The sequence below is a fragment of the Rossellomorea sp. NS-SX7 genome (assembly GCF_052828565.1).
Window position 1 is genome coordinate 343,358 of record NZ_CM128249.1, and the last position, 230,686, is coordinate 574,043.

The window sequence follows — 230,686 nt, forward strand, 5'->3', positions numbered from 1 at the left end:
AAGGATTCGCGCCAGAAGTTGCATGGGTGACGCACGGCGGTGAAGAGGAGCTTGCGGAGAGATTATGTGTCCGTCCGACTTCCGAGGTACTGTTCGGTGAGCATTATAAAAATATCATCCATTCCTACCGCGATCTGCCTAAACTGTATAACCAGTGGGCCAATGTGGTGCGCTGGGAGAAAACGACGAGGCCGTTCCTGCGTACGCTGGAGTTCTTATGGCAGGAAGGTCATACATGCCATGAAACGGATGAGGATGCTCACGAAGAAACGGTGAGAATGCTTGAGGTGTACGCGGAGCTATGTGAAGAACTGCTGGCGATCCCAGTGGTCAAAGGACAGAAAACGGAGAAAGAAAAGTTTGCCGGTGCGAAGTATACGTACACGATCGAGAGTTTGATGCATGACGGGAAGGCATTGCAGTCAGGGACGTCCCACCATTTGGGTGACGGATTTGCGAAGGCGTTCGGCATTCAGTTCACCGACCGCGAAGGCAAGCTGCAGCATGTCCAGCAAACATCATGGGGACTGACGACGCGCATCATCGGGGCGATGATCATGGTGCACGGTGATGACCGCGGACTTGTAGTGCCTCCGCGTATGGCGCCGACTCAACTGATGATCGTGCCGATTGCGCAGCATAAGGAAGGCGTGCTTGATTTTGCCTATGATCTTAAAGAGAAGCTGTCTGCCGTGGCGCGTGTCGGGATCGATGCGAGTGACAAGAAGCCGGGCTGGAAGTTCAATGAGTATGAGATGAAGGGGATTCCGTTGCGCCTGGAAGTCGGGCCGCGTGATATCGAGAACGGCCAGGTGATCTTGGCCCGCCGTGATACCGGGGAGAAGGTGACGGTGCCTGTTGGTGAATTGGAGGCGAAGGTGCCACTGATGCTCGAAGAAATCCAGAAGAACCTTTTGGAAAAAGCGAGGGCGCATCGCGAGGAGATGACGAGTGTCGCTACAGGATTTGACGAGTTTAAACAGGTGATGGCTGAAAAAGGCGGTTTCGTGAAGGCGATGTGGTGCGGCGAGCTTGCCTGTGAGGATAAGATCAAGGAAGAGACGGGTGCGACTTCCCGTTGTATGCCGTTCCAGCAGGAAAAAGTGGCGGAAGCTTGTGTGTCCTGCGGGAAAGAAGCGGAGAAGATGGTGTATTGGGCGAAGGCTTATTAGAAGAGTTAGTCCGTGAGAGGTTGTTTTGTGGACCAAGTACAACGGGACAGATTTGTACCAGGTACAATGGTGCATGATGTGTACCTGGTACGTGCTGGTGATTTTGTACCAAGATTAATTTGAAGCGGGTGTACCAGGTACAAGTGATTGGAACTGTACCCCGTACATTTTTTTGAGGAGATGGTACCAGGCACAATCGAGTGGAATTGTTCCTGGCACAACAGTCCTATTTCGAGCCAGGCTCGATTCATCTGTGTTGAGGCAGCGGGAGTTTCCGGAAACTTTCCCTGTAAAGTAACGGGACAATGGACCTGTCCCCTTGTCCCGCCCTTGTCCTGGAGGCGAGCCTCAACCCGACAACGGGCCCATTTCCTGATTCGTTCTTCGGTCCCGACTTTCCGAACCCTCGTCTATTTAGGGATCCTCCTTAATATAAATAGGTAAGGAGGGGATTCGAAGTGTTCATGGACTTCATTGTTATTCTTATTATTTCGTTCGTGGTGATCAGTCTTTGGATGATTAATGTAAAACTTAACCGCCTAGCCAATCATTTTGATATTAGTGACGGCCACGCCCTTTCGGATGAGGAAATTGAGAAGGAACTTGAAGAAGAGTGGGAAAAGTGGTCCCAACAAAAATAATGGAATCGAAGCGCTGCCCTTGTGAGGGAGCGCTTCTTTTCGTTTATGGGAAAATTTAGAACATTATAGATAGGCACGATACGAGAAATAGTATCGTAGGCTAAAAAGGAGAGGATAGCTGTGAGGTGAAACTCAGTGAATAAGATGGTGAGATGGATCATCGGAGCGGCCGCGGTTCTTCTGGCATGCCTGGTGCTCTATTTAAAATTGAATCCGCCGCTCGCGAGTGAAGGGCATGGCTGGAGTACGGAACAGCCCGGACTTGTTACGGTGGAACTGAAAAATGATGGAATTCATAAGGTGAAATTGACTGATGTGCTGGTCAATGGCGGCGAGACTCCCCGTAAAGTTGAACTGGGCGTCAGCCGTTCCAATGCGCTGGTCGGCCTTTTTGCGGTGAAGGATGAAATCAAGGGAATCAGTTTTCATCCAATAGATGAGTACGACATTGAACCGAGTCTGAGCCGTGAAGAGGTCATTCAGCTTGATGAACTGGATAACAGAAGTACAATCCGTCATTATGGATTGGCGCTGGATCATTGTAAAAAGATCGACGTTGTGCTAGTGAAGTACACGTATTTCGGTTTTCCTTTTACGAAAGAAATCGAGATTGAAAGAAAAGAGTAGATTCGCCTGATAAACTGATATAATAAAAGTAAAATAGTTACAAGGGAACACAGGATATGTATGCCCGGGAAGTGAGGTTGCTCCGTGGATAAAAGGAGTTTAAGCATTGAAACAGCACGGTTGATCGTGCGGCCGTTCATGAAGAGTGATTATCATAACTGGCTCCGTGAGAATATGAACAAGCTGCCTTCTCAGCACAAGTATGATCTTGGACTGCAGGATATGAGTGAATGCACAGAATTCTGGTTTCATGACATGATTGAAAAGCAGAATGAGATGATGGATAACGATGAGGTATATATATTAGGTATCTTCCTGAAGCAGACAGGCGCCTACATTGGAAATGTCGATTTTTCCACTCTGATGAGGCTGAGTTTTCATTGGGGCCGGGTCGGCTATACGCTGAATAATACGCATTGGAGACAGGGCTACGGGAAAGAAGCCGTGCGGGGTGCACTGAAGATCGCCTTTGAAAAAATCAATTATCACCGGGTGGAAGCTCATATCAATCTGGATAATGTCCCTTCGATCAAGCTTGCTGAAGGGGTCGGGATGAAGTACGAGTGTACGCGAAAAGGCTTTATCCATGAAAATGGGAAATGGACGGATAATCACGTGTTTTATATGAATGCGGAGGATTATTAGGAACGCTCAGATCAAATCTGAGCGTTTTGTTTTGCCAGGGCTTTTTCAATCTGCTGTTTATGATGAAGGTCATGGTTGGCCAGGCCCTCTAAATAATCGGCCAAGCTCATTTCTTTTTTTCCTGGCTTTATCGTTTGCCCCCAGCCTTCATCAGATATTCCTTGAAGGCTGACAATCAATTGCTTTCTTGAATCAATGAATGATCGGATGACAGTCGATTGTTCGGATGAGCGGGCTTGTGTGGCCGCCTGATTGTTTAGAATCTGAGGATCGGGAGCCGATGGAAGGGGCTCGCTGCTTCCAAGATAGGGGAGACGGCTGCTCACGACAAAATCATCCCAAGGAGCAAAATGACTGATGATCTCAGCGATACTCCACTTGTTTTCTTCAATCGGACGAAGCCAGTCTTCCTTGGAAGTCGAGCTAAGCGACTCGACCCACCCCATCATTTCTTGATGATGAAGGAATAGTTTATCTCTTTCATTCACAACAATCACTTCTTTCATTATTGGTTGTTCAATATTTTACCATATTGATAGTGAAATCGTTTACTTTAAAGGCCCGTCCCTCGATGATTGATCGCGTTTCAGTATTGAGGGACGGGCATTTTATTCTACACATGAAAAAGGACGAAACCAACCAGGTTTCGTCCTTTCTTATTACTCCAATCCTTCAATCTTCAATTCCTTCACCGGCAGGAAGCTCTCACCGGTGTCCATATACGTGATGCTGACCTTGTCATTCTCTTTCAAGTAAATCGCCAGCGGGCTGATTTCGGAAGAAACGAGATAGTTGTTTCCGTTGTCGAGCAGGAATGAAACGGCTGTGTAGTCGCCGATTTTTTCCTTGTAGACTCGGACGACGGTGCCGGCTGTCTGTTTTTCTTCAGCTTTCGAGCTGCCGTCGACTGTGCCGCCGCCTTTTTGCAGGGCGGTTTTGTATTTTTTGAGTGCCTGGTTCGGCGTGTCGGCATAGGCCGAGATTTCAGGGTTCGCTGCTGATACGATGAAGTAATTTTGCAGGAAGCCGTTGGCATCAAGCACCGGTGTCAGCCAGCTTGCTTCACCGAAGAAGTTGTAGAGAACCGGCATTTCGCCGTCCCATTTTTTCTCGATGAATTTCTTCTGGATGATTTGCAGGGCACCTTGTGAATCCATGTAGGATTCCTCGAGGTTTCCTGTATAGAATGTTGCTTCACCTGTCCGTGAGTTGGTCAGGGAGTACCCGAGCATCGAATCGACGCCTTCTTTCGGAGATGTGAAATCCGTGAAGTAGTACATCTCGCCATTTTCGTTAAAAATAGGGCTGACATTCGCTTCGGTCCCTTCGTCGGAAGGAAGTTTCACGTCCGATTTACCAAATACGCTGTTCCAGAAGCCCTGAACATAGTTTCCGAAGTAACTGTTCTGCAGGCTCACCGTTTCAGGTGATACCGCCCCGTCGATGAAAGCAGGGACTTCACTCAGTTTATAGGACTTTGTGTCACCGTTCTGAGGATCGACAACGACAATTCCCTCCACTTCAAATCCGTTACGGGCAGAGATGAAGTCGCCGTACGTCCGGATATAGAAAGGTTTGCCTTCGTCATCCACTTCGAGTTGAACGTCCCCATTAAAGATATGTTTCGGGTAATTCATGCGTATATGACGTTCGATGTTCTTGTTGAAGAAAGAGGATGGCGTGTAGACCATTTTTTCTTTCATGAATTTCGGATTTGCTGTTGAATCGGTTGCACTCAGCGTGAAGTATCCAGGTGTTTCGTCTCCCTTGATCCATTTGAAAAATCCGGAGAATTCAACAGGAGCGATGTACACATACTTGCCGTTCACTTTCTGGATCTGTAATTCGCCAAGCTCATAGTAACTTGTATTCGGCACCTGTCCGAATGCTTTTTTCATTTTGTTCCGCGCAAATTGCGGAGGTACGCTTGCAGGTGTTTTTTCTTCATCAAATGCTTCGATTTCTGTTTTGACCTCCATTTTAGCCGATTCATATTTCTCGTCTGCGTTGAAGACGAAGGCTGTCAGGAAGTAAGCCCCGACGCCAAGACCGAACAGGAATATCCCGCTTTTGACCACTCGCTCCTTGCCTGTGGCGAAAGCAGCACCGGCAGCCGCAGCGACGATGAAGAGGATCCACATCGATGTAAAGTTGCGATCAAGATTCGTCATGTAATAGAAGGCAAAGGAACCGATGACTGCAATGATCATCGTGGCTGCGATCATGCCGATAACGGAAGGGTTCGCATTCCCCTCTTTCTTTTTTGTAAAAGTGACCGGGACCAGAAGCAGTGCCATGATCAACCCGACAATCACTGAAAATAATAAGATATTACCCAATTTATGTTCCCCTTTCCAAGGTCTATTTCTGTGTATGGTTTATATACGGATGGGAAGAGGGCGAGGTTTCAAAATGTTTGCGGGTAAGGGAATGGAGCGGTTTTGGGAGCCGACTGAGGTTGATGCGATGAACCTGCCCATGTGTGAATTCCGCTCAAGAAAATTCGACAATAGGCTCAATTATAGTAAATGTGGCGCAATTAATCTGAAAGCGGCTCAATTATTTCTAAAGTAGCGCAATAACTAAAAAAGAGGCGCAATAATCCTGAAACTGGCGCAATTATTAGATCTAGCTCCAAATTTTTTCTTCAACAGAGTCTCCTCCATACCTTTTCATACTAAAATACACCAAAACTCATGCAATTTTTTAAAATGGGCTTATCAAATCAGATTTTAATCAAAAAAAAGTCCCGCCTACTAAATAGACGGGACTAGCAAAAGAACTTTCCTCCAAACTAAATCGACAAACCCTCAATCACCACTTCAACCCCATAATGATCCGAAACCACAGGTTTGTTTTCACCATTAAAGATCACTTTAGAAGAAGTAACCTCAAATTTCTCACTGGCCAAAACCAAATCAATCCGCAAATCGACTTTGTTCTCATCCCAGCCGGCGATCTCGCCTTCGACGGTCACGCCTTCATCCCGCTTACCAGCCAGGTCATACGTATCAAAAAGTCCTTTGGATAACAGATAATCATAGCCTTCACCGCGGACATGGGCGTTGTTGTTGAAGTCTCCCATCAAGAATGCGGGCGACTCGGCCGTGATCTGTTCCATTAAGGAATCCACCTGGAACTTGAACGGCTCTTCTTCGTCCTGCCACCAGCCGAGGTGACAAGAGTAGAAGGTAAGGGGACGACCGTTATAGGAAATGGTGGCCCCGACGATTTTGCGGGTTTTCCAGTACGACTGGTCATGGCTTTTTGAAATGAAGAAGCGGTGTTCTTCAACAATGTCATGCTTGGTTAGTATCGCGACTCCTTCTTCAAAAACATCATAGCCGATGTGGGCGAAATCCCACACGAGACGATATCCGGTGATGCCCAGCCGCTCGAGCTCATCTAGCAAAACGAGGGCGAAGTTGTCTTTTTTAACAAAACCGGACATGGTTTCGCTCTCGATGAGCTGGCTGACTTCCTGAAGCGCGATGACGTCGTAGGATTTCTCCGCGATGTCATGCGCCAGGATAGAGATTTTCTCAAGCTGGTTCTCTTCTTGCCATGAGTGGCAATTCAGTGTCAGCAGTTTCATGGATTATGCTCCAAGCAAGTCTTGGATATCAGATTTGATGACGTCCGCTTTCGGACCGTAGATGGCTTGTACGCCTTTATCTTTCAGGATCAGGCCGAGTGCGCCGTTCTTTTTCCATTCGACTTCTGTACCGACAAGGCTTGTGTCTTTAACGGTTACACGAAGGCGAGTCATGCAAGCGTCCACGTCCACGATGTTTTCTTTTCCGCCAAGAAGGGCAACCACTTTTGGTGCAAGTGAATCTTTTTTCACCGAAGCACTGCCGCCTTCAGATGCATCGTCTTCGATGTAGTTACCATTGCGTCCCGGTGTAGGGAAGTTGAACTTCTTGATCAGGAAGTTGGCAACCGCGAAGTTCAGGAAGAAGAATACGAGACAAGCAATCACAAAGTTTACAAGGTCCATCCAAAGTCCGGCTTTGACGATCATAGGAACACGCGTCAACAACTCGATGGAACCGAATGAGTGAACACGGATGTTGATGATGTCGACGATTGCGAAAGCCATACCGGTCATGATTGCGTACACAACATATAGAAGCGGTGCAGCGAACATGAACATGAATTCGATCGGCTCGGTCACTCCTGTTAAAAAGACAGCAAGACCGGCTGAGAAGAACATTGATTTGTACTTTTTCTTCTTGTCTTTATCCACGTTTCTGTACATCGCGAATGCGATACCGATCAGGGCAGCAGAAGAAAGAATCATCTGACCCACTTTGAATCGTGCAGGTGTTACGTCGTTCAATAATTGTTTGTAGCTTTCAGTGTTTCCTGTCTGCAGGAAGTTGTTCAGGTCGGCGATCCACGCCAGCCATAACGGATCTTGTCCGGCAACCGTTGAACCGGCGCCTGATCCAGTCAGGATCTTGTACGTTCCGCCAAGCTCCGTGTAGTTAATCGGAACCGTCAGCATATGGTGCAGACCGAACGGAAGTAATAGACGTTCCATTGCACCGAAAATGAATGGCGCGATGATTGGTGCAGTGTTGCGGGATGTAGCGATCCATTGACCGAAATCGTTCAGTGCTCCCTGGATGAACGGCCAGACGATTGACAACGCGATAGCGGATACAACCGATCCGACGATCACGACGAATGGTACGAAACGCTTACCGTTAAAGAACGAAAGAGCGTCCGGTAATTTATCATAGTTATAATATTTGTTGAAAAGGTTGGCTCCGAGGAAACCAGAAATGATTCCGACGAATACTCCCATGTTCAAGGCTGGTGCACCAAGAACGGATGTGAAGTAATCAGATACAATCAGTGTTTGTCCAAAAAGGGAAGAGACGGTTGCTTCCGGGTTGGCAAGCATATCTCCGTTCACTCCGAAAATCGCTCCTGTGATGCGGTTGATCAGGATGAAGGCGATAAGTGCAGCGAATGCACCGCCTGCACGTTCCTTGGCCCAGGATCCCCCGATGGCGACGGCGAAGAGGATATGTAAATTCGTAATGATCCCCCAACCAATGTCTTCCATTACTCTTGCAATCGTTTGCACTAAAGCGATGTCTCCGCCCGTCATTCCGATCAATTTACCGATCGAGATCATGATCCCTGCAGCTGGCATGACAGCGACAACGACCAGTAGTGCCTTACCGAATTTCTGCCAGAAATCAAATGACAATAAATTCTTCATACTCCTGTTTCCTCCTTTAATTCCAATATCTATTGTGTATTCGTTTTCAAAAATGATTGTGTGCGTTTTCATTTTCAGTCATAAAAATGAGAGAGCGGTCCCCATCTGAATATTGAGATGAGATGATCCTAAAATAAGATGCAACCGTTTGCACTGTAAAAATCATTTTATAGTAACCCAACCTATAAATCAACAAAAAATTATTATGTTAGGAAAATATTATTATAGGACTTTAACGAGATGAGGGACGGTCCTCTGAAATTAGAGGTGTGGGGGAGGTTTGGTGAGAAATTTGGACTAGAGGATGGAAGTCTGGGGGTTACTTCGGGCTTGTGCTTATATTTGAGAGAATCAGGATCAAAAAGAGGGAGGCTGCGTAGATAATTTTTCAAAAATGGGTCGCTTTTTTTCAAAAACAGAAATAATTTTTCAAAACCGGTATTCTTTTTTTCAAAATTGCTGCTTATTTTTTCAAAACCAAAAATGACCACCCTCCTCACAAGTAAAAACGACAAACAAAAAGCACCCGGGCAAATAAGCCGGGTGCTCCAACTGCTAAACGGATCTGGATATAATATGACCTTAGTGAAAGCATCCCGCATCCAAAGCGGAGCAAGGACCTGCCCACATCTCAACGTTTAAAATACTCCACCGTCTTCTCCAATCCTGTAATCAAATCAAACTGAGGTTCCCATTTCAAACGATCAAGCGCTTTCATATTCGCTAGATGGCTGTGCAGGATGTCTCCGTCCCGGGTTTCTTCGTAAGTAGGCGTTCCGGTTGTATCGAGCTGGCTGGACAGCAGGGTATAAAGCAGGTTGATGGATGTTTGGGTGTTTGTGCCGATATTGATGATTTCGTTGTCTGCGTGATCGATGGCAAGGAGATTGGCGCGGGCGACGTCTTCGACAAAGACAAAGTCGCGGGTCTGGGTGCCGTCCCCGTAAATGACGGGAGTTTCGCCGTTTAGGAGCTGTTCGATAAAGATGCTGATGACGCCGCCTTCACCGTCGGATCGCTGTCTCGGTCCATACACATTGGCGTAGCGCAGGATGGTGTAGGGGAGGCCGTAGCTTGTTCCGAACAGTTTAATGTAGGATTCGGATACTAATTTGGAAGTGCCGTAAAAGGAAATAGGACTTGTGGCGGCATCTTCTGTAAGGACTTCATCTGTCGTTCCGTAGACCGCACTGGAAGAAGAGAAGATGAATTTCTTGACCCCGTATTTGACAGAGTACCCCAGCAGTCTGACGGTGCCGAGCACATTGACCGCGGCATCTTCTGCAGGGTTTTCCAGGGATTTCGCGACACTGACCTGTGCGGCAAGATGCATGACGATGTCCGGCTTTTCTTTTTTGAAAATCTTTTCGACTTTGTCGGATAATAAGTTTCGGTTGTAGCATGTTACGCCTTCAGGCAGGTTTTCCTTCCGGCCATTCGAAAAGTTGTCGAGGATGATCGGGGTGTGCCCTGCCGCGAGAAGGGTTTCAACGAGCTGGGAGCCGATGAAACCACCGCCGCCTGTGACTAGGATTTTCATAATCGATCATGAATCTGGTTGTTCTCCCTCATGATGAGTCTCCTTTCAATCTGCGTACATTTGATAAATCTGTTCGATTTTGCCCGTCATGACCTTGCTTGTTAAATGCTTTTGGGCAAATGTTTCGGCCGCTTTTCCAAAAGCGTCCCGTTCTTCGTTGTTGATGATGAATCGTTTAATCGCCTCGGCGAGCTCTTTCACATTCCCTGGTTCACAGAGGATGCCGGTTTCTTCATGACGGACCATTTCCGGTATGCCGCCGCAAGTGGTCGAGATGACCGCCTGCCGTGAAAACATGGCCTCCATGACGGAAAGGGGGAAGTTGTCATTGACGGTCGCCAGCACATAAATGTCGGACATCGACAGGATCTCCGGTATGTCATGCCGCTTTCCAAAGAAGATCACGTTGTACAGATCCAATTTTTCTGCTTGCTTCATGAGTGTTTCCTTCATGACCCCGTCCCCGACAATCCACACTTCCACATTGGCAAGGTGTTCACGGATCATGGCCAATGCCTCTAACAGAATCCCGTGTCCTTTCCTAGGTGAAAGCCGGGAAACGCTGGTGAGGATGATGTTTTCATGGGTTCTTGGAGGAATCGGTGTAAAGTCGATTCCCGTATGGACGGTGGTCATTCTATCATCCCGTGCACCAAAATCCTTCAGATTGGGCCTGAATGAATCGGCGATCATCACGATTTCGGTACTTGCTGATATACCGTCCATTTCCAGCCTGGTGAAATAGGCCTCTTCTATAGACCCTTTTTGCATCTTATTGAATTTCAGCCTGCTTTTCGTAAAGAAGCCGTGCGGTGTGAAGAGCAGCGGTTTTTGGAGTGTCTGGTTGAGGTGTCCGAGTATGAAGATGGCAAACAGGTCCTGGGCATGGATGATATCGTACGTGTCGAGATCTTTTTCTTTCAGGAACAGTTCGAATACATGAAGGAAGCTGAGGTTTTTGACGATTTTCTCATTCACGATGCCGTACCGGCTGCGCATAAAGCTTCTCGCTTCATAGGCAGCCTGCGGAATCCATTTCTCAAGCTGCAGGGAAGACATCTGATTCGGTGCAAAAACATCGACTTCATGGCCGAGCTGTTCAAATCCTTTTTGGATGGAGGTGATGTAATGAGATAGTCCGCCTGTGTGGGGATATTGGAAGAAAGTGACGTATAAGATCTTCATTTTTTTCTTTCCAATCACCTTTGATTTCTGACCGAATGCCTGAAGTGGCACCGGGTCCTCCATTACCCGGTCGACTCCATAAAAATCATCCATGGCGGCCAGAAGAGACGGATGTATGTTGAGAGGGGGCATTCTGCTCAAATCGTTTCATCCTTTCAGGCGGCTACTTATAAATTCCGAGTTCACTTCCCCAAGTGGCTATTTTATCTAAATGATAAGGAAGAAGTTCACCGCCGCGGTTTTCAAAGTACCGTCTAAACTGAGTGTGCAGGCCTTTTTCCAGTGTGCGTTGAAGATAGGCCATTTTGTACAGGTCCATCGGGTTTGTTTTGAATGTAATTCCATGTTTCTTCATTTCATTTGTATACACTTCGACGGCATGTGTGCGTATTTCTTCAGCATTACCTTGCCAATCTTTGCGAAAGGCGAGTAAGATTTCAACCAGGACAATCATGTCAAACCAAACCGGGGAGAATTTGGCGGACTCCCAATCGATGAATTGGATCTCCCAAGGCTCATTTCTGCTTACATCTTTTGAGCAGATGTTCTGCATATGAAGATCTCCGTGGGTGATGGCAGATCCGCTTGTTGTCAACTCTGGGAAAAAATCTGGACCGTTGCTGTAAATGGTTTTCAATGCTTTGTAATGAGGCTTGATGAGGTCTTTCAATTGTTTATCCTTCTTGGCCTGCTCCAGAAAGCTCATGGTGTTCGTGGTGAATTTTTCCCTGTCTTCCTTCATTTTGGCCGAGCTGTACAGAGGGAACCAGGATTTGAATGTGTCCTTTTCGTTTTTGAATCGGTCTTCAAAGGTATGGGCGTGAAGCTTTGCAAGGGTTGGGATGATGTAATCAAAGTGCTTTGGTGTAAAGGTCAGCTGTCCCCGTATCTGACGGACGAACTCCATGAATACCCAAGTGTCACTCCCATGTTTCGCCATCAGGTAGATTTCTGGGAGGAATTCTTTCAGAAACGGGTAGGCTCTGCCGTAGACATTGATTTCGACTTCATTTTTATATTTGGTTGAATGGTAGATTTTAAAGATGATGGGAAAGGAATCTGATAGATTCTGAAGCTGCATCTGATAGATGCTGCTCCGCTTCGTCGATTTCAGGTTCTGAATGGATGCTTCCTCGATCGTCACCTTTTTTCCAAGGGAAGCAGAGAGCTTCCCTTCGATATCATTTTTTTGAAAAAGGGAATATAATTCCTTTGGTGTGTGCAAACACCATCACTCCTTTCGTTTTCGTTTCCATGCATTCCATAAATGCGATGCGGTGCTCCTGATGAAAGGCATCGGGTCGTCTAAAGCGAGGAGGGCGAATACTTTCTTTCCTTTGAATCCCTTCAGGAAGTCCCTCCACGTCATTTCCCCATTCCTGCGCTTTTCCAAAAAGGTAAGGAAATAGCGCACGAGGTAGATCCATTGAACGCCATCGATCTGCTCCAGCTGCGGTGCGGGATTTTGTCCGGTGAGGTAGAGATAGTACGTGTAGGCAAAATCAACCCCGGAATGACCTGTCAAGCTATGAGTGAGCCAGAAGCGTGGATTGATTTCGATGAGCTTATACTGGCCGTCGCGTGGATCTTTTTTGTATTCAATCATGTTGACACCCTTCAGTCCGAGATCTTTCAAGAGAGGCACACCAAGTTCGACAAGCTCGGGGATCCGCTTGCTCACGATATGTGCTCCCGTTCCGAATTCCGCAGGGAACTGGTGGTTTTTCTGAAGGGTGAAGAGGGCAAGCAGATTCATGTCGTCGTCAAAGAAGGTCGCCACTTTATAAAAGCTTTGGTTATCGCCCGGGATAAGCTCCTGGATGATCAATTCGCCGTATTTGCTGTAAATCGGAAAGACTTTCTTTAATTGATTGGCGTCCCGGATCTTAATGGCTTTCTTATTGATGTGTTTTCTGAATTCATGGCCGAACACCGGCTTTAGTATGCAGGGGAATTCCAGCTGCGAGATGGCTTCATCAAGCTGGTTATCCGTTTCAACAAAAAAGGTCTTCGCTGTCGGGATCGAATAGTTCATGGCAAGGTCATATGTTTTCTTTTTATCCAATAAATCTTCGATTATAGAATGTTCCGGATAGAGAAACAGATAATACTCAGATAATTCTTCACGGTATGTCGAGATGAATACGACGTAATCATCCGCCCCTGCATACAGCACAGGCTTTTGATCAAACTTCACCGCCACTCCCTTTAAAAAAGTGAGCAGCGCTTTTTGCTGCGTCAATGGACTTGGACATACCGCGCAGGAAGCGAGCCTTGATTTCCCTTTTGAATATGGCCCTGCAGTGTCATAGGCGTATACCTCGATCCCTCTCCTCGCAAGGGCATGGATGATGCCCACTCCATTGGCGCTTAAATCGAGTACAACGGCTGGGTGTGATGGCATATCATTGACCTCCCGCTGTTAATAGATGTTGATAGATGTGTTCGATCTTCTGCACCATCGCTTCACGTGTGAGGTGGCTCTTGGCATATCGGGAAGCATTCTCTCCAAGGTGGCTTCTTAAAGCACCGTTTACAATCAATTGTTTCAGTTGTGTTGCCAGCTGGACGACATTCCCTGGCTGGACGATCAGGCCGGTTTCGTTATGACGAACAATTTCAGTGATTCCTCCGCAGTCGGTTGTCAGTATCGCTGTGCCGCTGTGCATGGCTTCAATGATCGAAATCGGGAGGTTGTCATTGAGGGTAGGCAGGACAAAGATATCTGTTTTGCTTAAAATGGCCGGTACGTCATCCCGCTTTCCAAGGAACGTAACGTTTGTGAGCCGCAGGTCCCTCACCTGTGCTTCGAGTGATTCACGCATTTCTCCATCACCGACGATCTGCACTTCTATATACTGGCTTAAAGACCTTAATTTAGACAGGGCCAGCAATAAGTCGGAATGACCTTTTCTCGGTCCCAATCTGGCCACACAGGAGATGATGACTTTTCCATTCTTGCCCTTACGCGGAACCGCAGTGAAATCGATCCCGGTATTGACCGTTGTCAGCTTAGAAGAGCGCGCACCAAGCTGGCTGAGCGGTTCACGGAAGGAGTCGCTCAGGATCACCATATGTGTCGCGTATTCAATGGCTTTCTTCTCGATTTCTTTGTAATAGACTTCTTCATCAGAACCGCTCTCGATCCGGTTGAATTTAACCCGGCTGAAGGTGAACATGCCGTGCGGTGTGAATAAAAGCGGTTTCCCGAGGTCTTCATTGAATCTTCCCAATATATTGGCCGTGAACAGGTCCTGGGCGTGGAGGATATCGTATTTCTCGAGCTTGACCGACTCCAGCATCTGTTCGTAAATATAAAGGAGGCGGCAGCTTTGGAGGATTTTGCTGGTGTAGGAGCCGTAACGGTTCTGGAACAAGGTCTTCAATTGCGGTACGACTGCTTCCCGCAGCATTTCCACTTTTGCTGCTGGAAACTGATTCGGGGAGATGACGTCTACTTTGTGCCCCATAGCCTTTAATCCTGCTCTCAAGGTAGTGATATAGTTTGATAGCCCGCCGGTATGGGGGTAATCCCAGAACGTGGCGATAAGGATCGATAGTTTCTTCCCAGATTTACTTTTACCTTTTTTAAATTTTTCCTTTTTGTCTTTCTTCTTCCGCTTGGAATCCTTGTCCTTACCCGCCGCCTTCTTTTTTAGAGTGACGGGTTTTGCCTTCACTCCATAATGTTTGTCTAAGGCAGCAATGACGTAAGGATAAGGAAAGTGCATTTCATTCATATCCAGACCCTCCTGATGACTTCGAATGCTTCAGCATACGGCACACCGACCGTCATGCCCCTGACGCTTGCCAAATGTTTGACTCCCTCATAGGAACGCGGATGCGGGAAGTCTCTCATTTCGACATCATAGTGTTTCAGGGAAGCAATTTTTTGATCAATCGTCGATGAAACATCGACATAATAATTCGGTTTGAATTGTTTATCATTTGTTTGGGTATTCCATTCACTCGAGGATACAGTTTCAAACGTGATCAGTTCGATCGGCTGCGTATTCGGTACCGGACGAACAGCTGTCAGTACAGCTTGAAATGTAATCTGATGATCGCGGTTCACGTCCCCATAGTGGTGGGTAAAAATTTTAGCAGGCTGATAGATATTGATAAGTTTCTCGATTTCTTTGGTGAAAAGATGAAGCGGCATCATCTCAAGCTCAAGGTTCGGATGCTCCAGAAATATCACTTCTTTGATGCCTATTTCCTTGTTTGCTCTCCGGGCAAGCTTCTGAATATGATGGGCTTCTTCCTTTCGTCCGTTCGCTGTAATGATCGAGATGACTCTATTACCCTGGTCTACTAGTCTTTTAAGTGTGCCTGCCGTACCTAGTAGTTCGTCATCTGGATGTGCGGCTATGACCAATACAGTTTCTTTCATTTCATTCACCCCATTCTTATCTCTATTACCTTAGTATATGTAGCTTGTAATATAGTCGAAACAGACATTAGCACAGGGCAAATGTCTGTTTCTCCAATCTTATTTTTTCCTTTTCTTTTGCCCGATGGAGATCCCACCGCAGATGACTTGCAGCCTTACATATCCATCTCCGTCGATCCAGATGAAGAAGTCACGTCCAGCCGTTAAAAACGTTCCCTGTTTATCAAGCAGTTTGCTGCCCGCATACACATTGATCTTGTCACCGAGTGTGAAATATTTATTCAAGATCGTGGTGTAAGACTCCTCAACGGCCACGTCTTCGTCTTGCTCAGAATCTAAAGATGTATCTCCTGCAATCTCTTTATCTTCTGATTGGGAGCGTTGATTTGATTTGCTGGTCGTATGGCCGGTTGATTCGGCAGGGGCCGATTCTTGTTTATCTTCCGCTGTATCAGGTGTGTTGTTATGTGGGGAGGCTGCATCTTGTTCAAGGGAAACACCCGTTTCCTCCACAAAGCTTTCTTCTTCTTCATGAACAACGGAATCAAAATCGTCATCCATGCCAGTGAATCCATCTTCATCGATTGGTTCTTCTTCCGCTTCTTCAGGCGCCGTAACAGACTCTTCTGGCTCATCATTCATGCTTTGATCTGATGGATGGTCTTGCCCGGATTCTGCGATAGTGTCTGGTCCGTCTCCTTCAGGTTGGTTGAAGTCCAAGTCAGTTTGTTGACTGCTGTCTGTTTCATCTTGAGTGAATGGATCTATTGAGTCTTCAACAGGTTCTTCAAGTTGAATAGAAGGAGTGTCTTCTTCCACAACAGGTTCTTCAAGTTGAATAGAAGGAGTGACTTCGTCTGCAACTGATTCTTCATGTTGAATAGAAGGAGTGACTTCGTCCGCAACAGGTTCTTCAAGTTGAATAGAAGGAGTGACTTCGTCTGCAACTGATTCTTCATGTTGAATAGAAGGAGTGACTTCGTCCGCAACAGGTTCTTCAAGTTGAATAGAAGGAGTGACTTCGTCTGCAACTGATTCTTCATGTTGAATAGAAGGAGTGACTTCGTCCGCAGCAGGTTCTTCATGTTGAATAGAAGGAGTGACTTCGTCTGCAGCAGGTTCTTCATGTTGAATAGAAGGAGTGACTTCGTCTGCAACTGATTCTTCATGTTGAATAGAAGGAGTGTCTTCGTCCGCAACAGGTTCTTCAAGTTGAATAGAAGGAGTGACTTCGTCTGCAACTGATTCTTCATGTTGAATAGAAGGAGTGACTTCGTCTGCAACTGATTCTTCATATTGAACCGAGTGTGTGTCTTCAACTTGGTTATCGAAATGTTCTTCGATAAATGGGCTTTCCTCAAAGATATCTTCAAGCGTCACATCAGGTTCTTCATCTTCAGCAGGATTGCCGTTATAGGGTGAAAGGTCTTGATCTATTTCAATGGTCGTATCCGTTACGATGTCACCCGGGTGGTCATCCTCCGCTTCTTCCTCTACAGCTGATGTTTCAGGAAGCTTGAAGTCCACTTCAACTTGTTGGCTGGTGTCTGATTCTTCATGAGAGAGTGGATCCGTTGAGTCTTTAACTGGTTTATCACGATGAATGGATAGAGTATCTTCGACTTGGTTATTGAATTCGTCTACAATGATTGTTTTTTTCTTCGAGGTATTTTCAAACGTCGTATCAGTTTTTTCGTCTTCATCCTGAATGCTGTTGTCTGTTGGAAGGTTTGGATCGGATTCTATCGTTAGATCCGGCTCCACTTGTTCTGCTTCTTCCACTGCAGCTGACATTTCAGGAAGGTTGAAGTCCAAGTCAGAATGCTGGCTGATGTCTGTTTCTTCATGAGTGAATGAATCCGCTGATTCTACAACTGTTTCTTCATAAGTGAATAAATCCGTTGAATCTTCTACAATTTCTGCATGTTGGATGGATGGATGATCTTCGATTAGACTAGGCAATTCCTCCTCAGTGATTGTTTGTTCTTCAGAGATATCGTCAAGCGTCGTATCTGGTTCTCCATCTTCATAAGGAGCAAGGCTGTCTGATAGAAGGTCCTGATCAAAATCGTTTTCGTTTGCTTCAGTTTCAATAGGGTGAACTTCGATTGGTTCTTCATGATGTTGAAGGGTGCCGGAAGGGAGGATGTCAGAATCAATTTCTTGACTGACGAATGTTTCATCCTGATCGTCATCGACACCAGGTTCTGTTTCTTCCTCGATGGATTCCGTGTCACTCTTTAGACTGTCGGATGGATTTTCAAAAGGATAAAATTCTTCTTCCGCTGTTTCTGTATCGAAAGAGAGGGCACTTGATTCATCCGTTTCAGTAGGTCCACTATTTATACTGTTGGATTGATTTTCAAAAGGATAATCCGTTTCTACTGTTTCTTCTACGAAGGAGTGATCAATTGATTCCTCGTTCTCAATGGCTTCACTATTTGAGCTGTCGGATGGATCCTCAAGTGTACCATCTGATTCTTCGACCGTTTCCTCCTCGATAGATGCATAATCTGTTTCATCCTTTTCAATGGTAAGGCTTTCAGATTCATTGGCAGCTGCTGGTTCTGCAAAAGCGGCTTCATCCAGAATATGGTCAACCGTTTCCGCGGTTTCTGTTGATGGGCTGTTGTCTTCATGAAAGCTCTCACATTCAATCTCCGTTACATCAGACGAGGTTTCATCACTATCCTTATAAGGCTCATTCCAATCTTCATCCGATATGTCGTCTGTGATGAGGTCGTCATATTCATTGATTCCTTCTGATTCGGTCTCTAGATAATGAAGATCGGCTGTTTCTTCAACATGTTCGGTGTGAGGCTGGTCGGAGCCGTGATCAAATTCTATTGTGAGTTCTGCTTTCTCTGGCTTAATATCTTGTTCTGAGTCCAGGGTTTCCCCATGGTGCGGTTCTTCATACAGCAAGTCGTGATGATCTGCATCTACTTCCGGATGGAAATGGCCAGAGATTTCTGTGTGATCCTCTATAGGAATAACTTCCTTTTGTGAAGGGAAGCTTTTTTCATCTTCCGTTTCCTTGAAGCGGCCGTCCGATTGTCCATTCACCTCTTCAAAGGCAGGCGGTGAAGGAAGGTCCAATATTTCTTCCAGCCCCTGATTCAACACGTTCAAATCAGGAGTTTGAACTGATTCTTCTACTTCTTGCCAATCAGGATGGTGTCCGGATTCGTTCAGATGAACGAATGGCTCCGCATTGTCCGCTGTTTCCTTCGGCTTCCCGACTTTATCCCCTTTTTGATAGGCTTTAGGTTTTTTTGGCCTTTTTATCGGTTTTGCTGCCGAATATTTAAGATGGTTGAGACTTTTACTGCGATCTATATAATTGACCCGTTTGAACGGTCCATCATCACGTGGTGCCAGCCGCGGGCATTTTCCACGTCTTTTAGGGCGTTTGTGGGCAGGGATTTTAGAAAGAATCACACTTGGCTCCGCATCATGTTCCAGGGTGATGTCGAAAGCAGGTCGATCTGGACTTGGATGATGAGCAGCTTTTTGGTTAAGGCTGTTCACCATGCTGTGTATCAATTCCGAAACGTGTCCCTGGTCCATGAACGCATTCGTCTGCTGCGGGAGAGGAGGAAAGATGAAGGGCTCTCTATCTCCCTTTAGGTAGCGGATGAAAATGGACTGATTGTGACAAGGAACCAGTAAGTCTTTGTAGTAATACAAGGAAAAAATCCTTGGTAATAGGTGTTCATTTATAAAAAGAAAATTTTTGGGCATGGTTTTCTCACCTCCATGTCTCTCTATCTTCTTATAAATTATTCAAGAGCCCGATTTGAGTGAGTGGAATTTACGATTCTACTGCAAAATAGGCTATACATTCTGAATTTCCGTACATATATTGATTATGAATTGCAGACTAATAGCAAAGGAGTGTTAACGAATATGTCGAAGGAAATCAATGAGTCCTCTGGCGACAGAGGCCGCCTTGACAATCAAGGTCAATCAGAGCAATCACCTGCGGAGCAGGGTGCTGCTGAGCAGACTGCGGAGAACAGAAAGGAGAGATCCTCATCCGGTGGGGATTTCAATCAAATTCCAAGCAAAACTCTTGCAGAAGTGCTTAATTCCATTTTTAGCTTAGGAGATCATCTTGAGATTTTATACGAAGATGACCAAATTGACGATAATGGAACATTTGTAGGTGCTTTCAACAAGACCCTCTTGTGGGCCGACCACGACGGCAATTTCAATGTGACCGACCTAAACGGTCCGCTTTCTGTAAAGAAGGTACCTTCAAAGAGGAGAAGGAAGAAGAAGCAAAAAGAGAATAAGGATCCAAAGTCCGTGATGGAAGAAGCTTTGAACAATCTGGACAATGAACATGCTGAGGAAGAGACAGAGGAAAATGTGATTCTTAGAGTCATGCATGAAGACAGTGAGAACGAAGAAACGTCTGAAATCACATTCGAAGTAATCGACGAGTCCTCAGAAGATTCAGTGGATCAGGAGGAGACCTCCCTCGAGGAAGAAAGCCATGATGAATCTGACTCTGATGAAGAAGTCATTATGGAAGTGGTGGAAGAGGAAGATCATTCTGTTCACCTTGAATTATCCTCTGATGAGCCCGATACGGATGTTGAAGAATCAGAAGAAGAAGTCACTCTTCATGTCATCGTTGAAGATGAAACTGAAGAAGAACTGAGTCTGGATGATGAGGATCAGTCTGAACCAGAAGAAGAGCAGGCTATTTCACTAGTAGAGGTAGAACCAGAAAAAGACCAGGCTGTTTCACTAGTAGAAGAATCAATAGAGACAACTGACACGGTAGAAGAAGCGGCCGACTCCTCCGAAGAAGGGTCAGAACCCACTGGCGACGCCTTTCCTGAAGATTCATCTTTGGAAGAAAAGAGAGATTAGTCTAGTAAATCCTTAAGAAAAAACAGAATTTTTTTTGAAATCTAGTTATCTGCCTTTACGCATTAACGAATCCGGCATAAATATAGAGTAAACACCGAAAGGAGGAAACATAATGGCAAACTTGTTTGGTAAGTGTGGAAATATGGCTGATTTCCTTAACAAAATTTTATCTATGGGTGACAAAATCGAAGTGTTGTCCGGTGACGACGAAATCGAAGAGGGTTCATTCATCGGTGCAAGCGACAACTTCGTGGTTTGGGTTGACGACAACGGGGACATGAACACTTCTGACCTTGGAAGCGTGACTGTTCGTAAGGTATAGTCATCATCTTTCAGACTATAAAAATGACTGGAAAACATTCCAGTCATTTTTTTTCTGAAAAAATTAAAATGATAGGTAAGCGCCCTATCAAATTTCGTTTTATTTAATATAAATATATAGACTGATTGATTAAAGGTGAAGGGAGGAGTCGCAATGGGACTTTCTGAAAAGTTGAACAGTGTATTGAAGCTTGGTGACAAAATAGAGGTACTATCAGGTTCTGATAAAATTGACTGCGATGGTACATTCATTAACGCAGAAGATCACTATCTAGTGTGGTCTAATGGAGATGGAGACATTCTGTTTACCCAGCTGGATAATGTAACGGTTAAAAAGGTGTAATGATATAGTGGAAGGTGCGGTACTTTTGTGGCGAAAGTACTGCACTATTTTTTTTATGGAGAAAATGCTTGTATCAACAGAATAATCGGCCGCTTTTGGAAAATAAACAGGACCCTCAGCATGCTTGTCTTATTTTTTTAGAGGGATCTGCCAACCATCCTGGTTTATGAGATGTTCATGGAAACGACGCGGCAGCCTTTTGTTCATTGCGGTATGAGGCCGGCTTGTCCACCTCATGGGGCTCTTTGAAAACAGTCTTTCCCTTATTTGAGGAAAGACAGTCTTCGCAGTCAGCAGCCGTCTATTTATGTTTTTTCCAGGCATCCAATAGCTTGGGATTCACATTCTTCACATGTCCAAGGAATTCCTTTGTCAGTCCGAATTTATCCATCCCTTTTAACAGCTTCATCGGAGCCGGGGAATCAGAGGTGAATGCACGTTTATGATCAATCACCTTGAAGTCGCCATTTTCATCCATCAGCATATGACGAACCTCCGTATCCCATCTTGTGAAGCCTAATTTCTTGAACTCATCGAGAACAAATAAAATTTTCTTCGTCATGTCTTCGTCGATTGTCCCATGACGCTTCATATGGCGGGCAAGTGAGATGCCCTTTATGAATTCCATTACGATGTAATTGTCACCGTATTCATACAGCCGGGGCATGATGGACGAAGATTGCCCGATTTTCATGGCCTCGAGTTCCCTTTCATGGGTTTCTTCTTTAAAGAAGTATTTAACGACTTTATCGTCGGCTACTTTGTAAATTTCACCGTCTTTTCCATCACCGATCATCGTAAAGGCTGCAAGATCCTTTTTCGTGATTTTCTTGCTTCCGTTAAAAAGATTCTCCACCGGTCTTCACTCCTTTGCATAGTTTTCTTACACTTTTTCTATATTGTATGGAGATAGAAACGTTTTTGTAACCGAGCCAAACGTTGAAATTTAATAGAAAGCCTCCCAAGCTATCCTTCATCTGCCTCATAAAAGCCATCGTATGAAATCTATCACTTTCCCTTTGTTTAGGCGGGTCTGATTTCTTAACTGTGGGGATACTGAACGATTCATGGGGGAGGGCGGTTGAACTGCTGCAGAGTACAGTGTCCGTCCGGCCATAATGGAGGGTACTTCTGGGTCAGGCCGCATAAAAAAAGTCCAGGAAGGGAGAAGCCTTCTTGGACCTTTTGGCGGCCGGTAACGGAGTAGCCGAGCCTTTGCTATTTTGTCAGTCTAAAGGTGTATCGTGTGCCTGAGTGTTATCGTTCTACCTTGTTTCCGTCGAAAATCTGCACATCGATCGGGGCAGCCATATATTCGGGAGCTCTGCCTGCAAATGATGTGAAGTGTGCACTTGTGTTGTGGGCTTCAACAGCTGCTGCGTCTTTCCAGATTTCCACCATCGTATAAGCCTGTTCGGTTTCTGTATCTTTCATCAGCCCATAAGAAATATTTCCTTCTTCAGACCGGGAAGCCGCAACGAGTGAGTGCATTTCTTCAAGAAATGCCTGTTCTTTTTCAGGGTTGATTTGAAAATGTGCGTGTATGATGATCATGTTCTTACCTCATTCCTTAATCAATTAGGTTAAATGGGATGGAAACCCTGTACACTCCCGTTGTCTCATTGGACGACAATTGGAGTATGTCAGGGAACATCCCCTTGCGAAATTTATTTCCAGTCAGTGATTTTTTCGACTGGAAGCCGGACGGATTTGTATCCTTCATCGGCTGCTTTTCCGATTGAAATGAGCATGACAGGATAATAGCGTTCTTTATCCATTCCGTATGCCTCTGCGATCTGGTCTTTTTCATAGCCGCCGATAGGATTCGTGTCGTATCCATGAGCGCGGGCTGCCAGCATCAGCTGCATGGAGACAAGTCCGGCGTCAATCAGGTTCATTTCTTTGAATTGTTCTTTCGGCATCGCTTCAAGAAGTCCTTTAATGGAAGGAAGCTGCTTGTCTCTCACATCAGCCGGCATATAACCTTTTCTTACGGCTTCATCGTATATTTCATCGGCAAAGTCGAGGCTGTTCATATCAACAAATACAGCAATGACGGCAGCAGAAGTTTTGACCTGTGTCTGATTGAACTTTGCAAGCGGCGCAAGAGTTTCCTTGCCTTCCGGGCTGTCGATGACAAGGAAGCGCCATGGCTGAAGGTTGACAGAAGAAGGGGCAAGCGTCGCTTCTTCCAGGATCTCCGTCATTTCTTCCTTGCTGATTTTGACGGTTGGATCATAGTTACGTATGGAACGGCGGCCTGTGATGATTTCTTGAAAGTCATTGATTCGTGTTGTATTCATGTTGAAAAACTCCTTTGTGTTTAGTATTGAATGTCTTTAACATTCTGCTGGATCCGCATGAGTAAATTTGAAAGCTGCACTTGTTCATCGGAACTGAAGTCCTTCAGCACCTGGGCGACGAACTCTTTTTTCTCCTGGCATAATGCCTTGATTCGTTCCCGTCCTTCATTCGTTAATCGAACAAACGTGATCCGATTGTCGTCCGGATTCTTCCGGCGGGATACCATCCCTTTCACTTCCAGCTGCTTCAAGTGCCGGGTAACAGCCGCATGGTCTATATTCACTTCCTGCTGAAGGGCACGCTGGCTGATTTCCTCGACCTCCATCAGCTTGTGAAGAAGATCAAGCCTCGACTGGCTGATCCCGGTGCAACGTTCAAACTTAGGGCTCAATTGCTTATAGATATCATTTATATGACGTAAAATCTTTTCTTCGTTGGACAAAGCATCCTCCTCCTTGAAAACTGTTAATTGAGGGGTCAATCATTGATACGTCAATTAATATAATATATTTGTGATGGCAAGTCAAAGAATTGAACTCAGTCCTGGTGACGAGGGACTCCCATTGGAAAAAGAAAAACACCCTTAGCCAGTGGAGCGGGGTGTTTTTAGCTTGTCTGGATTAGTCATTTTCTCCGGAAATGACGACCACGTCTTCTCCTTCAGACACTGTTTTTTCAATGTGCTGCTCTCCCCATGTGCAGAGCATTTGCAGGGCAGGGGCGAGTGAGGTGCCGTATTCGGTCAGTTCGTATTCCACTTTAGGAGGCACCTGGTTGTAGATGATCCGATTTACGACCCCGTCCGCTTCGAGCTCCCTGAGCTGCTGGGTGAGCATTTTCTGCGTGATGTTCGGCATCATTCGTTTTAACTGGCTGGTGCGAAGCGTCCCGTTGTCGATGAGGTGGCAGAGGATGACGACTTTCCATTTGCCGCCGATGACCTCAAGTGCCGCTTCTACTGGGATGTTGTATTTTTTCATTGAGAAACCCTCCTTGCTCGTATCTTTTTATATGATCTATCTTGAAGTGCTGATTTGATTAATTTATTTACAGATGAATATAACATAACCATTCTGCATTCGCCTAACAGCTGGACTGCCGGCTGTATGGTTACCCAGGGGTACCTATGCCACTTGAAAGTGCGTTCTTCCCATATATTCAGGAAGGATGCATAATCGACACTGTACCCTGATGGTACGACAAATTTCCGGATCATCCTATACGGTACTTTGAAGTGCCTATGGTACTTCATGGTGCCTACAGCACTTTAAAGTGCGTAATTCCATTATGGATTCATACCCTTCATAATGTTGGGTACGCGGGAAAGCGAAAGGCGCCTTCGTGATTACCGGCAGTTATGTTTTGAAGTTTGGATGATGGCAGATGAGCTGTTCGGCAGTGAGTTTGATGCTTTTTGATAATAAAATTGGATTTTTGATAATAAACTACCCGTTTTTGATAATAAAATCTTATTTTTGATAATATAACGCCATTTTTTGATAATAAGTCCTTCTGACGGGTTCTTAAGAGACACACATTATGTTGTAAAACGATCTCTGCAGCTATTTATAGCAAAAATCTGCTTTTAAAATCAGCCGACTGCCCTGTCATGGTTCGAAACATGTTTATTTTTTACTTCTAAGGAGGAATTCTCTCATGAGTTCTCATGCACATACAATGAATCACTCAAAAACAAAAGGAGGCACGCCGGCATTATTGTCGCTCGCGATCTCCGCTTTTGGAATCGGGACGACGGAATTTGTCCCGGTCGGATTGCTGTCATCGATTGCAGATGACTTGTCGATCTCAATCACACTTGCCGGATTATTGATTTCCGGTTATGCAGTCGGAGTGGCGATCGGGGCTCCGATCCTTACTGCTTTGACAAGCAAAATGAGCCGGAAGTCGCTGCTCATGTCCCTGATGATATTATTCATCGTCGGGAACTCGGTTTCTGCGTTGTCAACGAGCTTCGGTCTGCTGCTTACGGCCAGGTTCATCACGGCCTTTTCACATGGTATTTTCTTTTCAATCGGTTCGACGATTGCAGCGGATTTAGTTCCTGCCCATAAACGCGCGAGTGCGATCGCATTCATGTTTACCGGTCTGACGGTCGCGACCGTTACGGGAGTACCACTTGGAACGTTCATCGGACAAGCGTTTGGATGGAGAGCGACGTTCTGGGGAGTGGCACTGCTCGGAGTCATCGGCATCATTGCAAGCTCCATCCTCGTGCCGAAGGATTTGAAAGAAGCACCACCTGCGAAGTTCAGTGAACAGCTGAAGATTTTACGCAATGGAAAATTACTATTGGCGTTTGCGATCACGGCACTTGGATATGGCGGAACATTCGTTGCGTTTACGTATCTGACGCCGCTTTTGGAAAATGTCACAGGATTCAGTTCAAAATGGGTAAGCATCATCCTGTTGGTTTATGGAATTGCAGTAGCGATCGGTAACGTCGTTGGAGGGAAAGCCTCTGATAAAAATCCCCTCAAGGCGCTATTATGGATGTTCATCCTGCAGGCAATCATCCTCGTTGCGTTGACGTTTGCGGCACCATTCAAAATTGCCGGATTGATTGCGATCTTCCTGATGGGAATGTTTGCGTTCATGAACGTTCCGGGACTTCAGGTCCTTGTCGTGAATCTGGCGGAAAAATATGTGCCGTCTGCCGTTAATGTGGCATCAGCCTTGAATATCGCGGCATTCAACGTCGGAATTGCCATCGGGTCCTTTGTCGGCGGCATCATCGTCGATGGCATCGGACTGATTCATACCCCTTGGATCGGGGCTCTGATGGTCGGTGGGGCTGTACTGTTGACGGCTTGGCTGCGCAGATTGGAGCGGGTTTCAGCGTAAGGAAATCTATTAAAGTATTAAAACGCCTCGTAAATGGTACGGGGCGTTTTTTTGTCGTTGGAAAAGTGCTCATGAATAAGGGTGGTTATGGTAAAATAAGGATAAACACAAAAGCTGCGGTCCGCCCAGCAAGACTTCCGCAGAACCCGAGTGGGGAGAGCCAAACGGAGAGGGGGAGCATGATGAAAAGATGGGTCCTGATTTTGCTTGTGCTGTCGGTTTTGATTTTCTCCGGATATGTGTATTTTTATAATGGCATTTCCAATATAGAACGGATGACGATTCAAACGTACAACCACAAAATGGAGACATTTGATAAAGGGAAATTGGTGACGGATGGATCTTCTATTAAGACGTTCACAAGGATTTTAAACAGAGCAAGGCATGAGACGAACACCATCTATGAGATGGCTGAACATGAAGACTATTTCGTTACCGTTACGTATGAAAGCGGCGGTACCGATGAGTTCAGGGTATGGGGGAGTTCCGGGAGATATACCCATATCATCAGATCGGGTAATGATGATTCTTTTAAAATCAGTAATAAAGGAAGCAGGAAGGAACTATTGAATATCTTAGATTGATAGATATACAGGCGTCTATTAAAAGATGGAGGCATACAGATGAATCGATTAGTCATCATCACCGTCGGCAAAACCCATAGCGGGAAGTCGACATTTGCGAACAGGCTCGAAGAACAGCTGCAACATTCTGTGGTAATCGACCAGGATAACCACGCTGAATTCATCCATGCTTATTATAGAAGGCTGCTGCCGGAAACGGGGCCAAACAGTTTCAAATACACCATCACCAAAACGATCGTGGATTATGCAGTGAATGAGGCGGACTGTCATCTGATCATCTGCAACTCGAATCGCAGCCGGAATGGACGCTTGAAACTGCTGGATTCTTTTCACAACAAGGGCTTCACCAGTATCCTGGTCGATTTCGATCTGCCTGATCAGGTTCTTGAGGAACGTGTTGCAACCAGCTCGCGAAGCAAAAATATTCTCAGAAGCGCTTCTGATTTCGAAGAAGTGTTGGCACGGCAAAATGCAGAATCCAACGTTACAGCTCCGGTGGAAGGGGAAGCGGATCATTTATTTAAGATTAGGGATGAAGACGATGTAAAGTCGGTGATTGATAGCATTATCATGATTTCCCACCGTATGTGAAGAGTTCACTGACCATTTAGGGGAATGGAGGAAGTAATTTGGGAAAGAAAGAGATGACCTACATTATTGGGGGTACACTGGGGTTGGTGCTTGGTTTCATCCTGGCAAAAGTTTATCAAGTATGGGCTATTTTATATGAAACAGAAGGGCTCTCCTTACAAGGGGTTACCAGTTGGGAAGGGAAACCGCTTTGGAAGTCCATCAATGAAAATCCTGGAATGGCAACATTTGTAATAACTTTTTCTCTGTTTTTCATCGGATTATTCTTTTCATTTCTACTGACAAGAGGGGAAAAGCATACACAGAAATCGAATATTAGTTAGTGGATGCAAGCTAAATAGGTTGATACCCATAAATGAATGATGATTAGTGAGGAGGGGAAGCGTGAATATTGGATCCGAATATTTAAAGATTGTCATGGAACGATTCAAAAGCGTAAAGAGTCTGGGAGATAAAACGATCAGCCAATTATCTGAAGAGGATCTTTTTTGGATGTATAACAGCGAGTCGAATAGTGCAGCGGTCATCGTGAAGCACATGAATGGGAATATGGTTTCGAGATGGACGGACTTTTTGACTTCGGATGGAGAGAAGGATTTTCGGAAACGGGACAATGAATTCATCAATGATCTGGAATCAAAATCTGATATGCTGCTCGTTTGGGAAAAGGGTTGGAAAACCTTGTTCGATGCGTTAACGGGGTTAACCGAGCAGGACTTATTAAAAACAATCACCATTCGGGGAGAACGTCATCTGGTGATGGATGCCATCGAAAGGCAGCTGGCACATTATGCGTATCATGTCGGGCAGCTCGTTTATATCGGCAAGCAGGTAAAAGATGATCATTGGCAAAGTCTCAGTATTCCGAAGGGGGAATCGGAGGCGTATTTAAAAGAAATGCTCGATAAGCATCATGGCAGCTGACCCGTGCAGCACAAACGTCAGGCATAAATAAAAAGAAACTCGCCCGGTCATCCAGGCGAGTTTTTTAGTGATCAAGATTTCAACAAACGCAATCCATTTAAAATAACTAGTATCGTACTACCTTCATGACCGATGACTCCATATGGAAGGTCAAGGATCTGCAGGAAGTTGGAAGCGATCAGGATCATGATGACGCCGATCGAGAAGACGACGTTCTGCTGGACGATACGCTTCATTTTTTTCGATAGTTTGATCGCTTCGGCGATACGGGTGAGGTCGTTTTTCATCAGGACGACGTCCGCCGTTTCAAGAGCTACGTCAGTTCCTTCACCCATTGCGATGCCGACGTTTGCGGTTGCGAGGGCAGGGGCATCGTTGATTCCGTCACCAACCATGGCCACCGTTCCGAAGTGGTTCTTCAGTTTCTTCAACTCTTCCACTTTCGTTTCAGGGAGGCATTCAGCGATCAGGGATGTGACGCCTGCTTCTTTGGCGATGGCACGGGCTGTTTTCTCGTTATCACCGGTTAGCATGATCGTTTCGACGCCTTCTTTTTTCAGTAGTTCGAGGGCTTCGACCGTTTCCTGGCGAATGACGTCCTTGAGTGCGATCAACGCTATGATTTCATCATCTTTCGCGGCAAATACCGTTGTTTTACCTTCTGATGCGAGTCCGCTGTATGCACCATTCATGAAATTGCCGGCGAGTTCTTTTCCGACAAATTCAGCTTTCCCGATTTTCCATTGGGAACCATCGACCACGGCTTTGACACCCCAGCCTGACACGTCTTCAAGGGAATCCGGCTGAAAGAGAGTGGCTTTCATTTCTTTGCGGACATGACCGACGATGGCCTGGGCGAGCGGGTGATTTGATTGATTCTCAATGGAAGCAATGACAGTCATGATGTCGTGCTCGTCAAATTCTTCAGCCACAAGTATATCCGTCACGACAGGTTTCCCTTTCGTGAGTGTCCCTGTTTTATCAAACGCAATGGCTTTCAGGTTGCTCAGGTTCTCAAGATGGGCGCCGCCTTTAAAAAGGATCCCGTGCCGTGCGCCGTTTGAGATGGCGGACAAGCTTGCCGGCATGATTGATGCAACAAGTGCGCAAGGGGAAGCGACAACAAGCAGCACCATGGCGCGGTAAAATGTCTCAGTCCAGCTCCATCCGAGCAGGAAGTGAGGGAGGAACATCATCAGGAAGACCACGGCAAGCACCACTTTGACATATGTGCCTTCAAAGCGTTCGATGAACAGCTGAGAAGGTGATTTCTCGCTTTGGGCCGATTGCACAAGGTCGATGATTTTCTGGAATAATGTTTCGCTGCTCGGCTTTGTCATTTCGACGGTGATGGCACCGTTGATATTGACCGTCCCGGCGAATACTTCATCGCTTGCAGCTTTTGTAACGGGTACCGCTTCACCGGAAATAGCGGCTTCGTCAATGGATGTCGCTCCTTTTACGACCACTCCGTCAGTCGGTACGCGCTCACCGGGTTTGATCAGAATGTGGTCACCGATATCAAGCGTCGATACATGGACTTTCTTTTCACCGGAAGAAGTCACAAGCCAGGCTTCCTCGGGCTGCATTTCCATTAGCGCGGAGATTTCTTTTTGGCTTTTGTTCATTGTATACGTTTCAAGCGCTCCGCTGACTGCGAAGATGAAGATGAGAATCGCGCCTTCCGTCCAATAGCCGATGATGGCTGAACCGACCGCTGCAAAAATCATCAGCATTTCGACGTTTAGTTCCTTGTTCTCGATCGTTTCTTCGATTCCTTCCTTCGCTTTTGCGAATCCGCCGATGACGAATGCAAGCAGATAGAAGATGACACTGAGGGTGTCCGTGTCGCCATTTGAGTATATCCACCCGAGTAATATGAACACACCGCTTATGAGTGCTGCAATCAATTCAGCATGGGGCTTTATTTTTTCAAGAAAGTTGATTTGTTCTTTTGGTTTTCCGAGTGACAGGGCTTTGGATTGTGAGCTCATATGGTACTCCTCCTTTTGTTTAACTGAAAATAAGGATTTCTAATTGAGAATAATAATCAACGTCATTATCCCTATAAAACGACGAAAGCTGCCACCTGTTAAGGATGACAGCAAATCTATGTGTGGTTGGGATGGACTTTTTAAATAATATCTTAATTTATAATTATTATAATCTGATAGTACCATATCTATATGAGAAAGAAAAGGCTTTTGTGCAGATTAATTTTGGGTGACTTCCCGGCGCCTGCTTTGCAGGGAAAAGGTGAGCAGGCTCACAAAAATCAGGAGCATCATCAAGCTGATCAGATAGAAAAAGCTTGGTCCGCTGAACCATTCGATTACGATTCCTCCGATGAACGGGCCCATCATGCTTCCGAAACTGAAGAAGATGCCGCACATGATATTCCCGGCAGGAAGCAATTCCTTGGGCAGGAGATCGGTCATATAACTGATTCCGAGAGAGAAAGTCGATCCGACCGCCATGCCCGCAAGAGTGAAGCAGGTGAATAAACCGATCGTCGATTCTGAAACGAAACCTGCAGCGGTAAAACAAAGGAATCCAATCATCATGACGACCAGGAGTACATTCTGCCGGCCGTATTTGTCACTCATCACACCGAGCGGTACTTGCGAAATGATACTTCCGACAGCGAATGCGGGAAGCAGGATTGAGACGGCTTCGACGGAAATTCCGTTTCGAAGGGCGAATACCGGGAAATTTCCGTTAAGCGATGCTTCAAGAAAGCCATAGCCGAGCGGAGGAAGAAGCGCGACCCAAGCAAATTTCAAGACTTTCCCGAAACGCTGGAACGATCCAAGGAACGAGACACTGCCTACATTTTGCTGCTCCGGGTATTCGTTCTTCAGTTTGAAAACGAAGCTCCAGACGAGCAGGCTCAAGGCAGAGGAAATCATGAACGGCAGCGCCTGGCTGATTTGGATCAGCTGAGCCATCAAAGGACCGACAGCAAACCCGATTCCAAATGAAACCCCGTAGATCGATATGTTTCTTCCGCGATGTTCTTTCGGTGAAAACGACGTGATCCACGTCTGGGTGGCGAAATGCAGCATATGGTCGCCGATACCGATGAATAATCGGAGCGCAAACCAGAACCAGAACGATTTCCATAATGGAAATAAAAAGAGTGACAGTGCGACGATGATTCCGCCGATGATGATCATCGGTTTATATCCGATTTTCTGAAGCGGTTTTTCCATCAGAGGTGAAGCAAGTAAGATCCCTATATAGAGGGCGGTGGCGTTCAGGCCGTTCAAGGAGGAGGAGAGGCCGTCCTGCTCAAAGATGATTGCGATCAGCGGCAGGAGCATCCCCTGGGAGAAGCCTGAAATCGCAACGATGGCCACCAGTACCCAGAAGCGGAATGATAGCGATTGATTCATATGCAAAAACTCCTAAACTAGTAAATTTCCTTATTCGATGGTACCCCGGATTCGATTGTTTGGCAATGGGGACCGGATAGAGTAAAATTTAGAGAAATCATGATGTGAAGAGAAAGGATGAGGAATATGGAATTCAAGATGCAAGAAGGCGGATTTTATTCTGATTTGGGATTTGGCAAGCTGGAGGTGTCCGGTAACGAAGAGTACGGCTTCCGTCCATTCCAGCTGCTCGTATCGTCTGTAGCTGTATGCAGCGGCGGTGTCCTTCGCAAGGTGCTCGAGAAAATGCGCATCGAATTTGAAGATATCCATATCAAAGCGGATGTCGTCCGAAATGAAGAGGAAGCGAACCGTGTGGAAGAAATTTCACTCCATTTCACAATCAAGGGAGAGAACCTGGACGAAAAGAAAATCGAAAAAGCCATGAAGCTTACCCGTAAAAACTGTTCCATGGTCCAATCCGTCCAAGACTCCATCAAAATCGAAGAAACCTTTGAACTTGTAGCGCAGTAACGCACTGACGCAACGAGGGACGGGCCATCAGGGGAATGATTTCCCCTGATGGCCCGTCTTTTTTTAGGTTTCAACCAGTGTGAAATGTGGAATATGTTGGTATCAGTCGGTAAATAAAGGCCCGTCCCAGACCGCTTTAACGTGTTAAAAGCCCGTCCCTCACTGTGCTAAAGCGTCAGTTCCTGTGGCTCTTTTCCCGGTTTTTCATAGTAGAGAATGGTGACCGGGCTCAGTTTGAGGAGCATGTATTCAGGGTCGTCAGGGCTTGTGATCCAGTGCTTGAGCTGTTCCGACCAGAATCTTTGCTTAAGTTCGGCCGATTCCTCAACGGATGCCTTCGCCTCTATCTCTACATAATGCTCATGATCGGAATCGCGGTCGTAGCCGAGCAGGATATGGACATTCGGATTCTGTGAGATGTCCTCCGCTTTATGGGCGTGCTCATTCGTGGCCGTATAAAGAGTAAGGTCATCATTGTTGAACATCATGAAGCGTGAATATGGTTTGTTGTCGCGGATGGTCGCGAGCGTTCCGACTTTGTGGTGGGAAAACAGCTCGGTCACTTTATCTTTCAACGTGTTTGTCATGAAAAGTACCTCCTGAAAAAGTTCTATCTATTAATGTGTCTTTTCTGGATGGTTTCATGAGTTTCTTTGCAAAAAAAATTTCCACCCCCATACACTAGTAAGGGACCTAACAAATATTCTCAGGAAAAGAGGACTGCGCTGTGAATAAAATCTTCTTGATTCTTGTATTGGCAGGCGTTCCATTATCGGTCATCGGAAATCTGCTTCACTGGCCGACCGTCATGATGTTTATTGTCTACTGCGTGACGATCATTGCACTTGCAGGCTATATGGGAAGGGCGACGGAAAGCCTCGCTGTGATTTCAGGACCCCGGATCGGCGGACTATTGAATGCCACCTTCGGGAATGCAGTTGAACTCATCATTTCTATCTTTGCGTTAAAAGCAGGTCTGATTGGCGTCGTGCTCGCATCACTGACAGGGTCGGTTCTCGGAAATCTCCTGCTGGTGGCGGGACTCTCCTTCTTCGTAGGGGGAATCAAGTTTAAACGCCAGAAATTCAATGTGTTCGATGCGCGCCACAATTCGGGGCTTCTGATGTTTGCGATCATCGTCGCTTTTGTCATTCCCGAAGTATTCGCGCAGGAAATGGATGAAGCGGCTACCATGACCATGAGCCTCGGCGTCTCGGGAATTTTGATCGCTCTCTACTTATTCGCTCTTTTCTTCAAGCTCGTGACGCACCGCGGGGTTTATCAGCATGGTGAGGGTAATGGAGAGCACGCTCATGAAGAAGAGCCGGAATGGAGTAAAGGAAAGGCACTCCTCATCCTGGCGGCTTCCACGGCTGCCGTTGCGTATGTATCGGAAAGCCTGGTGCATACGTTTGAAGAAGTCGGCACTGCATTCGGCTGGAGCGAGCTGTTCATCGGGGTGATCATCGTCGCAATCGTCGGGAATGCCGCGGAGCATGCATCCGCCATCATCATGGCTTATAAAAACAAGATGGATATCGCTGTCGAAATCGCAGTTGGTTCCACCTTACAGATTGCCATGTTCGTCGCCCCGGTGCTCGTATTCATTTCATTATTCTTCGAAACGAGCATGCCGCTCGTCTTTACGCTGCCGGAGCTTGTTGCAATGGTATCGGCAGTTCTCGTCACGATCATCATTTCGAATGATGGAGAAACGAACTGGTTTGAGGGACTTACCTTGCTGGCTGCTTACTTTATTATGGGAATCGGGTTTTATCTTTTGTAAAGGATTAAGGAGATTCCTTCCCGGTTTAGGTTATTTGAGAAAAAAATCGTGTTCATTCGAGCAGTCACGATCAAGTCGCAAACTGTGGACTGATGTCATGAAAGACCTGGATAAAAAGAAGCGGTGTCCGAAAATGGACACCGCTTCTTTTTGGGAAATAGGAATTACTTATGAAAAACTGTCAGCATGTTAGGATGTCTGACAACCCTCCAGGTAATTTCATTATAAAATATTTATCGAATTTTGTAAATATTCTTTCAGTTAAGAGATTTTATTTTTTCGTGGATAAGCTCCTGCAACTAGGAAAAAACTAAGGGCAAACCCTTAAGTTAAAGTTGAAAGGAGTCTATTCCAATGAAACTAATGCGTACTGTTCTTATGTTCATTCTCGCATTTTTTGTTGCCGCTTCCGGCACACACGCTGAAAAGAATCCCGCTCCGAAAAAAGAAGCGGATTCGGCCAAAGTATCGATTCCCAATTCCGTTTTGAACATTGCAAAGGAAAACACATATCCGAATTCCACGCAGGATCAGCCTTATCTGCAGCCGAGTGAATTCACACAGGAACTTTTGGATACCTCCAATGTGAAAATCGAAAACCCGAACCTGATCCGCATTCTAAATGAATCTTCCATTAACAAGGCGCCGACCATCGGATTACGCGCAACTATCTATTTAGGGGATTGGCCGTTGAATTACTCTTCAACTGAGACATCCCCCAACTGGGAATATCAAAAAATCAATACGAATTACTATGATAACCGCGGTGGAAAAGGAAACTACCAAATCCATTATGTCCAAGAAGCACAGAAAGTCGTCAAAGGCGGTCTGACGGCAAAAGTCCCTCACGCTGACGACGTGGAAAAAATGATGATGATCAAAGCGATGGACAATTCGCAGCTGCCGCTTGCGTTCCAAACGATCGTCGGGGCAGGCACGAAAAAGAACCAGGTCTATAACATCTCACCGAAACGCCTGGGCTATCTATACGCCTACGCACCAGCCATCAACGAAAAAGGGAAAGTGACCTACGGTGAAGTCTACTTGCAAATGAAGGGGACAAAGCGCTCGATTGTTGTTAAGAACGTCACTTCCCAAGGAGTAGGGGCATGGATCCCTATCCAGGATCACGTCCATTTTGGATTCATGGCGAGCGAAGTACCAAGATAAAAAGGAAGTCAATCGAACAAAGCCTCCCTTTCGACACGTTCACCCGTCGAGAGGGAGGCTTTAATAAATTATTTCGGGAAAATGTTTAGATTGTGTCGAAAGGTGGAATATGATTATCTCGGTCATATTCTTTTCATTTTTTCGTTCATATGTTATAATATTCAGAATACTCTAAATAAAGGAGGTATACTCATATGGAATATTTATTACTTTTTGGAGCTGTTCTGGTCTTAGCGACAGCAATGAGAATTTGGTTCGGATCGAGAAGGGCGAAGTATTATGCAGAGAGAATCAAACGCTACGGTTTAAGTGAGCAGCCATTTGAGAAAGCGGCCCGTGAATCAGCACAAATCGATGAAAAGGCTGTTAAATGAAAACACTTCGGATCTCTGTTCCGGGGTGTTTTTTTTGTGTGGGTGCAATTGTTAGGCTGACGTTTCGATAATGGCTCTAAGTAGTGCAATTATGGAGAAACTGGTGCAATTTTATAAAAGTGGCTCAATTTTCCTCAAACTGGCGTAATTCTTGAAAAAGAAGCGCAATTATCAAGAAACCGGCGCAAAAAATCAAAAAGAATGGAAAACGATAGGTTGACCTTTTTTATCAATGGAAATAAATTTTCTATTTAAAGGTAAGCCGTTATTTTCAGACGTTTTCTACTTGGTTTTAGCTAAAAGACTTATTTTATTACTTCGATAATCAAAAAATGTTTTCGCAAAATGGTGACCTTAATTTAACAAGCATACCAAAAAAGAAATGCCCAGCTTCAAACGGAAGCTGGACCATATAATCAACGTTCGATCAGAGCTTTTCGCTTAGAAAAATCGACGTCCTTATAATACATAGACTTTACCAGTACGTTCGGTCCCAGGCAGCGGGCTGCCGGGCAGTGGCAGTTCAATTCCTTGGCGAGCTCCTGTTCCTGCCATTTATCGAAGATGTCAGGGAGGGAATCATTCGTGATGTTGCCGAGCGGCGGTGTATCGCCAAAGTCGGTCACGATGACATCACCTGTGAAGATACTGACGTTCAAACGGGAGCGGCCGTCCGGATCGTTGCGGACACTCACATTTTTGGCAGCGTACAGTTGCTTTAACAATTCGCGGTCTTCCACGGATGAACTGCAAGGATAGAACGGCAGCGTACCGAATAGCATCCACACGCTTTCATCGCGGAAGTCCAGGATGTTTTTAATGGCCTCACGGGTTTCATCGAGTGACAGCGTTTCAAGACTTGAAGCGAAATCTGAAGGGTACATCGGATGAATCTCATGGCGGCCGCACTTCATTTCATCGACGACCTGACGATGTATCTTTTCCAGGTATGGGAGTGTGTTCTTGTTCAGCATCGTTTCGGCTGATACAAGTACACCTGCTTCAGACAGAGCCCGGCTGTTTTCAATCATGCGGTCAAACAGCTTCTGACGCTGTTCTCTAGTAGGCTTTCTTTCCATATTGGCAAAACCGACATCGATGAACTCATCCGTCGTACCCCAGTTATGGGAGATGTGTAAAACATCAAGGTACGGGGCAATTAATAAGTAGCGGTCAAGGTCGAGTGTCAGATTCGAGTTGATCTGTGTATGTACGCCCCTGGAGTGCGCATATTTCAATAGAGGGAGCACAACATGTTCCACTGATTTCTTTGAAAGCATCGGCTCACCGCCGGTTATACTAATAGAACGGAGTGTTGTGATTTCATCAAGACGCTTAAAGACGGTATCCATCGGCAGCGTTTCCGGATCCTTCGGTGTCAGCGTGTAGCCGACGGCACAGTGTTCACAGCGCATGTTGCATAGCGTCGTCGTCGTAAATTCGATGTTGGAAAGCGTAATGCCGCCATGCTCCTCAACATCCAGATAAGCCTCCCAAGGATCATGCTCAATCGACATTTTCTTGGGGAGAGTAGTTGGTTTCATATAGTAAAAACTCCTTTTAAATAAGTCACTACCTCATTATTGAAAACTGAGTACCCCTTGTCAATCCGAAAGTTATTGGTTACCATAAGATAGGTATGAAAGGAGAGATTTCGTTGGGCAAAGCAGTAAACGATAAGAACTCGCAGGTTGATTACCTGAAACAGCGTTTGAATCTGTTTGTCGATGTGTTAGATTCCATCGATCCCGAGCAGGCTGATGTAGAAGATATCGATCGTTTGATTTCAATGATCGATGATATAGAGACAAAGTGCGAACAGTTTAAGAAGAGTGAAAACTAAGAGTCCTGGTGTGGGGCTCTTTTTTGTTTAGGTTTGTGTTCGCTGAGCCAGGCTCGATTCAATGGTTTTGAGCCGGGCTCAAATTGGGGTAATTGAGCCAGGCTCGGATACAGTGTTTGGTGCCTGGCACGTTTCCAATGATTTGTGCCAGGAACAATCGGGCCATATTGTGCCAGGCACAAACCATCCACGTGGTGCCAGGCACAATCCGGGCGATTTATTCCAGGCACCCGCAAAAAGGCACTCTATCGATATTTCCCGGAAAATGATGAACCATGTCGGTATTAATCAGATTTTAATGAAGGAATCTTCCGTTAAAAGTCTAATACTTAACAATGGTTCACATAAAAGGGAGAGATACATATGCAAATCCAAGCAATCAAAAGAGAACAGTGTCCGGAAGCGAAACAGGTCATCCTTGCCGGGTTCTTCGAACGGTTCGGCTTCATCGACCACAGTCTCAATCCGGATATCCATGATATATGGACGGAGTACATGCAGGGTGATGATTTATTTTATGTAGGGATGGACGGAGATAGAATGATCTGTACGGGGGCAATCAGAAGAGAGTCCGATGATACGTTCCAAGTAGTGAGGATGTCGGTTCTGAAGACATATCGGAAGCACGGTCTCGGCCGTCGGATGCTCGTCCATTTGGAAAATAAGGCACAGTCCCTTGGGGCATGCAGGCTTATCCTGGAGACGAATAAGCACTGGGCGGATGCCATCCGTTTTTATGAAAGGAATGGGTATTCCGTGACCCATGAGGATGAGGTGTCCTGTTATTTCCAGAAGGAGTTTCATGTGTGAAATCCCTTTCAATCCGAATCTTATAGGAGTATAATGATGGGTGAAAATCATGAATCGTTTGATCAATTCGATTGTTAGAGGGGAAAGGGGAAGAACGATGAATAAAGAGACATTGCAGCAAAGTATGTATGACTTGATTGTGGAGACATCTACGAATTTACCAAAGGATGTGCGCCGGGCGATTCGTTCTGCAAAAGAGCGTGAGAACGCGGGGACGAGAGCGGCGATGAGTCTTGATACGATTTCGAATAACGTAAAGATGGCGGATGACAATGTATCTCCGATTTGTCAGGATACGGGTCTTCCTACATTTAAAATAAAAACTCCTGTCGGTGTGAATCAGCTCCAAATCAAAGAAGCGATCTATGCGGCGATGGTTCAGGCGACGAAAGACGGCAAGCTTCGCCCGAACTCTGTTGATTCATTGACTGGTGCGAACTCAGGGGACAACCTGGGTCTTGGTACGCCTGTTATCAAGTTTGAGCAATGGGAAAAGGGTTATGTAGACGCGCGTCTGATCTTGAAAGGTGGCGGCTGTGAAAATAAAAACATCCAGTACAGCCTTCCTTGTGAGCTTGAAGGGCTAGGCAGAGCGGGCCGTGATTTAGACGGAATCCGCAAGTGCGTGATGCATTCTGTGTACCAGGCGCAGGGGCAGGGCTGCAGCGCAGGCTTTATCGGTGTCGGCATCGGTGGAGACCGTTCTTCAGGATATGACCTCGCGAAGGAACAGCTATTCCGTTCAGTCGATGATGTGAATCCAAATGAAGATCTTCGTAAATTAGAAGAATATGTGATGGACAATGCGAATGAACTAGGTATCGGTACGATGGGCTTCGGAGGGGAAACGACACTCCTTGGCTGTAAGGTCGGCGTGATGAACCGCATCCCTGCAAGTTTCTTCGTTTCGGTTGCGTATAACTGCTGGGCATTCAGACGCCTTGGTGTGAAGCTGAGTGCAGATGGCGGTATCGCTGAGTGGTTCTATCAGGAAGGCGATAAGATTGATCTGACTCAAGGGTCCGAGGCTGAGCTTGAAACAGCGGCTGCTGATTCCGGTGAACAGCCGAATGTGGTGACGCTTCAAGCGCCGATCACGGAAGAACAAATCCGCGAGTTGAAAGTGGGAGACGTCGTACAGATCAACGGCCGCATGTACACTGGCCGTGACGCCATCCACAAACATCTAAGTGACAACGATGCGCCAGTGGACCTGAACGGTCAAATCATCTACCACTGCGGTCCGGTCATGCTGAAAGATGATGAAGGCAACTGGCACGTGAAAGCGGCTGGACCGACGACGTCGATTCGTGAGGAGCCTTACCAAGGAGACATCATGAAGCGTTTCGGTATCCGTGCGGTCATCGGTAAAGGCGGAATGGGTCCTAAGACGCTTGCTGCCTTGAAGGAGCACGGCGGTGTTTACTTGAACGCAATTGGCGGAGCGGCTCAATACTATGCTGATTGTATCAAGGGTGTAGACGGTGTTGATTTGATGCAGTTCGGTATCCCTGAAGCGATGTGGCATCTGAATGTTGAAGGGTTCACTGCGGTCGTGACGATGGATTCCCACGGGAATTCACTTCATGAAGAAGTGGATAAGTCATCATTGGAAAAGCTTGCGCAGTTTAAGGAGCCGGTTTTTAAATAAGAATAGGTCAGGTAAGTCTCGTGTGTATGCACGAGACTTTTTTTATTATTGGAAATTTCGGACATTTACCTAATCATGTATGGTAAAATTAGGTTGTTATTTACGAAAATAGTATAGAACGGAGAATGTAAAATGAGTTCTGATTCACATACCTATACACCGCCAAAACATATCGTCTCCGCAGCCACCATCGTCCTGAATGACGAGGGCAAGCTGCTTTTGATCAAGGGTCCGAGAATGGGTTGGGAAATGCCCGGCGGCCAAGTTGAAGAAGGAGAATCGCTGAAGGAAGCGGCCATCCGCGAGACATGGGAAGAGTCGGGGATTGAAGTCGAGATCACAAAATTCTGCGGCATTTTTCAAAATGTGGAACAGTCCATCTGCAATACCCTATTTTTAGCGAAGCCTGTTGGAGGTACCCCGACCACATCATCAGAAAGCCTTGAAGTCGGTTATTTTCCGATTGATGAAGCGCTTGAGATGGTCACATTCCCGAATTTCCGCGAGCGGATCAGGTATTGCCTGGATGAAACAACACATCCGTTTTATGTTGCATTTTAATACCCTACGGTCTGTGAGTGCATGTACTTCGGTGTTTGACTTGGAAGATAAAGGGGTAATCAACCCTTTCATACATAGCTTTATAAAAAGGGGGCGACGAATATGTGGTGGTTTTGGATCATGATTGCGGGGATCTTGATATTTGCTTACCTGATTGATGTGCGGAGGAAGAAGAGGAATAACGATGACCATCTGCCGGGCATCAATCCGGGTGCGAAGCCAGGGGAAGACTCCAATTATTCGATGGGGAGTCATCGTGATTCCGGCGGGAGTTCCGGACAGTGAAGCGGCTGTCCTTCTGATAGGAGGAGAATATGTTTTTTGATATTTTTTTCATAATGCTGCTCGCAGTTTTAGCGGTGATGATAGGATTGGGCTTTTTAGCCGACCGATGGCTGAGGAAAAAGTTGAACGTTCCCAAGAGGGAAGGAGCATTGTATAAGCCGGTGCACCCTTTCCAAGTATGGATTGAAGCGTTAATCGTGATCGGATCAATCATCATCTTATTCAATATCGAATTTGAAGTCTTTAGACCCGGAGCACTGGTACCGATTGTTTTTTTTCTGTTGTTCAGCTTCAGGACTTTTATGGAGTGGAAATTTGACCGTGAAAGAAAGGAATATATCATTACCGCACTTTCCAGTGGCATTCTACTTGTATTCTGGGTGGTCATTGTGATTTTTGACTATTTTATTTAGTGGGTATGCAAACGCAGAGTGTTTCACTACTCGCTGCGTTTTTAAATGTGAAATTGGTGTAAACTAATCAGCAAAGAATATGGAATGAACTTTCCAAAAAACGCCATATCCAGTATACTACGTGGTAGTGGAGGGATCGTATGAAAAGGACAAAATTAATCATCATCATGATGGTCTTAGCGGCACTGGTTCTGGCTGGCTGCAGTGAACCTGCCGACAAAGTGAAAATCAAGACCATCGACAATGTAAATATAGAAAAATTAATGGAAATGACCGGGACCTATGTAGGGGACAATAATGAAGTGTACAGCATCGTTCAACATCTTGCCGGCGGCGAAACCGTGAAGGAGCTTGATTTGTCCGGTGAACGGATCAAGGTTACATATGGACATGAAGAGGGTTCTGAGATATCCCAGGAACAATTGAACGAGTACTGGTTCAATGGAAAAAACGTTGATAAGCAGAACTTTTATTATAATGCCATTTATCTTGCGCTTTTAGTGCCTAATGCAAAAGGGTTCCAGTTCACGGTCGACGATTCCAAGGTAGATGTGACGAGGCAGCAGGTTGAAAAGGAACTGAAAGATGAGTTCAAGGACTTTCCTGACGTGAATGATGAGGAAGCGGTAAAGAAATTCATCGAGAAGAATGAATCGAAGCTGAAGGAACTTGCTTCTGAGGAATATCAGGCTTTTCAGTAGGTTTGAATGGCGGCTGGCTATTGTGTTGTCAGCCGTTTTTGTTTTGTCTGATATCGTCGGAAAATCGGTAGTTCGATCATATAATTGAATCATCGATCATCTATGGGGATATTTGCTCATAAATCAATATGTGTCTTGGATACTTTTCGCTTTAACTTTCACGCCATCATTCATTTGGATACTTTTAGTAAGCATGAAACGTTCAACTTCTCAAAAACTAAAGAAAAAGAATGAGAAGGAAGGTTACTATGGCCAAGTTACTGAAAATCCTATTGATTGCGTCCCTGTTCGTATTGATTTTGCCAGCAAATGCGCAGGCCGTATCCAATAATCCAATCGGCTGGGGCTTTAAAAAGAGCCGCAATGAAGTGCCTGCGGAAGCGGGATCTGCACACGATGCACTGCTTGAGAAATACGGGGCATTTTACAAAGGTTCCCCCGAGAAAAAAGATGTTTACCTCACATTTGATAACGGTTACGAAAATGGATTTACTGAAAAGGTGCTCGATGTTCTAAAAAAAGAAAAAGTCCCGGCGACGTTCTTCGTCACAGGACATTATCTGCTGAGTGCAGAGGACCTCGTGAAACGAATGGTGAAAGAAGGGCATATCGTCGGGAATCACTCCTGGCATCATCCTGATTTCACCGCGACGACCGATCAGCGGATTCGCGAGGAACTTGAGAAAGTCAAGGTGAAGACGGCCGAACTGACAGGGCAGAAAGAAATGAAATATCTCCGCCCGCCTAGAGGCGTGTTCAGCGAGCGCACCTTGCAAATATCCCAGCAGGAAGGGTATCGCCACGTCTTCTGGTCACTTGCATTCGTCGACTGGAAAACAAATGAACAGCGCGGATGGCAATATTCATACGACAACATCATGGCACAGATTCATCCGGGAGCGATCATCCTGCTGCATACGGTCTCAAAGGACAACGCAGATGCACTGGAAAAAGCGATTCAGGACCTAAAAAAGCGAGGATACACATTTAAGAGCCTCGACGAACATCCGGCAATGAAATAGGAGGGACGGGCCTTTAGATGCTAAAGGCCCGTCCCTTGGTGCGTTAATGAATCAGTACCAAAGGATAATGAGTTCAGGATTATCATTACCGCAATCTTTAAGTCTGTACACGTTATCAGCCATTTCACCATTCGTATATTCGATACTAGTGCAGGTAGAGGTGTGTATGTTCCCTTTTCCGAACTTATCTCTTCTTGTATCCATTACTGATTTGAATACTGTACCACCATCGTAACTGATGTCATGCAGGATCGGGTCTCCTTCGTCTGTATAAAAAACAACCCGGATATGTTCTTTCTTTCCGTTTTTCACGTTTTTATAAAATTCCTCGAATCGGTCAAGATTCTTTACATTCCCATGAGTATTCACAATATCCGTTTCTTTCAGCTCATAGTCCGCGACAGGTTTTCCCACTTCCACCTCAACCTGATCCCCAGACTGATCACACCCGCCAGTCAGTAACACCAGCAGTAAACCCACAGTCAGTACTTTTTTCAACTCCACCAGCCCCTTTTACCTGATTCTACCATAATAGACGTAACACAACGTTGAAGGGTTACACCCGCCATATGCTATAATACACATACGAGTTTTGACGCGGAGGGATGAGGATGATGGTAACGAGGAATGTTAGGATTGAAGGGCCGTATAATTTCGACAGGGTGCTGGACAGGCTTTCGCTGGATCCGTTGAATGCAGTAGATGGGGAAGACCGCAGTGTGAAGGTTCCATATTATTTGCCGAACGGAGAGGGAGAAGTTATCAAGGTGCAGGCAGTCGGCACGACCGAAGAGCCCGAGTTCACAATCACCTTTGAAAATGACGAACATCTTGAAAAGAAACACAGCCGGATCGCAGAGATTTTTCAATGGCATAAAGGACTTCATGACGTGCACGAACACTTCCTGCAAACAGAGCTCAAACCGATCTTCGAGGAGCATGCGGGAACGCCGATCGTCCTTGAATTCGACCCGTTTGCAAGTATCGTGAAAAGCATCATCCATCAGCAGCTCAATCTGAAGTTTGCCTTCACGCTCACGCATCGATTCGTCACAACTTATGGCTGGCAGAAGGACGGCGTCTGGTTTTATCCATCGCCAGAAAAAACGGCATCACTGAAGGTTGAAGATCTGAGGGAACTCCAATTTTCACAAAGAAAAGCGGAGTACGTCATCGGCCTCGGGCAGAAGGTCGCGAGCGGTGAGTTGAACCTGGAGGCACTTGCTCACGAAACGGACGAAGCCATCATCAAAGAACTGACAAAAATCCGCGGCATCGGACCGTGGACTGCACAGAGCTATCTGTTATTCGGACTTGGACGCCCGAATCTTTTCCCGACAGCCGACATCGGCATCCAGAACGCCATCAAAATCTTATTTAACATGGACCGGAAGCCCACCCAGGAAGAGCTTGAACAATTCAGCTCGCCGTGGCATCCTTATTTAAGCTATGCATCCCTGTATTTATGGAGAAGTATCGAATAGAACGGACGTGAACCAATGAAAAAGCAATACCAGAATAAACGCAGCGCTAATAAAAATGAAGTGAAGATAGAGCTGAAACAGCAGTTTCCTCTTACGATAAAAAAGATCGGCATCAACGGTGAGGGCATCGGTTTCTTTAAACGGAAAATCGTCTTCGTGCCCGGTGCGTTGACTGGCGAAGAAGTCGTCGTCGAAGTCACCAAGGTGCACCCGAAATTCACCGAAGCACGCATCAAGAAGATCCGCAAGAAGTCACCGCAACGTACGAAGGCACCTTGCCTCGTCTACGAAGAATGCGGCGGCTGCCAGCTTCAGCACCTTACATACGAAGGTCAGCTCGAAGCAAAGCGCGATATCGTCCTGCAATCGCTTGAGCGGCATACGAAACTGAATCTGGACGAACTGGATGTCCGTCAGACAATTGGCATGGACAACCCATGGCACTACAGGAACAAGAGCCAATTCCAAGTGGAATCCCATAAAGGAAAAGCATTCGCCGGTCTCTACAGCATGAACTCCAACAGGCTGATCAACATCGACGAATGCATCGTGCAGCACTCGGCAACGAACAAAGTCACAACCGAAATCAAGCGGATCATCAACGATTTCAACATCCCTGTCTATGACGAGAAAAAGAAGAAGCCGATCCTGAGAACGATCGTGACTCGTGTCGGTTTCGAAACGGGACAGGTTCAAGTGGTACTTGTTACGACAGAGAAAAAGATTCCGCGCAAGGATTTACTGATTTCAGAGATTGAGAAACGTCTTCCAGAAGTCGTTTCAATCGCACAGAATATCAATCCGAAGAAAACGGGTATCATCTTTGGAGACGAAACCATTCATCTTTCCGGAAAAGAAAGCATCGAAGAACGTCTGGATGAGTTCACATATGAGCTTTCTGCACGTGCATTCTTCCAGCTGAACCCGATCCAGACTTCGAAGCTTTATAACGAAGCGAAAAAAGCAGCGGGGCTGACGGGTGAAGAGAAGGTTGTAGACGCATATTGCGGTGTAGGTACCATCGGACTTTGGCTTGCAGATGGAGCGAAAGAAATCCGTGGAATGGACGTCGTTAAAGAAGGTATCGACGACGCTAAGAAAAACGCAAAGCGATTCGGAGTCGACCATGCCGAATATTTCGTCGGAAGTGCAGAAGAACTCATGCCGAAGTGGAAGAAGGAAGGCTGGAGACCTGATGTGGTCGTTGTCGATCCACCGAGAACAGGCTGTGATCAGAAGTTCCTTGATACGATCAAGGAAGTGAAGCCGAAGAAGTTTGTTTATGTGAGCTGTAATCCTTCTACGCTTGCGAAGGATATTGAGTATTTAAAGAAGGAATATACGGTGGAGTATTTACAGCCGGTGGATATGTTTCCGCAGACTGCGCATGTGGAGTGCGTAGCTAAACTAACCTTGAAAATGTAACCTAATAATATATCGATATAATAAAATCATTCTAAACCAAGTGCCTGAACCTCGGTGCATAAATTCACTTATGCACTTGGGCTCAGGCACCTTTTTATTTTCATAGTCTATCCATAGCTCTCATTGCTGTTTATGGATAGAAGGAATTATTATTTATAAAAGTCAGAAAATTAAAACTTCACTATGATATACTGTTAGACAATGGGGAGTGATCAAGATGGATTTGATGGATATCCAGCCTAGTGTTCAAAATATTGCAGATGCAATTGCAGCAGTTCTTAAAATAGAAGTTGAAATAGCAAATCATCATTTTGTAAGAGTGGCAGGAACTGGTGAAAATAAAGGCGGTGTCCTCCATCAAATGGAGGGGAATCTGGTGTATCAGTCAGCCCTCCGCACGAATTCTCCAGTCATTATCGAAAACCCTGGTTTTGAGTCGGTATGTGAGAGGTGTTTATTTTATCAGAACTGTTCAGAAACCGGAGAAATATGTTGCCCAATTACATACAAAGGTGAGCCGATTGGTGTGATAGGCTTGCTAGCTTTCAATGAAGAGCAGCGCATACGTCTTTTCCGTAATACTGAGGATATTCTTAAATTTCTTAAAAAAATGGCTAATTTGTTAGCGAGTAAATTGCATGAGAATGAAATGCTTCAAATGTTAGCAAATAATTCACTGAAAATGACTAAGATGATGAACTTGGTCAAGCAAGGAATCATTTTAATAGATGAGCAAGGAAATCTGGCAGAAATGAACGTGAAGGCCAAAACCCTTCTTGGAATCAATGAAGATGCTGACTCTGAACATACAAATGTAGTCTGCAATTTATTGAAAGCACTAGACTATAACAATCAGGAAAAAAGGCAGAAAATCAGCATTATTTTAGATGGTCGTGAACAACTTTTATTTGTCACACTTCAAAAGTTAATCACGTCACATCGCTCTACTGAATTTTTATTGATTGTCGAGGCTGTTGAAGAGATCCAGCAGCTTGCGGATATTGCAATAGAAGAAAAGAAGAAAGCATTTGAACATATAATCGGTATCAGCCCTCAGCTCAAGGAAGTAAAAGAATATGCTTTCAAGGCATCGCAATCCCATTCCAGTATTTTAATCCTTGGAGAAAGCGGGACAGGGAAAGAGGAATTTGCAAAAGCCATCCATAAGGCCAGTCCTCGGAAAGATCAGCCCTTAATCACTGTTAACTGTGGTGCTATCCCTGAACACCTATTAGAAAGTGAATTATTCGGTTATGAAAAGGGAGCATTTACGGGTGCGAGTCAGGCAGGAAAGCCAGGCAAATTCGAGCTGGCCAATAAAGGAACAATTTTCTTGGATGAAATAGGTGAAATGCCTCCTCAATTACAAGTGAAACTATTGAGAGTTCTTCAGCAGGGGGAGGTCGAGAGGCTGGGGGGGACCAAAACAAAAACTGTGGATGTCAGGGTAATAGCGGCTACCAATAGGAATTTACAAGCCATGGTGGAAACTGAATTGTTCCGGGAGGATCTATATTTTCGCTTAAATGTTATTCCGATGATGATACCCGCCCTTCGCAGCCGAAAAGAAGATATTCTTGCTTTAAGTGATTACTTTATCAAAGAATTTAATAAACAATTCCAAGCCCAGGTTCTTGGGTTCGGAAAAGAAGTAAAAGAATTAATGATAAATCACCAGTGGAAAGGAAATATCAGAGAATTGAAAAATTTTATTGAATATTTGTTTAACTTCGTCCAAGAAGGATGGATCACTTTGGAGGGGTCCGGTGCCATTATTTCCAGGAAGCTGGACATTAAAGGGCAGGAGAGGTCGGCTTATATTCCATCTTTTTCTCTTGAGAAAATGGAGAAGGAAACAATCGAGAAAGCATTGTTATATATTAGAAAAAACAATTTACCAATTGAAAAAGCAAGTGAATTACTAAGTATAGGAAGGGCAACCTTGTTTAGAAAAATAAAAAAGTATCAAATTGATACAGGGTCTCACTTTGATACTTCCGTGATGTAAACATAAACACTGATATAGTCTCAGATTGAGACTGATATCAGTGTATTTTTTTTGGAGAAGTCTATTAACTTAATATTCTTAATGTTGGCACGAAACTTGCAGTATATATGGTGAAAGCAAAAAAAGGAGTGTGAAGTCGTGATTGAAATAGTGAAATCTTTAAAAGCCCCAGGTGCAGTTGGCCCATATTCACAAGCTGTCATCTCACATGGACAAGTATTTTTATCAGGGATGCTACCTTTAAATCCAGAAACCGGACAAATAGTTGGTGAAACAGTTGAGGAACAATCTAAACAGGTGATGGAAAATATTATCGCCTTGTTAGAAGATGTAGGACTTCAGTTAGAGGATGTGGTGAAGACGACCATTTTCTTGGACTCCATGGAAGATTTCCAGAAAATGAATCAAATTTATGGTGAATACTTTACGTCGCACAAACCAGCGAGAAGTTGTGTGGAAGTTGCAGCCATTCCAAAAGCTGCTCTTGTAGAAATTGAAGTACTAGCACATCTGAAATAGGAGGTTTAGTGATGCAAAAGGCAGAGACAAAAGCAATGAGTTGGACACTAAATAAATTTAAATCAGACGAGTATCATCCGGAAGAGCTTTCTTTCTTCAAAAACAAAGAAATAGAAAATGTACATGCATTTCAGCAAACTCATCATTCATACACGGAAACACCGTTGTTTTACTTGAAAAATCTAGCTTATGAATTGGGACTGTCTGAAATACATGTAAAAGACGAATCTTATCGTTTTGGTTTAAACGCATTCAAAGTAATGGGCGGAATTTATGCTATAGGGAAATGTATCGCCAACCTAATAGGGGAAGACATAGAAAATCTTTCTTTCGATGTTTTGAAATCACCAAAAGTGAAGGAAAGGTTAGGTGACCTTACATTTATATCTGCAACTGATGGCAATCACGGCCGTGGAGTAGCCTGGGCGGCAAGAGAACTAGGGTATAAATCAGAAATTTATATGCCAAAAGGTTCTTCCGAAGAAAGGCTGGAAGCAATACGTAATGAAGGAGCTAAAGCGAAAATATTAGATTTGAACTATGACGACGCAGTTCGGTATTGTGCAGATTTAGCTAAAGAAAACGATTGGATTATGGTTCAGGACACTGCATGGGAGGGGTATGATGATATTCCTTTATGGATCATGCAAGGATACGCTTCAATGGCAAAAGAAATAACGGATCAGCTGAGCGCTTCTGGAAGAAAGCCACCAACACATGTATTTTTACAAGCGGGAGTTGGTTCTTTTGCAGGTGCTATTGCTGCATATTTAATTGAGCATTATCGGGAGGACGCTCCTACTATTTTAATAGTAGAACCTAATGAAGCAGATTGCTATTACCGCTCTTTTTCATCGCCAAGTGGTGAAAGAACTTTGGTTACGGGAGACATGAGTACAATCATGGCTGGTCTAGCTTGTGGTGAACCAAACACTCGTGCTTTCCGTGTATTGAGAAACTATGCGAGTGCTGCTTTTTCCTGTGCTGATTACGTATCAGCTCTGGGGATGCGCATGTACGGTAATCCAATTGCAAATGATCCTCGTATCATTTCCGGTGAATCAGGAGCGGTAACTCTTGGATTGCTCTACTATTTAAGAAAAGATGAAGAATATTCTCCGATAGGAAAGGAACTTCATTTAGATGAAAGTTCTCGTGTTCTATTAATAAGTACAGAAGGAGATACCGATCGTCAACATTACAGAGATATTGTATGGAAGGGTGTATATCCTAATCTATGAAAACGGGGGAGAGATAATAATGCTAACAGAGTCGAGAAAAGAAGACGTTATTAAATTGTGTCAAAAAATAGTTCAAATAAAAAGTTATTCAGGAGAAGAAGGTCAGGTAGCTAAAACAATAAAAGAGTACAGTTATGAAAGAAAAGTAGATGAAATTCTTACAGATGATTATGGGAATATCCTGCTTGTGTGGAATGGAGATCGTCCAGGACCTACCATTTTATTTGATGGTCATATTGATACTGTACCAGTACAAGAGGAACATTGGTCGGTTGGAGCTTTTAGTGGTGAAGTTAAAGATGGAAGAATATATGGTCGGGGCACTTCAGATATGAAAGGTGCAGTCAGTGCTATGATATCTGCTGCAATCAACTTTGTTGAAGATACCTCCCATTCATTCCCAGGCAAAATTGTCATCTCATGTAGTGTTCATGAGGAGTGCTTCGAAGGTGTGGCCACCAGAATGGTCAGTGAAAAAATCAAGCCAGACTTTGTCGTGATCGGAGAAGCCACAAATTTAAACTTGAATCGCGGACAAAGAGGGCGCGCTGAAATAGTTGTAGAAACAACAGGAAAGTCAGCTCATTCCTCTAATCCTGAAAAAGGCGTGAACGCTGTCTATCAAATGACAAAGTTAATCTCAGGGATTCGTGAACTTGAAGTGAAGAAGCATGAAGTAATGGGTGAAGGAATTCTTGAGTTAACTGATATTAAATCAGCTCCTTATCCGGGAGCATCTGTTGTCCCATCACATTGCAGGGTGACTTTTGATCGCAGATTACTGGTAGGAGAAACAAAAGAATCTGTCTTAGCCCCTATTAAAAATTTGATACAAACACTTCAAAATGAAGATCCGGCATTTAAAGCGGAAGCAGGTTATGCGACTGGGGAGGAGCGTTGTTATACTGGTGAAATTATTGGAGATGAAAGGTTTTTCCCCGGTTGGTTATATGATGAGCAAGAATCATTTGTTCAAGCTCCTTTTCAAGAATTGAATTCGATTGGATTGAATCCTAAACTCTCGCATTATTCTTTTTGCACAAATGGGAGTCATTTTGCAGGAGAAGCGGGAATTCCGACTATCGGGTTCGGCCCATCCCCGGAATCACTTGCCCACATAGATGATGAATATATTGAAATTGATCAATTAGTGAAAGCAACTGCTGGATATGCAGCCATCATGAAAGCACTATGTACAATAAAAAACAATAAGGAGTCTAATTATGTATAATCTTTTAATTCGAAACGGAAAGATCATCGACGGCACGGGTTCTCCTTGGTATTACGGTGATATTGCTATAAAGAATGGAAAGATTGATAGAATTGGAAAACTTGAAAATGTTGATGCAACTGAGGTAGTTGACGCTAACCATCAAATAGTGTGTCCAGGTTTCATCGATATGCATACCCATTCCGATCTTGTCATCTTAGATGAACCTCTCATTGAAGCTAAAGTCCGTCAAGGAATAACGACGGACTTGTTGGGACAAGATGGAATCGCTGCTGCCCCATTACCTCCAAACTATATTTCTGCTTGGAAAAAAAACCTTGCAGGATTAGATGGAACGCCGCCTATCGAGTGGGATTGGAATACAGTTGGGGAGTATTTAAATAAAATCGAACTGAATAAACCAAGTTATAACCTGGCGGTACTTGCTCCTCACGGGAACATCAGAATGGAAGTTATGGGTCTCTCTAACCGGCCAGCGACTAAGGAAGAAATAACTCAAATGCAAGAAGTATTGCGCAGATCTTTGGCCGAAGGAGCAGTAGGTTTGTCGACGGGATTGATTTACCCTCCATGCTGCTTTGCTGAAATGGATGAGTTGGAAGCTTTATGTCAGGTGATTGCTGAATATGGAGTCCCTCTAGTAATCCACCAACGCAGTGAAGGTGATGAAATTTTGGAATCCATGCAAGAACTAATTGATATGATGAAACGATGCGGAGCTCATCTCCATTTTTCTCATTTAAAAAATTGCGGAAAAGATAATTGGCATAAAACACCTGACGTATTAGCGAAGATCGACCAAGCTCGTAAAGAAGGTTTAGAAGTGACGTTTGATCAATATCCATATACTGCTGGAAGTACGATGTTAAGCGCAATTCTGCCTCCATGGGCACATGATGGAGGTACTGATGCCATGTTAGAAAGATTAGAGGATCCAGAGTCTAGGAAACGCATGGTGAAAGAAATGGCAAGTGCATTAAAAGGCTGGGACAGTATGTCAAAATGGGCTGGCTGGGACGGTATAGTCATTACTTCTGTCAGTTTGCCTGAGAATCACTCCTTTGTAGGCAAAACAATAGAACAAATCGGGGCGATGAAAGGGAGGAAAGACTATGCTGAACTTGCATTGGATTTAATACTGGAGGAGAAGAATGCGGTAGGGATGATTGACTTTGTCATGGATGAGGAATCAGTGAAAATGATTTTGTCCCATCCTGCAGGGACGATTGGAAGCGATGGTTTGCTTGGAGGAGAACCACATCCCCGAGCATATGGCTCATTTCCAAGGATATTAGGTAAGTACGTTAGGGAAGAGAAAGTTTTACCTTTGGAAGACATGATCAGAAGAATGACTTCACAACCTGCTAGAATTATCGGTCTTCAAGACCGTGGCATAATCAGGGAAGGAATGGCAGCTGACATTGTTATTTTCAATCCGGATCTCATTGTTGACCAGGCTACTTATGAAAATTCTCGACAATTCAATAAAGGTATACAAACAGTTATTGTCAACGGGCAAGTCATTATTAAAAATGAAAAGGCTTTTCAGAAACCAGCTGGAAAAGTGATTCGCCGAACTTATGCTACTACACCGCTTAATGTAAACTCATAACAGCCAATAATGCTGAATTTTGGAGGAGGAACTAATATGGGTGTTAGTTTAACTGTTGTAAGTATTGTCGTGATCTATTTAGGTATTATGGTCTTAATCGGATTCGCTGCTTCTAGAAAGATAGAAAATAACGAGGATTTCTTGGTTGCCGGGAGAAAAATGGGACCGTGGTTGCTGGCAGGAAGTTTAGCTGCTACCGAGGTTGGGGGAGGTTCCTCTCTTGGAGTAGTAGAAATGGCTTATGGGGACTGGGGATTTTCTGCCTTTTGGTATGTTACGGCCATGGCGATAGCTTTCATTGTTTTAGCATTTATTGCTCCTCATTTACGTAGAGCACTCGTGAAAACCGTTCCTGAATACTTTGCTAAGCGATATGGTAAGAAAAATGGTTTTGTAACGGCAATCATTATGCTTTTACCTATGGTTGGATTAACTGCAGTCCAATTAATTGCCTCAGCAACCATTCTATCTGTTATGACTGGGTGGAGTTACGCTCTTTCAGTAGCAGTTGTTACAGTTGTAGTGGCAGCTTACAGCGTCATGGGAGGGATGTTCAGCGTTGTTTACACAGATGTCGTACAATGGTTCTTCATCCTTATAGGAATGGCTTTAATCATTCCATTTGCACTGGACTATGGCGGTGGATTCACGGAATTGACTGCAAATATACCTGATGAAAAGTGGAGTATGGTCGATGGAGCAGGTTTTGGTACAATTCTTGCCTTGGTAGTTATGTATATAGCATCCTTCACAGTTGGCCAAGAAGCTGTCCAAAGGTATTATTCGGCTAAAGACGAAAAAGCAGCTAAAAATGCTTCGTATATAACTTCGGTAGTATATGTTATTTTTGCATTCATCCCAGCATTTATTGGGATATTGATGTATGGAATGGTACAGAATGGACTTATAGATGGTAGTATCATAGCAGAACAAGGAGCAAGATATGCATTACCTGTTATGGCAATGGAAGTCTTACCGCCTGTTGTAGTCGGGATTCTATTTGCGGCATTAATTTCCGCCACTATGTCCAGTGCTTCCAGTAATCTATTAGCGGCTGGATCAATATTCACTAATGATATTTACCACCCATATATTAAGAAAACTGCAACAGATAAAGAGTTACTTAAAATGATAAGATGGACAATGGTACTAGTAAGTGGCTTGAGTTATGCCATTGCAGTATTTGATTTTGCAAATCTTATCACACTTCTGATGTTCTCCTTTACTTTACGGGCTGGCGGTGCCTTCTTACCTTATTTAATAGGGCACTTCTGGGAGCGCGCCACTGCTGCTGGAAGTATGGCTTCCTTATTTTTAGGGAGCATAACAGTGATATTAGCAGAGAGAGGTGTTATCTCCTTTTTTAACCTTGATCCTATCTACCCCGCATTAATCGTTAGTGCAATTGCTTTTTATTCAGTTTCTCTGTTCACTAGTCGTAAAGATATGAACAAGGTGGATGACCTGGAAGAGTTTGAGGCTGAAGCAAAATAGATAAAATAATTTTATTGAAACGGAATACTTGATAAAGGCTCCTTATGATTCGGATGAATTATAAGGAGCCTTTTCCAAGATTTATCCACGTAATCGGCAAAGGGACCTGGCCCTTTGGTTCTTGAAATAAGTTTTCGTAAATAATTTTTTTATAGGTGCCTGATCCCAGCGCTTTAATGTATTAATATGCTGGGGGTCAGGCACTTTTGTATTTTAAAATGGCTTATTTAATAAAAATAAAAGAAAACCTTTTCAAAAAAATTATTGCAGAAAAATATTAAGTTACTATATACTAAGTTTTCGGGTGGGAAAATGATACAAAATGCCCAAATGATAACTTCGGAGGAAAATACATAATGATTTACGCTAATCCTAACACGAAAGATGCACTAGTACATTACAAAGAACAATATCAAAATTTCATCGGCGGGGAATGGGTTGCACCAGTTAATGGTCAATATTTAGATGTCATTTCTCCGGTCAGCGGGAAAGCGTTTACAGCTGTGCCGCGTTCTTCATCGGAGGATGTAGAGTTAGCACTTGATGCTGCACATGAAGCGAAAGACGCTTGGGGTAAAACTTCTGTTGCTGAACGTGCAGTCATTTTAAATAAAATCGCAGATCGAATTGAAGAAAATTTAGAAATGTTAGCAGTAGCTGAAACTTGGGATAACGGGAAAGCTGTACGTGAAACTTTTAACGCAGATCTTCCTTTAGTGGTTGACCACTTCCGTTATTTTGCAGGTGTTATCCGTGCGCAAGAAGGTGGAATCAGTGAAATCAATGAAGATACAGTTGCTTATCACTTCCATGAACCTCTTGGCGTAGTGGGTCAAATTATTCCTTGGAACTTCCCACTTCTTATGGCTGCTTGGAAGATTGCACCAGCACTAGCTGCAGGGAACACGATTGTGCTAAAACCAGCAGAGCAAACACCGGCTTCCATTTGTGTAATGCTAGAAGTAATTCAGGATTTATTACCAAAAGGGGTTCTGAATATTGTACATGGTACAGGCTTGGAAGTAGGTAAGCCGCTAGCGACGAGCACACGTATTGCAAAGATTGCTTTCACTGGTTCAACAGCAGTTGGTCGTTCGATCATGCAATATGCTACTGAAAATATTATTCCGGTAACACTGGAACTTGGTGGTAAATCACCAAATGTCTTCTTCCCGGATGTCATGGACGCAGACGACGAGTACCTAGATAAAGCAATTGAAGGCTTCGTATTGTTTGCATTGAATCAAGGCGAAGTTTGTACATGTCCTTCTCGAGCACTAATCCATGAATCCATTTATGATAAATTTATGGAGCGTGTGTTAGAGCGTGTGAAAGCAATTAAAGTTGGTAACCCGCTAGATACTGAAGTTATGATGGGTGCCCAAGCTTCTAAACAACAATTAGATAAGATCCTATCTTACATTGAAATCGGTAAAGATGAAGGCGCAGAGCTATTACTTGGTGGGAATCAAAATAATCTTGAAGGTGACTTAGAGGGCGGTTACTATGTTGAACCAACTGTTTTCAAAGGCACTAACAACATGCGTATCTTCCAAGAAGAAATCTTTGGACCAGTATTATCCGTTACAACTTTCAAAGATTTCGACGATGCCATTAACATTGCAAATGACACATTATATGGTTTAGGCGCAGGTGTATGGTCACGTAATGGAGAAATTGCTTATAAAGCAGGACGTGCAATCGATGCTGGACGTGTATGGACAAATACATACCACCAGTACCCAGCTCATGCAGCATTCGGTGGTTACAAACAGTCAGGTATCGGTCGTGAAAATCACTTAATGATGCTTAACCACTATCAGCAAACAAAGAATATTTTAGTTGGTTATAATAAAGGCTCAATGGGCTTTTTCTAAAATGGATAAAGTAGTTGCCACCAAAGAGGCAATAGCGTTGATTGAGCAATTGCAAGATGAGTATGGACGTGTTCTCTTTGTTCATTCAGAGGGGTGTTGTGATGGAACTTCACCAGTCTGCATGACAGTAGACGACTTTTATCTCGGAAGCCAAGATGAAAAATTAGGGGAAGTTTCAGGTGCCCCTTACTATATGCACAAATCCAATTTTTCTTATTGGCAGCATCTACAGATCGTCATTGATGTGTCAGATGGGATGGGAAATTCGTTTTCATTAGAGAGTATAAAAAACAAGTCATTTGTTATCCGTGCTAACGAGTTCACCGATGCTACGAATAACTAGCTCTTTTTAGATGAGCGAAATTAAAATGCAGTAAGGTAGCAGTCAAATGATAAAGGAGCTTGGAAATTAACTTTTCCAAGCTCCTTATTTTTGACCTGTTATTTCAACTTCTTCTTTTTCACCATCGTGCTCAATTCCTTATTAATAGCAGGGACGCCCAACCAAACTATAAATTCGAACGCTTCGGCGTCACCAGAATCTTACACTGAGTTCGATCATTCAAGATTGCTTCAAATCCTTCTTCCGTTATGTCATCTAAGTGAATTTTTTTCGTGATGACGATGTCTTCATTGATCATTCCGTTATTGATCAGTTCAATGACGCTTGGGAAGATGAAGCGGTATCCAAGGGATGTTGAAATTTTCTTTTCTTGCATGACAGCCACTGTTGGATTATAGGAAACTGGTTTTTCCCAGAGGCTGACGATCATCAATTCGCCTTTTGTTTTTGTACTGTTCAGTCCTGCTTCAAAGGTTGGCTGGACGCCTGCAGCTTCAAAAGCAACGTCTACACCTTTGTTGCCGGTAAGGGACATGATTTTTTGTACTGGATTTTCTTCGATTGGATTAATGATGTCCGTGGCTCCGAGTTTCAGTGCCGTTTCCCTTCTTGTATCTGACACTTCAACAACAATGATTTTCGATGCCCCGGCAGCTTTTACTGTTTGGACGAGCAGCAAGCCGATTGGTCCTGCCCCAAATACGGCAACCGTGTCACCGATACGGAATTGACTATTTCGTACAGCGTGGGTCACGACTGCGGTTGGTTCTACCAATGCTCCTTGTTCAAAGCTCATGGTATCAGGTAGTTTGAACACTCGATCTTCAGGTGCCACGACGAATTCAGCAAATCCGCCTTGGTGTCCAGCTAAACCAAAGCATTGCAGGTTTTCACAAACGTTATAGTTTCCAGTCCTGCATGCTTCACATTTCCAGCATGCAACGAATGGTTCGACGACTACACGATCACCGACTTTAATACTTGTCACATGTTCCCCGATTTCAGTAACAGTTCCAGAAAACTCGTGTCCCATTGTAACAGTTGGTTCGTTGATGACCATTGGACCAGCAATATATTCATGCATGTCGCTGCCGCAAAGGCCGCACCATTCTATTTCAATTTTAACGGAGTCATCCTTCATTTCTGGAATTGACACTTCTTCCACTCGAATATCTTTAGCAGCATGAAATCTAGCAGCTTTCATTTTATCTCTCTCCTTCTCAGAAAATGTCCCCTTGTAAATACAAACCTCTAAGTCGCTTAGAGGTGATTTGTAAGCGTTATTACAATGTGTATAATAAAGGAAATACGAGAACGGCTACAACCAACAGTTTATGCTGAATCATTTGATTTCCGATAGATTCGGGCAAAATGTTTAATAAAATTGTTGTGTTGAGGTTAGCAAAGAGTAAAGGGTTGGAGAATGATGGACAGGCGCATTAAAAAAACGAAGAAGTCGATTAAAGAAGCATTATTTAAATTTGCTGTGATCAAGGGGATGGAGAATGTAACCGTACAGGATATCATTGACGAAGCAGATATCAATCGGGCTACTTTTTATTATCATTATAAGGATAAGTACAATTTGTTTCAGGAGATCGTCGATGAAACGTTGGAAGGCTTAGTTAATGATGTGGTGATACAGCAAGAAACTCAATCATTCGCAGATATTATTTATTCTCCTGCCCTGGCTGCCTTTGAACATGTTGACAGATATAAGGATGTATACAAAATCATCATAAGTAAAAAAGGGCTGCCTGAATTACGATGGAAAATGTTAGATACCCTTAAAAGTTCTGTCCGTAAGAACATTGACCTGATACAAGACGGCCGCTTTGACATTTCGGTAGAAAAAGATTTTCTAGTGAACTTTATTGCAGGTGCACTTCTCGCATTGATTATCGATTGGATTGAAAGTGATTCACCTAATGAACCAAGTGTCATGGCAGATCAATTGGTTCGGGTGATGATTAAAGGAGTATATAGGGAGTAGTGATCGTTTCCTCATTAGTGGTACGCTGCCTTCCAGCGATAAAATATATTTCTTTCGTCATCATGATAGAGGGCGAGAGTGGTTTACCGTGCAGCAGCTGTGACATCTTTCCAATGACGACCTTGGCATGGGTATTAGTTTAGGCAGAAGATGTCTCATCAAGTAAAGTTGGTCAGCAGCTCAATAAAAAAACAAGCAGGAGTCAAGTTCCTGCTTGTTTTTTAGTATTAAAATACGATGAAATGAGCAACCAGCACAATGATCGGCAGCGTGATGATTGTTCGTTGGATGAAGATGATAAAGAGATCCAGGAAGCTCAATGGAATATTGGAGCGCAGGATCAGGATCCCTATTTCAGACATGTATACGAGCTGTGTCAAGGATAGGGCAGCCACGACAAAGCGTGTGAGTTCGCTTTCGATGCCACTGCCGATGACCGGCGGCAGGAACATGTCGGCGAATCCGATCAGCATCGTTTTGGATGCTGCCGCTGCTTCAGGGAGCTGCATCCATTCCAGGACCGGTATGAACGGATAGGAAATGATTTGGAACAAGGACGTGTATTCTGCGATGATCAAGGCAGCTGCTCCGAGGCTCATGACAAGCGGGATCAGGCCAAGCCAGATATCAAGTACGGTATGGACGCCATTCATAAGCAATTTCTTTGGTGAAGGGGCATGCTGGGCTTTTTCAGCGGCTTTTTCCAGTCCCCACTTGAATTTCGACACGCCTTCAGGAATCGTCTCATCAATTTGCTGGCCGACGGGTTCGTAGTAGGTGTCCGGTTTTCTTGAAAGAGGCGGGATTCTCGGCATGATGACCGCTGCAACCACACAGGCGAGTGCGACCGTTAAGTAAAACGGGATGAAGAGATGACCGAGACCGACGATATTGGCCACAACCAGGCTGAACGCAACGGAGGCAATGGAGAACGTCGTGGCGATGACCGCTGCTTCCCTCTTTGTGTAATATCCTTCGTCATATTGTTTAGTTGTGACGAGTACGCCGACGGTTCCGGCACCCATCCATGACGCCATACAGTCGATGGAAGAACGTCCCGGCAATGTGAACATCGGCCTCATGAATTTATGGACGAGCGCCCCGATGAATTCCATCAGGCCAAACTCGACTAATAGCGGCAGCAGGATCCCGGCAAACAGGAACCAGGTGAGCAGCACCGGAGCTAAATCATAAAGGACGACTCCGCCTGTATTTCGGGACCAGATGAATTCAGGTCCGATTTCAAGAATGGTCATGAGACCGACGGCGAAGCCGAGGATTCTTGCAGTGATCCCGATGACACCGATATCGAATAAGCCTTTTAAAAACTTGTTCGACAGGATGACATTTGGTTTCAGTACTTTCGTGAAAATGGAGACGCTTGCGGATAAACCCAGGATAATGATGATTAGTGCAGGTATGAATTCACTGATCAGTCCGTTTAAAAGTGAAGCAAAGATGCCGACGCCGATGGTGACTTGCCCGTCAAATTTAATCGGTACGAGAAATAATAAGGCCCCCAGCAGGGAAGGAAGAATGAACTTCCAATATGCCCCCGTCATGACTTGTTCTTTTACTCTGACTTCTGTCTTCATTTGTGTTCCCCCTTTTTAAATGGTTTGTTCCGCTTTTAGCGGCTCAAGCTCCCGCTCATACTCTGTCAACGCTTCATGAAGCATAGAGATGCCGGTGTCGAGATGTTCCTGGTCGATCGTGAGCGGCGGCATCATGCGGATGACTTCACCTTGGTTGCCGCTTAAGTAGAAGATGACGCCTTTTTCCAAACACTTCTCGAGGATGTTCATCAAGCCTTCACCATTCGGTTTTCCTGTGAATGGGTGGATGATTTCGATCCCCAGCATCAACCCGATGCCCCTGACTTGTCCGATGGAAGGATGTTTGCCTTTCAATTCAAGAAGCCGGGATAAGGCATAGTCGCCCATGCGCCTTGCATTTTCAATCAGCCCTTCGTCCTGCATCACATCAATCGTGGCACACGCCGCTGCGCAGGCGACTGGATTTCCGCCGAATGTCGTGCTGTGGCTGCCGACGGTCCATTGTTCCATCAGCTCTTTGGAAGAAACGGTGGCACTGAGCGGTAATCCACTCGCAATTCCTTTGGCGATCGCCATGATGTCCGGTGTCACGCCAAATCGGTTGGCCGCAAACCAGTCACCCGTCCGGCCGAAGCCTGTCTGGACTTCATCAAAGATGAGCAGGATACCGTGGCGGTCACAGATTTCACGGATTTTTTGCAGCCAGGCCCGAGGCGGGATGACATATCCGCCTTCACCGAGTACCGGCTCAAGAATGACGGCTGCCACTTCATCCGGTGCGACCTGGTGGTTGAATAATCGTTCGAAATTTTTCTCAACATGCTCGGACCAATACTCATCATGGTCCAGCCCACGGGGTGTTTCCGTAATCTGGGCATAGGGCAGTTGATATGTCATGTTGGCTCCGACCGGTAAATGTCTCCGGTATTTGCTTTTCGAAGTGGTCAGGCTGAGGGCGCCCATCGTTCTGCCGTGGAATCCGCCAAGAAAGGAAATGACATACTGCCTTTTGGTCACATGTCTCGCTAACTTGACGGCGCCTTCAATCGCCTCAGCCCCGCTGTTCCCGAAGAAAAAGCAATCCAGGGGCTCTGGTAAAAGCGCTTTCAATTTTTTAGCCAATTGTATGATCGACTCGTAATTGATGATCCCGATCGGCCCATGAACCAAGTGGTCCACCTGATCTTTGATGGCGGCGATCACTTTCGGATGTCGGTGACCTGTGTTTTCCGTCGCGATCCCGGAGGTGAAATCGAGGTACTTTCGGCCATCGGCACCTATATAGAAATAACCATCCGATTTTACGACAGGAAGGTTCGGGAAATCCTTTGCCATCGTAGGAGCCAGCAGCCCTTCTTCATTAATGGTTTTCCAATCTATCATACCATCAACCCCAATCTAGAAAATAATTAATGATTGAATTTTCCTACAATTCTTAAAAGTGGTCAAATCGCACCTATTAATGTTTTTAATAGTTAAAATAAGGAAGATTGGTATGTTAAGAGCTGTTAAAGGAAGTAAACGGTTGAAAACCTGCATCATTTGACAGAATCCCACGCTCAAGTGCTCTATCTTGTTGTATAGTAAGGGAAAGGGGTAAATAGAAGTATTTAAAAGATTTATAGATTTTTAGGCTATTTTTCATAAGGGGATTCCCTAAAGGGGCAATACCGAATAGATCTTATTGATAAGCGGTGATGGGGATGGAAATAAGAAAATTAAAGACGTTTCAAGTCGTGGCGGAAGAGTTGAATATGACAAAGGCAGCCAAGCGGCTTACCTACTCTCAGCCCACGATCACGCTGCAGATACAATCTCTTGAAAAAGAACTGAATCATACCCTTTTCACGAGGGTAGGCAAGAAGACGATGTTGACGACGGCAGGGATCAAACTGAAAGGCCATGTGGATCAGTTGTTTACATTGATGGACAAGATTGAAAAAGAGATGGAAGAACTGCGGGGTCCGTCAGGTGTCCTTACGATTGCTGCGTCAGAGTACTATTGTCAAAGGCATCTGGCAAAAGTGGTGAAGGAATATACCGATGTATACCCTGAAGTGAAGGTCAGCCTGCTGCCGCTGAACAGCATCCATGCCATTCAAAGTGTGAAAGATGAAGTGGCCGATATCGCGGTCATTGCCAGTGAATGCGACGATATCCATATAAGAAAGACGTTTCTGGAAGAGGAGCGGGCGTATGTAGTCGTTTCGTCAACGATAGGGGAGAATCGCAGCTTCGAGGACATCCTGAGGGATCATGCCTTTATTTCATATAATGAGGATTGCAGTTTCAGTACAATCATCGACCACTATTTTAAGAGCAGCGGTCAGCACCCTCGATCCACGATCACCGTCGGTGGGAGCGATGAGATGATCAAGCGGGCCGTCCTCAACGGAACGGGGTACGCAATCCTGGGGGAGAATGTGATCAAACAGGAGATTGCGAATGGATCCATCACCATCCTCGATCAAATATCCGAACCGATTATCACGTCAGCGATCAACTTGAAAGTCCGTTCAGAAGAACCGAATATCATGACGTTCTGTGAGTTTTTGCGGAACAGGTGGGACGCGGGGACAGGTGTTGTGTCCCGAACTAGATGACGTTGTTCGTCCAAAAAGTAAAACACATGACACCCTGAAGTGAGGGAGATCATGTGTTTTTGTTTTGATCATTTTCCTTCCCTGTAAGAGAAGGAATCAAGCAAGCAGCTGCAGTCCGGCTGCCTTCGGACAGAGGCGGCTGTGTAGAAACATACGCTCATGGATATAGACATGCTACAAAAGTTAAGCCAGATCGGAATCTGCGCCTATTTTTTCTGTAGAAGAATTAAACTGATTGACATCAATAAGATTATTTCATAAAATACCTGTAGGGGTATAAGAGTTGTAAATAAAGTAAAATCATAAAAGAAAAAGGAGAGATCGATGATGAATCAAAACGTAACGGTTTATTCAACAAATACTTGTCCTTATTGCACCATGATGAAGAACTTTTTAAATGATCAGGGGGTCCCTTTTAAATAAGTGAATGTTCAAGCCGACCCTGTGGCAGCCAGGAAGCTGGTCGAAACGACCGGACAGATGGGTGTCCCGCAAACTGAAGTAAATGGCCAATGGGTGCTTGGATTCGATCCGAATAAAGTAATGGAACTACTAAATAAGTAAACATTAAATTTTTTTTGAATAAAATTATACCTTAGGGGGTAATGTGAGATGACGGTTAGAAAACTGACGGCTAAAGATGTGAGCGAAAAAATCTTAAATAAGGAAAATACATTTATCCTGGATGTCCGTAATGTCAGCGACTTCGAGGATTGGAAAATCGAAGGCGAGAACTTCGAGTATCTCAATGTGCCATACTTCGAGCTGCTTGATAGTGTATATGGAATCAAGGATAAACTTCCTTCCGATCGTGAAATCTTAGTGGTTTGTGCGAAAGAAGGTTCTTCGATGATGGTGGCTGATATGCTGGACGAGGAAGGGATTGAAGCAGCATACCTGAGCGGCGGGATGAAATCATGGAGCGAGCATTTATACCAAGCGAAGGTATATGAAGATGAAAAGATCAAAGTCTATCAATTCGTGCGTGTTGGAAAGGGCTGCTTGTCTTATATGGTTGTCTCTGATGATGAGGCGCTGATCGTTGACCCTGCGAGATTCGTGGATGAATATATCGGTGCAGCAAGGGGGGATGGTGCGAAGATTACCCATATCGTGGACTCACACCTGCACGCCGACCATATTTCAGGAGGGAAGGACTTGGCGGAAGAAACAGGCGGATCTTACTACCTGATGAAGAGTGAAGGCGCGGTCTTCGACTTCAACCCATTAGAAGACCATGAGAAGATCGAGTTCAAGGATATCGAGCTAGAGGTCCTTGCAGTGAAGACACCCGGCCATACACCGGGAAGCGTGTCGTTCTTCGTGAATAAGAAACTATTATTCTCAGGTGACACGATCTTCGTCAGCGGTCTGGGCCGTCCGGACCTTGGAAATAAAGTAAGGGAATGGGCGAATGACCTGTACAATACCGTTTACAATAAAGTATCCGAAATCGCGGATGATGTCATTGTCCTGCCGTCCCACTATGCGAACTTTGATGCCGAACTAAATGAAGACGGATACATCGGCGACACCTTGGGGAACATCCGTAAGCGCAATGAAAAGATGTTCACGGCTTCAAGGGAGGAGTTTCTGAATGATGTGGAGAAGTCCGCAAGCTCTGTGAAGCCTCCTAACTTTGAAGAAATCATCATGATCAACCGCGGTGTGCAGGAAGCTGACTATGAAAGAAAGCAGGAGCTTGAAATCGGGCCGAATCGATGTGCGGTTCATCATGCGGACTGATTGATTTTATAACGCTCGAAGGAAAGAAGGGTATCTGAAGATGCCCTTCTTTTTCTGTGTATGGGGAAAAAAAGAATATTCGACACGAAGGGCACAATTACTAGGACGAAGGGCGTAATTATTTTAATCAAAGGCACAATAAAAATGTATAAGGCACAATTATTCAAATGAAGGGCACAATTAATTCGATGAAAGGTGCAATTAGCTAAAACAGCCTTCAACTTTATGGAGTGACCGGCGTGTGAAGGCTGATTTCAAATGTATTTTTGATTTGGTATGAAAACATAGCCTATTTTATCAGCTTTAGAGCGAGATACTACCGCATTCTCCGACAACCACTGATTACTAAATGTAAAACAAGGACACTACTGCACCCCCGATAATCCCCGATTAATGAAGTTGTACAAAATCCCCGCCATTTCCCCAGGTGTCTTTTCCATCCCGTTCTCCAGCCAGTTCTTGATCACATGTATACTTCCGCTCACTAAAAATATATTGATGTATTCATACGTTTCCTGATCGATTTCGCTGTCGGTGATCCAGTTTTTGAAGATGAATTCATGGGTGATCTTCATTCCTTTTTTCAGGAAGTACATATCTGTGTTCTCGCCCAGGAGGGTGTGGCAGATGCCGCTTTTTTCGGCGAGGTATTCGAATAGTTTTTCGGTCATCTGAAGGGCTTCTTCTTCTTTAGAGAAGTTGTATTGGCCCAGTGTGACGGTCAGGTCTTCGATGAATTCTTCTTCGATGGCTTCGAGCAGTTCGTACTGATTCGCATAGTGGGCATAGAAGGTGGAGCGGTTGATGTCTGCGGTTTCACAGATTTCTTTGATGGTGATGCTTGAGATGGATTTGTCCTGCAGCAGTTTCAGCAGGCTCTCTTTTAAAACCATGCGTGTGTATTGTTTGCGTCTGTCCATTTTAGAGGTCACTTTCGATGTTCCTTTCTGTCCATTTTTAGCGGTCCAGTAAGATATCCAACATCCCGTAATGAAGTGTTGTGTAACGAACACTCACTACACAACTGTCCGTTGAATATCCAACACGGTGTTTATTATAATGATAAGGTGAAAATGTGAGAGATACAAGTGAGGTTGAGAGATGATAAATATAGCATCGTGGATCATAAAGCATAAGAAGGCTGTACTTATTGCGTTCATGCTGGTGACGATTCTGTCTACAGTGGCGCAGTTTTTTGTGAAGGTCAATTATAATATGGTCGATTATCTGCCGGATGATGCCCAGGCCACCCGGGCGATGGATATCATGGAGGAGGAGTTTACGGGTGCGGTGCCGGACACACGGGTCATGGTGACCGACGTGTCGATTCAGGAGGCGCTCTCCTATAAAGAAAAGCTTGAGGCCATCGACGGGGTTTCGGATGTCATGTGGCTCGATGATATGGTCGATCTGAAGACGCCTTTAGAGGTGGCGGATCAAGAGACGGTAGAGAATTATTATAAAGATGGAAATGCACTGTTTTCGATCAGTGTGCGGACCGGGGATGAGGTCCGGATCACGGATGAGGTGTATGAGCTGATCGGGGAAGATGGTGCGATTGCCGGGGAAGCTGCCAATACGGCGAATTCCCAGAAGATGGCGGGGAACGAATCGATGTATGCGGGCATGCTTCTCGTCCCGCTGATCATCTTGATCCTGGTCATTTCGACGACTTCGTGGGTTGAACCGCTGTTTTTCCTGACGGCGATCGGGGTGTCAGTTCTGATCAACCTTGGGACGAACATCTTCTTAGGGGAAGTTTCGTTCGTCACCCAGTCGGTGGCGCCGATTTTACAGCTCGCTGTATCGCTCGATTATGCGGTGTTCCTGCTTCACAGTTTTTCCGACTACCGGAAGGAGACGGATGATCCCGAGGAAGCTATGAAACTTGCGATGAAGAAGTCGTTCCCTGCGATCACGGCGAGTGCCGCGACGACGTTTTTCGGGTTTATCGCGCTGACGTTCATGGAGTTCCAGATCGGATCGGATCTCGGAGTGAACCTGGTGAAGGGTATCGTGTTGAGTTTCATCAGCGTGATGGTGTTCCTGCCGGCGCTGACGTTAGTTTTCTACAAATGGATGGATAAAACGAAGCATAGGAGCTTTGTGCCGGACTTCAAGGGGATCGGGAATAAGGTATTGAAACTGAAGATCCCGAGCCTGGTTTTAGTATTTGCGATTCTGGTTCCTGCTTTCCTGGGACAGACGAATACGAAGTTCATATACGGGTCGGGCGAAGCACCTGAGGATACACGTGTCGGCAGGGACTTCAAGAAGGTCGAAGAGGCGTTCGGGGAGACGACGCCGATCGTGCTGCTTGTGCCTAAGGGGGATATGGCGAAAGAGAAAGAACTGGTCGAGGATATTGAGAGTCTCGACTATGTGACGGGTGTTATCGCCTATGTGAATCAGGTAGGGACCGAAATCCCGCCTGACTATCTTGACAAATCGATCACGGATGAATTCTATTCTGAGAATTACAGCCGGATCGTCATCAACACGAATCAGGGCACTGAAGGCGAGGTCCCTTTTTCAATCGTGGAAAAGGTGAAAAAAGCGGCTTCCGGGTATTATGGGGATGAGGCCTTGGCACTCGGGGAAAGCGTGACGCTTTTTGATATTAAAAATACAGTCACGAAGGATAATGTGGTCGTGAATGTGCTGACGGTCGTGACGATTGCGCTTGTGCTGCTGTTCAGCTTCCGGTCAATTTCAATTCCTGTGGTGCTGCTCATCACGATCGAATCAGCGGTCTGGATCAATCTGTCAATTCCATACTTTACGAATACGTCACTCGTGTTCGTCGGATATTTGATTATCAGTACGGTACAGCTGGCGGCAACGGTCGATTATGGAATTCTATTCACTGAGGCTTACACCCATTACCGCAAGGAGATGCCTGCCAAAGAGGCGATGGTGAGGACGCTTGATGAAAAGACGTTCTCGATTTCGATATCGGCTGCAATCCTTTCAAGTGTCGGATTCATCCTTTGGATCACATCGTCCAATCCAATCGTGGGATCTATCGGTCTGTTGATGGGAAGAGGAGCCCTGCTTGCCTTTGTGATGGTATTGTTCGTTCTGCCGGCAATGCTTCTGGTATTTGATAAAGTCATTAAGAAAACAACCTATAAAGCAAATTATTATGAGGAGAAATGATATGGGAAAAAAACAACTGACATATAGTGCGCTTGCATTGATGCTGTTCTTGCCTTCATTTCTAAGTGTGCCTGCTTCGGCGGCGGAGGAAGGAAAGGTCACGTCGAAGGATGAAGTGGTGTATGCGACGCTGGATGCTGACGGGGGCCTTGATCATATCTACGTCGTGAACACGTTCGATGTGGCGCGTGCCGGGAAGATCCTTGATTACGGTCAGTACAGCAGCGTGAAGAACCTGACTGATATGAAGGAGCTTGAGCAGGAGGGGCAGAAGATTGAAATGGAAGCCCCTGAAGGAAAGTTCACGTATCAAGGGAATATGAATGAGAATACGAAATTGCCGTGGGATGTGAAGGTTTCATATATGCTGGATGGGCAGAAAGTGGATCCATCCGGACTTGCCGGAAAGAGCGGGCATCTTGAAATCCACATCGATACGGCTGAGAATACGAACGGCGATTCTGTCTTCTATGAGAACTACTTATTGCAGGTGTCAATGAGCCTGCCGAATACGTATGAGAACATCGAAGCGGCTGACGGCATGGTGGCGAATGCGGGTAAGAATAAGCAGATCACGTTCACCGTCATGCCTGGAAAAGAGAAGAAGCTGACGGTGGAAGCGGATGTAAAGGACTTCGAGTTCAAGGGAGTCGAGATCGCCGCGGTTCCATCTACGCTTCCGATCGATACGACGGGGACTGAGGGCATGACTGACGATATGTCGGAGTTGTCGAATGCAATTGGGAAGCTGAATGATGGTGTGGCCGAGCTTGAGGACGGCGTTGCCCAGCTGAATAACGGGGCGGCCGGCCTTCGTGATGGTTCTGCGCAATATAAAAATGGCGTGGCTGAATTGAACGGCTCTTCATCTCAGCTTGTCGGTGCGTCGGGCTCCATCCGTGATGCGCTGGGAACCATCAATCAATCCCTTGCAGGGCAGTCTTCTGAAACGGACCTTTCAAGCCTGAATGAATTGCCTGCGGGGCTGAATCAATTAGCAGGCGGACTGAATGAAACGGCAGCCGGAATGACGAAGCTGCAGGATAATTATTCACAAGCTTATGCGGCACTGGACGGGGCGATCAAGGAAATCCCAGCGAGTCAGGTGACGAAGGAGGAGATCGCTGCACTCCGTGAGAGTGCTGCTAATCCGGAGGTCGTGGATAAGCTGGCTGCATCCCATGCAGCCGCGCAAAAGGTGAAAGGGACGTATGACAGGGTGAACTCTGCGTTCGCAGCAGTAGAACCGTCGTTGAATCAGATGAGCGGCGCAGTGACCGAGGTCAGCGGCCAGTTGACGTCCATCTCGAATAATCTTTCTGCTTCCTTGCAAGAAATGGATATGAGCGGACTTGCTGAGCTGCAAAAAGGCCTGAGTGAGCTGTCAGCCAAATACGGTGAGTTCCACAGTGGATTGGTTAGCTATACAGAAGGTGTGGGTCAATTATCCTCTTCATACGGAAAGCTGCATTCTGGAATCGTTGAGCTTGCCGGCGGAACCAGTGAATTAGCTGGCGGTGTCAGCGATCTTCACGATGGAACGTCAGAGCTGCATCAAGAAACAAAGGACCTGCCTGACAAGATGCAGCAGGAAATCAATAAGATGATGGATGAGTACGATAAGTCCGATTTCGAACCTGTGTCGTTCGTTTCTGAGAAGAATGAAAAGGTATCTTCCGTGCAGTTCGTGATCAAGACGGAGAGCATCGAGAAGGAAGAAGTGAAAGAGAAGAAAGCAGAGCCTGAGAAGGAGAAAGGGTTCTGGGAGTTGTTTTTGGATTTGTTTAGGTGAGTTGGAGTTTGTATGGACGTGAATGATGCTATCGGGTGAGGTGGTGTCATTGGCTTTATTGGCTTGTGCCAGGAACAAATTGATTGTTTTGTGCCAGGCACAATTAGGGGGATTTGTGCCAGGAACAAATCGGTGTTTTTGTGCCTGGCACCACTATAAATGCCCATTAAGACAGGGATCATGGTTTAAGTTGAAACCGTGATCCCTGTCTTTTTTTAAACTGTTTTTGACACACATATTAGATATTGCTAATATGTTAACCATAAACGTATTAGAAATTTCTAATATGATGGAGGGGCACACATTGACCGAGAAGTTTGATTTAGATACAAAGGTAAAGTTCCTGCAGGGATTTGCACATAAAATAAGGATTCAAATTTTGGAGTGTATCAAAGAAGAAGAAAAGACGGTTTCCGAGATTGTCGAGGACCTGGATGGGAGTCAGTCGAATATATCCCAGCACCTGGCATGCTTGAGGGGCTGCGGTCTGATTGTCGGAAGGCAGGAAGGGAAGTATACGTTCTATAGTTTGAGTAATCAGCAAGTACGGGACTTGTTGACGATGTTCGATGTTGTCCTGGATGAAGTCCAGAATGATGTTGCATGCTGTAAAAATCATATCGTTTAGGGGGTGGGAGACATGGCAGATTCATGCTGCAGTTCAAGTAAAGGAGAACAACATGAGAAGATAGAGAAAACAAGCTGTTGCAGTTCGAAACAAACAGAACAAAGAGATCGTGTGGAATCATCCGCCGGCATCGGGAATACGGAAGTTGATGTACCGCCTGAAGCCCCGAAACCCGCAGCGTGCTGCAACAATTCGGAAACCGATGAGGAGAATGAAGCTGCGTCTTCAACTTGCTGCAGCAGTCAGGAACCCGCTGCTTCGAGTGAAGCGGCTGCAAAATCTTGCTGCACGAGCGAGAGTGAATCTCCAAAAGGTGAGAAGGCTGAATACCGGATATACGGGATGGACTGTCCATCTTGTGCTCTGTCCATTGAAAAAGGGCTGAGCAAGTTAGCAAATATAGAGGAAGCAAAGGTACACTATAATTCTGGAAAACTGAAAGTAACGGGGGACGATTTTGAACAAGTGGAGTCTGAGGTAGAGAAGCTTGGATTTAAGATCGAGCCCGTGAAACAGAACAATAATATGAAGGTGTATACCGTTGAAGGAATGGATTGCGGCAGCTGTGCGAAAAGCATCGAGAACCATTTGAATACGATCCCCTCAGTCCAGAGTGTAAGTGTCAACTTTTCGACTGGAAAAATGAAAGTGGAGCATGAGAACAGTGTGGAAGAGATCGTATCGGAAGTGTCAAAAATCGGTTTTAAAGCGTCTCTGCTTTTAAAAAATAAACCGTCAGCAGATGGAGCACAAAAAGAAGGATACGGTGGTATCATCACTTCAGGGATCCTGATTGCATTAGGGTTCATCGGATCTTTCACTGGTGTTTCAAGCTTAATTACAACATTATTGTACTCCGCTGCCATGGTCATCAGCGGGTATAAGCCGGTGAGAAGTGCCTACTATTCTATCAGAAGCCGTTCATTGGACATGAACGTACTGATGTCAGCGGCTGCCATTGGCGCTGCCTTGATTGGTGAATGGCTGGAGGGGGCCACGGTCGTCTGGCTATTTGCCCTTGGAACCGCTCTTCAAACGATGTCGATTGAGAAGACGAGAAGTTCGATCCGGAACCTTATGAATCTTGCACCATCGGAAGCGTGGATCAAAGTGGGGTCTCAATTAACGAAGAAGCCAGTTGAAGAAGTGTCCGTCGGTGACATATTAATCGTGAAACCCGGAGATCGAATCCCGCTGGACGGGGAGATCATAAACGGTGAATCGAGTATCAATCAAGCGCCGATTACAGGTGAATCGATCCCGGTGGATAAAGAAGCCGGGGATGGCGTCTATGCGGGAACGATCAATGAGAATGGGTCACTTGAAATAAGAGTGACGAAGCTGGCTGAAGATACAACCATTGCGAAGATCATTCACCTGGTGGAGGAAGCACAGGAACAGAAGGCACCCACACAGGCGTTCATCGATAAGTTTGCGGCTGTATATACGCCCATCGTGTTCGTGCTGGCGCTGGTTGTCATGGTGCTCCCGCCGTTAATAGGCTTTGGCACATGGGGAGAATGGTTTTATAAAGGGCTTGAATTGTTAGTCGTTGCCTGTCCTTGTGCGCTCGTTATTTCCACTCCTGTTGCAATCGTTTCTGCAATCGGGAATGCGGCAAAGAACGGGGTCTTGATCAAAGGCGGTACATTCCTTGAAAAAGCAGGGTCGATCACGTCGATTGCTTTTGATAAAACGGGCACCTTGACTGAAGGGAAGCCAAAGGTTTCCGAGATCAAGGTCTTCAACACATCAGAAGATGAGCTGCTTGCGATCGCCCTAACATTGGAGGATTATTCGACCCACCCGATCGCACAGACTATTGTGGCGTATGCCAATGAAAAAGGGATCGAACCTGAAAGCGGCGAGTCATTCAAAAGCATCGTGGGGAAAGGCGTCCAGGCAACGATTGACGGGGTTATCCACTATGCAGGGAATGCAAGGCTCTTTGAAGAAAGGAATATCCATTTAGGAGAGGCTGAACCTGTCGTTCAAGAGCTTCAGGGTACAGGAAAGACTGTCGTGATCATCGGTACAGACGAGAGAATCCTCGGGGTCATCGCTGTCGCTGACTCGATCAGAACAACGACCGTACATGCGTTGGACGGCTTGAAGAGAGTCGGAGTCGGCCAGGTCGTGATGCTGACGGGCGATAATGAAGGCACAGCCAGATTGATTTCAAAGGAAGCGAGTGTAAATCGATATTTTGCCGAACTTTTACCGGAAGATAAAGTGGATGCCATCAAGAAGCTGCAAAATGAAGGCCATAAAGTGGCCATGGTCGGGGACGGTATTAACGATGCCCCTGCCCTTGCGACAGCCGATCTGGGGATCGCGATGGGCGGTGCCGGAACAGACACAGCCATGGAAACGGCAGATGTCGTGTTAATGGCGGATAACTTAGAGAAACTGCCACACACGATCAATTTAAGCAGAAGAGCCCTTAGAATCATCAAACAAAACATCTGGTTCTCATTGATCGTGAAATTTGTGGCACTTGCCTTGATCTTTCCAGGCTGGCTCACTCTTTGGCTGGCAGTCTTGAGTGATACGGGGGCTGCGATCATCGTGATCTTGAATGCCCTGCGATTGTTAAAAGTGAATCGGTAATGGGAATGACAAAAGGGCCTGGCTCCCGGTATGCTGATGATTTAGTGTACCGGGGCCAGGCCCTTGTTTTTTGGAAAGGCAGCTTGTCTATCCCCTCTACTTTCAGGTCAGGCGGTCAAAATGTGTTCTGGTACTAAGGAAGTGGGAGATCAAGTAAATCACTAAATAGATCGGGAAAGAATAAATGTATTCCCAGTTCGTGTAGACAACAAAACCACTCCAGACGAAGGCTGGCTCAGCAATGAATGCGACGAAAGCCGAATAGATGATCCCTTTCAGAAAAGGGCTGGCCGCAGGTTTTATTTGAATGAAGACGATCGTCAAGACAGGAATCAGGGTGATATCCCAAGGTTTATAGGACGGTGAGAAGGGCAGAACCTCATAGTTGTAATGCCAGAAGTCCAACTGCACCCCAAGACTGTCGAGCCATATAGCGACGACCATGACAAAAAAGGCGATATATAATAAGCGGTGGGTGCTTTGTCTCGGGTGAAATATTGCCCATAGGATCCATGGAACGACCGTAAGCAATACCCCGAACCACCATTGCCACCCGAATAAAATTTCTTGCTGCCATATGACGAATTTTTCTAAGTAGGCGTGATGCATGTCTTCATATATTTTTTGCATCTTTTGCTCTAGCATCGTGTTTCCTCCTGATTCCTAACCTGTTGACCCTCTAATTGATCATTGCATATTCATTAAATTCATACTCGTACAACCGAACGTGTTTATCTTTTTAGTTTAAGAAAAAATTGGGGGATTATTCGTTCATATGTTTAATAAAATCGGATGCAGCTTTAGCAGAGAACGGATAAAGTCCGTGTTCAACGGCGCATGTTGTTCCTTCTGTTGGGGGTACACTAACGTATACTTATAATGAGGAGTGAGGCCATGTTCCTGCAGGGGTCCATTATCACAGGCGAATTCGATTCAGTCATGAATGAATTTTCATTGAAGAAAGTGAAGGATTTTGATACAGAATCGGTCCTCAAGAAAAATCAGATCGATCATATTTATGAATATCTAAAAAAACATCAGCATGAAGATGATGGGCAGATCATCACGCTATATGATCAAATGCCTTTACGTTTATCACAGGCTGAAATCGATCAATTGATTGGTGATATAGAGAATGTAATGTCCATGTATCACTAGGCAGGAGCAGTCCTGTCGGGCCGTGGATGAGGGCTGCCCCCTGAATTACTTTAGTGCATGGGGGCAGTCCTTCTTATTGGCCAACCTTGGTAGGAACGTCTTCAGTGAGAACGGGCAGCATCATTTTAAAAGCCAAATTAATAAATCAAGACATCAACGCATTCTTTTCTCATACACTATTTTTGAGGTGAGTAAAATGCCAAGAGTGAAGTACAAGGATTCAGATATTGCCCTGATGGCCAGGATGATGCGGGCGGAAGCAGAAGGTGAAGGGAAGCAGGGAATGTTATACGTCGGTAATGTCATCGTTAATCGTGCGGTAGCGGACTGTTTGGATTTTAAGAAGGTAAGGACCATTTATGATGTCATTTATCAAGTCCAAGGAGGAAACTATTCGTTTGAAGCGGTTCAAAAAGGGAATCTTTTCTACAACAGAGCAAGATCGGTTGAAAAGAATCTGGCAAAAAAGAATCTCGATTATTGGAGGCAGCACCCGGGCAAATATGCTCTTTGGTATTTTAATCCATATGCGCCTTGTCCTCCGACCTGGTACGGCCAGCCATTTGCGGGACAGTATAAAAATCATTGTTATTACGAGCCGGCAGCTGGAACTTGTGCCAGTGTATATAGTGGTTAATGAAAAGGGAACGTCCTGTTTTTTATCAGGTGTTCCCTTTTTGTATGGTCGATTACATAAACGACAGAGGCTTTCCGGCTTATAAGGAATGTTAAGCATGTGTAAAGTTTTCCGGGTGGTCTTGAATTGGTGATGTACTTGGTATAAAATCATAATCGAAATTCGATATCGAAACCAGATAATGAAATTGAGGAGGGTTCGATTGGAAAATAAAGTGCTGAGAAAACTGTTCCTGGGCTTTATCCACATCCATATCCTGCATCATGCGAAAGAGGAGCCGATCTATGGATCGTGGATGGTGGAGGAATTGCATGAGCATGGTTATGATATCAGCGCCGGAACGCTCTACCCGATTCTTCACGGTATGGAGAAGGACGGGCTCTTAAGCAAGGAAGACGTCAATGTGGATGGGAAGATCCGGAAATATTACCGCATTACCGACAGAGGAGACATTGTCCTCCAGGAAGCAAGGGCGAAGGCGTATGAGCTTTTTAAAGAGATTAAATAGAAGGAAGGTGTTGGACGTTGAACCAGCAACTCAAAGATAAAAGCCGTTTGGCTATACTTTTGGAAATATTATTCACGTCGACAAAGCTCGGGTTAACGTCGTTTGGCGGGCCTGTTGCCCACTTGGCTTACTTTAAAGATGAATACGTGGACAGGAGGAAATGGCTGACGGATAAGACCTATGCAGACTTGATCGCGTTGTGTCAGTTCCTTCCGGGACCGGCGAGCAGTCAGGTAGGGATATCCATCGGCATGCTCCGCGGGGGGATATTGGGAGGAGTCATCTCTTTCTTAGGATTTACGCTTCCTTCCGTCATTGTCCTTGTGATTTTTGCTTTACTCTATCAGACCTTTACGCTTGGGGATGCAGGGTTTATACACAGCCTGAAGGTCGTAGCGGCTGCGGTTGTCCTTCATGCCCTGATCGGCCTCGGTAAAAAGCTGACTCCTGATAAAACCAGGATGGCAATCGCCCTCGGAGCAGCGCTGATCATGCTGTTGTATCCGTCTGCCTGGATCCAGATCTTGATCATTGTGGCTGCCGGATTACTGGGATGGAAGCTGTTCAAGAATAAAGCAGAGTCTAAAATCGAACCGTTCCATGTCAGTATTTCTAAAAAGACGGGAGTCGCCTCATTATCGATTTTATCAGCAGCGCTGATTTTGCTGCCGATCTTGAATAACACATTCAACAATGCGCTGCTCAACATTTTTGATATCTTCTTCAGAGTCGGGGCACTTGTATTCGGCGGCGGTCACGTGGTCCTGCCGATGATTGAGAGGGAGTTGGTCCCGCAAGGTTTGCTGTCAGCGGATGAATTTCTGGCGGGGTATGGAATGGCACAGGCGGTCCCTGGCCCATTGTTCACTTTCTCCAGTTATCTCGGGACGATGATGGAAGGGGTAACGGGAGCTGTAGTGGCGACGATTGCCATCTTCTTGCCTTCATTCCTGCTCATTGTTGCTGCCCTGCCTTTCCTGAGTGAACTGCGGAAGCGCGCCGCCTTCCAAGGAATCCTTATGGGAGTGAACGCGAGTGTGGTAGGAATCCTGCTGGCGGCTTTCTATGATCCGGTGATCAAAAGCTCGATCCTTGATGGATCTGACTTTGCCCTGGCAGTCATTTTATTCGCTCTGCTGAACGTATGGAAAGTTCCTGCATGGCTGATTGTCATCATCGGCGTTGTGGGAGGATATATCCTGCAGTTATTAGGGTTTTAATATGAAGGAAGCCCCTCATGGAATGAGGGGCTTCTTTTTATGAGGGCTGGGTTAAATCAGTGCCAAGCCCAATTTTAATAAAAATGTCAATCGACCATTGACAACTGATCATAGATGATTTACTATTATCTCATATTCAAGATATTTAAATTCGAGATAATTTGTCCGACAGGTGACGCAGTGACAGAAAAGGGGAGATGTGTGGACTTTACTCTACTGTGTTCAATCGGGTCGTGAATAAAATTTTTTGGGTAAATATCTCGAATTCGAGATAAAAAATTAGGAGGAATGAAAGATGATAGATCTTGGTTTATTAATCATACGTTTAGTCATTGGTGTGTTGTTCATTGGTCACGGAGCGCAGAAATTGTTTGGATGGTTCGGCGGTCATGGATTGAAGGGTACCGGGGGCTGGTTTGAATCCATCGGGATGAAACCGGGTGTGACGATGGCCCTTCTCGCGGGGCTTTCAGAACTGATTGGAGGAATATTATTTGCGCTCGGGCTTCTTACTCCGCTTGGAGGGATCCTGATTGCAGCAACGATGATCATGGCGATCATCAAGGTGCACGGCTCCAATGGAGTATGGGCAACTTCAAATGGGTATGAATATAACTTGACGCTTATTGCGGTGGCGATTGGGATTGCGTTGATCGGACCGGGTCAATACGCAGTGGATGCACTCTTATTTTAAACATGAAGAGGGTAAATACTAACAGCACGCAAAAGGAGTGGTGAATATGAAAAAGAAGACAATGGGAATCCATCATATAACAGCGATCGTCGGCCACCCTCAGGAGAATGTTGATTTTTACGCAGGGGTGCTGGGATTGAGGCTGGTGAAAAAAACAGTGAACTTCGATGACCCGGGCACGTATCATCTCTACTTCGGGGATGAAAGCGGGAGACCGGGGACCATCATCACGTTCTTTCCGTGGGCCGGTGCGCAGCAAGGTGTCATCGGTGATGGCCAGGTTGGAGTTACTTCTTATGTTGTACCTGAGGGCGCGCTTCCTTTCTGGGAAAAGCGATTAGAGGCTTTCGATATTCCTTTTACAAAAGTAGAGCGCTTCGATGAAACGTATGTGGAATTCGATGCCCCTCATGGCCTTCACTTGGAAATCGTGGAGAGGGAAGAAGGAGCACCGAACACATGGAGCTTTGGCGGGGTGACCCCCGAGGTCGCGATCAAAGGGTTCGGAGGCGCCACATTATTATCGGTACAGCCGGAAAAGACCGCTGGATTGCTGGAAAATGTCATGGGTCTTGAATTCGTCGGCAAAGAAGGGGATATCGCCCGTTATCGTTCCGCTTCTGATATCGGAAACGTCATCGATCTGAAGATGTCCTCTGTCGGACGTGGCCGGATGGGTGCCGGCACGGTTCACCATATCGCATGGCGCGCCGATGATGACGTGGATCAGCTGGAATGGCAAAAGCTCGTGTCGGATCATGGATACGGGGTCACGCCTGTCATCGACCGGAACTATTTTAATGCGATTTACTTCCGGGAACAGGGCGAAATCCTATTTGAAATCGCTACGGACCCGCCGGGATTTGCCCATGATGAGTCACAGGAAACAATGGGGGAGAAGTTGATGCTGCCCGAGCAGTATGAAGCTCATCGTGAGCAGCTCGAGCGGACGTTGATTCCGATTGAGGTCAGGGAAGTGGATTAAGGTGAAGAAGGAGGATCGGGTGAGAGTCCGGTCCTTTTTTTATGTAAGATGGGAGAACCAGCACATCGAATAAGCAGATATATAGTCAAATCTGTTGTCATCTACTAAGATAGCCTTGAACAACGAGAAGGAGGCAATATCATGAATGAACAATATAAAGAACTGTTATCACCATATACATTCAGAAATGGAGTAGAGCTGAAGAATCGCATCATCATGGCTCCGATGACCAACTTTTCCTCAGATGATGAGGGAAATGTAACGGATGCAGAATTGGAGTACTATGCACGCCGTTCCAAGGATGTCAGCATGGTCATCACCGCTTGTACGTATGTGACGCCGGACGGGAAAGGGTTCCCTGGAGAGTTTGGCGGGGACTCCGATGAGATGATCCCAAGCCTTGAGAGACTGGCAAAGGCGATCAAGGATCAAGGTGCGAAGGCAGTCCTGCAGATTTTCCATGGCGGTGTGCAGTGTCCCCCGGATCTGGTTCCTGACGGTGACGTAGTTAGTGCGAGTGACGTGAAGGATGAAAATGGGGACAAGAAAGCAAGGGCCTTAACGGAGCGTGAGGTGAAGGAGATCATCGAAGCGTTCGGTGAGACGACACGCCGTGCGATCGAGGCAGGCTATGACGGTGTCGAAATCCACGGGGCGAACGGTTACCTCATCCATCAGTTCTTCTCTCCGATGACGAATCAGCGGGAAGACCGTTTCGGCGGCAGCCTGGAGAAGCGCATGACGTTTCCGCTGGCGATCGTCGATAAAGTGAAGGAAGTGGTCGATGAGCATGCGGATTCTTCTTTCCTCGTCGGATACCGCTTTTCACCTGAAGAGCCTGAAGAGAATGGATTCTCGATGGGCGATACGCTTGCGCTGGTGGATGCGCTGTCAGATAAGGAACTTGATTATCTGCATGTATCCCTGTTCGATTTCTTCTCAAAGCCAAGAAGAGGCGTGGAAGATACTGAGAAGCCAAGAATGGAGTATCTGCTCGAAACGATTGGAGGGCGCACGCCGTTGATCGGGGTAGGTTCGATTTACTCTGCAGAGGACGCGCGCAAAGCATTCGACGAGACAGATGTCCCATTATTGGCGCTTGGCCGCGAGCTCATCATCGACCCGGATTGGGTTCAGAAGATTGCAGAAGGAAGAGAAGATGAAATCGTGACGGAGATCAATAAAGAGAAGCAGGAGGAACTGGTTGTACCGGATCCGCTGTGGAACGCGATTACCAATACGCCGGGATGGTTCCCTGGGGTATAGCAGAAAGATGGGCAGTGGGAGTTGAGGCTTGCACTGCTTTAAGATAGAAGACAGGAAAGGCCCCGTGTATGAGCACGGGGCCCTTTTGGTGCGGACCCTAATGCGCACCAAATAATTGAAGCTGTCCCTGCTAAAAACAATTGATGAAAATTCAACAAAAGTAATATAATGGAAATATCAAGCGGTGGAAATGGGGTCTCGAGATGAATAAATACGGTCTGATATCAGTTATTTTCTTTGCCATAGCGGCTATGCTCTATGTTTTCACAATGTTTTCGGTTTCCGGGAATGAGCTGGTGCCAGGAAAGGTGATGATCCTTTTTGTCGTTATCCTTCCTTTGGCAGGGCTTTTGATGGCGTTTAAATCCAGGGGCGGGTTCAAAGCTGCCGGGATTATCGGGAATTCTTTGATACTGGTGCTGTCGGCAGTTATTCCCCTAGCTTCACTCCTGTTCTGGAACCAGCCATGACCGGCAAAAAAACGACTTCATATGGGAAGTCGTTTTTTATTGGCTTGTTCAGAGAAGGTCATGATTGAAGGACGAGCACTCCCAGAATGATCAAACCGACAAAGATGAATTTTCTTACATCTGCTTTTTCTTTAAAAAAGAAGATTCCGAACAAGGTGGTGGCCGCAATGGAAACCCCGGACCAAATGGCATAAGCAACCCCTACTTCCATGGTTTGTACACTGAGCGTCAGGAAATAAAGGCAGGCGCCGATCAGTACGAAGGCTGCTGTACTCGGGAGCCATCTGTGAAATCCCGATGACAGTTTCACACAGATGTTCCCGATTGCTGCAAAAATGAGCGAGAGAATGAGGTATCCCATCTAGTAAAATCCCCTTTCTTCAGCGTGTTTTCCTGGTTTCAGAGTCAAACCGGTGATCCCGGTTAAGATCATGGCAAGACCTAGGAACTTGGACAGGGTCACGGATTCATTGAATAGCACAATGCCGAGAAGTGTCACAAGCATGGTACCGCCGCCTGACCATAATGCGTTGATGATGCCGATTTCGTTTTCTTTTACTATAAAAATATACAGGGTGACCGCGAGTGCATAACAGATGACGACCATAATGCCGGCACGGTAATCCGAAAAGCCATCAGCATGTTTCATGAACGTCGCCCCGGTCACCTCGCATAGAATTGAGATTATCAAAAGAAGATAGGTTCTCATGTTCATCCCTCCAACTTTCTTTCTATTTTCAGGATAAAGGGAGTGAGAGGAGAATCGGTACTATCGATTTGTTATGACATGATAACCCTAGGTTATAATAGAGACATGAAAGCGAAGGAGGGCATAGGTGTGTTACAGAAATTGAACGCTTTTATCGAAGTGGCGAGGCAGCGGAGTTTTACGAAAGCGGCGAAGGGTTTATATATTTCGCAGCCAGCCCTCAGTAAACAAATGAAAGGGCTTGAAGAAGAACTCGGTTTCACCCTTTTTGACAGATCCTCCTATGGAGTGAAACTGACCAAAAAGGGTGAAGGGCTGTATAGGGAGCTATCCCCTATGTTTGAACGGATCCATCAAACAGTCGAGCGCTATCAAGCATTCGAAGAAATCCGTTTCGGCTCAACCCCTTACCTGACTTCTTATTTCTTGCATGAATATTATGAACGCTTGCAGCATGCAAACGTTCATGTAACGGCGATCGAAGACGATAGTCAAGATCTGATCCCATTGTTGGAGGCAGATGAAATAGATGCCGCCATTATACAAGACCTCGCCTCATATAAAAACTTTCCTTCAGTTTACTTATTCACCGACGAGTTTTTTGCGGCTGTTCCGATCGACTCCCCATTGGCTTTGAAACAGAAAGTAACGATCGAGGATTGTCTGACTCAACCGCAGATCATCCCTTCAAAGGGGGCGCTTTCTGAAAAAATCCGAAGGGTCATGAAGGAACATAACTTTGATGGGCAGGTGATTGAAACGCAGTATCACGCGATGGCAGGGCTCGTATCATTGGGCGCAGGGGTCGCGTATCTCCCCAGGATGATGGTTCAGCAAATTGCATACCGAGGTGTCCTTTTTCTGCCGATCCGCACCACTCCTTTTAAAAGGGAAATGTATGTGTATGCACGGACGGAAGGGATACTTGAAGCTGTGAAGGGATTGTTTGCCGAGGGGAGGAAGGTACTGCCCGAAGCGGAGGATTACTTTTTGTAAGGGAAGTTTTTATAAAAGAGGAACCCGAAGCAAGAGCTTTACGATAAAAAAAGTGCCTGTCCCATATGCTTCCGGGGCAGGCACTTCTTTGATTACATCAGTTCTTTATCCTTCAAGTTCTTGTTGCTTGGTGCGAACCATCCTAATAGGGCGATTGCCACGAGGACGCCGTAGAAAATCAGGGTCCAGAGTGTGCTGTGCGGGAAGTCATGGGCCAATACATGAATGTCTTCATGTGCAAGGGTGATAACTGCAAGTTTCACACCGACCCAGGCAACGATTGCATAAGCAGTTGTCTCGAGTGCCGGGCGTGTTTCAAGCAGCTTCACAAACCAGGTTGCGGCATACTTGATCAAGATCAATCCTGCGATACCGCCGAGGACGACGATCAAGAATTTTCCTCCGTCCATGCCTCCGAAATCAGGAAGCGGTGAATCCGGAAGTCCGAGGGCAAGCGCCACTGCAGCAAGGATTGAATCGATTGCAAACGCAAGGTCGGCGAGGGCGATCTTGCTGACTGTCGGCCAGAAGCCTTTTCCTTTTGCTTCTTCTTCCGTGTCTTCACGTATATTCTCATTCTTCTTACCGAACTTAGCCTTGATCACATGCTTCAATCCCAGATAAAGCAGGTAAGCAGCACCGATCGCCTGAATCTGCCAGACGTTGGCGATGAACGAAATGGCAAATAGTGCACCAAACCGGAAGGCAAAGGCAAGGAAGATACCATAGCTGATGGCTTTTTTCTTCTGATCTTCAGGCAGGTGTTTCGCGATGACTGCGAGTACAAGGGCGTTATCAGCTGATAACAAGCCTTCAAGGCCGATAAGAATTAATAATGTCCATCCGTATTCTAACCAAATTGAATCCAAACGTAACTCTCCTCTCAAGTGAATATGCAGTAAGAAATGTGGGTCCTTTTTACAAAAAGCCAGAGAAAGAAGTGAATAAAACGCGTCTCGTTTTACGTCACACACAGTCATCCAACCAAGAATGGTCCCGTCTTTTCTGTACGTGTCCTTATTCATCCATATGTTTTTAAATACTAAACTTTTTGTATGCAAGTCTCCAGTGTCTATCTTACCACTTATTGTGCGTCAAATCCTTTTTGAACATTACCTTTTTTGATTGTATTTTAAAAATAGTGGAGCAAAGTGATATTAGGCAATGAACGGGGAAACCGCGGGAACAATGGGCTTTCTCTTTTGGAGAAACCATGGTATAGTGAATTTACTAATAAATGACAGGAGTGATGGGTGGACGATGAAGAACTAATCTTATTTTCGCGGCGATTGAAATAGAAAAGATTTCAACTCAACCAAAATAGGATTAGTCTGCCCATTTTTTCATATGGCTGTTTTCTTGAACATTGTTGTTTTTCGAACGTTGACTTCTGAATAAATATTCGGAGGGGCGATGGGGTAATCGATCTTACCCCTATGAAAACAACAGCGTTCTGCGAAAAGAGCCTGAGCTATTGATGATGAATAGCTTTATTTGCGCACGCAACAGGTACGGCTAATCCTTCCAGATATTCTGGGAGGATTTTTTTGTCCTCCTTTTTTTGATAAGAGAGAATTAAATGCACTCAGAGAATTGTCCAGCTCCAGCGCCTAGCCCCTCGAGACGTTTCGGTCCGACCAATGAAGTCAAAAAGCGACTTCACCGGTCGGCCCTCCAACGCTTTTCGGGGCTGAACAAGGCGCTTGCGCTTTTCTAGGAAAGGGGAAGATTGTATGAGAGAACTATTAAAATTATTGAGTATGGGATATGAGATTGTGGATCAGAAGTTGTTTGAAGGGGTGAATGGAAGTGTTCAGGAAGGTGATGTCATCGGGGTCATCGGCCGGAATGGGACGGGTAAGTCGACGCTCTTGAACTTGATTCATGGTGATATCAAACCGACGGAAGGTCAGGTAGGCTGGCTGCAGAGTGGGTTGACGATAAACATGGTGGTGCAGGAAATGGAGGAGTATTCTTCTGGAGTCGTGACGCCTGCTGAAGTCAAGCTTCTGGAAAAGTGGCAGGTGCCCCCGCATGACTTTTCGCAGCTGAGCGGCGGGGAGAAACTGAAGGCGAGGCTAGCGAAAGGGTTTGCCTGGAATGCAGACCTTCTTCTCTTGGATGAGCCGACGAACCACCTGGATCAGGAAAGTTTAGAGCTTTTGACGAAACAGATCAAGGAATACAGAGGGACAATCATACTCGTATCGCATGACCGGTATTTTTTAGATGAAGCAGTGTCGAAAATTTGGTCGCTCGAACATGGCAGGATGATCGAGCATAAGGGGAATTATTCTAGCTACATGGAGGCCAGGGAGCAGAAACGGCTGACCCAGCAGCGGGAATACGAGAAGCAGCAGAAGATGGTGAAGCGGATCGAGGATCAGATGAGGGAGCTCACTTCCTGGTCGCAGAAGGCACATGCCCAGTCGACAAAGCAGGAAGGATACAAGGAGTACTACCGTGTGCAGGCGAAACGGACGGACAGCCAGGTGAAATCGAAGCAGAAACGGCTAGAAAGGGAACTTGAAAAGGCGAAGGTCGAGCGTGTGGAAGAGGATCATCAGGTGAGATTCTCGATCAATTCCGTTCACAAGATGGGGAAACGGTTCCTGGAAGTGAAGGATCTCTCGAAGTCGTTTGACGGGCGCGCATTGTTCAGTGACGCCAATTTCACGATCGGGCATGGTGATAAGGTGTCGATAGCCGGTCCGAACGGGAGCGGGAAGACGACATTGTTGAAGGTGATCATGGGTCAGGAAGTGGCTGACGGTGACGTGTGGATGTCGCCTTCTGCCGAGATTGGCTATCTGACGCAAGAGGTGTTCGACCTGCCGCTTGATGAGACGCCTGAGCAGCTTTTCCATCAGGAAACATTCGAGGAGCGGGGCAGGGTGCAGACTCTCATGAAGCACCTGGGCTTTATGGCTTCACAGTGGCGGGAACCGATCAGGGATATGAGCATGGGCGAGCGCGTGAAGTGCAAGCTGATGAAATATATCTTGGAGGAACGGGACGTGCTGATCCTCGATGAACCGACAAACCATCTCGATCTGCCGTCGCGCGAACAGCTGGAGAAGACGCTGGATCAATATAACGGTACATTGATCGTTGTGTCCCATGACCGGTATTTTGTGGAGAAGACGACAAATATGAAGCTGGTAATCGAGGATGGACGGATCCGTAAGCAGCTGAGTGAGGCGGCTCCGGAGCGCGATGATGTGGAGGAATTGCGGTTGAAGCTAGAGACGGAGAGGCAGGAAGTGTTGGGGCGGCTTAGTTTTATGGTGCCGGGGGATGCGGAGTATGCGGAATTGGATGCTCGGTTTCTGGCGTTGACGAAGCGGATTGATGGATTGAAGTGACTAAAGCGGGGGTTTTTGTTTTAGAGGTTGGATCAAGGTCATGCAGAAGTACGCAAGTTTTGCAAGAAGCACAATTTCAAGGTCGAAGCGTGGTCACCGTTGATGAACGCGGAACTGTTGACGAACGACATGGTTCAGGGAATGGCAAAATCCCTCAACTAGTCATATTGATTTTAAGGTTTAATCGATAAAAAACACCTCCAATTGCGGAGGTGTTTTATTATATAAGGTCAGGAAGTGAATGGTATCAGCATATAACCGTCTTTCGTTTCACCCCGACTCGATCCTTCTCAGCCATCTTCTTGATATAAGTCGCAGCAAGGGGCACCTTACATGCGGTATTCCCCACGTCCACATGAACTTTTCCAATCGATTCTGCAATATCCATTGCCTCTTCATGCAATGCCGGGACATAGCTTCCGACTGAAATGACGAACCCGTTCATCACATAGCGTACGCGGTTCCGTTCATCATGGACAGAATTCCTTACCCGATTCAGCAGTCCTCTGATCTCATCCAGATCAAGCTCCTCATCAGGGGTAATCGATAAAACATTCGCATATGTACTCCAGCCGCACACTGCCATCATCTCTTCATCCAACTCGATCCATTCGCGCGCAAGCTCCAGTGCATACTCACTCTCCGCTGCGACCCCGGCCACTGTATACTCCGCAGGCATATACCAATACGCCTTCCCTGCCCAATCCTTCAGCGTCTCCTTCGACATCAGCTTAGGATTCACCGACAGACCTGCCAAATACATTGCATCATGATTACCTGAATCATACAGGCGGAGAGCTAATTCATGATTCTTTTTCACATACTTTACAAGCTTTTTCATATCCCCGATCTTCACACCGAAAAACGGTTCCTTTACACCATGATTCATGTAAATCCGCTTTGTCTGCTCCGTCCCGAGCTCCTCAAGCCTTTGCATGATTTCTTCGTACGTCATTTCACTCGCTCCTTTCATTGGTCTGATCTATCTATTATAACGGATACGGTAAACAACCCGTAACCTTATCTGTTCAATCTGGATGGTGGTGTTGAAAGTTGGATGTAAAAAAGGCATCACATACTATCGATGCCCTTTTTTAATCAAAGTCACTTTACCATTTGGGAGGTTATTACCGGCCGCCCGTCCAGAACTTCAAATGATTGCCCTCCCCGCGGCAAACGGCGTTGTACTTTTCGCTTTTGTGAGTGTCGTAGCAGTCGCCGGAGAGATAGCCCTGGGAGAAGAAGTGCTCTTTGATGCTGCCGATGATGACGACTCCGGCCATGAAGGAAAGTGGAATGAGAACGAATAACCAAACCATTGTGAAGACCTCCTTTTTTAAACCGATTTAGGTAAAAGCAGGTGTGTGTCTTGCCGTGTGTGTGGCGTTTCTAGTGTTATCATAACATTAAGTATATGGAAGAATATAGATAATATTTCCATTTTGGTTCGGGGTGCTATTTTCGTTGGTTAAGTCGAGAAGGTTTAGTCTATGGAGGGAGCACGGACGAGGAAATTCGACAATCGGTGCAATAAATTGGATTCAGGTGCAATTTTTTAAATAGCGGTGCAATAAATTGGATTTCGGATCTATTATTTAGAAAGCGGTGCAATAATGTGGATACCGGAACAATTATATGGGATACATTGCAAATTCCTATAAAAAAACTGTCATGAAGCCAAGGGGCAGCCACATATTTGCTGTCCAAGTCAAAATCAGTACTTTTACTCTATTTTAGCTGCCATAATGGTGCCGGGAGGGGAGTTTGCCGAAATTTTTAAAAACTTCAACCTTTCTCCCGGAGTAATCATCACTCATCCCGCCTATAGAACGCCACCGTCTTCTCAGCCATTTGCAGGATCTTGCTGCGCAGTCCGGCCGGTTCGATGACCTTTACCATGTCAGCGAAACCAAGCAGATAGGCGGCTGCTTCATTTTCCGTATCGAACGAAAGCGTAACGGGCACCCAGCCGGCTTTGTTCTCAGCTGCGATGTTGATCACCCGTGCAAAACGGCCTGTGAAGGTGAGTCTCGATACGATTGTTGAAGCGGCTTCGACCGTCACTTCGTAGCTCGGTAAATTTTTGATGAAGGCTTGGGTTGAAGAATTCCAGTATTCGGCGAGGTCAAAGTGTTCCGGTCGTTCGAATGTTTCATTGACAGGCTCGGCATGGTGTATGCGTGAAGCCCGGTAATTCCGGATGTCGCCATTTTCCTTGGCGGCGATCATGTACCAGAGGTCTCCTTTGGCTACGAGGCCGAGCGGTGACACGATGCGGTCGTCGGTTTGCCCGTCTGCACGCTGATAGGTGATGTTCAGTTTGTGTTCTTTCCAAATGGCTCTTTTAAGTACTTCGAATGATGCCGCTTTTTCTTTTTGCCTGCGCCATGATCGCGTGTCGATGTGGATGCGGTTCCAGACGTCTTTAGCATTTTCGCGATAGCTGGAGGGGAGGGATGCGATCAGTTTGTTTCTGGCTTCTTCGGATGTACGGGTCAGCCCCAGGTCTTCGAGTAAGTGCGCTGATGGAGAAAGGAACAGAGTCCGTATCTCAGACTCCTTCAAACCGGTCAAGTCGGTCTTGTAGTCTTCCAATAACGACCACCCGCCGTTTTTTCCGCGCTCTGCAACAACAGGGATGCCTGTCCCGCTCAAGGCTTCCATGTCCCTGTAGATGGTTCTTTCTGATACTTCAAGTTTCTCTGAGAGTTCTCCCGCGGTCATTCTGCCGTGTGATTGCAATAATAGAAGGATGGAGATCAGTCTGTCGCCTCGCATTGATATCACCTTTTTCTTCTTTTTTCGAATGGAGTTGCATAAGACGTATATCCGCTTTGTTAGGGCTTTTTATAAAAAAAGTCATTCATGACATTTATTTAAGTAAATATGACACTTGTTGTCAAGAATACATCAGTATAATGAGAGTATCTTGAATATGGAAGGAATGAAAGACATGACATCATTATCTGGAAAAATTGCACTCGTCACCGGAGCAAGCAGGGGAGCCGGGCGGGGGATCGCCATTGAACTTGGAAAAGCGGGTGCGACAGTATATGTGACGGGACGGAGCACGAGAGGGAACGCAACGAATAACTGGCCGGGTACGGTCGATGACACGGTTGCGGAAATCGAGGCGGCCGGCGGCAAAGCGGTTGCGGTCCGGTGTGATCATACGATTGATGCGGAAACGGAAGCTGTCATAGAGCAGATTCGGGACGAGCAGGGAAAACTGGATATTCTTGTGAATAACGTGTGGGGAGCGCATGATATCGGAGTCGAACCGGGTGCTTTTTGGGAGCTGCCCCTTGCGATTTGGGATAAGATGTTCACCGCGGGTGTACGGGCTCAGTTGGCGACGAATCATTATGCGATCCCGCTGCTTAGTGAGAACCCTGAAGCTTTGATCGTTCACACGACATTTTGGGACGAAGGAAAGTACTCCGGTCAGTTTTATTACGACCTGGCCAAGAACGCACTCGTCCGCATGGCGTATGGTCTTTCAGAAGAATTAAGAGAGGAAGGCATTGCCGTGCTTGCCGTTTCCCCCGGATTCATGAGAACAGAGCTTGTATTGAAGCATTTTGGAGCGGATGAGGAGAATTGGATGGAGTATGAGGACTTGAAGCAAACCGAGACGCCTCACTATATCGGACGTGCCATCACCGCTCTCGCCATGGATCCCGATGTGATGGAAAAAAGCGGACAGGTGCTAAAGGCAGGCGACCTCGCCAAGGAATACGGTTTCACCGATATCGACGGGCGGTATATCCCGCCGTTTACGGTGTAGAGCCGGTAGTGATTTCGACTAAGAAACAGGGGCTTGTATAGAAGTCTAAAGGTCTGTCTTTTATCATTTTAATGTGATAAAGGACAGGCCTTTTATTGATGAGATTGTGTTGTGGAATTTTCGACAATAGGCGCAATTATTTGGGGAAGTGGCGCAAATAACAGGAAACCAGAGCAATAAATTCTATATTGGCGCAATGATCGCAGAAGTGGCGCAATAATGTGGATTCCGACGCAATTATAAATTATTGATCCCTATGCCTGTCCGGATTCCACCAGTGAATTCAGGATCCATAGCTGGATTCATCATGGTTTACCCATTTTTCATAAAAAAACAAACCCATATGGCCGCTTTATCAGAGGTTTTGAACCAAACCAGTGTGTTCTTTTTTTGTCACTTTTCTCCAAGCGCCGGTCAACTGGTATATAATGAAACTATCACTTTCAGGAGGTACATATGAAACAGCAAAACTATGAAAATCACAGTAAGATCGATCCTGTCTATCATTATGGGATTGCACTTTTAACAGTCTTCATCTTAATTCTGTCCATAACGTTTTTTGTGAAGAATGTCGGCACTGAGACACTCCTTAGTTTCATCGTGCTGCTTGCTGCGGTTACGTTCGTATTGATCGTGGCTAAACTGAGATTATATGCACTGCAGCTGCAGGACCGGGTGATCCGGAATGAGGAGAATTTCCGTCATTATCGTCTGACGGGGAAAGCACTTGATGGGGGTCTGACCGTAAAGCAGGTGGTTGCGCTGCGTTTTGCGCCGGACGAAGAGTTTCCTGGTTTGGTGGAACGTGCGATAACTGAGAATTTATCACCGAAAGATATTAAGAAGGCTGTACAGAATTGGCGTGGGGACCATCATCGGGTATAGATAATTGAGAAGGGACCGCTCGCTGTTGGGCGGTATCTTTTTTCATCGTACTGCTCCAGCGCCCTGCCAACTCGAGGCGTTTCGGTTCGTCCGCTGAAGTCAAAGAGCGCTTCACCGGACGCCCGGAAGCAACTGTGTGGGGGACGCTTATGCATTTTTAAAAAAAGGAGGCTCGTTATGCCTGAAGAAGTAATGGTTGATGTAAAGAATCTTGTGAAGAAATACGGCACGTTCACGGCGGTGAATGGGGTCGAATTCCAAGTGGAAAAAGGGGAGATCTTCGGCTTGCTCGGTCCGAATGGGGCCGGGAAGACGACGACGATCGAGATGCTGGTCGGCCTCCGGAAGCCTGACGGGGGGACGGCAAGCCTTTCTGGCCATGATGTCAGGAAAGACGTGAATAAGGTGAAAGAGGTCATCGGGGTTCAGCTTCAGTCGACCTCGTTGTTTGAATTGTTGAAGGTGGAGGAAATCGTTCATTTATATGCGAGCTTTTATCCGAGTCATGTGGATATTGACGGACTGATCGGAGACATGCTCCTGACCGAGAAGCGGAAGGACCGGATCAAGGGGCTGTCGGGCGGCCAGAAACAGAGGCTCGCGATTGCACTCGCGCTGATTCATGATCCTGCGATTGTGTTTCTCGATGAGCCCACGACGGGACTGGATCCGCAGGCAAGGCGGACGCTGTGGGACATCGTGCTTCGCTTGAAGGAGCGGGGGAAGACGGTGATCCTCTCCACGCATTATATGGATGAGGCCCATGTGCTCTGCGACCGCATCGGCATCATGGATCAGGGAGAGCTGATCGCGCTCGATACGCCGGCGAATCTTGTGAAAACTCTGCAGTCTGCTAGTACCGTAGAGTTTTATCTGAATGATCCCCCTGAACAGGAGTGGTTCATGAAAATGGACGGAGTCAAAGAAGCGGCGGTCAAGGATACGTTCGTCCAGCTGTATACAGACGATTTACAGATAGCGCTGACGTCGCTCATCGAAGTGTCTTCCGAGCACGGGCTGGAAATCCGTGATTTGCAAACCCGTCAGGCGACACTTGAGGATGTGTTCATCCATATGACAGGAAGGAGGCTGCGTGAATCATGAGAGCTTACTGGCAATTGACGCTGGCACAATTACGCATTTTTGCCCGGAACAAGCAGGTCCTGTTCTTCACGCTGCTCTTCCCGGTCATCCTGATGGTGGCGCTCGGATCCTTCGTGGGTGGAGGGAATTCCCTTTCTCTGACGGCGGGGGTGGTCGACAAGGACAAAACAGATGCCTCCAAGGAATTGAAAGACTTATTTTATAAAAATGAGGGGATCGAAACAGCTGACTATGATACGACCAAAAAAGGGAAGGAAGCCGTCGAAAACGGTGATATCCAGCTCTTGATTGAAATCCCGAAAGGTTATGGGGACAGCCTCAAGGATCGGGATGGGGCCTTCTCCGTTCCTGTCTACTACAACGAGAAAAATCTGACCACTGCTGAGCTCGGTCTCACGGTGGTGAACGGGATCATCGATCAATACAGCAAGGACCTTGTCGATTACAAGCCGCTGGTGACGATCGAAAAAGTGGGGATCGAGGCGCTGAACATCCGCTATATCGACTTCCTCGTCCCGGGTATCGTCGCGATGATGATCATGAGCAACAACATGAACGGTGTCGCGGGGCAGATCTCGGCGTGGCGTGAACGCGGGATCCTCCGACGGATGCAGGGCACGAGGCTGAAAGCGTCGACGTTCATCGCGGCCCAGATTTCGGCGCGCCTTTTGCTGAATGGGACACAGGCTTTACTCGTCGTGCTCATCGCCAATCTTATTTTTGATATAAATGTCGCCGGATCGTGGCTGGCATTGATTTTCTTTATCGTCCTTGGGACGCTTGCGTTCATGGCACTCGGTTTCATCATTGCCGGGATGGCGAAGAATCCGGAAAGTGCGGGGCCGATTGCGGGCTTTGTGTCGTTCCCTCTTCTATTCCTCGGAGGAGTCTTTTTCCCGATCAACAATATGCCGGACCTCATCCAGCCGGTTGTGAAGGTGCTGCCGATCGCTCACCTGACCTCTGCACTCCGGGAAACGATGAATCTCGGGACCTCGATTTTAGCATTGGGGACAGAGACGCTTATTTTAGGAATATGGCTGGTTGGCGGGTTTATGGTGGCCAGCTGGGTGTTTAAGTGGGAGTAGAGAGGTATTTGCCTGCTTCCCGGAACGGAGCCGAGGGGACAGGTCCCTTGGCCCAATGAGCCAGTGGACCTGTCCCCATGGTACGGCTATATCTTTTATAATTGGAAATAAAGAGTAGTAGAAAAGGTGAAAAGGGGCTATGTCATGAATTCAACCAAACCGGTTTCCGAAAAATTGAATTTCAGCAAATATCCAGAGAAACTCATTCTTAACCTCCCTGAGGACATCGATGACTTTCAATCAACTGAATATGATGCTTCTATAAAAAAAGAATCTTATGATCTCGTCTTTATTTTTATCTTCAATCTAGACGATTTTGCAGCTCGTTTGAAGGAAGTTGCCGATAAGCAATTAGTAAAGGACAACGGATATCTATACTTCGCTTATCCTAAAAAGAACAACCCGAAGTATGATGAATACATAGACCGGGACAGCATCTACAATGAGAAGCATTATAATGAAGAAGGTTACGTCCATGGAAGCAATCTGAAGTTTTCAAGGATGATCAGCCTGAATGATGTGTTTACGGTGGTAGGCATGAAGGCAGCGCCGAAGAAAGCGAAAAAGGCTGCCAGCACAAAAAAGAGTCAGTGTGTCGATGATTACATTGATCATATTGAGGATATCAAACACTATCTCGCCAATAATGATGAAGTCTCAGCCCTTTATTCGGGTCTCACACCGGGATACCAGAAGGATTGGGCACGCTATGTCTATAGTGCGAAACGAAAAGAGACGCAGGAAAAACGATTGAAGGATATGGAGACAGTCCTGGCTGAAGGCTATAAGTCGATGGATTTATATAGAAGGAAGAATAAATAGTAAAGCTTGGTGCCTGATCCCGATGATTTTCGGAGTCAGGCACCAGTTGTATTCCAGAGCGGGTGCCATGTACCTATAAAGGTAATTGGATATATGTGGTATCTTTTAGAAAAGAAGAGGAGGAGAAGTCATGAACGCTTATAAAAAATGTCAGAGCTGCGCCATGCCATTGAAAAAGGAAGAGGAGCGCGGAACGGAAAAGGATCTTGAAAAGAGTTCGATGTATTGTAAACACTGTTATCAAGAAGGGGAATTTACACAGAAAGACATTTCTGTAGATGAGATGAAGCAGTTCGTAAAAGGGAAATGTATTGAAATGGGTGTTCCGAAGTTTTTGTCGGGGATGTTTGTGAGAAATCTTCATAAGTTGGAGAGATGGAAGTAGCCGGTGAAAATGGGCCGGGGGACCTGTCCCCTTGGCTTCCAAGGGAGTATCACTTTTACACCGGATAGCCTTTCCGCTGGTTATACCGTCCATACCCTCCGCATAGTAGTGATAATGGAGAGCTCAATGTTTGCTACTCCGACTCCCTTTGGCTATTGGAGGTATTGATATGAAGAAGGATCGTTCGGAGCAGAAGGAAAGCCGTTCATTTCATAAAAAGCCCAATTTCCTGATTCTCATGGTGGATCAGGAACGTTATCCGGTTGTCTATGAAAACGAAGAATTGAAAGAGTGGCAGAGAACCAACCTGGTTGCCCAGGAGTTATTGAAACAGAATGGATTCGAGTTTACCAGGCATTATGCCGGAAGTACAGCGTGTTCACCGAGCAGGGCCACATTTTATACAGGGCAGTATCCTTCGCTTCATGGTGTCACTCAGACAAGCGGCGCTGCCAAAACGGCCTTTGATCCGGATATGTTTTGGCTTGACCCGAATACGGTTCCGACGTTTGGTGATTATTTCAGGACAGCGGGGTACCGCACTTTCTGGAAGGGGAAATGGCATGCCTCAGATGAAGATATCATCATCCCAGGTACCAATGATGCATTTCCGAGCTATACAGCAACTGGCGTACCGGACCCTGATAGTGTAAAGAAGTATCAAGAAGCCGACCGTCTGGGTGGTTTCGGGTTTTCAGGATGGATCGGGCCGGAGCCCCATGGTTCGTCTCCGCGGAATTCGGGGTCGTCGGCAGCGATCGGTGTGAGTGGGCGTGATGTCATTTATGCCGAGGAAGCAGTTGATCTCATCCATTCTCTTGAAAAAGAGGCGGAAAGCTCCGAGCCATCCCCGTGGCTGATGATGTGTTCGTTTGTCAATCCACATGATATCGCGTTGTTCGGTGCTTTTTCAGAGCTGAGTCCGTTGTTTGATTTTAAAGTCGATCCATCCGTCCCCCATATCCCGCCTGCACCAACGGCCAAAGAGTCCCTCCATACGAAGCCATCCGCCCAGGAAAGCTATCGGATTACCTACCAAGAAGCGCTGCAGCCGTTACGGGACAGCCTGTTTTACAGGCAATTGTATTACTCGCTGCAAAAGCAGGCCGACCAAGATATGCTGAAGGTATTTCAGGCGCTGCAGGAATCCTCTTTCTATGAAGACACCATCGTGATTTTTCTATCCGATCATGGCGAACTTCTGGGGGCACACGGGGGACTGTTCCAGAAATGGTATAACACCTATGAGGAATCCATCCATGTCCCGCTTATCATCCATAATCCAAAACTGTTTCCGGAACGCAGGCAGACAGAGATGATCACGAGTCACGTCGACATCCTGCCAACGATGCTGGGCCTTGCAGGTATCGACCCCGCTAGGGCACAAAGGAAAATGCGGAAGGACCACACCGAAGTACACTCGCTGGTCGGAAGGGATCTCACTCCTTTACTGAGAGGGAAGGAAACGTTCTTCCGGTCTGACGAACCGATTTATTTTATGAGTGATGATGACTTCACCCGTGGACTGAATCAAGTCAGTGCCACAGGAAGACCGTATACATCGGTCGTCCAGCCGAATCATACGGAAGCAATCATCACGAATCTTTCAACAGGGAAAGACGGAGCGTCAGAAGTATGGAAGCTCACGCGCTACTTTGATAACCCTCAATTCTGGAGTGATCCCGGCTGTGAGGATGTGACGACGACCCAAGTATCTCAAACAAATGCCTCATCCGATACAGAATGCTCCTTATGCATCACCAAAACAAAGAAGATACCTGTGCAGGAACAGTATGAGCTTTATAACTTAACGGCCGATCCTCTCGAAGAAAAAAACCTGGCGTTTCCAGAGTTCGAAACACTGCAATCCATGGCCGTTCAAAACTTATTGATCTCTGCACTTGAAGAGCAGTGCCGCCAAAAACGGATCTATCCTTCGAGCGGGGAGGTGCCAGGGAAGCCTTCTTGTGATTGTAAATAGTGGAGGGTTATAGTTCAGTAGTCAGAAGGTGTGGGATCTCAGCCCATGGTTCCTAGGAGGAATGGGACGAGTGACCTGTCCCTGTGGCTCACTTGTGGTTAACCCAGTGCATCAGATGAAAATGGGACAAGGGACCTGTCCCCATGACCCGCAAAAAAGCCGCTATCCTGCATAACTGCAGGATAGCGGCTTTTACATTAATTCCGAATGAGATAATCAAACGCGCCTAAAGCGGCTGTCGCTCCTGATCCCATTGAAATGATGATTTGGTTGTAGGCACTATCTGTACAGTCTCCGGCAGCGAATACTCCTGGAAGACTTGTAGAACCGTGCTTATCGACCACGATTTCACCAAAGCGTGTGCGTTCGATGGTTTCGTCAAGCCAGTCTGTGTTTGGAACAAGACCAATCTGGACGAATACACCTTGCAGCTCGATGTGGTGTTCTTCGTGTGTGTCACGATCAGTATAGGTGATCCCGTTCACTTTGTCAGTTCCGGTGATCTCCTTTGTCTGAGCGTTCGTGATGACCGTTACATTTGGAAGGCTGTGAAGACGTTTTTGCAGGACGTCGTCGGCTTTCAGTTCAGAGTTGAACTCAAGCACCGTTACATGGTTGACGATACCGGCAAGGTCGATTGCTGCTTCGACACCGGAGTTACCGCCGCCGATGACCGCCACGTCTTTTCCTTCGAATAATGGTCCGTCACAGTGAGGGCAGTATGCCACACCTTTGTTCTTGAATTCCTGCTCTCCAGGGACGCCGATGTTTCTCCAGCGGGCACCTGTCGAGATGATCAGGCTTTTACTTTTAAGGACTGCGCCGTTTTCAAGTTCAAGCTCGATCAGGTCTTTCTTTTCCAAGCGCTTGGCACGCTGAAGGTTCATGACGTCGATGCCGTAGTCCTTCACGTGTTCTTCAAGGCTTGCGACAAGCTTAGGACCTTCTGTCTGCTTGACGCTGATGAAGTTCTCGATGCTCATCGTGTCGAGGACCTGTCCTCCGAAGCGTTCAGCTACGATACCGGTGCGGATTCCTTTACGTGCTGCATAGATTGCCGCACTGGAACCAGCCGGTCCGCCTCCGACAACAAGGACGTCGTATGGATCCTTGCCGGAAAGCTCATCGGCATCAGGACCTTCCACGATTTTTGAAAGGATTTCCTCAAGCGTCGTACGTCCCCCGCTGAAGAATTCAGCATTCAGGTGAACGGATGGAACGGCCATGATGTTCTTGTATTCTGCTTCTTCTTTGTACGCGGCGCCGTCGATCATCGTGTGAGTGATGTTCGGGTTGAGCACACTCATGATGTTCAGGGCCTGTACGACGTCAGGGCAGTTGTGGCAGCTCAGGCTGACATACGTTTCAAAGTGATGTTCGCCTTTAATGCTCTTGATCTGATCGATGACGCTTTGGTCAACTTTCGGCGGTCTGCCGCTGACTTGAAGAAGGGCCAGCACCAATGATGTGAATTCGTGTCCGAGCGGGATACCGGCGAAATGGACCCCGGTATCTTCCTCTCCGGCACGATTCACGCTGAAGCTTGGCGTTCTTGGAAGTTCGGCTTTTTCAACAGAAATTTTAGAGGACATGGAAGCCAGCTCTTCGACGAGAGCCAGCATGTCCTTTGAAGTATCATCTTCACCTGCTGAGACTTTCAGGACGATATCGCCTTCCATCATTTGCAGGTACTGTTCTAATTGTGCCTTAATATCTGCTTCGAGCATGATTTACTGCACTCCTCTTATAATTTACCAACTAGGTCAAGGCTTGGTTTAAGTGTTTCAGAACCTTCTTGCCATTTAGCCGGGCAAACTTCACCTGGGTTCTTGCGCACATATTGTGCAGCCTTGATTTTGCCGATTAGGATATCTGCGTCACGGCCGATGCCGCCTGCATTGATTTCAACTGTTTGGATGACACCATCTGGATCGATGATGAATGTACCGCGGTCAGCCAGACCTTCTTCTTCGTTAAGTACTTCGAAGTTGCGGGAGATTGTTTGAGATGGATCCCCGATCATTGCATATTTGATTTTACCGATTTTTTCTGAGCTGTCGTGCCAGCCTTTATGTGTAAAGTGAGTATCTGTAGAAACGGAATATACTTCTACGCCAAGCTCTTTAAGAGCTTCGTAGTTATTTTGAAGGTCTTCAAGTTCTGTAGGGCATACGAATGTGAAGTCTGCAGGGTAGAAGCAGAAAATGCTCCATTGACCTTTCAGGCTTTCGTCAGTGACAGTGATGAACTCACCATCTTTGTATGCTTGTGCTGTGAATGGTTTTACTTCTGATCCGATTAAAGACATAATGTAAATTCCTCCTAAATGTAGTATGTGGGATTGAGAATTATTAATAGTTTATAATAATTCTAATTCGATATTCATTATTATATAAGCTGGTGAAAATGTCAAGGAAGAAGATTGGATTATTTTTTTATGTAGTTTCTCAGTGTGGGAGAGGGAGGGGCATCTTCACTTTCGTTTCATATTTATAGAGTCTTCAATAGTTGGTGAAGATAGTTTACCCGATTTCGAAAGGTTGAATCTTTCAAGAGGAATGAGATAGTGATTATTCGACATGAAGGGCACAATAAATGTTTTATGAGGAGCAATTATTTGAATGAAGGGCACAATAAATGTTTTATGAGGAGCAATTATTTGAATGAAGGGTAGAATCCGTGAAAATAAGGGCACAATCCTTCGGACGAAGGGTGGAATTATTCGTCCAGGGGCTCAATGACCAATTATAGGCCCGTCCCGCGTTACGGTAAAGTTTTACCGTAGTGGGGGACGGGCTTTTTATCACGGGCAGGATTTTTATGGCAGACTGGCGAATTGGTTATACGAATAATCGTAATCGGAGCAGGTCTTGAAAAAATCAAGGAGGCGATGGTTGTGGATCGGATTGAATTACTGACTAATGTGCTTGATTCGACGTTTGAGAAGGAGAGCTGGTTTGCTCCGCTTAAAGATGGCATGGAAGGAATCACGGCAGAGCAGGCAAGATGGAAGCCGGCGGGTGAGGCCGCGAAATCAATCTGGGAGAACGTGAACCATCTCATTTATTACAAAGAGAGGCTTGTCGCGAAGATGGAGGGTCGTGAATGGACACAGCATCTCAGCGGAGATGAAAACTTCCATCTGACTGAACAAACTCGTGAGGAAGAAGACTGGAGGAAGGTCGTTGAACGTGCTGAAGCCGTTCATCTGCGGTTAAGGGAGAGACTCAGTGAAATGACAGTGGAGGAGCTTGATCAACAGTCGCTTGAAGCGGAATTGCTGGATATCTTCCTTCATGATGCCTACCATACGGGTCAAATCATACAGCTTCGAAAAATGCAGGGTTCCTGGCCGTCCCGTCGGTGAAGGGATTAAGAAGGAAAGGGCTCTCCGATTAAAAAATCGGAGAGCCCTTTTCATTTACCCCAGCACTTCAAACTGTCTGGAATATAACTGCGAATATGGGCCATCGTTCTCAAGGAGAGCTTCGTGTGTACCCTCTTCTACAATTCTTCCGTCTGATAAGACGACGATTCTGCCGGCGTTCCTGATCGTGGATAAGCGATGGGCGATCACGAGTGTCGTTCTTCCTTTTGCCAGCGTATCCAGGGACTCCTTCACGATGCTTTCACTCTCGTTGTCTAAAGCACTCGTGGCTTCATCGAGAATGAGGATGGGCGGGTTCTTCAGAAACACACGGGCGATGCTGAGGCGCTGCTTCTGACCGCCGGATAATCTGACGCCGCGCTGCCCGATTTCTGAATGGTATCCCTGAGGCAGGCGTGTAATGAACTCGTGGGCATTGGCCCGTTTTGCAGCTGCCAACACTTCTTCATCGGTCGCTTCCGGATGGCCGTAGCGGATGTTTTCCATGACGGTCCCTGAGAAAAGGTAGACATCCTGATGGACGATGCCGATGTTGGTTCTGAGGAACTTTAGATCCAAGTCTTTGACGTTCTCGCCATCTATAAAAATACCACCCTCCGCTGCATCGTAAAATCGGGGGATCAGGGAGCTCAAAGTCGTCTTTCCAACCCCGGATGGGCCGACGAAGGCTACATATTCGCCCGGGTGAATGTCAAGAGAGAGATGTTCGAAAACAGGGTTCATGGAAGTGTCGTAATGAAAAGAGACGTCCCTGAATTGGATATGTCCATCGACCTGCGGAATCACTTTCGCACCAGGGTCATTCCTGATGGCAGGTTTCATGTCGATGATTTCGATGAACCGCTGAAAGCCTGTGATCCCTTCCTGGAACTGGGTGCTCATGTGCGTGAGCCGCTGGATCGGTTCGACCATGAAGCCGATATAGAGCAGGAACGTAATGAGGTCAGGCAGATCAAGCGATGCGTTCACGATTTGGATGGCCCCGGCAATGACGACCGTGATGGTGATCATTTGAATGAATGCTTCCGTCCCGTTATAGAAGTAAGCCTCCGCTTTATACGTTCCTTTCCGGCTCTCGAGAAAACGATGATTCTCCCTATTGAATTTATTGATTTCGAGCGGTTCATTGGCGAATGACTGGACGACGCGGATCCCTGACAACGTATCTTCCACCTGCGCATTGATATCTGCGATCCGTTCTTTGTTATCGGTCAGCGCCCGGTTCAGTCTCTTATTGAAATACAGCGAAAAGAAACCGAGGACCGGAAAAAAGCAAAACACGAGTAGCGTAAGAGGCGCATTGATGAAAAGCAGGATCACAAACGCGCCGATGAACCGGACAAGATACTTCACATAATCTTCCGGACCGTGATGGTAAAGCTCGGATACCATCAATAGATCATTCGTCACCCGGGTCATCAGCTGGCCCGTCTTTTGTTTATCATAAAAACTGAAAGAAAGCTTCTGCATATGGGAAAACAACTCGCTTCGCATATCGCTCTCCATCCGCGCCCCGATCTCATGCCCTTTGTAATCGACCACATAATTTCCGATGTTCTGCGCAATCACCAGAATGACCATCAATCCGCCTACCCACAGCACATCAACAAAAGCCGTCGATAGCCCCGCTTGAAGCACGTCCTTCGTCACATAACGGACGAGCAATGGAAAGACGAGGGTGAGCGAAGAAGTGATCAGCGCACAGACCAATACCACCATGAACATTCTGATATACGGCTTATAATACGAAAGAAATTTCTTAACTGGAAAATGCATAATGTACCCCTTTATTGTGTTTTTTCACTGAACACATATAAGGGGGAAGACCGTAACGTTAAAAAGGCGTTCCACCCTTATATGTTTGTACGGTTACAACAGCAGTCATGTTTCTCATTTGAACAGCCTCCTTTTTGTTGGTTAAGTTTATTGTATGATGGTTTTTGGGTTGTGAAAAGTGAATTTTCAGAAAAATATTCAGGTTGGTGATTGATCATGGTAAGGTCGACATTGAGGGTTGTCCAGCCGGCACGTGGAGTAGATAAATGTCATTTTGCGTGTAATCTGGCAGGGTGGAGCTGCCACTTTGGATGAGTGGGAGAGTTGGACCGTCCACTGTTCTTATGTGGGGCTAGATAGAGAAAATTGGACAAGAGGAACAATTATTTGGATTCCGGAACAATTATTCAAGAACTGGTACAATAAACGGGATTTGGGTGCAATAATTTTAATATCGGAACAATAAACAGGATTACGGTTCAATTAATCAATTTAAGGCTTGCTGGGGACATTTTTCTAGACTCAATTACTGCATTCTTTCCCAATTAGGTGCAAACCAACTCAATAGATAAATAAATTAGCTTGTATCATACTTTTTTCAGAGACTTAGCACCACATAGACTGTACCTGCTATAATCCTCAGTCCAAGAAGGATTTTATCAAAATGTGTTGAATGTATTCATGTATTCCTATCGGAAGGGCAGAGATCCATTTATGAAATATCAGCAAAAGGATTTTAATGAAGGACTTAGAGTGAAGATCAAACGGACGGAACGAGTATTAATGGATTTCATTGAAAGAGTGGCAGATCAGTACATACCTGTTATTGAAGAAAAGGATCTGGACTTTGAGGCTCGGTTCGAAAAGGAGGGTACAAACCCTTTTACGCCTGGATACACTTCGTCGCTTTCAGTCGGCATTGCTGAAAAGGGCGGGGAGCTCATTGATTTGCATGTGATAAAAATATGGGTGTGTGAACGTTCTTTATTTGGTGTGCCGATATCAAAAGCGTTGCCGGGAAGTAAAATTACGGGTGAATTGTTAGATGAATCGATTGAAGAAGTGAAAGAGGAAATAACGGAATATGTGAAGGAAGCGCTCCTTGGATGAATGGTTGAGAGTATTCACTTTACGATCGAAGGGGTGGCCGCCTGATAAGGATCAAAATAAGAATATAGCTTTAATAGATTGACAATTTTTCCACCCTGATGGTATAGTTGCCATACAAAACTATAAACTTACTCTCTGATAATAGAGGCGCGAGAATGAGGAGTAGCTACCTTGAGGATGATGGATCCTGGGATGGGAAGTGAAAGGCAGATCGCCGAAACGGGAAATAGCCAATCGGTTTCCTGTTGGGCTGGCATTGAATAAGTGTCAGACTGTCACAATGGTCACGTTGTGGAGAACTATTGAAGAGATGTTAATACAGAATTCTTCAGAACGTTCTTCGTTTTGATCAGGAAACCGTATGAGCATCGCTTCATACGGTTTTTTTGTGTTTTTTCGGAGGGATTTTCAGGAGGAGATTCGATATGACAGCAATGGAAACGAATGTACAGGGACAGTTGGAGATCGGCGGAATGAGTACGGGCGAGCTTACCGCAGCGTATGGCACGCCGCTGATGGTATATGATGAGGAAATGATCCGGGGGAAGGCGCGCGCGTTCCGCGAGGCGTTCATCGAGAGCGGACTCGGGTTCCAGGTCGCGTATGCGAGCAAGGCGTTTTTGTGCAAGGAAATGGTAAGACTTGCAGAAGAGGAGGACCTGTCGCTGGATGTTGTGTCCGGAGGGGAATTGTACACAGCGCTTCAAGCAGGATTCCCGGCAGGGCGGATACATTTTCACGGGAATAATAAGTCCGAGGAAGAGCTCGAGATGGCGCTTGATGCTGAGATCGGCTGCTTTGTGGTTGACAGTTTCCTTGAGCTGGAGCTTTTGCATGAGCTGGCGAAGGAGCGTGAGCAGCAGGTGAATATCCTGCTTCGCGTGACGCCGGGTGTGGAAGCCCATACCCATGATTACATCATGACAGGTCAGGATGATTCGAAGTTTGGCTTCGGAATTTCGACCGGCCAGGCTGACCGCGCGATGCAAATCGCCCTGTGCAAGCCGAATTATACGGTGCTCGGGATCCACTCCCACATCGGCTCACAAATCTTTGAATTGGACGGATTCCAGCAGGCGATCACCGTGCTTTCGGATTTCCTTCAGGGAATAAGGCTGGATTGTGAGGTCACGCTGCCTGTCCTGAATATCGGAGGGGGATTCGGGGTCCGCTATACGGAAGATGACAAGCCGCTGCCGATTTCCGAGTACGTAAAGGCGATCACGGACAGCGTAAAGGAAAGCTTTGGTGAGAACGGTTATCCGCTGCCGGAAGTGTGGATCGAGCCTGGCCGCAGTATCGTGGCGGAAGCGGGTACCACATTGTACAAGGTCGGTTCGAAGAAAATCATCCCGGACGTGCGTACCTATGTGTCGGTTGATGGGGGCATGACCGATAATCTGCGTCCGGCACTGTATGGCGCGAAATATCATGCCGTGCTGGCGAACCGTCCGAATGAGGAATGCACGGAGCTTGTCAGCATTGCCGGTAAGTGCTGTGAATCAGGCGACATGCTCATCTGGGATCTGAAGCTGCCGCCGGTTAATTTCGGTGATACCCTCGCTGTGTTCAGTACAGGGGCTTACGGGTATTCGATGGCAAATAATTATAACCGGATTCCGCGTCCGGCCGTTGTATTTGTGAAGGACGGGGAGTCTCGTGTGGTGATTGAGCGGGAGAGCTATGCGGATTTGGTGAGGCTGGACCGGTAAGCGGATGGAACTTTTACCGTTCTTCCGCAGATGCGGCGGTACAGACCTTTATGTAAAACCCATATGTAAAAAACGATCAGCGGCTATCTACTGATCGTTTTTTTTCTGCAGTTTAGTTCCTTGATGCAAACAACCCTGTTGACTTTGTGATCTTGATCGCCCCTCCATTGGATTCTTTTTCTGATGCCAGAAATTCAATGAAAGAGGATAATGTGTCATTGACCAGGATTTTATTTAACTCTGATGCTGAGGAAAGCAGATATTCTGCGATTGCGTTTTCGTCCGTGATGTTCAATCCGCCCGGAAACCCATTATAGGTAATCTCATTGAACTGGGCCTGGAGCTGATTGCGTCCATTTTCTATTCCGAAATTCAAGGCGTGCTTCCTGGCGGAAGGATAGTCTAAATCCGGATCAAACCGTTTCAGCAGCTCGCCGAATTCTTTCATATGGTCAAGCCCAATTGTGGAACAATAGAAAGTTCCTTCAGGGTGCAGCACCCTCCGGACCTCTTTCAATGCCTTTCGCCTATCGGGAACGTGATACAGCATATGGTTGGCGATGATGATATCAAAGCGGTGTTTTTCAAAAGGAATCTCCTCAATATCGAGTTGGCAGTACTTAATGTCAGGCAGCGCTGCCAGGTTCTTTTTCGCGGCCTCGACCATCCCTGCAGATTGATCAGCGAGGGTGATGTTCCAACTGCCATCGATCCGTTCGCTGTTTTTCAGCCAAAACGTACCGTCGCCACATCCGATTTCGAGGATTCTACTAGTAGGAGGGATGGTTAACTGATCAAAGAGCCAAAGATGCCAATCCTCTTTATTTTCACTATATTTCTCGTGGATGTTGATCCGGGTATTTAAGTTGGATGAATCTTTATATTGTTCTTGTAATGATTCCAAGTTTCTCCCTCCGAACAATGAATGGGTTATTTCACTGGGGGTCAACCAGCAGTAATAGCCCTTTAGTTTATTTCCTTCTCCATCACTATATTGGTGGTTGTGTATCCGATTTTTTCATACAAGCCCCTGGCAACCTTGTTATGGCCGAAGACGTGGAGTCCGATTTTGTTTATATCCATTTGTTTTGCTTCTTTTTCTATTTCATTCATTGTGTCTTTTCCGTACCCTTTTCCCTGGTGCTCTTCCAGGATCCGGATGTCATAGATGAATGCTTTTTCCGGAGATTTCTTCGCTAGCCATATGATCCCTGCATGTTCATTTTTTTCGTTCAAAATTGTGTATAAGTAGTTATTCTCGGTATTCTCGCCATCCGGGAGGAGGGTGCTGAATTCTTCTTTCGCTTTTTGCAGCGAGTCTTTTTCTTCCCAGTTCCCCGCTGATACTTTTTCCTTTGCATAATCTTCAACAGATGTACCAAGATATTGCTCGTATTCCTCCGGGGTCATTTTTCTTAATGTCACCATATTTCGTTTCCTCCTTGGACATACTTGTGATTTTTCCTAAAATGTTTATCGGAGCAGCAAAGTTAACCCGCCGAGGAGCAGCAGGACAGTTACAGTCAATAATGTGAATTTCGTGAAGCGGTTTGATTTGTGAAAGAGCTTGAAGAACATGGTCAACACCTCACACTGTGTATTGTGCAGCTACTATAGATACGTTTGATGCTGTGAGAAAGTTTCATGCATATGAGTTCGTAATGAAAATTGGTTTTTTCTAGTGCATCGGCTCAGGAGTACAGTTTAGCGTGTGGAAAGGAGTTGAGGATTAAATTGAACGACGGGGCGGGGAAGCCCCGTCGTTTCTGATTCACAGTGTTTTTTGCAATTCGGTCACCATCTAAAAAAGTATGTTAAAAAGTCCGCCCATTCGTCGGGATTCCCGTCCTCACTCCTACGAAGAACCAGACAATTTCGTGATTGTCCCATTTAGCTACGATTTTTACTCCTTGCTCAGGGATATCGGATGGAATGGTGATTTCCGATCCTTCTGTTTTGATCATTTTCTTTCCGCTGCCGTCGTTGTAGTAGGCATGAAGGGTCGGTTCGCCTTTGCTGTTATCGAATTGGAACTTCAAGGCAGTCGGTTCTTTCAGCTCGATTTCATCGACAAAGTCGACACCTTCTTCCGGCGGGAGAGGGAAGGGGTTCGTGTCGTATGAACAGCCGGTGCCGTCCGATGTCCAGCAATAAGAACTTCTGATGGATTCAGGTTCCTCTCCGGTCAGAAGGGTAACGGATGGCGGACCTTTTTGATTAATTTGGGAAGAAGTATACTGCCCTTTTAACCCAATAAAGTAATAAGGAGCACCAAATACGGAAAAAAGGACCAACGGGATGGCGAACATCCATTTTGCCTTTTTTCGTTTGAGGCTGACTTTGTGAAAGACGATCTCATCGACGATAAAGAAGATGGAGGCTGCCACCAGCGGAATCCCGAAGAATGGACTGAATCCCATGTCGCCGAACATGAAAAAGCTGATGACGATGGAAGGTCCCATATGGATAAGGAAGTTGACCAGATGGGGCTGCCATTTGATCTTGGTTGTGATCATGCCGGCTAGGATGGATACCGGTGCTCCGGCGGTGATCATTAAAAATCCTCCGTAAAAGGTATACAACGATAAGGTTGTCAGGGGGGATTCCATTGGAAATAATAACGAGGTTACTAGAATGACCGTAGGAATCGAGATGAGAATACTGGCTGCTTTTCTTTTTATCATTGAATCACCTGCTCGTGCTTGATATCTAGAGTATAGCAAAAGTCATGGCCTCTATGGAGGGTATTTCTACTAAAAGTGGGGGCGGTTTACTATAAAAAAAGAAAAAGCTGCCAATCTACCATTGTGTGTTTTGGCCAAAATCGTTTACTATAAAGAGGCAAACGAGAATTTATCAGAATGTTGAAACGACTTAATAAGCGGAGGGAAACGATGGGACGATTAGTGCATTTCGAAATTCATGTGGATGACATGGAACGTGGAAAGGCGTTCTATGGTGAGGTCTTTGGCTGGACGTTTGAAGATTGGAGTGAATACGCGGGGATGCCTTATTTCGGGGCAGTGACGGGTGATGAGAGTGTGCTCGGGATCAATGGTGCGCTGATGAAGCGCCAGGGTCCTCCTCCTGAAGCAAAACAGCCGTTGAATGGGTATGCGTGTACGATGGGTGTTGAGGATTATGATGCAACGGAGAAGAAAATCCTTGAACTTGGAGGCAAAGTTGCCCTCCCTAAGTATGCCCTGCCTGGAATGGCTTGGCAGGGGTACTACACTGATCCTGAGGGGAATATTTTCGGGGTCCATCAGCCGGATGAGAATGCGAAATAATTGATTGATTAAAAAGCTGCCTTCCTTCTGTACGGTCTCGTACGAAGGAAGGTGTTTTTTTATTTATTGAATGTTTGGAATTTTATTGCTTGCAGGTATGAAGACTGTGTTAAAATGAATTAACTTTTTTTCATAACTTGTCGGGGGGATTGGATGGAATGAATGATTTCCTTACGTTTTTTTTGCTTTCTTTATTTGTTGTCATGAGTCCCGGGATTGACACGGCGCTGCTTACGAAGAGGACGATTTCGGACGGGAAGGGCGACGGGTTTAAAATGGCCCTTGGAATCGCGTCGGGGTGTCTGGTTCATACGGTTGCGGCTGCGTTCGGATTATCCGCCATCCTGATGAAGTCGGCTGCGGCGTTTGAAATCGTTAAGTATGTCGGGGCCATTTATCTAATCTATCTTGGTGTGACGTCTTTTGTTAAAAAGAAGAAAGAGGCAGATGCGGAAATGCAGGATGGGACGGCGCTGAAAAGGTCGGCGTTCAAGCAGGGCCTGTTTACCAATGTGTTCAATCCGAAAGTGGCCATCTTCTTCCTGACGTTCCTGCCGCAGTTTGTCACGGCGGAAAGCCAGGCAGTCGGTCAGCTTGTCCTGATGGGGGTGGTGTATAGTCTGCTTTCCATCGGCTGGTTTTTTGTTTACGTCTTCTTCATCAACTATTTACGCAACTGGCTCATGACGCCGAATGTGCAAGGGTGGATGGAGAAAGCAACAGGTGTTGTGTTGATCGGCTTTGGGTTGAAGCTGGCTTTTGAGAAGAAATAATCATCGTGAAGAACATCGGGGCAGGGACCGATGTTCTTTTTTTGTTAAATCAAGGTCTGAGCCAGCAGGCTTTTACATGACCCGTAGCAGTATTATTTTTTATTATAAATGGTGAAAATCAAGAACGATAACAATAGTAAAAAGACAACCCCCACTCCAACGAGCATATCAATGATTATGTCCATATAAACCCTCCAGTCAGGAAGATATTCCCCTATGTATCTTTGTTTCGATGGAAAATCGTAAACTCCTTCACACAGTTAGACGCTCCGCTGAAAAAGAAGTTATCCCTTTTTAGGCAGGTAAGAGGATATCACCGAACTTTGTCGAAGGATTATAGAAATAGATTCGTGGAGGAGATTTTGATGACCGTAAAGAATGATTCACTTTCCTTGATTCTGCCGTTGAAGAAGAGAGAAGAAATCCAGAACCGCTGGCTGTTTCACCGCCTGAATACGCTCTTGCCCCAATTGATGAAGAAGCATGAACTGGATATGTGGATCGTGATCGGCCGGGAATATCATGAAGATCCTGTGTTAAAAACGCTTTACCCGTCTGCGATCGACAGTTCGAGGAGGTTGACCATCCTCGTCTTTTGGCTGGATGAGGGTGAGCAATTGAAGCGCTGGGTCATCCATCCGAACCCAGGCTTCGAGCCTTTTTACGAAAGGATCTGGAACCGGGCAGCAGGGGATCAGTGGGACTGTCTGAAGAAGACGGTGGAAACATGTGACCCGGACAGGATCGGGCTGAATTATTCCCATTCGTTCGCTGTGAGTGATGGATTGAGCCATTCTTATTTCGAACATATACAAATGGTGTTGAGTCATTACAGTGAACGGTTTGTGAGTTCGCAGCATCTGATTGTCGACTGGCTTTCGAACAGGAGCGGAAAGGAAATGAAGGCCTATCCTGCCATTGCTGAGCTGGCGAGGAAGATTGCAGAGGAGGCGCTATCGTCACAGGTCATCCATCCGGGGATCACGACGACGGAGGATGTGGTGGACTGGATCCGGCAGAGGGTGCTGGATCTTGGACTGAAGACCTCCTTTTACCCAACGGTCGATCTTCAGCGAAAGGGCTCTGAGATGGACCGGATCGAGGGGGAAATCATCCGTCCCGGCGATATCGTCCACCTGGATTTCGGCATAGAGTATCTCGGGCTCACAACGGATACGCAGCAGCTCGCCTACGTGCTGAAGCCGGGTGAAACGGAGGCTCCTGAAGGGCTGCAGTCCGCGTTCTTCACCGCATTAAGGCTCGAGGACATTTTGAGTTTTCATATGAAAGAAGGAAAGACGGGAAATGAAGTGTTCCGCGCGGCGATGGCTTCGGCCGAAAAGGAGCAGATCGATGCCATGATCTACTGTCATCCGGTCGGCCATCATTGCCACGAAGCGGGTGCTCTGATCGGCCTCTATGATCAGCAGGGGGATGTGCCGGTCAAGGGTGACTTGCCGCTGACGGCGAATACGTGCTATGCGATGGAATTCAACATCCGGCAGTTCGTGCCTGAATGGGGGCAGGAGGTTCCGATTTATTTGGAGGAGCCGGTTGCGCTGCTTGATGGAAAAGTGGAATATATGGCGAAGAGGCAGATGGGGTTTTATTTGATCTAGGGAGAAGAGGGTGAGCCGAAGGACGGGTTACGGAGGCTCACCCTTCTGATTTGGAATCCTCGCATACCTGATGCCCAACCTCTATTTTTTGTGAATTCGTGCTTGTTATATTCCGTTTTACATTCTTCCCATTCAATATTTCAGCCCGATACGACAGGGTCCAATGGCACATAACCTCTCCATAACAGGTCCTTTACAGGATTCCCCTTTATATTTATGCTGTAAAGAAACGTTCACTATTAATAACCATTACAATACTTACAAAAGAAAAAATTTCCTGATAAGATAAACAATAGTAAAATAGTACTATCGATTACGTTATAAGGGGTATACTTCATGTTTAAACGGGGGATTAAACTGCGGATTGCCATCGGGCTCCTCATCATGATGACAGTCATCACGAGTACGCTGGTCAGTTGGTATGCGGCGACGAATGGATTGAAAGGTTCATTGGAAGAAAAATATTTAGACAGCAATTACAACTACTCTACTAAACTGGCTCAAAGCACGAATGACTTGCTGGGTCATATGCAAAAAAATATCATTGCGATGGCAGAAATCGTAGATAACCATCATTTCAATCAGAAGGATCTGGATATATGGCATGATGCCAATGGTGATTATTTCAATTCCACATTTGTGACAGATGAAAATGGGGTCATTCAATTATTGAGTCCTTCCATCGTTCAATTTAAAAATGGCGCAAAGGTGAAAATCGGGACGAAGATACAATCGGAAACGGTGAAAAAAGCCCTTTCGATCAAACAGCCGTTTATTTCAAAGCCTTACCGTGCGACATCCGGGCAATTGATCATGCTGGTATCGGCCCCTATTTTCAATGATCAAGGGGTTTACAAGGGATTGATCGGCGGCACAGTATATCTCGAAAGTGAGAATGTGCTTAAGAATATCCTCATCAACCACGGCCATGGCGATGGTTCGTATGTATATGTGGTCGACCGCGACGGCCGTTTGATTTACCATCCTGAAACCGGACGGCTGAATGAGATGGTTTCAGAAAATAAAGTGGTGCAGCAGCTGATGGAGGGGAAAAGCGGTTCATCCATCGTAGTCAATTCAAAAGGAAATGAGTATTATGCAGGCTACACGTCTATAGAAAGCACAGGATGGGGAGTTGTCAGTCAGACACCGGTATCCGTCATACAATCCCCGTTACAAGAATTGTTCAGTAAGATGGCGATCCAGTCCATTCCCATCTTACTGATCATCTTGCTGATTGCCTGGATCCTGACAAATAATATTTCCAAGCCGCTGAATGTGCTCGCTCAATATTCGGAGGAAGGCTTCAATACGAAGCAATTATCCGTCAGCTTCAAAGAAGTGGAAATGAAGTCGAATATATACGAAGTGCGTCAGCTCTATTATCAGGTAAACAAATACTTCAATAAGTTGAATGAAGAAATTCAAATCGACGGATTGACCGGGATCGCAAACCGGAAAACATTCGATTCGGTCATAAAAGACTGGATTGGCAGAAAAGAGTCCTTTTCGTTAATCATGCTGGACATCGACCGGTTTAAACAAGTGAATGATACGTACGGACATTTAACCGGTGATGAAGTGCTGAAATTCCTATCTTCCATCATCACCCGATACGTGGAAGGGGAGCATTTGGGGTTCCGTTATGGTGGAGAAGAGTTTGGCCTTTTGTTAAAGGGATACGGGGTCAAGCAATCGTATCTCGTGGCAGATGAGCTCCGTAAGGAATTGGCAGGTACTATAAGCCCGACTGGAAAACCGATCACCATTTCATTAGGGGTCACCGAATTTCAGGAAGAGAAAGATAACCATCCGGAAACCATCATCGAAAGAGCCGATACGGCGCTTTACCATTCAAAGGTGAATGGCAGGAATCAGACGACCGTTTATCACGAAGAGAATGACAGCAATGAAAGAACCTCAGCGGGGAGCTGAGGTTCTTTGTTTAGCATTCGGGAAATATGGGAATTTATGAGCCAAGGGGACAAGTCCCCTGAATCTAAGACGGAAAGATAGAGTAACTAGTTGACACACTATTTTACTATTTCTATAATATGAATATATGATTACATGTTCATATATGATGTATATAAGATTAAAAAATAAATGGGAGGAACGAACATGGGACACGACCACGGACATAACCATACGCATGGAGCCAATAAAAAGGCATTATGGATCAGCTTCATCATCATTACGGGGTATATGATCGTCGAAGCAGTCGGGGGATTTCTTACGAACAGCCTGGCTTTATTGTCTGATGCAGGTCATATGCTGAGTGACTCGGTGTCATTGGGGATTGGAATATTAGCCTTTACGCTGGGTGAAAAAGTGGCTGACTATAGCAAGACGTATGGATATAAACGATTTGAAATATTGGCTGCTGTCTTTAACGGGGTGACTCTGGTACTCATTTCGCTGTATATTTTTTACGAAGCTTACCACCGTTTCATGGAGCCGCCGGAAGTCGCATCGACCGGTATGCTCGTGATCGCGTCAATCGGTTTGCTAGTGAATATCATGGTCGCATGGATTCTGATGCGCGGTGATACAGAAGAAAACCTGAATATGCGTGCGGCATTCCTTCATGTGCTGGGTGATTTGCTTGGTTCTGTCGGGGCGATTGCGGCAGCGCTCTTGATCCTGTTCTTCGACTGGGGATGGGCCGATCCGGTTGCGAGTGTGATTGTAGCAGTCCTTGTAATAATCAGTGGATGGAGGGTCACGAAGGATGCGGTCCACGTATTAATGGAAGGGACGCCTAAGAATGTGGAGCTTGAGGAAGTGGTTGCTGCCATCGAATGTGTCGAGGGGATCGAAAGCATCCATGACCTCCACGTGTGGAGCATCACCAGCGGGCAGAATGCCCTTTCTTGTCATGCGGTCGTAAACGGGGATATGACGATCCATGAGAGTCAGGCACTGCTGCGGAGGATCGAACACGATCTGGAGCATAAAGGAATTGGGCATGTGACGATTCAGCTGGAAAATCGTGAACATCCCCATGAGGATTCGTTGATGTGTGAAGGTCATCGTGGATCTTCTCCGCATCACCATCATTAGTTTTTCGCTTCATTCAGGTACAATACATGTATCCTGACTTTCTCACTGCCACCGGCGTTCGCTTCTGAAATAGTTGTTTATTTTCGGCAAAGCTTCTACAATAATAACCAATAAGAAAAGTTCAGTTAGTCAGAACATGTCATGTACATGGTGGAGGTGGAAGGAATAATGAATGATACAGAGAAACATGAGAAACATTTTTCGGACGATAAATTTTGGAACAAGCTGAAAAGAGTTGGTGTGAAAGCAGGCCATTCTGTCGTTTACACAGCGCTGCTCCTATATTTTGTCTTGCAGAAGCCTGATGTTCCGAAGAAAGCAAAAATGGTGATCATCGGGGCTCTTGGCTATTTCATTCTGCCGACGGACTTGATCCCTGATTTTGCAGTCGGTGTCGGATTCACGGATGACCTTGGTGCACTGGGTGTCGCGCTATTACAGGTGGCCATGTACATCGATGACGATGTGAAAGCGAAGGCCAAGGCGAAATTGCGAGACTGGTTTGGTGACAATGTGGATACGTCGGAGGTCGACAAGAAAATATAAAAAGTGATGGACGCGAAATGGCGGTCCTGAATGGAAGGCCCGTCCCTCGCTGCGGTAATGCTGTACCGCGCCGAGGGACGGGCTTTTGAATGTTGGCTGGTTTTGGGTATGCTAAGGACATATGTCCTTTCGCGAAAACTCATTCTCCTATTTAATAAGTTTCAGAATAGGAGGATGTAGGATGAAAGGTGCTTTATTTGCGCTGCTGGGAGGACTGTGCATCACCATGCAGGGCATTTTCAATGCAAGGATGAGCGACGCGATCGGAGGGTGGCATACGACGTCCATTGTTCATATCGTGGCGTTTACGATCGCGATGGCGATTTATATGAAAGAAAGAGACGGAAAAGGGAAAAGCTTCAGGCAGGTGCCATTCCTTTATTTGATCGGTGGTTCATTCGGCGTCGTTGTTGTTTTTTCAGAGCTGACAGCGATCCATATGATCGGACCCGCCTCGGCCATTGCCATCCTGCTCGTGGCTCAGATCGGAACGGCATTTGCGATTGAGTCAAAAGGATGGTTCGGGGAAAAGAAGATCCCCGTTACGCTTAGGCAGGGTGTCGGATTGATCATGATGCTTGCCGGAGTGGTCCTTTTCCAATTGTAAAAGAAGGAGTCCATACAGTGAAAGAAAGACAAGCTGAACCAGAAGTGTATATAAGAGGAACCGAACTGGATGAATTATTTCCGGTACATTTCAGAAAACACATCAAAGTCTACCAGTTTGAAAAAGGGGATGTCTTATTCTCGACGGGTGATCAGCTCGACGAACTCTATTTCCTCATGGAAGGGAAAATCAAAATCTTCACGCATACCCCTGAAGGGAAGCTGTTGATCAACCGGTTCAAGCGTCCGCCCGCTTTGATCGGGGATGTGGAATATTCGAGGGGAAGTGCGGTCATCAATTCGGTTGAAGCTGTCACGGACGGGGTGTTCCTTGCAGTGCCTTTTGACGATTTGGCGAGGCTTGAGGGGGAACATCCGGCGATTATCCGTTTCCTCTTCGATACGATGGCCCATAAGTTTTACACAGAGCTGCATGCGACGAGCATGCATATGCTTTACCCGGTCGAAGTTCGGCTGGCGAGTTATCTCTTGTCGATCTCGGAGGTCGGTGAAGGGACCGTGTTTCATGGGGAGATGCGGACGACCAATCTAATGGAGCTGGCAGAATGGATCGGAACGAGCTACCGTCACTTGAACAGGGTTTTAAAGAATATGACAGCAGAAAATATCATCGAACGGGTGAATGGTTCGATTAAAATAAAAGATCTGAAAAAACTCAGCACCCTTGCGAAAGGGAACATCTATGAATAAGGAGGTGGACGTATGGCTGGTGTGATTTTAGCGGTGATCGCAGGCATCTTGATCAGCCTGCAAAATGTATTCAATGCCCGGGTAAGTGAAAAGACAGGTCCATGGGCGACGACAAGCCTCGTACTTGGGCTAGGTCTTGTTTGTTCACTTCCGGTTTTTTATACGGTCGAGCAGCGAAGTCTATTTGAGTTTGGCCAAATCAACCCTATCTTTCTATTCAGCGGGGTATTTGGCGTAGGGATCGTGTTCTTCCTGATGAGGGGGGTCACCTTGATCGGTCCGGCGTATGCGATCTCTATTGCGCTTATATCGCAAATCGTGATTGCGTTCGTCATCAATACAGGAGGCTGGTTCGGTTTTGAAGCTGAAGCCCTATCCTGGCAGAAGCTCGTCGGCATCGCGCTGCTGATTGGCGGCGTGCTTGTTTATAAGCTGGAGAAACGGACGGAAGACAACGTTGAGATACTGGTTGAAGAGGAAAAAATGAGGGCGTGACTTTCTTGAAGAGGTCACATTTGAAAGCCCGTCCCTCGGTGCGGTGAAACTTTACCGTAACGAGGGACGGGCCTTTTAACAATTTTGTAAAGGTGAGCATTTAAGCTTGTATGCACCTCTTTTTACCATTATAATTGGAATATGCATTGGGAAGGAGGTTTTCAAGTGAACTTGAAACAGTTAAGTGAAGAAGAAAAGATTTTCATTCATAGTGCTGATCCTTTCCATATGACGAAATCAATTTTAAGGAAAAACTTACGCGGCTTGGAGATTATCTCGATTGAATCGATCAACGGCCTGAATTTGCTTCCCCCGGAAGTCGTGAACGTTCTGTTGGTGTCATTTTACCGGGAGTTTTCCGATCAGGTATATAATAGGAATGATTTGAAAAAGTTATACAACCATTGGGCTAAAAAGGGGATCAAAACATTCGACGATGCTTTGATCATGTCGGATCGTGATATTCGTGCTGATTTGGGTTATAAATAGAAGACGATACAAAAACGTGCAGGCCAACCTGCACGTTTTTTTCATGTTAAGCGGCGGCTTTGTTCTTCCGTGTCCGAATAAAGACAACGATCCCCAACAGAAGCGGGAGGACGAACTGAATCGGGATATGCAGATAGTAAGGGACGAGCTTCAGGCCCACATGCAAATGCTCGGCGATGTCGCCACTTCGATGGAGGGAGAGCAGGTAGACGGCTGCCATCAACACGATGACATGCCAGCTCTTTTGGTTCAATTTGAACAGCTGGGTCAGGACGGCCTGGGCCGCATAGATGAAAATCGCTACCTTCATGAATCCGCCTCCCAGTAATAGAAGGTAGGTGAAGATCTCCAAGTGTTCCACAATCCCTAAATACGTGACCAGTTCCATTGCTTTTGCAAAAGGGAAGTAGTATGTATTCGCGAAGGGGGCATGCAGGATGCCAATGATGAGTTCCATCGTGACCATAATGATCAATCCGGCGGTGACAATCGGGATCCATACGCATGTGTGGAGCTTATCTTTATTATTGCACAACGGAAGCAGCACAAGGAAAACGACCAGTTCCCCGTAAGGAAAGGTCAAGCCGGTCGGGAAGATCATTTTTTTAATCGGCTCCCAGCCTTGAGAGAACAACGGGAGCAAGTATGTAGCCTGGAATTCTTCCGAAAAGAAGCCGAGCAGCCATAAGCCTCCCGTGATCATCAATAAAAAAACCATTAAGATGAAGGCACTTCTTGCGACTGCTTCAATACCGAGCATGATGCAGTATCCCACCACAATCAAAAACGAAATGGAGGCAATCCATTTGGGGGCGTTTGGATAAAGAAACTGTGTGGTGAAGAAAGCAAAGTCATTCATCACCCGGGCTGCGATGTATAGAAAATAGAAGCTGAACACAATCGCGATGAGTTTGGCAGGAAGGGAACCGAATCCCATTTCCAGGAGGGGGACGAACTCTTTCCACGAACTCCTTTTTACGAGAAGGAGGTAGAAATAGAACAATACAATGCCGAATGAGATTTCTATGACGACTGCCAGGACGCTGTCTTCCCTGGCACCGAAATTCAATCCCACCACGATGGTGCTTCCCGTTAAAAACAGAAGCATCATCGAGCATAGTTCGAGAACGGATATGGAAACTCTGTTCATATCAGTCTTCCTCCTTCCAAAAGTCATTGTTTGGTATGGCCGAATCGGATGAATTGGACATCGACGCTGGTCCTAACGTCAACAGTGGAAAGGAAGTCTTCCTCTTTTTGTTTTTCTTTCCACTCGAACGGATGCTGCCTGAAGAGGGTATCCTTAAGTCCGATGATATCCGTTCCGCCTTCTTGAACTTTCCTGATCAAAGCCTCGATGTCGGACTTGATTTTGGTTTCAACTTGTTTTTCAAACTCCTTTTTGACGGACACCCTCGTCAAGTCACTGCTGCAGGTGCTCTCCTCCAGGTTCCCGTCGATGGAAACCTTCAGTTTGTAAGATACAGGATCCTTCTTTGAAGAAAGCGATGCAGAAGTACGGATCGTGTCGAAGGTGAACTCGTTTTCCCCATCCGGGCAGGTGGTGGAAATGGACACGGTTTGGTCGATTCCTTTTATCAGTGCCAGTGTATTGCTTTCTTCATAGGTTAAATAGGAATGAAACTTCTCGTCTTTAAAGGCCGCGAAGCCCTCCAGGGAGACAATGGCGGCAGGTGAGAAATCTTCGATATTTCCTTTAAGCATCCCTTCCTTCACATCACCATGAATCTCGACATAGGGGATCACCAGGTCTGACGTCTTGTCCGCAAGCAGGCTTTTGATTCTTTCGGAAGAGCTGTTCACCAAATATCCCCAGGAAGCTTTCGAATTGTCAAGCATCGTTTTTGTGTATAGGGAGGAAAGCTTCTGCTGGGGGGTGAACAATGTCAAAAAAACTTCCGGACTTTGTTCTTTGATGAGCAAGGTGTTGATATGTGCCGGTATGTTCGGATCCCTCACAAGGAAGTCCAGGGATTCATTCAGCCCTTCTTCCTTTACGAGTCTCTCACTTACGATGACGACTTGAATGGTATCTAAAATGGCTTCCTTCAGGGTATCCTTCCTGATTTTAAGGAGGGCTTCAGGAATGGTTTTTCCGGTTTGGTTATAAGTGAAGCCCCCTGTCGGATCGACAGCATTTTTTTGATTGGCAGCCGGATTGTAGACTTGCAAAGTGATCGAATACCCTTCATCCACTTTATCGATCCCCAGTCCTGATACCAGTTCCACTTCATTTAGCCGGTTTGAATTAATATACCCGACGATGACCGCTCCCAGCAGAACAAAGAGGAGAATCATGTGTCGGAAACTGGAAAGATTCAAGAGTCCTCCTCCTTTTTCTCGTACTCTTCCATCGGTTCCTCCTTATGGAAGGATGGGATGTTTTTGTTAATGTCAGGGATGGGGTTCCTTACAAATACATCCTTGGCTACATCACGCCACGTAAATGGAGAGATGGGTGCCAGATAAGGGACCGTGAAGGAACGTAAATAACTAAGATGGACGAGAAGCAATAAAGTGAATAAGGCAATCCCATATAATCCGAGAAGAGCTGCGATCAAAATGAGACTGAACTTAAGAATCCTGGTGGCATAACCCATAGAGGCAATCGGGATGATGCTGGATAAAATGAATGCCGTACTGATGACCACCAGCGTAATTGGCTGGACTAGCTGCGCCTCAACGGAAGCCTGGCCGAATACGATTGCACCGAACAGGGAGATGGTGATCACCACCCCTTGAGGCAGCCGGCTTGAGGCTTCGTAAATGGCTTCAGTCATAATATGTACAAGAAGCACTTCGAAGACAGTCGGGAAAGGAACGGCTTGACGCTGTGCCAAGAAACCCACCAATAGGTTCACCGGCAGAAGCCCCTTGTGGAAAGTCGTGAATGCCACATACAAGGCAGGTATGTACAAGGACAACCAAAAAAGGAAGAAGCGCGCCGGCCGCAGCAGTTTCGCCCCCCCTTCACTTTTGATGTAATAGTCATCAGATGCATGGAAGAATTGATTGAATACAGCTGGGGCAATAAGGGAATACGGTGACCCGTCAACCAAGATGCATACACGTCCTTCAAGTACTTCCGCAGCTGCGACATCCGGACGGTCCGTATTCAGGACCAAAGGGAAAATCGTCTTGGACTCCTTTGTCAAGGACTCGGCAATATAGTTTGATCCCAAGACTGAATCAAGTGAGATCTGTTCCAGTTTCCGTTTGATCTCATCGAGTATGTCCTTGTCGACCATATTGTTTAAGTACACCAGGGACACAGACGTGCTGGTCTCTTTTCCATAAGACTCCGTTTCAATGAACAGGGAGGGATTCTTGATGTATTTTCTCATTAAGCCGATATTTCCGATCCTGCTCTCGGTAAAACCGATATCCGGCCCCTCGACTGACCGCTGGCCCTTTGGGTTCGACAGGGACCTCTCCTGCCATTTGGCCGTATCGGCTGAAAGGATGTCACTCATCCCTTCAAACAGGACGATGGTGTGGCCATCAAGCAGATTAGTGATGACCTTTTCCAGTTGGGTTATCTTGACCACGTCCGCAATCTCAAGCACAGAATGGATCAGGTAAGGGATGAAGAGATCTTCATTCTCAGGTACCGGCTTATGAAGCAGCGGCTCAATGATTTGTTCCTGAATGGACTCCGTATCGACAATACCCTCTATGTAGATCAGACAGGCGGTCCGATCTCCCCCAGCCAGCTGAAGCTTCCGGGATTTCACATCCGCGCTGTCTCCCAATGAGGAAAGAATGTCTGAAACCCTGTCCTCAAGGACAGCAGCTCGATTTATGTTCATAATGCTCACCCTTTGGATTAGGCTTTATTGTTCATTACTTGATGTTTTCGCCCGCACAATCGATTGACAGGTGACACTTTAATGTTGAAAATGCGCCCGCCCATTCTGTTTTTTAGACATTAGAAAACAACCTTACTTTCAATATGGTAGTATGCGCTATGTCTGCATGTTTATTCCACGTGGAATCGGGCGGTTTGGTTGAATTAGTTATGGACCGAAAATAAAAAGAATAATAATTCAGCAATAAATATATAATTAAAATCAATAAGTATTTATTGTAAAACAATAAATTTCGTGGTACATTCAAAATGACATTGAATAAGCGAGGTGCTTTTTATGAAACGGGAAACACTCTTTTTGAAAATCGCTGTCTTTCTGATGGGGCTTCCGATTTTGGCATTGTGTATATTCGTACTGCCAGAGGTCGCTGAATTTTTTGCCGAATTGAATCCGGCCCTGGATTATCTGCAATATCCATTCTTAATCGGGTTGTATATAACGGCCGTCGTGTTTTTCGCTGCTCTGTACCAGACGTTCAAGCTATTAAGCTACATTGACAAAAACCAGGCGTTCTCGGACTTATCGGTAAAGTCTTTGAAGAATATCAGGAACTGCGGCATCACGATCGGCGCCTTCTATGTGGTCTTTATGCCGCTCATCTATCTTATGGCAGAGGCGGACGATGCACCGGGGCTGATCGTGATCGGAATGGTCATTATCTTCGGATGCATGGTAATCGCAGTCTTTGCCGCTGTCCTGCAGAAGCTTTTGGAGAATGCCATCGAGATAAAATCTGAAAATGATTTAACGGTCTGAGGTGAATGAAATGGCGATTATAATCAATATTGACGTGATGCTGGCGAAAAGGAAAATGAGTGTGACAGAACTTTCGGAGAGGGTTGGCATCACGATGGCAAACCTCTCTATATTGAAAAACGGAAAGGCAAAAGCGGTCAGGTTTTCGACGCTTGAGGCGATTTGTAAAGCACTGGATTGCCAGCCGGGGGATATTTTGGAGTATCGGGATGATGGAGAGAAGGAAGGTACATGATTCGGGGGTTTGTTCTCCTTGTTGTTGAGGGGAGAAGGTAACTTTTTAAAAAAAGAGTACTAACCAAGGTAAGACTGTACATTCGTGAGGGTGGCCGGCTCGGTCAGCCGGGTTATTTTTAAAAAAAACATGGAGGTAAAAATCATGAGAGTATTCAAACAACTCGTCCGCTTTGGCTGGGAGCAGGCCCTGTCATGTTTGTTTCCTGTCGTCATTTTTGCCTCTTTGGCTTTGACACAGATCATTCCGCTTCCTTTGTTGCCGAGGTATGACTGGCTGCTCATCATCTGCCTGTTGATGCAGTGGGGGATGCTGCGGTCAGGGCTTGAAACACGGGATGAATTGAAGGTCATCACCCTGTTCCACCTGATCGGCCTCGCGCTTGAGCTTTTCAAAGTACATATGGGCTCGTGGTCTTATCCGGAGGAAGGGTATTCGAAAGTATTCGGAGTGCCGTTGTACAGCGGATTCATGTACGCAAGCGTGGCAAGCTATCTATGCCAGGCATGGCGGAGGCTGAAGGTCGAACTGGTGCAGTGGCCGCCGTTTTGGGCCGTGGTGGCCCTGGCAGCTGCGATTTATTTGAATTTCTTCACCCATCATTATTGGGTCGACATACGCTGGTGGCTGTCAGGGCTTGTCATCATCGTCTTTTGGAAATCGTGGGTCACCTATGAGGTCGGCGGAACCCAGTACCGGATGCCGATCGTGCTTTCGTTTGTGCTCATCGGATTTTTCATCTGGATCGCTGAAAATATCGCTACGTTCTTCGGAGCCTGGGAATATCCGAACCAGACCGATGCGTGGAGCCTTGTTCATCTCGGGAAGGTGAGCTCATGGCTCTTGCTTGTGATTGTAAGCTTTTTAATCGTGGCGACGTTGAAGCGGGTCAAGGGGAGAAGCCGGATGCAAGCAGAGCCGGCCGTTACTTTCGTACAAAAACGGTCTGATCTTGGAACTCGGTAGTTTCATAGGCCGCGGCAATACCCAAGTCCTTGATCGAGCTTTTAGGAACATTTTTATAGTGTAACGTCAGGGGGAAATCATGGTTGAATGGAAAACGTTCAATCCTGATTTCCTTTTCATTTAGCCATTTTCCGTCGAGCCGCTGGCGGTGGTCATTGAACAATTCCGTATGCTTGAATCCATCCCTGAACCACGGATGCTCTTCTTGTTTCGTGGCCCCGGGTTCATTCAAACAGATATACAATGACAGGTCATCGGAAAACTGGAGCAGTCGGAAATGCTGCTGCAGCAATTCTTCATCCATGTCGGGCAGGGCCTTTTTCAGTCTGGCTTGCCGCTTCGCTTCCTCGTCCATGAACGCGATGCATTCTCTCTTTTTCGAACGGGTGAAGAATGAGTAGAAATGCAGGCTGCAAAGAAGAGCCGAGTAGGGACTCACCTGCTCGATTTCATCCAGCCCGATTTTGTAGAATGCCATTTTAGGAAGCAGAGGGTAATCTGAAAAGGTGTAGGGGATGTCCGCCTCGTCATTCCAGATCGGGGTGTCATCGAGCCCGATCCAGCTGCGGTCGTGCTGATAGGCTGCGTCGGTCATCTCTTTGAAATAGTGATTCGATTTTAGGATGGCAGTGTTAAAATGCCTGCTGATTTCGCCGGATAAATAGGCGTGGTCGTGCTGTTTGATCATGATGAAGGAGTCATTGGTTTCGCGGATGATCATGGGTTAAGCCCCTTTCTATTGGACTATGTTTGGGTCGGCGTTTGTTGTTTGGTTTTGGTAGTTTAATTATATCAAATGTTGTTGATTGTTTTTGAGTAGAGAGAGGGACGGGTTACCGGTTTGATGATGGGGGCCGGGTTCAGGTCCTGGACTATCGGCTTTGGGCACGGGTCCTGGTCCGAGTGAGGCGGAGAAAATTCGACAAGGGGAACAATTGATTGAAAACCGGTGCAATTACCGGAAAAGTGGAACAATAATTTTAAATGCGGAACAATTTTAGAGAAAGCGGTGCAATAAATCTAAAACCGGTGCAATTATCAGGGGAGAGGCATTGAATGAGGTCCTCAGCGCTCATTCAATGTGTGTCCGGCTGGTAGAATCTTGTTTTTAGAAAGAAAATCAATGGTTTTTTATCAAAGAGAGTCAATTAACCGGTACCTGTGGACATCAAACTGGCTATTAACCTTGCACCCAGGCAATGAACAGGTTAAATGTTTGGGTTAGTGCAAAGATAAGTGGAATGACTGCAGCTATCTTTATCGAATTGCTATCTATTAAGAATCCGATTAATAGCAGTGTTAGTCCGATTATAAAAAGTGCTATAAGAATCCAAAATAACATGATAAGTCCCCTTTTACGTTCATTTCTCCTCTTGTTTCCGGATTCTCACTAGAGAGGCAGCCGACAATATCGATAAAAGGAATGATATCTGCCACCAGGCACGCCCGTGGTGTTCGAATAAAACGAATTGAAGAAAGTCCCCGAATGAATCCCATCCTTTCATACCGATAAGAATGACCCCGAAAGAGAAGTGAAACAGAAAGGTGAGAGTGCTTCCGATCAGGACAAGCCAAAGAGCGGGTTTAATGATTGATTTCAACAGCAATTCCTCCATTTACTCTTTTAGTGTAATTTTACACTATTCGTTTTCTGGTTAGAACCCTTATTTATGGAAAATACTTCATAGTGTGAAATCTCTTCATATAAAAACAGGCCCGTCCCTCGGTACACTAAAGTGTTAACGTACCGAGGGACGGGCCTCAACTAATCTTTGAATCCTACTACAAAAGTATGCGCTTATAAAGATGAATACACCATGTACCACTATCCCCAAGTGCTGCGGTGATGGTAAAAGAAGTGGGGCTGCTTACTGATTGTGCTTGTGAATTACCGGGGGAGACGTCTATTTCAGTTGATGGAGGCTGACTGGTGATCGTACCGGTCACAGGACCAGAACTCGAACTGGAGTTGAAGATCTCAAATGTCCCGTGAATATAGGCATCAGTTGGGGCTAACCATATGGGAATGACGGTTGGGGGATCGCTGATGCCTTTAAAATTGCCGCAAATCTTTTCTTGCAGGATCTGGGCTTGTCTGCGGCAAGGTTTTTTAGATTTTTTCTTACACATGATCCTTATCTCCTTTAACAACGACACATTTATTCAAATCTATAGCAGTATATGTAAATGTCTTGGAGATCGTTTGGACAGATGTACGTTTTAAGAAGCAGAATTTCTCACGAATAAGAGGCGTTTGATACTAACATCATTTCAGCCCGGTTGTTCTAATGGTTGTAACCTGGCACACATCTGCAGATCAATAACACTATTTTTAAGAGAATAATAGAAATAAGGCAGCGTCCCCGGGCTTTCCGGGGGACGTTTTGTAGCATTTTTCATGAAATGCAACAGTTCAGGAGGTAAAAGAAGACGTTCATACGATCCTGAGATGGCAGTGCTTCCAACTAAAAAGTATCACATCTCATTTAGCAACCTTCATTGAACATGCAATGTCAATCATTTCTTTTTTAGTTGCAGTGTTACTATCCATTACAAGTGAAGTTCCGTCCTGCCTCCAGGAAAGTATACCGCCCGGAGCGTTACTGAAGGTTTTAAAAAATCCTTTGTTTCCATTGATCATCACTGTTTCCACATCTTGAAACGTAGGTTCTGTATGAGTATTTGATGCTTTTCTTTGGTCGATTCCAATCAATAGAGCAGTATCATCTTTGTTCATATAGTGTAATCTGATGCGTTTAGGATAAGTTTTAATTTCCAATGAGTACTTATGGGGCAATCGTTCTGGGATGAGAACGGTAAAGTCGACTGTATTTATGAGTTCTTCAATTTTAATACTGTTGTGATTATATCTGGTTTCTTTTGCCTGAACATGGTTAGGGGGATTGTGAATCATGCCCTGCATCGTGTATAAAGTGATCGTTGATACAAAAAATAGTAAATGCAGTCTTCTGATAGACATTTCTTAACCTCCATTTTCTACTGTTCTTGTTGGTTGAAATTCAATTGATTTAGCTTGATACATGTTATCGCGATATTCATAGACAATAACGATTTCACCTATAAAACCTGCAGGTGAAATTTGCCCTGCAATTTTTGCGGTCAGAGTATTGTCCCTTACTTCAAAATCAATGATACTTCCAAAACGTATGTCATCAAATAAGTTACCAGGATCAATTCCTAAAGGTTTTAGATTAACTGTTGAGGTCTTATCATCGATCTTAATCATAGCTTTGGCAGCTGATAACGTAGTCTTTACTTTCTTCAGTACGACCGCAATGGGGTTATCGACAAGAACCTCGCGGAAACGAGGATGAAAAACATAAACATCCTCTAACAAAACACCAGTACCATATCCTTTATTTAAAATGATGACTAATTCTTTCTTTTTATCTTGGTTGATGTCATTGGAAATGATTTGTGGAGCATAAGCAGGGTTGTTGGCAGCACTTGTCCAATGGGGTCTTGAATACATCGTCCCTTTGAAGTCGATTTTGAAATCATAATATAAACCATTCATTTCTTTCGCATAAACGTTGATATTTTCACTTGGTGATTCTGCAACCTTTTTATATTCCTCTTTGGCAATGGCTGTACTACAAGAACTTGCAGCCAGGATTGCAAGAATCAAGATCAAGGATCTTCTCATTAGTGAACACCTCAGTCTTAGTGTCCCCTAATTTGTTTTCCTATACTGGATGCTGAGTTTGTTCACAGATTTCTAACGTAAATGGCCTTTCCTTAAGCACACTGAAACGCTAGTGTTACAGGAACAGCCATCAACTTTTTAGCAAGAAACCGAATTTCTAAAAAAATAAACAGGGAATTTATGTTAAACTGTTGTTGGATTTAATGGGGGAAGGGACTTAATATGTTGAAAACACTATTTGAAAAGATCATTTATTTTGCCTTTACGGTCTTTATCTTTATCATCTTATGGAATATAATGGCCGCGCTTTGGGAGGCTTTTGTGCCTTGGAATTATAAAACGGATCTTATTGGTATCTTTGTTGTGATTCCAGCATTGGTGGCTGCTGCTTTTATCCTATCGAGTGTATCTTTTAAAGTGATCAGGAATTCTGGAAAAAGTTAGGTCATACGAAACATTCGCTTGCGGAGGACTGGAACACATCAGCCGATCAATAAGAGGGAATTCACTATTTTAAGAGAATAATAGTAATAAGGCAGTTACAAAGGACGACTTATAACATGCACTGTCTAATTTACATAAAATCCAGCAACCACAGGAGGTCAACATGAAAACAGTGATCGGATTCAGCGGTGGGAAGGATTCCACCCTCGCATTATATAAAATACAGCAAAACCCTGAGTATGAAGTGGATTCTTTGCTGGTCACCCTGACGGAAGGGTTTGGCCGGGTCTCGATTCACGGAGTCAGGTATGAGCTGCTCAAGCAGCAGTCTGAGTCGCTGGGGATTCCGCTGAGAGAAGTGTGGATCCCGCAAGGATGCACGAATGAAGTGTATCAGGAGCGGATGGAAAGAGCGGTCTCCGAGATGAGGGATGACGGGGTCACGCATATCGTTTTCGGGGATATCCACCTGAAGGATGTCCGGGAATACAGGGAAACCATGATGACAGGGACGGGAATAACCCCGGTGTTTCCCTTGTGGAATCGGCCTGTTGAGGAGATCAGCCGCGAATTTATCGATCTTTCCTTCAAGACGGTGATTACATGTGTCGATATGGATCAAATCGATCGGTCCTTCGCCGGGAGGGTCTATGATGAGTCGTTTATCGGGGATTATCCTGTGGAAACCCAGGATATTTGCGGCGAGAATGGCGAGTTTCACTCGTTTGTGTATGACGGTCCGAACTTTTCCTTTCCGATTGAGTATGAATTGGGGGAAGAGCGGGTGTCGCCGGATCATGTGACGAAGCGGGATCGTTTTTTATATAAGGATGTCATTCCGAAGTAGTGGCAGGCGGGGTTTCCTTCTGGCATTTGTATGAAAAGTGGCTTGAGAACAGCCACTGTGTATATGGTGAGTTGAAAGGTTGGGAAAATTCAGGTGTGCTGTTTTTATGCTGCCTGATTTTTTTGTTATAGTGGTATAAGTAGTAATGATGGATTTTTATTAAAGCTCATAAGGAGTGTTTTTCAATGACAAACTATATCGGATATGTTGGTACATACACAAAGCAGGAAAGTAAAGGAGTGTATCAGTTCACACTTGATACAGATAAAAAAGAACTCACGGATGTGACGCTTGCCGCTGAAGTGGACAATCCTACATATGTGACGGTGAGTGGAGATAACAAGAATCTGTATGCCGTCTCCAAAGAGGGTGAAAATGGCGGGGTCACTGCCTTTTCACTCGATTCTTCAACTGGCGGTCTGACAAAATTGAACAGTCACAGCACTGCCGGCGCCAATCCATGTCATGTGAGTGTGGATCACGAGAGCCGCACGGTGGTGACGGCCAACTATCATACAACGATGATCGAATCCTACCTGACGAATGAGGATGGTTCGCTTCAATCACTGATCTCCAGTATCGAGCATGGGGGATCTGGACCGCATGAAAGACAGGAGAAGCCACATATGCATTATGCAGGTTTCACTCCGGACGGCAAATATGTGATCGCGGTCGATCTCGGAAGTGACCGTGTTTACACGTACGGGGTTAGGAATGGTGAGTTAACGGAGGCAGCAGTATTTGAAACGAAGCCTGGGAGTGGTCCGAGACATATTGCGTTCCATCCGAATGGGAAATTCGCCTATGTCATGACGGAGCTTAGCTCAGAGGTCCTTGTGCTGCACTATGATGAGAAGGATGGACGTTTTTCAGAACAGCAATACATTCCTGCGATTCCTGAAGACTTCAATGAAACGAATGATGGAAGTGCCATTCACGTTTCACAAGATGGGCAGTTCGTTTATGCTGGAAATCGCGGACATAACAGCATCGCGGTCTATAATGTCGACCAGGATTCAGGGAAGTTGACCTTTGTAGAATGGACGTCCACTGAAGGCAATTGGCCGCGTGATTTTGTACTGGATCCGACGGGAGAATTCCTTGTGGCATCCAACCAGAAATCGAACACACTGACGTTATTCGGCAGGGATCAAGAGACGGGAAGGCTCCAACTGCTGCAGTCCGGAGTCAAAGTTCCAGAGCCGGTTTGTGTGAAATTTTTGAATAGATAAGAAATAGGTTTTGGAGCCTGTTGCCGGTATGCTATGTGTTCATACCGGGGACAGGCCCTTATTTTTTACACAGGAATTCATTACATGCTTTTTTGAAATAAAGGAAATCCGCATCCTCAGGAAGAATAAGTTACCAGAAACTAGTAATTTTATAAAAGAGGATGGGGAGGAAACGCTTTGACCAGTAAAGAAAATAAGGTGGCTTCCGCGCTTACCATTGTGGGTGTGGCCTGCATCGCGATTGGGATCATCTCTGGTTTGTATTACGGAATGAACGATATGTTTGTTCCTTTGGGTTGGGGGAATATACAGGGCTTGTTGGGGTTTGGCGTGTTCATTAATGGATTGGTATGGGGGATTGTGTTCTTGGGTTTTGCAGAAATCATCAAGCTTTTGCAAGGTATATTCAATCAAGGGGAACCATCCGGACCTCAGATATTGATGCCGTCTGCTCCTGCGGCATCCGTGCAACGGAAGCAGCGGGATCCACACGAGGTATCGAAGTATGAGCGGATGGAAATAGAAGAGTTTTATTCCGAAAAAGGGTGGACCGTGGAGAAGATTGAACGGACGGAGCGGGAAGATTTCTTCGTGGTCACTGTGAATGGGAAGAAGGAATTGGTTGAGCTGGGTGGGTTTAAGCCGGTGGTTCATCCCTTTGAAGAGAAGTGAATGGGTACGGGGCCCTGCCTGGTTGGTGGAGCGGGGTCTTTTTTTGTTTGTTTTTGAGATGTGACTCTTACCGCGCGATAGTGAAAAAGGTTTTTGATAATAAAAGAGTTGTTTTTGATAATAATCGTGGAGTCTTGCCGGTTATCTTTATGAATACTTTGAATCGGGCGGGGGAAGGAGGCTAATTGACTTGTTTTGAAGCGATTATTAGTGTCATTTTCAAAAAAAGAGCCTGGCCCCGGAAAGAGCGAACGTTATGCTCTCATATCGGGGGCCAGGCTTTTTAAAAACAGTTTATTGGCATTTCACATCAAATCGATCGGCATCCATTACTTTCGCCCAGGCGGACACGAAATCGTGGACGAATTTTTCTTTGTTGTCATCCTGCGCATAGACTTCGGCGAGGGCGCGGAGAACCGAGTTTGAACCGAAGACGAGGTCGAAGCGTGAGGCTTTGCGAACGACTTCGCCTGTTTTGCGGTCGCGACCTTCGTATTGGTTGAAGCCTGCCGGTTTCCACTCGATGCCCATGTCCAGCAGATTCACGAAGAAGTCGTTGGTAAGGGTGCCGACGCGGTCGGTGAATACGCCGTGGTCCGTTCCGCCATGATTGGTGCCGAGGACACGCATGCCGCCTAGCAGGACGGTCATTTCAGGGGCAGTCAGGCCTAATAGCTGGGATTTATCGACGAGCATTTCTTCAGGGCTGATGGAGTATTCTTGCTTCTGATAGTTTCGGAATCCATCCGATACCGGCTCCAATACCGAGAAGCTGTCGATATCCGTCTGCTCCTGTGTGGCGTCGCCGCGTCCTGGTGTGAATGGGACAGTCACATTGAAACCTGCATCCTTTGCCGCTTTTTCGATGGCTGCGTTTCCGCCGAGGACGATCAGGTCGGCCAGGCTGACGTTCTTGTCCAGTCCGCTTTGGAGGTCTTCGTAGACACCGAGGACTTTCTCCAGCTGCTGTGGTTCGTTGGCTTCCCAGTCTTTCTCAGGGGAGAGACGGATGCGTCCACCGTTCGCGCCTCCGCGCATATCGGAGCCGCGGAATGTGCTCGCTGAAGCCCAGGCTGTTTTCACGAGTTCGCTCACGGATAATCCGGAGTTCAGGATTTTTTCTTTCAGTTGAGCGACTTCAGCATTGGATAGTTCATAATCGACTGCCGGAACAGGGTCTTGCCAGATCAAATCTTCTTCCGGCACCTCAGGCCCCATGTATCTGTCTTTAGGCCCCATGTCGCGGTGTAGCAGTTTGAACCATGCACGTGAGAAGGCATCGGCGAATTCGTCCGGTTTCTTGTGGAATCGGCGTGCAATTTTTTCATAATCAGGATCCATCCGCAAGGCCATATCGGCTGTCGTCATCATCGTCTTCACTCGGATGGACGGGTCCTCTGCGTCAGGGGCCATATGCTCTTCCGTCATATTGACCGGTGCCCATTGGGAAGCACCCGCCGGACTCTTCGTCAACTCCCACTCGTATCCGAACAAGAGGTCGAAGTAGCCGTTATCCCATTTCGTCGGGTTCGTCGTCCAGGCACCTTCGACACCGCTTGAAATCGTGTCGCGCCCTTTTCCACTGCCGTGTGAGCTGTGCCAGCCGAGCCCTTGCTTATCCATCGTCGCCGCTTCCGGATCATCGCCGACAAGGGAAGCGTCACCGGCACCGTGGGCTTTCCCGAATGTGTGGCCGCCTGCGATGAGTGCCACCGTTTCTTCGTCATTCATCGCCATCCGGCCGAATGTATCGCGGATGTCGCGGGCACTTCCTAGCGGATCAGGCTCTCCGTTCGGACCTTCCGGATTGACATAGATCAGACCCATCTGTACGGCAGCGAGCGGTTTTTCAAGGTCGCGGTCGCCGGAGTAGCGGTTGTCTGCCAGCCATTCCTTCTCTGTGCCCCAATACACATCTTCTTCGGGATGCCAGATGTCTTCACGCCCCGCACCGAATCCAAATGTCTTCAAGCCCATCGACTCAAGAGCTACGTTACCTGTCAACACAAGCAGGTCCGCCCAGGAAATCTTGTTCCCGTACTTTTGCTTGATAGGCCATAACAGGCGGCGTGCTTTATCCAGGTTGACGTTGTCTGGCCAGCTGTTCAATGGTGCGAAGCGCTGTGAACCGGATGAGCTTCCTCCGCGGCCGTCGCCTTCGCGGTATGTACCTGCTGCATGCCAGGACATGCGGATGAAGAATGGACCATAATGACCGTAGTCGGCCGGCCACCAATCCTGGCTGTCTGTCATCAAAGAATGAAGGTCTTTCTTCAGCGCATCGTAATCGAGTTTCGAGAATTCTTCACGGTAGTTGAAGTCTTCCCCCATCGGATTCGATTTTCTGTCATGCTGGCGGAGGATGCCCAGGTTGAGCATATTCGGCCACCAGTCTTTATTCGTCGTCCCGCGCGGATCCGTCGTCGTCGTGATCGCGCTGTCCTTATGGTGTGTGACAGGACACTCCCCTGATGCAGCACTGTGTTCTTTTTGGTCTGGTCTGTTATGGTTTTCCATTTTCCAATCTCCCTTCTTTTCCATTGAAATGTTTTAAGTAGAAGTAGGATAATTATGAAAATTCTTACTTTCTATTATATTGGACTGCCACATAGATTGAAAGCGAGAAGCATTGTTGCATGCTTCCTATTATGTACAAGGTGCACCTCCAAAATTCGAGTTTCAAGTAGGAAGTTCATCACTTCTTCTAGAAATGATGAATGGAGCACTATTTTTATATTCATAGGAACATAGCGGACCCATCCATAAAAAAAATGAAAGCGGGTTGAGATCAATGAACAATCGAACGAAAATGAACATCCTGAAACCGGCAAATGACATCTTTGAGGCTTTTGTTGATCCTGAGAAGATCGGGCATTTCTGGTTTTCTACGAGCTCAGAGCGTTGGACAGAGGGGAAGACGATCACCTTGAGATACGAAGAATATGATGCCCAAGGCGAGATTCATATAAAAGAAATCCTCGAAAATGAAAAAATTGTTTTCGAGTGGGCAGGGGGACATATCGTCACCATCAACTTCCTTCCATCTGAAAATGAAGGGACGATTGTAGAAGTCATGGAGGAAGGGTTTGATGAGGATGATGACGGCTTCATAGAGAGCCTATTGGACAACAAAGAAGGATGGGTTTATATGTTGAGTTGTTTAAAGGGATACATGGAGTTCGGAGTGGATCTCAGGGCTGCGTTGGTTAAGTGAGAAGAGAGTGTGCCTGAGCTTTGATGAGGTTCTGCCTCTTCGGAAGCGCGAGAACGTTATTTTGAAATCATGATGAAAAAAGAAGGAAAGAAGTCCAACTTGTCAAATACACTATTTAATAGCATGAAATCTTAGGAGGTCGTTCAATTTGAGTATTCCATTCGAAGTGAAAAAAAACTTTCAGGTTTCCAAAGAAGAAGTCTATGCAAGCCTGCTGGACCTCGAAGCAGCCAAGATATGGATGAAGGGTGTAGTGGCAATCGAGCGCATGGATGAAGGTCCGTTGCTTGAAGGCAGCGAGTGGAAGGAAACAAGAAAGATGTTCGGCAAAGAAGCCTCTGAATATTTTGAGGTAGTGGAGCTGAAAGAACCGGATAAGATTGTGCTCAGGTGCGACGGTACGAAAGGAACGACAGGCAAAGGGGAATTTGTATTTACATATCTGTTGACTTCATCAGGCAGTCAAACTGAGGTTACGTTACTTGGTGAAATCAGAGGATTGGCCGGTCTGTCAAAATGGCTGGGCAAATTGATGGCGGGAACTTTTAAGAAGGCATGTGCGAAGGATTTGGATTGTTTGAAAGAGTATTTGGAAAAGACGAAGGTGGCCAGCCATTGAAAGGGGCGGGATCCCCGGTGTACGAGTTTCCGTTCAGCTTCTTGATGTAATAAAATACAGAGAAAAAAATATGAGAGGGAGGTTCAACGATGAAAGATGTCCTCATTCAGTACATGAAACGTTTTTCAAACCTCAGTGAAGAAGAGCTGGTTAAACTTACGGACAACGTTCCTGTAGCTGCCTTTAAGAAAGGTACGGTATTATTGCATCAAGGTGAAGTCCCCGATAGATGTTATTTTGTATTAACAGGCTGTGTCCGCCAATATGCGGTAGATGCAGATGGTAAAGAGACCACCTTCAATTTTTTCACGGAAGAACAGAGCGTTACGATTTTCAACCAGCATTCCATCGATAAAGCCTCCAATTATTCACTGAGCTGTCTGGAAGACTGTATCCTCGTCGTGGGTGATTTGTCTATAGAGCAGGACATGTATGATGAACATCCGGTGTTACAAGCGATGACGAGAAAAATGATGGAAGAGGATATCGGGGCCATGCATGACCATTTTGCTTCCTTTATCTCCTCGTCACCGGAAGAAAGATACAATGCATTGCTTGAAAAGAGACCTGGCCTCATTAACAGGGTGCCTCAGTATCAGTTGGCCAGTTATCTTGGAATTACGCCGGAGTCCCTCAGCCGGATAAAAAAACGGTCGGGCCACCTGAGAGTGGTAGATTAATCGGCAGACGTCACTTTTCTTCCTTTCACCAACAGCCAAATACCGAAACCCAGTTCACCGATCAACATCGGTGCCATCAGGATCGTTTCAAGCAGCATCGTTACACCTTCAAACTGAGGCAGGGCCCGATACATGAGATGAACCAGTATGTAGCTCACTCCAGCTGCCATGACCAAGCTGCTGATTATTTTGGGAATGTGCTTTGATTTCCATGCGGCAAAACCGACAGCCATGAGATGTAGCCCGAAAATGATCAAGGCCGCTGACCAGATGGATTCAAAGGATGCAAACGATGCCATAACCTTTGATGCGGTGATATCCACCGATCCATTGAAAGACGCTTCTCCGGCGGTGTTGTTAGCCATAACGAGATGTGATACGGCTGTTGCAAGCATGACGGTGTAAAGCAAGCGCAGCCAGCCAGCGGCTATTGCATATCCTTGATGGATCGGCTTCAAATAAACATAGAATCCCCATGACACCAATAAGTCCATCAGAATAATGACGATCCATCCGATGATCCCTAGTTCAAACAATGAGCCGGATAATTGGATGTTTTTTAGTGTAGTGATACCATCCCCGCTAGCGATCGAACCGTGCACATACCCATAAGAGAAAAATGCCGAGATCGTCATGATCAGCAAAGCCGCGCCTGAAAGGATGGCAGCCTTTTGTCGTCTGTTTTGGTTGATGGTTGTTTTCATAAAAAAACCTCCTCAAAGATGATTTCAAGATTAATTGTAATGTTGATTGATAAAGTCCTCATTGACTTAAGTCAAGAGATTGATCGTTTGTGTGAAAAATAAGTCTGCCCCCGGGCAAGCTGGAGCGTTGATGGACCGGAGGCAGGCAGCAGCTATGTTATAGAAGATTTTATTGAAAAGGGGAAAAGGTTATGAACTTTGAATTAAATCAAGCAATCGAGATCCTGGAAAATACCCCGAAAACCCTCCAATCTCTCCTCATGGGTTTGTCGGCGGACTGGCTGGAATGTCATGAAGGGGAGGGGACCTGGAATGCGATTGAAGTCGTCGAGCATTTGATCGAAGGGGAGAAACAAAATTGGATTCCACGGTTGAAGATGATTTTTCATGAAGGGGAAAGCACGGTGTTCCCTGTATTCGATCGTTTTTCACACTTGGCAGAAGATGAAGGAATGAGCCTTGAAGACAAGCTGGCGGAATTTGCTGCACTCAGGTCTGGGAATGTGAGAGAGTTGAAAGAGTTAGTAGTTGAACAGCGCCATTCCCTCGACAAGACGGGGATGCACCCTGCTTTCGGCAAGGTCAGTGCACAGGAATTGATCTCAACCTGGGCGGTCCATGACTTGACCCATCTCTCACAGATTGTGCGGGTGTTCTCGAATCGATACAAGGAAGATGTGGGGCCTTGGAAGGAGTATCTGGGGATATTGAGGAGAACGGAGGAGAAGTAAGAGTGAGTACGATGAGGAGTCTCCTCATGGGATTTACATTGTTAATAGCCTTCATGATGGGGTGTCAGCCCGGATCAGAAGCATCGACTGCTTCTGTAGTAGTCATAAACGGAAATCCATACTATGGTCAAGGAACCGTCCGAACCGGTGAATATACGTTAAAAGAGAAGATAGGTACGGTTCAATCCAAGGTCGACTCTGATGTGATGCCTGTGGAGGATTATTCATCTAATACACTAAAGGTGGGTACCGCTGTATTCAGTATTGAAGAGGATCATGAAATTTTTCTTATCGAACGATCTAGTCATGAGTTTCAGGTTTTTTCGATAGAAGGTCAAAGGTGACTGTTTTATTTTTACAGGAAAACGCTGTCCCTCTGATATAATTGATACTATGAATTTATAAACCAAATATTGGAGGATTTAAGATGGAAATCAAATCTATTCAGCCGACTGTCAAGCTGGCACAGTACAGCGAAAGATACATGAAACAGCTTGCCGCGTTTCAACTGCCTGACCAACAGTTGGAATTCACCAGCATGCCGATGGAGAAAATCCATCATCCCGCCATCTCGAGGAACACGGTCCATGTCATGATCCTTGAGGGCGACGAACCGGTCGGTTACTTTGCTCTGGAAGACGGAACAAAATTACATAAGTATAGTGATAATCCCCATGCACGCTTATTGACCTCCTTCTCGATCGATTCGAGGCAGCAGGGGAGAGGGCTTGCAAAGAAGGGCCTGACTTTATTGCCGGGATTCATCAGGGACAATCTGCCGGACATCAATGAAGTGGTCCTTGGTGTGAATAAACGGAATGAAGCGGCGATCAGTCTGTATTTAAAGACGGGGTTTGTCGATGAGGATGAAATCTATGAGGGGCCAAAAGGTCCTCAGCATGTGCTGCATTTGAGAGTTTGAATGGTCTGGAGCCTGGTTAGGGCTCTTTTTTTTATTTGGATGAATGGTATTGGATTAATATGGAATTAACTGTAAGATGTAGGTAGACGGATCTGTAGGGGGAATATCTTTGAGCGCTAAAAAAGAAGTCCAAACGATTAACTGGACGGTACTCGCGCTTTTTGTGCTGGCGGGTATGGTGTTTGCAGGGAACACGTTCGGCAGCATGATGAATGCAACGCCGGATGCGTATGATGGGATGCAGTCACGCATCGAGATCCGGTGGGATCAGGAGCTTTTAGTGTTTGCTGTGATCTTGGGTCTGTGTACTGTATTACTCGGTATCCTCTGGAAGCGATTATTTCCGCATAATGTACCGCTCGCCATCATACTCGGTGGATTCTGGTACTTTCTTCTTTTTCAAGTCACAGTTGTTGGATGGGCTGGACTTGCCGGGATTCTGGGATTAGTGGTTGCGGTTGGTGCAGGAGTGATCATGATGGTGGTGTATGCGTTGGGTGAGCGGAGATGGAGATTGCGGGGGCGTTGATCGACTAAAGGTCTACAGCAGTCCTGATGAGGAATAGGTGGTGCGTGGAAGGTGTTAAGCTCAAGAAATAGACCTAAAATAGAATTATCAAAAACGAAGATTGAGTGGATATGGGACATCATTGGTTACTCAATTTATTTAGGTTCGATTCTCTTTTTGATCTACAAGTGGAACGAGATACCTGACAAAGTGCCAGCCCATTTCAATGCGCTGGGAGAAGTGGATCGTTGGGGGTCAAAAATGGAGCTGCTCATCCTGCCGGTAATAGGTGCATTCGTTGCAGTGCTCATGCAAGTTATTGAGAAATTTCCTGAGACACATAACCATCCAGCCCGGTTGAATGAAGAGAATGCCGAACAGTTTTACTTGCTGAGCAGAAAAATGATTAACAGTTCTAAAAATATTTGTTTACTCATTTTTTCTTTGATTGTATTTGAATCGATTTCGCTCGCACTTGGCTGGGGGAACGGGTTTGGAGTGTGGTTGCTGCCGGTGATATTACTTTCCGTGCTCATTCCTATAATAGTGGGAATTATAAGGCAGCGGAAAATTAGATAGCGGGTCATGGTGGCTGGTACCATGACCCATGTTGCCCGTGAGCTAACTAAGGCTGACGGATTTTTTATATTTGTTGTCCTTCTTTAAAAATGAAAAGGGTTTAGGGTTAATTTGCAGAATATTCTAATAGTGGGGTTTTGGTCTATTCATAACCTCAATGCAAACCAACAAACAACACGAAGCATTGGCAGGCATAGAGCGTTCAAACTTATTCTGGGAGGAATGAAAATGAGCACGACGATTGGCAAGATTTTTGACCTGACTGTAAAGAAGTTTTCGAACAAGGAAGCCCTCTATGATGTGCGAAAAGATCTCCGCTTTACATACAGTGAGTGGAACGATGAGGTGAACCGGCTGGCGAATGCCCTGATGGCGGAGGGTGTGAGGAAAGGGGACCGGGTGTCGACCATCATGTTCAATACGGAGGAACTCGGAACCGCCTTCTTTGCATGCGCAAAAATAGGGGCGGTGTTCAATCCGATCAATTTCCGGCTGCAGGCCGAAGAGGTGGCGTTCATCCTGAATGATGCCGCCCCTAAGGTCGTCCTGTTTGAAAAAGCGGTGGAGCCTGTCATTGCTTCGATTGAAAATAGATTTCCTCAGACGGGGTTCTGGTTCATAGACGACGGGACGCCGGAGTATGCTGTAAGCTATCATGAGAAAGTGAAGGCTGCAGAACCAAAAGCAGTGGATGCAGAAATTGATGAGGATGATCTGTATGCGATCATGTATACAAGCGGAACGACCGGAAGACCAAAGGGTGTGATGCATAAGCACCGGAATATGGTGGAGCAGAGCTTGATCGTTATTGGTTCAACGAAACTTGGAGCAGGGGACGTCGGTCTTGTGACCGCTCCGATGTTCCACTGTGCGGAGCTTCACTGTGCCTTCCTGCCGAGGATCCATGCCGGCGGAAGCAACGTCATCCTCCACCAGTTCCAGCCGAAGAAAGTGCTGGAGCTGATTGACTCAGAAAAGATCACCAAATTCTTTGCGGCTCCGACGATGTGGAATATGATCCTGCAGGAAAATCTATCAGACTATAACATTGAAAGTCTGCAGATCGGACTGTACGGTGCAGCCCCGATGGCACCGTCGCTCGTGCATGCGTGCCACGACCGCCTTGGAATAAAGCTTGTGCAGGCATATGGCATGACGGAAATGGGACCTGCCATCACGTTTTTATCAGAAGAAGACCAGCTTCGGAAGGCAGGGGCTGCAGGGCAGGCGTGCCTGAACCATGAAATCAGAATCGTGAAGCCGAATGAAGACGGACCGAGTGATCCAGACGCGATCATGGCACCGGGTGAAAGCGGGGAAATCATCGTGCAGGGGCCGTGCATGATGACCGGTTACTTCAACCGCGAGGAAGCTTCGGAAAAAGCGATGCATAAAGACTGGTACCATTCAGGGGATATCGGTTACCTAGATGAAGACGGCTTCCTTTGGGTCAAAGACAGGGTCGACGACATGATCATCTCAGGCGGGGAGAATATTTATCCTCGTGAGGTGGAGGATGTACTGCATGCTCATGAGGGTGTGCTTGATGTCGCGATTGTCGGGATGCCAGATGACCGTTGGGGAGAGAGTGTGACGGCTTTTGTAGTGAAGAAGGATCCGGGTGTCACGGAAGAGGATCTTGATGAGTGGTGTAAAGAGAGTGACAGTCTTGCCAACTATAAACGGCCGAGAAGGTATGAGTTTGTAGAGGAGCTGCCGCGGAATGCGAGTGGGAAGATCCAGAAGTTTGTGCTGCGGAAGAGGATGGAGGAGTTGTTGACGGAGGGTCGGGCTAAGTAAGGATAGTGAGTTGATATTCGAGGGGCTGGTGCCGGAGGTTAGAGCTTTAGCTCCGGCTGCCAGACCCTTTTAGCATGAATGTGCTTTTTTCCGTGCTGACATATGACTCAAGAATGGGAACAGCCAACTTATATAAACTAAAAAAACTACCCCCGCATCACATGCAAACAAAACTCTAAATCCGCCTGTATATGCTCCTTCATCAACCGCTCTGCCTCGTCTCCATTATGCGAAACAATCGCATCATAAATCTCCTGATGCTCGTCAATCAAGAAGGGACGGTTGTGATAAACGACCGTTTTCCTGAATAAATAGATGATTGACTGCATGCGTTCGATGGTATCGACCATGACGGGGTTGTTGGTGGCGTTGACGATGATGTCGTGGAATTGTTTGTTGGCTTCCATGATTTCTTCGTTTGTGCCGTTACGGCCGATATCGATACACTCTTTCAGTTGGTTAAGGTCCGTTTCGTTCATATAGGTAGCGGCCAACCGGGCTGCGAATCCTTCTAGGAGGATGCGGACCTGGAAGTAGTGACGGAGGTCCATGTCGGTTGGATTGACGACGCGCTTTTGTTTGACGAGCCCTTCCTGTTCGAGTTTTCGGATGGATTCGCGGATCGGTGTCCGGCTCACTCCGAGTTGTTCCGCGAGTTTTTCCTCGATCAGCTTTGTGCCACGTTCGAGTTCTCCGTTCAAGATTTGATCCCGTATATATTCATATGATTGCAGATAGGCGTGCTGCTGTGTTTTCTTCTTCAACTAAATCGACTCCAATGAAAGACTTCCTGTTTGTCTTTTTTACTTATTCGGCTATTAAAATAATGCCCTTCCTAAAAGTATAGAACGAGTTGGAACGATTTGAAAGTTCTAACGGAAAATAATTTTGTATACATTTTAAATAATTTTGTATACAAAATATAAATTATTGTGTACAATTGGTGACAACAAATGAAAACGCTTTATCATCAGGAGGGATTTTAGATGAGACTAGGATTTATTGGTCTTGGCATCATGGGGAAACCGATGTCACTGAATCTAGTGAAAAGTGGCTTCGATGTCACCGTGTTTGATATTAATGAGTCAGCAGTAGAAGAGTTAGTGAGTTTGGGAGCACGTGGAGCCCGTTCACCAAAAGAAATAGGGGAAATGAGTGACATCATTTTCACGATGCTTCCTAAGGGAGAGCATGTTGAAAGTGTTGTCTTAGGTGAAAGCGGTGTCATTTACGGGGCGAATGATGGAGCGATCGTCGTTGATATGAGCTCGATCTCTCCCGTCCAATCCAAGGCAATTGCCAAAGCCCTTGCCGTAAGGGGGATGGAAATGCTTGATGCTCCCGTGAGCGGCGGTGAGCCGAAGGCGATCGACGGAACGCTTGCCATAATGGTCGGAGGAAAAGAAAACGTCTATGAAAAGGTGAAACCATACTTTGATGTGATGGGTCAGGATATCACGCTTGTTGGAGACAATGGGTGCGGTACGACGGCGAAGCTTGCCAATCAGATTCTGGTGAATGTCCATATCGCTGCGATGTCCGAGGCACTGACGCTGGCGGCAAAAGCAGGAATCGATATCAAGAAGATGTACGAAGCAATCCGTGGAGGTTTGGCTGGAAGTGCGGTGCTTGATGCGAAGGTTCCGTTGATCTTAGAGCGGAACTTCGTAGCAGGCGGGCGCATTGACATCAATGCGAAAGACTTGACGAATGTGATGGATACAGCCCATTCGATCGGAGTGCCGCTGCCACTGTCAAGCCAGGTGCTGGAGATGTATCACTCCTTGATGGCAGACGGCAAAGCAGCTGATGATCACGGTGGACTCATCCAACACTATGAAAAGCTTGCGAATTTTGAAGTAAAGGGTGTCAGCCAGTGATGAAAACAAGACATTCCGATGAAATCCTATCATCCTATCAATCTAGTAATGAAGAGAAAGTAAACGAATGGTGGGAAAAAGTCAGACCCGGGTTTACGCACAAGATCATTGTCCTTGATGACGATCCGACTGGTGTCCAGACTGTCCACGGCGTTTCGGTGTATACCGACTGGGAGGAAGAAACGATCGAGCTTGGCTTCCTGGAAGACCGGCAGATGTTCTTCATCCTGACGAACTCCAGAGCCTTTACGGCAAAAGAAACCGAGCAGGTCCACTGGGATATTGCGGAACGAACAGAGATCATCTCAAAGAAATTGGGCATTCCATATCTGATTATCAGCCGCGGGGATTCAACTTTGAGAGGACATTATCCCCTTGAGACGGATGTACTGAGACGTACAATGGAAGCAGAAAGCGGCGAACGTGTGGACGGAGAGGTCATCCTTCCGTTTTTCAAAGAAGGCGGCCGTTTAACGGTGGAAAATACTCATTTCGTTCAGCAGGAAAACGAACTTGTGCCAGCCGGTGAAACCGAATTCGCGAAGGACCGGACATTCGGCTACAAGTCAAGTCATTTAGGGGAATGGGTCGAAGAAAAGACAAAAGGCGTGTTTCCTAAAGAAGGCGTCACGTACATTTCACTGGAATCCATCCGGAGCCTGGACATTGACGGGATCACTGCACAGTTGCGTCAGGTGAAGGACTTCGGCAAGATCGTTGTCAATGCGGTTGAAGAATCGGATGTCAGAGTTTTCGCGACGGCACTGATCCTCGCCATCGGGGAAGGGAAACAATTCATCTTCCGGACTGCGGCTGCCTTTACCAAGGTGATCGGGGATATTTCTTCACGGCCATTGTTAACGAGGGAAGAGCTGATCAGTGAGGAAAGGGAGAACGGCGGCCTGGTCATTGTCGGCTCTCATGTTAAAAAGACGACCGATCAATTGAACGCGCTGAAGGAACTGTCCACTCTGCACTTCATTGAGTTTGACGCACATCTGGTACTCGATAAAGAAGCGTTCGGTCAGGAAATTGAGCGGGTGAGACTTGAAGCGGAAACGAAGGTGGCCGGCGGAATCAGTACGGTCATTTATACGAAGAGGAAGCGGCTTGATCTCGGTGACGGGATGGAAGAGCAGGAGCTTCAGCTGTCCGTCGAGATTTCAAATGCGGTCACGAGCATCGTCCGTAATTTCTCCGTAAGGCCGAATTACCTGATTGCAAAGGGAGGGATCACCTCCAGTGATGTCGGCACAAAAGGGTTATGTGTGAAACGGGCGACCGTTGCGGGACAAATAGCACCGGGGATCCCGGTCTGGCAAACAGGCGAAGAGAGTACGTTCCCATTCATCCCATACGTCATTTTTCCAGGGAATGTAGGGGCTGTCACCACGCTAAGAGATGTCGTTTCGACACTTGAGAGTATTTAGGGATCAATGCAGGGCCGCCTCTTTCTAAGGGGATGCTGGGCGGTTCCGCTTGTCATAAAAAAGAGTTTCATATAACAAGGGGGTAATCAAACATGGTTACAGGGAATATGTTGATTGTGATTTTCTTACTAGCGTTAGCAGCACTTTTCTTCTTGATTTTAAAATTGAAGGTTGAACCATTCCTTTCACTGATCGGGGTTGCATTTGCAACGGCTGTCGTGATCGGGATGCCGCTGAATGAAGTGGCGTCCACCGTGACCCAAGGATTCGGGAATACATTGACGGGCGTCGGGATCCTGATCGGACTCGGTGTCATCTTTGGCCAGTTCCTCGGAGCATCAGGTGCGATTGAAAAAATCGCAGCCGCTGTATTAAAAGCATTCGGTGTGAAAAAATCACCTGCTGGTCTTGCCTTGACGGGTACGGCCGTTTCAATCCCGGTATTCTTCGATGCGGCATTCGTCATCTTAAGCGGATTGATTAAAAGCTTATCGAAGAAAACGGGAATCTCCGTTATCTCATTTGTCACAGCACTCGGTGTCGGATTGATCGTCTCACATAACATGATCGCTCCGACGCCAGGCCCGCTTGTCGTTGCAGAGAACACGGGTTCAGACCTTGGCTTATTCATTCTTTACGGAATTCTTGTGGCCATCCCGGCAACGCTTGTCGGCGGATATTTCTACGGATTATTCATCGGTAAGCGCATGAACCATTCAGGTGCCGTTGAAGAAGTTGCAGTAAGTCTTGAAGATGCACCGAAAAAAGAAATCAGCACAGGACTGAGTTTCTTCATGCTGGCACTGCCGATTGCGCTTATCTTGCTCAACACATTATCTCAGCTGCTGTTCCCGGATACAGGACTTGCAAGTGTACTAGGTTTCATCGGCGATAAGAACATTGCCCTGTTCATAAGTGTGATCGCAGCCATAATCATGCTCAGACCATATATCTCTGTTCCAAACAGCAGATTGTATGCTGAAGCGATTAACTCTGCGGGGATCATCATCCTGGTGACTGGTGCCGGCGGCGCATTCGGTGCCGTTATCAATAAGAGCGGCATCGGTGATTATCTCATCGCGACGATGCAAAGCTGGAGCATCCCTGTTCTATTGCTTGCGTTTATTTTCTCACAAATCCTTCGTGCATCACTCGGTTCAGCAACGGTTGCCCTTGTGACTACATCCAGTATCATGGGGCCGATGGCAGTAGATCTTGGTGTCTCACCAATCTTACTCGGGCTTGCCATTTGTGCCGGTGGAATCGGACTATCCCTTCCGAATGATTCAGGATTCTGGGTTGTGAACAGGTTCGGTAAACTGACTGTTCCACAGACACTTAAAGCGTGGACACTTGGTGGATTTATTGCCGGATTGACGGCGATTACGACGGTTTTGATTTTGAGTTTGTTCTCCGGGATTCTTCCTGGGTTGTAAGATCATGATAAAGGTCCCTTCCTCAGATAACGTGCTGAGGAGGGGCTTTTTAGTGTGTGGAGATAAAGAGGTGGGGGTGCTTCGGCAGATAGAAACCGTCAAAGTACATTTATAGAAACGGTCGGGCCATTAAAACAACTGGTAATGTATTACCACGGTGAGGGACGGGCTTTTATCATAATCCAAGGGACCTGTCCCCTTGGCACACCCAATGTATATTGGTATAACTACGACAGCCATACTGGAGACACTGCAGCTATATGCTATACAATAGAGATAGAAAGTTTGAAAAGTATGAGATCTCTTGTGGTACAGGTCCATAAACCATTGATTCAAGGAGGTTTTCGGGGATGTTTGGTAAAGGTTCCAAAAACAGATTTGACGTTGTACATAAAGAAAAAATAGGCGTTTTATCAGGTTGTAAAGTGTTGGTGGATAAAGAAACGGGAGTTCAATATTTATTTAGCTGGTACGGAGAAGGCGCTGGAATAACCCCATTGCTGGATAAAGAAGGGAAGCCGATTATAAGAGCTATTAATGAATAACAGGCGTCGAGACTGCCGTGCGTTCTTACCGGGAAAAGTGTAAGATTCCGGGGAGTTTCAGCGCTGTGTTTGTATTGGCCACCCTTGCCCTGCTGACGCTGGGGGCCATTCGTTTTTGGTCATGAGTGGCAGAACGCTTGAAGGCCCGTCCCTCGTTACGGTAACACATTACCGTGATGAGGGACGGGCCTTTTTTTATTTATGTCCATTCAAATATGCAGTGTGAAGCCGCAGGCTCAGCGATTGGGGTTTCTCCGACCTTGATTCCCACGTAATGTTGGAAGGGGACTTGTTTCCGTATTCCAACCTGATGTTGACCGGTCTCTGGGACATTAGCAAAAACGGGACAAGGGACCTGTCCCCATGTCCCACAGTTTTCCCAACTTGTTCGGTTCTTTTTGGGATATTTTTACTAGGTGGATCTGTGAAAATTCATTGAAAATCAGCCGATAGTCTCTCTTTTGTTTGGCGAAGAACACAGGGTTTTTCCCAATACATCCTGTGCCACTCCGTGTGGTATCGTGAAGTTGTTGGAAAATTTAGATAAAAAGGAGTTGCAATCATTTGATGAAAACCAAAAAGAAGGTATTGATATACGCCTTAGGGGCCGGCATGATCATGAGTTCGGCAAATATACCCGGCGTGAACGTTTTAGCGGAAAAACCAGCCTCCATCGAAGATGCTCTTTCAAACTTAACTCCCCAGCAGCTTGAAAACTACAAACAGCTTCAAAGTGTCGAAAAAGAAGGACTTTTTCTATCTCCGAATGTAGATTTAGACAGTAATGATAGTGTTAAAGTGATTGTTCAGCTTGACCATCACCCTGAAAAAGTGGCTCTGCTTAAGGCCAACTTGGAAGGAAAAAAGCTTTCCAAGGAAGAAGCCAAAGAAAATGTGGCGAATGACCAAAAAAAGCTGAAGAATGAACTGGAACGTATGTTTAAGAATAAAAGTCAATCAGGATATAAAATCGGTAGGTCGTATGAAAACGCCATGAATGGTGTTTCATTAGAGGTTCCTGCCAACAAAGTGAAAGAATTGCTGGACTTGGATGTGGTAAGGTCGATATGGAGTGATGTTGAAGTACAGGTGGAACCGCCTGTCACAACGGGTTCTGAAGAACAAGAAGAGAAGTATGTAGTCGAAAGTATGCCGCATTTAAAGATTGACCAATTACATAGTGAAGGTTTCACTGGTGAAGGTATCAAAGTGGGCGTGCTTGATACCGGGATCGATTACAATCATCCGGACCTAGATAGGGTCTACAAAGGCGGATATGACTTTGTCGATAATGACGATGACCCGATGGAAGCCACTTATGAGGATTGGAAGGCTACAGATGGGAAACTACCGGAGTTTTACGGTGGTAACTCGTATTATACGGAGCATGGGACTCATGTTGCAGGTACGATCGCGGGTGAAGGGGATAACGCAGACTCCGAATTCAGTGTGAAAGGGGTAGCCCCTGAAGCGGATCTACATGCGTATCGTGTTTTGGGTCCATACGGAAGCGGATCAAGTGAAAATGTCATTGCGGGGATTGATAAAGCCGTAGAAGACGGAATGGACGTTATCAATCTATCATTGGGGGCGATGGTGAATGACCCTCTCTATCCAACAAGTGTCGCGATCAATAATGCTGTCCTTAGTGGAGTGACTGCCGTGGTATCCGCTGGAAATAGTGGAAGTAATGCCTTCACTCTCGGCTCACCAGGTACGTCTGCACTTGCTCTTACAGTAGGGGCTAGCGACGTTCCAATCGGCATTCCTACATTCAACGGCACGTATGGTTCAAATGAAGTTCATCTTCAGTTGATGGCAAGAAATTTCAGTGATGATATTGCAGGCTTGGAAGGCACAAGCTATCAACTAGTAGATGCAGGACTTGGAGGAAGCACTAGTTACAGGGGAATACAGGACGAGATTGAAGGAAATATCGCACTTGTGGCTCGCGGCTCACTTTCTTTCGTAGACAAAGTTAAGTACGCCAAAGAAAATGGTGCCAAAGCCATCATCATCTACAATAATATCGAAGAAGAAGGTCAGATCCCTTATTATCTTGGTGAAAGCATGGATTATATCCCAACTTTCTCACTTTCGAAAGAAGAAGGCGAAAGCTTAAAGAATAGCCTGGCGGAAGGTAAAACAATTACGTTCAGCGATTTAGGGGAATTCAAAACTGAAGGAGATAAACTGGCAAACTTCAGCTCCAGAGGTCCTTCAAAAATGAATTATGATATCAAACCTGAAGTCGTGGCTCCTGGAGTGTCTGTCCTATCTACCGTACCGTCCTATATCAATGATAAAGAAAATGGTTCGTATCAATATGCGTATACTCGATTATCCGGGACGTCAATGGCATCACCGCATGTCGCAGGGATCGCAGCGCTTCTTTTACAGTCTAATAAAAGCTATTCACCTGCTGATGTGAAATCAGTCCTGATGAATACAGCCGACCCTCTGAATGGGGATTACAGTGTATTTGAAGTCGGGGCTGGTAGGGTTGACCCTTATGAAGCCATTCACTCAAGGATGAACTTCCAGATTGTCGACGAAACAGCAACCATTTATAACGGAGAAGAAGTGACGATTGACGAACGAACTGGGGGCATGAGTTTTGGTCTGAACTATGTTGATGGAAAACCATTGCATAAGCAACGTACGTTAGAAATCTTCAATACTGGAGATGAGAATAAAACGTTCGAAGCAAGTGTCCATTTTACAAGTAAGTCCCTTGACGCAGCAGAAAACGACGTTACTCTTTCATTTGATGACAAGTTGACAATCAATGCAGGGAAATCCAAGAAAACAAAAGTATTCCTGGATGTACCGGCAACGGCTGCTAAGGGCTATTACGAAGGATACGTCAAGTATGTGAATAGTGAAGATCCAACTGAAGAATATCAAATTCCATTTGGGATCAGGGTATCAGAAGAAGGGATCGAAGACCTTGAGGCATTTAACTTCTCTACGAAACAAAACAATCAATTTGGTACACTTTTTAACTTTACACCTGGATCATTTGTATTGCGTTCCCCAATGGAGAAACTGAGCATTGTATTGGTGGACCCTAAAACGAATAAGGACCTTGGACTGGTTGGGTCCATTAATCCAAGAGGGATAAAAGAAGGACAAAGAATCATTCTTAATCCCATTTTCTCAGGACACTACTATCCGTACACCGGGGATAAGAACAATCCATTCTCTGTCAACCCTGCACTTGCACCGGAAGGCCATTATAAATTGAAAATGGTGGGCGTGAATGCAAAAGGAAAAACCTTCACTAAGGAAACGGATACGTTCATCGATAATACTGCACCGGAAATTGAAGGCAGCTTACCTACTGGTGTATACGAATATGCACCAGGCACAGAAACAGTACCATTCTCTGTGAAGCTATATGATAAAGAAATCGATGATATGAAAGAAGCGGGCTTCGATGTTGATCAGTCAAACAATTTCATCACGTATTATTGGGCCTCACCGTTCCCGAGTCCAATCCCGTTATTTACGGATGCTGCTGGTAATTTAGATGAAGAAGTTGCTATGCATCCTCGCTTGAATCGTTATCCATTTGCGATGTTCGGATATGATTCAGTGGGTAATTTCGCCGTGAATGGGCCAATCATCAATCATTTTGTGACAGAAGGGACACAGTATTCCACCATTTCAAGCAATAAGAGTGAAGTGAAAGCGGGAGACGAGTTCAAATTTACAGTATCAGCTCATAACCTGGACCAATTCAAAAAAGGGAACTTTACGGTTACGTTTGATAAAAACGAAATGATCGTGAAGGATGTCGTCTTCAATCCAGCATTCAGCCCTCAAAGTGATTCGACAATCACATATGAGATTCAACAAAAATCATCGTACCAAGATAATGTGAATGTCTCGGTTTCCATTGACGAAGATTCAGATCTCAAGGTAACAGGAGATACACCGATCTTTGATGTTATATTGGAAGCGAAAGAAGTTGATTATGGTAAGCGGAACACAATGAAAACACCATTGGTAACAAGTTCCTATGTCAACACGGATGGACAAGAGACAAAAAATATCATGGGGTATTACAGTGGGGATCATGTTGAATTGTTACGCAGTTATTCCGAAGCTCGTGGCAGCATCATTCCACAAGGGTTTTACGGGGCGGACGGATCATTTGATTATGATAAAGATTTCTCCAATGCGCCAATTTCTTTAACTGTGACCGATGCTGATGGGAAAGAATATGAAGGTGAAGTGAAAGATACTCGATTCAAAGTACCGGGATTACCTATAACGGATCAACCATTCGATATTGAGGTCAAGATTCCTGGTCACTTCCCAGCGAACAATTCGTTTACCCTCTTTGAAAAACGTGGCGATCGAATTCTCGGAACGTGGCATGATGTGTTCCTCAGAAGACAAGATGCGGGCGATGTTAATCAGGATAGCGTAATCGATATCTTCGATGCAGTCGCAATGAAAGAACACTGGGGATCAGATAAAAGGGAAGCGGATCTGAATTTCGACGGAGTCATCAATGAAGAAGACTTTGAGCTTGTCGAATACAATTACCTGGAAACTGATCCGGGCGTTGACAAAGCTCCTACTCCTAAAAAGACATATAAAGGGGAGACGTTGGAGAGCATTAAGAAGGAATTAGGCATAAATTAATAGGTTAGGAAGGAAGTAGATCCGTTTGGATCTACTTCTTTTTTCATGGGGGACGGGGTTTACCACTTACAAGCAATTGAGGGATGCAGGGACTTTAGAAATTAAAAACCCGGTGACAGGTAAGTTCATAATGATATGCCATGAAACCAGGAGATGCTGCTGCTCTCCTTTTTTATAGGTGGAACGGGTTTTGAGTATTCTGAAGAAAGAGGGTTTTGGGACAAAGTTGTAGAAGGTATATTCATGGTCCATTTTTGTATGGGTTGATCACAAAGGGTCATCGTTCCTTTTAATAGAAAAGGTGACAGGGGTGTTAACGTGTTAAAAAGATTCTTTCTTGGAATTAAGATCATACTGATTGGAATAGGCTTTTTTCTGGCCGCAAATGAATATCTCAGTGAATCCTGGCTGATCATCGGGCTTTTTTGGCTGGTCACAGGCGTCGAGACTGCCGTGCGTTCTTACCGGGAAAAGGGTAAGATTCCGGGGAGCTTCAGCGTTGTGTTCGTATTGGCCACCCTTGCCCTGCTGACGCTGGGGGTCATTCGTTTTTGGTCATGAGTTTAGAAGTTTAGAAGGTCCGTCCCTCGTTACGGTAACACGTTACCGTGATGAGGGACGGGCCTTTTTTATTTATGTCCATTCAAATACTCGTCATTCTTCCAATCGGTCACAAACATATGCCCCGGGGCGTGCGTGATCATATATGGGATCCCGGCCTGAAGCGCGACGGCTTGAGGGGTGACGCCGCAAGCCCAGAACATCGGGGTTTCTCCGTCTTTGATTCCAACGTAGTCGCCAAAGTCGGGCTGTGTGATATCCTCTATGCCGATTTCACCGGGATCTCCAATATGAAGCGGGGATCCGTGCATTTCCGGAAATAAGGAGGTGATGTCGGATGCTTTTTGCACCAGGGCATCGGGAACCGGCCTCATCGATACGACGGTGGACCCTTCAAACACACCCGCTTTCTCGGTCGGGATGGACGTTTTGTACATGGCCACATTTTTGTTTTCTTCGATATGCCGGAGCGGAATCCCGCCTTTGATCAGCTGACTTTCAAACGTAAAACTGCAGCCGATCAGGAAGCTTACGAATTCACCTTTCCAGCAGTCATCGATCCGATGTTTCTTGTCTACCAACTGGCCATGTTCATATACATGGTAGAGGGGGATATCAGTACGGATATCTGATCCTCTCGCATATTTAGATTCGAATTGACCTGCTTCGAGTACTTCGATGATCGGGCATGACTTTGGATTCCTCATCGTGAACAGCAGGAAGTCGAAAGCATATTCTTTGGGGAGGACGACCAGGTTGGCCTGTACATAGTTCTGGCAGACGCCGGATGTATGGGTGTTGTGGTCTCCGTATCTGATGCTCTTTCTTAGGTCTGACGGTAACATGGTTGAAGGCTCCTTCCTTATTGGATATAGAGATTCTATGATTCTTGGATTTTTATCATTGTAACATGAAAGGGAGGAGCGAGGGTGTTGGGTGGGAACTGCTTTGAGATTCGTTACAATCTTAATGCGTGGTGGAAGGGGACTGTCTTTTAGGTATTTATTCGAAACAGGACAAGGGACCTGTCCCCACGTCCCTACTTCTCCCCCGAAGAACTCATGACTTTTATAAAATCCTTTAAAAATGCCTCATAATCCAATTCCAAATAAATATTGCTGTTTTTCTCAGCCGGTTTGGAACTGACTCTGAAGTCGGCGATAGAGGTGCCCATTCCGCTGCCTGCGGTCAGGACGTCGACGTCCCTTCTGATTGTCTTGCCCATTGACGGGTTCACCATCAGGGAAAGGGTCACGACGTCGTGCATCGGGGCGCCGCTGATACCGGGTACGAGTTTCTTGTAGGCGTCTATATAGTACTTCATGACATCGTCCAAGATTTGGACGAGGGGGTGATCGGTCATTTCTAAGATGGTTTGAACGTGTTCCATCGTTATGATCGCTTTGTTTGTGACGTTCAGGGGTGCAAGATAGATATCATTGAATTCCTTCATAACAAGGTGTGAAGCGGTTGGGTCTCCATAAAAATTGGCTTCTGCTGAAGGGGTGACGTTTCCCGGGACGAAGAAGGCACCTCCCATGATATAAAACTCCTTCACGTCTTCCGTCAGGTCTTCCCCTAATAGGAACAAGGAGGCAAGGGACGTATTTCTGCCAACATCCACAATCGTAAGCCCCTTGTTGTCACGGATAATGGTGTATAGTTCTGAAAAGTTAGTGAGTTCCATTGAAATTTCCTCCGGTGGACGAATGGGGCCGAGTCCGTCTTCACCGTGGATTTCCGGATAATATGTTGGTGTCTCACCTGACGAAGGGGCATTTGTGCCTCCTATGATCGGAACATCTTCCCTGCCGGCAAGGTGCAGTAAATAAGCAATATTGTCTGTCGCCTGCTCTTTGTCGACGTTGCCATAGCTCGATACAATCGCAAGGACTTCAATTTCAGGATTGAGCAGCGCATACATGATCGCAACGGAATCATCGATGCCGGGATCGGCAAACAGAATGATCTTTTTCATAATTCATTCTCCTCGCATTTTTATTTGAGGTGTTTTCTATAACGTATCGATTGGAACAGGAGAATATTCCATCGGATGGTTTTGTAATTTTTCCGGTTCAACAGTGAATGGAAAGTGGACAAAACACTGTGGAAGGACGTGAGATTGTTCCTCTTGAGGGTCTATATCAGGATTTGAATGGTCTTCACTAAAAGAACTGTACAGGCAGCTAAAAGGTGAATAGAAATGGATGCAAAAAGGCAAACACATCGACGTGTTTGCCTTAAAACTTGGGCTCCTTAATAGGCACCCAGTGAATAAGTCAGCTCATAGCTGTGCGTGTAGATTTCAAAAATATTTCCGAATGGGTCTTCGACGTAGACCATTTTAAATGGTTTTTCCCCTGGATAGTATTCGCGGATGGGCATGCGCTGTTTGCCTCCGTGGGCTTTGATCTTCTCGACCATGCCTTCAATATCCGGGTCCTGGATACAGAAGTGGAAGATGCCTGTCTTCCAGTATTCGAAATTGTTTTCAGGCTGTTCATTTTCAGGGAATTCAAAGAGTTCAATCCCGATTTTATCACCTGTTGCCAGATGGGCGATGCGGAAGCTTTCCCAATCGTTTCCGAATACGTCACGGCACATCTGTCCGATCGGTGTGTCGTCATTTTTCACATCGGATGGTTCCATGATGACGTACCACCCGAATACTTCTTTATAAAAATTCACGGCTTGTTCCAGGTCTGGAACGGAAAGGCCGATATGAGAAAAAGTTCTTGGATATGGTTGCATGTTGTATTCCTCCTTTTATTTTTGACAAGTCTTATTATAAATCCGTAAGCTTTTATTATGTAAGAGTGCACTTTTTTGTGAGAAACTAACCTAAAAGTAAGTAAGGGGTGAATGTGAGCGTGGAGAAGAACGTGCAAGTCGATGATCAAGGCAAATTGAAGTGTTCAATTGAATATACATTAAACAAAATCGGCGGTAAATGGAAAACGGTGATTCTGTGGCATCTGGGTGTTGAGGGGACCTACCGTTACAATGAGCTGCGCCGTCTTCTGCCTGGAGTCGCCCATAAGGTGCTTAGCCAGCAGCTGAAGGAATTGGAGGAAGATGGGTTGATCAACAGGAAGCAATACAACGAAATCCCTCCGAAGGTTGAGTATTCGATAACTGAGAAAGGCATGACGCTGAAGCCTGTGTTGGACGCGATGCATAGGTGGGGGACGGAGCAGGATGAAGGGGTTTGATGAGAAGGCTGGCTGATGAATGTCGGCCTTTTTTTATTTGTATTGACTGCTGTTCTGCAGGCAGAAAAACCACTGGATGTTTACCTGCTGAATAGAACAAGGAATTCCTCTCAACATGTCGTACTTGTCATATAGATACTAAATTGATACAGGTTCGAGAGGTTGAGAGGCTCATGGGAAAAGGGAAACTCATAACGAAAAATCAAATGATAAAAGACTTGGAAACATTAGGTGTGAAGAGTGGAATGACGGTCATCGTGCATTCTTCTTTAAAATCAATTGGAAGAGTTGTTGGCGGTCCGGTTTCTGTTATTTTAGCATTGGAAGAAACCGTTGGAAGGGACGGGAATATTGTCATGCCTACCCAGACCGAACAGCTTTGTGATCCGGCTGAATATGAGAGCGGTTATACAGATGAAGAGATGAAGGTCATTCGGGACAACATGCCGACGTACCATCCGGATTTGACACCGACGTGCTATATGGGCTTCATCCCGGAGACGTTCAGGAAGCAAGACAGGGTATACAGGAGTGCCCATCCGCACACATCATTTGCGGCATGGGGGAAGGACGCTGCATACATAACAGAACACCATGCAATGGATTTCGCCTTGAATGAGTCGTCGCCACTGGGAAAGGTGTATGAGTTGGATGGATCGATCTTACTTCTTGGTGCCCCAGCAGATTCGAATACCTCACTGCACCTTGCCGAATACAGGCAGGACAACACCTTTGCTAAAGAAAAAATATGGGATGTAAAAGTGAAGCAGGGTGATGGAGAGGGTTGGACAACGTATAAAGACATCAACAATGAATCAGATGATTTTGATAAACTATTCATCGATTTTGAGCGGGACACAAACGATGTGACAAAAGGGAAGATTGGTGAAGCAAGGAGCTATTTGATTCCAATGAGGAAAATGGTTGAGTATGCAGTTGGGTGGATGAATGAAAATAGGGGGTGAAATGTGGATACCCCCTGGAAATAGCGAATACCCAGAAAAAGGACAGGCAGGCGTTGATAAAAACCATTGCCACCCCTCTTTTCCTCTGCTACGATTATCTTACCTTTAATAGAAACGGGGGTTTTTCTTTTGACAGCTTCAATGAGATTGCGTTCCGGTATTTCAATTGCTAATTGAATACGGTTGGGGGCTCTGCCTTTGTTCAGGGCGATGGGATGGATCTGTCTGTCTTTAAGAAAACCAATGTTTGATGACGGTTATTTTTAAAAGAGGGGAGGAGTCTCCCTTCTTTTTTAGTGTCTTCATATAGGCTGGGCTTGTTTTTATCAACCTTATAGAAATGAGTGGATATAAATGAATATGGGTAATGGCAATGATAAGGAAAATTGGCTGAGGAATATCATTCTCTTTTTGAGCAGCCAGACGATTTCGCTGTTCGGATCGGCGCTGGTGCAGTATGCGATCATGTGGCATATCACGTTGACGACGGAGTCAGGATTGATGATGACGCTGTTCATCATTTGCGGGTTCATCCCTACGTTCCTTTTGTCACCGGTTGCGGGTGTGTGGGCGGACAGATATAACCGGAAGCTGTTGATCATGCTGTCGGATGGGCTGATTGCATTTTCGACGTTGATTCTCGCGATTCTCTTTTTGATGGGATATGATTCGATCTGGCTGCTGTTTGTCATGGCGGCGGTCCGCGCACTTGGGACCGGCATTCAGACACCTGCTGTCGGGGCGATTTTACCGCAGATCGTTCCGAAGGATAAATTGACGAAGGTAAACGGGATCAATGGGAGTATCCAAGCCGTCATTATGTTCGTGGCCCCGATGGTCAGTGCGGCATTGCTTGCGATGGCTTCGATTGAAATCATCTTTTTCATCGATGTCATCACGGCGGCGATTGCCATCTTCACACTGCTTGTTTTCTTGAGGATTTCGGTGCATCAAAAGGCAGCGGATAAACAGACGACGAGTTATTTCAACGACTTCAAGGAAGGCTTGCAATACGTCAACAGCCACGGGTTCCTGAAGAAGTTCTTCCTGTTCTTCGCGATTTTCTTCGTGTTGATGGCCCCGGCTGCCTTTTTGACGCCGCTGCAAGTGACACGGAGCTTCGGTAATGATATCTGGAGACTGACCGCAATTGAGATCGCCTTCTCTGTCGGTATGATGGCGGGCGGCGGAATCATTGCCTCATGGGGAGGATTCAAGAATAAGATTGCAACCATGACATTGGCAAGCCTGATCATGGGGTTCTGCACCTTTGCGCTTGGTGTCGCCCCGATTTTCTTGGTGTACCTGGTGTTCATGGTCCTATTCGGAATCGCTATGCCAATCTTTAATACACCGACCATGGTATTGCTTCAGGAGAAGATTGAAGAAAACTATCTCGGAAGGGTGTTCGGTGTGATGGGGATGATCTCGACATCGATGATGCCAATTGGTATGCTGATCTTCGGCCCCATCGCAGACATCATCGCCATTGAATGGCTCCTTATCGGAACAGGTGTATTTACCATCCTGCTCTCCGTCATGCTTGGACGCGATCAAGTATTGATTGAAGCTGGGAAACCTGTGTTGAGCAGTGAAGCGTAAATTGTATGGAAAGGGCTGTCATCATGGCAGCTCTTTTTTTGTTGGAGGAAAAAAAGAAACGAAAGAGAATACTAATACTAAACGGAAACTGATAAGGAGGACTGGGATATGAACAAGGAAATCACACAGGAAAGCGAATTGCCGAAGATAAGCAAGCCTGCTGAGCGCGGACTTCATAACGCTGGGTTTTACCGGCTGGAGCAGTTTGTGGAAGTGACGGAAAACGATCTCTTGAAGATACATGGGGTAGGGCCGAAAGCGGTGAGGATTTTGAAAGAGACTCTCGGTGAGAATGGGCTGTCGTTTGCGGGAAATAAGAACGGGAAAATCGAAGAAGCAGTGGTGAAGGAAGTCAAGGGAGTAGAGAATCTGGATGCCGAAACAGTGATGGAGGAACTGGAAGCGCTCGGCAAGGAACGGTCGAAGAAAATGTACATATCCAATGGGGCGAAGGAGCCGGTATTTGGCGTTGCGACCGGTGCGATGAAGCCGATTGCGAAGAAAATTAAGATCAATCAGCCGCTGGCGGAAGAACTTTACGCTACCGGGAATTACGACGCCATGTACTTTGCGGGCATCATCGCCGATCCAAACGCCATGACCGAGGCGGATTATGACCGCTGGATGGACGATGCGTATTTTTATATGCTGTCGGATTATGTGGTTGCCGTGACGCTTGCTGAATCCCATATTGCACAGGACGTTGCCGATAAATGGATCGCTAGCGGAGAAGAGCTGAGGATGTCGGCGGGGTGGAGCTGCTACTGCTGGCTGCTGGGGAACCGGAAAGACGAGGAGTTTTCCCCAGAAAAGCTTGCGGGTATGCTTGAAAAAGTGAAAGAGACCATCCATGATGCACCGGAACGGACGAAATCCGCGATGAATAATTTCGTGTACACAGTAGGGATTTCCTATGTGCCGCTTCATGAAAAGGCGGTCGAAATCGCGAACGAGATCGGGCCGGTTGAAATGAAACGGGATGAGAAAAAGACCAGTATTCTGAAGGCTTCAGACGATATTCAGAAGTTTGTGGATAAGGGAAAGATTGGATTTAAGAGGAAGTATGTGAGGTGTTAGATGGATGGGGAGGTGTTTCCTGATACTAAATCGGGAACCTTCCCTTTGTTTTATTCATTGATAATCGTTTGATTGTCAGTAAAATCAGGGTTGCTAACGAAAAGTCCAATCGCCGAAGTCGTCCCCTGAGTAAGTTTTTGGCTCAAATGTGATCATGCTTCTTTCAGGTGGATCTGAAGGTAAGGTTAACTAGCCCCAGGTTCAGTAGGTTGTATATAAATAACGGAGCTTTCTATAATGTTTGCACACCCACCAGAGATGAGGATTCTGACATCGGTTGAATCGGTTGTTGGATAATTAAGTCCATCAAAGAGATAAGATCCTGGAGAGTCTGGTATACCCACAGTATCAATAAGCACATTATCAATCAAAAGAGTTCCTTGCGCATGATTACCACCATTCTCCCAAATGACTTCTATGGAATCAATTACCCTGTTTGGTACTACAGGAATACTATATTCGTCGCCTGGATATAGCCATCCTTGAGGGCATATAAGGGGGACAACGGAAATCCCAACTACTTGATTACAGTCAAAAATAATAGGTGAATGATCCAAAGTTTCGCCAATAATGCAGTTATTCTTAATCATTTTAAAGATAAAAGTTTCTTCTCCTCCAGCATATAAGATTCTTATTCTAGAACCTTCACAAATGTTTTTCAATTCTTCGCAAATACATGAAGTTCTAGATTTAGATGGTTTACAGTGACGTTTTTTTGCCATTTTAACACCGCCTGTCATCGATGAATTGTATGATATACTATTCATATTTTACTAGAGGCGTGCAGTTAACTTGTACGTTGGTAAAATGACTAAAGAAAGGAATAAAAGAAATAATAAGTTCGATATTCTTTTTATTCTATACACCATGAGGAGTTTTTGAAAATGGGAACTGATCAGAAAGAGATGACGATGAAAGCGGTACAAGTAACAGGATATGGCGATGTGGATAAGCTAGAGGTAGTGGATATTCCGATTCCTGAGCCAAAAGAACATGAAGTTCTTGTAAAAGTGAAGGCTTGTGCAATTAATAATACTGAAATCTGGATGAGGGAAGGGGCTTACGGCAAAGGCACCAAATCAGGGTGGCGGCCGGAAGGTGTACAATTCCCGCGGATACCCGGCTCGGACATTACAGGGGAAATCGTGAAGGTCGGAGGTTCGGCTCTTGAATCGATGCTAGGCAGGGATGTTGTGCTTTTTCCGTTTACGTCCAGTGGAGAAAACGGGTCTGAACATATTTCAGAAGATATGTCCTTCATCGGTTCCGAGTATGACGGAGGATATGCTGAATACGTTGTGTGGCCGGCAGAACTCTGTTTTGATATGCCTCTCTCCAGTTATTCCGAGAGTGCTGTTTTTTCAGTGAGCGGATTGACGGCATGGCATATGGTCAGCCAGATTGGGATTCAACCCGGGGAAACCGTCTTGGTTACAGGTGCGAATGGAGGGGTTGGATCGTTAAATGTACAGATTGCGTCCAATGTATTTGGGGCGAAGGTTATTGCTGTCATTGGTGACTTGGATGGAGAGGAACGACTGAAGGAATTGGGCGCGGCCCATGTCGTATCCTATCGCTCCGAGCATCTGGCAGAAGACATCCTTCAAGCAAATGGGGGGCCAGTAGACTCCGTGCTGGATGTTGTGGGAGATGCTTTATTTCACACCTCTCTTCAGGTTCTGAAAAAAGGGGGCAAGTTCTGTACATCAGGCTCTGCCGGGGGTCAGCAGACCACGCTGGATTTCAGGACATTGTATTTAAAACATATCACCATGTACGGATCTGTGCTGGGGACAAGGGCAGAGTTCAAAGAAATGCTGAAGGCCATTGGGGATGGGAAAATAAAGCCTGTCATCGATAAATCGTTCCCATTGGAAGAAGCAAGAGAAGCACAGGTATACTTCAAGAATAAGGGGAAGTTAGGGAAGATTTTATTGCTTCCGGAAGAGTAAATCGATTTGTGTATCGGCTATGTGGAATGACCATGGTGGGAGTTTATCACTTGAAGCCCGGGAAGCATTTGAAGAAAAGCCAAGTCCAAGTGGATTTGGCTTTTTTATGTTGTGCAGGATTTGTGTAATTTAAGGACGTTTTAACCGGTTTCAGGTTTTTCATTCAGCATAAAAACGATACATTCTTGAAAGATTGTCTCTGATTCCATTCACGCCTCTCCAATTCAGATACTCGGAAGGGGGTTCGAAGTCAGAAAGGAATGATTCCAGCGGGACCCTATTTTCCAAGGCTTCTTTTGATTTTTTCATCAAGAAAGATACATAATCGGATACTGTCTCAGCCAAATCTTTATTTCCGACATTCCCATGCCCAGGGACTAAGATGTCAATCTCCATTTCCTTTACGTGCTTCAGAATGTTGATGAAATCATCAGGGTTAAAAATGGGGACGTGCAGCTCTTCATTCACTAGATCACCCATGAAAGCAATGTTCTCTTGGGGCAAATACATGAATGTATCACTCGGGGTATGCCCTCCGCCGAGGCAGTGCAATTCCACCTTTCTTTCTGATCCTTCAATGATCAGCCTGTCTTCAAAAAGAACGGATGGCAGGACGATTTGCAAATGGGGTAAGTCATCCAGCACCTTTGACATTTCGTTATGCTGATTCGTCAGACTGGCTTTGATGATGGGATCTTGGGTGGAATGGATTCGGGTTTTCAAGTTAGTCAGATAGTCATTTGTTTCTTTTATTTCTTTCTCGACATCTTCCAATTTATTTTTTTCTTTGCACCATTCCTTCGTCAGGGACGTGGAAATGATAGCCGCATCACTGAATGCCTGATTGCCGAATACGTGATCCCCGTGGTAGTGGCTGTTGATGAGATACTTTACCTTTTTACCTGTGAGGGATTCCGCTTGTTTTCGTAACTCATGGCCGGCTGAAGGAGTGGTGAATGAATCGAAGATCAATAATTCATCACCAAGGTCCACGATCCCTGCGTTACTCCAGGCACCTCTGCCCGAGATTGAAATCGCGGCGTATACCCTGTCGGATAGTGTGTGTAGTTGAAAGAATTCCGTTTCTTTTATGAATGTTGTCAAGCTTGCTCCCCCCGTGTAACAATTTTGTTCTCTATATTATTTTGCATGGGGAACATGAACTCCTGCAAGGGTATGGAAAAAGGCCTGCCGCTGCGAAACCGGGAGGCAGACCTTTTTTCATTCATGACTTTTTTGCTTCGATCCTACAAGAAACCAAATCATCGCCAGGATCAGGATAAGCGAAACAATTCCTCCGCCTATGGATAGGGCGGGGTAACTGGAAAACGCAACGATGACGCCTGACAGCACACCGCCGGAAGCCCCGGCGAGTGCGACGAAGACGTCCACGGATCCCTGGGTCTTTGCGCGGGTAGCGGGATCGGTCGAGTCGACAAGGATTGCCGTCCCGCTGATCAGTCCAAGGTTCCAGCCGAGGCCGAGAAGGGCAAGCGCAATGGCGAGAGCCAGGATCGAATCCGGCGGTGCCATCGCAGCAAGGATCCCGGAAGCGAGAAGCGTAAGGGCAGATGCGAGAACCATAGGCATCCGTCCGATTTTATCAACCAGGATCCCGGTGATAAGTGACGGCAGGTACATCGCACCGATATGGATGCCAATGATCAGACCGATCTCAGTCAATCCGTGTCCATGATGCCCCATATGGACGGGGGTCATCGTCATGACGGCGACCATGACGATCTGAGTCAAAATCATGACGGTCGCCCCCAGGATAATGCCCCGCTTGTTTCGCGTGGAAGAAGTAGTCGCTTCAGCTGCGGTGCCGTCATACCCTGCCTTCAATGGAACAGAAAGTGCTTTTGCCACAAGGTATGGGTCTGGGCGCATAAGGGCGTATATGACGATCCCTGCGAGGGTGTAGGCAGCGAAGGCCAAAATGAATGGTCCTCCAAGAGGAGGGATGCCGATCGATCCGGCAAATCTGCCCATCACATCAACCAGGTTGGGTCCGGCAACCGCCCCGAATGTAGTCGAGACCATGGCGAAGCTGACCGCAGTCGCTCTTTGGGAAGGCTTGGCCAAGTCTGTCCCTGCATAGCGCGTCTGCAGGTTCGTTGCAGAACCCGCCCCATAGATCAGGAGCGATATGAAAAGCAGGGTGATGGAACTGGTGACAGCCGCAGCCACGGCCCCGATTGCCCCTATGCCTCCGATGATGAAACCGATGGAAAGACCGATCCGTCTTCCGTGGCGCTGAGACAGCCGTCCGACAAAGAGGGCGGCACCGGCTGAACCCAGGGTGAACAGGGCAACCGGCACTCCGGAGAAACTGTCTGTCCCGAGCATATCCTGAGCGAGAAGGGCCCCGACCGTTATCCCAGCAGCAAGCCCGGCGCCTCCAAAGACTTGGGCGATCATGATGATAATCAATGTTCGTTTATAAAGTGCATGTTGATGCTCCGAAGAGTCCTGGCATCTTGTGATGGCTTCTTCATTGATGGCTAAATTAGAATTCGTCTTCATTTGTTATTCATCCTATTCAAGGGTTTTAGTGAGAGATTATCAATCTTATATTCTCCTGAAAATTTATGTAAGTCTATTTCATTATATACGCAAGTGGGTATAGAGGGAAGGCGAGAATTTGGAGCTGGAACCACGGGGACAGGCCCCTTGTCCCACTCTCATTAAAGGCCCGTCCCTCGTCACGGTAAGGGATTACCGCAGTGAGGGACGGGCCTTTTGGTAATTGGTACTTAATGCTAAAATAAAGGATTATAATGGAAGTGACATTGATTTTTTTTAGAGAAAGGAAAGGGGAGCATGTTCAATTTTAATTATTCAGCCGATGCTGTATCCATAGGGTTGGATGCCGCTGTATGGGGGCTCATCGGGTTGGCAGCATTTATTCTCTATAAAAGACAGCAGGTGAAACCGAGGGTGTGGAAGGTGGTCGTGGTCATACTGGCAGGGCTGTTCTCATTCTCGTTCAACTGGGAGCTGTCGGGGACTCTGTTGAAGTTTCCTGTTTTACCGTTAGGTGTGTGGGTGTTGTATGGGGTTTTGAAGAGGGAGGAAGGAAGGTGGGACCGATACCGGTCGTTTGCCTGGCTAGGGTTTGCAGGCAATTTCATTTTTCTGGCGGCTGCCCTCGTATCGATGCCTCTTTATGCAATGGTGTATCCCGAGAGTGATGCAGCTACGCACATAGCAGATGCGGATCAGGCTTTCATCGTACGCGTTCATCCGTCAGGGGAAGAAGGGCAGATTCTAGATAGGGATAGATTAGTAGAACAGGTGCCGTCGATGAATCGGGAGAAAGTCGAAAGTGATGTATGGTACGAACAGATGTATTTGAAATCAGATGGCTATAAGAACAAGAATGAGCGTTTTCCTTATCAGGTTGTCGGAGTTTCATCGAAGTGGGGGAGCGGGATGGAACCGGTCATTTATGTGGAAGGGGACGGGAAGGGAGTCCTTATTTCCACTTCCCGCGAACAATATTATTTCAGGTTCGATGAATCGATTATAAAGGAGGGGGCGGCGAGATGACAGGGAAAAAGAAAGGATTCGTGATAGGAGGTTCCCTCTTTTTACTGGCAGGGATTCTTGCAATCTACTGGTTTAATTTTTCAGAACCTGCTCCTCTTCCGGGTGAGGAACAGATGATCACGGAAATCAATGAATTGCTGCCTGAGGCGGATGCTGGGGAAATCCAGGAGACGATCCTCGTCGGCGACAGGCATGCTGTCGCTCCTTTTATATCAAAAGAAGGAACCTATGGTGTCAGCAATTGGATTTGGAAGCAGCACGAATGGAAGCTTGGCACAGTACGGACGGCAGGTGAACCGAAGATATGGAAAATAGATCCCGATGATCCGTCGACTTATCGGATCGTATGGAATATTGATTCTTCAGAAAAAAGTCTCCATACGCTGGATTTCTATTTTATTAGGGAGAGGCACTGGTCCATTTCATACGATAAGCATCAATATGATCCAAGTATCCAGATGAAAAAGGAAGTCTCTTTTCAAGAGCATCCGTACGGGGTCATGAAGATTCCGGATGATTGGATTGCCGTGATGAAAGCAATGAACAACGGGAGTTCGGGTAGAGCGTCACCCTTGTTTGATGATTTTATCCTACAGCCTCACTTGAGTTTAGGCTGGATTCCGCTTGATGAAAACGGGGAGGAGACGTTTCCTGAAGGTGCGGTAAATGGATCGAGTTTTCAGAATGGGAACCTTAGGGAAGAGCATATGACGCTACTTAATTTGGAAGAGGTTGAGTGATGGGGGGATCAGTGGGTACCTCTCCCCGTACTGATGGATAGACCTTAAGATCATGAAGAATAAGTTATTAGCAGATTCCTGTTCAAAAGGGATCTGTTTTTTTTTCATTACTCTTATTGAATGTAAAGATGCTGATAATCTTTATAAAAATATATACTTGATAGAAATATATAATTATGTTAAATTTTTCCTATGAATAGAACGAGTCTAATTAAAGGTCACTTAGATATGTGTGTATTGTCCATTCTGTCAACGAAGAAAAGCTACGGGTATGAAATCATGAAGGAGTTGGAGGAACACCATTTACAATTGAAAGGAGTAGGAAGTATTTATCCAATTCTGACTAAGCTGAAAGAATCAGGTTTGGTTGATGATTCTCGTGAAATGACGGAAAGCGGGAAAGTGAGAGTTTATTATGAAATAAATGAGAAAGGGAAAATCGTTTTGCGGCAGAAAATAAGTGAGTGGCTGGATTTACAGAACGATATCAAAACGCTTCTTAAAAGCGGATCGGAAGGAGATGGGCTGGGGTGAATATAAACGGAATGACGATTCAAGAAAAGAACTATATAAACGAAGTGTTAGACGAGTTAAAACGGTATCACATCAGTTCGAATGATAGAAAAAAAGTAAAACAGCAGTTGATGGAACACATTCAGGTCTCCCGCGAACATGGACTTGATGGAATAGGGGAATTAGGGGACATAGAGACATTTGTGAAAGATTATATGGAGATCAACGAGATCGACCTCCATTCTCACATCAAAAGTATACAAACTTCAAAGATCGAAACAAGACGACCGATTGTGATTGCTCTCCTTGCGTCTATGGCTGCCTACCTCATTTCGCAGCTCATCTTCTCTCTATTCCTGACAGAATCATTCAGCCCTTTGAGGTCTTCAGATTATGATTACAATATCCTTTATCGAGTAACAGAACATTCATGGTGGAATGTCCTGCTCATCCTTACAAGTTTGACGATTTCTTTGTTTGCCGGCTCGCTGATTTTATTTTTACATAAGCGGAAGCTCAGGCAGGCGGGGGGATGAGTATGCAGAAAGTTCTCATCAAAGCACTAATCATATGTGTTCTTTACAGTGTCTTGATGCCTGCAGGTCAGGTTCCGGCAGCTGGGGGTGTGAGGGGTCAGCTCGATCGTTATATTGAATATTACTTGGAAGAATATCGGGTCCCGGGTGCATCGATCGCCATCGTGCGTGATAAGGACATCTTTTATTCTAAATCGTGGGGTGTCACCGGTGAGTCAAAGCAAAAAGTGACCACTGAAACTCCTTTTACAATCGGCTCCATAAGTAAATCTTTAACGGGATTGGCCGTCATGACATTGGTGGAGGCAAATCTCATAGAATTAGAAGATCCCGTCCAAAAACATATTCCCTGGTTTACACTGCAAGATAAAGATGAAGCAGCACACATCACCATTAAACATTTGCTTACCCAAACAAGCGGTATTGGCACCTATGCGGGTCTAGCCTTATCTGACCAAGAATCCGTGAGTGACAGTGCAATACGCGATCATGTAAAATCCCTCGCTGACGTTGAACTGAGTGCAGCTCAAGGGGAAAAGCACCTATATAGTAATGCGAATTTCTTAATTCTCGGGGCACTCATTGAAGAAGTGACGGATCAAAGGTTTGGAGAAAATGTGGAACAAAGCGTGATGAAGACATTGGGCATGAAGAATGCAGCCGCCGATCGAGATACTGCGTATGAAAAAGGGTATAGAAGAGGGTATCAGTCATGGTTCGGACTACCTAGGAAAAGCACAGTTGAATACGATAATGGAGGTTCTCCTTATGGATACATGACCGCTAGTGCCAAGGATATGGTCCAATTCGTAACTTTTCTCAGCGGGCGGCAATCCAATGATATGTTAAATAAAGAAAATATGGATCTTTATGTAACTCCCCATACTCAAACGGGTGAAGACAGGTATTATGGTTTGGGAATCCGTATCTCAAACCCGGGCTCAGAGGAGGAAATGATCTGGCATTCCGGTGCGACACCTGATTCACACTCAGAACTGTTCATTCTCCCGGAAACCGGATGGGGAGGAGTCATTCTTACAAATAAGAATAATGTCCTGGAGGAAGAGGGTCTCTACTACCTGAAGATGGGGATCATTGATATCTTGAATGGTCATGATCCAGTTGAGATCCCAGATCATACACCTGTCATTCAATCGATTCTTCTCTTATTTTCAGGTTTACTTGCAGTGTTATTCATTTATTTCATAAGAATCCTGAGGGCGGAGCGATTTACAAAAAGAGGAATATGGGGGCTGATGGGATCCATTTTTCTTGGCATCTCTATGTGTCTCATTCCGCTGCTGATTTATTATACACAATCACCATGGCATGCAATCAGGGTATTTTCACCGGATACAGCGCTTTTGGTCATTGGGGTGTCGTCACTGTCGGCATTGAATGGCATAGCATTGCTGATTATAACAATCAAGAATAATAGGAAGGTTCCTTTAGAGCGTCCAAGCAAGTTTCTATGATGTCTGCCCCCGCCAATGTGGGGGCAGAGTTTACTTTGGCTAGCGGATCGTCCTCTCTTCGTTTCATCTCTTCTGCATGTGGGGTCTCTCCCCGCCACTCAACTTCAAGCATTAGGAAATATGTATCTAGTAGTCTATTTTTAGCCGAAAACCCATCCGATTTCTCTCTGAATAATTTAAAAAAGACAAATTTATCTTTTACAAGCTTATATAGGGATTAAAATTGGCGGCTGGAATCTGCAAAACCTCGTTGAGGGACAGGATTCAAGCCACTTTTTCATTTTATAAGCCACATTTCAGGTTTACGAGCCAGATTTTAAAAATACAAGCCAGATTCTTGATATTCAAGCCACATTTCGATTATATGAGCCACTTAGAATCATTCTAATGCAAACCGCGAAACGAGGTGGGATCTGAACTTTTACGGTAAATGTGAAGCTGGGGACAGGTCCCCCGTGGTCAGTGCCTATAGGTTGAAAGAGCCAAGGGACCTGTCCCCATGACTCTTGAAACCAGTCCGCGTCCCTCTCTCGGCAACAGGAATCCAGTCTCCATATCCCTGCTCAAGCAAGCAGATGTAAAGCAACGGGGACATTGAACCGTTGCCATTTCACCGCTCCTAACCAAGTGGGACACCAAACCTGTCCCTATGTCCCACACGTTCAAAAAATATTTTGATAATTTTCTATAAACTCTATTGATTCCAGAAAAAACCTGGGCTATAATAACATCAACGAAAGCGCTTTCGATGAAGAGGAGACAACGATGGTTACGATTTATGATTTGGCGAAGAAGACTGGTTTTTCGAGTACGACAGTCTCTAAAGCTCTTAACAATTATTCAGATGTAAGTGAGAAGACGAAGAAGAAAATCCTCGAGACGGCAGCTGAGATGGGCTACCTTCCGAATGCCCACGCGCAGTCGTTGTCCACGAAGAAGTCGTGGACGATCGGTGTGATGTTCGCAGAGGATAATGAGGTGGGGATGAAGCATCCTTTCTTCAATGCGATCATCGAGAGTTTCCGCAAGTTTGTGGAGCGGGAAGGGTATGATTTGATCTTTGCTTCCAGGAATCTGCGCAAGCGGGATACAAGTTATCTGGAGCATTTCCTTTATCGTGCGGTTGATGGGATCGTGGTGATCTGTTCCGATCCGCAGGACCCTCAGGTGCAGGAGATGATCAACAGTCATGTGCCGATCGTCGTGATCGATATGACAGATCAGAATTGCAGTGTCGTCTACTCGGACAATATCGAGGGTGGAATGCTCGCTGTGAATTATCTTCACTCATTGGGTCATACAAAGATTGCTCATATTTCGGGGGATCCCGACATTGATGCAGGGGCCCAGAGGATAAAAGGTTTTATGAAAGGCATGGAAAACGTGAAGCTGCCGATCCGGGAGGAATACGTCGTGAATGGCGGATTTTTCTCCATCGATGAAGGAAGAACGGCGATGAACAAACTGCTCGAACTAGAAGACTTGCCGACTGCGGTGTTCGTATCGGGTGACCATATGGCGATTGGTGCCATGGAGGCCATCAAGGAGAAGGGCTTGAGGATTCCTGAAGACATCTCCATCATCGGCTACGATGATATCGATATGGCGGCGTATGTGTCTCCGAAACTGACGACTGTCAGGCAGGATACAGACCGTATCGGGGCCAGTGCCGGGCAATTATTGATTGAACAGATGAATGAAAAGAAGAAGATGCTGACAACGGACATCATTCCGGTGGAGCTCATCATCAGGGAGTCTTGTACATCCATAAAATAGTGCCTGGCATCCAGGCACAACAAAATTTTTTAGGTGATTTCGAAACCGGTTTCGGAAACATATTCCAGCTGTTGATTTCCGTGTGAGACTACACTGTCTTGCAGGGAAATCAACAGCGGCATCCATGATTTTTTTACAATTATTACCGAAACCGATTTCGACCACATATATTCACAAAGGACAAAGGGGGATAACAATGAAAAAGTTTCTAGCATTATTTATGACTGCAGTTCTGCTTGGAGGAGTACTGGCCGGCTGTTCCGGAAGTTCCGAATCATCTGGCAGCAAAGACAAAGACAAGGATGTTGATTTGAAGGTTTGGTCGTTCACGGATGAATTAAAGAAACCGATCACGACGTTTGAAGAAAAGAATGGGGTTAAAGTGGAACTGACAATCGTTCCGATCGCGGACTATCCGACGAAACTTAAGCCGGTTCTTGAAAGCGGTGTCGGAGCACCAGACGTATTCACGGGTGAAATCGCATTCCTTAAGCAGTGGGTGGATGCAGGTTATTGGGAGAACTTATCTGAAGATCCATACAACGTTGAAGAAATCAAAGATAAATATGTTCCTTACGTATTCGATTTAGGAAAAGACAAAGATGGAAATGTAAGAGCGCTATCATGGCAAACGACGCCTGGTGGAGTCTTCTACAGAAGAAGCATCGCGAAAGAAGTACTTGGCACGGATGATCCAGCGGAAGTCGGCAAGATGATGGGTTCCATGGAAGAAGTGTTCAAAGTGGCTGAAAAGATGAAGGAAAAAGGATACAGCATGTTCCCGGATGAAGGGGCGATCCGCTGGTTTGCGCAAGGAGAGAATCCTCAGCCGTGGGTGAATGACAAAAACGAATTACAACTGACAGATGAAAAAATCGAGTTTTTAGACCATGCAAAAACACTTCGTGAAAACAGCTATACGGCTCTTGCAGGCGAGTGGTCTCCTTCATGGTTCGAAGGCATGGATAAGGCGATCAAGGTAAAAGAAGGCGGTAAAGAAAAAGAAACTCAAGTATTCTCTTATGTCCTTCCAACATGGGGACTTCACAGCGTATTGAAGACAAATGTTAAAGAAACAGCCGGTGACTGGGCTGTCACAAGCGGACCAAGCCCGTATTTCTGGGGTGGAACGTGGTTAGGTGTATACAACAAGTCTGAGAACAAAGAACTTGCGTATGATTTTGTAAAAATGATGACACAAGACGATGAATTCCTGACAGAGTGGGCAAAGGAAACAGGAGATGTCCTTGCTTACAACCCGGTAACAAACGCAATCAAGGATGACTTCAGCAGTGAATTCCTTGGCGGACAAAATAACTATGAGTTCTTCCTTGAGCAAGCAAAAGAAATCGAGCCAGGCATCGTGACGAAATATGATCAACAGCTTGATACATTCTACGGAAATGCCGTACAGCAATATGTAGACGGCAAGAAGTCGAAAGAAGACGCAATCAAAGAATTCTATCAAAAAGCACAGAACGCGTACCCTGACTTGAAGGTACCGAAAAACTAATTTTTATTTGATGGCAAGCGGCGGGGTTACTCTGCTGCTTGCCAAATCTTAAATCATGAAGGGGGCTAGGGGAATGAAAAATGTGAATAAATACGGATATTTCTTCATTGCTCCGTTTTGGATCATTTTCCTGATCTTCAGTATTTATCCCGTTGCACTGACATTCTACTACAGCTTTACGAATTATACCGGAAGCGGCGTTGCGGAAGTCGTCGGCCTTGCGAATTATAAGCGTTTACTTACCGACACCTATTTTGTCGAAGCATTCTTCAACACTTGGAAGATCTGGGGAGTCAACTTTGCCCTGCAGATCGGACTCGCTCTTATTTTGGCATTGATCTTTTCTGATATGAGAATGAAGATGAGGGGACTCGCCTTCTTCAGGTCGATCTTCTATCTGCCAAATTTAATCACCATCAGCTCGGTTGCCTTGCTGTTCGGTATTTTACTAGATTGGCAGCATGGCTCGTTAAACATGATTCTATTAAACATTGGTCTTATATCAGAACCGATAAACTGGCTGAACGAGCCAACCACGGCTCAGCTCTCCGTCTCGCTCATCCTCACATGGGTGTGGTTCGGACACTCCTTCATCGTCGTGATGGCGGGGGTATCCGGCATTTCGAAAGATTACTATGAAGCGGCTCTCATCGACGGGGCAAACCGCTGGCAGACATTTACGAAAATCACCCTTCCGCTGTTGAAGCCGATTTTACTGTATATCATGATCACTTCGCTGATCGGGGGACTTCAATTGTTCGACCTTCCGATGCTATTGACGGACGGAATCGGTTCACCGGATGGATCACTGAATACGATGGTGCTGTATTTATACAACCAGGCATTCAAGTATAACAATTACGGGTATGCTTCTGCCGTAGCCTATGGGTTGTTCGTCATCACCTTGATCTTCTCGGCGATGGTCTTCAAAGGAATGTACGGAAAAGAACGCAAACAAGCAAGGCAGGTGTAAGAGATGCTGGGAAAAACAGCCGTTGAAAAAGAAGTGCAGTTCGAAGAGGAAGTAAAGGATCCGAATCCGGGTGTCCTGCCTCAAGAAACGAAGGAAAAAGATAAGAGCAAGATCATCAAAATCATCATCTACATCGTGCTGACCTTGATGGCGATCGTCTGCTTCATCCCGTTCTTGATGATGCTCGTCAATGCAACGAGATCAAATGAGGCAATCTTGTCCGGCTTTACACTGCTGCCGGGCACTGCCCTGATGGAAAACTACCGGACGATGATGGAATACGTCAACATCTGGACTGGTTTCAAGAACAGTCTGATCATCTCCGTGCTCGTGACGGTCCTGTCGGGATACTTCTCGGCGCTGACCGCGTATGGATTCGCTTTTTACACATTCAAGGGGAAAAACTTCCTGTTCGTCTTCATGCTCGTCATGATGATGGTGCCGGGGCAGCTCGGCTTGATCGGATTTTATGAACTGAGTAAGAACCTTGGGATCCTTGATACATACATCCCATTGATCGTACCGACGATCGCCAGTCCGTTTGTCGTGTTCTTCCTGAGACAGTATATCCAGACGACGCTTCATCCGAGTCTGATCGAAGCAGCCCGCATCGACGGGGCTAGCGAATTCAAGATCTTCCATACCGTGGCGATCCCAATCATGATGCCGGCCGTTGCGACCATGTCCATCTTCACATTCATCGGATCATGGAACAACTACATCATGCCGCTCGTCATCCTGTTCTCACCTGAAAAATACACTTTACCTGTATTGATGGGATTCCTGAAAGGATCTCAGGTGGCACAGAATCTTGGAAGTATGTACTTGGGAATCGCGATATCGGTCGTGCCGATCATGATCGCCTTCCTGTTCCTGTCAAAATATATCGTCAACAGCATTTCAGCTGGTTCAATCAAAGAATAAGAGGAAGCACGTGGAAGACTCACGTGCTTACGTAAGAGGGGAAAAGAGGGGCCGGTTCCCATGTTGCCTGAGCAGCAGAATCGGCCCCTCTGAACCCTGTATAAACAACTAAAGGGGAGAAGACATGATGAAATTTGATAAACACTTTACGTTCGGAACCGCAACATCCTCCTATCAAATCGAAGGGGCGGCAGCAGAAGGGGGCAGGACCCCGTCCATCTGGGATATGTTCTGTGACATCCCGGGAAGAGTATACAAGCAGCATAACGGCGACGTTGCCTGCGACCACTACCACCGTTTCGAAGAGGACGTTCAGCATATCAAACGCCTCGGCGTCGACACCTATCGCTTCTCGATCGCATGGCCCCGGATCTTTCCTGAGAAAGGTAAGTACAATCAGGAAGGCATGGATTTTTATAAAAGATTGGCAGCGCGCCTGCGCGAAGAAGGAATCAAGCCTGCCGTTACACTATACCACTGGGATCTGCCTCTCTGGGCCCATGAAGAAGGCGGCTGGGTGAACCGCGAGTCAGTAGAATGGTTCCTTGATTATGCCCGTGTCTGCTTCAAAGAACTTGATTCCATCGTTGACTCCTGGATCACGCACAATGAACCATGGTGTGCCGGATTCCTCGGCTACCATCAAGGTGTGCACGCACCTGGGCACACAAACATGGACGAAGCAGTCAAAGCCGTTCACCATATGCTCGTGTCCCATGGGAAAGCAGTCCAGATCCTGAAAAAAGAATTCGCATCCGAAACGGAAATCGGCATCACACTGAACCTGTCACCGGTTTATCCGAAGACGGGTTCCATTAACGATCAACTCGCTGCGAACAATGCGGACGGCTACTCCAACCGCTGGTTCCTGGATCCGGTTTTCAAGGGGGAATATCCAAAGGACATGATGAATTTGTTCTCGAAATATGTGCACTCCTATGATTTCATCAAGGAAGGCGACATGGAAGCCATTTCTGTCGAATGCGACTTCTTCGGCATCAACTACTACAGCCGCGGAATCGTCGAGTTCAGTGCAGCCACTGACTTTTTACACAGAGGAGCCTTTTCTGATTATGAGAAAACAGGCATGGGCTGGGACATCGCGCCGAATGAATTCAAGGATCTTATCCGCCGCCTGAGAGCGGAATACACGCAGCTTCCGATCATCATCACGGAAAATGGCGCGGCATACGATGACGTATTGGAAAACGGAAGAGTCCATGACAAGGAACGTACGGACTATGTTGAAAAGCACATTCAAGCGGTTTCCGACCTGAATGAAGAAGGCATGAACATTTCAGGATATTACCTATGGTCCCTGATGGATAACTTCGAATGGAGCTTCGGATACGATAAGCGCTTCGGTATCCTGTACGTCGACTTTGATACACAGGAGCGAATCTGGAAAGACAGTGCTTACCGCTACGCGGAAATCATCCGCGATCACAAAAAGAGCCACTCGTTGAAAGAGGAGATTGTTCAATGAGATTTAACACAGCAGAAGTGATCCTTACTGCAAAAGATACAGGAGACCGGCTTTCTGGAAAGGAGCCGGTTTCCTTTACGAAAGGGCAGGAGCCTGCCGGCACCCATATCGAGCTTGATCCCGGACGTACCTATCAGGAGGTGATCGGGTTCGGGGGCGCGTTCACCGAAGCGGCGGCTTACAGTCTGTCTAAGATCAGTCCTGAGAAGAGGGGTGAGGTCATCAAGCGCTACTTTGATCCTGTTGACGGCCTCGGTTACCGGATGGGCCGGACGCATATCCACAGTTGTGACTTCTCACTGGAGAACTACACGTATGTGGAGGAAGGCGACACGTCCCTCGAGAGCTTCTCGATCGAACGCGAGAGAAAGCTCGTCCTCCCATTCATCCATGACGCGATGAAAGCTGCCGGTAGAGAGTTGTCCATCGTCGCATCCCCGTGGAGCCCGCCGCCGTGGATGAAAACGAACGGTGAAATGAATCATGGCGGCAAGCTGCTGCCGGAGTATCAGCCGGTATGGGCAGAGTATTACTCGAAGTACATAGACGCTATGAGAGAAGAAGGGGTGGCGATCTGGGGACTCACGATCCAGAACGAACCCGAAGCGAAGCAGGTCTGGGATTCCTGCCTGTACACAGGTGAAGAAGAACGCGACTTCATCAAGAATCATCTTGGGCCTTCCCTTGAGCGGAACGGCCACGGCGATGTGAAGGTGATCATCTGGGACCATAACCGCGATGTCATTTTCGAGCGGGCACAGGCGGTATTGTCAGACCCCGACGCTGCGAAGTACGTGTGGGGAACTGGAAATCACTGGTACGTGTCGGAAGAATTCGAGAACCTTTCAAAGGTACACGATGCCTTCCCGGATAAGCATCTCATTTTTACAGAAGGATGCATCGAAGGCGGCGTTCAGCTTGGCGCCTGGCATACAGGCGAACGTTACGCGAGGAATATCATGGGTGACCTGAACAACCACCTCGAAGCATGGATCGACTGGAATCTTGTGCTGAATGAAAAAGGCGGGCCGAATCACGTTGGCAACTACTGCGACGCACCGGTGATAGTGGATACCGTAAAGGATGAGGTCCATTATAATAGTTCCTTCTATTATATCGGGCATTTCAGCAAATTCATCCTGCCTGGAGCCCGCCGGATCTGGAGCAGCGTGTCCAGTGAGCGTGTTTCTGCCACTGCTTTTGAAAATGAGGACGGAAAGGTTGCAGTTGTCGTGATGAATGCGAATGATGAGGGGGAAGAAGTTTCAGTCGGCTGTGGAGATGCAGCGGTGAAGTGGAATCTTCCGAGGCATTCGATTGTAACGATTGTCTTAGAGTAATGTTTGTAAGGGCAGTCCTTGTTGTGGGGGCTGCTTTTTTTGTGCAACCATTTCGGTATAACCACTCACTGCTTCCCTCTACTGTCAATATAAAATACATATTTTAACAATAATGACACAATGTTGTGCCTGTATTACTAAAAAAAGGAAAAATATCTATACAGCCTGCACTTTACTACCTATATTTAAGATGGGGATGCTCTCAATATGCATCTGGCCAAACGGATCCTAAGGGGGAGTCACATGGATACACAGATGATCATCTCACTCATCATTTTAATTACACTCGCTGAAGTCGGTGCAGTCATCCTGTATGTGAAATACAAAAAGGGGGACACCACCGAAGGAAATCCTCTCATCACCATCTTGAAGAAAGAATGGGTCGTCTTTTATTATGCGTTGTTCAAGTGGAAGATAAAAAAGGACGACGTCAATGGCGTCCGTACATATGATTACCATAAAGGTTCGAACTACTTCTGGCTGTTCATCGCGCTCCTTCATGAGCAGGTGATCGAAGCGATCGTTTTCCACATCTACCTGAAAGAGGTGGATCCTCTCCGCGCAAATATCCTCGTTGTGCTCCATGTTTACAGCATCCTCTACATGCTTGGGGATTACAATCTCGTTAGAAATTCACCCATCCTGTTAAAAGGGAACCATGTTTTGATGAAAATCGGGGCAAGGAGGTCACTGCGTTTCCACATCGGAGACGTTGCAGCCATCCAGCCTGCAAGGACCCAGTATCGTAATAACGGCGGTATCATTCATGAAAAGAATGTCTTTCATGTCACCGCACTGCCGAGGGTGTTGACCCGGATCTTCGGCATGATCGATGAACTGAAATATGAAATTGTCTTTAAAGAACCGGTTTACGCACGTGGCTATTTCGGCCAGAAAAAAGAGGTGCATAAAGCCTTGATTTATTTGGAGGAACCGGATTCTCTCGTGAGGGATCTTCAAGAGAGGGCTGACCGATACGATGAACGTGAAGAAGTGGAAGAGGAACGGTTAACCGCTGCTGCTGTCGAAGGGAAAAGGGCCCCACTGATCAACTGGAAGGTATATTTCAGCCTACTGTTCCTCAATGTACTGGGCGCATTGGCGATTGCCCCTTATGCGATGGCCAGGGAAAATCTCCACGAGGTCATGGGACTCGGGAAGCTGTCCTTCACCCTGTTTTACGTTGTGCAAGTTTTATTGGAAGCGGGCATCCTGTTGTTCATCGCCTTGTGGCTCATGAAGAAAGTGAAGCTTTCCGTCCCGGTCATCGAAGCATTTTTCACGAAAAGCAAGCCGCTTTATTCTTTTTACAAAAAAATGGTTCAGTCCGCCATGTACGGAATCCTTGCCGGTGTGGCCATCAGCATCTTCAGCCTGATCGTCTCAAAACCACTAGGTGTGGACAATTCCTCATTGAATGAGCCGGCGTGGTGGCTCGGCACCCTGGGATCATTCGGTGCGGCCGTGAATGAAGAGTCAATCTTCCGGTTGTTCCTTATCACACTCATCCTTTGGCTGTTCTTGAAATTCACCAAAGGGGCGGTGACTAAACCAAAAATCTGGACCGCCATCTGCATTTCATCACTGGTATTCGGGGTTATGCATTACAGCGTAGCCGCTGCCAACTTAGAAATGAGCGTCGGGATCTTTCTCAGCATGCTTGTGATAAACGGGATCGGTGGACTCGTTTTTGGGGCGCTTTTTGTATTCATGGGACTCGAGTTTGCGATGATTGCTCATTTTACGGCGGATCTTGTGCTCCATGTGGTGGGGCCGCGGGTGGTGGAATGATTGTTAAAAGTGATCGAATTTCTTAATGAACGTTAGTGAGTTCCCTCTCTGAATTTGTCTTTGGAGTTTGTGTCAGCATTGTTTGATCGTTCTCCTTTTTTCATCATAACAACCCTTAAAATTAAAAAGTATGTGATTGATACCTAAAAAACGGGACAGCAAACCTGTCCCCATGTCCCAAACTCTCCGTTTCCTGTTTAAGAACATCCTTTTTCGTGAAAACAAGATATGTGGATAAAACTATATGAGCAATAGATTACACAAGAAAACAGGAGGAGTTATATATGAGTACAAATAGAACGGCAATCATCACAGGAGCAAGCAGCGGGATCGGCCAGGCGACGGCCAAGGAATTGGCTTCGAAAGGGATCACGGTCATGCTTGCGGCTAGACGGGAAGAGCGCCTCAAGGAACTTCAGCAGGAGATTCAGCAGAGCGGCGGCAAGGCCTTCTATCACGTGACGGATGTCACAAATGTCGAGGAAATGGAGCAGCTGGCCAAGAAGACGAAGGATGAGTGCGGAAGCATTGATATCCTGGTCAATAATGCCGGATTGATGCCGCTTTCGTTCATGAATAAATTAAAGATCAAGGAATGGGATCAGATGGTGGACGTGAATATCAAGGGTGTCCTCTACGGGATTGCGGCCGTGCTTCCGTATATGGAAGAGCAGAAATCGGGGCATATCATCAATATTTCTTCCGTAGCGGGACACAAGGTGATGCCGGGGAGCGCGGTGTACAGTGGGACGAAGTATGCGGTCCGTGCGATCACCGAGGGGCTGCGTCAGGAAATGAATGCGTCTCACAATATCCGCACGACCATTATATCTCCGGGTGCCGTGGCAACGGAACTGACGGAAACGATCACGGACGAGGATGTCCTTGATGCCTTCAAGCAGCAGGAGTTGAAGCCGCTGGACAGTGAGAACATCGCGAAGTCGATTTCGTATGCGGTTGAACAGCCTGAGCACGTCGATGTGAACGAAATCATTGTGCGCCCGACTTCACAGGGAATGTAGTTTTTTAGGAATTTGATAATAAAAAGTTTGTTTTTGATAATAAAACAGGATTTTTGATAATATCATATCCGCTTTTGATAATAAGTAAGGTATGTCCCTTTCAAATAAAAGAAGGCTGATTCCCCGCTGTAGTTTTAGCCGGGAATCAGCCCATTTTTTAGCTCATGCTCTCTGAATCACCCGGCATTTCCACTATACTGCCGGTTAATGATCCCATCCTCAGCCTCCCACTCAATTCTGTTGATTCCGTTCTTTTTCACGATTACCTTCAGCTCTTTTTTAGAGCGTTTTGCGGCTTTGGCTTTGATGGTCCATTCTTTTCCGTTCCGGTTAAGCTGGAGGATGGCTGGTTGGTTCGTGCTGATGAATAAGCCATCTGGCGTTTTGAACGTATCGGCATTCCAAAAGACTGCCTCTGTATAGTGAAGTTCGGTGTTTTCAACGGCTTGCACATCGGAGTCATTGCGAATGATATCAATGGGGGAATCGTTTTTGATCGAGTTGAATTCCTCTTTCGTCGCACCGGGTACGACGATATATTGATAGCGTTGATTCTCCGGTTTGTGCCCGTGATTGATCCATAACCCCAGTACCTTTTCTTTGATCGGGGGTTCTTCTTTATATCGTTGATTGATCTTATTCCAGCCCGCTTCCCGTTTGTTCAGCATCAGATGGATGCGGTCGTTGTTTCCGGGAAACAGGTATCCGATGCCGTCGTGATACACCGAGCTTGGTTTGTCGATGGTTTGGTGAGTCGGATTTTCCAGCTTGGAGGTTTCGGATGTTTCAACGTGCTGGTTCCAGATCCGCTGATCGATGGTCGTGACGATCGGCTGCCTGCTGTTGGATTGGATCCCGGCTCCCAGTGCCACAATGGTGTCCTGGAAGAAGAACCATGATTTCTTTGCTGATAACTCTTTGTAGTTCATGTTCATGGCAGAGACCCCATTCTTCCCATCACTGAACATGAACGTTTCATTGTTTTCGCCCGAAAGCGGCTCATTCTTTTCATCACTGTGGACGACGGTGGTCCCAGGGATCTTGCGCCAATCCCAGACAGGGAAGATTCCTGCATATCCATTGCCTTTCAGATAGAAAAGAGCGGCACCGTCGGCCATATGACGATTGTTGATTCCTTCTCCGTTATAATACGGCTCGCTTGACGTCATTTCCTCAGGGAGAACGCGCACGGAGCTATAGTAATCCTTTTGATGATGAACCATCAATCCTGATTGTTCGTACGCTCTATTGCCGGCGAATGGGGGACGCTTGCCTTCCAGTCGTTCGATCAGACGATTGAAATCATCACTCCGGTTGGTCGGGAGCTTTTCCATCATCCTGGCGGCGGCCGCAACATCGTGCAGTTCATGATCCTTCCGTGTAATCCCTCTTCCCAGTGACGTGTAGTCGAATGTATTCCCGGTGATGAACCATTGAATGCCATCCAGTATAAAGTGAGATAACAATTTATAGTCATCAGAGGAGAAAGAGTAGGGTGTACCGTGCACGAAGGTAAACATCCTGGCCGCCTCCAGGGCATAGCGTATCCCATACGTTCCGGTCTGAACGGATTGTTCATGTTGATGAAAGGTCATATCAGGCTGGATTCCGATACTGCTTACCTTTAAAGAATCTTCTATGGACGAAATCGCTTGATTGATCCGCTCGGGATCTTCTTTCAATAATCCAGTGATATAGTTCACTTTTTCCGCTTGGATCAAGTTTAACCCCCGTAATGGAGGGGAGTCGGATTCCGTATAAGTCTGAAGTAATTCCACAGAATCGACCTCGGTGCTTTTGGGCAGTTCCTGATCCATCAGGAAGAGGACATTACTCAAGAGCATAGGAATTCTCAGCCTGTTCCACCACCAATTTTCAGCTTTTACAGGATGATGATTCCAATACTCCAACCCTGCCACGATGTCGTTTTTTAATTTTTCATCATGTCGGCCAGAGCGGTAGGCTTTTGCCATGGTTTCCAAACGCTCCAGGTGAGAGATGGTTTCCCTTGGATTCTCAGCCTTCTTGGTGTACTGAATATCAGAGAATTTGCCTTCACTATCTAGTTTCTTCTCTAGAGAAGGTATGTCTGGATCGCTGACAGAACCCGTCAAGTAGGAGGTGTATCGTTGTTTCAATTGCGGCAAAGGGTCCTTTTGAGGCTTTTCCTGATCAGAGTCAAGCGTCAAGAGGATCGTGATGACCGCCATGAGAATGACGGAAAGTAATATGAACGTTCTCTTAGTAAACATGTGCATTGGTCTCACCTGTCATTCTGATAGTATGTATTCATGGTAAAAGGTTAGTTCTAAGCTATCATACTTAAAGGGGCCGATAGGACTCCAGGCCAAAATGACAAACGGATGTAAAATAACCGTTGGCATATGACAATGTAAAAAGGTTTGTTACAAATTGGGAAGAGCAGTAAAGGCTTCGTTCATAAAAAAATAACTTTACGAAGGAAGTTATTTTTTTATTATTTGGCCTCAATCCCATCGCTTGTCAGCCGGTCCACTTGGTCATATGTATTACCTGAGAGGGTCAGTGGGTTGACTTGTGCAACGACGTTGATTCCATAGCGGCCATTTTTGAGTGTATTATCCTCGATGGATATAGTGGATAATTGACTACTGCCATCGAAGCCTTTGTTGATCCGGATCACATCCGATGCCGGGGAAGATTCCCGGTTTGCTATGGAATTACGGCTGACAGTTATGTTGTTTCCACCGGCAATGTCAATGGCTGCAGAATATCTGCCAATGCCGCCGATTGTATTTTCGGTAATCTGGACATTGTCGCTATAGACCGATATGGCAGACCACATATCATACTCGTTGGTTTCTTTATACGTGTCATAGAGATTATCCAAATGAAAGCTGTTGTGTATCCTGTTGTTTGCGATGGTCACACCGGGTGACTGGATTTTGATGGCACGTTTATGGTTTTTCTCGAATGTATTATGCTGGATGGTGACCCCAACGTCGTCTTGAAATCCTTGAACGACAATCCCGTCTCCATCATCCTTAGGTCCGATTTCCGATATCGTCGAATGCTGGATCGTGATGTTCGTGCTCGGCGGTTGAGTAGGCAGGGCAGGGCTGATGAGAATTCCTCTGGCAACCTTATGGTTCCAGCCCACATTGGATGAAATATTTTTGGCAAACACATCCTTGATCGTAAGATGATCGAACAACACATCCTGAACTCCGCCCTCAACACGGATGGCAATAGGTGTTGACGTTGACAGCGGGGAGTCATCGGGCTGACTGAAATGGGCCAGAGTCACATCCGTCACCGTCAGATTGCTTGTCCCATTCATCACCGTCATCCCTCGCAGGAACGTATGATGGCCATCTATCGTCAAGTCGTGGACGTTAATGTTCTCCCCGTAAAGTCGAACCATCGTATCCCCTAGTCCATTTGCTTTGATGACAGCCTTTTCTCCATAAACTTCCGTATTCTGTTTAACGGTCAGCGTATCGGTGATAAGGTAGGTGCCCTCTGGAAAAAAGACAGACCGGTCCTGCCCGTAATAGAGGGCTTTTTTGATGGCGGCCGTGTCATTTGTTTTTCCATCACCGACTGCTCCATATGATTTTACATTGATGATTTCATTGTCCGCAGCCATGTAGGTGGAAGCTCCGGCGATACACAGTATAAGCATGGCAGCAACAATCAATCCTTTACGTTTGATCATGACGCATTTCCTTTCTTTTTGAATAAAATAGGCATGATATCCTCCAATAGTATCGGGCGGATATGAACCTTTTTACACAGAAAGAAAGGATTTGTTAATATTTGCCTATGGTGATGGAAGAAAGAAAGCAGCCATAGAGACTGCTTTCCGGTCTATTATGCGGATGCTTTTTGCTCCGGCTGAACGGCTGGCTGGCGTTTCGTATTCTTGATCTTCGGGACCGGGATAATGAATCCGCTCAGCGGGATGATCTGAAGAATCCGAATAAACACCGATGCAATCACCATGACGGCCAGGAACATCAGTGGAACATATTCTGCCTGCCAATAGGTTTCCGGAAGATGGCGGGCAAATAAATAAAGGATCATCGGATGAATCAAGTAGATTCCCATGGAATATTGACCGATGACGGTTAACGTCTTTTTCACGATGTTTCGTTTAGACAGCAGAGGGTATATTCCTACAACCGCGATGCAGAGGGCAGGAATGTTCACGAGATTCGTCAATCTGCGGTTGGATACGTATCCTTTCGTTTGGTATTCAAAAACGGCTCCGGCTGAAATCAACAGAATGACAGCAAGCATTTTCCACGAGCGTTTCGTGGCAAAGCCCACAATCTCTTCCCAGAAGTACGCCATAAAGCCTCCAAAGGCGAAATAGAAAATCCAGATGGGCATAAAGGATTTGCTCGCAAGGAATTCTCCAAGCTTTCCATCGATTCCCGGATTGAAGCCATATAACTGATAGCTGATCAATAACGAGATGAATGTGAAGATCAGCAATAATGTCTGCGTCCGAAAAATCTTCTGCAAGAATGGAAAGAGTATATAGAATTGAACAACGATCGCGACGAAATAGAGATGATAGAATGAATCTCCCGTCAGTACCTTGGTGATTTCATCGACAGGGTCCCCGAATGTTTGTTTATCATAATAGTAGAGAAGGTATCGATACGCTGCACTCCAGATGAGAAACGGAATGACAATCTTTGAAAATCTCGATTGCAGGAATCGTCCCAGTTGAAACCCCCGTCTCTTTACCTGATAAAAGAGCAGAAAACCAGCGATGACGGCAAAGATCGTTGTACCGAATCGGCCGTATTGATTCATGAAATAGGTGAAAGAGTTCCACGTTTCATCATTCATTCCATAATTGGTTGCGGATACGTGAACGCCTACCACCAATAAACAGGCAAAGGCGCGTAAGAAGTGGATTTCGAAAATATATGTTTTCTGTGATGGTTGACCTCCTGTTTGTGGAGCCATGTTCGATTTCCTCCTTTGATGTCAGGAATCTATTCAAGATCAAATTTTTATTGACAAATGGAATAATGATGATAAATTGATAGAATGTTTCTAATTATCGAAAATAAATATCCCTCTGTCCTTGATGAAAAATAGGCTATAAACAATGGTTCTTTTATACCGATATATGATGTACAAGGAAAAACTGGTCTTTTATCATTGGTGGAAAACAATGAGTAAAAAGGATCATAACAAGGTGAAAAAGCGAGTGATCAACATGTCTGCATTTTTTGATATCTTCCGAAACGTTTACCATTTTATTTATATTGGCATCATGCTAACCGGCTGCGTTTTTATTTATTATCAATTGTTTAAGAAACGAAAAAACTAAAGGCTTCGATATAACTTAGAAAATATATCATCGATGAATTGAATATGTTCATGTTGATCATCTTGTAAAAAGGTTTCATTCAACAAGCCTGCCAGTTCACTGCAGGATGAGACATCGGTGTTCTTTAAAAATTGATGCCGTGACTTTTTCATCAAGAATTGAGTGCTCTCATCACTCAGGACCGTCAACACTTGCCGATCGATTGGAGTGTTCGGATCAAGCCTGTGTACCAATCCTGCATCTTCTAAATACTTCATATTCTTTTCCTCTTGGCCAGGCAGTACAGAATGAACGAAGGTCGGAAGCATTTTCTTGATGGCTTCTCCCATCGTGATTCCACCGGGCTTTGTAATAAGGACATCAGCCCAGTTGTATAGGTGATTCATCTGCTCTGCTTCGGCAACGTACGAAATTCCTTTTATATTCGGACACTTTAAACGTTGAACATGCTCAAACAGTTCCTGATTATGACCACAAAGGATGGTATAGTCAATCCGGCTGGACCCGCTCTTTGAGACAAGGGATTGCAAGGAATCCCCCAATCCGAGACTTCCGCCGCCCACGAGAACATGGAGCTTATCATCCTTCTTCGGTGGCTTCCCCCTTTTAAACGTATCATTCGTCAAGATCCCTGAAATGAGGATCGATTGCGGATCCACGCCTTCGTCCACCAGCGTCTGCTTCATCTCGGCAGTGGGGACGATGTGCATATCAACGTGTTTCTTACCCCAGACCCCATTAATGAAGAAGTCTGTATAGACATTGACGACTGGAGCGGTTTCGATTCCATAGCTTTTCAGCTTATCGATCAGCAAAGAAGAGAAGCTGTGGGTACAGATGATGACGTCCGGCTGTTCCTCCTCTAAGAGCTGCTCCATCTTTTCCACGAATAGTGTTTCATACAGAGAATGCATGAAGGACTTGTCTTTCTGAAAGAAAGAAGTGTACATCCAGCTGTAGGCTGCCGGCCATTTGGTGATCCACCGTATGTACAGCTGAGAGATGAACTTCTCGAGTGATGAGCTCGTATAACTGAGAAAATCGATTTTCTTGCATTCGATTGCCAGGTCTTGTTTATGAAAGGCTTCGATTAACGCATCGGCCGTTCGATGGTGACCTGATTCCATCTGAAAGAGAGGCAGAAATAGTACGCGTTTCATGAATCATTCCTCCAGGGAAACCGTGTTTATAGTAATTCGGTCAGCTTCTTTTTAAGAGTTTTCTTAACGGGAACAACACTGGCTGCTATCCCGATCAGTATAGAGATGCACAGCCAGATCAGGCTGCCATTCAGGGAGACGCGGGGCTCTATCGAGAAATGGAGCAAGGAATCTCCGAGCTTCCAGCCGAGCAGCCAGCTAAGAGGGTAGGACATCGCGCAGGCTAATCCCCAACCCATCAGCGCGACGATGATGCTCTCCCCGATGAACAATCTGTAAATCTTTGCATTAGATCCTCCGAGGCTTCTCATGATCCCTATTTCTCTTGTCCGCTCATAAATATTGATGCTCGCAGCAATCATGAGATTAGCAATTCCTGCGATGGAAAACACCCAGCCAATACAGGCAATCGTCAATAGGATGAGTCCAATGATTTCCTTCGGACGTGCATTCATATCCGCGACCGTTTCGGATCCTTCTACGAGCACTCCGTTAGAAGATAATGTGTCTTCCCCATCATTCAGAAGGGAACGGACATCTTTATGTCTTTGTCCTTCCACCAGCAGGCGATTAATGGACTGCTGGCCAAGCCATTGCTGGTAGGAGGTTTGTTCCATGTAAACAGCCGGGCCTGTAAGTGAGCTCTTGATGATGCCGGCGACCCGCCATTCCTTGTGGTCCTTTCCGATCTGTAATGGAATGGTGTCACCGGGGGAGATTGGCCCGATTTTCTCTGCCAGCTCCGTGTTCATCACGATTTCATCAGGGTGCTCCGGATTCAGCCATCGGCCTTTTACGAGTTCCGGCCGGATGAATCTTGATGATGCCGGAAGTGAGTACAGTAACGCATTTATATGATCAGAGGAAGAAGGTTCCATCACCTCTGTGTTTCTTTTTGTCCAGCCTTCCACGTTTTTGACTCCATCCATTTCTTCCGCCAGGGAAGTGATGTCATTCTTGGGTAGAGGACTGCTGACAGCCCATTCCACATCGTGCTGCCAAAAACCGTCCATCTCATTCATGATGTGCTCCAGGGATTCCTGCATGGTGAAGCAGGCAATGATGACCGCTCCTCCAAAGGAGAGCATGATGATGTTCATGATCGATTGGGATTTCTTCGTTAACATGTTCCGAATGGACAGAAGGGACAGGTGAAAGATACGCTTCCGGCGCTTGCCCGCTTTCTTCATGTGCAGTTGTCCCGAGCCCTGCAATCCTTCCACGATGGGAGATGATATCAAGGTCCTGACAGGTACGACCGCACCGAGAAACGGAATGGTGAACGATAGGATGAACAAGCATATCGCAAGGGACGGTGATATCCATTCTGTAAGTTCAGTGCCGAAATTCAATTCTCTTCCCAAAAAGGAAACGAAATAACGTGATGCCACACTGATGATCGGGATGGACAGCGTACTGATCAGCGTCCCAATCAGGATGATCAATAGAAGATATTGCTTCCAAAGATGTGAGTATCCTGCACCAATCACCTTTTGAATACTGAGGGAATAAACATCCTCCGATATGATACGTTGGAAAATATGTACGATTAAAATGAAACCAAGAACCAGTGCAAACATCCCAAGAAGAATAAAGAGATTCAATAATGATTGAACGAGCGTTTCCCTGATGAAAAACGTCTCGGAAGAGGTTTCACTTCTATAGACCGTGATTCCGTTCTCTTCAAGGGACTTCTTCAGTGATTGAACCACATCTTTCTCGGGATAGCCGTCTTCGACCGTAATTTGGATCAAATTCCTGGATAGAGGGATGTTCAGTTCCTCAGCAGCCGCTTCTGAAATATAGCCATAACCAATTCCGCTGTATTTCGTCGGAATCCTTGAATGATCTTGCACGACACCGGCCATGGACAGGGTGGTTCCTTCTGGATGAGCAGGAAGGATGATGTCCATTTTTTCATGCATGTCAAAACCCGTGTCTTTGGCAGTGGATTGTTCGATCCAAATGGTTTGTTTCGTCAAGGAACTCCCGTCGATGAGCTTCGTTTTGTTTATGTCGTAAAGGGAATGGGGGACGACCAGCAATTGAAGATTCATATAGTTCCCATTCAATTTGGCCCGGCTTCTGACCTGAGTCTTCGCTTCCGCATGCTTCACTCCCTCAATAGAAGAAACAAAGTCTATTTCTCTTTCAAACAGGCCGGTATAAAGGGTGATATCGGCAATGGCCGATGTTTTTTGACTTGTTTTCAGCAGCTCTTGAAACAAATATTTCGAGTTTACGAGAGTTCCAATGGAAACGAGGCAGAACAGTAAAGAACCCAACATCAATAACGCTTTTGTTTTTTGTTGAAAGAAGCTTCTCAGGGCGAGTCTTACATAAATCGGCATTTCATTCACTCCCTCTTTTAAGGGGTTTCATAGACGGATCCGTCTTGAACATGCAACCTTCTTGTGACCTTTTCATAAAAATCGAGATCGTGCGTGACGAATAGGACCGTCTTTCCTGAATCGGCAAGCTCCTGAAACAGATTGAATATGTCCTTGGATGTTTGGGAATCCAGGTTACCCGTTGGTTCGTCTGCCGCAATCATCGGCGGGTCATTGGCAAGTGCCCTGGCAAAGGCGGTTCGTTGTCTTTCCCCGCCTGACACCGATCCCGGAAACTTATTCGCCTGCATGCCCAAGCCCATTTGCTCCAACAGCTCCGATGCACGCTGCCTCTTTCGCTTCCGGTTGCCTGCGAATTCCATCGGGAGCATCACATTTTCGATCAGAGTCAGAGTTGGAATAAGATGAAAGGATTGAAACACGATCCCGACATTTTTTCCTCTCCACTTTGTCAGGGCCCTGTTGGAAAACCCGGCAATATCCTTCCCATCTATCTTAACCGTACCGGATGTGGCAGGTTCGATGCCGGCAAGAATATTCAATAAGGTAGATTTGCCGCTTCCAGATTTCCCGAAGATCCCGACTAATTCTCCTCTTTTCGCCTCGAATTGAACATCCTTCAATACATACTCCTGGTGTTCTCCGTTAGGAAATTGTTTTGATACATTTTTCACCTCTATCATTGAATACCCCTTTCAGGTAAGAACTCTCCCCATATATAGCACCCATTCCGGAATCCTGCAACAGAGGTTTGGAGTACCCGAAAGAGAAGCATGATACTTTCTTCACGAAGATTTCGTCCCTTTCTTGACAGATATTAACTTATTACGGGGGCTGGAATGATAAAAGACGGAGTCCAAATACTTCTTATTTGGATTTAAATGGTATTTAAAGCGCATTCACAAAAGAACGTTAGCCCGCATGTCTCATTTTTCGACAAAAATTGTTTAATAATTGTTAAAAAAAACATGAAAAGAAAAAAATAGAAAAAAATCAAATTTTATCTTCTTGGCATTATTACAGGGGTATGTCAGTTGTAAAAGAACGGACGAACGTCTGACCTCTTAAGGTCTTTTATGAAGTATGTGGGAAAAGATCGGGCTCATTCGCTGAAATATTACAAACATTTCACAATATAAAGGAACCGTGAACACGGAAAATGATATCGCTTCCAATGTTATTCCCGCCTGTTTTTCTTCTGTGAAATGAAAGAATAGTGAGAAAAGTCACGGGGTAAATCGATAGATTGTCAGTCTTTGACGGCTTTATTACGATCGGTGTGTGAAACTCCTGTTACGGAAAAGGGAAACGGGGAAAGTAGCGAAAGCAGATACACAATACCTATATGAGAGGAGAATTTGAATGGCCAAACTGGAACAAGAATTACCAGGCAGAAAGGAGAATCCCGTTCTGCACACACAGAAGAAACTTTCTTCGAAAGAGAAAACATTCGTTATTACATTGTTTCTATTTACCGTCTTAGCCCTATTCTATGTTAACTGGACAGCTTCAGATAAGTTGAACTTAACAATAGGACTATACGGAGCCGTCATGATCAGTTACCTATTAGGAAAAATGCTTTTATCATTTAAATACCAAGAGATCATGGGTGATCCGCCTGACTTGAAGGTCTCTGTTGTCATTCCTTCTTACAACGAAGAGCCTCAAGCGGTTTTAGGGACAATCGAAAGTATATTGAAGCAGGACTACCCGGTTCATGAAATTTTTGTCATCGATGATGGAAGTAAGGATGTTTCTGCCTATCACGCTGTTCAAAAACTGCATCAAAATTTACAAGCAGGGGTGGGAGCGACCTTCTCCCAATTGAAAAAGGAGAACCCATCCTTCCACATGCCGAATCTCATCGTCCACCGCCTGCCAAAGAACCAGGGGAAGCGCCATGCACAAATCTGGGCATTTGAACGAGCGACGGGGGATGTATTCATTACAGTGGATTCAGATTGTACCGTATTCCCGAATGCGGTCAGAGAGCTATTGAAACCCCTCAATGACAAAGAAGTCGTGGCAACGACGGGACATGTGAACATCCGGAACCGTACGGATAATGTCTTGACCCGATTAATTGATATGCGATATGACAATGCATTCCGGGTTGAGCGTGCCGCTCATTCCGTTACCAATAACGTATTGGTTTGCAGCGGACCACTCAGTGCATACCGACGCGAAGTCGTGATGAAGAATTTAGATCATTATGGAAGTCAGACATTCCTCGGACAACAAGTGCAGCTCGGAGACGATCGCTGTCTCACGAACTATGCCATCCGGGAAGGCAAGACTTTATACCAATCTACTGCCAGATGTATCACGGATGCACCAACAAGTCTGAAAACATTGATCAAGCAGCAAAACCGCTGGAACAAATCATTCTTCAGGGAAAGCTTGATCGCACTTAAGATCGGACTCACGAAACCAAATGTGTTTGTATGGGTCATGCTTGAAATGTTCCTGTGGCTAGCCTTTGGAGTGTCATTGATCTTTGCGATTTATTATACATCGACAACGATGGGATTGATCATGCTCGTTTATTACATTGCCTACGTGGTGATCAGTGCTTATGCACGAAATGTTTTTTATGCTTACAAAAGGCCGTTCACGTTCCTGCTGGCGCCGATCTATGGAATTCTGTTCCTTGTGATCCTTTGCCCGATGCGCTTCTGGGCTCTATTAACACTTCGCTCCACTTCCTGGGGTACCCGCGGCTAAAATAGTCCGCATGCATAAATATTTGAATGTTAAAGGAGATGTTTTAAATGAGAGTCCGTAAAGCAATCATCCCTGCAGCTGGTTTAGGTACAAGATTCCTTCCGGCTACAAAAGCACAGCCGAAGGAAATGCTTCCCATCGTAGATAAACCGACCATCCAATACATAGTGGAGGAAGCGGTGCAATCAGGCATTGAAGATATTCTGATTATCAGTGGCAGGGGAAAACGTGCGATTGAAGATCATTTTGACAAATCCTATGAATTAGAAGAAACGCTCTTAAAGAAAGAGAAATTAAGCAGATTAGAAGAAATCCAAGGCATTTCCAGCTTGGCGAACATCCATTATGTCCGTCAGAAGGAACCGAAAGGACTAGGGCATGCCATCGGTTGTGCGAGTCATTTCATCGGCAACGAACCATTTGCCGTATTACTCGGGGACGACATCGTCAAGTCTGAAACCCCTTGCTTGCAGCAAATGATCGACGTATTTGATAAATACCAGTCATCCGTATTGGGCGTACAAGAGGTCCCTGTTGAAGATGTATCCAAGTATGGAATCATCGCGCCGCTCGATAACCGGACCCTTGATGAAAACCTGGTCGCCATCTCTTCTGTTGTGGAAAAGCCGAAAGTGGAAGAGGCGCCGTCCAATTATGCGATTATGGGACGCTACGTGCTGACGCCGGACATCCTGCCGATCCTTGAGACGCTGCCTCCTGGTTCCGGCAATGAAATCCAGTTGACGGATGCTATCAAAATCCTGAATGAAACACAGCATGTATTGGCGTATAATTTCTCTGGAAAAAGATATGATGTCGGAGATAAATTCGGCTTTATCAAAGCAACGATCGATTTCTCCCTGCGCCGTCCGGACTTGAGTGAGAATGTGAGAGGTTATCTGAAAGAGCTTATGAACGAACAAGAAGGAATCTCCAACTCTCCGGGTATTCACTGAAACCTTTTAGCATACAAGAATGAACCATCTTTTTTCGAGGAGGAATAATGATGAAAATTGCGATTATTGGAACGGGATATGTAGGTCTTGTGACAGGTGTATGTCTGGCGGAAATCGGTCATGAGGTCACGTGCATCGATATCAATCCAGATAAGATCGACCAGCTGAAGAAAGGCATTTCCCCTATCTATGAACCGGGCTTGGAAGAGCTGATGGAGAAGAATCGTGACGCCGGCCGCCTTGAATTCACAACCAATTACATCATTGGTCTGAAAGATAAAGAAGCGATCTATATTGCAGTCGGTACCCCGCAAAGTGAAGACGGTGCAGCCGACCTGAAATATGTGTTCAGCGCTGCCCGGAACATCGGCCAGAACATCACGAGAAATGTGGTCATCGTGACAAAGAGCACGGTGCCGATCGGGACGAATGCAAAGATACGTCAATTGATATTGGCCAATCTTGAAGACAACGTCTGTGCAGAAGTTGTCTCCAATCCTGAATTCCTGCGTGAAGGATCGGCCATCGAGGATTCGTTTAACGGAGACCGCATCGTGATCGGATCAGACAATCTAGAAGCAGGGGACATCGTGGAAGAAATCAACAAGCCATTCGGGCTGCCGATCATCCGGACAAGCCTTCACAGTGCAGAAATGATCAAGTATGCAGCGAATGCGTTCCTGGCTACAAAGATTTCGTTCATCAATGAAATCGCCAATCTCTCTGAGCGGACGAACGCCAATATCGAAGAGGTTGCCAAAGGAATCGGAATGGACACAAGAATCGGAAACAAATTCCTCAAGGCCGGTATTGGATACGGAGGTTCATGCTTCCCGAAAGATACACAGGCGCTTGTGAAAATATCCGAGGAGAGAGATCATGATTTTCACTTATTGAAGTCGGTCATCACCGTCAATGAAAATCAAAAAACTTCTCTTGTGAGAAAGGCAAAAGAGCGCTTCGGCACCCTGCTTGGAAAAAAAATCGCCCTATTGGGACTTTCCTTCAAACCTGAAACAGATGATATGAGAGAAGCAGCCAGCATCTCCGTCGCCCGCGAACTCATGGAAGAAGGAGCAGAGGTGATCGGATACGATCCAATCGCCACAGAGAATGCCAAACAAGTCCTGCCTGAAGAAGTTCAGTATGTGGATCAAATCGAAGAAGCGATCAAGCAAGCAGACATCGTCTTCATCTTGACAGAGTGGAAAGAAATCGTGGAGAAAACGCTCATCCTCTCCAATCTGTTCATGGAAAAACCAATCATTTTCGACGGACGAAATTGTTATACCAACGAAGACCTATCGAATCTTGAGATTGAATACATCTCGGTTGGTAGGGAAGGCGTCTCAAAGGTGAGAGAAAGACGAGTCGCCGCTGTGATGTAAGGTGGGTCATGGGGACAGGTCCCGTGGCTCTCATGAAATTGGATTACTGATTGTATTTTGTCGTGTTTGATCATAAAAAATGATGATAGGTAACAAGCCCGGATTTGTCTATTGCTGATAAATGGTAGGGTGTGTCCTTTACGAAATAAAAGGAAGGCTGATTCCTGGCTGTCGTTTTAGCAGGAAATCAGCCTTTCTTTTTGTGTTTTTTCTTAAAAAATATCAAATTTGTCTTTTACAAGCTAAGATACGGGGGAAATCCCACAGCTGCTATACGTGAAACCCTGCTTGGCGACCGTAATCCAGCCACTTTGGAAAAATACAAGCCAGATTTCAATTTTTTAAGCCACTTTCGAAAATTATAAGCCAGATTTCAATTTTTTAAGCCACTTTCCCGCTTATTCAAGCCACTTAGAATGATTCTAATATAATCACGACTGCCTCGGAACTTCACCTAGTCCCGCATCGCCCCTGCTTCACGGGATGTCATTGCACCCTGTCCGGCATCCACATCTTTTTGGATCTGTTTCTTCACTTCCGCTGCATTCGTTCCCGCAAAATCCGGCTTCATAGCTGAATCCAGTTTTTGATTGGGCTTCTGATTCTGTTTCATGATTGTTCACCTTCCATTGTGGGTTTAGGCTTTTAGTATGAACGGAATGGAAAGTGGATATGCGCTCCGGGACAGGCCCTCTTACGCCCAGATAATATTTAATTAAAGGTCAGGTTGATTGAAGAAGGTTTTTCTAAGTAATGTGAAGAAAAGAATAGTAGATTGATATGGTTAAGGTAGGTGAGTAAATGATTCATTTTTTAGGTACGCCAATGCTAGAAACGGATCGATTAGTTCTAAGAAAGATTGAACGTTTAGACGCTCAACGTGTATTTGACCATTGGCTTAGTGATGATCGCGTAATGGATAATCTTATAAAAGGTGCACACAAGTCCGTATCGGAAACAATTGAGAGGGTAACAGAAATCGTACGTAATTATGATTCACAAGAGTTCTGTTATTGGGGTATAGAACTAAAAACAAGTGGTGAATTGATTGGAGCAATTGATCTCTTCAATTTTGATAGCCTCACTGAGAATTGCGAAGTAGGTTATTCGATCGGTTACAAATGGTGGAACAAAGGGTATGGCACTGAGGCCCTGAGAGCTGTCATTGATTTTGGCTTTAGACAGATGAACATTCACAAAATATCAGCAGCACATAATCTTGACAATCCAGCCTCTGGAAAGATTATGCGTAAGATTGGAATGGAACAAGAAGGCACGATTAAGCATATGATTCGCAATGCTAAGAATCATTATAAGGATTGTGCTGTATATGGGCTTCTTCAGGAAGATTATTTAAAAATTGCGAAGTAATTAAATAATATCTTTCATGATTCAAGGGGGCAATAACTGAAGATCAGCTATATGATCCGGTATTGCCCTTCTCAAATTATCGGGAAGAATGATACCTTCTATTTTAGACGAATGATCATTTTAAACAAAACTTACACGAATACAGGTATTGAAAATAACAGGAAGATAGGGGGGATGAGATATGAAGATCAATAGAATAGATCATGTGAGTATAAACGTAAATAATCTTTCAGAGGCAAAAGCGTTTTTTCTTGATTTAGGACTTGAAGTGCAAGCGGAGTGGGAATTGGATGGAGAACAGTTGGACAGAATAGTTGGGCTTAATGGTGTTAAAACGGAATGTGTAGGATTGGGGATGCCAGATGGTGAGGCATGGATAGAGCTGGTCAAATTTTATACACCTTCAGATGAAAAAGATATTCAGCAGCCTTCTGCAAATACGCTGGGTATCCGACATATCTGCTTTGCTGTTGAAAATATTGAATCGATTGTTGCAAATTTGAAAAAGAAGGGAACGGAAATCTTTAGTGATATACAGCAATATGAAGAAAGTTATAAGTTATGCTACGTTCGTGGTCCAGAGGGGATCATTTTAGAGTTGGCGGAGAAAATCAGATAAAGTTTTAATGAGATTTTAAATGATTTAGATATCTAATTTTAAAGATTTTTTCTTAAAGTATCGGGTGCATTACTGGAACAATGGTAAAGCTTTTTTTCATATTCAAGTAAAGGGCAAGTTAATCTAACAATCGATTCAGAAAAATATAAGATAAAAAAGGAATTCACCTCAAAAAAACGGGGGATTGCAGATGTTTGATAAGTTTAATTTTGACTTAATTTATCGGGAAAAAAATAATTTAACCCCTTTAGTGGTGATGATGTGTGGTGTTGCTGGTTCTGGAAAAACTACTTTCTCACAAATATTAGAACTAGAAGGTTTTGTACGTCTTTCTATTGATGAAGAAATATGGGCAACTAATGGTCGTTGGGGGATTGATTTCCCAATGGGAAAATTTGAGGAATACAGAAAAGATGCAGAAAGTAAATTACGTAACCGTTTAGTAAATCTAATCCACGATAAACACCAAGTGGTGATTGACTTTAGCTTTTGGGACCGTGTTAGAAGGAACCAGTATAAAAAACTTATTGAGGATTCAGGCGGTAAATGGAAACTGATTTATTTAAAAGTACATCCAAAAGATTTACGTGAACGACTAAAACTGCGTAACAAACGTTTTGATGCAAATTCCTTCCCTATTTCAGAAGAACGTTTAACATCATATCTTAATGGTTTCGAAGTACCAAAAGGTGAAGGAGAAATTGTAATAGAAAATTAGGAATTAATGAGAAAAAGTAAATTCTTTATTGTTATTAAACAATAGGGGACTTTAATGAATACCTCATAATAAAGAGGCACTGCAATATTATTTTTTGCAGTGCCTCTTTACTCTTTATTTACCCTCATTCATCCTTTTTCCATTTCAAAACTGTCTGCAAATTCAATTGCATATATGCTTTGTCTCCGGCTCAGCCGAGTGGGTTATGTTTATGAGGGTGTCGTACTTTTATTGGTAAGGTAGATATGCAGGGACGAAAGCATAATGATGATCCCGTTCAGGATATAGAGCGCTGTAAAGACCACCGCTAAAATGCCGGCGCCCCAGCCGCCTTCATCAAATATGAGTACAAAGAATAAGGTGCCGAAAAAGATGACTGGAGTGAGCAAGAGGAATAGGACACCTGCCCACAGGCGTCTTTTGATATTTCCAGCCGATTTCTTGAATGCAGCAACGTTGAGCAGGACAAATACGAGTACCTCCAGAACGATCGTCAAAAACAAACCTAACCCGTCTGACATTCACCATTCACCTCTTGGTTGGAAAATACATACAATTTCAGTTTACCATACTAAGAGTTTGTACGTTCATTCTGTTTGGAAAAAAGTACAAATATAATAGAGTGAAATACTAGAAAAATATGGTATAATGATTATGTTGTTTTCAAAAAACATTCTTTGTTAAAGGAGGCGTTCATGATGAAAAAACATTCTGCATGGAACAAGAAGGAACAAAAGGGGATTGCGCCTCGTTAATGAAGATGAAGCGTTCCCCTAATATGAAAGGGGAAAATAAGATGATTGTAAGATTAGAAGAAATCAATTCAGATAACTGGTATGAGTGCTGCGAGCTAACATTATCAAAAGAACAAGAAGCGTTCATGGAACCTAATGCGGTGTCCATTGCGCAGTCGAAATTCGAACCGACACTTAAGCCGTATGCCATTTATTGCGATGAAATAATCGCCGGCTTCCTGATGTTCAATTCGGTCAAGGAAGAGCTTGATGGATACTGGATATACCGGATTATGGTGGATTGGGCCCATCAAGGCAAAGGAATTGGAAAAGAAGCAACGAGATTGATGATCGAAGAAATGGCGAAGCTGCCTGATGCAGACAAGCTTGTTGTGGGGTACCATCCGGATAACAAAGGGGCTCACAGCCTGTATGAAAGTTCTGGGTTTGTCGACGAGGGAGACCGGTTCGGCAGGGAAATGGCTGTCATTAAAAAACTATAATCAAGGGACGGTCCTTCAGGGAGGGGCCGTCTTTTTTCAGCGGAAAAGTGAACAGTAAAAAAAATAAACAAACTGCCTACTTGACGAAAGATTTGGCCGCTTGCTATAGTTATCTTAACACCACCGTTTCGGTGGAAAACACGAATAGTAAAGACTCCAAAGGGGAGTAGCTTTCAAGTGTGTCGTCATTCCGTGACGGGTTCCCGTCTCCGGCTCACTTGGCAACAAAAATGTTGCTTGCGAGACCTTTGCCTTGTTAGGTAAAGGATCTCTTGCATATATAGTGCGAGGAAAAAAAGACCTTTACCAGCCGGTAGAGGTCTTTTTCTATTGGAAAAAGGAGAGGTGTCCCCATGGGGATGTAGAGAGCTGAAGCAGGTCGTAAAACGTTCATTAAAGTCACTGGCCATAAAAAAATGAAAAGAGGGATGATCGTTGGAATGGTCATTATTACTGGAATATGGATGGGTCTTAATGATCCTGATTGCGCTGGAAGGGGTGCTGGCTGCGGATAATGCGCTGGTCATCGCCACCATGGTCCGGCACTTGCCGGAGGAGAAACGGAAGAAGGCATTGTTTTATGGTCTGGCGGGGGCATTCCTGTTCCGATTCGGTTCCCTGTTCCTGATTTCCTATCTGGTGGACATCTGGCAGGTGCAGGCAATCGGGGCGGCGTATCTGCTCGGGGTTGCCGTATACCATCTGGTGAAAAAGCACGTACTCAAGAAACATGTGGAAAAAGAGAAAGAAAGAAAAGAACCAAAGGGGTCCGGCTTCTGGTGGACAGTGGTCAAAGTGGAAGCGGCGGATATCGCGTTTGCCGTTGATGCGATACTGGCAGCCGTTGCCTTGGCAGTGACGCTTCCTGAGACAGATCTTCCCGCGATCGGAGGACTGGACGGAGGGCATTTCATCGTGATCTTGCTGGGGGGCATCATCGGCCTCGTCATCATGCGTTTTGCGGCATCTGCGTTTGTCGGCCTCCTGGAGAAGCGTCCCGGGCTTGAATCCGCTGCCTTCGTGGTCGTCGGCTGGGTTGGCGTCAAACTTGCCGTGTACACGCTCGCTCATCCATCCGTTGGGATCATCGCCTACGAATTTGCAAAGGGCCCGGTGTGGAAAGGGATTTTCTGGGCTGTCCTGATCATGATCGGGATTGTAGGATGGGTGAAATCCAAGCCGAAGGAAGAGTGATAGCGTAATATAAGGGCACAGATGACATTGGTATAAGGAGGGAGGTGGTCTGTCCCGAGGCAAGCTGAAGATGCTGGAGGAGAGGCCCCATCTCTGTTATGATTTTTTAGTTTAGTAGGTAAAAAGACACATGTATTCCAAGTTTCCCCCTAATAAAATGATGAAGAAACCTATTGATATGTTTAGAGAAGGGGAAACTATGAACGAACTTACATTACGAAATTTGATGAAGCAGCTGCACAGTCCTGATTCTGAAAAGCGGTTTGATGCCATGGGAAGTTTTTATGAATTGAAAGAGAATGATGACCTGAAAATCCGGGTTGAACTGTTGAAGGATATGGTGAAGGCAGCCGGTTCTTCTTTTCCTGAACGTGTAGACGGCTGGGATAATCCTTCTCTTTGCCTGATTGATTTTGTCTGTGATTATCCGATGCCGGAAATCATCGATGAGATTGTTCTCCACTTTGATCAGTTGGATCCGCATGCGAAAGTCCGGGCCCTCGAATGCCTGTTATTGACGAAGGATGAGGGGATTTTTCAAGAGATCCATGACAAGACGGTCCAATTGATCCTTGAAGAGGAAGTCGAGCTTCCGATCGAAGAGCTATGTGAGTTTCCGGTGCTCCTGCGTGGGATTGTGGATAAGACGTTTGACAAAATCGAATCATCACATTATAAATTTATGATCTATGAATTCATTGCGGCCATTAATGAGTCGGGGGTTGAGCACGGGTATAAGCGATCAAAAATCTTGCCGGTGCTCCTCGTAGACTATAAACAGCTGAGGGACGAGTATCAATCGTACGATGCCGAATATCAGCCCAAATTTGTATATAAATCGTGGAAAGATTCCTACTTCCTGCTGAGATATCGAATCAATATTGTGATTGGATTGATGAATTATTATTTTTCCGAAGAGGCAGAGGAATGGTTGAAAGAGGCTGTTTTGTTCAATGATCCGAGGATCAGCAGCAATGCGGCAGGTGTCTGTATAAATAAGAATATCCATGTGAGCGGGGACATCCTTGAAAGGCTATCTTCCAATGTGGAAAGTGCAGAAATGATGTATTGGGGGCTAGCGGAAAGCAAGAAAGAGCACTTATTTCCGGTAAGCCCTAAGCAGCCTGTTCTGGCAAAGTCACACCTTTTCAGCCATCTCGTATTCCTGAGTGATGAAGAAGGGGAGCATCTCGGTATCTATCCGGAGAATATCCAGGTCGTTGATTCTGTCGACACCGTCAATTCATACGGCCAGCCTCTCCGCTATTATCTCATGAGCTTCACGCAGGACGGAGAAGAGCTCGCGGCGTGGACAGGCGGATATATTCTGGAGGAAGAAGATGACGGTGCGGATTTATGGGAAGGCACTTACACCGATTTCGAACCTTTTCATGACAAATCTGTTGAAGAGCACAAGCAGCTGTTTCTGAAAAAGCGCGAAGAGGATCATCTGGAAAGTGAACAGGCGGTATATTATGAAAGTTCACCAAGCCTCTCCAAAGGCTTATGGTTCTTCTATGCGCTCCTGATCAGCCACTGGATCCGGGTCTTCATTAACGGGATCGATGAAGAAGTGTTCATTTCCATCGGTTTCACCGTTCTTGGCGGTATCCTGACCATCTATGAACTTTGGAAGAAGAAGCGCAGTGCCGTATCCATCGTCGGCAGGGAGTTGATCAAGGTGCAAGGGGATAAGAAGGAAAGCATCCCTCTTCAGGAGATCAAGAAAGTCACCTATGATAAAAAGAAAATCAGCATCTTCAACAAGGAGAATGCTCTTCAACTGACGATTCCGGTACGCTGGGTGGAGTATGACCACTTTTATTATGCAATTGTTGAGCGTACGAGCCATTTAAGGGATCAGCCTTATATACAGGAATAAAACGGACGGGGCCTGACCCCCGGTGCACTATAGCATACGTGCACCGGGGGTTAGGCCATTTTTCACAAGAAAAAACCTCCTTTCCCACAAAGTCATAAGGGAAAGGAGGCTTATATTTCTTATCACTTCACAGTCGGGAAACCGAATCCCGAAGCGATGTCATCTCCTGGAGCGGCATGTAATCCTCCAAGGATGTCCTTCGCTTTGGCTCTGTTTTGAAGTTCATTTCTAAGGTCTGCGTTGGAAAAGGACGGATTTTCTGCCCAAATCTTCGCTGCAAGTCCAGACACATGCGGGGTCGCCATCGAAGTACCGCTGATTGTATTGTAGCTTCCATCATTCCACGTGGATAAAATATCTCTTCCAGGTGCAGAAACTTCTACATCCTGTTCGCCAATCACATAATCCCCGTCTGTAGTAGGATTACCTCTTGAAGAGAAATCTGCGATGCGGTAGGTTCCGTTTTCTAAAGTATTCTCAAGGGCTGCCACTGCAACTGCATCTTTAAGGCCGCCCGGGTATCCGATCGTGTTTTCATCCGGTCCGGAATTTCCTGCTGCCGCTACAACCAGCGTGCCATTATTGTAGGCATAGGAGACGGCTTCGGAAATCAATTCGTCCTTCCCATCAGAACCGAGCGACATGGAAATGACGAGATTCACGCCAAGGCGTTTCCCTTCATCGGACGCATGACGAATGGCAGCAGCAATGTCATCTGAGAATCCCATTCCCGTATCGCCGAGAACTTTATAAGCCCAGAGTTTAGCGTCCGGAGCCACACCATAAATGCCTGTTCCTGTATCGCCCCCGTCAGCAAGCACGCTGCCAGAAACATGGGTGCCATGACCGTGCAAGTCATAACAGCTTCCGTCTTTCAAAGGAAAAAGAAGGCCGGTGAAATCCTTGCACTGTTCTGCGCGATTCTCTAAGTCCTGATGATTGATTTTTACCCCTGTATCAAGAACTGCGACCCGGATGTTGTCGCCGCCGTCTGTTGCTTGAATGGACGCGTCCTCATAGATCGCTTCGATTCCCCAAGGTGTCTGATCATCCGGGGATACAGCATTATTCGACCCGCCAAACAGTTCCAGCTTCACCTCTGACACTTTTTCGACGGTTAGATTTTTGTTGTTTTGAAGAGCTTCATACTGACGTTGATTGACACTTGTTGAGAACGTCTCTTCATCCAGGTCCCATCTCGTTCCGTATTTGGCTTTCGCCTGTTTTTTGACATCCTCTTTCTCCGACTGTATGTACACCCTGAATGTTTCCTGTCCCTTGTCACCAGTTTGTGACTGTGTTTCTGCCTGAACCCCGAAGGATGGCACCATTAAAGCGGCACCAAGAAGGAGCGAACCCAACCATTTCGATTTCTTCTTCACGTTTTTCATCCTCTCTATCAATTGGAAAAGTTTGAATTTTGTTACAGTTAAAAACTAACAAATAAAGGTGTGGGTGAATATAGGTGATTTATCCTGTAGGAGAAGGAGGTGATTCAAGGGTTGGGAATATTTGATTCGAGAAGACGGGTTCGTTCGTCCTTGTTTATGTTAATTCATGTAAGTTTGATAGCCTTATAGTAGTTCGGGAAGGGGTGGGGGTATGGACTGTATATACTGGAATAATGGAGAATTATGGGTATATTCTTTTGGGAATACTTTATGGGAAGATGGTCATAAAAAAGGGGCCTGCCCCCGTACTAAGGGGGACAGGCCCTGTTCTTCATATGTCTATGTCTTCGGAAACGTAAACCCTTCCCCGAACACATCCCTCACGTCATGCACGACGACAAAGGCTTTCTCGTCGATTTGCTGGATCGTTTTCTTTAAGAGGAACAGCTCCTGCTTATTGATTACGACATATAAGATGTCCTTTGACTCTTGGGAATAGTGCCCCCTTGCGTTGATGACGGTCACCCCGCGGTCCATTTCCGCACTCACTTTTTCAGCGATGGCGTCCGTCTGTGCAGAAATGATGGTGACAGCTTTTCGTGTATCAAAACCATCAATCAAGTAATCTAGGATTTTCGTACTGATATAGATCGAGATTCCGGTATACATCGTATTCTCGATCCCGATCACAAAGGAAGACCCAAGAACAACTATAATATCGAAAACAAACATTGTCGTGCTGACTGCCCAGCCGAAGTGCTGATTGAGCATGCGGGCAATGATGGTCGATCCTCCCGTCGTACCTCCCGAGCGCAGCACAAGCCCAAGCCCAAGACCGATAAACACGCCGGCAAATACCGTCCCAAGCATGATGTCGACGGATTCTCCCATCCCTTCAGTCAGTTTGATAAAAAGGGACGTAAAGAAAATCGCCAGCATCGTGTACCACGTCACACGTTTATTGAGCACCTTGTATCCGATCGCAAGGAGCGCTCCGTTCATGACAAAGTTCGTGATACCCGGCGACCATCCAAGGACATAATAAAGGGTCATCGAGATCCCCGTCACTCCGCCTTCACCCAGTTCGTTCGGAATCGCAAACAAGTTCACGCCAAGCGCAAAAAACAGCGACCCGACTATAATTAACGTCATTTCTTTCACGGTTGTTGTATTCATTTCATCACTCCGTTCTATTGACATACTAGGATACTATAGCACAGGGGTAGATGTTTGAACAAGATTGTTCTACAATATTATTCGATAATGACGAAACCCTATGATAAAATAGGAAAAAAGCACGTATAGGCGGGTTAATGTTAATGCGAAAAGAAACAGTCGAGCAAAAAGTGTACCACCTTATCAAAAATGCCATCCTGAACAGGCAGATTGCGCCTGGCAACCAGCTGGTCGAAAATGCGATTGCCGAAAAGGTCAACGCCAGCCGGACACCAATCAGGAACGCCATCACGAAACTGGAGTCGGAAGGACTCGTGAATGTGATCCCAAATAGGGGAGCATTCATCGTCCAGCCGACGATCGGTGAAATGGTCGAGGCATTCGAAATGCGAAAAAAGCTAGAGGAAATGGCGGTCCAGAAAGGATTCTCTCATCTCGGAGCGGAAGAAATCACCCGGATGAAACAACTTCTTAAGGAAATGAGAACGGCCTGCGACCAACGGGAAATTCTTTTATATCAGGAAAAAAACAATGCCTTTCACCTTATTTTCGGAGAGGTGAGCGGCAACCGCTATCTCGTTGAATTCATGGAGGAATTATTCAACCGGATCACCATTTATATGGTGTTATATGATGTGTTCGATGAAGAAAATGAAGAACGGGATCTGCTCGAACATGAACGGATGATTCACCATATTGAAAATGGAGAAGAGGAAGAACTCCACACCTTGCTCATGAAGCACCTGGACAGCAGCTTGAGAAAGCTCCATCAGGATAAGGTGAACTATCAGTCGATTGGGGAGTTGTTTTAAAAAGGGAGTCCGCTTCTGACTGGGGCGGTTTAGTGTGAATGAGAAGAGGGGCCTGTCCCCCGGTAAGCGTTTAGCACCGGGGGACATGCCCCTTTTTAGACGTTACACTTTCTCGACACGACCGTAATCACATAGTTCACGAAGCTTGCGAATGATTTCCCCTTCATAGTCCCCTTTAAGGGAAATGGATTCTTCTGCGTACTCGGACAGCTCGTCATGATGGCCGATCATGACGGAGTGTCTGGCTCCTTTGAACAGTTGGATGTCGTTTGCGTCGTTTCCAAAGGCGATGTAGTCACCAGAGAGCTGCTGCATGGCGGCAAGTTTATGGATGCCTTTTGGGCTGATATCGATGACATCTTCCTGACCGTGCATGTGGATGACGACATCCAAATCGGACAATTTTTGCAACAATTCGTCTTTGTTGTCCGCACTGAGAATCAGCACTTTCACGATCGATGCATGGTCTCTCAGGCTGATATTGGATGCCCGTTTCTCAAGGTCGAGATTGTTGAGGATCGGATGGCTGTCACTCCCGGTGTAGGAATAATCCCACTCCCCGTCGATAAGGTACGTTGCATGGTGATCGTGGATTAGCTTTTTTATGTAGTCCACTTGCTCTGGTGAAAAACTTCTGGCAAACGTAATGTTTCCCTCTTCTGAAATCAATGCCCCGTTTCCACCGATCAAGGTGTGATGATGAAAATATTCATGTAGTACGGGGAGCATGTCCCGTATCGGCCTGGCTGAGGCAAAGATGATGGAGTGCCCTGCGGCCTCAAGATCTTTGAGGGCATCATTGATCCTGCTGGAGACGGGCACGCCTTTAAAGCAAATGGTCCCGTCGAGGTCAAAGACGAAGTTCATGGAAGGTTTCCTCCTTTATGTTGATAACATCCTAATATTACCATTGATTATTTTTGTTTGGGACTTTTTTGGCTGGGGAATTGGTGCTCTTTTCAGTGAGTGTGTGTGGTTCTTAAATAGAGGTGGGCTGTAAATAGTGAGTATGCGTGATAAGGCAAGTGTCTTTTTTATTTGAAAATATTCCTTGAGAAAGTAGTGTGGATTTGAAATAATTGGTATTAAGTTAACGTTAGAGAACTGTGAGGGGGATATTGTGAAAAAGCTCACTGCATTTATTGAGGCGAAAATCTTGAAATGTGGCAAACCTCATTTTTTTATCATGACGATCCTTCTGCTTGCAGGTTGTCAGTCCAATGAAGAGTTGGACGTGAAGATGAAAAGTGACAGTGAACTCAAAGCGATGACGGATACCTACACTTACGCCGATTAAGGTGTTTGACGAGATGGGAGATACATATATATGAAATATCTATGGGCTGCTGTGAATCTATTAATTCCGGCTTTACTGTTGTTCCTGATGTTTTCTACGTGGATTGGTTACATTGCTGAAGACATACGGGACCTCTATCACGTCAAGTGGGCTGCCATTGTTCTGATCATGATAGGATATACACTGAACTTCAAGAAACGGTTGGCTGGACTGATCATGGTTGCGGTTGGTGTCGCTGCCTGGTTCTTGATTTAGTGATAATGGGAGAATAAAAATAGGTATCTAATTCCATACAACAAAACAATCCAACCAAAGCCGTTTTCGATCTGAAACCGGCTTTTTAGTTTTGGTCATAGTTCTGTGTTCACATCCTGAAGATACCAGATGAATCAGTTCAAAACTCTACATCCCATACTTTTACCTCATACCCTACACTCCCTCCTAGGCGGAAAGAATCCTTTCTTTGTTAATCTTATGAATTGCGACAAATATGAGCTAATTATGTCGAATGTTGTCTATGGAAGTGTTTCCACTCCGTTTTTTGAAAGGAGGTGAACTCATGCGCATCCGACATTGTATATTGATGGGTGTGTTGGTGGGAGCGGCTGCTTTCCTTCCGAATCATGCGTTTGCAGAGAATAACAAGGGATCAGGGCAGTCCCCCCATGCCCACACTGCGGAAGTACATACGAATGCAGTTGAAAAAGTCGAAAAGAAAGATTCTGTGATAAAAACCAAACCTGCTGCTCCTGATACGAAAGGGCAAAAAGAAGAGGTCCAAAGACCAGAAGTGAGCCGGGACCAAGAGCCAGGTAAAGCAAATAGACCTCAACCCGAGCCGCCTGAAAGAAGTCACCGTACTGACAAAGCTGCGAATCCTAAAGCTCAAGAAGCGAAAAAGGATCATTCAACAAAGTCGTCCGTTAAACCGGAAGGAAAACGGCAAGCGGAGAACCGGCAGCCAGGCCAGAAACAGACACGGACCGAAGTCTCTGAATCTACTGAAAAACCTGCTGCTCCTTCGATGGTAAAACCTCAGAGGGAGAGAGAGACCATCTTTCAAATACAGCAGGAAAAAGCATTGAAAGAAAACCAACACTCCGTATCACCAAAAGAAAAACGCCCGGTTAAACGAAAACAGGTCCATGAGGCAGGGAACAAAACCCCTCGTGAAAAGAAGGAAAATCCGGGTGAAGTCGAGGCAGTGAGCAGCACTCCACAGCGTCTGCCATCTTCCGGGGGACAATCCCAGGAAAACTTGGGTCATGGTGCAGGCATGGTCAGCTTCCTTCACCATCCGGCCGTTTGGAATATCGGATTGAAGCTTCGCACCATCTACCACTCGCGCGAAGATACATACTGTTACCAATGGATGAATGCTCCACCATCACCGCCGCCCAAGGCAGCTCCTTTTATCTCATAAAATATGAACCTATCTAAAATCACAAAGATAAAAGGAGTTAATAAAATATGAAACATTATCTTAACACTAAGAAACTAGTAAAATCTTTTGTTGTCCCTGCCGTATTGTCTTTCGGACTGATCACAGGGGGCAGTGTGACAGCTGCTTCAGGTTTTGATAAAGGTCAGGTGGACAGTACCAGCACCCTCGAATCCGGCAGTGTCAAAATGAATCAGTCGGACAAGAAATCTGAAGCGGCAGACCGTGAAGTTCCTGTTCAGTCCAAAGCAGAAGAGAAAGCTCAGTCCAGCGCAAAAGAAAATAAGGACGCTCAGCAGAAGGAAGAAAATAAGGGTCAATCCCAGGCAGAAGCCAAAAAAGCTGATTCGGTCAAGCCTTCACAACATGAGACTCCTTCCAAGGCAAATGCCGACAAGAGTGCTGAACTGAAGCAAAAGGCAGAAGACAGAAAGCAAGAGGCACAGGCAAACACCAAAACTGGGAATAAACCAGAAGAAGCTGAACGTTCGAATGGATCCAGTGCGGATGAAAAAGCGAACAAACAGAGTAAAGAAGAAAAAACGAATAAATCACAGGCAAGCACCCATGCGAGTGAAATAGCATTGAAGCATGCCAACGAAAATTCAGCGATCTTCTTACATACAGAAGTATTGGAAGACTACCTTTTCGGATCCGACTCCGCTACATCGGCGAATCCTGAAGGACAGGACTTCTACATCGGGAAATTGGGCTATGGGAGCCTGGACCAATTTGATGAAAACGCAGGCAGCGGAATCTACTTCAGCAGCGACAGAGCCGAAGAGGCAAGCTATGTGTACGGATACTGGTTCTTATCGGGTATGCAGATCGCTCCTGATGGTATGTCACCGACTGAATGGGGGGAAGAGCAGGCACAATTGGCTCTTGAAACCTATGAAGAGATGAAACAAGTATATGGATCCAAAGTCAGACCTGTCATCTTTATCGACGTTGAACCTGCCCTTACCGGGATGGGGGAATATGACTACATCAATAATCAATTGATCTACAGTGCATTCGTCAATTACTTGAATGAATACGGTGAAGGTGTCACACCTGGCACATACTCTTCTACATGGAGCTGGGACGTAACAATGGGCAGCTACTCACCTGACACACCAGGTGCGTACTGGCTCGCTTATTACACTGGTGACCTTCCGTCAGAATCTGAGTTGACAACAAGCAACCCATATTGGATCACGTTTCCTGGAACAGACGAACAGGCACAAATCTGGCAATATTATGGTGGCTATGATGATTACAATGTAGCGACCATGCTTCCATAACGTTGTTTGAATATACGAGTGTTTTTGTTTTAGGAAAATGACCTTACTCTACTGATGGGGACCGGTCGTTTCTGTTATTGGACCCCGTCTCCTTTAAGGATAAGGGGTTCCGTTTTGGGAGAGAAAATGACAAATAGCATTACAAATAGCAGGCTAATTCGTATATGAATTAGACCTGCTTTATTTATTGTTATAACAATGTTTTCATTCAATTTTGTGGTGAATTAACACTTCAAATAGAATCTTAATTATTAAGCGTACAATAATTATTGTACAACTAAAAAATGAGGTGCTAATTAGGGTGCTAAATGACTTGTCAATTCGCAACCTGTTCTTGCAGAGATGAGCCTCTAGTAAGGAAGTGTGTGATAAATAATGGATATTCCATTAACGTGTAGGATTGTTGAATAAGAAACCAAATACTTAAATATATAAAGGGGAAAGGTTTTTGGCTGGAATAGAAGGAGAAATTTATAACGTGAGATATGCACTGTACGTAACGAACTGGTTAAGTAACGGGGGCGATTGTTCAATAGAGCCTCAGCCCTTTACTACATAAGAACAAGAGATATCAGGGCATTAAGCTATTTAACTGAAAAAGCAGGTTACTTTAAGATGGTACGATATATTAAAACTCCTGACACTAAACACCAAATTGTTTTAAATGGTGGTCAAGATGCTTGTAGATTCCTTTTCCCCATTGTTCGGAAGTAAGTTTTCCGAAAAAAGGATGTGGATGCTCTGTACAAGCTTCTGGTCCATTCTTTTGAAATATTATTATTTTTTGTTTCAGTTTTTCTTTTTCTATTTCAAAATCTCTCTTATTCGTAATTAAAATGGTTGGTATAGTCGACATATTGTGGGCTAAAGGTTTGTCATTATAAAAGATGGGTTTTGCAAATCTACCTACTAATAACCCTAACCAACCTCTTGGGGGTAAAGAATATCCCATAGCAATATCTTGGAAAGATGAGCAATGAGCTAACATTTGAGATACATCCATTTTTCCCCATTTCGGTTGTGAATTTACATTTAAGTTTTCGATACGATTTAATATTTCATCTGTATACGTGATTTCAAAAATATCATTCATTAGAATACTCCTTTAGTTTTTTATTTTAACCAAAAAATGCCCTTGATTATTTAATATATAATTCAACGTCAACGTGATTTAATCCTTTTAACTAATGGAGGAATTTCTTCAACATGAAGTTCAGCCTTATGGCTAACAGGCTGAAGAAGTTTGTTGGATTAACTATTGAAAAAGAAGAAAACACTGAAGTGAAAAGCGATTTGTACAACAATTGGAGAATTGTTAACGGAGAAAGTAAAAGCACTCATTCCTATTTATTTGCCATTTCAACTATGCATATAGGAGAAGCATCAAAGTAAATGTCGTGAAAGAGGATTCCATTTAAAATAAATCAATAAGGATTTTAGCACGTCTTATTTAAAAATAGGGGAGTTTAACGGAGTAAATGGATTCGGCAGATCTTCAAAATCGGGTGGCTTTAACGGAATAAGAAGTTAATAAAAACGTAAAAAACCCAGAGGATTTTAGGTCTGGCTTTTTACTGTTAAATACAGTGTTATTTACACTGCTATTCCTGCTGCTAATTAGGATGTGATTCAAGGTTTTCTCTTCCTTAACGGAACCCCTTACTTTAAGGAGGCGGGGTTTTTTATATGTTCATTCACGCTTCATTTTATCCTCACTCACCTTATTGGCCGTTCATCACTGCAATCTACCACTACTTCGTTATACGATTTCAAAAATAGGAAAAAATACTAATGAAAATTTCCATGATCAACTATATAATTGAAGAAATTTACAATAGAAGGCAGGGTACATACAGAATGAGAAGCAGGAAGGAATGGCTGTATGGAGTGGTGTGTTTGACGGTCATCTGTTCATTGGTGTCGTATGGATTTACGGCGGAAAAAGGATACGCTGAAAGTCGACAGGAGCTGTCTTTGAAATGGCTGCAAAAGCAGCTGGATGCCCCTGTTTATCCCGTTTACATTTCATTGAGTGAAGAATACCCGGTGGAACCGATCGACCTTCTATCGGGAAGGATTGATGTGCCAGCTTTACAGGATTATTCGTTGAGGGATGTCCCTTATATCACGACTGATGCGTATGGTATCGGCGGGTTCAGCGGAGAACTCAAAGGGACCTGGGGGAACGTGGATGATCCATCACGATATTCCATTGTCATTTACGACAAGACGGATGCCAAGTATCTGGTCGGGAGTGCGCTGCTCGAAGAAGATGGCAGCTGGTCATCGGGGAATATGATAATCCATGGAATCCCTGTGTTTGAATTAGTTGATGAAAACGGTCGAGTCGCTGCCGTTGGGGCGCAGGATCCTGTGAAGACGGTGATTGAGGAGTATGAAGTAAAGATTTACGCCGTCTCGGATATCCCTTATCTTCAAACCACACTTCCGATCAGGGAGGACGGCTATTTTTCTACTGAAGATGCAGGGGACACCTATTATGGTCTGAAAACGGGAAAGAAAGAAGCGAGACTAGTCAGGAAATCGGACGGAAAGATCTTCAGCACAACTGAAATACCTAAATGGCCCCTGATCAGATCGTATCATGTCCCGATTGAAGACCCGGCAAACAGGACAGGGGTCGATGGCCGAAGCTGGATTTATGATAACGCCTTAGCTGTGTCAGCCTTTTCGATGGCAGGTGACCGCGCCAGAGCATCATCGATCCTGAGTGCGATGGCGGGCCTGCAAAATAAAGATGGGTCGTTCGCTTTTTCCTATCATATCTACACAGGCCCTTTGGATAAAAGAAAAAGAAGCGGGTCAATCGCGTGGGCAGGGGATGCTGCCATCACGTATGAGAAACATTTTGGCGATCCGACCTACCGCAACATGGCGATCCGTGCAGCAGAATTTCTATTGAAACAACAGAACACTGTCACCGGGAGTATCAAGGGGGGACCAGATGTTTCCTGGTATTCGACGGAGCATAATATCGACGCCTACTTCTTCTTCAGGAATCTTGGAAAGTTAACTGGAAACGAACGCTATACGAACGCAGCAAGTGACATTGAAAAGGCACTGCTGACGGTTCACTGGAATCAGGCGGAAAAGCGGTTCAATCAGGGAATCAATGATCCTGCAGAAGCACTTGACACTAATTCATGGGGCGCTATGTTCCTGGAAGCCATCGGGCGGACGGATTTATCCAGCCATGCCATAGCTTATCTGGACCATTTTAAAGTGAATGATGCCAGGATGGAATTGAGTGACAATCCGTTTTCCTATAATCAATCGTATTCCTCTCATGTCCTCCTTTCAGGGTATAAACCATATGGGAATGGATATGACGGGGCTCCGGAAGTCGTCTGGTCGGAAGGGACCTGGGGTGTCATCAATTTGTTCCTCAGGACAGGAATGAATGCAGACTCGTTGATGGAATCAATGTTTGCACTTCAGGATGCAGACCCTGATGGTGGCCTTGTATACGGTCATGAAGGACATGCCCAGGCACCATTTGAATTCCATGTCTGGCCATCCGTTGCCGGAACCGCCTGGCAGTACATGACGCTGAAGGATCCGGAGGGGATATGGGGAGCGGATTGAATGGAAGCTGTGGTTCATCGTTTTTGTTCGGGGAGTGGGCCGGTATAATGGAATGGACCAAATAGGATTGAAAAGATTCCGACTTGTTTATGTCGGGATCTTTTTTATTGTGGGTAAGGGAGCCGTGGGCATGTGCAGTGACTGATCCGAGGCAGGGAAGTGGGGACAGGTACTAAGGTTCATAGCTTGAAAGATGGAGCGGGAAAGGAGCTGGGGGAATCGTATACTGCTTAATTTGGTTAATTTTGTTAAAATCAGCATAAAATGAAATAATTCAGCATATATCGAAAAAAGTCAGCATATATCGTGAAAAATCAGCATAAATGGAAATGAGCCCGGAACCTAAAGGGTCGATGTATGCTAGGGAAGGGGATGCTGCCTTCCAAACAAACGATTCAATCCACTTTACGCCATATTCATTCCACTTTCTTAATATACAAACCACTTTGCAGATTTACATGCCACTTTTTTATTTTTCAAACCACTTTCCTCGTTTATCAACCAACTTGTCGAAAAATCTCTTTATAGTTGCAAACAGGTGTCACGATTTTCGAATGAAAAAAAAGACATGACACATCACTCATGTGTCATGCCCATATACTACACTCCCAATCTGATCTTAAGGATTCACAGTAGGGAATCCAAAACCGGACGCATAGTCATCTCCCGCTGCTGCACCTGAGCCGCCGAGGATGTCATTGCCAGTAGCACGGTCCTGAATTTCTGCACGAAGCTGAGATGCAGATAGACCAGGGTTTGCCGCCCAGATTTTTGCAGCAAGTCCGGATACGTGAGGGGTAGCCATGGATGTACCACTGATTGTTTGGTAGGTACCATCGTACCAAGTGGATTCAATCGCACGACCCGGTGCAGATACTTCCACATCACGCACACCGATCACGTAGTCGCCATCAGTGTTTGGGTTTCCGCGCGAAGAGAAGTCAGCTACTCGGTATGTTCCATTTTGCTGGACGTCTTCAAGGGCTGCTACGGCAATCGCATTCACTAATGCTCCCGGATATCCGATCGTATTGGCACTAGGACCAGAATTACCCGCTGCTGCCACGACGAGTACACCTTTGTTATAGGCATAGTTGACTGCATCTGTGATCAGCGGACTTTCGGAACTTGCCCCGAGTGACATGGAAATGACCGTATTGACATTTAAGCGGTCAGCTTCATCAGCCGCATAACGGATAGCGGCTGCAATGTCATCAGAGTAGCCTGATCCGCGGTCATTCAACACTTTGTAGGCCCACAGCTTGGCATCAGGTGCCACACCGTAAATTCCGTCTCCCGCACCACCGTCGGCAAGGACCGTACCTGCTACGTGTGTACCGTGGCCGTTTTTATCTTCACAGAAGTTCGTAACAAGGCTTGATTTACGTTGGGAGAAATCGTTGCACTGTTCCACATTGTTAGAGAGATCCGTGTGATTGGTGTTCGCGCCTGTATCGAGGACTGCCACTCTCACTCCGCTTCCGCCGGATGTGGCGCTGATGTTCGCATCCTCATACATGGCCTCGATTCCCCATGGTGTCTGGTCACTCGGGGCTGATACTGCATTCGAGCCAGGCTTGGCTGCCAATGATACTTCATCGACAAGTTTGATGGACAGGTTTTTATTCTTTTGCAGTGCTTTGTACTGTGCTTCTGTTACTTCGGTTGAGAACCCGTTCTGGTCAAAGTCCCAACGCACACCATAATCCTGCTTGGCACTGTTTTCTGCCTTTTCATTCGTGGCTGAAATCAGAACACGTACCTTTTCTGCCTTCTCTGTGGCATCAACCGTACTAGTGTAGGCAGGGCTGATCAGAAGTGCACTCAATGCGACCGTTCCAAGAATCTTTCCAACTTTCATTTACAACATCCTCTCAAATTTAATTGATCTCTCTAACTTTCTTTTTAAAAAAAGCTCCCCTCCTTACTCAGAAACAATGACAAGAATCACCCAGTCGTCAAACTATGTAGAGATTCTTACTAAGTGGATTGTAACAAAATTTTATAATTTACAGAATAGATTGAATTTTCACGAATGTGGAATATACTTACATTTTTGCGTGTCGAATTGATTCATTACAAGCGCTTGAGGAAAATTTTCATGGAATGGGGAGAGATTCCTCGTTTTGTATAGGGTGATAGTCCTGGATTTTCCCAACCTATTTTTGAACTTTTTTTGGGGAGTGGGGGCTGGCCTGAACTTGTTGAAGTCGATGGATGAGGAGAGGGGGGCGAACTTCCGACCAGTGGCCATGGAGGGATGAAGTGAGTGGGGTGGCAGGTCAAGCTTTCGACCCGTTGTCATCGTGGGATGGGGGGATCGGGCTCAGTCCACAATCTTCTTTTTTTACAAGGTGATTCAGTTTACCAGACAATCTTGATAAAATAACAAAAAAAGGGTTTTATTTGAGGGAGATGCCGATGCGGTTTTTGATTGAATATAAAGATTTCAAGTCCAAAGAGGAGCAGCATACATCGTTACATATTCTGGAGACATTTCTAAATGAACATCTGATCCGTGATTTTCATGGAGGGACTTTTGAGTGCATCTTGATCCGGTTCATTAACCATGCACCGAAAAAGAAGAAATTCAAGTTGAAATCGCTGTATAAAACCATTGCTGAAGTTGAGATTGAGGGGGATTTCAAAGATAACGCGAAGTTGAACATCGCCGATTTTCAACATGGATTATCAAAGGTTGAAGAAGCTGTCAATATAGTACCGGAGATAGAGGTAAAAGGGGAGCTGGATTTTGACAGGGATTCATTAGTGGACAGCCTTAACACGACCATCCCTCTTGCTCCGCAAAACCATGAAGAATTAAAAGCTTATGCCCAAATGGAACAAGAAATCAACTACATGAATAACGTCAAACGTGTAGACTGCTTGATCGATTCATGGAAGATTCATCCGAGACCCTTGGTGAAACGAATCATAGGTGTCAGATTATATCACCATTTTGAGCGAGGGGAATTGGCTCCATTCGATTACATATACTCTGAATTGTTTAGTAATCTTCTGAGAAGAGCCGGTTTAACGTCGCCTGGCTACGATGAGATTTACTTCAGTATTGGTGAAACGATGGAACAAGCGAAACAATCGATTTCGATCGACGAATTCTTTGCCTACACTTACTCGACTTTGGATTTATCCCAGTATAACCAGGCAGATGACGGAGGGAAAGCAGAGCTTGTGTTTCTGTCTATGTGTGAAGGTCTGAGACTGATTGCTGATTTTGACCATTTGGAAAAAGAGAAGATCGAAGCGGTGATTGAGGATATAGCCAATCACGGGATGGATATGGAATTGACGTATGCGACTGCCCAAAATAAAGATTACCTGGTTGAAATCGTCTACCATGTTCCGCGAAGTCATCTGGCAAAGGCTGAATTCAGGCTGAGACTGACAGAAATCAAGACGAATAGGACTGGCATCGTAGCAATCGATGCGTTTGATATTACTTATGCACCTTACAGTTTTGGGAAGATCCAAATTAAGAAAAATGAAGTGGTGATCAAGGGCAGGGATAGTTTCAGGGCAGAGATCTCCCGTGATATCGATAAATTACCGTCGGAATATCGTTTTACAATTCGGGACGTTTTAGAAGGAAGTCACGGTTCTGTTTGAAGGCGTTAATGGTGCCTGAGCCCCGGCGGGTAGGCATCCATGCAATTTGGTATTGGTAGAATCATCAATGAGGGGGAAGAAAAATGAGCGATAAACTATCATTCATTCGTTCTACAAACTTGGCATCAGTAGATTATGCATACGCAAGCAGGGTCCCATCTGACATGGATATGCTGTTTTTAGCAGGCGCCTGCCCTCTGGATAAGGACGGAAATGTTGCGCATCCAGGGAATTATGAAAATCAGGCTAAATGGTGTGTGGAGAATATGAAAGAAGTTCTGAGAGAGTGTGGTGCTTCTTTAAAAGACGTTGTTTATACGAGAGTTCTAGTTGCGTCGCAGGACCGTTCGGATTTAGTGACCGCATGGAGGGCAATACGAGAGGAGTTTGGCGAACATGATGTCCCAAGCACCTTATCCGGCGTTACGGTGTTGGGGTATGAAAATCAACTCGTGGAAATTGAAGCGGTCGCGGCTGTGGAGAAAGGTTCGAAGTAGGTGGGGCGGATCGAAGTTTAGGAGAATGCGAGGCTGGGAGGGGCAGCTTCAGGTGTGGGTTGTGGAAGTGGATGGGATATGATTGGATATTTTGGTTAAAGTCAGCATAAAACGAATTTATTCAGCATATATCCGATAAAGTCAGCATAAAGAAAAATATGCGTGGCCCCATGTACAATTAAACCCCTTCGTTACAGGGGCATGGCATTGAATTATTTTCAATGGAGCCAAGATTCAATCCACTTTAAGCCATATTCATTCCACTTTTCTAAAATACAAACCACTTTCCAAATTTACGTGCCACTTCTTCATTATTCAAACCACTTTCCAGAGTTTACAACCAACTTGTCGAAAATCTTTAAACGGTTGCAAGCAAAAGTCCAGATTATAGAGTGACATGAGAAGAATACCGGCACCTAGCTATTTGTGGCAACCACCGGCAAGGTGAAGATCCACCGCACTGTGGGCAGGCACCGATTTACCGCAGAGTATCCCTTTAACTTTGAGAATCCTTTCTTCTCATGAATATTTTGTGACATCAAAAGAGAATGAGAGGGTATTTTCCAATTTTTGTAGAAGTTGTTTCTATAGATCGTTGCTTTTCGTACATAGACTTGGGATCCGAATGAACCATATCGACGTGCTCTTTTCGCATTCAAGCTTGAAACAAGATACAGGCTTGGCATCGAAAAGACCAAAGTTCCGGTATGTGCTTGAGTGTAAGCAACAAAGTATACGATAAGAACCTCGTAGAATGAGATTGGAATAAAGAAATGGGATGATTTTATTACACTAAAAAAGAAATCGGCGCTGTTACTTTTCGGTTTAGGAATATCCACGTTGGGCGACTTTATCTATCTCGTTGCCATTAACGTGCTGGTTTTGAAATTAACGGGTTCGGCTGCTGCGGTGGCGGGGTTGTGGATTATCGGGCCTGTTGCTTCCATGGTGACGAAGTTTTGGTCAGGAAGTGTGATTGACCGTTTTAACCTTAGAAGGATCATGATTGGAACGGATATCATCCGGGCGATTTTCGTTGCCACCATTCCTTTCTTAAGCTCGATTTGGCTTATTTATGTTTGCTTATTTATTCTGGCAGTATCAAAGGCTTTCTTCGAACCTGCGGCCATTAGCTATATTACAAGTATTGTACCTGAGAAAGGACGCAAACAGTTCAACTCTTTCAGAAGTATGATCACATCAAGTGCTTTTCTAATAGGTCCGGCGATTTCCGGGGCGCTGCTCCTTATCACTTCGGTGAAAATCTCCATATGGATCAATGCCCTATCTTTTATAATTTCAGCCGTCATGATCTACTTGCTGCCGAATGTTCATGCTGATTCAGAGGTTCGTGAGTGGAAAATGAGTATAAACCTTCTTAAAAAAGACTGGTCAGAAGTTTTCCGATTCAGTAAGGAACACGTTTTTATTGTGAACGTGTACTTCCTGTCTCAATTTCTTATGGTAATTGCGCTTGGAATGGATGCGCAGGAGGTTGTCTTTACACAAAAAGTGCTGAATCTGTCTGAGACGGAGTACGGCCTGCTCATCAGTTTGACTGGAGTCGGTGCAATCCTAGGGGCAGCGACTGTTTCTGCTGCGGCAAAAAAATTGTCCATACGGGCCCTGATGGCCCTCGGTTATATCATGGTATCGGCTGGCTATTTAGTATATGCTTTTTCCTTTTCCTTTTGGACCGTGGCGATAGGATTTATGATACTCGGATTCTTTAACTCATTTTCAGGTACGGGTTTTATGACGTTTTATCAAAACAATGTACCGGTGCACATGATGGGGAGAATTTCGAGCGTATACGGACTGTTTCAGAGTATTCTTCAGGTCATCTTTATTCTATTGATCGGGTTTACAGGTGATCTCATTCCGGTTCGGTACAGCATCATCGCTGCCTCTGTCCTTATGACGGTGATCAGCATTCTGTTGATAAGGCTGATTCTGATGCCGAGTAAATCGGATTATTTTGAGGAAGACATGAAACTTAAAAATACATCGTGACCTTTTTAAAACCAATCGAATGTCAGACAAAGGAGAAGCACCAATGACTACATACAATAAACAAAAAGTAGAACTCGTCCAATTCGACCAAGGAGATATTCCGGGCTTAATCGAATTATCGGGTTCTGTCGGATGGGATTATGATGAACGTGAGATCGGGACGGTTTTATCATCCGGTAAACTATTCGGACATAGAAATTCAGAGGGGAAAATCGTTTCAAGCGCTGCCATCATTCCTTATGAAACTGAGTTCGCCTCACTGGGTATGGTCATCGTTCATAAAGACTTCAGGGGATTGGGACTGGGGAAAATTGTCACTCAGAAATGTATAGATTCAGTATCAAGCAGCACTTCCGTCATGTTGATTGCAACCGAAGAAGGAAAGCCACTCTATGAAAAAATGGGCTTTCAAACGGTCGATTGTGTACATAAGTATCTTTGTGATGACTACTCACCTTTGAATGGTGAACAATCTCACAACAGTAAGGTGACAATTGAAACGTTCAATGAACATGATTTTATCGAATTAGTAATGTTGGACGAGGCAGCTTTTAGAGATAAAAGAAGCACGTTGCTTCGTCAGAGAATAAAACAATCTGAACAATGCCTGGTTGCTAAAAATGACAAAGGTTGTGTGATTGGATTTGGCCTCTCCATACAAGGGCCTGTCAATCTAATCATCGGACCCGTAGTGGCACCGACCTCACATACTGCCGCAATCATAGTTGACAGGCTTGCTATAGATCATCGAGGAAAACGCAGGATTGATGTACCGTCGGGTAATGACGAATGGCTGAGTTTTTTGGAGGAGAGAGGCTTCAAAAAAGTCAGTCAGCCTCCCGTGATGATGAAGAATTCAGAGCGGATGCTTTCAAGGAATCATACCTTATTTGGGATTGCTGCCCAGGTTTTTGGGTAAAGGGAAACACTTACGAAAGCCAAGGGGACCTTGACACGATTCAAAATGAGCCACTGTCCCTGTGGTTCTATTAACAGGAAGGATGAATGCATGTTGAAAATTATCACAGGCAATAAAGGCTTTGATCTAGATGAATTTCTTAAAAAACCACTATTTGCACACCTTTCCACTTTGTCAAAGGATGGCCCGAGGGAGTCACCTGTTTGGTTTTACTGGGAAGATGAGCATATTTATATCATTGGAACTCCTTCTTCGGACAGTTTTCCAGGAAGAATTGAAGAAAATCCAGCATGTGCAATCGGTATAGTAGAACTCGATCCTGCAACAGGAAAAGTGCTTCATGCGGGGTTCAGGGGCCGAGCTGCAGTGATACCTTTTGATAAAGGGATTGCCACCCGCTTACTTGGGCGTTATCTGGGACCGGATGAAGAACGTTGGGATCCGAGATTCCAGGGCTTAGGCGACAGCAATATCCTAATAAAATTCACACCAGAAACAGTAGTGGTGAGGGACCAGTCTTTTAGGCCGAGCATTTAGGTGCAGCAAGTCCCCATGCTTATCTGGTCAAAAGGAGGGTTCGTTCATGATCATAAAAAGAATTATTTGCAAGGTGAATGAAAGTAAAAAAGAAGCCTTTTTTGACAGTCAAAAGCAGTGGCGGTCATTAAGTGAAGTAAAGGGGTTCTTAGGTCAACTGGGTGGCTGGAATACTGCAGATCCATTGACGGCTTGTATCTATGCGTTTTGGAAGACTCAAAGAGAGTATGATGTCTTTATGGAAGAGGTCCATGATGGAATCGTTGATCGGTCAGGGCAAATAGATACCTACGAATCAATTGAAGTCAGTTTTTTTCAGGAAAAACTTGAAATCCCCGGGATGGAAGCGGGCATGTCTGAATTTGTTGCACGAACCAATTATATACGGGCCACCCTTCCGCAGGCGAAAGAGGAGGCAGTCCAGCGCTTTACAGATATGCAGGCGAAAGTCTGGAATCCAGGTATGCAGAAATCAGAAGGCATGCTTGGTGGAACATTCGCCTTCTCTCAAAAGCAACGAAACCTCTGCCTCGTATTAACCGGATGGAAGAGTGAAGCTGATCATCGAGGTTATATGGAAGAACGCTTTCCTGACTTATTGAAAACGGCGGATCCTCAACGTGATGTGATAGGGCTGACAGGAGAACAATGTAAAGTTGAAGAGGCTTGGCGTGTTTGTGCGGAGTGATTGGAGTGATGGGGCTTATCCGAAGAGGATAGGCTCCTTTTTATTAAGTTTTGCTTGAGGTAATGCTATTGATTTGAAATAATTGGTAGTGTATAAAGACAGAATATTAGTGCAAATGTGTGCATTACTAAGTGAAAAAGGGTGAACACAGCCGTAGTGACCACGGGGCTGACGACACCACATTGTGTATCAACTACGATAGCGGATTTACCTAAGAAAGCTAAAAGAACCAGAGATATGGAAAGGGTGGTAGAATGACCACAATTGGTCTGATCCGGCATGGAATAACTGAGTGGAACTCCTTAGGGAAGGCTCAGGGAGTCAGTGATATTCCTTTAAATGAAACGGGAAGAAAGCAAGCCTTTGATATTGGAGAGAGGCTATCATTGGAAGCGAAGTGGGATTTGATTTTTTCGAGTGACTTATCAAGGGCCATCGAAACTGCTGAAATCATTGGACGCAAACTAGAATTACCCATATGTACTGTTGATAAAAGGGTACGAGAAATAGATTGCGGGGCCATTGAAGGGACGACTGAAGAACAGAGAGTTGAAAGGTGGGGCAGTGATTGGCGTGATGCAGAACTTGGGATGGAAAAGTTTGAATCGGTATCAAATAGAGGAGTGGATTTTTTAAAAGAACTTGTGTGTACATATAAAGGGAAACGAATACTGGTGGTCAGCCACGGTGCGCTAATAGGATTAACCTTGCAAAAGTTACTCCCAGATACATTCCAACAGACTTATATAGATAATACGTCCATCACTATTTTAAACAATATAGAAGACGAATGGGAATGTACATTATATAACTGCACGCGACATTTAAAATCAAATTTTACATTAATTTAGCCAAAGAGGTGGGCGATATCAACCAGCTGATTACGATCAATGACAACAAACTTGAGGTACTTTTCAAAGGAGATGAAGGTCCTCTGATTATCATCCTTCCAGGGATGGGCTGCTCATTTGAAGAGTGGTACGAAGTAATCGAAAGTGTAAGTAAAACAAGTAGAGTCTTAACCTTTCACCGTCGGGGGCTGGGACGAAGTGAACTGGGAGAGGGGATCCATCATACTGAATCAGCTGCCCATGATCTGACTGGAATACTCAACTATTTTCAAACAGAGGAGCCGGTCTATTTGGTGGGCCATTCATATGGTGGTTTATGTGCACAGCACTTCGCAAAATTATATCCTGAACGTGTTGCGGGGATAATTTTAGTAGACTCGACTTCTGTTGAGTTAAAAGAATTGGAGAAGCTACATTTACCGGTCATGAATGAAGATTCAGATGCGTCCTGGATTGAAAGGTGCCTGGATTATGCGTCTAAAGATAAAGGGGAATTAGCTGAAATCATTCAACCCTCATTAAATGAAAAACACCGACACTTCCCAAAAGCTGTCCAGCACCATTTGCTGGACTTTCAGGTGAATCCTTCTCTGTATAAAGCGATGGCATCAGAAATTAAGGAATGGACGAAGGATGCAGAAGTGATTGTGAGATTAGGAGATTTCCCTGAACTTCCACTAATCGTGATCGGGCGGGATAAGGATTATACCATGGCAGCAGAATCTACTAATGGAATTCCCCAGTGGGAGTTGAGAGTGTTCGAAGAGAAGTGGAGAGAGCTCATCATGAATCAGAGCAGGTTAACTTCAGGCGGAGAATTCATCATTGCGGAGGAATCGGGGCATTCTGTGTTCCTTGATCGTCCTGATTTAGTGATCGATTGTATCCACAGAATCTCGCGTATAGAAAAATAAAGGTGATGAAAATGATAACATTTGAAACAAACGAATGGAGTAAATGGAAAATCGAACAGGAGATTATGAATTCGAACCCATCGTATAATCTGCTATCTAAAAATAAGCGTTCAATTGATATCAACGATATAAGGTCTGAGTTCGAAGAGTCAAAAAGGCTGAATACCAAAAGGCTGTTCATAAAAGAAGATGAAAGCTACATCGGGCTGGTTGACTATTGTCTTGAAAACCCATCAGACCACATACCATGGATTAGTTTGTATGTCTTTCACAAATCCTTTCAAGGTTCAGGGAAATCTCACGAGGCTTACATGCTTATTGAAAACCTGATCAAACGTGAAGGTAAACGCAAACTGCGGTTGGCTGTTCATAAAGAAGCGTATTGGACAAACCTAGGTTTTGCAACGTATAAAGAAGTGATCTATGAGGACAAGCCGCATTTTTGCATGCATAAGGACCTTTAAGGTGCTGGATGATACCGGGGGAGTGATGACGACATGAAAGGGTACAATGTCCTGATGGTTTACAACAAAGAGATGGACAAGCTGTTAATGTGTGAACGGCTGAAAGATCCCTATAAGGGACTACGTAATTTAGTCGGCGGAAAAATTGAAAAAGGTGAAACGGGTTCAGAGGCAGCCTATAGAGAGCTTGCGGAAGAAACAACTATTTCCAAAGAAGATATTACTCTTCATCATTTAATGGATTTTACCTATCATCATCAAAATTGCTATGTGGAAGTGTATGCTGGCAGACTAAACCGGGATGTGCCGGTTTCGGGTGATGAAAATATTCTCTATTGGTCTGGGTTGGATCATAACTTTTTTGATACGTCTTTATATGCTGGAGAAGGGAATATTGGTCATATGATTGAGCAGGTGAATCACGTTAGAGATAGGCTGTTTTCCGGTGATTAGTGCTATTTTGTATAAAAAATACCCAGCGAACGGTTAGATGGTTACGAATAAAAAGACTTCATCATAATTATTTGAAGGAAGGCTGTGAAATTATTTGAACGGTTTTAAAGCAGTCCTTTTTGATTTAGACGATACCTTGCTAGACAGAAATCAGGCAGTAGATAAATTGTTTTCGATTTTACTAGAAACATGCTATGAAGATGTTGAACATTCAGTGGCTAACGACATGCTGCGGAAGTTCAAAAAATACGATAAGAGAAGCTATGGTGATTTTAATAAAGCAAGAGTTCTGGAAGCATTTTTTAATGAATACTCACCAAAGCATAAATTGCCGCCCAATCGCTTTCAAGATTTTTGGAATCATCATTTTCCTCAATGCTTTTCTATCAACCAGGAAACTAAGAATATCGTACATACAATTAAGCATCATGCTAAGGTGGCCATCATAACCAACGGGTCGATTCATAGACAAAAAGCCAAAATAATGAACGCAAATTTACATAGCTGTTTTGATATAGTCGTCATTTCTGAAGAAGCAGGGTTTAGTAAACCGGACAAACGCATTTTTGAATTAACTTTAAATAAGCTTGGTGTCCAGCCTGAAGAGGCATTATTCGTTGGAGATGACTTAGAAAAGGATATTGGCGGGTGTCAGAATGCAAATATGAAGGGCGTATGGTTTAATCCTCATAAGATCATGAATGATACAGACATAAAACCATATGCGGAGATCGATACTTTGAATAGGTTATTGAGTAGTTTTCCATAATGTCATAACGAGGGTTAAGTTTTACAGGTTTAGTGTTAGTTAAGAGTTATCTAGAATATTGGGCGTTAAATTGTTGGAGTTTACTAACGACAACCATACATGCTGAGCGAATTTTCGAATGTGCAATATAAAGGATGGATTTCTATGACGATAATAGATAAACATTTTCAAGAGATGTTGGTGAAAGTAAAAGACTTTAAGCTCTATGTAGAATTATTTGGCAATAAGGACAACAAACCAACGGTTGTGATGGATGCAGGTTATGGTGATCACTCTAAAGCGTGGAAAAATATTGCTCCTGAAATAGCTGCGTTTACTGAAGTTGTACTCTATGATCGGGCTGGTCTGGGTAACAGTGAAAAGAGCTCAGATCCACGAACAAGCGACCATATGGTGGATGAACTAAAAGAAATGCTCACAAGTATGACCATAAAGCCGCCATATCTATTGGTTGGTCATTCATTTGGTGGTGTGAATATGAGGTTATTTGCAACGAAGTACCCGGATGAAGTCAGCGGGTTGATCTTAGTCGACTCAACTCCTGAGGAATATAAGGAAAGATTTCTGCCGACTATGCCGGCTGAGTTCCAAAAAAAATATAAAAAGCAGTTCGTTTTAGAAGGAAATTATCAAGAGTTCATGGGAAGTTTAAAACTGGCGAAGGAAACAAGAAGGCAACTTGATATTCCGTTGATTGTCATTTCGGCAGGGAAGAAAGCTTATTATTCAGTCCGCTCCCAAGAGCTTTGGAACAACATGCAACAGGAGCTGCTTACTATATCTACAAATAGTCGGTATATCGTTGCTGAAAATAGTGCTCATTATATTCAGTACGATGAACCCATGATAGTTGTTGATGCTATTTGGAGTTTAATTTAATTGGTAAGAAAAAAAGAAACTTCTCAAGGAGAAAAAAATGATTAGTTACAAAATAGAAAATATCACCGTTTTTCAAAGCTCCTTATATATGACAACAACTGCAATAGTGGAGACAGAAGATGTCATGATCATGACAGATCCTAATTGGCTGCCAAGTGAAGTAGCAGCAATTAGAAAGTACGTGGATGAACATATCGGGACGAAGCAGCTTTATATTATCTATACACATAGTGACTTCGACCATATCATCGGTTCAGGAGCATTTCCGGATGCAAAGGTGATTGCAACTGAAGAACTACAGCGTAATGAACATAAAGAAGAAATCATCAAGAAGATTCATGCGTTCGATTCAGGCTATTATTTGCAGAGAAATTATGAACCTCATTATCCCCGTGTCGATTATCCAGTCACTCATGATGGGCAGATTCTGGATTTAGGGCAAATCTCTTTGACCTTTTACAAAGCACCTGGACACACCAGCGATTGTCTTTTTACTATCATAGAACCGTTGGGGATATTCTTATCGGGAGACTATTTATCAGATGTCGAGTTTCCTTTTATATTTAGCAGTTTTAAAGATTACTTGAATACCATGGATAAAGCTGAATACATATTGAAAACACACCATATCAACCTGCTTATCCCAGGGCATGGAAGCATAACGGAAGATAAGCAGGAGATTGATAATAGACTAAATGACTCGAAATTCTACTTGAATAACCTCTTAAATGAGGGTGACTCATTAGAGAAGTACTGCCGTGAAAAATATGCTTTTTATGAGGGGATTGGCAATATTCATTTAGAGAATAGAAAGCTTGCGAAGAAAGAGTCGGTGATTTAAGTATTTCTTAGTAACCGAGGGGACAGGTCCTTAGTCCGCATTTAACGACTGTTAGGAGGAATACACAAATGGGGAAATTTCGTAACCTAAAGATATTCTCTTGCTAGTGGCAAAGGCTGCTATGGAGAGAGTGAGCGGTCTTTGCTGTTTCTTATTTACATTCTATAAGAAAGCAGGGACGTTTATGGGATACAAAAAAGCTATTAATGTGCTGCCAAAAGAATTGGTGCAGGTCATTCAGGAATATGTTGATGGAGATTATATATGTATTCCCAGAAAAAGAGGAAATGAGCTATCATGGGGAGAGAAAAATGGGACGAGACAAGCCCTTATATATAGGGATGAAGCAATTTTTCAAGACTACATCAATGGAGTAACAAAAGAACAACTTGTAAAAGAGTACCATCTGTCTCTTAAAAGTGTTGAAAGGGTTATATATAAACAAAGGGAAAAATAGTTTTGATCAATGTCTTGTGTATTTTTGCATAAGGCATTTTTAATTGCTGTATTACGTTCAGTACATATTTGTTTTTTAGGAAGCCCAGGTAGCTGGACTGTTATAAAATAGGTATAAAGATTATAAGGGGGATAAAGAAGGGTGAGCTATAGAATCAGGAAAAGAACAAAGAAAGATGTGGATGAATTCATAACCTGGACTTATGAAGGAGTGTATTCTTTCTATGATAATAATATCCAAGAGAAAAAAATAGATGGATTCCTTCAAAGTGTAGATACTGATCATCTATATTCAGTAATCGATCACCAAGATAGATTAATAGGGAATTGTGAATTCTTTAATGTGGGAGATTCACCAGAGGTGGTAATGGCGGTGGGGGTTCAAATGAAACCTTCATTGACTGGTAACGGTGCGGGATTAACGTTTATCCAGGCCATTATTGAACAAGGGAGAGAACAAATCGGTTATAACCATTTGGAGTTGGCCGTTGTTGATTTTAACAAGCGAGCAATAAAGGTTTATGAGAACGCTGGTTTTAGAAGAAAAGGAGAATTTGAAAATGTAATAAGGGGTGAAAATTATAGGTTTATCATTATGGAAAAGGATTGGTGATCATTTTCAAGAAGTGTGCAAAATCAGAAATGGTGAATGGGAACAGTTTCCTTTACCCGTTTTCTGCAGTCATGAGTACTTCTTAGTATAAAGCAACACTAAAAGTCACGATAGTCAGTTTCTACAACCAAAGTTGTAGAAAACCTCATTTATTTGAATGATTGGTATAGACGGAAATTTATGTAAGCTAAAAATACATTAAATTTCTGGAGGAATAACAATGAAAAAATATATCTGTACCACATGCGGAGTCCAATACCCTGAAAGCAACAGTGAACCTGAGCATTGCCCAATCTGTGAGGAAGAAAGGCAGTACGTGAATCCTGATGGTCAATCCTGGACCACCCACAATGAATTAGTGGAGAGCGGAAACTATCAAAATATCATTAAAAAGGAAGAAGAAGGGCTGTACAGTATCACGACGACACCGAAAGTGGGAATCGGGCAAACAGCCTATCTTATCGTGAATGACGGATTCAATGTCCTGTGGGACTGTATCACATACCTGGATGATGAGACGATTGCGTTTATCCGTTCATTGGGAGGGATCCAGGCCATCGCCCTTTCTCATCCACACTACTATTCCAGGCAGGCGGATTGGGCAGAGGTGTTTGATGCGCCTATTTATATCCATCAGGATGACGAGGAATGGATCATGGAACCGAGTGAGTCCATCCGTTTATGGGAAGGCGAAGAATTAGAGTTGACTGAAGGCTTGAACCTGCATCGTCTTGGAGGTCATTTTAAAGGCGGTGCTGTGCTGCATTGGAAAAATGGGGATAGCGGGAAAGGGGTCCTTCTGACGGGGGATATCATTCAGGTTGTTTCCGATACCAACTGGGTGAGTTTTATGTACAGCTATCCGAATCTGATTCCTCTGCCGGCGAAGAAAGTGGAGGAGATGGCAAACAAAGTGAATAGGCTTCCTTTTAATAAGTTGTATAATGCTTTTCACAAAGTGATAAAAGAGAATGCCAGTCTTGCCGTTCAACATTCGGCCGATCGTTATATAAAGGCGGTTAATGGGGAATTGTTTGATACGTGAAAATGAGCCTGCCCCCCCGTTTCAAAGCGGATTTTGAAACGGGAGGCAGGCTCATTGATGTTGCGAAAAATAGATCGGCTCTAAAATAATCTGTCATTATTCACAGCTGTCAGGAAATAAACCTCTCAATCATTAAAGCAGCATTCGACGGAATGACTTACATTACAGGTTCAGAACAAATTTCCAATAAGCCAGACAGATAAACGTGCAAAACCACGATACAAACCCAAACACCGTGACAATCGTATTTTCAGACCACCCATACTTCAAGCCGTAGTGAAAGTGAATCGGTGTCATTCTGAAAATCCGTTTCCCTGTCAGTTTAAATGAAGAAACCTGTAAGATAACGGAAAGCTGTTCAGCAAAATAGATAAAGAATAAAAGGGGAATGAGAATCTCCACTTTCTCAATAACGGCAAGAAATGAAAGGGATCCCCCGATCGCCAATGATCCCGTATCCCCCATAAAAGCTTTGGCAGGAAATAAATTATAGATGAGAAAACCGAGTAAACACCCAATCATAACTAAACAAAAAAGCTTCACCTCTGATGTGTCTGAAATCACAAAAAAGAAAAAATATGTAGGGATTGCCACAACGCCTAACAGACCGTCCAAGCCGTCCGTAAAATTGATGGCATTTGCAGAACCAACAACAAATAAGGCGATCACAATGATATATACCACCATTGGAAGCTCGAAGGAGAAACTTTCAGAAATACGAATCACGGTGTTTATACCCAGTTCGTTGATCACGTAAAAAAGCAATGAACCGGTAAATAGAAACTGCAAAACGAGCTTGGTCCTGCCCGATACCCCTAAAGGATCCTGGCGCGAAGCTTTCCAAAAATCATCCAAAAACCCAATGAAACTAAATAGAATGTACGTAACAGACAAGAAATACGTTAATGGCGTAGGTGAAAAAAATATGGATACGATAATTCCTACAAAAAGAATCATCCCAAACATTAACGGAGTACCCTTTTTTAATTGATGGTTGGAAGGAAGTTCTTTTCTTATCGGCTGAAGGAACTTTAATTTTCTCAATAGAGCAATGAATAACGGGGATAAAGCAGCGACTATTACAAACGCAATGACAGCAGGTATTATTTGATCACTCACATCTAGATTTCTCCTTTTCAATTTATTATCTATACATAAGTTCTATGAAAACGGTTGATTTCCTTTAATTCCTACAAAATAGTAAACCACGGTGACAGGTACCGTGGTTCACTATTTTGTAGGATGAGGCATGGAGGGAGCCGAGGGTCCATTTCGTTATGGAATTTCCTGTTGAAGTCAGCGTAAGATGAAATGATTCAGCATATATCGAAAAATGTAAGCATAAATCCATATTTTTCAGCATAATTCGTGAAAAGTCAGCACAAATTGATAGGTGCCGCGGTCCTCAAGGAAGAAAACATGGGCAGGGGACGGTTTTCTCACTTTCAACCAATCAATACAATCCACTTCGCACCATTTTCATGCCACATTTTTAAAATACATGCCACTTTCCAAATTTACGTGCAACTTTTCAATTTTACGTTCCACTTCTTAAAAATACGTGCAACTTTCCCTGTTTATCAACCAACTTGTCGAAAAATCGTTAAAACAACTGCTGCAAGCGGGACGAGAGCGCGGGACGGGGGGACAGGCACCCTGTCCCGTTTTTACCAAACAAACCACACCAATCAACCTGTCCCAATCATCAAAAAAAGCCCCGCAACTCCCTAAAAAGGGAATCACGGGACTCCATCAAATCAAAATCAAGCGGCTTCCGATCCATCCGTTCCATTCTTGTCCTCACCAGCTTTAGATCTAAAGCCGATAAAGAACAACACCGCCAAAATCACAATGACAGCTGCAAACAGAACACCAGCAGAATCAAATAGTTTAACCAGGTTGCCAAGCACGATTCCGATGACACCGAAGTCAGCATCCCCAAATGTGGTTCCCTGGAATCCTAGAGAGCCCAGGACTGGCAATAATAGCGCAGGCAGGAAGCTGATCATGACGCCGTTTGTCATCGAACCGATGATTGCGCCTCGGCGACCGCCGGTTGCGTTCCCGAAGACTCCTGCCGCTGCACCAGTGAAGAAGTGAGGGACAAGGCCCGGGACGATGACCTTCAAGCCGAGTAATGGCAGGAACAGCATGCTGACAAGACCTGCGATGAAACTGAACAGGAAGCCGATGATGACGGCATTTCCTGCGAATGGGAAGATAGCCGGGCAATCCAGGGCCGGTTTCGCATTCGGGACGACCTTGTCCGCGATCCCTTTGAAGGCAGGGACGATTTCACCAAGGAGCATGCGCACACCGGCGAGGATGATGTACACACCCACAGCGAATGTGATCCCCTGCATGAAGGCGAAGACCAGGAAGTTCTGTCCTTCGCTCAGTTGACTTTCAACGAAAGCGGGACCCGCCGCGCCAGCGACGATGAAGAACAGGATGACCATCGTCAAGGATACGGAAACGGATGTATCCCTGAGGAAGCCGAGTGATTTCGGAACCTTGATTTCTTCTGTTGATTTCGAACCTTTTCCAACGACTTTCCCGACTGCTGCCGAAGCCAGATATCCGACAGAACCGAAGTGCCCGACGGCAAAATCATCCGATCCTGTGACCTTGCGTGTGAACGGCTGAAGCATCGCAGGTGACAGGACCATCAGTGAACCAAGTATGATCGAACCGAGGATGATCAATGGCACACCGGAGAATCCTCCAGTCGTCAGGATGACCGCGATCAAGCAGGCCATGAACATGGTATGGTGACCGGTTAAAAAGATATATTTAAAAGGACTGAAACGTGCAATCAAGATGTTCACGACCATGCCGAACAGCATGATCATCGCTGTTTCCGTACCGAAGCTTTCCTGAGCCAGCGCTACGACCGCTTCGTTGTTGGGGATGACCCCGTCGACCGCGAATGCTTCATTGAACATACTACTGAATTGACCGAGTGACTGGACGAGCACGTTCGCACCTGCTCCCAGGATGACAAAGCCCATCACCGTCTTCAATGTTCCGGATATGACATCCCCGGAGTTCTTCCGCTGCACAAGCAGGCCGATCAAAGCGAATAGACCGACAAGGATTGCGGGTGTACCAAGGATGTCCTTCATAATGATATCAATCATTTATATTCCTCCTTCGTTTGAAAGTGGGACTAGATATTTTGTTCCAACGCAGACTTCAGTTCATTTTTATCCATCAAGTTCTTCAGTTTAACGATGTTTTTGCGGCCGTCTTCAAGGCTTTCCACGATATCCTCTGAACCAATGAACAGGTCTGCCTGCTCCGTCTTCGCTGTTGTTAGATCCGTGTGGGATACTTCTGCTTCTTTGCCCATGTCTTTAAGTGCCGCTTTGATGTTCATCTCCACGATCATGCTGCTTCCTAATCCATTTCCACATACTACTAATACTTTTTTCATGTTGTTTTCCTCCTTGTATTTACACTTCGATTGTTTGGTTTATTAATTCGATTACGTTGCTTGCATCTTCAGCCGAGATCAATTTCTCTACATTTTCTTCATTGGACAACAGTTCTGTGAGCTGTGCCAACGCTTTTAAGTGGGTTTGATTATCGATCGCTGCAAGCACGATGATCAGCTGGGCACGATGTTTTTCTTTTTCTGAAAAATAAACAGGTTCTTCGAGGCGCAAGAAACTCATTCCGAGCTCTTCGACTCCCGTCTCAGGACGTGCGTGGGGGATGGCGATCCCCGGTGCAATCACGATGTAAGGTCCTAAATCCTTCACGTTCTCGATCATCGCCTCCACGTATGACGGTCTGATCGAATGCTGGTCGATGAGCGGCTGGGCAGCGACCTTGATGGCTTCTTCCCAGCCACTTACACGTTCTTTCAGCTGTATCGTTTCTTCTGTCAATAATTCGTTGAGCATAGGTTTTCTTAGCTCCTTTATCTGGGGAGTTTTTTGTTCCAGGAAGCGGACCAGTTCATGCTTTAATTCGTCTTCTTGATGGACGGTCGCATGGCGTTTGATGACATCCATGAGATGATCGGTCATCGCTTTCCCGGGTGCGTTCGAATCGAATAGCTCATTCATCCGCTGCATGACCCGTTCCTTTTCCACATTCGTCAGGATAGCGGGAACATGGATGACGGGAATGTCTTTGGCTTTTATATAATTGGTTGAAAAAATGACGTCAGCCATGTGTTCCTTCGTCTGGTATTCCCTCATGGAGATCGTGGCGGTCACATTCAGACCGGCAATCAGGTTCTCCAGCTGGGTCCGGAGCATGTTGGACGTCCCGATTCCGTTCTCGCAGACGATGATGGCCCTGAACTTCGTTTCCACTGACTTTTTTTCTTTTGTCAGCCATCCGCCGAAGTGAAGGGTGATATAAGCCGCTTCTTCCTCCGGGACCTTCTTCCCGACATACAGTTCCAAATGCCTCATCACCCTTTTGGTCAGGTGAAAGATGTCCGGGTAAGTCTGTTGGATCGTGCCAGTCAGATCATTGACGATATGAAGACCGTATTTCAGTCGGTAATAGGTCGGCTTGATGTGGGATATCAGATTTTCTTCAAGGCCGCGCCGGTCATCGAACACGACACAAGAATAGAGTTGAAAGTCGTCGATCATATTGCGGACGACTTTTCTGAGCCCTGAAAGTTCCTGCTCGGTGTAATGATCGAAATTATCGTGCTGGACCTTGGAGCCGAGCAAATTCATCGTGATGAAGCAGATTTCATCTTCAGGGAATGTGACTCCCTTGTAAGTTTCAAGCTTATTGGTGATGTGGGTGGCTGCCTTAAAGGCTTCCGTTTGCTTGAGCACCTCTTTTTCAGCCCCGGGCACCTGGATGAATTCATTGAGCTCTATCCGCTTCATGATCATCAGGATCTGAAGGGAAAGAATCTCGACCATTTCATCCGTCAGCGTCAACTTCAGATCTCTTTCCGCTTCGAAAAGAATTTCCCTCACCACCCGCCGCTGATCGGTTTCACTTGACCAGGTGGCAGCTTCCGGATGGATCATCTTATATACCTCATTCCTGACGTTCTGCCATTCAGGGTGAGAGAAGATGGTCGCGAGAATGGTGGACAGCATCGTCCTCTTCGCATCCTCCGATCCCCGCAGCCGGTATCCGGAACCTTTCCTGTAGAACAATTCCAAACCGGCTCGTTTGAACTCCTGCTTAATCTCTTTGATCACCTTCGCAATTGTCCCGCGGCTCATGCTCGTCAAGTCTATAAAACTCTTCATCGTCGCATCTTGCTCTTCCAATAAAATCTTTGCCTTGATCAGGACTTCGCGCTCCTGCTTCGACAATTGATACTGCCAATCTTCGAAACTCTCATCCTGCATCAGCATCAGCTTCGATTTCGACTCAGGAGGCAAAAACAATCCCTGTCCATGCTTACTATCAATGGGTTCTAACTTCTGAGTCCGCAGCCAGCTATTGATCTGATCAAGGTCATAATAAATAGTCCGTTGAGACAAATTCATCCTTTCGACCAGATCCTTCGTCGGAACGGGCTCAGAAGACTGTTGAATGATGGATAATAAGTGTGCACGTCTTTTATCCAATACCATGAGGATCCTCCTTGCTAGTTGTCTTCCTTTATAATTTTTGCATTTTTATATTCTTGAATTGTTTGATGATCATCTTATGAATCTAGTATAAGGGCTGATTTCAAGTAATGAAAGGGGTTTCAGTGTGTAGAGTTTGGTTGTGGTATTTTTGCAAAATTGAACAGTTGGAAGTTAGGGAGGGGGAGGGCTTCAATGTTTTGACCAGAAAATGGAATAAATGATTGTGCATTTTTGGGGGATTTGAAATAATTGTTAAGAGTAAAAAGGGGTTGGGTGAACGAGTTTAGGTATTGGAGTATATAACTAGTGACAATAAGAATGAATGATACCCTTATCCCAAAAATAAAAATGAAGGGAATAATCTGATTGTGATACATCATAAAAATATTGATCCTTCTTACAAACCCATATTAGATCATGTCCACAACACTTTTAAAACGGTTATTTGCACAGGTGCCTCCACCCTTGTCATTCATAAAGATTCCATCGTTTTAGAACAGTACATCGGAAAGCAATCAGCTGCAAAAGATGCTAGAAACGTTCAGGCAGACACTCAGTTCCATGTGGCTTCTGTAAGGAAGAGTTATATCGGTTTCGCAGTCTCATATGCATTGTATTATGGATACATTCGCAGTATTGATGATCTGGTTGTATCTTATTTACCCGAACTTAATGAGACCCTCTGGAAAGAAACCACGATCAGACATTTACTGACCCATACGCATGGATTGAAAAAAGAGGGGAACAAAACGGTCCGTGAGTTTACTCCCGGCTCAAACTGGTCGTATAAGCAAATCGGCATCGAGGCGCTCACTCAAATCGTGAAACGTACAACAAGTAAAACAGTTTCGGATATCGTCCATGAAACGTTCTTTATCCCTTTAGGCTTCACTGAGTCCAATTGGTATTCGGAAAAACACGAGAGGCTGGTCGATGTGATCCTGCGATATGAAGGGGATGAAGACTGGAGTACAAGTGAAAGCACAGAAGGCGACAAAATGAACATGTATGTATCGACCAGGGAACTTGCTTACTGGGGGTACTTCCATTTGAGAAAAGGGAACATAAATGGCAAACAAATCGTGCCCAGAGAAATGATTGAATTGGTCACTGCTCTCCAAAGCCCGCCCACTCTTCATAAAGACCTGCCCCAAAATGGTTTCTTATGGTTCGTAAAAGATGAACCTGCTAAAAAAACAGAGATTGGACATCTTGTCCCAAAAGGTTCCTATCAAATTCTAGGTTTTACAAATGTCACTCTATTAGTCGTTCCTGAAGAAGACCTGGTTGCAGTTCGGATGTTTAATAGTTTTGGTTCCCCAGAGGGGTATGATTACTTGGAAGATGTAAGGTCGTTTGGTGATGAGGTTATGAGGTGTGTGGCTGAAACCAAGGTGGAATCGAACGTGCAGTTTGAACAAAGTACAATCTAATAAGTAGTAGGAGGATGCTACCTTGATCATTAAAGAAAAAACATACACCACATCCGAATTACGATACATAATAAGATCTGCCAAACCCGATGATGCGAAGTCATTGTCACAGGTAAGAATACAGATCGACGGAGAAACGGAGAACATGGATAGGGAAAAAGGAGAAGCCTATATAGATAGAGAAGGATTTGGGAAAATCATAGAAGCGGATTCTGCCAGTCCTGCAAATCTATTTCTTGTAGCAGAAGCAGATGGGGAAGTTGTTGGTTTTTCCAGATGTGAAGGGAACAGCCTGAAAAGAACTTCTCATAGAGTGGAGTTCGGAGTCGGGGTGTTAAAGGAGTTTTGGGGACATGGAATAGGAAAGAATCTCTTACAGGAATCCATCGAGTGGGCTGACTCCAATCAAATCAGAAAAATCACGCTGAGTGTACTAGAAACAAATGAAAAAGCGATACAGCTGTATAAGAAACTGGGTTTTGAAGTGGAAGGAATTTTAAAAGATGATAAGCGGTTATCTGATGGGAACTACTATCATACGATTGTGATGGGAAGGATTCATAGGGAGAATTGATCAGATTGATCAGCGAGTCAAATGACGCCAAGCCTATCAGGAGGAATCAATGAAAATCTACCAATTCACAAAAGAAACAGGAAAGAAAATCACGAAATTCAACTCTGATTTTGTGATGTCACGCATCACGAAAACGGAGAAGGCGGCGCATATCGGATGTATGCATCTTGATGAAAACGGTGTGATTGGTTTTCATGAGGCAGTGGTGCCCCAGCTTCTTCTGATTGTCAGCGGGGAAGGCTGGGTCAGAGGGAATACGGACGAATTCATTAAGGTTCACAGCGGAAATGCGGTGTACTGGGAGAAAGGCGAATGGCATGAAACGAAAACGGATACGGATACGGGGCTGACTGCGATTGTGATCGAAAGTGAAGAGCTGGACACTTCTTTTTTAAAGGGTTTATAAAAAATCAGCTTCGCCGAGGAGGGGTAGCAGTGGAGAAGATTTTAGTTAAAACAGGGATTTATTCATTTATTAGTTCGTTTTTCTTGTTTGTCGCCTTCTTAAAAAGAGAAAAATTGACCACTGATGTGGAGGGCATGAGCTCATATGAAATAACGCCATTTCCACAATATTTCTTTCAAATCTTCAGGTACTCTGTCATCATTTCAATCATTGCGGTCGTTGTTGCCTTTTTGTATGTATTTTATCTGAAGAATGAGATTTCTGATAAGGACAGTGCAGATTCAGAAATATGAAGTTGTATAAAGTGAAACTGAAAAAACACAGGGACGGCTCATGCGAAACGGCCCTGTGTTTTTCCATTACTGATAATTAACAATCGCCGGACTCGGATCCATCTTCAATACCTCTTCCGGCGTCAACACGGGCACGTCTTTATCATAAAAAATCTTGAACCCGCCATACTGATTCGGTTCATCACGTATGTACTTCCGGTACAGGGCCAGCTTGTCCGCAGCAGGTCCCCAGCCGTCGAAGTTGATGGCGACTTGGACGTTTTCTGTCGGCTTTATCGCGTCTTTGTGCGTCAGTACGTGACCAGTGAACTGATGGACGAGGACCAGTTTATCCGGCAGGTTGTTCTTTTCGGTCAGTTCGGATACATACTCGACGGCTTCCTGGATCTTCCTTCCGTCCACCTGTCCGAGATCCTCTCCAGGTTTTTCCCCCTCAGCGACGTGGAATTCGGTATCAATCGCCAGATGAACCTGCGGGTGCTTCAGCCATTTCTCGACCATTTTTACCTGGTTCATGACGGTGTCCGTCCCCAGCTGGATATCGAGGATCACGAGCGCATCATGCTTTTCCGCAAGCTCCACATATGTCTCAATATTCTCATCGGAGGTCATCCGCACATAATCCCCGTCCGGGCCGGGATCATTCTGAGCCATTGTGGTGATTAACTCAATCGTCGGCACCGCCGGACGTTCTGGATCGAGATCTGAGTAGGCCTGTGTCTGTTCCTTCAACTTTTTCATGAACTCTTCTGGCTCCATCGTCCCGAGGATTCCCATATTTTCTGACTGCGGTGTGCCGTAATAGGTGACCAGCCGATGATCCTTCAAAGGTCCATCGGAGAGATCTTCTACCCCGTTTGCCAGCGTTTCACCCAGTGGGGTTTTACGCTCGGATTGCCCATCTTGTCCCTCTTGATCAGGCGCTTTCTGCTGTTCCTCTTTTGCCATGCGCTCCTTTAGGGGCACTGCATCTTCAGAAGGTTTCAACGCTTTAAAAGGCTGCTTGAGTTCTTCGTTTTTCGTTTCCTCATCCTGTTCTGGTTTTTTTTCCTTATCCCCGGTCTTCATTTCCGGATTTGACTTGTCCTCTTCTGAAGACGTCACTTCCTTCCCGGCCTTCTCTGACGTCGAAGTATTCGAGCACGCCCCAAGCATAAGGATTCCGGCTGCAAAAATCAGGGTTATTTTCTTCACGGCTGCACATCCTTTCTTTCCAGAAGAATATGGATGACTTTATCACATTTTCCTTTACAAGAAACCTATGTAAACAGATTGATAGAAAAACGTAATGGAAAAGTCAGGGACGTGAGGCGGTGGAGAGAACACAAAAGACAGCAGGGGGAAGTTTCCCAGTAAAGGGATATCAGGGAATTTTGTCGAATGTTTTAAGGAGCAACGAAAATGAGGTGGACTTGTAAATGGAATGTACGATTAATAGTGAATGGTTCAATAAAGCGATAACAGATGTTCATAAGGCCGTGTCTTTGAAAACACCTTTTCCCATTTTGACAGGGATCAAGATGACGGCAGCGGAAGATGGCTTAACCCTTATCGGAAGCAACTCCGATATCATCATTGAAAAAGTGATCCCCTTCATGATCGACGGCGTGAGGGTATTAGAGGTAAAGCAGACGGGCAGTGTGGTAGTACCTGCAAAATATATAAGTGACATCGTAAAGAAGTTACCTGGCCCGATAGATATAAAAGTAGACGAGAAACAAGTAGTCACCCTGAAATCAGATGAAATC

General features: G+C 45.5%; 221 protein-coding genes, 1 pseudogene and 1 riboswitch (2 of these 223 cut by a window edge). Of the genes and pseudogenes, 149 read left to right on the plus strand and 73 right to left on the minus strand.

The features are described from left to right. The 4 genes from proS to ACUXV2_RS01615 form a co-directional block, all read left to right on the plus strand. A protein-coding gene (gene proS, locus ACUXV2_RS01600) for a proline--tRNA ligase (protein WP_446245324.1) crosses the window boundary here: on the plus strand, nucleotides 1-1,172 show its 3' portion. Its footprint begins 259 nt before the window's first position; only the last 1,172 of its 1,431 coding nucleotides appear in the window; the start codon falls outside the window, past its left edge; it ends in the stop codon at nucleotides 1,170-1,172. Between the two features lie 458 nt (nucleotides 1,173-1,630). After that, nucleotides 1,631-1,813 carry a hypothetical protein gene (locus ACUXV2_RS01605; protein ID WP_446245325.1) on the plus strand — a complete coding sequence of 61 codons (183 nt, stop codon included), beginning with the start codon at nucleotides 1,631-1,633 and terminating at the stop codon, nucleotides 1,811-1,813. Between the two features lie 135 nt (nucleotides 1,814-1,948). Beyond that, nucleotides 1,949-2,440 (plus strand): hypothetical protein, encoded by a 492-nt coding sequence (locus ACUXV2_RS01610; RefSeq protein WP_446245326.1) that lies wholly within the window; start codon nucleotides 1,949-1,951, stop codon nucleotides 2,438-2,440. An 84-nt stretch (nucleotides 2,441-2,524) separates the two neighbouring features. Further along, nucleotides 2,525-3,085, plus strand: a complete 561-nt coding sequence (locus tag ACUXV2_RS01615; protein ID WP_446245327.1) for a GNAT family N-acetyltransferase — start codon at nucleotides 2,525-2,527, stop codon at nucleotides 3,083-3,085. A gap of 11 nt (nucleotides 3,086-3,096) precedes the next feature. Here ACUXV2_RS01615 and ACUXV2_RS01620 read toward each other — a convergent pair whose 3' ends face one another. The 11 genes from ACUXV2_RS01620 to ACUXV2_RS01670 all read right to left on the minus strand — a co-directional run bounded on the left by ACUXV2_RS01620 (nucleotide 3,097) and on the right by ACUXV2_RS01670 (nucleotide 19,129). Continuing rightward, nucleotides 3,097-3,573 (minus strand): DinB family protein, encoded by a 477-nt coding sequence (locus ACUXV2_RS01620; protein WP_446245328.1) that lies wholly within the window; start codon nucleotides 3,571-3,573, stop codon nucleotides 3,097-3,099. 171 nt (nucleotides 3,574-3,744) lie between these two features. After that, nucleotides 3,745-5,424 carry a hypothetical protein gene (locus ACUXV2_RS01625; RefSeq protein ID WP_446245329.1) on the minus strand — a complete coding sequence of 560 codons (1,680 nt, stop codon included), beginning with the start codon at nucleotides 5,422-5,424 and terminating at the stop codon, nucleotides 3,745-3,747. 455 nt (nucleotides 5,425-5,879) lie between these two features. Beyond that, nucleotides 5,880-6,680 (minus strand): endonuclease/exonuclease/phosphatase family protein, encoded by an 801-nt coding sequence (locus tag ACUXV2_RS01630; RefSeq protein ID WP_446245330.1) that lies wholly within the window; start codon nucleotides 6,678-6,680, stop codon nucleotides 5,880-5,882. Between the two features lie 3 nt (nucleotides 6,681-6,683). Beyond that, on the minus strand, nucleotides 6,684-8,321 hold the full coding sequence (locus ACUXV2_RS01635) for a PTS transporter subunit IIBC (protein ID WP_446245331.1): 1,638 nt from the start codon (nucleotides 8,319-8,321) through the stop codon (nucleotides 6,684-6,686). A 631-nt stretch (nucleotides 8,322-8,952) separates the two neighbouring features. Beyond that, nucleotides 8,953-9,861 (minus strand): NAD-dependent epimerase/dehydratase family protein, encoded by a 909-nt coding sequence (locus ACUXV2_RS01640; RefSeq protein WP_446245332.1) that lies wholly within the window; start codon nucleotides 9,859-9,861, stop codon nucleotides 8,953-8,955. A 45-nt stretch (nucleotides 9,862-9,906) separates the two neighbouring features. After that, entirely contained in the window at nucleotides 9,907-11,178 is a 1,272-nt protein-coding gene (locus tag ACUXV2_RS01645; protein WP_446246978.1) for a glycosyltransferase family 4 protein, read from the minus strand. A gap of 31 nt (nucleotides 11,179-11,209) precedes the next feature. After that, nucleotides 11,210-12,271 (minus strand): phosphotransferase, encoded by a 1,062-nt coding sequence (locus ACUXV2_RS01650; protein WP_446245333.1) that lies wholly within the window; start codon nucleotides 12,269-12,271, stop codon nucleotides 11,210-11,212. 6 nt (nucleotides 12,272-12,277) lie between these two features. After that, nucleotides 12,278-13,450: a carboxylate--amine ligase gene (locus ACUXV2_RS01655; RefSeq protein ID WP_446245334.1), complete on the minus strand. Its 1,173-nt coding sequence runs from the start codon at nucleotides 13,448-13,450 to the stop codon at nucleotides 12,278-12,280. 1 nt (nucleotide 13,451) lies between these two features. Next, nucleotides 13,452-14,786, minus strand: coding sequence for a glycosyltransferase family 4 protein (locus ACUXV2_RS01660; RefSeq protein WP_446245335.1), 1,335 nt, complete (start codon nucleotides 14,784-14,786; stop codon nucleotides 13,452-13,454). After that, nucleotides 14,783-15,439, minus strand: a complete 657-nt coding sequence (locus ACUXV2_RS01665) for a PIG-L deacetylase family protein (protein ID WP_446245336.1) — start codon at nucleotides 15,437-15,439, stop codon at nucleotides 14,783-14,785. Before ACUXV2_RS01665 ends, ACUXV2_RS01660 begins: the two co-directional genes overlap by 4 nt. A 99-nt stretch (nucleotides 15,440-15,538) precedes the next feature. Continuing rightward, entirely contained in the window at nucleotides 15,539-19,129 is a 3,591-nt protein-coding gene (locus tag ACUXV2_RS01670) for a hypothetical protein (protein WP_446245337.1), read from the minus strand. A gap of 219 nt (nucleotides 19,130-19,348) precedes the next feature. On the opposite strand from ACUXV2_RS01670, the gene ACUXV2_RS01675 reads away from it, so the two are divergent. The 3 genes from ACUXV2_RS01675 to ACUXV2_RS01685 all read left to right on the plus strand — a co-directional run bounded on the left by ACUXV2_RS01675 (nucleotide 19,349) and on the right by ACUXV2_RS01685 (nucleotide 20,987). After that, nucleotides 19,349-20,323: a hypothetical protein gene (locus ACUXV2_RS01675; protein WP_446245338.1), complete on the plus strand. Its 975-nt coding sequence runs from the start codon at nucleotides 19,349-19,351 to the stop codon at nucleotides 20,321-20,323. Between the two features lie 112 nt (nucleotides 20,324-20,435). Next, complete coding sequence (locus tag ACUXV2_RS01680; protein WP_446245339.1) at nucleotides 20,436-20,645, plus strand: hypothetical protein; 210 nt, start codon at nucleotides 20,436-20,438, stop codon at nucleotides 20,643-20,645. A gap of 153 nt (nucleotides 20,646-20,798) precedes the next feature. Further along, nucleotides 20,799-20,987, plus strand: a complete 189-nt coding sequence (locus ACUXV2_RS01685; RefSeq protein WP_175987007.1) for a hypothetical protein — start codon at nucleotides 20,799-20,801, stop codon at nucleotides 20,985-20,987. 301 nt (nucleotides 20,988-21,288) lie between these two features. Here ACUXV2_RS01685 and ACUXV2_RS01690 read toward each other — a convergent pair whose 3' ends face one another. From ACUXV2_RS01690 to ACUXV2_RS01710, 5 genes are all read right to left on the minus strand, one after another. After that, nucleotides 21,289-21,843 carry a kinase gene (locus tag ACUXV2_RS01690; RefSeq protein WP_446245340.1) on the minus strand — a complete coding sequence of 185 codons (555 nt, stop codon included), beginning with the start codon at nucleotides 21,841-21,843 and terminating at the stop codon, nucleotides 21,289-21,291. 401 nt (nucleotides 21,844-22,244) lie between these two features. After that, nucleotides 22,245-22,541 carry a putative quinol monooxygenase gene (locus ACUXV2_RS01695; RefSeq protein WP_446245341.1) on the minus strand — a complete coding sequence of 99 codons (297 nt, stop codon included), beginning with the start codon at nucleotides 22,539-22,541 and terminating at the stop codon, nucleotides 22,245-22,247. A 113-nt stretch (nucleotides 22,542-22,654) separates the two neighbouring features. Then, nucleotides 22,655-23,290: a nitroreductase family protein gene (locus tag ACUXV2_RS01700; protein ID WP_446245342.1), complete on the minus strand. Its 636-nt coding sequence runs from the start codon at nucleotides 23,288-23,290 to the stop codon at nucleotides 22,655-22,657. Nucleotides 23,291-23,310: 20 nt separating this feature from the next. Continuing rightward, on the minus strand, nucleotides 23,311-23,733 hold the full coding sequence (locus tag ACUXV2_RS01705) for a MarR family winged helix-turn-helix transcriptional regulator (protein ID WP_446245343.1): 423 nt from the start codon (nucleotides 23,731-23,733) through the stop codon (nucleotides 23,311-23,313). Nucleotides 23,734-23,911: 178 nt separating this feature from the next. Then, a complete protein-coding gene (locus tag ACUXV2_RS01710; protein ID WP_446245344.1) occupies nucleotides 23,912-24,271 on the minus strand; it encodes a winged helix-turn-helix transcriptional regulator in 360 nt (119 codons plus the stop codon). A 676-nt stretch (nucleotides 24,272-24,947) separates the two neighbouring features. Between ACUXV2_RS01710 and ACUXV2_RS01715 the strand changes: the two genes are divergently transcribed. The 5 genes from ACUXV2_RS01715 to ACUXV2_RS01735 all read left to right on the plus strand — a co-directional run bounded on the left by ACUXV2_RS01715 (nucleotide 24,948) and on the right by ACUXV2_RS01735 (nucleotide 28,252). Next, nucleotides 24,948-26,153, plus strand: a complete 1,206-nt coding sequence (locus tag ACUXV2_RS01715) for an MFS transporter (protein ID WP_446245345.1) — start codon at nucleotides 24,948-24,950, stop codon at nucleotides 26,151-26,153. 182 nt (nucleotides 26,154-26,335) lie between these two features. Next, complete coding sequence (locus ACUXV2_RS01720) at nucleotides 26,336-26,737, plus strand: hypothetical protein (protein WP_446245346.1); 402 nt, start codon at nucleotides 26,336-26,338, stop codon at nucleotides 26,735-26,737. Nucleotides 26,738-26,776: 39 nt separating this feature from the next. After that, complete coding sequence (locus ACUXV2_RS01725; RefSeq protein ID WP_446245347.1) at nucleotides 26,777-27,328, plus strand: ATP-binding protein; 552 nt, start codon at nucleotides 26,777-26,779, stop codon at nucleotides 27,326-27,328. Nucleotides 27,329-27,366: 38 nt separating this feature from the next. Beyond that, on the plus strand, nucleotides 27,367-27,651 hold the full coding sequence (locus ACUXV2_RS01730; RefSeq protein ID WP_446245348.1) for a hypothetical protein: 285 nt from the start codon (nucleotides 27,367-27,369) through the stop codon (nucleotides 27,649-27,651). 61 nt (nucleotides 27,652-27,712) lie between these two features. Next, nucleotides 27,713-28,252: a DUF1572 family protein gene (locus tag ACUXV2_RS01735; RefSeq protein WP_446245349.1), complete on the plus strand. Its 540-nt coding sequence runs from the start codon at nucleotides 27,713-27,715 to the stop codon at nucleotides 28,250-28,252. A gap of 71 nt (nucleotides 28,253-28,323) precedes the next feature. Here ACUXV2_RS01735 and ACUXV2_RS01740 read toward each other — a convergent pair whose 3' ends face one another. Together ACUXV2_RS01740 and ACUXV2_RS01745 are read right to left on the minus strand one after the other, a co-directional pair. Then, complete coding sequence (locus tag ACUXV2_RS01740) at nucleotides 28,324-30,246, minus strand: heavy metal translocating P-type ATPase (RefSeq protein WP_446245350.1); 1,923 nt, start codon at nucleotides 30,244-30,246, stop codon at nucleotides 28,324-28,326. A 219-nt stretch (nucleotides 30,247-30,465) separates the two neighbouring features. Further along, nucleotides 30,466-31,647 carry an MFS transporter gene (locus ACUXV2_RS01745; RefSeq protein WP_446245351.1) on the minus strand — a complete coding sequence of 394 codons (1,182 nt, stop codon included), beginning with the start codon at nucleotides 31,645-31,647 and terminating at the stop codon, nucleotides 30,466-30,468. Nucleotides 31,648-31,773: 126 nt separating this feature from the next. Here ACUXV2_RS01745 and ACUXV2_RS01750 point away from each other — a divergent pair, with 126 nt between their 5' ends. After that, nucleotides 31,774-32,160 carry an OsmC family protein gene (locus ACUXV2_RS01750; protein WP_446245352.1) on the plus strand — a complete coding sequence of 129 codons (387 nt, stop codon included), beginning with the start codon at nucleotides 31,774-31,776 and terminating at the stop codon, nucleotides 32,158-32,160. 167 nt (nucleotides 32,161-32,327) lie between these two features. On the opposite strand, the gene ACUXV2_RS01755 is transcribed toward ACUXV2_RS01750, so the two are convergent. Beyond that, nucleotides 32,328-32,747 (minus strand): pyridoxamine 5'-phosphate oxidase family protein, encoded by a 420-nt coding sequence (locus tag ACUXV2_RS01755; protein WP_446245353.1) that lies wholly within the window; start codon nucleotides 32,745-32,747, stop codon nucleotides 32,328-32,330. 140 nt (nucleotides 32,748-32,887) lie between these two features. Here ACUXV2_RS01755 and cax point away from each other — a divergent pair, with 140 nt between their 5' ends. The 3 genes from cax to ACUXV2_RS01770 all read left to right on the plus strand — a co-directional run bounded on the left by cax (nucleotide 32,888) and on the right by ACUXV2_RS01770 (nucleotide 35,490). Then, on the plus strand, nucleotides 32,888-33,946 hold the full coding sequence (gene cax, locus ACUXV2_RS01760; protein WP_446245354.1) for a calcium/proton exchanger: 1,059 nt from the start codon (nucleotides 32,888-32,890) through the stop codon (nucleotides 33,944-33,946). A gap of 354 nt (nucleotides 33,947-34,300) precedes the next feature. Further along, nucleotides 34,301-35,116 carry a YfkD family protein gene (locus tag ACUXV2_RS01765; RefSeq protein ID WP_446245355.1) on the plus strand — a complete coding sequence of 272 codons (816 nt, stop codon included), beginning with the start codon at nucleotides 34,301-34,303 and terminating at the stop codon, nucleotides 35,114-35,116. Between the two features lie 194 nt (nucleotides 35,117-35,310). Then, nucleotides 35,311-35,490, plus strand: coding sequence for a hypothetical protein (locus tag ACUXV2_RS01770; protein ID WP_446245356.1), 180 nt, complete (start codon nucleotides 35,311-35,313; stop codon nucleotides 35,488-35,490). 416 nt (nucleotides 35,491-35,906) lie between these two features. Here the strand turns inward: ACUXV2_RS01770 and yfkAB are convergent, their stop codons facing one another. Further along, on the minus strand, nucleotides 35,907-37,034 hold the full coding sequence (gene yfkAB, locus ACUXV2_RS01775; protein WP_446245357.1) for a radical SAM/CxCxxxxC motif protein YfkAB: 1,128 nt from the start codon (nucleotides 37,032-37,034) through the stop codon (nucleotides 35,907-35,909). A gap of 113 nt (nucleotides 37,035-37,147) precedes the next feature. Here yfkAB and ACUXV2_RS01780 point away from each other — a divergent pair, with 113 nt between their 5' ends. From ACUXV2_RS01780 to pdaA, 8 genes are all read left to right on the plus strand, one after another. After that, nucleotides 37,148-37,333 (plus strand): SE1561 family protein, encoded by a 186-nt coding sequence (locus ACUXV2_RS01780; protein WP_446245358.1) that lies wholly within the window; start codon nucleotides 37,148-37,150, stop codon nucleotides 37,331-37,333. A gap of 363 nt (nucleotides 37,334-37,696) precedes the next feature. Next, a complete protein-coding gene (locus ACUXV2_RS01785) occupies nucleotides 37,697-38,143 on the plus strand; it encodes a GNAT family N-acetyltransferase (RefSeq protein WP_446245359.1) in 447 nt (148 codons plus the stop codon). 97 nt (nucleotides 38,144-38,240) lie between these two features. Continuing rightward, nucleotides 38,241-39,794: a fumarate hydratase gene (locus ACUXV2_RS01790; RefSeq protein WP_446246979.1), complete on the plus strand. Its 1,554-nt coding sequence runs from the start codon at nucleotides 38,241-38,243 to the stop codon at nucleotides 39,792-39,794. 132 nt (nucleotides 39,795-39,926) lie between these two features. Continuing rightward, complete coding sequence (locus ACUXV2_RS01795) at nucleotides 39,927-40,355, plus strand: NUDIX hydrolase (protein ID WP_446245360.1); 429 nt, start codon at nucleotides 39,927-39,929, stop codon at nucleotides 40,353-40,355. Nucleotides 40,356-40,457: 102 nt separating this feature from the next. Beyond that, nucleotides 40,458-40,640, plus strand: coding sequence for a hypothetical protein (locus tag ACUXV2_RS01800; RefSeq protein WP_446245361.1), 183 nt, complete (start codon nucleotides 40,458-40,460; stop codon nucleotides 40,638-40,640). A gap of 29 nt (nucleotides 40,641-40,669) precedes the next feature. Then, entirely contained in the window at nucleotides 40,670-41,053 is a 384-nt protein-coding gene (locus ACUXV2_RS01805; RefSeq protein ID WP_446245362.1) for a DUF4181 domain-containing protein, read from the plus strand. 140 nt (nucleotides 41,054-41,193) lie between these two features. Beyond that, the gene (locus tag ACUXV2_RS01810) at nucleotides 41,194-41,754 is read left to right on the plus strand and encodes a DUF4825 domain-containing protein (protein WP_446245363.1); all 561 of its coding nucleotides are present in this window, start codon (nucleotides 41,194-41,196) and stop codon (nucleotides 41,752-41,754) included. 248 nt (nucleotides 41,755-42,002) lie between these two features. Then, the gene (gene pdaA, locus ACUXV2_RS01815; RefSeq protein WP_446245364.1) at nucleotides 42,003-42,776 is read left to right on the plus strand and encodes a delta-lactam-biosynthetic de-N-acetylase; all 774 of its coding nucleotides are present in this window, start codon (nucleotides 42,003-42,005) and stop codon (nucleotides 42,774-42,776) included. 51 nt (nucleotides 42,777-42,827) lie between these two features. Here pdaA and ACUXV2_RS01820 read toward each other — a convergent pair whose 3' ends face one another. Continuing rightward, entirely contained in the window at nucleotides 42,828-43,274 is a 447-nt protein-coding gene (locus ACUXV2_RS01820; protein ID WP_446245365.1) for a DUF4362 domain-containing protein, read from the minus strand. Nucleotides 43,275-43,390: 116 nt separating this feature from the next. On the opposite strand from ACUXV2_RS01820, the gene ACUXV2_RS01825 reads away from it, so the two are divergent. The 10 genes from ACUXV2_RS01825 (at nucleotide 43,391) to ACUXV2_RS01870 (ending at nucleotide 56,010) form a co-directional block, all read left to right on the plus strand. Further along, nucleotides 43,391-44,260 carry a DNA-3-methyladenine glycosylase family protein gene (locus ACUXV2_RS01825; RefSeq protein WP_446246980.1) on the plus strand — a complete coding sequence of 290 codons (870 nt, stop codon included), beginning with the start codon at nucleotides 43,391-43,393 and terminating at the stop codon, nucleotides 44,258-44,260. Between the two features lie 15 nt (nucleotides 44,261-44,275). Beyond that, nucleotides 44,276-45,685: a 23S rRNA (uracil(1939)-C(5))-methyltransferase RlmD gene (rlmD, locus tag ACUXV2_RS01830; RefSeq protein ID WP_446245366.1), complete on the plus strand. Its 1,410-nt coding sequence runs from the start codon at nucleotides 44,276-44,278 to the stop codon at nucleotides 45,683-45,685. Between the two features lie 217 nt (nucleotides 45,686-45,902). Then, nucleotides 45,903-47,693, plus strand: coding sequence for a sigma-54-dependent Fis family transcriptional regulator (locus ACUXV2_RS01835; RefSeq protein ID WP_446245367.1), 1,791 nt, complete (start codon nucleotides 45,903-45,905; stop codon nucleotides 47,691-47,693). A gap of 141 nt (nucleotides 47,694-47,834) precedes the next feature. Next, complete coding sequence (locus ACUXV2_RS01840) at nucleotides 47,835-48,212, plus strand: RidA family protein (protein ID WP_446246981.1); 378 nt, start codon at nucleotides 47,835-47,837, stop codon at nucleotides 48,210-48,212. An 11-nt stretch (nucleotides 48,213-48,223) separates the two neighbouring features. After that, nucleotides 48,224-49,453 carry a diaminopropionate ammonia-lyase gene (gene dpaL, locus ACUXV2_RS01845; RefSeq protein WP_446245368.1) on the plus strand — a complete coding sequence of 410 codons (1,230 nt, stop codon included), beginning with the start codon at nucleotides 48,224-48,226 and terminating at the stop codon, nucleotides 49,451-49,453. Nucleotides 49,454-49,472: 19 nt separating this feature from the next. Further along, on the plus strand, nucleotides 49,473-50,684 hold the full coding sequence (locus ACUXV2_RS01850; protein WP_446245369.1) for a YgeY family selenium metabolism-linked hydrolase: 1,212 nt from the start codon (nucleotides 49,473-49,475) through the stop codon (nucleotides 50,682-50,684). Beyond that, nucleotides 50,677-52,296, plus strand: coding sequence for an N-acyl-D-amino-acid deacylase family protein (locus ACUXV2_RS01855; RefSeq protein WP_446245370.1), 1,620 nt, complete (start codon nucleotides 50,677-50,679; stop codon nucleotides 52,294-52,296). Before ACUXV2_RS01850 ends, ACUXV2_RS01855 begins: the two co-directional genes overlap by 8 nt. 36 nt (nucleotides 52,297-52,332) lie before the next feature. Then, entirely contained in the window at nucleotides 52,333-53,790 is a 1,458-nt protein-coding gene (locus ACUXV2_RS01860; RefSeq protein WP_446245371.1) for a sodium:solute symporter family protein, read from the plus strand. A gap of 356 nt (nucleotides 53,791-54,146) precedes the next feature. After that, a complete protein-coding gene (exaC, locus tag ACUXV2_RS01865; RefSeq protein ID WP_446245372.1) occupies nucleotides 54,147-55,667 on the plus strand; it encodes an acetaldehyde dehydrogenase ExaC in 1,521 nt (506 codons plus the stop codon). 1 nt (nucleotide 55,668) lies between these two features. Continuing rightward, on the plus strand, nucleotides 55,669-56,010 hold the full coding sequence (locus ACUXV2_RS01870; protein ID WP_446245373.1) for a DUF779 domain-containing protein: 342 nt from the start codon (nucleotides 55,669-55,671) through the stop codon (nucleotides 56,008-56,010). 166 nt (nucleotides 56,011-56,176) lie between these two features. Here ACUXV2_RS01870 and ACUXV2_RS01875 read toward each other — a convergent pair whose 3' ends face one another. After that, a complete protein-coding gene (locus ACUXV2_RS01875; protein ID WP_446245374.1) occupies nucleotides 56,177-57,214 on the minus strand; it encodes a 2,3-butanediol dehydrogenase in 1,038 nt (345 codons plus the stop codon). Nucleotides 57,215-57,436: 222 nt separating this feature from the next. On the opposite strand from ACUXV2_RS01875, the gene ACUXV2_RS01880 reads away from it, so the two are divergent. Next, nucleotides 57,437-58,003, plus strand: coding sequence for a TetR/AcrR family transcriptional regulator (locus ACUXV2_RS01880; protein WP_446245375.1), 567 nt, complete (start codon nucleotides 57,437-57,439; stop codon nucleotides 58,001-58,003). 227 nt (nucleotides 58,004-58,230) lie between these two features. Here ACUXV2_RS01880 and ACUXV2_RS01885 read toward each other — a convergent pair whose 3' ends face one another. Together ACUXV2_RS01885 and ACUXV2_RS01890 are read right to left on the minus strand one after the other, a co-directional pair. Beyond that, complete coding sequence (locus tag ACUXV2_RS01885; RefSeq protein ID WP_446245376.1) at nucleotides 58,231-59,598, minus strand: YjiH family protein; 1,368 nt, start codon at nucleotides 59,596-59,598, stop codon at nucleotides 58,231-58,233. Nucleotides 59,599-59,613: 15 nt separating this feature from the next. Further along, the gene (locus ACUXV2_RS01890; RefSeq protein ID WP_446245377.1) at nucleotides 59,614-60,942 is read right to left on the minus strand and encodes an aspartate aminotransferase family protein; all 1,329 of its coding nucleotides are present in this window, start codon (nucleotides 60,940-60,942) and stop codon (nucleotides 59,614-59,616) included. A 320-nt stretch (nucleotides 60,943-61,262) separates the two neighbouring features. Between ACUXV2_RS01890 and ACUXV2_RS01895 the strand changes: the two genes are divergently transcribed. From ACUXV2_RS01895 to ACUXV2_RS01905, 3 genes and pseudogenes are all read left to right on the plus strand, one after another. Further along, on the plus strand, nucleotides 61,263-62,162 hold the full coding sequence (locus tag ACUXV2_RS01895; protein WP_446245378.1) for a LysR family transcriptional regulator: 900 nt from the start codon (nucleotides 61,263-61,265) through the stop codon (nucleotides 62,160-62,162). A gap of 327 nt (nucleotides 62,163-62,489) precedes the next feature. Continuing rightward, nucleotides 62,490-62,726: pseudogene (locus ACUXV2_RS01900) on the plus strand (glutaredoxin family protein). Between the two features lie 48 nt (nucleotides 62,727-62,774). Beyond that, entirely contained in the window at nucleotides 62,775-63,908 is a 1,134-nt protein-coding gene (locus ACUXV2_RS01905) for an MBL fold metallo-hydrolase (RefSeq protein WP_446245379.1), read from the plus strand. Nucleotides 63,909-64,273: 365 nt separating this feature from the next. Here the strand turns inward: ACUXV2_RS01905 and ACUXV2_RS01910 are convergent, their stop codons facing one another. Beyond that, nucleotides 64,274-64,828 carry a TetR/AcrR family transcriptional regulator gene (locus ACUXV2_RS01910; RefSeq protein WP_446245380.1) on the minus strand — a complete coding sequence of 185 codons (555 nt, stop codon included), beginning with the start codon at nucleotides 64,826-64,828 and terminating at the stop codon, nucleotides 64,274-64,276. A 181-nt stretch (nucleotides 64,829-65,009) separates the two neighbouring features. Here ACUXV2_RS01910 and ACUXV2_RS01915 point away from each other — a divergent pair, with 181 nt between their 5' ends. The 4 genes from ACUXV2_RS01915 (at nucleotide 65,010) to ACUXV2_RS01930 (ending at nucleotide 72,097) form a co-directional block, all read left to right on the plus strand. Beyond that, on the plus strand, nucleotides 65,010-67,067 hold the full coding sequence (locus ACUXV2_RS01915; protein WP_446245381.1) for an efflux RND transporter permease subunit: 2,058 nt from the start codon (nucleotides 65,010-65,012) through the stop codon (nucleotides 67,065-67,067). Between the two features lies 1 nt (nucleotide 67,068). Next, on the plus strand, nucleotides 67,069-68,859 hold the full coding sequence (locus tag ACUXV2_RS01920; protein ID WP_446245382.1) for a YhgE/Pip domain-containing protein: 1,791 nt from the start codon (nucleotides 67,069-67,071) through the stop codon (nucleotides 68,857-68,859). Nucleotides 68,860-69,163: 304 nt separating this feature from the next. Further along, complete coding sequence (locus ACUXV2_RS01925; RefSeq protein WP_446245383.1) at nucleotides 69,164-69,487, plus strand: ArsR/SmtB family transcription factor; 324 nt, start codon at nucleotides 69,164-69,166, stop codon at nucleotides 69,485-69,487. Nucleotides 69,488-69,499: 12 nt separating this feature from the next. Then, entirely contained in the window at nucleotides 69,500-72,097 is a 2,598-nt protein-coding gene (locus ACUXV2_RS01930; RefSeq protein ID WP_446245384.1) for a heavy metal translocating P-type ATPase, read from the plus strand. Between the two features lie 102 nt (nucleotides 72,098-72,199). Here ACUXV2_RS01930 and ACUXV2_RS01935 read toward each other — a convergent pair whose 3' ends face one another. Continuing rightward, the gene (locus tag ACUXV2_RS01935) at nucleotides 72,200-72,742 is read right to left on the minus strand and encodes a CBO0543 family protein (protein WP_446245385.1); all 543 of its coding nucleotides are present in this window, start codon (nucleotides 72,740-72,742) and stop codon (nucleotides 72,200-72,202) included. A 249-nt stretch (nucleotides 72,743-72,991) separates the two neighbouring features. On the opposite strand from ACUXV2_RS01935, the gene ACUXV2_RS01940 reads away from it, so the two are divergent. The 8 genes from ACUXV2_RS01940 (at nucleotide 72,992) to ACUXV2_RS01975 (ending at nucleotide 79,035) form a co-directional block, all read left to right on the plus strand. After that, nucleotides 72,992-73,255 carry a hypothetical protein gene (locus tag ACUXV2_RS01940; RefSeq protein ID WP_446245386.1) on the plus strand — a complete coding sequence of 88 codons (264 nt, stop codon included), beginning with the start codon at nucleotides 72,992-72,994 and terminating at the stop codon, nucleotides 73,253-73,255. Between the two features lie 196 nt (nucleotides 73,256-73,451). Continuing rightward, complete coding sequence (locus ACUXV2_RS01945) at nucleotides 73,452-73,892, plus strand: cell wall hydrolase (protein WP_446245387.1); 441 nt, start codon at nucleotides 73,452-73,454, stop codon at nucleotides 73,890-73,892. Between the two features lie 202 nt (nucleotides 73,893-74,094). Further along, nucleotides 74,095-74,400 carry a PadR family transcriptional regulator gene (locus tag ACUXV2_RS01950; RefSeq protein ID WP_446245388.1) on the plus strand — a complete coding sequence of 102 codons (306 nt, stop codon included), beginning with the start codon at nucleotides 74,095-74,097 and terminating at the stop codon, nucleotides 74,398-74,400. 17 nt (nucleotides 74,401-74,417) lie between these two features. Next, nucleotides 74,418-75,620 (plus strand): chromate efflux transporter, encoded by a 1,203-nt coding sequence (chrA, locus tag ACUXV2_RS01955; RefSeq protein WP_446245389.1) that lies wholly within the window; start codon nucleotides 74,418-74,420, stop codon nucleotides 75,618-75,620. Between the two features lie 295 nt (nucleotides 75,621-75,915). After that, entirely contained in the window at nucleotides 75,916-76,314 is a 399-nt protein-coding gene (locus tag ACUXV2_RS01960; protein ID WP_446245390.1) for a DoxX family protein, read from the plus strand. Nucleotides 76,315-76,360: 46 nt separating this feature from the next. Then, complete coding sequence (locus ACUXV2_RS01965) at nucleotides 76,361-77,299, plus strand: ring-cleaving dioxygenase (RefSeq protein WP_446245391.1); 939 nt, start codon at nucleotides 76,361-76,363, stop codon at nucleotides 77,297-77,299. Nucleotides 77,300-77,440: 141 nt separating this feature from the next. Next, nucleotides 77,441-78,565 (plus strand): NADH-dependent flavin oxidoreductase, encoded by a 1,125-nt coding sequence (locus ACUXV2_RS01970; protein ID WP_446245392.1) that lies wholly within the window; start codon nucleotides 77,441-77,443, stop codon nucleotides 78,563-78,565. 203 nt (nucleotides 78,566-78,768) lie between these two features. Further along, complete coding sequence (locus ACUXV2_RS01975) at nucleotides 78,769-79,035, plus strand: hypothetical protein (RefSeq protein ID WP_446245393.1); 267 nt, start codon at nucleotides 78,769-78,771, stop codon at nucleotides 79,033-79,035. A gap of 58 nt (nucleotides 79,036-79,093) precedes the next feature. Here the strand turns inward: ACUXV2_RS01975 and ACUXV2_RS01980 are convergent, their stop codons facing one another. Beyond that, nucleotides 79,094-79,396 (minus strand): DMT family transporter, encoded by a 303-nt coding sequence (locus ACUXV2_RS01980; RefSeq protein WP_446245394.1) that lies wholly within the window; start codon nucleotides 79,394-79,396, stop codon nucleotides 79,094-79,096. Beyond that, nucleotides 79,397-79,744: a DMT family transporter gene (locus ACUXV2_RS01985; RefSeq protein WP_446245395.1), complete on the minus strand. Its 348-nt coding sequence runs from the start codon at nucleotides 79,742-79,744 to the stop codon at nucleotides 79,397-79,399. A 129-nt stretch (nucleotides 79,745-79,873) separates the two neighbouring features. Between ACUXV2_RS01985 and ACUXV2_RS01990 the strand changes: the two genes are divergently transcribed. Next, the gene (locus tag ACUXV2_RS01990; RefSeq protein ID WP_446245396.1) at nucleotides 79,874-80,740 is read left to right on the plus strand and encodes a LysR family transcriptional regulator; all 867 of its coding nucleotides are present in this window, start codon (nucleotides 79,874-79,876) and stop codon (nucleotides 80,738-80,740) included. 92 nt (nucleotides 80,741-80,832) lie between these two features. Here ACUXV2_RS01990 and ACUXV2_RS01995 read toward each other — a convergent pair whose 3' ends face one another. After that, complete coding sequence (locus tag ACUXV2_RS01995; RefSeq protein WP_446245397.1) at nucleotides 80,833-81,609, minus strand: TerC family protein; 777 nt, start codon at nucleotides 81,607-81,609, stop codon at nucleotides 80,833-80,835. Nucleotides 81,610-82,473: 864 nt separating this feature from the next. Here ACUXV2_RS01995 and abc-f point away from each other — a divergent pair. After that, complete coding sequence (abc-f, locus tag ACUXV2_RS02000; RefSeq protein WP_446245398.1) at nucleotides 82,474-84,105, plus strand: ribosomal protection-like ABC-F family protein; 1,632 nt, start codon at nucleotides 82,474-82,476, stop codon at nucleotides 84,103-84,105. A 247-nt stretch (nucleotides 84,106-84,352) separates the two neighbouring features. Here abc-f and ACUXV2_RS02005 read toward each other — a convergent pair whose 3' ends face one another. The 3 genes from ACUXV2_RS02005 to ACUXV2_RS02015 all read right to left on the minus strand — a co-directional run bounded on the left by ACUXV2_RS02005 (nucleotide 84,353) and on the right by ACUXV2_RS02015 (nucleotide 86,883). Further along, nucleotides 84,353-85,060, minus strand: coding sequence for a DNA alkylation repair protein (locus tag ACUXV2_RS02005; protein WP_446245399.1), 708 nt, complete (start codon nucleotides 85,058-85,060; stop codon nucleotides 84,353-84,355). Between the two features lie 172 nt (nucleotides 85,061-85,232). Further along, the gene (locus ACUXV2_RS02010; RefSeq protein WP_446245400.1) at nucleotides 85,233-85,424 is read right to left on the minus strand and encodes a hypothetical protein; all 192 of its coding nucleotides are present in this window, start codon (nucleotides 85,422-85,424) and stop codon (nucleotides 85,233-85,235) included. A 490-nt stretch (nucleotides 85,425-85,914) separates the two neighbouring features. Continuing rightward, nucleotides 85,915-86,883, minus strand: coding sequence for a helix-turn-helix transcriptional regulator (locus tag ACUXV2_RS02015; RefSeq protein ID WP_446245401.1), 969 nt, complete (start codon nucleotides 86,881-86,883; stop codon nucleotides 85,915-85,917). A gap of 175 nt (nucleotides 86,884-87,058) precedes the next feature. On the opposite strand from ACUXV2_RS02015, the gene ACUXV2_RS02020 reads away from it, so the two are divergent. From ACUXV2_RS02020 to ACUXV2_RS02050, 7 genes are all read left to right on the plus strand, one after another. Then, nucleotides 87,059-87,892, plus strand: a complete 834-nt coding sequence (locus ACUXV2_RS02020) for an SDR family NAD(P)-dependent oxidoreductase (protein WP_446245402.1) — start codon at nucleotides 87,059-87,061, stop codon at nucleotides 87,890-87,892. Nucleotides 87,893-88,348: 456 nt separating this feature from the next. Beyond that, nucleotides 88,349-88,777 carry a DUF6526 family protein gene (locus tag ACUXV2_RS02025; protein WP_446245403.1) on the plus strand — a complete coding sequence of 143 codons (429 nt, stop codon included), beginning with the start codon at nucleotides 88,349-88,351 and terminating at the stop codon, nucleotides 88,775-88,777. A gap of 177 nt (nucleotides 88,778-88,954) precedes the next feature. Beyond that, a complete protein-coding gene (locus ACUXV2_RS02030) occupies nucleotides 88,955-89,881 on the plus strand; it encodes an ABC transporter ATP-binding protein (RefSeq protein ID WP_446245404.1) in 927 nt (308 codons plus the stop codon). Further along, complete coding sequence (locus ACUXV2_RS02035; protein ID WP_446245405.1) at nucleotides 89,878-90,969, plus strand: ABC transporter permease; 1,092 nt, start codon at nucleotides 89,878-89,880, stop codon at nucleotides 90,967-90,969. The genes ACUXV2_RS02030 and ACUXV2_RS02035 overlap by 4 nt, the downstream gene beginning before the upstream one ends. Nucleotides 90,970-91,113: 144 nt before the next feature. Continuing rightward, nucleotides 91,114-91,791: a YdeI/OmpD-associated family protein gene (locus ACUXV2_RS02040; RefSeq protein ID WP_446245406.1), complete on the plus strand. Its 678-nt coding sequence runs from the start codon at nucleotides 91,114-91,116 to the stop codon at nucleotides 91,789-91,791. 130 nt (nucleotides 91,792-91,921) lie between these two features. Next, on the plus strand, nucleotides 91,922-92,176 hold the full coding sequence (locus tag ACUXV2_RS02045) for a zinc ribbon domain-containing protein (protein ID WP_446245407.1): 255 nt from the start codon (nucleotides 91,922-91,924) through the stop codon (nucleotides 92,174-92,176). 169 nt (nucleotides 92,177-92,345) lie between these two features. Further along, on the plus strand, nucleotides 92,346-94,157 hold the full coding sequence (locus ACUXV2_RS02050; RefSeq protein ID WP_446245408.1) for a sulfatase-like hydrolase/transferase: 1,812 nt from the start codon (nucleotides 92,346-92,348) through the stop codon (nucleotides 94,155-94,157). A 197-nt stretch (nucleotides 94,158-94,354) separates the two neighbouring features. Here ACUXV2_RS02050 and ahpF read toward each other — a convergent pair whose 3' ends face one another. Together ahpF and ahpC are read right to left on the minus strand one after the other, a co-directional pair. Further along, entirely contained in the window at nucleotides 94,355-95,887 is a 1,533-nt protein-coding gene (gene ahpF, locus ACUXV2_RS02055; RefSeq protein WP_446246982.1) for an alkyl hydroperoxide reductase subunit F, read from the minus strand. 14 nt (nucleotides 95,888-95,901) lie between these two features. Continuing rightward, on the minus strand, nucleotides 95,902-96,465 hold the full coding sequence (gene ahpC / locus ACUXV2_RS02060; RefSeq protein WP_446245409.1) for an alkyl hydroperoxide reductase subunit C: 564 nt from the start codon (nucleotides 96,463-96,465) through the stop codon (nucleotides 95,902-95,904). Between the two features lie 588 nt (nucleotides 96,466-97,053). Here ahpC and ACUXV2_RS02065 point away from each other — a divergent pair. Beyond that, the gene (locus ACUXV2_RS02065; RefSeq protein WP_446246983.1) at nucleotides 97,054-97,524 is read left to right on the plus strand and encodes a DinB family protein; all 471 of its coding nucleotides are present in this window, start codon (nucleotides 97,054-97,056) and stop codon (nucleotides 97,522-97,524) included. Between the two features lie 54 nt (nucleotides 97,525-97,578). On the opposite strand, the gene ACUXV2_RS02070 is transcribed toward ACUXV2_RS02065, so the two are convergent. Then, nucleotides 97,579-99,321, minus strand: coding sequence for an ABC transporter ATP-binding protein (locus ACUXV2_RS02070; RefSeq protein ID WP_446245410.1), 1,743 nt, complete (start codon nucleotides 99,319-99,321; stop codon nucleotides 97,579-97,581). A gap of 714 nt (nucleotides 99,322-100,035) precedes the next feature. Between ACUXV2_RS02070 and ACUXV2_RS02075 the strand changes: the two genes are divergently transcribed. Both ACUXV2_RS02075 and lysA read left to right on the plus strand, forming a co-directional pair. Continuing rightward, a complete protein-coding gene (locus tag ACUXV2_RS02075; protein WP_446245411.1) occupies nucleotides 100,036-100,431 on the plus strand; it encodes a hypothetical protein in 396 nt (131 codons plus the stop codon). Nucleotides 100,432-100,565: 134 nt separating this feature from the next. Next, a riboswitch (Lysine riboswitch) is annotated at nucleotides 100,566-100,741 on the plus strand. A gap of 115 nt (nucleotides 100,742-100,856) precedes the next feature. Continuing rightward, the gene (gene lysA, locus ACUXV2_RS02080) at nucleotides 100,857-102,143 is read left to right on the plus strand and encodes a diaminopimelate decarboxylase (RefSeq protein WP_446245412.1); all 1,287 of its coding nucleotides are present in this window, start codon (nucleotides 100,857-100,859) and stop codon (nucleotides 102,141-102,143) included. A 112-nt stretch (nucleotides 102,144-102,255) separates the two neighbouring features. Here the strand turns inward: lysA and ACUXV2_RS02085 are convergent, their stop codons facing one another. The 3 genes from ACUXV2_RS02085 to ACUXV2_RS02095 all read right to left on the minus strand — a co-directional run bounded on the left by ACUXV2_RS02085 (nucleotide 102,256) and on the right by ACUXV2_RS02095 (nucleotide 104,827). Continuing rightward, nucleotides 102,256-103,047, minus strand: a complete 792-nt coding sequence (locus tag ACUXV2_RS02085; protein WP_446245413.1) for a class I SAM-dependent methyltransferase — start codon at nucleotides 103,045-103,047, stop codon at nucleotides 102,256-102,258. A 62-nt stretch (nucleotides 103,048-103,109) separates the two neighbouring features. Then, the gene (locus ACUXV2_RS02090) at nucleotides 103,110-103,571 is read right to left on the minus strand and encodes a GNAT family N-acetyltransferase (RefSeq protein WP_446245414.1); all 462 of its coding nucleotides are present in this window, start codon (nucleotides 103,569-103,571) and stop codon (nucleotides 103,110-103,112) included. Between the two features lie 386 nt (nucleotides 103,572-103,957). Next, a complete protein-coding gene (locus ACUXV2_RS02095) occupies nucleotides 103,958-104,827 on the minus strand; it encodes a hypothetical protein (protein WP_446245415.1) in 870 nt (289 codons plus the stop codon). A 210-nt stretch (nucleotides 104,828-105,037) separates the two neighbouring features. Between ACUXV2_RS02095 and ACUXV2_RS02100 the strand changes: the two genes are divergently transcribed. The 10 genes from ACUXV2_RS02100 (at nucleotide 105,038) to ACUXV2_RS02145 (ending at nucleotide 113,735) form a co-directional block, all read left to right on the plus strand. Then, nucleotides 105,038-105,433: a VOC family protein gene (locus ACUXV2_RS02100; protein ID WP_446245416.1), complete on the plus strand. Its 396-nt coding sequence runs from the start codon at nucleotides 105,038-105,040 to the stop codon at nucleotides 105,431-105,433. A gap of 158 nt (nucleotides 105,434-105,591) precedes the next feature. Further along, entirely contained in the window at nucleotides 105,592-106,206 is a 615-nt protein-coding gene (locus ACUXV2_RS02105; protein WP_446245417.1) for a LysE family translocator, read from the plus strand. Between the two features lie 365 nt (nucleotides 106,207-106,571). Further along, nucleotides 106,572-107,825, plus strand: a complete 1,254-nt coding sequence (locus ACUXV2_RS02110) for a M24 family metallopeptidase (RefSeq protein ID WP_446245418.1) — start codon at nucleotides 106,572-106,574, stop codon at nucleotides 107,823-107,825. 336 nt (nucleotides 107,826-108,161) lie between these two features. Next, on the plus strand, nucleotides 108,162-109,760 hold the full coding sequence (locus ACUXV2_RS02115; RefSeq protein ID WP_446245419.1) for a sensor domain-containing diguanylate cyclase: 1,599 nt from the start codon (nucleotides 108,162-108,164) through the stop codon (nucleotides 109,758-109,760). A 186-nt stretch (nucleotides 109,761-109,946) separates the two neighbouring features. After that, a complete protein-coding gene (locus ACUXV2_RS02120) occupies nucleotides 109,947-110,888 on the plus strand; it encodes a cation diffusion facilitator family transporter (RefSeq protein WP_446245420.1) in 942 nt (313 codons plus the stop codon). A gap of 168 nt (nucleotides 110,889-111,056) precedes the next feature. Beyond that, nucleotides 111,057-111,434: a YkvA family protein gene (locus ACUXV2_RS02125; RefSeq protein ID WP_446245421.1), complete on the plus strand. Its 378-nt coding sequence runs from the start codon at nucleotides 111,057-111,059 to the stop codon at nucleotides 111,432-111,434. A 181-nt stretch (nucleotides 111,435-111,615) separates the two neighbouring features. Further along, nucleotides 111,616-112,041, plus strand: a complete 426-nt coding sequence (locus ACUXV2_RS02130) for a DMT family transporter (protein ID WP_446245422.1) — start codon at nucleotides 111,616-111,618, stop codon at nucleotides 112,039-112,041. A gap of 17 nt (nucleotides 112,042-112,058) precedes the next feature. Continuing rightward, on the plus strand, nucleotides 112,059-112,751 hold the full coding sequence (locus tag ACUXV2_RS02135; protein WP_446245423.1) for a Crp/Fnr family transcriptional regulator: 693 nt from the start codon (nucleotides 112,059-112,061) through the stop codon (nucleotides 112,749-112,751). Nucleotides 112,752-112,763: 12 nt separating this feature from the next. Next, on the plus strand, nucleotides 112,764-113,246 hold the full coding sequence (locus ACUXV2_RS02140; protein ID WP_446245424.1) for a DMT family transporter: 483 nt from the start codon (nucleotides 112,764-112,766) through the stop codon (nucleotides 113,244-113,246). 165 nt (nucleotides 113,247-113,411) lie between these two features. Next, nucleotides 113,412-113,735, plus strand: coding sequence for a DnaD domain protein (locus ACUXV2_RS02145; protein WP_446245425.1), 324 nt, complete (start codon nucleotides 113,412-113,414; stop codon nucleotides 113,733-113,735). 46 nt (nucleotides 113,736-113,781) lie between these two features. Here the strand turns inward: ACUXV2_RS02145 and ACUXV2_RS02150 are convergent, their stop codons facing one another. Genes ACUXV2_RS02150 through ACUXV2_RS02160 form a run of 3 tightly spaced genes read right to left on the minus strand, consistent with a single transcriptional unit; the run spans nucleotide 113,782 to nucleotide 117,565 of the window. Continuing rightward, nucleotides 113,782-114,885: a GerAB/ArcD/ProY family transporter gene (locus ACUXV2_RS02150; protein WP_446245426.1), complete on the minus strand. Its 1,104-nt coding sequence runs from the start codon at nucleotides 114,883-114,885 to the stop codon at nucleotides 113,782-113,784. Between the two features lie 23 nt (nucleotides 114,886-114,908). Continuing rightward, the gene (locus tag ACUXV2_RS02155; RefSeq protein ID WP_446245427.1) at nucleotides 114,909-116,078 is read right to left on the minus strand and encodes a Ger(x)C family spore germination protein; all 1,170 of its coding nucleotides are present in this window, start codon (nucleotides 116,076-116,078) and stop codon (nucleotides 114,909-114,911) included. After that, nucleotides 116,075-117,565 (minus strand): spore germination protein, encoded by a 1,491-nt coding sequence (locus tag ACUXV2_RS02160; protein WP_446245428.1) that lies wholly within the window; start codon nucleotides 117,563-117,565, stop codon nucleotides 116,075-116,077. Before ACUXV2_RS02160 ends, ACUXV2_RS02155 begins: the two co-directional genes overlap by 4 nt. A gap of 336 nt (nucleotides 117,566-117,901) precedes the next feature. Between ACUXV2_RS02160 and ACUXV2_RS02165 the strand changes: the two genes are divergently transcribed. The 3 genes from ACUXV2_RS02165 (at nucleotide 117,902) to ACUXV2_RS02175 (ending at nucleotide 119,582) form a co-directional block, all read left to right on the plus strand. Further along, nucleotides 117,902-118,381 carry a DUF2975 domain-containing protein gene (locus tag ACUXV2_RS02165; RefSeq protein ID WP_446245429.1) on the plus strand — a complete coding sequence of 160 codons (480 nt, stop codon included), beginning with the start codon at nucleotides 117,902-117,904 and terminating at the stop codon, nucleotides 118,379-118,381. A gap of 10 nt (nucleotides 118,382-118,391) precedes the next feature. After that, a complete protein-coding gene (locus tag ACUXV2_RS02170) occupies nucleotides 118,392-118,616 on the plus strand; it encodes a helix-turn-helix domain-containing protein (protein ID WP_446245430.1) in 225 nt (74 codons plus the stop codon). A gap of 144 nt (nucleotides 118,617-118,760) precedes the next feature. Then, nucleotides 118,761-119,582, plus strand: coding sequence for a DUF817 domain-containing protein (locus tag ACUXV2_RS02175; protein WP_446245431.1), 822 nt, complete (start codon nucleotides 118,761-118,763; stop codon nucleotides 119,580-119,582). On the opposite strand, the gene ACUXV2_RS02180 is transcribed toward ACUXV2_RS02175, so the two are convergent. The 5 genes from ACUXV2_RS02180 to ACUXV2_RS02200 all read right to left on the minus strand — a co-directional run bounded on the left by ACUXV2_RS02180 (nucleotide 119,542) and on the right by ACUXV2_RS02200 (nucleotide 123,231). Beyond that, entirely contained in the window at nucleotides 119,542-120,303 is a 762-nt protein-coding gene (locus tag ACUXV2_RS02180) for a DUF3891 family protein (RefSeq protein ID WP_446245432.1), read from the minus strand. The genes ACUXV2_RS02175 and ACUXV2_RS02180 overlap by 41 nt on opposite strands. A gap of 640 nt (nucleotides 120,304-120,943) precedes the next feature. Continuing rightward, nucleotides 120,944-121,183, minus strand: coding sequence for a hypothetical protein (locus ACUXV2_RS02185; protein ID WP_446245433.1), 240 nt, complete (start codon nucleotides 121,181-121,183; stop codon nucleotides 120,944-120,946). A 181-nt stretch (nucleotides 121,184-121,364) separates the two neighbouring features. Beyond that, nucleotides 121,365-121,712, minus strand: a complete 348-nt coding sequence (locus ACUXV2_RS02190; RefSeq protein ID WP_446245434.1) for an S-Ena type endospore appendage — start codon at nucleotides 121,710-121,712, stop codon at nucleotides 121,365-121,367. Between the two features lie 352 nt (nucleotides 121,713-122,064). Then, the gene (locus ACUXV2_RS02195) at nucleotides 122,065-122,562 is read right to left on the minus strand and encodes a DUF4367 domain-containing protein (RefSeq protein WP_446245435.1); all 498 of its coding nucleotides are present in this window, start codon (nucleotides 122,560-122,562) and stop codon (nucleotides 122,065-122,067) included. Between the two features lie 3 nt (nucleotides 122,563-122,565). Beyond that, nucleotides 122,566-123,231: a hypothetical protein gene (locus tag ACUXV2_RS02200; protein ID WP_446245436.1), complete on the minus strand. Its 666-nt coding sequence runs from the start codon at nucleotides 123,229-123,231 to the stop codon at nucleotides 122,566-122,568. Between the two features lie 240 nt (nucleotides 123,232-123,471). Here ACUXV2_RS02200 and ACUXV2_RS02205 point away from each other — a divergent pair, with 240 nt between their 5' ends. The 4 genes from ACUXV2_RS02205 to ACUXV2_RS02220 all read left to right on the plus strand — a co-directional run bounded on the left by ACUXV2_RS02205 (nucleotide 123,472) and on the right by ACUXV2_RS02220 (nucleotide 126,444). Further along, a complete protein-coding gene (locus ACUXV2_RS02205; protein ID WP_446245437.1) occupies nucleotides 123,472-123,693 on the plus strand; it encodes a hypothetical protein in 222 nt (73 codons plus the stop codon). A 163-nt stretch (nucleotides 123,694-123,856) separates the two neighbouring features. Continuing rightward, entirely contained in the window at nucleotides 123,857-124,540 is a 684-nt protein-coding gene (locus tag ACUXV2_RS02210; RefSeq protein WP_446245438.1) for a Dph6-related ATP pyrophosphatase, read from the plus strand. Between the two features lie 185 nt (nucleotides 124,541-124,725). Further along, nucleotides 124,726-125,772, plus strand: a complete 1,047-nt coding sequence (locus ACUXV2_RS02215) for a lactonase family protein (RefSeq protein ID WP_446245439.1) — start codon at nucleotides 124,726-124,728, stop codon at nucleotides 125,770-125,772. Between the two features lie 177 nt (nucleotides 125,773-125,949). Further along, nucleotides 125,950-126,444 carry a hypothetical protein gene (locus ACUXV2_RS02220; RefSeq protein WP_446245440.1) on the plus strand — a complete coding sequence of 165 codons (495 nt, stop codon included), beginning with the start codon at nucleotides 125,950-125,952 and terminating at the stop codon, nucleotides 126,442-126,444. Nucleotides 126,445-126,738: 294 nt separating this feature from the next. Here ACUXV2_RS02220 and katG read toward each other — a convergent pair whose 3' ends face one another. Beyond that, complete coding sequence (gene katG, locus ACUXV2_RS02225; protein WP_446245441.1) at nucleotides 126,739-128,961, minus strand: catalase/peroxidase HPI; 2,223 nt, start codon at nucleotides 128,959-128,961, stop codon at nucleotides 126,739-126,741. A 274-nt stretch (nucleotides 128,962-129,235) separates the two neighbouring features. Here katG and ACUXV2_RS02230 point away from each other — a divergent pair, with 274 nt between their 5' ends. From ACUXV2_RS02230 to ACUXV2_RS02240, 3 genes are all read left to right on the plus strand, one after another. Continuing rightward, on the plus strand, nucleotides 129,236-129,658 hold the full coding sequence (locus ACUXV2_RS02230) for an SRPBCC domain-containing protein (RefSeq protein WP_446245442.1): 423 nt from the start codon (nucleotides 129,236-129,238) through the stop codon (nucleotides 129,656-129,658). A gap of 148 nt (nucleotides 129,659-129,806) precedes the next feature. Beyond that, nucleotides 129,807-130,277 (plus strand): SRPBCC family protein, encoded by a 471-nt coding sequence (locus tag ACUXV2_RS02235; protein WP_446245443.1) that lies wholly within the window; start codon nucleotides 129,807-129,809, stop codon nucleotides 130,275-130,277. Between the two features lie 89 nt (nucleotides 130,278-130,366). Next, nucleotides 130,367-130,957 (plus strand): Crp/Fnr family transcriptional regulator, encoded by a 591-nt coding sequence (locus tag ACUXV2_RS02240; protein WP_446245444.1) that lies wholly within the window; start codon nucleotides 130,367-130,369, stop codon nucleotides 130,955-130,957. Here the strand turns inward: ACUXV2_RS02240 and ACUXV2_RS02245 are convergent. Then, nucleotides 130,954-131,661: a DUF4386 domain-containing protein gene (locus ACUXV2_RS02245; protein ID WP_446245445.1), complete on the minus strand. Its 708-nt coding sequence runs from the start codon at nucleotides 131,659-131,661 to the stop codon at nucleotides 130,954-130,956. The genes ACUXV2_RS02240 and ACUXV2_RS02245 overlap by 4 nt on opposite strands. A gap of 191 nt (nucleotides 131,662-131,852) precedes the next feature. On the opposite strand from ACUXV2_RS02245, the gene ACUXV2_RS02250 reads away from it, so the two are divergent. From ACUXV2_RS02250 to ACUXV2_RS02275, 6 genes are all read left to right on the plus strand, one after another. Continuing rightward, nucleotides 131,853-132,392, plus strand: a complete 540-nt coding sequence (locus tag ACUXV2_RS02250) for a DinB family protein (protein ID WP_446245446.1) — start codon at nucleotides 131,853-131,855, stop codon at nucleotides 132,390-132,392. Between the two features lie 2 nt (nucleotides 132,393-132,394). After that, on the plus strand, nucleotides 132,395-132,736 hold the full coding sequence (locus tag ACUXV2_RS02255; RefSeq protein WP_446245447.1) for a hypothetical protein: 342 nt from the start codon (nucleotides 132,395-132,397) through the stop codon (nucleotides 132,734-132,736). A gap of 83 nt (nucleotides 132,737-132,819) precedes the next feature. Further along, nucleotides 132,820-133,314, plus strand: coding sequence for a GNAT family N-acetyltransferase (locus ACUXV2_RS02260; RefSeq protein WP_446245448.1), 495 nt, complete (start codon nucleotides 132,820-132,822; stop codon nucleotides 133,312-133,314). Nucleotides 133,315-133,423: 109 nt separating this feature from the next. Next, complete coding sequence (locus tag ACUXV2_RS02265) at nucleotides 133,424-133,843, plus strand: hypothetical protein (RefSeq protein WP_446245449.1); 420 nt, start codon at nucleotides 133,424-133,426, stop codon at nucleotides 133,841-133,843. A gap of 51 nt (nucleotides 133,844-133,894) precedes the next feature. Beyond that, the gene (locus tag ACUXV2_RS02270; protein ID WP_446245450.1) at nucleotides 133,895-134,401 is read left to right on the plus strand and encodes a DUF1648 domain-containing protein; all 507 of its coding nucleotides are present in this window, start codon (nucleotides 133,895-133,897) and stop codon (nucleotides 134,399-134,401) included. Nucleotides 134,402-134,629: 228 nt separating this feature from the next. Further along, on the plus strand, nucleotides 134,630-136,201 hold the full coding sequence (locus ACUXV2_RS02275; RefSeq protein ID WP_446245451.1) for a fatty acid--CoA ligase: 1,572 nt from the start codon (nucleotides 134,630-134,632) through the stop codon (nucleotides 136,199-136,201). A 146-nt stretch (nucleotides 136,202-136,347) separates the two neighbouring features. On the opposite strand, the gene ACUXV2_RS02280 is transcribed toward ACUXV2_RS02275, so the two are convergent. After that, the gene (locus tag ACUXV2_RS02280) at nucleotides 136,348-136,965 is read right to left on the minus strand and encodes a GntR family transcriptional regulator (RefSeq protein WP_446245452.1); all 618 of its coding nucleotides are present in this window, start codon (nucleotides 136,963-136,965) and stop codon (nucleotides 136,348-136,350) included. Nucleotides 136,966-137,187: 222 nt separating this feature from the next. On the opposite strand from ACUXV2_RS02280, the gene garR reads away from it, so the two are divergent. From garR to ACUXV2_RS02310, 6 genes are all read left to right on the plus strand, one after another. Next, nucleotides 137,188-138,081: a 2-hydroxy-3-oxopropionate reductase gene (garR, locus tag ACUXV2_RS02285; RefSeq protein WP_446245453.1), complete on the plus strand. Its 894-nt coding sequence runs from the start codon at nucleotides 137,188-137,190 to the stop codon at nucleotides 138,079-138,081. Beyond that, nucleotides 138,081-139,511 carry a four-carbon acid sugar kinase family protein gene (locus ACUXV2_RS02290; protein WP_446246984.1) on the plus strand — a complete coding sequence of 477 codons (1,431 nt, stop codon included), beginning with the start codon at nucleotides 138,081-138,083 and terminating at the stop codon, nucleotides 139,509-139,511. The genes garR and ACUXV2_RS02290 overlap by 1 nt, the downstream gene beginning before the upstream one ends. Before the next feature lie 92 nt (nucleotides 139,512-139,603). Further along, entirely contained in the window at nucleotides 139,604-140,947 is a 1,344-nt protein-coding gene (locus ACUXV2_RS02295) for a GntP family permease (protein WP_446245454.1), read from the plus strand. Between the two features lie 350 nt (nucleotides 140,948-141,297). Further along, nucleotides 141,298-141,492: a DUF6440 family protein gene (locus ACUXV2_RS02300; RefSeq protein ID WP_446245455.1), complete on the plus strand. Its 195-nt coding sequence runs from the start codon at nucleotides 141,298-141,300 to the stop codon at nucleotides 141,490-141,492. 567 nt (nucleotides 141,493-142,059) lie between these two features. Further along, the gene (locus ACUXV2_RS02305) at nucleotides 142,060-146,148 is read left to right on the plus strand and encodes a S8 family serine peptidase (protein WP_446246985.1); all 4,089 of its coding nucleotides are present in this window, start codon (nucleotides 142,060-142,062) and stop codon (nucleotides 146,146-146,148) included. A 318-nt stretch (nucleotides 146,149-146,466) separates the two neighbouring features. Further along, entirely contained in the window at nucleotides 146,467-146,709 is a 243-nt protein-coding gene (locus ACUXV2_RS02310; RefSeq protein WP_446245456.1) for a hypothetical protein, read from the plus strand. A 68-nt stretch (nucleotides 146,710-146,777) separates the two neighbouring features. Here the strand turns inward: ACUXV2_RS02310 and ACUXV2_RS02315 are convergent, their stop codons facing one another. From ACUXV2_RS02315 to ACUXV2_RS02325, 3 genes are all read right to left on the minus strand, one after another. Then, nucleotides 146,778-147,554: a putative hydro-lyase gene (locus ACUXV2_RS02315; RefSeq protein ID WP_446245457.1), complete on the minus strand. Its 777-nt coding sequence runs from the start codon at nucleotides 147,552-147,554 to the stop codon at nucleotides 146,778-146,780. 194 nt (nucleotides 147,555-147,748) lie between these two features. Further along, nucleotides 147,749-148,687, minus strand: coding sequence for a nucleoside hydrolase (locus tag ACUXV2_RS02320; RefSeq protein ID WP_446245458.1), 939 nt, complete (start codon nucleotides 148,685-148,687; stop codon nucleotides 147,749-147,751). A gap of 278 nt (nucleotides 148,688-148,965) precedes the next feature. Then, nucleotides 148,966-149,460, minus strand: a complete 495-nt coding sequence (locus ACUXV2_RS02325) for a lactoylglutathione lyase family protein (RefSeq protein ID WP_446245459.1) — start codon at nucleotides 149,458-149,460, stop codon at nucleotides 148,966-148,968. A 119-nt stretch (nucleotides 149,461-149,579) separates the two neighbouring features. Between ACUXV2_RS02325 and ACUXV2_RS02330 the strand changes: the two genes are divergently transcribed. The 4 genes from ACUXV2_RS02330 to ACUXV2_RS02345 all read left to right on the plus strand — a co-directional run bounded on the left by ACUXV2_RS02330 (nucleotide 149,580) and on the right by ACUXV2_RS02345 (nucleotide 153,565). Beyond that, the gene (locus ACUXV2_RS02330) at nucleotides 149,580-149,921 is read left to right on the plus strand and encodes a winged helix-turn-helix transcriptional regulator (RefSeq protein WP_446245460.1); all 342 of its coding nucleotides are present in this window, start codon (nucleotides 149,580-149,582) and stop codon (nucleotides 149,919-149,921) included. A 173-nt stretch (nucleotides 149,922-150,094) separates the two neighbouring features. Then, nucleotides 150,095-150,886, plus strand: coding sequence for an aminoglycoside N(3)-acetyltransferase (locus ACUXV2_RS02335; protein WP_446245461.1), 792 nt, complete (start codon nucleotides 150,095-150,097; stop codon nucleotides 150,884-150,886). Between the two features lie 360 nt (nucleotides 150,887-151,246). Then, nucleotides 151,247-152,488: an MFS transporter gene (locus ACUXV2_RS02340; RefSeq protein WP_446246986.1), complete on the plus strand. Its 1,242-nt coding sequence runs from the start codon at nucleotides 151,247-151,249 to the stop codon at nucleotides 152,486-152,488. A 369-nt stretch (nucleotides 152,489-152,857) separates the two neighbouring features. Further along, complete coding sequence (locus ACUXV2_RS02345) at nucleotides 152,858-153,565, plus strand: DNA alkylation repair protein (protein ID WP_446246987.1); 708 nt, start codon at nucleotides 152,858-152,860, stop codon at nucleotides 153,563-153,565. Between the two features lie 185 nt (nucleotides 153,566-153,750). Here the strand turns inward: ACUXV2_RS02345 and ACUXV2_RS02350 are convergent, their stop codons facing one another. After that, a complete protein-coding gene (locus tag ACUXV2_RS02350) occupies nucleotides 153,751-154,287 on the minus strand; it encodes a hypothetical protein (RefSeq protein ID WP_446245462.1) in 537 nt (178 codons plus the stop codon). A 189-nt stretch (nucleotides 154,288-154,476) separates the two neighbouring features. Between ACUXV2_RS02350 and ACUXV2_RS02355 the strand changes: the two genes are divergently transcribed. After that, on the plus strand, nucleotides 154,477-155,517 hold the full coding sequence (locus tag ACUXV2_RS02355) for a zinc-binding dehydrogenase (protein ID WP_446246988.1): 1,041 nt from the start codon (nucleotides 154,477-154,479) through the stop codon (nucleotides 155,515-155,517). A 159-nt stretch (nucleotides 155,518-155,676) separates the two neighbouring features. On the opposite strand, the gene ACUXV2_RS02360 is transcribed toward ACUXV2_RS02355, so the two are convergent. After that, nucleotides 155,677-156,621 (minus strand): MBL fold metallo-hydrolase, encoded by a 945-nt coding sequence (locus ACUXV2_RS02360; RefSeq protein ID WP_446245463.1) that lies wholly within the window; start codon nucleotides 156,619-156,621, stop codon nucleotides 155,677-155,679. A 117-nt stretch (nucleotides 156,622-156,738) separates the two neighbouring features. Beyond that, complete coding sequence (locus ACUXV2_RS02365; RefSeq protein WP_446245464.1) at nucleotides 156,739-158,043, minus strand: MFS transporter; 1,305 nt, start codon at nucleotides 158,041-158,043, stop codon at nucleotides 156,739-156,741. Between the two features lie 297 nt (nucleotides 158,044-158,340). Between ACUXV2_RS02365 and ACUXV2_RS02370 the strand changes: the two genes are divergently transcribed. From ACUXV2_RS02370 to ACUXV2_RS02430, 13 genes are all read left to right on the plus strand, one after another. Then, nucleotides 158,341-159,069 (plus strand): hypothetical protein, encoded by a 729-nt coding sequence (locus ACUXV2_RS02370; protein WP_446245465.1) that lies wholly within the window; start codon nucleotides 158,341-158,343, stop codon nucleotides 159,067-159,069. After that, nucleotides 159,066-159,809, plus strand: coding sequence for a hypothetical protein (locus tag ACUXV2_RS02375; RefSeq protein ID WP_446245466.1), 744 nt, complete (start codon nucleotides 159,066-159,068; stop codon nucleotides 159,807-159,809). The genes ACUXV2_RS02370 and ACUXV2_RS02375 overlap by 4 nt, the downstream gene beginning before the upstream one ends. 192 nt (nucleotides 159,810-160,001) lie before the next feature. Continuing rightward, nucleotides 160,002-160,343, plus strand: coding sequence for a PadR family transcriptional regulator (locus ACUXV2_RS02380; protein WP_446245467.1), 342 nt, complete (start codon nucleotides 160,002-160,004; stop codon nucleotides 160,341-160,343). Further along, a complete protein-coding gene (locus ACUXV2_RS02385) occupies nucleotides 160,340-160,858 on the plus strand; it encodes a hypothetical protein (protein WP_446245468.1) in 519 nt (172 codons plus the stop codon). The genes ACUXV2_RS02380 and ACUXV2_RS02385 overlap by 4 nt, the downstream gene beginning before the upstream one ends. Before the next feature lie 2 nt (nucleotides 160,859-160,860). Then, nucleotides 160,861-162,333, plus strand: coding sequence for a serine hydrolase domain-containing protein (locus ACUXV2_RS02390; RefSeq protein WP_446245469.1), 1,473 nt, complete (start codon nucleotides 160,861-160,863; stop codon nucleotides 162,331-162,333). 765 nt (nucleotides 162,334-163,098) lie between these two features. Further along, complete coding sequence (locus tag ACUXV2_RS02395; protein ID WP_446245470.1) at nucleotides 163,099-164,109, plus strand: LacI family DNA-binding transcriptional regulator; 1,011 nt, start codon at nucleotides 163,099-163,101, stop codon at nucleotides 164,107-164,109. Between the two features lie 196 nt (nucleotides 164,110-164,305). Beyond that, nucleotides 164,306-165,622 carry an ABC transporter substrate-binding protein gene (locus ACUXV2_RS02400; protein ID WP_446245471.1) on the plus strand — a complete coding sequence of 439 codons (1,317 nt, stop codon included), beginning with the start codon at nucleotides 164,306-164,308 and terminating at the stop codon, nucleotides 165,620-165,622. A 73-nt stretch (nucleotides 165,623-165,695) separates the two neighbouring features. Then, on the plus strand, nucleotides 165,696-166,595 hold the full coding sequence (locus ACUXV2_RS02405) for a carbohydrate ABC transporter permease (protein WP_446245472.1): 900 nt from the start codon (nucleotides 165,696-165,698) through the stop codon (nucleotides 166,593-166,595). A gap of 147 nt (nucleotides 166,596-166,742) precedes the next feature. After that, nucleotides 166,743-167,519 carry a carbohydrate ABC transporter permease gene (locus ACUXV2_RS02410; protein WP_446246989.1) on the plus strand — a complete coding sequence of 259 codons (777 nt, stop codon included), beginning with the start codon at nucleotides 166,743-166,745 and terminating at the stop codon, nucleotides 167,517-167,519. Nucleotides 167,520-167,643: 124 nt separating this feature from the next. After that, entirely contained in the window at nucleotides 167,644-169,005 is a 1,362-nt protein-coding gene (locus tag ACUXV2_RS02415; protein ID WP_446245473.1) for a GH1 family beta-glucosidase, read from the plus strand. Then, nucleotides 169,002-170,345: a glycoside hydrolase family 30 protein gene (locus tag ACUXV2_RS02420; RefSeq protein WP_446245474.1), complete on the plus strand. Its 1,344-nt coding sequence runs from the start codon at nucleotides 169,002-169,004 to the stop codon at nucleotides 170,343-170,345. The genes ACUXV2_RS02415 and ACUXV2_RS02420 overlap by 4 nt, the downstream gene beginning before the upstream one ends. Nucleotides 170,346-170,588: 243 nt before the next feature. After that, complete coding sequence (locus ACUXV2_RS02425) at nucleotides 170,589-172,136, plus strand: CPBP family intramembrane glutamic endopeptidase (protein ID WP_446245475.1); 1,548 nt, start codon at nucleotides 170,589-170,591, stop codon at nucleotides 172,134-172,136. A 284-nt stretch (nucleotides 172,137-172,420) separates the two neighbouring features. Beyond that, nucleotides 172,421-173,158 carry an SDR family oxidoreductase gene (locus ACUXV2_RS02430; protein WP_446245476.1) on the plus strand — a complete coding sequence of 246 codons (738 nt, stop codon included), beginning with the start codon at nucleotides 172,421-172,423 and terminating at the stop codon, nucleotides 173,156-173,158. 176 nt (nucleotides 173,159-173,334) lie between these two features. Here the strand turns inward: ACUXV2_RS02430 and ACUXV2_RS02435 are convergent, their stop codons facing one another. The 6 genes from ACUXV2_RS02435 to ACUXV2_RS02460 all read right to left on the minus strand — a co-directional run bounded on the left by ACUXV2_RS02435 (nucleotide 173,335) and on the right by ACUXV2_RS02460 (nucleotide 182,684). Beyond that, the gene (locus ACUXV2_RS02435) at nucleotides 173,335-175,410 is read right to left on the minus strand and encodes a polysaccharide lyase family 8 super-sandwich domain-containing protein (protein WP_446245477.1); all 2,076 of its coding nucleotides are present in this window, start codon (nucleotides 175,408-175,410) and stop codon (nucleotides 173,335-173,337) included. Nucleotides 175,411-175,634: 224 nt separating this feature from the next. Next, complete coding sequence (locus ACUXV2_RS02440; protein ID WP_446245478.1) at nucleotides 175,635-176,855, minus strand: glycosyl hydrolase family 28-related protein; 1,221 nt, start codon at nucleotides 176,853-176,855, stop codon at nucleotides 175,635-175,637. 155 nt (nucleotides 176,856-177,010) lie between these two features. Beyond that, entirely contained in the window at nucleotides 177,011-178,120 is a 1,110-nt protein-coding gene (locus tag ACUXV2_RS02445; protein WP_446245479.1) for an acyltransferase, read from the minus strand. 366 nt (nucleotides 178,121-178,486) lie between these two features. After that, a complete protein-coding gene (locus ACUXV2_RS02450) occupies nucleotides 178,487-179,650 on the minus strand; it encodes an MGDG synthase family glycosyltransferase (protein WP_446245480.1) in 1,164 nt (387 codons plus the stop codon). A gap of 26 nt (nucleotides 179,651-179,676) precedes the next feature. Continuing rightward, on the minus strand, nucleotides 179,677-182,001 hold the full coding sequence (locus ACUXV2_RS02455; RefSeq protein WP_446245481.1) for an FtsX-like permease family protein: 2,325 nt from the start codon (nucleotides 181,999-182,001) through the stop codon (nucleotides 179,677-179,679). Nucleotides 182,002-182,018: 17 nt separating this feature from the next. Continuing rightward, nucleotides 182,019-182,684, minus strand: a complete 666-nt coding sequence (locus ACUXV2_RS02460; protein ID WP_446245482.1) for an ABC transporter ATP-binding protein — start codon at nucleotides 182,682-182,684, stop codon at nucleotides 182,019-182,021. A gap of 679 nt (nucleotides 182,685-183,363) precedes the next feature. Between ACUXV2_RS02460 and ACUXV2_RS02465 the strand changes: the two genes are divergently transcribed. From ACUXV2_RS02465 to ACUXV2_RS02475, 3 genes are read left to right on the plus strand one after another with little or no spacing between them, the layout of a single operon-like run. Then, nucleotides 183,364-184,725: a glycosyltransferase family 2 protein gene (locus ACUXV2_RS02465; protein ID WP_446245483.1), complete on the plus strand. Its 1,362-nt coding sequence runs from the start codon at nucleotides 183,364-183,366 to the stop codon at nucleotides 184,723-184,725. Nucleotides 184,726-184,772: 47 nt separating this feature from the next. After that, complete coding sequence (gene galU / locus ACUXV2_RS02470) at nucleotides 184,773-185,681, plus strand: UTP--glucose-1-phosphate uridylyltransferase GalU (protein WP_446245484.1); 909 nt, start codon at nucleotides 184,773-184,775, stop codon at nucleotides 185,679-185,681. A gap of 50 nt (nucleotides 185,682-185,731) precedes the next feature. Then, nucleotides 185,732-187,069 carry a UDP-glucose dehydrogenase family protein gene (locus ACUXV2_RS02475; RefSeq protein ID WP_446245485.1) on the plus strand — a complete coding sequence of 446 codons (1,338 nt, stop codon included), beginning with the start codon at nucleotides 185,732-185,734 and terminating at the stop codon, nucleotides 187,067-187,069. 454 nt (nucleotides 187,070-187,523) lie between these two features. Here the strand turns inward: ACUXV2_RS02475 and ACUXV2_RS02480 are convergent, their stop codons facing one another. Continuing rightward, entirely contained in the window at nucleotides 187,524-187,682 is a 159-nt protein-coding gene (locus ACUXV2_RS02480; protein ID WP_446245486.1) for a hypothetical protein, read from the minus strand. 188 nt (nucleotides 187,683-187,870) lie between these two features. Here ACUXV2_RS02480 and ACUXV2_RS02485 point away from each other — a divergent pair, with 188 nt between their 5' ends. The 3 genes from ACUXV2_RS02485 to ACUXV2_RS02495 all read left to right on the plus strand — a co-directional run bounded on the left by ACUXV2_RS02485 (nucleotide 187,871) and on the right by ACUXV2_RS02495 (nucleotide 189,777). Further along, nucleotides 187,871-188,440, plus strand: coding sequence for a GNAT family N-acetyltransferase (locus ACUXV2_RS02485; RefSeq protein ID WP_446245487.1), 570 nt, complete (start codon nucleotides 187,871-187,873; stop codon nucleotides 188,438-188,440). 181 nt (nucleotides 188,441-188,621) lie between these two features. Continuing rightward, nucleotides 188,622-189,059, plus strand: coding sequence for a VOC family protein (locus tag ACUXV2_RS02490; RefSeq protein WP_446245488.1), 438 nt, complete (start codon nucleotides 188,622-188,624; stop codon nucleotides 189,057-189,059). Nucleotides 189,060-189,249: 190 nt separating this feature from the next. Further along, nucleotides 189,250-189,777, plus strand: a complete 528-nt coding sequence (locus ACUXV2_RS02495; protein WP_446245489.1) for an AAA family ATPase — start codon at nucleotides 189,250-189,252, stop codon at nucleotides 189,775-189,777. 209 nt (nucleotides 189,778-189,986) lie between these two features. Here the strand turns inward: ACUXV2_RS02495 and ACUXV2_RS02500 are convergent, their stop codons facing one another. Beyond that, a complete protein-coding gene (locus tag ACUXV2_RS02500; protein WP_446245490.1) occupies nucleotides 189,987-190,298 on the minus strand; it encodes a hypothetical protein in 312 nt (103 codons plus the stop codon). Nucleotides 190,299-190,573: 275 nt separating this feature from the next. Here ACUXV2_RS02500 and ACUXV2_RS02505 point away from each other — a divergent pair, with 275 nt between their 5' ends. The 3 genes from ACUXV2_RS02505 to ACUXV2_RS02515 all read left to right on the plus strand — a co-directional run bounded on the left by ACUXV2_RS02505 (nucleotide 190,574) and on the right by ACUXV2_RS02515 (nucleotide 194,090). Then, nucleotides 190,574-191,014 carry a GNAT family N-acetyltransferase gene (locus ACUXV2_RS02505; protein ID WP_446245491.1) on the plus strand — a complete coding sequence of 147 codons (441 nt, stop codon included), beginning with the start codon at nucleotides 190,574-190,576 and terminating at the stop codon, nucleotides 191,012-191,014. 435 nt (nucleotides 191,015-191,449) lie between these two features. After that, nucleotides 191,450-192,208: a TerC family protein gene (locus tag ACUXV2_RS02510; RefSeq protein ID WP_446245492.1), complete on the plus strand. Its 759-nt coding sequence runs from the start codon at nucleotides 191,450-191,452 to the stop codon at nucleotides 192,206-192,208. A gap of 199 nt (nucleotides 192,209-192,407) precedes the next feature. Next, the gene (locus ACUXV2_RS02515) at nucleotides 192,408-194,090 is read left to right on the plus strand and encodes a hypothetical protein (protein ID WP_446245493.1); all 1,683 of its coding nucleotides are present in this window, start codon (nucleotides 192,408-192,410) and stop codon (nucleotides 194,088-194,090) included. 122 nt (nucleotides 194,091-194,212) lie between these two features. On the opposite strand, the gene ACUXV2_RS02520 is transcribed toward ACUXV2_RS02515, so the two are convergent. Together ACUXV2_RS02520 and ACUXV2_RS02525 are read right to left on the minus strand one after the other, a co-directional pair. Continuing rightward, nucleotides 194,213-195,481: a S8 family peptidase gene (locus tag ACUXV2_RS02520; protein ID WP_446245494.1), complete on the minus strand. Its 1,269-nt coding sequence runs from the start codon at nucleotides 195,479-195,481 to the stop codon at nucleotides 194,213-194,215. Between the two features lie 339 nt (nucleotides 195,482-195,820). Next, nucleotides 195,821-196,657 (minus strand): YitT family protein, encoded by an 837-nt coding sequence (locus tag ACUXV2_RS02525; RefSeq protein ID WP_446245495.1) that lies wholly within the window; start codon nucleotides 196,655-196,657, stop codon nucleotides 195,821-195,823. Between the two features lie 143 nt (nucleotides 196,658-196,800). Between ACUXV2_RS02525 and ACUXV2_RS02530 the strand changes: the two genes are divergently transcribed. Beyond that, nucleotides 196,801-197,469, plus strand: coding sequence for a GntR family transcriptional regulator (locus ACUXV2_RS02530; RefSeq protein ID WP_446245496.1), 669 nt, complete (start codon nucleotides 196,801-196,803; stop codon nucleotides 197,467-197,469). A 102-nt stretch (nucleotides 197,470-197,571) separates the two neighbouring features. On the opposite strand, the gene ACUXV2_RS02535 is transcribed toward ACUXV2_RS02530, so the two are convergent. After that, the gene (locus tag ACUXV2_RS02535) at nucleotides 197,572-198,336 is read right to left on the minus strand and encodes an HAD-IIB family hydrolase (RefSeq protein WP_446245497.1); all 765 of its coding nucleotides are present in this window, start codon (nucleotides 198,334-198,336) and stop codon (nucleotides 197,572-197,574) included. Nucleotides 198,337-198,589: 253 nt separating this feature from the next. On the opposite strand from ACUXV2_RS02535, the gene ACUXV2_RS02540 reads away from it, so the two are divergent. The 4 genes from ACUXV2_RS02540 to ACUXV2_RS02555 all read left to right on the plus strand — a co-directional run bounded on the left by ACUXV2_RS02540 (nucleotide 198,590) and on the right by ACUXV2_RS02555 (nucleotide 201,493). Then, a complete protein-coding gene (locus ACUXV2_RS02540) occupies nucleotides 198,590-198,766 on the plus strand; it encodes a hypothetical protein (protein WP_446245498.1) in 177 nt (58 codons plus the stop codon). 30 nt (nucleotides 198,767-198,796) lie between these two features. Beyond that, nucleotides 198,797-199,021, plus strand: coding sequence for a hypothetical protein (locus ACUXV2_RS02545; protein WP_446245499.1), 225 nt, complete (start codon nucleotides 198,797-198,799; stop codon nucleotides 199,019-199,021). 304 nt (nucleotides 199,022-199,325) lie between these two features. Further along, nucleotides 199,326-200,189: a hypothetical protein gene (locus ACUXV2_RS02550; RefSeq protein ID WP_446245500.1), complete on the plus strand. Its 864-nt coding sequence runs from the start codon at nucleotides 199,326-199,328 to the stop codon at nucleotides 200,187-200,189. Nucleotides 200,190-200,236: 47 nt separating this feature from the next. Then, nucleotides 200,237-201,493, plus strand: coding sequence for a hypothetical protein (locus ACUXV2_RS02555; protein WP_446245501.1), 1,257 nt, complete (start codon nucleotides 200,237-200,239; stop codon nucleotides 201,491-201,493). 643 nt (nucleotides 201,494-202,136) lie between these two features. On the opposite strand, the gene ACUXV2_RS02560 is transcribed toward ACUXV2_RS02555, so the two are convergent. Further along, entirely contained in the window at nucleotides 202,137-202,586 is a 450-nt protein-coding gene (locus tag ACUXV2_RS02560) for a DUF1569 domain-containing protein (protein ID WP_446245502.1), read from the minus strand. A 113-nt stretch (nucleotides 202,587-202,699) separates the two neighbouring features. On the opposite strand from ACUXV2_RS02560, the gene ACUXV2_RS02565 reads away from it, so the two are divergent. Continuing rightward, on the plus strand, nucleotides 202,700-202,885 hold the full coding sequence (locus ACUXV2_RS02565; RefSeq protein WP_446245503.1) for a hypothetical protein: 186 nt from the start codon (nucleotides 202,700-202,702) through the stop codon (nucleotides 202,883-202,885). 399 nt (nucleotides 202,886-203,284) lie between these two features. After that, nucleotides 203,285-205,099: a hypothetical protein gene (locus ACUXV2_RS02570; RefSeq protein ID WP_446245504.1), complete on the plus strand. Its 1,815-nt coding sequence runs from the start codon at nucleotides 203,285-203,287 to the stop codon at nucleotides 205,097-205,099. Nucleotides 205,100-205,718: 619 nt separating this feature from the next. Here the strand turns inward: ACUXV2_RS02570 and ACUXV2_RS02575 are convergent. Then, on the minus strand, nucleotides 205,719-206,960 hold the full coding sequence (locus ACUXV2_RS02575; protein ID WP_446245505.1) for a S8 family peptidase: 1,242 nt from the start codon (nucleotides 206,958-206,960) through the stop codon (nucleotides 205,719-205,721). 560 nt (nucleotides 206,961-207,520) lie between these two features. Between ACUXV2_RS02575 and ACUXV2_RS02580 the strand changes: the two genes are divergently transcribed. From ACUXV2_RS02580 to ACUXV2_RS02655, 16 genes are all read left to right on the plus strand, one after another. Continuing rightward, the gene (locus ACUXV2_RS02580) at nucleotides 207,521-208,726 is read left to right on the plus strand and encodes a hypothetical protein (protein WP_446245506.1); all 1,206 of its coding nucleotides are present in this window, start codon (nucleotides 207,521-207,523) and stop codon (nucleotides 208,724-208,726) included. Nucleotides 208,727-208,809: 83 nt separating this feature from the next. Further along, nucleotides 208,810-209,223 (plus strand): RidA family protein, encoded by a 414-nt coding sequence (locus tag ACUXV2_RS02585; RefSeq protein WP_446245507.1) that lies wholly within the window; start codon nucleotides 208,810-208,812, stop codon nucleotides 209,221-209,223. 810 nt (nucleotides 209,224-210,033) lie between these two features. Then, nucleotides 210,034-211,236 (plus strand): MFS transporter, encoded by a 1,203-nt coding sequence (locus ACUXV2_RS02590; RefSeq protein WP_446246990.1) that lies wholly within the window; start codon nucleotides 210,034-210,036, stop codon nucleotides 211,234-211,236. 43 nt (nucleotides 211,237-211,279) lie between these two features. Further along, nucleotides 211,280-212,155, plus strand: coding sequence for a GNAT family N-acetyltransferase (locus ACUXV2_RS02595; RefSeq protein WP_446245508.1), 876 nt, complete (start codon nucleotides 211,280-211,282; stop codon nucleotides 212,153-212,155). Between the two features lie 90 nt (nucleotides 212,156-212,245). After that, a complete protein-coding gene (locus ACUXV2_RS02600) occupies nucleotides 212,246-212,692 on the plus strand; it encodes a pyridoxamine 5'-phosphate oxidase family protein (RefSeq protein ID WP_446245509.1) in 447 nt (148 codons plus the stop codon). A gap of 46 nt (nucleotides 212,693-212,738) precedes the next feature. Further along, nucleotides 212,739-213,380, plus strand: coding sequence for a YdbC family protein (locus ACUXV2_RS02605; RefSeq protein WP_446245510.1), 642 nt, complete (start codon nucleotides 212,739-212,741; stop codon nucleotides 213,378-213,380). Nucleotides 213,381-213,634: 254 nt separating this feature from the next. Continuing rightward, entirely contained in the window at nucleotides 213,635-214,231 is a 597-nt protein-coding gene (locus ACUXV2_RS02610) for a histidine phosphatase family protein (protein ID WP_446245511.1), read from the plus strand. Nucleotides 214,232-214,239: 8 nt separating this feature from the next. Beyond that, entirely contained in the window at nucleotides 214,240-215,145 is a 906-nt protein-coding gene (locus ACUXV2_RS02615) for an alpha/beta fold hydrolase (protein ID WP_446245512.1), read from the plus strand. An 11-nt stretch (nucleotides 215,146-215,156) separates the two neighbouring features. Next, nucleotides 215,157-215,609, plus strand: a complete 453-nt coding sequence (locus ACUXV2_RS02620) for a hypothetical protein (protein ID WP_446245513.1) — start codon at nucleotides 215,157-215,159, stop codon at nucleotides 215,607-215,609. 33 nt (nucleotides 215,610-215,642) lie between these two features. After that, nucleotides 215,643-216,062 (plus strand): NUDIX hydrolase, encoded by a 420-nt coding sequence (locus tag ACUXV2_RS02625; RefSeq protein WP_446245514.1) that lies wholly within the window; start codon nucleotides 215,643-215,645, stop codon nucleotides 216,060-216,062. A 94-nt stretch (nucleotides 216,063-216,156) separates the two neighbouring features. Next, nucleotides 216,157-216,831, plus strand: a complete 675-nt coding sequence (locus ACUXV2_RS02630) for an HAD family hydrolase (protein WP_446245515.1) — start codon at nucleotides 216,157-216,159, stop codon at nucleotides 216,829-216,831. Between the two features lie 144 nt (nucleotides 216,832-216,975). After that, nucleotides 216,976-217,710 (plus strand): alpha/beta fold hydrolase, encoded by a 735-nt coding sequence (locus ACUXV2_RS02635; protein WP_446245516.1) that lies wholly within the window; start codon nucleotides 216,976-216,978, stop codon nucleotides 217,708-217,710. 37 nt (nucleotides 217,711-217,747) lie between these two features. After that, a complete protein-coding gene (locus tag ACUXV2_RS02640) occupies nucleotides 217,748-218,551 on the plus strand; it encodes an MBL fold metallo-hydrolase (protein ID WP_446245517.1) in 804 nt (267 codons plus the stop codon). A gap of 184 nt (nucleotides 218,552-218,735) precedes the next feature. Further along, nucleotides 218,736-219,008, plus strand: coding sequence for a CD3324 family protein (locus ACUXV2_RS02645; protein ID WP_446245518.1), 273 nt, complete (start codon nucleotides 218,736-218,738; stop codon nucleotides 219,006-219,008). Between the two features lie 141 nt (nucleotides 219,009-219,149). Next, nucleotides 219,150-219,620 (plus strand): GNAT family N-acetyltransferase, encoded by a 471-nt coding sequence (locus tag ACUXV2_RS02650; RefSeq protein WP_446245519.1) that lies wholly within the window; start codon nucleotides 219,150-219,152, stop codon nucleotides 219,618-219,620. 220 nt (nucleotides 219,621-219,840) lie between these two features. Then, nucleotides 219,841-220,665, plus strand: coding sequence for an MBL fold metallo-hydrolase (locus ACUXV2_RS02655; protein ID WP_446245520.1), 825 nt, complete (start codon nucleotides 219,841-219,843; stop codon nucleotides 220,663-220,665). 162 nt (nucleotides 220,666-220,827) lie between these two features. Here ACUXV2_RS02655 and mraY read toward each other — a convergent pair whose 3' ends face one another. The 4 genes from mraY to ACUXV2_RS02675 form a co-directional block, all read right to left on the minus strand. After that, a complete protein-coding gene (mraY, locus tag ACUXV2_RS02660) occupies nucleotides 220,828-221,784 on the minus strand; it encodes a phospho-N-acetylmuramoyl-pentapeptide-transferase (RefSeq protein WP_446245521.1) in 957 nt (318 codons plus the stop codon). Nucleotides 221,785-222,428: 644 nt separating this feature from the next. Continuing rightward, nucleotides 222,429-223,805, minus strand: a complete 1,377-nt coding sequence (locus ACUXV2_RS02665) for a PTS ascorbate transporter subunit IIC (RefSeq protein WP_446245522.1) — start codon at nucleotides 223,803-223,805, stop codon at nucleotides 222,429-222,431. 29 nt (nucleotides 223,806-223,834) lie between these two features. Further along, nucleotides 223,835-224,101, minus strand: coding sequence for a PTS sugar transporter subunit IIB (locus ACUXV2_RS02670; protein WP_446245523.1), 267 nt, complete (start codon nucleotides 224,099-224,101; stop codon nucleotides 223,835-223,837). Between the two features lie 19 nt (nucleotides 224,102-224,120). Then, a complete protein-coding gene (locus tag ACUXV2_RS02675; RefSeq protein ID WP_446245524.1) occupies nucleotides 224,121-226,232 on the minus strand; it encodes a BglG family transcription antiterminator in 2,112 nt (703 codons plus the stop codon). A 368-nt stretch (nucleotides 226,233-226,600) separates the two neighbouring features. Here ACUXV2_RS02675 and ACUXV2_RS02680 point away from each other — a divergent pair, with 368 nt between their 5' ends. The 4 genes from ACUXV2_RS02680 to ACUXV2_RS02695 are packed head-to-tail and all read left to right on the plus strand — an operon-like array spanning nucleotide 226,601 to nucleotide 228,938. Next, a complete protein-coding gene (locus ACUXV2_RS02680) occupies nucleotides 226,601-227,665 on the plus strand; it encodes a serine hydrolase domain-containing protein (protein WP_446245525.1) in 1,065 nt (354 codons plus the stop codon). 22 nt (nucleotides 227,666-227,687) lie between these two features. Then, a complete protein-coding gene (locus ACUXV2_RS02685; RefSeq protein ID WP_446245526.1) occupies nucleotides 227,688-228,239 on the plus strand; it encodes an N-acetyltransferase family protein in 552 nt (183 codons plus the stop codon). A 49-nt stretch (nucleotides 228,240-228,288) separates the two neighbouring features. After that, the gene (locus tag ACUXV2_RS02690; protein ID WP_446245527.1) at nucleotides 228,289-228,645 is read left to right on the plus strand and encodes a cupin domain-containing protein; all 357 of its coding nucleotides are present in this window, start codon (nucleotides 228,289-228,291) and stop codon (nucleotides 228,643-228,645) included. A 29-nt stretch (nucleotides 228,646-228,674) separates the two neighbouring features. Continuing rightward, nucleotides 228,675-228,938: a hypothetical protein gene (locus tag ACUXV2_RS02695; protein ID WP_446245528.1), complete on the plus strand. Its 264-nt coding sequence runs from the start codon at nucleotides 228,675-228,677 to the stop codon at nucleotides 228,936-228,938. Between the two features lie 66 nt (nucleotides 228,939-229,004). Here the strand turns inward: ACUXV2_RS02695 and ACUXV2_RS02700 are convergent, their stop codons facing one another. Continuing rightward, a complete protein-coding gene (locus ACUXV2_RS02700; RefSeq protein WP_446245529.1) occupies nucleotides 229,005-230,132 on the minus strand; it encodes a hypothetical protein in 1,128 nt (375 codons plus the stop codon). A gap of 224 nt (nucleotides 230,133-230,356) precedes the next feature. Here ACUXV2_RS02700 and dnaN point away from each other — a divergent pair, with 224 nt between their 5' ends. Beyond that, nucleotides 230,357-230,686, plus strand: the start of a protein-coding gene (gene dnaN / locus ACUXV2_RS02705; protein ID WP_446245530.1) for a DNA polymerase III subunit beta. It continues 801 nt past the right edge of the window; the window shows 330 of its 1,131 coding nt (coding positions 1-330); the start codon lies at nucleotides 230,357-230,359; its stop codon lies off the right edge, out of view.

What these genes read in the sequence shown, in the direction of transcription:
- ACUXV2_RS01630 (WP_446245330.1), bottom strand. Translation starts at nt 6,680, where the DNA reads ATGAAACTGCTGACACTGAATTGCCACTCATGGCAAGAAGAGAACCAG.
- ACUXV2_RS01635 (WP_446245331.1), bottom strand. Translation starts at nt 8,321, where the DNA reads ATGAAGAATTTATTGTCATTTGATTTCTGGCAGAAATTCGGTAAGGCA.
- ACUXV2_RS01640 (WP_446245332.1), bottom strand. Translation starts at nt 9,861, where the DNA reads ATGAAAATCCTAGTCACAGGCGGCGGTGGTTTCATCGGCTCCCAGCTC.
- ACUXV2_RS01645 (WP_446246978.1), bottom strand. Translation starts at nt 11,178, where the DNA reads ATGCCCCCTCTCAACATACATCCGTCTCTTCTGGCCGCCATGGATGAT.
- ACUXV2_RS01655 (WP_446245334.1), bottom strand. Translation starts at nt 13,450, where the DNA reads ATGCCATCACACCCAGCCGTTGTACTCGATTTAAGCGCCAATGGAGTG.
- ACUXV2_RS01660 (WP_446245335.1), bottom strand. Translation starts at nt 14,786, where the DNA reads ATGAATGAAATGCACTTTCCTTATCCTTACGTCATTGCTGCCTTAGAC.
- ACUXV2_RS01665 (WP_446245336.1), bottom strand. Translation starts at nt 15,439, where the DNA reads ATGAAAGAAACTGTATTGGTCATAGCCGCACATCCAGATGACGAACTA.
- ACUXV2_RS01675 (WP_446245338.1), top strand. Translation starts at nt 19,349, where the DNA reads ATGTCGAAGGAAATCAATGAGTCCTCTGGCGACAGAGGCCGCCTTGAC.
- ACUXV2_RS01680 (WP_446245339.1), top strand. Translation starts at nt 20,436, where the DNA reads ATGGCAAACTTGTTTGGTAAGTGTGGAAATATGGCTGATTTCCTTAAC.
- ACUXV2_RS01685 (WP_175987007.1), top strand. Translation starts at nt 20,799, where the DNA reads ATGGGACTTTCTGAAAAGTTGAACAGTGTATTGAAGCTTGGTGACAAA.
- ACUXV2_RS01695 (WP_446245341.1), bottom strand. Translation starts at nt 22,541, where the DNA reads ATGATCATCATACACGCACATTTTCAAATCAACCCTGAAAAAGAACAG.
- ACUXV2_RS01700 (WP_446245342.1), bottom strand. Translation starts at nt 23,290, where the DNA reads ATGAATACAACACGAATCAATGACTTTCAAGAAATCATCACAGGCCGC.
- ACUXV2_RS01710 (WP_446245344.1), bottom strand. Translation starts at nt 24,271, where the DNA reads ATGAAAAAATACAACATCCCAGTAGAAGCGGCACTTGAGGTCATCGGC.
- ACUXV2_RS01715 (WP_446245345.1), top strand. Translation starts at nt 24,948, where the DNA reads ATGAGTTCTCATGCACATACAATGAATCACTCAAAAACAAAAGGAGGC.
- ACUXV2_RS01720 (WP_446245346.1), top strand. Translation starts at nt 26,336, where the DNA reads ATGAAAAGATGGGTCCTGATTTTGCTTGTGCTGTCGGTTTTGATTTTC.
- ACUXV2_RS01725 (WP_446245347.1), top strand. Translation starts at nt 26,777, where the DNA reads ATGAATCGATTAGTCATCATCACCGTCGGCAAAACCCATAGCGGGAAG.
- ACUXV2_RS01740 (WP_446245350.1), bottom strand. Translation starts at nt 30,246, where the DNA reads ATGAGCTCACAATCCAAAGCCCTGTCACTCGGAAAACCAAAAGAACAA.
- ACUXV2_RS01745 (WP_446245351.1), bottom strand. Translation starts at nt 31,647, where the DNA reads ATGAATCAATCGCTATCATTCCGCTTCTGGGTACTGGTGGCCATCGTT.
- ACUXV2_RS01750 (WP_446245352.1), top strand. Translation starts at nt 31,774, where the DNA reads ATGGAATTCAAGATGCAAGAAGGCGGATTTTATTCTGATTTGGGATTT.
- ACUXV2_RS01755 (WP_446245353.1), bottom strand. Translation starts at nt 32,747, where the DNA reads ATGACAAACACGTTGAAAGATAAAGTGACCGAGCTGTTTTCCCACCAC.
- ACUXV2_RS01765 (WP_446245355.1), top strand. Translation starts at nt 34,301, where the DNA reads ATGAAACTAATGCGTACTGTTCTTATGTTCATTCTCGCATTTTTTGTT.
- ACUXV2_RS01770 (WP_446245356.1), top strand. Translation starts at nt 35,311, where the DNA reads ATGGAATATTTATTACTTTTTGGAGCTGTTCTGGTCTTAGCGACAGCA.
- yfkAB (WP_446245357.1), bottom strand. Translation starts at nt 37,034, where the DNA reads ATGAAACCAACTACTCTCCCCAAGAAAATGTCGATTGAGCATGATCCT.
- ACUXV2_RS01785 (WP_446245359.1), top strand. Translation starts at nt 37,697, where the DNA reads ATGCAAATCCAAGCAATCAAAAGAGAACAGTGTCCGGAAGCGAAACAG.
- ACUXV2_RS01790 (WP_446246979.1), top strand. Translation starts at nt 38,241, where the DNA reads ATGAATAAAGAGACATTGCAGCAAAGTATGTATGACTTGATTGTGGAG.
- ACUXV2_RS01795 (WP_446245360.1), top strand. Translation starts at nt 39,927, where the DNA reads ATGAGTTCTGATTCACATACCTATACACCGCCAAAACATATCGTCTCC.
- ACUXV2_RS01800 (WP_446245361.1), top strand. Translation starts at nt 40,458, where the DNA reads ATGTGGTGGTTTTGGATCATGATTGCGGGGATCTTGATATTTGCTTAC.
- ACUXV2_RS01805 (WP_446245362.1), top strand. Translation starts at nt 40,670, where the DNA reads ATGTTTTTTGATATTTTTTTCATAATGCTGCTCGCAGTTTTAGCGGTG.
- ACUXV2_RS01810 (WP_446245363.1), top strand. Translation starts at nt 41,194, where the DNA reads ATGAAAAGGACAAAATTAATCATCATCATGATGGTCTTAGCGGCACTG.
- pdaA (WP_446245364.1), top strand. Translation starts at nt 42,003, where the DNA reads ATGGCCAAGTTACTGAAAATCCTATTGATTGCGTCCCTGTTCGTATTG.
- ACUXV2_RS01825 (WP_446246980.1), top strand. Translation starts at nt 43,391, where the DNA reads ATGGTAACGAGGAATGTTAGGATTGAAGGGCCGTATAATTTCGACAGG.
- rlmD (WP_446245366.1), top strand. Translation starts at nt 44,276, where the DNA reads ATGAAAAAGCAATACCAGAATAAACGCAGCGCTAATAAAAATGAAGTG.
- ACUXV2_RS01835 (WP_446245367.1), top strand. Translation starts at nt 45,903, where the DNA reads ATGGATTTGATGGATATCCAGCCTAGTGTTCAAAATATTGCAGATGCA.
- dpaL (WP_446245368.1), top strand. Translation starts at nt 48,224, where the DNA reads ATGCAAAAGGCAGAGACAAAAGCAATGAGTTGGACACTAAATAAATTT.
- ACUXV2_RS01850 (WP_446245369.1), top strand. Translation starts at nt 49,473, where the DNA reads ATGCTAACAGAGTCGAGAAAAGAAGACGTTATTAAATTGTGTCAAAAA.
- ACUXV2_RS01855 (WP_446245370.1), top strand. Translation starts at nt 50,677, where the DNA reads ATGTATAATCTTTTAATTCGAAACGGAAAGATCATCGACGGCACGGGT.
- ACUXV2_RS01860 (WP_446245371.1), top strand. Translation starts at nt 52,333, where the DNA reads ATGGGTGTTAGTTTAACTGTTGTAAGTATTGTCGTGATCTATTTAGGT.
- exaC (WP_446245372.1), top strand. Translation starts at nt 54,147, where the DNA reads ATGATTTACGCTAATCCTAACACGAAAGATGCACTAGTACATTACAAA.
- ACUXV2_RS01870 (WP_446245373.1), top strand. Translation starts at nt 55,669, where the DNA reads ATGGATAAAGTAGTTGCCACCAAAGAGGCAATAGCGTTGATTGAGCAA.
- ACUXV2_RS01875 (WP_446245374.1), bottom strand. Translation starts at nt 57,214, where the DNA reads ATGAAAGCTGCTAGATTTCATGCTGCTAAAGATATTCGAGTGGAAGAA.
- ACUXV2_RS01880 (WP_446245375.1), top strand. Translation starts at nt 57,437, where the DNA reads ATGGACAGGCGCATTAAAAAAACGAAGAAGTCGATTAAAGAAGCATTA.
- ACUXV2_RS01885 (WP_446245376.1), bottom strand. Translation starts at nt 59,598, where the DNA reads ATGAAGACAGAAGTCAGAGTAAAAGAACAAGTCATGACGGGGGCATAT.
- ACUXV2_RS01890 (WP_446245377.1), bottom strand. Translation starts at nt 60,942, where the DNA reads ATGATAGATTGGAAAACCATTAATGAAGAAGGGCTGCTGGCTCCTACG.
- ACUXV2_RS01895 (WP_446245378.1), top strand. Translation starts at nt 61,263, where the DNA reads ATGGAAATAAGAAAATTAAAGACGTTTCAAGTCGTGGCGGAAGAGTTG.
- ACUXV2_RS01905 (WP_446245379.1), top strand. Translation starts at nt 62,775, where the DNA reads ATGACGGTTAGAAAACTGACGGCTAAAGATGTGAGCGAAAAAATCTTA.
- ACUXV2_RS01910 (WP_446245380.1), bottom strand. Translation starts at nt 64,828, where the DNA reads ATGGACAGACGCAAACAATACACACGCATGGTTTTAAAAGAGAGCCTG.
- ACUXV2_RS01915 (WP_446245381.1), top strand. Translation starts at nt 65,010, where the DNA reads ATGATAAATATAGCATCGTGGATCATAAAGCATAAGAAGGCTGTACTT.
- ACUXV2_RS01920 (WP_446245382.1), top strand. Translation starts at nt 67,069, where the DNA reads ATGGGAAAAAAACAACTGACATATAGTGCGCTTGCATTGATGCTGTTC.
- ACUXV2_RS01930 (WP_446245384.1), top strand. Translation starts at nt 69,500, where the DNA reads ATGGCAGATTCATGCTGCAGTTCAAGTAAAGGAGAACAACATGAGAAG.
- ACUXV2_RS01935 (WP_446245385.1), bottom strand. Translation starts at nt 72,742, where the DNA reads ATGCTAGAGCAAAAGATGCAAAAAATATATGAAGACATGCATCACGCC.
- ACUXV2_RS01940 (WP_446245386.1), top strand. Translation starts at nt 72,992, where the DNA reads ATGTTCCTGCAGGGGTCCATTATCACAGGCGAATTCGATTCAGTCATG.
- ACUXV2_RS01945 (WP_446245387.1), top strand. Translation starts at nt 73,452, where the DNA reads ATGCCAAGAGTGAAGTACAAGGATTCAGATATTGCCCTGATGGCCAGG.
- ACUXV2_RS01960 (WP_446245390.1), top strand. Translation starts at nt 75,916, where the DNA reads ATGATAGATCTTGGTTTATTAATCATACGTTTAGTCATTGGTGTGTTG.
- ACUXV2_RS01965 (WP_446245391.1), top strand. Translation starts at nt 76,361, where the DNA reads ATGAAAAAGAAGACAATGGGAATCCATCATATAACAGCGATCGTCGGC.
- ACUXV2_RS01970 (WP_446245392.1), top strand. Translation starts at nt 77,441, where the DNA reads ATGAATGAACAATATAAAGAACTGTTATCACCATATACATTCAGAAAT.
- ACUXV2_RS01975 (WP_446245393.1), top strand. Translation starts at nt 78,769, where the DNA reads ATGAATAAATACGGTCTGATATCAGTTATTTTCTTTGCCATAGCGGCT.
- ACUXV2_RS01980 (WP_446245394.1), bottom strand. Translation starts at nt 79,396, where the DNA reads ATGGGATACCTCATTCTCTCGCTCATTTTTGCAGCAATCGGGAACATC.
- ACUXV2_RS01985 (WP_446245395.1), bottom strand. Translation starts at nt 79,744, where the DNA reads ATGAGAACCTATCTTCTTTTGATAATCTCAATTCTATGCGAGGTGACC.
- abc-f (WP_446245398.1), top strand. Translation starts at nt 82,474, where the DNA reads ATGAGAGAACTATTAAAATTATTGAGTATGGGATATGAGATTGTGGAT.
- ACUXV2_RS02005 (WP_446245399.1), bottom strand. Translation starts at nt 85,060, where the DNA reads ATGACGTACGAAGAAATCATGCAAAGGCTTGAGGAGCTCGGGACGGAG.
- ACUXV2_RS02010 (WP_446245400.1), bottom strand. Translation starts at nt 85,424, where the DNA reads ATGGTTTGGTTATTCGTTCTCATTCCACTTTCCTTCATGGCCGGAGTC.
- ACUXV2_RS02015 (WP_446245401.1), bottom strand. Translation starts at nt 86,883, where the DNA reads ATGCGAGGCGACAGACTGATCTCCATCCTTCTATTATTGCAATCACAC.
- ACUXV2_RS02020 (WP_446245402.1), top strand. Translation starts at nt 87,059, where the DNA reads ATGACATCATTATCTGGAAAAATTGCACTCGTCACCGGAGCAAGCAGG.
- ACUXV2_RS02025 (WP_446245403.1), top strand. Translation starts at nt 88,349, where the DNA reads ATGAAACAGCAAAACTATGAAAATCACAGTAAGATCGATCCTGTCTAT.
- ACUXV2_RS02030 (WP_446245404.1), top strand. Translation starts at nt 88,955, where the DNA reads ATGCCTGAAGAAGTAATGGTTGATGTAAAGAATCTTGTGAAGAAATAC.
- ACUXV2_RS02035 (WP_446245405.1), top strand. Translation starts at nt 89,878, where the DNA reads ATGAGAGCTTACTGGCAATTGACGCTGGCACAATTACGCATTTTTGCC.
- ACUXV2_RS02040 (WP_446245406.1), top strand. Translation starts at nt 91,114, where the DNA reads ATGAATTCAACCAAACCGGTTTCCGAAAAATTGAATTTCAGCAAATAT.
- ACUXV2_RS02045 (WP_446245407.1), top strand. Translation starts at nt 91,922, where the DNA reads ATGAACGCTTATAAAAAATGTCAGAGCTGCGCCATGCCATTGAAAAAG.
- ACUXV2_RS02050 (WP_446245408.1), top strand. Translation starts at nt 92,346, where the DNA reads ATGAAGAAGGATCGTTCGGAGCAGAAGGAAAGCCGTTCATTTCATAAA.
- ahpC (WP_446245409.1), bottom strand. Translation starts at nt 96,465, where the DNA reads ATGTCTTTAATCGGATCAGAAGTAAAACCATTCACAGCACAAGCATAC.
- ACUXV2_RS02070 (WP_446245410.1), bottom strand. Translation starts at nt 99,321, where the DNA reads ATGCATTTTCCAGTTAAGAAATTTCTTTCGTATTATAAGCCGTATATC.
- ACUXV2_RS02075 (WP_446245411.1), top strand. Translation starts at nt 100,036, where the DNA reads ATGAAATATCAGCAAAAGGATTTTAATGAAGGACTTAGAGTGAAGATC.
- lysA (WP_446245412.1), top strand. Translation starts at nt 100,857, where the DNA reads ATGACAGCAATGGAAACGAATGTACAGGGACAGTTGGAGATCGGCGGA.
- ACUXV2_RS02090 (WP_446245414.1), bottom strand. Translation starts at nt 103,571, where the DNA reads ATGGTGACATTAAGAAAAATGACCCCGGAGGAATACGAGCAATATCTT.
- ACUXV2_RS02095 (WP_446245415.1), bottom strand. Translation starts at nt 104,827, where the DNA reads ATGATAAAAAGAAAAGCAGCCAGTATTCTCATCTCGATTCCTACGGTC.
- ACUXV2_RS02100 (WP_446245416.1), top strand. Translation starts at nt 105,038, where the DNA reads ATGGGACGATTAGTGCATTTCGAAATTCATGTGGATGACATGGAACGT.
- ACUXV2_RS02105 (WP_446245417.1), top strand. Translation starts at nt 105,592, where the DNA reads ATGAATGATTTCCTTACGTTTTTTTTGCTTTCTTTATTTGTTGTCATG.
- ACUXV2_RS02110 (WP_446245418.1), top strand. Translation starts at nt 106,572, where the DNA reads ATGACCGTAAAGAATGATTCACTTTCCTTGATTCTGCCGTTGAAGAAG.
- ACUXV2_RS02115 (WP_446245419.1), top strand. Translation starts at nt 108,162, where the DNA reads ATGTTTAAACGGGGGATTAAACTGCGGATTGCCATCGGGCTCCTCATC.
- ACUXV2_RS02120 (WP_446245420.1), top strand. Translation starts at nt 109,947, where the DNA reads ATGGGACACGACCACGGACATAACCATACGCATGGAGCCAATAAAAAG.
- ACUXV2_RS02125 (WP_446245421.1), top strand. Translation starts at nt 111,057, where the DNA reads ATGAATGATACAGAGAAACATGAGAAACATTTTTCGGACGATAAATTT.
- ACUXV2_RS02130 (WP_446245422.1), top strand. Translation starts at nt 111,616, where the DNA reads ATGAAAGGTGCTTTATTTGCGCTGCTGGGAGGACTGTGCATCACCATG.
- ACUXV2_RS02140 (WP_446245424.1), top strand. Translation starts at nt 112,764, where the DNA reads ATGGCTGGTGTGATTTTAGCGGTGATCGCAGGCATCTTGATCAGCCTG.
- ACUXV2_RS02150 (WP_446245426.1), bottom strand. Translation starts at nt 114,885, where the DNA reads ATGAACAGAGTTTCCATATCCGTTCTCGAACTATGCTCGATGATGCTT.
- ACUXV2_RS02160 (WP_446245428.1), bottom strand. Translation starts at nt 117,565, where the DNA reads ATGAACATAAATCGAGCTGCTGTCCTTGAGGACAGGGTTTCAGACATT.
- ACUXV2_RS02165 (WP_446245429.1), top strand. Translation starts at nt 117,902, where the DNA reads ATGAAACGGGAAACACTCTTTTTGAAAATCGCTGTCTTTCTGATGGGG.
- ACUXV2_RS02170 (WP_446245430.1), top strand. Translation starts at nt 118,392, where the DNA reads ATGGCGATTATAATCAATATTGACGTGATGCTGGCGAAAAGGAAAATG.
- ACUXV2_RS02175 (WP_446245431.1), top strand. Translation starts at nt 118,761, where the DNA reads ATGAGAGTATTCAAACAACTCGTCCGCTTTGGCTGGGAGCAGGCCCTG.
- ACUXV2_RS02180 (WP_446245432.1), bottom strand. Translation starts at nt 120,303, where the DNA reads ATGATCATCCGCGAAACCAATGACTCCTTCATCATGATCAAACAGCAC.
- ACUXV2_RS02190 (WP_446245434.1), bottom strand. Translation starts at nt 121,712, where the DNA reads ATGTGTAAGAAAAAATCTAAAAAACCTTGCCGCAGACAAGCCCAGATC.
- ACUXV2_RS02195 (WP_446245435.1), bottom strand. Translation starts at nt 122,562, where the DNA reads ATGTCTATCAGAAGACTGCATTTACTATTTTTTGTATCAACGATCACT.
- ACUXV2_RS02205 (WP_446245437.1), top strand. Translation starts at nt 123,472, where the DNA reads ATGTTGAAAACACTATTTGAAAAGATCATTTATTTTGCCTTTACGGTC.
- ACUXV2_RS02210 (WP_446245438.1), top strand. Translation starts at nt 123,857, where the DNA reads ATGAAAACAGTGATCGGATTCAGCGGTGGGAAGGATTCCACCCTCGCA.
- ACUXV2_RS02215 (WP_446245439.1), top strand. Translation starts at nt 124,726, where the DNA reads ATGACAAACTATATCGGATATGTTGGTACATACACAAAGCAGGAAAGT.
- katG (WP_446245441.1), bottom strand. Translation starts at nt 128,961, where the DNA reads ATGGAAAACCATAACAGACCAGACCAAAAAGAACACAGTGCTGCATCA.
- ACUXV2_RS02230 (WP_446245442.1), top strand. Translation starts at nt 129,236, where the DNA reads ATGAACAATCGAACGAAAATGAACATCCTGAAACCGGCAAATGACATC.
- ACUXV2_RS02240 (WP_446245444.1), top strand. Translation starts at nt 130,367, where the DNA reads ATGAAAGATGTCCTCATTCAGTACATGAAACGTTTTTCAAACCTCAGT.
- ACUXV2_RS02245 (WP_446245445.1), bottom strand. Translation starts at nt 131,661, where the DNA reads ATGAAAACAACCATCAACCAAAACAGACGACAAAAGGCTGCCATCCTT.
- ACUXV2_RS02250 (WP_446245446.1), top strand. Translation starts at nt 131,853, where the DNA reads ATGAACTTTGAATTAAATCAAGCAATCGAGATCCTGGAAAATACCCCG.
- ACUXV2_RS02260 (WP_446245448.1), top strand. Translation starts at nt 132,820, where the DNA reads ATGGAAATCAAATCTATTCAGCCGACTGTCAAGCTGGCACAGTACAGC.
- ACUXV2_RS02275 (WP_446245451.1), top strand. Translation starts at nt 134,630, where the DNA reads ATGAGCACGACGATTGGCAAGATTTTTGACCTGACTGTAAAGAAGTTT.
- garR (WP_446245453.1), top strand. Translation starts at nt 137,188, where the DNA reads ATGAGACTAGGATTTATTGGTCTTGGCATCATGGGGAAACCGATGTCA.
- ACUXV2_RS02290 (WP_446246984.1), top strand. Translation starts at nt 138,081, where the DNA reads ATGAAAACAAGACATTCCGATGAAATCCTATCATCCTATCAATCTAGT.
- ACUXV2_RS02295 (WP_446245454.1), top strand. Translation starts at nt 139,604, where the DNA reads ATGGTTACAGGGAATATGTTGATTGTGATTTTCTTACTAGCGTTAGCA.
- ACUXV2_RS02300 (WP_446245455.1), top strand. Translation starts at nt 141,298, where the DNA reads ATGTTTGGTAAAGGTTCCAAAAACAGATTTGACGTTGTACATAAAGAA.
- ACUXV2_RS02305 (WP_446246985.1), top strand. Translation starts at nt 142,060, where the DNA reads ATGAAAACCAAAAAGAAGGTATTGATATACGCCTTAGGGGCCGGCATG.
- ACUXV2_RS02315 (WP_446245457.1), bottom strand. Translation starts at nt 147,554, where the DNA reads ATGTTACCGTCAGACCTAAGAAAGAGCATCAGATACGGAGACCACAAC.
- ACUXV2_RS02320 (WP_446245458.1), bottom strand. Translation starts at nt 148,687, where the DNA reads ATGAAAAAGATCATTCTGTTTGCCGATCCCGGCATCGATGATTCCGTT.
- ACUXV2_RS02325 (WP_446245459.1), bottom strand. Translation starts at nt 149,460, where the DNA reads ATGCAACCATATCCAAGAACTTTTTCTCATATCGGCCTTTCCGTTCCA.
- ACUXV2_RS02335 (WP_446245461.1), top strand. Translation starts at nt 150,095, where the DNA reads ATGGGAAAAGGGAAACTCATAACGAAAAATCAAATGATAAAAGACTTG.
- ACUXV2_RS02340 (WP_446246986.1), top strand. Translation starts at nt 151,247, where the DNA reads ATGGGTAATGGCAATGATAAGGAAAATTGGCTGAGGAATATCATTCTC.
- ACUXV2_RS02350 (WP_446245462.1), bottom strand. Translation starts at nt 154,287, where the DNA reads ATGGCAAAAAAACGTCACTGTAAACCATCTAAATCTAGAACTTCATGT.
- ACUXV2_RS02355 (WP_446246988.1), top strand. Translation starts at nt 154,477, where the DNA reads ATGAAAGCGGTACAAGTAACAGGATATGGCGATGTGGATAAGCTAGAG.
- ACUXV2_RS02365 (WP_446245464.1), bottom strand. Translation starts at nt 158,043, where the DNA reads ATGAAGACGAATTCTAATTTAGCCATCAATGAAGAAGCCATCACAAGA.
- ACUXV2_RS02370 (WP_446245465.1), top strand. Translation starts at nt 158,341, where the DNA reads ATGTTCAATTTTAATTATTCAGCCGATGCTGTATCCATAGGGTTGGAT.
- ACUXV2_RS02375 (WP_446245466.1), top strand. Translation starts at nt 159,066, where the DNA reads ATGACAGGGAAAAAGAAAGGATTCGTGATAGGAGGTTCCCTCTTTTTA.
- ACUXV2_RS02380 (WP_446245467.1), top strand. Translation starts at nt 160,002, where the DNA reads ATGAATAGAACGAGTCTAATTAAAGGTCACTTAGATATGTGTGTATTG.
- ACUXV2_RS02390 (WP_446245469.1), top strand. Translation starts at nt 160,861, where the DNA reads ATGCAGAAAGTTCTCATCAAAGCACTAATCATATGTGTTCTTTACAGT.
- ACUXV2_RS02395 (WP_446245470.1), top strand. Translation starts at nt 163,099, where the DNA reads ATGGTTACGATTTATGATTTGGCGAAGAAGACTGGTTTTTCGAGTACG.
- ACUXV2_RS02400 (WP_446245471.1), top strand. Translation starts at nt 164,306, where the DNA reads ATGAAAAAGTTTCTAGCATTATTTATGACTGCAGTTCTGCTTGGAGGA.
- ACUXV2_RS02405 (WP_446245472.1), top strand. Translation starts at nt 165,696, where the DNA reads ATGAAAAATGTGAATAAATACGGATATTTCTTCATTGCTCCGTTTTGG.
- ACUXV2_RS02410 (WP_446246989.1), top strand. Translation starts at nt 166,743, where the DNA reads ATGGCGATCGTCTGCTTCATCCCGTTCTTGATGATGCTCGTCAATGCA.
- ACUXV2_RS02415 (WP_446245473.1), top strand. Translation starts at nt 167,644, where the DNA reads ATGATGAAATTTGATAAACACTTTACGTTCGGAACCGCAACATCCTCC.
- ACUXV2_RS02420 (WP_446245474.1), top strand. Translation starts at nt 169,002, where the DNA reads ATGAGATTTAACACAGCAGAAGTGATCCTTACTGCAAAAGATACAGGA.
- ACUXV2_RS02425 (WP_446245475.1), top strand. Translation starts at nt 170,589, where the DNA reads ATGGATACACAGATGATCATCTCACTCATCATTTTAATTACACTCGCT.
- ACUXV2_RS02430 (WP_446245476.1), top strand. Translation starts at nt 172,421, where the DNA reads ATGAGTACAAATAGAACGGCAATCATCACAGGAGCAAGCAGCGGGATC.
- ACUXV2_RS02435 (WP_446245477.1), bottom strand. Translation starts at nt 175,410, where the DNA reads ATGTTTACTAAGAGAACGTTCATATTACTTTCCGTCATTCTCATGGCG.
- ACUXV2_RS02440 (WP_446245478.1), bottom strand. Translation starts at nt 176,855, where the DNA reads ATGATCAAACGTAAAGGATTGATTGTTGCTGCCATGCTTATACTGTGT.
- ACUXV2_RS02445 (WP_446245479.1), bottom strand. Translation starts at nt 178,120, where the DNA reads ATGGCTCCACAAACAGGAGGTCAACCATCACAGAAAACATATATTTTC.
- ACUXV2_RS02450 (WP_446245480.1), bottom strand. Translation starts at nt 179,650, where the DNA reads ATGAAACGCGTACTATTTCTGCCTCTCTTTCAGATGGAATCAGGTCAC.
- ACUXV2_RS02455 (WP_446245481.1), bottom strand. Translation starts at nt 182,001, where the DNA reads ATGCCGATTTATGTAAGACTCGCCCTGAGAAGCTTCTTTCAACAAAAA.
- ACUXV2_RS02460 (WP_446245482.1), bottom strand. Translation starts at nt 182,684, where the DNA reads ATGATAGAGGTGAAAAATGTATCAAAACAATTTCCTAACGGAGAACAC.
- ACUXV2_RS02465 (WP_446245483.1), top strand. Translation starts at nt 183,364, where the DNA reads ATGGCCAAACTGGAACAAGAATTACCAGGCAGAAAGGAGAATCCCGTT.
- galU (WP_446245484.1), top strand. Translation starts at nt 184,773, where the DNA reads ATGAGAGTCCGTAAAGCAATCATCCCTGCAGCTGGTTTAGGTACAAGA.
- ACUXV2_RS02475 (WP_446245485.1), top strand. Translation starts at nt 185,732, where the DNA reads ATGAAAATTGCGATTATTGGAACGGGATATGTAGGTCTTGTGACAGGT.
- ACUXV2_RS02480 (WP_446245486.1), bottom strand. Translation starts at nt 187,682, where the DNA reads ATGAAACAGAATCAGAAGCCCAATCAAAAACTGGATTCAGCTATGAAG.
- ACUXV2_RS02485 (WP_446245487.1), top strand. Translation starts at nt 187,871, where the DNA reads ATGATTCATTTTTTAGGTACGCCAATGCTAGAAACGGATCGATTAGTT.
- ACUXV2_RS02490 (WP_446245488.1), top strand. Translation starts at nt 188,622, where the DNA reads ATGAAGATCAATAGAATAGATCATGTGAGTATAAACGTAAATAATCTT.
- ACUXV2_RS02495 (WP_446245489.1), top strand. Translation starts at nt 189,250, where the DNA reads ATGTTTGATAAGTTTAATTTTGACTTAATTTATCGGGAAAAAAATAAT.
- ACUXV2_RS02500 (WP_446245490.1), bottom strand. Translation starts at nt 190,298, where the DNA reads ATGTCAGACGGGTTAGGTTTGTTTTTGACGATCGTTCTGGAGGTACTC.
- ACUXV2_RS02505 (WP_446245491.1), top strand. Translation starts at nt 190,574, where the DNA reads ATGATTGTAAGATTAGAAGAAATCAATTCAGATAACTGGTATGAGTGC.
- ACUXV2_RS02515 (WP_446245493.1), top strand. Translation starts at nt 192,408, where the DNA reads ATGAACGAACTTACATTACGAAATTTGATGAAGCAGCTGCACAGTCCT.
- ACUXV2_RS02520 (WP_446245494.1), bottom strand. Translation starts at nt 195,481, where the DNA reads ATGAAAAACGTGAAGAAGAAATCGAAATGGTTGGGTTCGCTCCTTCTT.
- ACUXV2_RS02525 (WP_446245495.1), bottom strand. Translation starts at nt 196,657, where the DNA reads ATGAATACAACAACCGTGAAAGAAATGACGTTAATTATAGTCGGGTCG.
- ACUXV2_RS02530 (WP_446245496.1), top strand. Translation starts at nt 196,801, where the DNA reads ATGCGAAAAGAAACAGTCGAGCAAAAAGTGTACCACCTTATCAAAAAT.
- ACUXV2_RS02535 (WP_446245497.1), bottom strand. Translation starts at nt 198,336, where the DNA reads ATGAACTTCGTCTTTGACCTCGACGGGACCATTTGCTTTAAAGGCGTG.
- ACUXV2_RS02545 (WP_446245499.1), top strand. Translation starts at nt 198,797, where the DNA reads ATGAAATATCTATGGGCTGCTGTGAATCTATTAATTCCGGCTTTACTG.
- ACUXV2_RS02550 (WP_446245500.1), top strand. Translation starts at nt 199,326, where the DNA reads ATGCGCATCCGACATTGTATATTGATGGGTGTGTTGGTGGGAGCGGCT.
- ACUXV2_RS02555 (WP_446245501.1), top strand. Translation starts at nt 200,237, where the DNA reads ATGAAACATTATCTTAACACTAAGAAACTAGTAAAATCTTTTGTTGTC.
- ACUXV2_RS02560 (WP_446245502.1), bottom strand. Translation starts at nt 202,586, where the DNA reads ATGAATGATATTTTTGAAATCACGTATACAGATGAAATATTAAATCGT.
- ACUXV2_RS02565 (WP_446245503.1), top strand. Translation starts at nt 202,700, where the DNA reads ATGAAGTTCAGCCTTATGGCTAACAGGCTGAAGAAGTTTGTTGGATTA.
- ACUXV2_RS02570 (WP_446245504.1), top strand. Translation starts at nt 203,285, where the DNA reads ATGAAAATTTCCATGATCAACTATATAATTGAAGAAATTTACAATAGA.
- ACUXV2_RS02575 (WP_446245505.1), bottom strand. Translation starts at nt 206,960, where the DNA reads ATGAAAGTTGGAAAGATTCTTGGAACGGTCGCATTGAGTGCACTTCTG.
- ACUXV2_RS02580 (WP_446245506.1), top strand. Translation starts at nt 207,521, where the DNA reads ATGCGGTTTTTGATTGAATATAAAGATTTCAAGTCCAAAGAGGAGCAG.
- ACUXV2_RS02585 (WP_446245507.1), top strand. Translation starts at nt 208,810, where the DNA reads ATGAGCGATAAACTATCATTCATTCGTTCTACAAACTTGGCATCAGTA.
- ACUXV2_RS02595 (WP_446245508.1), top strand. Translation starts at nt 211,280, where the DNA reads ATGACTACATACAATAAACAAAAAGTAGAACTCGTCCAATTCGACCAA.
- ACUXV2_RS02600 (WP_446245509.1), top strand. Translation starts at nt 212,246, where the DNA reads ATGTTGAAAATTATCACAGGCAATAAAGGCTTTGATCTAGATGAATTT.
- ACUXV2_RS02605 (WP_446245510.1), top strand. Translation starts at nt 212,739, where the DNA reads ATGATCATAAAAAGAATTATTTGCAAGGTGAATGAAAGTAAAAAAGAA.
- ACUXV2_RS02610 (WP_446245511.1), top strand. Translation starts at nt 213,635, where the DNA reads ATGACCACAATTGGTCTGATCCGGCATGGAATAACTGAGTGGAACTCC.
- ACUXV2_RS02620 (WP_446245513.1), top strand. Translation starts at nt 215,157, where the DNA reads ATGATAACATTTGAAACAAACGAATGGAGTAAATGGAAAATCGAACAG.
- ACUXV2_RS02625 (WP_446245514.1), top strand. Translation starts at nt 215,643, where the DNA reads ATGAAAGGGTACAATGTCCTGATGGTTTACAACAAAGAGATGGACAAG.
- ACUXV2_RS02635 (WP_446245516.1), top strand. Translation starts at nt 216,976, where the DNA reads ATGACGATAATAGATAAACATTTTCAAGAGATGTTGGTGAAAGTAAAA.
- ACUXV2_RS02640 (WP_446245517.1), top strand. Translation starts at nt 217,748, where the DNA reads ATGATTAGTTACAAAATAGAAAATATCACCGTTTTTCAAAGCTCCTTA.
- ACUXV2_RS02645 (WP_446245518.1), top strand. Translation starts at nt 218,736, where the DNA reads ATGGGATACAAAAAAGCTATTAATGTGCTGCCAAAAGAATTGGTGCAG.
- ACUXV2_RS02655 (WP_446245520.1), top strand. Translation starts at nt 219,841, where the DNA reads ATGAAAAAATATATCTGTACCACATGCGGAGTCCAATACCCTGAAAGC.
- ACUXV2_RS02665 (WP_446245522.1), bottom strand. Translation starts at nt 223,805, where the DNA reads ATGATTGATATCATTATGAAGGACATCCTTGGTACACCCGCAATCCTT.
- ACUXV2_RS02670 (WP_446245523.1), bottom strand. Translation starts at nt 224,101, where the DNA reads ATGAAAAAAGTATTAGTAGTATGTGGAAATGGATTAGGAAGCAGCATG.
- ACUXV2_RS02675 (WP_446245524.1), bottom strand. Translation starts at nt 226,232, where the DNA reads ATGGTATTGGATAAAAGACGTGCACACTTATTATCCATCATTCAACAG.
- ACUXV2_RS02690 (WP_446245527.1), top strand. Translation starts at nt 228,289, where the DNA reads ATGAAAATCTACCAATTCACAAAAGAAACAGGAAAGAAAATCACGAAA.